General features: G+C 66.4%; 236 protein-coding genes (2 of these 236 only partly in view). 120 read left to right on the top strand and 116 right to left on the bottom strand.

What is annotated here, in order from left to right; genetic code table 11:
- On the top strand, nt 1-1,063 hold the 3' portion of the coding sequence (locus ACFQGD_RS08910; protein ID WP_345395014.1) for a helix-turn-helix domain-containing protein. 161 nt of this gene lie to the left of the window's left edge; only the last 1,063 of its 1,224 coding nucleotides appear in the window; its start codon lies off the left edge, out of view; its stop codon occupies nt 1,061-1,063.
- A gap of 17 nt (nt 1,064-1,080) precedes the next feature.
- On the top strand, nt 1,081-1,608 hold the full coding sequence (locus tag ACFQGD_RS08905) for a flavoprotein (protein ID WP_345395011.1): 528 nt from the start codon (nt 1,081-1,083) through the stop codon (nt 1,606-1,608).
- An 87-nt stretch (nt 1,609-1,695) separates the two neighbouring features.
- On the opposite strand, the gene ACFQGD_RS08900 is transcribed toward ACFQGD_RS08905, so the two are convergent.
- From ACFQGD_RS08900 to ACFQGD_RS08820, 17 genes are all read right to left on the bottom strand, one after another.
- Nucleotides 1,696-3,084 (bottom strand): helix-turn-helix transcriptional regulator, encoded by a 1,389-nt coding sequence (locus ACFQGD_RS08900; protein WP_345395007.1) that lies wholly within the window; start codon nt 3,082-3,084, stop codon nt 1,696-1,698.
- Between the two features lie 96 nt (nt 3,085-3,180).
- Nucleotides 3,181-3,813 carry a PIG-L deacetylase family protein gene (locus tag ACFQGD_RS08895; protein WP_345395004.1) on the bottom strand — a complete coding sequence of 211 codons (633 nt, stop codon included), beginning with the start codon at nt 3,811-3,813 and terminating at the stop codon, nt 3,181-3,183.
- Nucleotides 3,810-4,667 (bottom strand): 5'-3' exonuclease, encoded by an 858-nt coding sequence (locus ACFQGD_RS08890; RefSeq protein WP_345395001.1) that lies wholly within the window; start codon nt 4,665-4,667, stop codon nt 3,810-3,812. Before ACFQGD_RS08890 ends, ACFQGD_RS08895 begins: the two co-directional genes overlap by 4 nt.
- Entirely contained in the window at nt 4,667-5,788 is a 1,122-nt protein-coding gene (locus tag ACFQGD_RS08885; protein WP_345394998.1) for a glycosyltransferase family 4 protein, read from the bottom strand. The genes ACFQGD_RS08890 and ACFQGD_RS08885 overlap by 1 nt, the downstream gene beginning before the upstream one ends.
- Nucleotides 5,781-6,344, bottom strand: a complete 564-nt coding sequence (locus ACFQGD_RS08880) for a phosphoribosyltransferase (RefSeq protein WP_009151792.1) — start codon at nt 6,342-6,344, stop codon at nt 5,781-5,783. Before ACFQGD_RS08880 ends, ACFQGD_RS08885 begins: the two co-directional genes overlap by 8 nt.
- Before the next feature lie 57 nt (nt 6,345-6,401).
- Nucleotides 6,402-6,899 carry a helix-turn-helix domain-containing protein gene (locus ACFQGD_RS08875; RefSeq protein ID WP_009151791.1) on the bottom strand — a complete coding sequence of 166 codons (498 nt, stop codon included), beginning with the start codon at nt 6,897-6,899 and terminating at the stop codon, nt 6,402-6,404.
- A gap of 67 nt (nt 6,900-6,966) precedes the next feature.
- Entirely contained in the window at nt 6,967-7,914 is a 948-nt protein-coding gene (locus tag ACFQGD_RS08870) for a radical SAM protein (RefSeq protein WP_345394991.1), read from the bottom strand.
- 17 nt (nt 7,915-7,931) lie between these two features.
- The gene (locus ACFQGD_RS08865) at nt 7,932-8,246 is read right to left on the bottom strand and encodes a hypothetical protein (RefSeq protein WP_009151789.1); all 315 of its coding nucleotides are present in this window, start codon (nt 8,244-8,246) and stop codon (nt 7,932-7,934) included.
- A gap of 67 nt (nt 8,247-8,313) precedes the next feature.
- Nucleotides 8,314-9,354, bottom strand: a complete 1,041-nt coding sequence (locus tag ACFQGD_RS08860) for a glycosyltransferase (protein WP_345394987.1) — start codon at nt 9,352-9,354, stop codon at nt 8,314-8,316.
- On the bottom strand, nt 9,351-9,839 hold the full coding sequence (locus ACFQGD_RS08855; RefSeq protein ID WP_345394984.1) for a DUF6884 domain-containing protein: 489 nt from the start codon (nt 9,837-9,839) through the stop codon (nt 9,351-9,353). The genes ACFQGD_RS08860 and ACFQGD_RS08855 overlap by 4 nt, the downstream gene beginning before the upstream one ends.
- The gene (locus ACFQGD_RS08850; RefSeq protein WP_345394981.1) at nt 9,836-10,393 is read right to left on the bottom strand and encodes a formylglycine-generating enzyme family protein; all 558 of its coding nucleotides are present in this window, start codon (nt 10,391-10,393) and stop codon (nt 9,836-9,838) included. The genes ACFQGD_RS08855 and ACFQGD_RS08850 overlap by 4 nt, the downstream gene beginning before the upstream one ends.
- Nucleotides 10,394-10,396: 3 nt before the next feature.
- Nucleotides 10,397-11,176: a reverse transcriptase domain-containing protein gene (locus tag ACFQGD_RS08845; protein WP_345394978.1), complete on the bottom strand. Its 780-nt coding sequence runs from the start codon at nt 11,174-11,176 to the stop codon at nt 10,397-10,399.
- Between the two features lie 214 nt (nt 11,177-11,390).
- A complete protein-coding gene (gene queC / locus ACFQGD_RS08840) occupies nt 11,391-12,095 on the bottom strand; it encodes a 7-cyano-7-deazaguanine synthase QueC (protein WP_009151784.1) in 705 nt (234 codons plus the stop codon).
- Nucleotides 12,096-12,097: 2 nt separating this feature from the next.
- On the bottom strand, nt 12,098-12,580 hold the full coding sequence (locus ACFQGD_RS08835) for a hypothetical protein (RefSeq protein WP_345394973.1): 483 nt from the start codon (nt 12,578-12,580) through the stop codon (nt 12,098-12,100).
- Nucleotides 12,581-12,727: 147 nt separating this feature from the next.
- Entirely contained in the window at nt 12,728-12,967 is a 240-nt protein-coding gene (locus ACFQGD_RS08830; RefSeq protein WP_101434365.1) for a hypothetical protein, read from the bottom strand.
- Between the two features lie 17 nt (nt 12,968-12,984).
- On the bottom strand, nt 12,985-13,194 hold the full coding sequence (locus ACFQGD_RS08825) for a hypothetical protein (RefSeq protein WP_009151781.1): 210 nt from the start codon (nt 13,192-13,194) through the stop codon (nt 12,985-12,987).
- Nucleotides 13,191-13,466 carry a hypothetical protein gene (locus ACFQGD_RS08820; protein WP_345394963.1) on the bottom strand — a complete coding sequence of 92 codons (276 nt, stop codon included), beginning with the start codon at nt 13,464-13,466 and terminating at the stop codon, nt 13,191-13,193. The genes ACFQGD_RS08825 and ACFQGD_RS08820 overlap by 4 nt, the downstream gene beginning before the upstream one ends.
- An 815-nt stretch (nt 13,467-14,281) precedes the next feature.
- On the opposite strand from ACFQGD_RS08820, the gene ACFQGD_RS08815 reads away from it, so the two are divergent.
- Complete coding sequence (locus tag ACFQGD_RS08815) at nt 14,282-15,688, top strand: helix-turn-helix domain-containing protein (RefSeq protein ID WP_158242448.1); 1,407 nt, start codon at nt 14,282-14,284, stop codon at nt 15,686-15,688.
- 30 nt (nt 15,689-15,718) lie between these two features.
- The gene (locus tag ACFQGD_RS08810; protein WP_345394960.1) at nt 15,719-16,399 is read left to right on the top strand and encodes an SDR family oxidoreductase; all 681 of its coding nucleotides are present in this window, start codon (nt 15,719-15,721) and stop codon (nt 16,397-16,399) included.
- A gap of 30 nt (nt 16,400-16,429) precedes the next feature.
- On the opposite strand, the gene ACFQGD_RS08805 is transcribed toward ACFQGD_RS08810, so the two are convergent.
- The gene (locus ACFQGD_RS08805; protein WP_345394957.1) at nt 16,430-17,068 is read right to left on the bottom strand and encodes an A24 family peptidase; all 639 of its coding nucleotides are present in this window, start codon (nt 17,066-17,068) and stop codon (nt 16,430-16,432) included.
- A gap of 246 nt (nt 17,069-17,314) precedes the next feature.
- Here ACFQGD_RS08805 and ACFQGD_RS08800 point away from each other — a divergent pair, with 246 nt between their 5' ends.
- From ACFQGD_RS08800 to ACFQGD_RS08740, 13 genes are all read left to right on the top strand, one after another.
- Nucleotides 17,315-17,932, top strand: a complete 618-nt coding sequence (locus ACFQGD_RS08800; protein ID WP_345394954.1) for a YajG family lipoprotein — start codon at nt 17,315-17,317, stop codon at nt 17,930-17,932.
- A gap of 20 nt (nt 17,933-17,952) precedes the next feature.
- Entirely contained in the window at nt 17,953-18,963 is a 1,011-nt protein-coding gene (locus ACFQGD_RS08795; protein ID WP_390221029.1) for a hypothetical protein, read from the top strand.
- A 116-nt stretch (nt 18,964-19,079) separates the two neighbouring features.
- Nucleotides 19,080-19,793, top strand: a complete 714-nt coding sequence (locus ACFQGD_RS08790) for an SAF domain-containing protein (RefSeq protein WP_345394948.1) — start codon at nt 19,080-19,082, stop codon at nt 19,791-19,793.
- Nucleotides 19,794-19,831: 38 nt separating this feature from the next.
- On the top strand, nt 19,832-20,695 hold the full coding sequence (locus tag ACFQGD_RS08785) for a MinD/ParA family ATP-binding protein (protein ID WP_345394945.1): 864 nt from the start codon (nt 19,832-19,834) through the stop codon (nt 20,693-20,695).
- Nucleotides 20,692-22,197, top strand: a complete 1,506-nt coding sequence (locus ACFQGD_RS08780) for a CpaF family protein (RefSeq protein WP_009151770.1) — start codon at nt 20,692-20,694, stop codon at nt 22,195-22,197. Before ACFQGD_RS08785 ends, ACFQGD_RS08780 begins: the two co-directional genes overlap by 4 nt.
- The gene (locus ACFQGD_RS08775; RefSeq protein ID WP_345394940.1) at nt 22,185-23,117 is read left to right on the top strand and encodes a type II secretion system F family protein; all 933 of its coding nucleotides are present in this window, start codon (nt 22,185-22,187) and stop codon (nt 23,115-23,117) included. The genes ACFQGD_RS08780 and ACFQGD_RS08775 overlap by 13 nt, the downstream gene beginning before the upstream one ends.
- A gap of 3 nt (nt 23,118-23,120) precedes the next feature.
- The gene (locus tag ACFQGD_RS08770) at nt 23,121-24,014 is read left to right on the top strand and encodes a type II secretion system F family protein (protein WP_345394937.1); all 894 of its coding nucleotides are present in this window, start codon (nt 23,121-23,123) and stop codon (nt 24,012-24,014) included.
- A 35-nt stretch (nt 24,015-24,049) separates the two neighbouring features.
- Entirely contained in the window at nt 24,050-24,238 is a 189-nt protein-coding gene (locus ACFQGD_RS08765; protein ID WP_009151767.1) for a hypothetical protein, read from the top strand.
- A 122-nt stretch (nt 24,239-24,360) separates the two neighbouring features.
- Nucleotides 24,361-24,759, top strand: a complete 399-nt coding sequence (locus tag ACFQGD_RS08760; protein ID WP_345395117.1) for a TadE/TadG family type IV pilus assembly protein — start codon at nt 24,361-24,363, stop codon at nt 24,757-24,759.
- Between the two features lie 9 nt (nt 24,760-24,768).
- Nucleotides 24,769-25,314 carry a TadE/TadG family type IV pilus assembly protein gene (locus tag ACFQGD_RS08755; RefSeq protein WP_009151765.1) on the top strand — a complete coding sequence of 182 codons (546 nt, stop codon included), beginning with the start codon at nt 24,769-24,771 and terminating at the stop codon, nt 25,312-25,314.
- Nucleotides 25,315-25,427: 113 nt separating this feature from the next.
- On the top strand, nt 25,428-25,802 hold the full coding sequence (locus tag ACFQGD_RS08750) for a hypothetical protein (protein ID WP_040925955.1): 375 nt from the start codon (nt 25,428-25,430) through the stop codon (nt 25,800-25,802).
- Between the two features lie 45 nt (nt 25,803-25,847).
- Nucleotides 25,848-26,285, top strand: a complete 438-nt coding sequence (locus tag ACFQGD_RS08745; protein WP_345394924.1) for an SPX domain-containing protein — start codon at nt 25,848-25,850, stop codon at nt 26,283-26,285.
- Between the two features lie 123 nt (nt 26,286-26,408).
- A complete protein-coding gene (locus ACFQGD_RS08740) occupies nt 26,409-29,600 on the top strand; it encodes a BTAD domain-containing putative transcriptional regulator (protein WP_345394921.1) in 3,192 nt (1,063 codons plus the stop codon).
- Between the two features lie 70 nt (nt 29,601-29,670).
- On the opposite strand, the gene ACFQGD_RS08735 is transcribed toward ACFQGD_RS08740, so the two are convergent.
- Nucleotides 29,671-30,141 carry a winged helix-turn-helix transcriptional regulator gene (locus tag ACFQGD_RS08735; RefSeq protein WP_345394918.1) on the bottom strand — a complete coding sequence of 157 codons (471 nt, stop codon included), beginning with the start codon at nt 30,139-30,141 and terminating at the stop codon, nt 29,671-29,673.
- 544 nt (nt 30,142-30,685) lie between these two features.
- Here ACFQGD_RS08735 and ACFQGD_RS08730 point away from each other — a divergent pair.
- The 13 genes from ACFQGD_RS08730 to ACFQGD_RS08670 all read left to right on the top strand — a co-directional run bounded on the left by ACFQGD_RS08730 (nt 30,686) and on the right by ACFQGD_RS08670 (nt 39,507).
- Nucleotides 30,686-31,123: a hypothetical protein gene (locus ACFQGD_RS08730; protein WP_345394915.1), complete on the top strand. Its 438-nt coding sequence runs from the start codon at nt 30,686-30,688 to the stop codon at nt 31,121-31,123.
- 43 nt (nt 31,124-31,166) lie between these two features.
- Nucleotides 31,167-32,378, top strand: coding sequence for an AAA family ATPase (locus tag ACFQGD_RS08725; RefSeq protein ID WP_345394912.1), 1,212 nt, complete (start codon nt 31,167-31,169; stop codon nt 32,376-32,378).
- Nucleotides 32,379-32,422: 44 nt separating this feature from the next.
- Nucleotides 32,423-34,180 (top strand): vWA domain-containing protein, encoded by a 1,758-nt coding sequence (locus ACFQGD_RS08720; protein WP_345394909.1) that lies wholly within the window; start codon nt 32,423-32,425, stop codon nt 34,178-34,180.
- A 27-nt stretch (nt 34,181-34,207) separates the two neighbouring features.
- Entirely contained in the window at nt 34,208-34,471 is a 264-nt protein-coding gene (locus tag ACFQGD_RS08715) for a hypothetical protein (protein WP_157617169.1), read from the top strand.
- Nucleotides 34,471-34,983: a hypothetical protein gene (locus tag ACFQGD_RS08710; RefSeq protein ID WP_345394902.1), complete on the top strand. Its 513-nt coding sequence runs from the start codon at nt 34,471-34,473 to the stop codon at nt 34,981-34,983. The genes ACFQGD_RS08715 and ACFQGD_RS08710 overlap by 1 nt, the downstream gene beginning before the upstream one ends.
- Before the next feature lie 64 nt (nt 34,984-35,047).
- Entirely contained in the window at nt 35,048-35,893 is an 846-nt protein-coding gene (locus ACFQGD_RS08705) for a restriction system modified-DNA reader domain-containing protein (protein WP_345394899.1), read from the top strand.
- A gap of 36 nt (nt 35,894-35,929) precedes the next feature.
- Nucleotides 35,930-36,508: a hypothetical protein gene (locus tag ACFQGD_RS08700; protein ID WP_345394896.1), complete on the top strand. Its 579-nt coding sequence runs from the start codon at nt 35,930-35,932 to the stop codon at nt 36,506-36,508.
- A gap of 27 nt (nt 36,509-36,535) precedes the next feature.
- Nucleotides 36,536-36,880, top strand: coding sequence for a hypothetical protein (locus ACFQGD_RS08695; protein WP_345394893.1), 345 nt, complete (start codon nt 36,536-36,538; stop codon nt 36,878-36,880).
- A gap of 2 nt (nt 36,881-36,882) precedes the next feature.
- Nucleotides 36,883-37,221 (top strand): hypothetical protein, encoded by a 339-nt coding sequence (locus tag ACFQGD_RS08690; protein ID WP_345394890.1) that lies wholly within the window; start codon nt 36,883-36,885, stop codon nt 37,219-37,221.
- A gap of 45 nt (nt 37,222-37,266) precedes the next feature.
- Nucleotides 37,267-37,575, top strand: a complete 309-nt coding sequence (locus tag ACFQGD_RS08685) for a hypothetical protein (protein WP_009151751.1) — start codon at nt 37,267-37,269, stop codon at nt 37,573-37,575.
- A gap of 23 nt (nt 37,576-37,598) precedes the next feature.
- Nucleotides 37,599-37,937, top strand: a complete 339-nt coding sequence (locus ACFQGD_RS08680) for a hypothetical protein (RefSeq protein WP_345394885.1) — start codon at nt 37,599-37,601, stop codon at nt 37,935-37,937.
- A 33-nt stretch (nt 37,938-37,970) separates the two neighbouring features.
- Nucleotides 37,971-38,816 carry a hypothetical protein gene (locus ACFQGD_RS08675; protein WP_345394882.1) on the top strand — a complete coding sequence of 282 codons (846 nt, stop codon included), beginning with the start codon at nt 37,971-37,973 and terminating at the stop codon, nt 38,814-38,816.
- Between the two features lie 37 nt (nt 38,817-38,853).
- Nucleotides 38,854-39,507 (top strand): hypothetical protein, encoded by a 654-nt coding sequence (locus tag ACFQGD_RS08670; protein WP_345394879.1) that lies wholly within the window; start codon nt 38,854-38,856, stop codon nt 39,505-39,507.
- 77 nt (nt 39,508-39,584) lie between these two features.
- Here the strand turns inward: ACFQGD_RS08670 and ACFQGD_RS08665 are convergent, their stop codons facing one another.
- On the bottom strand, nt 39,585-40,472 hold the full coding sequence (locus ACFQGD_RS08665) for a MarR family transcriptional regulator (protein ID WP_345394876.1): 888 nt from the start codon (nt 40,470-40,472) through the stop codon (nt 39,585-39,587).
- Between the two features lie 319 nt (nt 40,473-40,791).
- On the opposite strand from ACFQGD_RS08665, the gene ACFQGD_RS08660 reads away from it, so the two are divergent.
- Both ACFQGD_RS08660 and ACFQGD_RS08655 read left to right on the top strand, forming a co-directional pair.
- Nucleotides 40,792-41,583, top strand: a complete 792-nt coding sequence (locus ACFQGD_RS08660) for a restriction system modified-DNA reader domain-containing protein (protein ID WP_345394873.1) — start codon at nt 40,792-40,794, stop codon at nt 41,581-41,583.
- Between the two features lie 99 nt (nt 41,584-41,682).
- Entirely contained in the window at nt 41,683-42,120 is a 438-nt protein-coding gene (locus ACFQGD_RS08655) for a Rossmann-fold NAD(P)-binding domain-containing protein (RefSeq protein WP_345394870.1), read from the top strand.
- Here the strand turns inward: ACFQGD_RS08655 and ACFQGD_RS08650 are convergent.
- The 8 genes from ACFQGD_RS08650 to ACFQGD_RS08615 form a co-directional block, all read right to left on the bottom strand.
- Nucleotides 42,089-43,060 carry a C40 family peptidase gene (locus ACFQGD_RS08650; RefSeq protein WP_345394867.1) on the bottom strand — a complete coding sequence of 324 codons (972 nt, stop codon included), beginning with the start codon at nt 43,058-43,060 and terminating at the stop codon, nt 42,089-42,091. The two genes, ACFQGD_RS08655 and ACFQGD_RS08650, sit on opposite strands and share 32 nt — an antisense overlap.
- A 7-nt stretch (nt 43,061-43,067) precedes the next feature.
- A complete protein-coding gene (locus ACFQGD_RS08645; RefSeq protein ID WP_345394864.1) occupies nt 43,068-44,138 on the bottom strand; it encodes a replication-relaxation family protein in 1,071 nt (356 codons plus the stop codon).
- A 70-nt stretch (nt 44,139-44,208) separates the two neighbouring features.
- A complete protein-coding gene (locus ACFQGD_RS08640) occupies nt 44,209-46,851 on the bottom strand; it encodes a DUF8128 domain-containing protein (RefSeq protein WP_345394861.1) in 2,643 nt (880 codons plus the stop codon).
- 56 nt (nt 46,852-46,907) lie between these two features.
- Nucleotides 46,908-48,860, bottom strand: a complete 1,953-nt coding sequence (locus ACFQGD_RS08635; protein WP_345394858.1) for a VirB4 family type IV secretion system protein — start codon at nt 48,858-48,860, stop codon at nt 46,908-46,910.
- Nucleotides 48,860-50,125 carry a PrgI family protein gene (locus tag ACFQGD_RS08630; RefSeq protein ID WP_345394855.1) on the bottom strand — a complete coding sequence of 422 codons (1,266 nt, stop codon included), beginning with the start codon at nt 50,123-50,125 and terminating at the stop codon, nt 48,860-48,862. Before ACFQGD_RS08630 ends, ACFQGD_RS08635 begins: the two co-directional genes overlap by 1 nt.
- Complete coding sequence (locus tag ACFQGD_RS08625) at nt 50,122-52,179, bottom strand: hypothetical protein (RefSeq protein ID WP_345394852.1); 2,058 nt, start codon at nt 52,177-52,179, stop codon at nt 50,122-50,124. Before ACFQGD_RS08625 ends, ACFQGD_RS08630 begins: the two co-directional genes overlap by 4 nt.
- A 198-nt stretch (nt 52,180-52,377) precedes the next feature.
- The gene (locus tag ACFQGD_RS08620; protein ID WP_345394850.1) at nt 52,378-52,743 is read right to left on the bottom strand and encodes a pilin; all 366 of its coding nucleotides are present in this window, start codon (nt 52,741-52,743) and stop codon (nt 52,378-52,380) included.
- Nucleotides 52,744-52,898: 155 nt separating this feature from the next.
- The gene (locus ACFQGD_RS08615) at nt 52,899-53,954 is read right to left on the bottom strand and encodes a hypothetical protein (RefSeq protein WP_345394849.1); all 1,056 of its coding nucleotides are present in this window, start codon (nt 53,952-53,954) and stop codon (nt 52,899-52,901) included.
- Nucleotides 53,955-54,502: 548 nt separating this feature from the next.
- Between ACFQGD_RS08615 and ACFQGD_RS08610 the strand changes: the two genes are divergently transcribed.
- From ACFQGD_RS08610 to ACFQGD_RS08595, 4 genes are read left to right on the top strand one after another with little or no spacing between them, the layout of a single operon-like run.
- On the top strand, nt 54,503-55,579 hold the full coding sequence (locus ACFQGD_RS08610; RefSeq protein ID WP_345394848.1) for a hypothetical protein: 1,077 nt from the start codon (nt 54,503-54,505) through the stop codon (nt 55,577-55,579).
- Nucleotides 55,576-56,772: a TRM11 family SAM-dependent methyltransferase gene (locus tag ACFQGD_RS08605; protein ID WP_345394846.1), complete on the top strand. Its 1,197-nt coding sequence runs from the start codon at nt 55,576-55,578 to the stop codon at nt 56,770-56,772. The genes ACFQGD_RS08610 and ACFQGD_RS08605 overlap by 4 nt, the downstream gene beginning before the upstream one ends.
- A complete protein-coding gene (locus tag ACFQGD_RS08600; protein ID WP_345394844.1) occupies nt 56,769-58,241 on the top strand; it encodes a DNA cytosine methyltransferase in 1,473 nt (490 codons plus the stop codon). Before ACFQGD_RS08605 ends, ACFQGD_RS08600 begins: the two co-directional genes overlap by 4 nt.
- Nucleotides 58,238-59,158: a hypothetical protein gene (locus ACFQGD_RS08595; protein WP_345394841.1), complete on the top strand. Its 921-nt coding sequence runs from the start codon at nt 58,238-58,240 to the stop codon at nt 59,156-59,158. The genes ACFQGD_RS08600 and ACFQGD_RS08595 overlap by 4 nt, the downstream gene beginning before the upstream one ends.
- Nucleotides 59,159-59,166: 8 nt before the next feature.
- On the opposite strand, the gene ACFQGD_RS08590 is transcribed toward ACFQGD_RS08595, so the two are convergent.
- Complete coding sequence (locus ACFQGD_RS08590; RefSeq protein WP_091517282.1) at nt 59,167-60,375, bottom strand: IS110 family RNA-guided transposase; 1,209 nt, start codon at nt 60,373-60,375, stop codon at nt 59,167-59,169.
- Nucleotides 60,376-60,807: 432 nt separating this feature from the next.
- Between ACFQGD_RS08590 and ACFQGD_RS08585 the strand changes: the two genes are divergently transcribed.
- The 5 genes from ACFQGD_RS08585 to ACFQGD_RS08565 all read left to right on the top strand — a co-directional run bounded on the left by ACFQGD_RS08585 (nt 60,808) and on the right by ACFQGD_RS08565 (nt 65,433).
- Nucleotides 60,808-61,548, top strand: a complete 741-nt coding sequence (locus tag ACFQGD_RS08585) for a recombinase family protein (RefSeq protein WP_345394834.1) — start codon at nt 60,808-60,810, stop codon at nt 61,546-61,548.
- A gap of 655 nt (nt 61,549-62,203) precedes the next feature.
- A complete protein-coding gene (locus tag ACFQGD_RS08580) occupies nt 62,204-62,464 on the top strand; it encodes a recombinase family protein (protein ID WP_345394831.1) in 261 nt (86 codons plus the stop codon).
- Entirely contained in the window at nt 62,461-64,203 is a 1,743-nt protein-coding gene (locus tag ACFQGD_RS08575; RefSeq protein WP_345394828.1) for a recombinase family protein, read from the top strand. Before ACFQGD_RS08580 ends, ACFQGD_RS08575 begins: the two co-directional genes overlap by 4 nt.
- A gap of 13 nt (nt 64,204-64,216) precedes the next feature.
- Complete coding sequence (locus tag ACFQGD_RS08570) at nt 64,217-64,624, top strand: helix-turn-helix domain-containing protein (protein WP_390183677.1); 408 nt, start codon at nt 64,217-64,219, stop codon at nt 64,622-64,624.
- Nucleotides 64,624-65,433, top strand: a complete 810-nt coding sequence (locus ACFQGD_RS08565; RefSeq protein ID WP_345394825.1) for a DUF2637 domain-containing protein — start codon at nt 64,624-64,626, stop codon at nt 65,431-65,433. Before ACFQGD_RS08570 ends, ACFQGD_RS08565 begins: the two co-directional genes overlap by 1 nt.
- Before the next feature lie 113 nt (nt 65,434-65,546).
- On the opposite strand, the gene ACFQGD_RS08560 is transcribed toward ACFQGD_RS08565, so the two are convergent.
- Nucleotides 65,547-66,476 carry an alpha/beta hydrolase gene (locus ACFQGD_RS08560; RefSeq protein ID WP_345394822.1) on the bottom strand — a complete coding sequence of 310 codons (930 nt, stop codon included), beginning with the start codon at nt 66,474-66,476 and terminating at the stop codon, nt 65,547-65,549.
- A gap of 268 nt (nt 66,477-66,744) precedes the next feature.
- Between ACFQGD_RS08560 and ACFQGD_RS08555 the strand changes: the two genes are divergently transcribed.
- Both ACFQGD_RS08555 and ACFQGD_RS08550 read left to right on the top strand, forming a co-directional pair.
- Nucleotides 66,745-68,439 (top strand): helix-turn-helix domain-containing protein, encoded by a 1,695-nt coding sequence (locus ACFQGD_RS08555; RefSeq protein ID WP_345394819.1) that lies wholly within the window; start codon nt 66,745-66,747, stop codon nt 68,437-68,439.
- Nucleotides 68,440-68,564: 125 nt separating this feature from the next.
- Nucleotides 68,565-69,302, top strand: coding sequence for a hypothetical protein (locus ACFQGD_RS08550; RefSeq protein ID WP_345394816.1), 738 nt, complete (start codon nt 68,565-68,567; stop codon nt 69,300-69,302).
- Nucleotides 69,303-69,380: 78 nt separating this feature from the next.
- Here the strand turns inward: ACFQGD_RS08550 and ACFQGD_RS08545 are convergent, their stop codons facing one another.
- From ACFQGD_RS08545 to ACFQGD_RS08525, 5 genes are all read right to left on the bottom strand, one after another.
- The gene (locus ACFQGD_RS08545; RefSeq protein WP_345394813.1) at nt 69,381-70,625 is read right to left on the bottom strand and encodes an MFS transporter; all 1,245 of its coding nucleotides are present in this window, start codon (nt 70,623-70,625) and stop codon (nt 69,381-69,383) included.
- A 155-nt stretch (nt 70,626-70,780) separates the two neighbouring features.
- A complete protein-coding gene (locus ACFQGD_RS08540) occupies nt 70,781-71,692 on the bottom strand; it encodes an NAD(P)-dependent oxidoreductase (RefSeq protein WP_345394810.1) in 912 nt (303 codons plus the stop codon).
- A gap of 22 nt (nt 71,693-71,714) precedes the next feature.
- Nucleotides 71,715-73,163, bottom strand: coding sequence for an APC family permease (locus ACFQGD_RS08535; RefSeq protein ID WP_345394807.1), 1,449 nt, complete (start codon nt 73,161-73,163; stop codon nt 71,715-71,717).
- Nucleotides 73,164-73,447: 284 nt separating this feature from the next.
- Nucleotides 73,448-74,605 carry an alpha/beta hydrolase family protein gene (locus tag ACFQGD_RS08530; protein WP_345394804.1) on the bottom strand — a complete coding sequence of 386 codons (1,158 nt, stop codon included), beginning with the start codon at nt 74,603-74,605 and terminating at the stop codon, nt 73,448-73,450.
- A gap of 61 nt (nt 74,606-74,666) precedes the next feature.
- Entirely contained in the window at nt 74,667-75,746 is a 1,080-nt protein-coding gene (locus ACFQGD_RS08525; protein ID WP_345394802.1) for a zinc-dependent alcohol dehydrogenase, read from the bottom strand.
- Between the two features lie 246 nt (nt 75,747-75,992).
- Here ACFQGD_RS08525 and ACFQGD_RS08520 point away from each other — a divergent pair, with 246 nt between their 5' ends.
- From ACFQGD_RS08520 to ACFQGD_RS08485, 8 genes are all read left to right on the top strand, one after another.
- Complete coding sequence (locus ACFQGD_RS08520; protein WP_345394799.1) at nt 75,993-76,739, top strand: helix-turn-helix domain-containing protein; 747 nt, start codon at nt 75,993-75,995, stop codon at nt 76,737-76,739.
- A 280-nt stretch (nt 76,740-77,019) separates the two neighbouring features.
- A complete protein-coding gene (locus tag ACFQGD_RS08515; protein ID WP_345394796.1) occupies nt 77,020-77,427 on the top strand; it encodes a nuclear transport factor 2 family protein in 408 nt (135 codons plus the stop codon).
- A gap of 33 nt (nt 77,428-77,460) precedes the next feature.
- Entirely contained in the window at nt 77,461-78,531 is a 1,071-nt protein-coding gene (locus ACFQGD_RS08510; protein ID WP_345394793.1) for a maleylacetate reductase, read from the top strand.
- 2 nt (nt 78,532-78,533) lie between these two features.
- Entirely contained in the window at nt 78,534-79,427 is an 894-nt protein-coding gene (locus tag ACFQGD_RS08505) for a dioxygenase family protein (protein WP_345394790.1), read from the top strand.
- A 208-nt stretch (nt 79,428-79,635) separates the two neighbouring features.
- Entirely contained in the window at nt 79,636-79,914 is a 279-nt protein-coding gene (locus ACFQGD_RS08500; RefSeq protein ID WP_345394787.1) for a hypothetical protein, read from the top strand.
- Between the two features lie 741 nt (nt 79,915-80,655).
- Complete coding sequence (locus ACFQGD_RS08495) at nt 80,656-81,009, top strand: helix-turn-helix domain containing protein (protein WP_390183680.1); 354 nt, start codon at nt 80,656-80,658, stop codon at nt 81,007-81,009.
- The gene (locus tag ACFQGD_RS08490; protein ID WP_345394784.1) at nt 81,006-81,743 is read left to right on the top strand and encodes a DUF2637 domain-containing protein; all 738 of its coding nucleotides are present in this window, start codon (nt 81,006-81,008) and stop codon (nt 81,741-81,743) included. The genes ACFQGD_RS08495 and ACFQGD_RS08490 overlap by 4 nt, the downstream gene beginning before the upstream one ends.
- Before the next feature lie 127 nt (nt 81,744-81,870).
- The gene (locus ACFQGD_RS08485) at nt 81,871-82,140 is read left to right on the top strand and encodes a DUF1883 domain-containing protein (protein WP_345395108.1); all 270 of its coding nucleotides are present in this window, start codon (nt 81,871-81,873) and stop codon (nt 82,138-82,140) included.
- A gap of 196 nt (nt 82,141-82,336) precedes the next feature.
- On the opposite strand, the gene ACFQGD_RS08480 is transcribed toward ACFQGD_RS08485, so the two are convergent.
- Nucleotides 82,337-82,882, bottom strand: a complete 546-nt coding sequence (locus ACFQGD_RS08480; RefSeq protein ID WP_345395105.1) for a DUF6624 domain-containing protein — start codon at nt 82,880-82,882, stop codon at nt 82,337-82,339.
- 471 nt (nt 82,883-83,353) lie between these two features.
- Between ACFQGD_RS08480 and ACFQGD_RS08475 the strand changes: the two genes are divergently transcribed.
- Nucleotides 83,354-84,841, top strand: coding sequence for a hypothetical protein (locus ACFQGD_RS08475; RefSeq protein ID WP_345394781.1), 1,488 nt, complete (start codon nt 83,354-83,356; stop codon nt 84,839-84,841).
- A gap of 484 nt (nt 84,842-85,325) precedes the next feature.
- Here ACFQGD_RS08475 and ACFQGD_RS08470 read toward each other — a convergent pair whose 3' ends face one another.
- From ACFQGD_RS08470 to ACFQGD_RS08455, 4 genes are read right to left on the bottom strand one after another with little or no spacing between them, the layout of a single operon-like run.
- Complete coding sequence (locus ACFQGD_RS08470; protein WP_345394778.1) at nt 85,326-86,240, bottom strand: aldo/keto reductase; 915 nt, start codon at nt 86,238-86,240, stop codon at nt 85,326-85,328.
- Nucleotides 86,237-86,887 carry a dTMP kinase gene (tmk, locus tag ACFQGD_RS08465; protein WP_345394775.1) on the bottom strand — a complete coding sequence of 217 codons (651 nt, stop codon included), beginning with the start codon at nt 86,885-86,887 and terminating at the stop codon, nt 86,237-86,239. Before tmk ends, ACFQGD_RS08470 begins: the two co-directional genes overlap by 4 nt.
- A 46-nt stretch (nt 86,888-86,933) precedes the next feature.
- On the bottom strand, nt 86,934-87,548 hold the full coding sequence (locus ACFQGD_RS08460) for a 3'-5' exonuclease (protein ID WP_345394772.1): 615 nt from the start codon (nt 87,546-87,548) through the stop codon (nt 86,934-86,936).
- Nucleotides 87,545-88,726, bottom strand: coding sequence for a radical SAM family protein (locus tag ACFQGD_RS08455; protein ID WP_345394769.1), 1,182 nt, complete (start codon nt 88,724-88,726; stop codon nt 87,545-87,547). Before ACFQGD_RS08455 ends, ACFQGD_RS08460 begins: the two co-directional genes overlap by 4 nt.
- A gap of 276 nt (nt 88,727-89,002) precedes the next feature.
- Between ACFQGD_RS08455 and ACFQGD_RS08450 the strand changes: the two genes are divergently transcribed.
- Nucleotides 89,003-90,145, top strand: coding sequence for a hypothetical protein (locus tag ACFQGD_RS08450; RefSeq protein ID WP_345394766.1), 1,143 nt, complete (start codon nt 89,003-89,005; stop codon nt 90,143-90,145).
- Entirely contained in the window at nt 90,142-90,873 is a 732-nt protein-coding gene (locus tag ACFQGD_RS08445; RefSeq protein WP_345394763.1) for a glycosyltransferase family 25 protein, read from the top strand. The genes ACFQGD_RS08450 and ACFQGD_RS08445 overlap by 4 nt, the downstream gene beginning before the upstream one ends.
- A gap of 22 nt (nt 90,874-90,895) precedes the next feature.
- Here ACFQGD_RS08445 and ACFQGD_RS08440 read toward each other — a convergent pair whose 3' ends face one another.
- From ACFQGD_RS08440 to ACFQGD_RS08425, 4 genes are all read right to left on the bottom strand, one after another.
- On the bottom strand, nt 90,896-91,540 hold the full coding sequence (locus tag ACFQGD_RS08440) for an acyltransferase (protein WP_390221028.1): 645 nt from the start codon (nt 91,538-91,540) through the stop codon (nt 90,896-90,898).
- Nucleotides 91,541-91,551: 11 nt separating this feature from the next.
- Nucleotides 91,552-92,340, bottom strand: a complete 789-nt coding sequence (locus ACFQGD_RS08435; RefSeq protein WP_345394757.1) for an alpha/beta hydrolase family protein — start codon at nt 92,338-92,340, stop codon at nt 91,552-91,554.
- A 219-nt stretch (nt 92,341-92,559) separates the two neighbouring features.
- Nucleotides 92,560-92,958, bottom strand: a complete 399-nt coding sequence (locus ACFQGD_RS08430) for a DUF397 domain-containing protein (protein WP_345394754.1) — start codon at nt 92,956-92,958, stop codon at nt 92,560-92,562.
- A 45-nt stretch (nt 92,959-93,003) separates the two neighbouring features.
- Nucleotides 93,004-93,855, bottom strand: coding sequence for a helix-turn-helix domain-containing protein (locus tag ACFQGD_RS08425; RefSeq protein ID WP_345394751.1), 852 nt, complete (start codon nt 93,853-93,855; stop codon nt 93,004-93,006).
- Nucleotides 93,856-94,832: 977 nt separating this feature from the next.
- Here ACFQGD_RS08425 and ACFQGD_RS08420 point away from each other — a divergent pair.
- Both ACFQGD_RS08420 and ACFQGD_RS08415 read left to right on the top strand, forming a co-directional pair.
- Nucleotides 94,833-95,318, top strand: a complete 486-nt coding sequence (locus tag ACFQGD_RS08420) for a hypothetical protein (RefSeq protein WP_345394748.1) — start codon at nt 94,833-94,835, stop codon at nt 95,316-95,318.
- A 534-nt stretch (nt 95,319-95,852) separates the two neighbouring features.
- Nucleotides 95,853-96,134 carry a hypothetical protein gene (locus ACFQGD_RS08415; protein WP_345394746.1) on the top strand — a complete coding sequence of 94 codons (282 nt, stop codon included), beginning with the start codon at nt 95,853-95,855 and terminating at the stop codon, nt 96,132-96,134.
- A 205-nt stretch (nt 96,135-96,339) separates the two neighbouring features.
- Here the strand turns inward: ACFQGD_RS08415 and ACFQGD_RS08410 are convergent, their stop codons facing one another.
- The 4 genes from ACFQGD_RS08410 to ACFQGD_RS08395 are packed head-to-tail and all read right to left on the bottom strand — an operon-like array spanning nt 96,340 to nt 98,857.
- Nucleotides 96,340-96,906, bottom strand: a complete 567-nt coding sequence (locus ACFQGD_RS08410; RefSeq protein WP_345395102.1) for a kinase — start codon at nt 96,904-96,906, stop codon at nt 96,340-96,342.
- A 29-nt stretch (nt 96,907-96,935) separates the two neighbouring features.
- On the bottom strand, nt 96,936-97,667 hold the full coding sequence (locus tag ACFQGD_RS08405; RefSeq protein WP_345394743.1) for a 5-formyltetrahydrofolate cyclo-ligase: 732 nt from the start codon (nt 97,665-97,667) through the stop codon (nt 96,936-96,938).
- Nucleotides 97,668-97,682: 15 nt separating this feature from the next.
- Complete coding sequence (locus tag ACFQGD_RS08400; protein ID WP_345394740.1) at nt 97,683-97,928, bottom strand: hypothetical protein; 246 nt, start codon at nt 97,926-97,928, stop codon at nt 97,683-97,685.
- A 47-nt stretch (nt 97,929-97,975) separates the two neighbouring features.
- The gene (locus ACFQGD_RS08395) at nt 97,976-98,857 is read right to left on the bottom strand and encodes a helix-turn-helix domain-containing protein (RefSeq protein ID WP_345394737.1); all 882 of its coding nucleotides are present in this window, start codon (nt 98,855-98,857) and stop codon (nt 97,976-97,978) included.
- A 1,054-nt stretch (nt 98,858-99,911) separates the two neighbouring features.
- Here ACFQGD_RS08395 and queC (ACFQGD_RS08390) point away from each other — a divergent pair.
- The 17 genes from queC (ACFQGD_RS08390) to ACFQGD_RS08310 all read left to right on the top strand — a co-directional run bounded on the left by queC (ACFQGD_RS08390) (nt 99,912) and on the right by ACFQGD_RS08310 (nt 112,439).
- On the top strand, nt 99,912-100,580 hold the full coding sequence (gene queC / locus ACFQGD_RS08390; protein WP_345395099.1) for a 7-cyano-7-deazaguanine synthase QueC: 669 nt from the start codon (nt 99,912-99,914) through the stop codon (nt 100,578-100,580).
- A 278-nt stretch (nt 100,581-100,858) separates the two neighbouring features.
- Nucleotides 100,859-101,557 carry a reverse transcriptase domain-containing protein gene (locus tag ACFQGD_RS08385; RefSeq protein WP_345394734.1) on the top strand — a complete coding sequence of 233 codons (699 nt, stop codon included), beginning with the start codon at nt 100,859-100,861 and terminating at the stop codon, nt 101,555-101,557.
- 4 nt (nt 101,558-101,561) lie between these two features.
- Nucleotides 101,562-102,110 carry a formylglycine-generating enzyme family protein gene (locus ACFQGD_RS08380; RefSeq protein ID WP_345394731.1) on the top strand — a complete coding sequence of 183 codons (549 nt, stop codon included), beginning with the start codon at nt 101,562-101,564 and terminating at the stop codon, nt 102,108-102,110.
- A gap of 167 nt (nt 102,111-102,277) precedes the next feature.
- Nucleotides 102,278-102,562, top strand: a complete 285-nt coding sequence (locus ACFQGD_RS08375; protein WP_345394728.1) for a hypothetical protein — start codon at nt 102,278-102,280, stop codon at nt 102,560-102,562.
- Nucleotides 102,559-103,575, top strand: a complete 1,017-nt coding sequence (locus tag ACFQGD_RS08370) for a glycosyltransferase family 2 protein (protein WP_345394725.1) — start codon at nt 102,559-102,561, stop codon at nt 103,573-103,575. Before ACFQGD_RS08375 ends, ACFQGD_RS08370 begins: the two co-directional genes overlap by 4 nt.
- Nucleotides 103,572-104,552 (top strand): radical SAM protein, encoded by a 981-nt coding sequence (locus ACFQGD_RS08365; protein WP_345394722.1) that lies wholly within the window; start codon nt 103,572-103,574, stop codon nt 104,550-104,552. The genes ACFQGD_RS08370 and ACFQGD_RS08365 overlap by 4 nt, the downstream gene beginning before the upstream one ends.
- A gap of 2 nt (nt 104,553-104,554) precedes the next feature.
- A complete protein-coding gene (locus ACFQGD_RS08360; protein WP_345394719.1) occupies nt 104,555-105,142 on the top strand; it encodes a phosphoribosyltransferase in 588 nt (195 codons plus the stop codon).
- Complete coding sequence (locus ACFQGD_RS08355) at nt 105,135-106,259, top strand: glycosyltransferase family 4 protein (protein ID WP_345394716.1); 1,125 nt, start codon at nt 105,135-105,137, stop codon at nt 106,257-106,259. Before ACFQGD_RS08360 ends, ACFQGD_RS08355 begins: the two co-directional genes overlap by 8 nt.
- Nucleotides 106,259-107,110 carry a 5'-3' exonuclease gene (locus ACFQGD_RS08350; protein ID WP_345394713.1) on the top strand — a complete coding sequence of 284 codons (852 nt, stop codon included), beginning with the start codon at nt 106,259-106,261 and terminating at the stop codon, nt 107,108-107,110. Before ACFQGD_RS08355 ends, ACFQGD_RS08350 begins: the two co-directional genes overlap by 1 nt.
- Nucleotides 107,107-107,742, top strand: a complete 636-nt coding sequence (locus ACFQGD_RS08345) for a PIG-L deacetylase family protein (RefSeq protein ID WP_345394711.1) — start codon at nt 107,107-107,109, stop codon at nt 107,740-107,742. The genes ACFQGD_RS08350 and ACFQGD_RS08345 overlap by 4 nt, the downstream gene beginning before the upstream one ends.
- Before the next feature lie 29 nt (nt 107,743-107,771).
- The gene (locus ACFQGD_RS08340; protein WP_345394708.1) at nt 107,772-108,941 is read left to right on the top strand and encodes a DegT/DnrJ/EryC1/StrS family aminotransferase; all 1,170 of its coding nucleotides are present in this window, start codon (nt 107,772-107,774) and stop codon (nt 108,939-108,941) included.
- Nucleotides 108,938-110,029, top strand: a complete 1,092-nt coding sequence (locus tag ACFQGD_RS08335; protein WP_345394705.1) for a Gfo/Idh/MocA family protein — start codon at nt 108,938-108,940, stop codon at nt 110,027-110,029. Before ACFQGD_RS08340 ends, ACFQGD_RS08335 begins: the two co-directional genes overlap by 4 nt.
- On the top strand, nt 110,013-110,708 hold the full coding sequence (locus ACFQGD_RS08330; protein WP_345394702.1) for a class I SAM-dependent methyltransferase: 696 nt from the start codon (nt 110,013-110,015) through the stop codon (nt 110,706-110,708). Before ACFQGD_RS08335 ends, ACFQGD_RS08330 begins: the two co-directional genes overlap by 17 nt.
- A complete protein-coding gene (locus ACFQGD_RS08325) occupies nt 110,635-111,219 on the top strand; it encodes a RapZ C-terminal domain-containing protein (protein ID WP_390183675.1) in 585 nt (194 codons plus the stop codon). The genes ACFQGD_RS08330 and ACFQGD_RS08325 overlap by 74 nt, the downstream gene beginning before the upstream one ends.
- Nucleotides 111,216-111,758, top strand: coding sequence for a hypothetical protein (locus ACFQGD_RS08320; RefSeq protein WP_345394699.1), 543 nt, complete (start codon nt 111,216-111,218; stop codon nt 111,756-111,758). Before ACFQGD_RS08325 ends, ACFQGD_RS08320 begins: the two co-directional genes overlap by 4 nt.
- On the top strand, nt 111,755-112,201 hold the full coding sequence (locus ACFQGD_RS08315) for a hypothetical protein (RefSeq protein ID WP_345394696.1): 447 nt from the start codon (nt 111,755-111,757) through the stop codon (nt 112,199-112,201). Before ACFQGD_RS08320 ends, ACFQGD_RS08315 begins: the two co-directional genes overlap by 4 nt.
- On the top strand, nt 112,188-112,439 hold the full coding sequence (locus ACFQGD_RS08310) for a hypothetical protein (protein ID WP_345394694.1): 252 nt from the start codon (nt 112,188-112,190) through the stop codon (nt 112,437-112,439). Before ACFQGD_RS08315 ends, ACFQGD_RS08310 begins: the two co-directional genes overlap by 14 nt.
- Before the next feature lie 46 nt (nt 112,440-112,485).
- Here ACFQGD_RS08310 and ACFQGD_RS08305 read toward each other — a convergent pair whose 3' ends face one another.
- Both ACFQGD_RS08305 and ACFQGD_RS08300 read right to left on the bottom strand, forming a co-directional pair.
- Nucleotides 112,486-113,184, bottom strand: a complete 699-nt coding sequence (locus ACFQGD_RS08305) for a 2'-5' RNA ligase family protein (protein WP_345394691.1) — start codon at nt 113,182-113,184, stop codon at nt 112,486-112,488.
- A 35-nt stretch (nt 113,185-113,219) separates the two neighbouring features.
- A complete protein-coding gene (locus ACFQGD_RS08300) occupies nt 113,220-114,488 on the bottom strand; it encodes a helix-turn-helix transcriptional regulator (protein ID WP_345394688.1) in 1,269 nt (422 codons plus the stop codon).
- Between the two features lie 308 nt (nt 114,489-114,796).
- Between ACFQGD_RS08300 and ACFQGD_RS08295 the strand changes: the two genes are divergently transcribed.
- The 4 genes from ACFQGD_RS08295 to ACFQGD_RS08280 all read left to right on the top strand — a co-directional run bounded on the left by ACFQGD_RS08295 (nt 114,797) and on the right by ACFQGD_RS08280 (nt 117,145).
- Nucleotides 114,797-115,294 (top strand): hypothetical protein, encoded by a 498-nt coding sequence (locus ACFQGD_RS08295; protein WP_345394685.1) that lies wholly within the window; start codon nt 114,797-114,799, stop codon nt 115,292-115,294.
- Nucleotides 115,291-115,671 carry a 6-pyruvoyl trahydropterin synthase family protein gene (locus ACFQGD_RS08290; protein WP_345394682.1) on the top strand — a complete coding sequence of 127 codons (381 nt, stop codon included), beginning with the start codon at nt 115,291-115,293 and terminating at the stop codon, nt 115,669-115,671. Before ACFQGD_RS08295 ends, ACFQGD_RS08290 begins: the two co-directional genes overlap by 4 nt.
- A complete protein-coding gene (locus ACFQGD_RS08285; protein ID WP_345394679.1) occupies nt 115,668-116,390 on the top strand; it encodes a 7-carboxy-7-deazaguanine synthase QueE in 723 nt (240 codons plus the stop codon). The genes ACFQGD_RS08290 and ACFQGD_RS08285 overlap by 4 nt, the downstream gene beginning before the upstream one ends.
- A gap of 308 nt (nt 116,391-116,698) precedes the next feature.
- A complete protein-coding gene (locus ACFQGD_RS08280) occupies nt 116,699-117,145 on the top strand; it encodes an NUDIX domain-containing protein (protein ID WP_345394676.1) in 447 nt (148 codons plus the stop codon).
- A 3-nt stretch (nt 117,146-117,148) separates the two neighbouring features.
- Here ACFQGD_RS08280 and ACFQGD_RS08275 read toward each other — a convergent pair whose 3' ends face one another.
- Nucleotides 117,149-117,823 carry a prepilin peptidase gene (locus tag ACFQGD_RS08275; protein WP_345394673.1) on the bottom strand — a complete coding sequence of 225 codons (675 nt, stop codon included), beginning with the start codon at nt 117,821-117,823 and terminating at the stop codon, nt 117,149-117,151.
- 266 nt (nt 117,824-118,089) lie between these two features.
- Between ACFQGD_RS08275 and ACFQGD_RS08270 the strand changes: the two genes are divergently transcribed.
- The 12 genes from ACFQGD_RS08270 (at nt 118,090) to ACFQGD_RS08215 (ending at nt 128,847) form a co-directional block, all read left to right on the top strand.
- Nucleotides 118,090-118,671 (top strand): hypothetical protein, encoded by a 582-nt coding sequence (locus tag ACFQGD_RS08270; RefSeq protein WP_345394670.1) that lies wholly within the window; start codon nt 118,090-118,092, stop codon nt 118,669-118,671.
- A gap of 239 nt (nt 118,672-118,910) precedes the next feature.
- The gene (locus ACFQGD_RS08265; protein WP_345394667.1) at nt 118,911-119,690 is read left to right on the top strand and encodes a hypothetical protein; all 780 of its coding nucleotides are present in this window, start codon (nt 118,911-118,913) and stop codon (nt 119,688-119,690) included.
- A 240-nt stretch (nt 119,691-119,930) separates the two neighbouring features.
- Entirely contained in the window at nt 119,931-120,503 is a 573-nt protein-coding gene (locus ACFQGD_RS08260) for a flagella basal body P-ring formation protein FlgA (RefSeq protein ID WP_255375762.1), read from the top strand.
- Entirely contained in the window at nt 120,503-121,297 is a 795-nt protein-coding gene (locus ACFQGD_RS08255) for a chromosome partitioning protein (RefSeq protein ID WP_345394662.1), read from the top strand. Before ACFQGD_RS08260 ends, ACFQGD_RS08255 begins: the two co-directional genes overlap by 1 nt.
- A gap of 116 nt (nt 121,298-121,413) precedes the next feature.
- Entirely contained in the window at nt 121,414-122,718 is a 1,305-nt protein-coding gene (locus ACFQGD_RS08250; protein WP_345394659.1) for a CpaF family protein, read from the top strand.
- Nucleotides 122,715-123,611, top strand: coding sequence for a type II secretion system F family protein (locus ACFQGD_RS08245; RefSeq protein ID WP_345394656.1), 897 nt, complete (start codon nt 122,715-122,717; stop codon nt 123,609-123,611). Before ACFQGD_RS08250 ends, ACFQGD_RS08245 begins: the two co-directional genes overlap by 4 nt.
- Entirely contained in the window at nt 123,611-124,507 is an 897-nt protein-coding gene (locus ACFQGD_RS08240; RefSeq protein ID WP_425557316.1) for a secretion system protein, read from the top strand. The genes ACFQGD_RS08245 and ACFQGD_RS08240 overlap by 1 nt, the downstream gene beginning before the upstream one ends.
- A 21-nt stretch (nt 124,508-124,528) precedes the next feature.
- On the top strand, nt 124,529-124,720 hold the full coding sequence (locus ACFQGD_RS08235) for a hypothetical protein (protein WP_345394650.1): 192 nt from the start codon (nt 124,529-124,531) through the stop codon (nt 124,718-124,720).
- Between the two features lie 17 nt (nt 124,721-124,737).
- Complete coding sequence (locus ACFQGD_RS08230; protein ID WP_075849529.1) at nt 124,738-125,154, top strand: TadE/TadG family type IV pilus assembly protein; 417 nt, start codon at nt 124,738-124,740, stop codon at nt 125,152-125,154.
- Nucleotides 125,151-125,606 carry a TadE/TadG family type IV pilus assembly protein gene (locus tag ACFQGD_RS08225; protein ID WP_345394645.1) on the top strand — a complete coding sequence of 152 codons (456 nt, stop codon included), beginning with the start codon at nt 125,151-125,153 and terminating at the stop codon, nt 125,604-125,606. The genes ACFQGD_RS08230 and ACFQGD_RS08225 overlap by 4 nt, the downstream gene beginning before the upstream one ends.
- Nucleotides 125,603-126,037: a pilus assembly protein TadG-related protein gene (locus tag ACFQGD_RS08220; protein WP_075849456.1), complete on the top strand. Its 435-nt coding sequence runs from the start codon at nt 125,603-125,605 to the stop codon at nt 126,035-126,037. Before ACFQGD_RS08225 ends, ACFQGD_RS08220 begins: the two co-directional genes overlap by 4 nt.
- Nucleotides 126,034-128,847, top strand: a complete 2,814-nt coding sequence (locus ACFQGD_RS08215; protein WP_345394639.1) for a hypothetical protein — start codon at nt 126,034-126,036, stop codon at nt 128,845-128,847. Before ACFQGD_RS08220 ends, ACFQGD_RS08215 begins: the two co-directional genes overlap by 4 nt.
- A 30-nt stretch (nt 128,848-128,877) precedes the next feature.
- Here the strand turns inward: ACFQGD_RS08215 and ACFQGD_RS08210 are convergent, their stop codons facing one another.
- Nucleotides 128,878-129,303, bottom strand: coding sequence for a hypothetical protein (locus ACFQGD_RS08210; RefSeq protein ID WP_345394636.1), 426 nt, complete (start codon nt 129,301-129,303; stop codon nt 128,878-128,880).
- 790 nt (nt 129,304-130,093) lie between these two features.
- On the opposite strand from ACFQGD_RS08210, the gene ACFQGD_RS08205 reads away from it, so the two are divergent.
- The 8 genes from ACFQGD_RS08205 to ACFQGD_RS08170 all read left to right on the top strand — a co-directional run bounded on the left by ACFQGD_RS08205 (nt 130,094) and on the right by ACFQGD_RS08170 (nt 136,388).
- Nucleotides 130,094-130,693, top strand: coding sequence for a hypothetical protein (locus ACFQGD_RS08205; protein WP_345394633.1), 600 nt, complete (start codon nt 130,094-130,096; stop codon nt 130,691-130,693).
- Nucleotides 130,694-130,790: 97 nt separating this feature from the next.
- Nucleotides 130,791-131,285 carry a hypothetical protein gene (locus ACFQGD_RS08200; RefSeq protein WP_345394630.1) on the top strand — a complete coding sequence of 165 codons (495 nt, stop codon included), beginning with the start codon at nt 130,791-130,793 and terminating at the stop codon, nt 131,283-131,285.
- Between the two features lie 81 nt (nt 131,286-131,366).
- A complete protein-coding gene (locus tag ACFQGD_RS08195; protein ID WP_345394627.1) occupies nt 131,367-132,326 on the top strand; it encodes a DNA polymerase III subunit beta in 960 nt (319 codons plus the stop codon).
- Nucleotides 132,317-132,601, top strand: a complete 285-nt coding sequence (locus ACFQGD_RS08190; RefSeq protein WP_345394624.1) for a hypothetical protein — start codon at nt 132,317-132,319, stop codon at nt 132,599-132,601. Before ACFQGD_RS08195 ends, ACFQGD_RS08190 begins: the two co-directional genes overlap by 10 nt.
- A 105-nt stretch (nt 132,602-132,706) precedes the next feature.
- Complete coding sequence (locus tag ACFQGD_RS08185) at nt 132,707-133,702, top strand: hypothetical protein (RefSeq protein ID WP_345394621.1); 996 nt, start codon at nt 132,707-132,709, stop codon at nt 133,700-133,702.
- Nucleotides 133,703-134,028: 326 nt separating this feature from the next.
- Nucleotides 134,029-134,577 carry a hypothetical protein gene (locus tag ACFQGD_RS08180; RefSeq protein ID WP_345394618.1) on the top strand — a complete coding sequence of 183 codons (549 nt, stop codon included), beginning with the start codon at nt 134,029-134,031 and terminating at the stop codon, nt 134,575-134,577.
- Nucleotides 134,578-134,719: 142 nt separating this feature from the next.
- Complete coding sequence (locus ACFQGD_RS08175; protein ID WP_345394615.1) at nt 134,720-135,634, top strand: N-6 DNA methylase; 915 nt, start codon at nt 134,720-134,722, stop codon at nt 135,632-135,634.
- A gap of 103 nt (nt 135,635-135,737) precedes the next feature.
- Nucleotides 135,738-136,388, top strand: coding sequence for an HNH endonuclease (locus ACFQGD_RS08170; protein ID WP_345394612.1), 651 nt, complete (start codon nt 135,738-135,740; stop codon nt 136,386-136,388).
- Between the two features lie 212 nt (nt 136,389-136,600).
- On the opposite strand, the gene ACFQGD_RS08165 is transcribed toward ACFQGD_RS08170, so the two are convergent.
- The 10 genes from ACFQGD_RS08165 to ACFQGD_RS08120 form a co-directional block, all read right to left on the bottom strand.
- Nucleotides 136,601-137,560, bottom strand: coding sequence for a C40 family peptidase (locus ACFQGD_RS08165; protein ID WP_345394609.1), 960 nt, complete (start codon nt 137,558-137,560; stop codon nt 136,601-136,603).
- 7 nt (nt 137,561-137,567) lie between these two features.
- Nucleotides 137,568-138,605, bottom strand: a complete 1,038-nt coding sequence (locus tag ACFQGD_RS08160; protein ID WP_345394606.1) for a replication-relaxation family protein — start codon at nt 138,603-138,605, stop codon at nt 137,568-137,570.
- A 105-nt stretch (nt 138,606-138,710) separates the two neighbouring features.
- A complete protein-coding gene (locus tag ACFQGD_RS08155) occupies nt 138,711-141,062 on the bottom strand; it encodes a type IV secretory system conjugative DNA transfer family protein (RefSeq protein ID WP_345394604.1) in 2,352 nt (783 codons plus the stop codon).
- A gap of 180 nt (nt 141,063-141,242) precedes the next feature.
- A complete protein-coding gene (locus tag ACFQGD_RS08150) occupies nt 141,243-142,070 on the bottom strand; it encodes a GP88 family protein (RefSeq protein ID WP_345394601.1) in 828 nt (275 codons plus the stop codon).
- 108 nt (nt 142,071-142,178) lie between these two features.
- Nucleotides 142,179-142,517, bottom strand: coding sequence for a hypothetical protein (locus ACFQGD_RS08145; RefSeq protein ID WP_345394598.1), 339 nt, complete (start codon nt 142,515-142,517; stop codon nt 142,179-142,181).
- Nucleotides 142,517-144,361, bottom strand: a complete 1,845-nt coding sequence (locus ACFQGD_RS08140; protein WP_345394595.1) for a VirB4 family type IV secretion system protein — start codon at nt 144,359-144,361, stop codon at nt 142,517-142,519. The genes ACFQGD_RS08145 and ACFQGD_RS08140 overlap by 1 nt, the downstream gene beginning before the upstream one ends.
- Complete coding sequence (locus tag ACFQGD_RS08135) at nt 144,361-145,416, bottom strand: PrgI family protein (RefSeq protein ID WP_345394592.1); 1,056 nt, start codon at nt 145,414-145,416, stop codon at nt 144,361-144,363. The genes ACFQGD_RS08140 and ACFQGD_RS08135 overlap by 1 nt, the downstream gene beginning before the upstream one ends.
- Nucleotides 145,413-147,476: a hypothetical protein gene (locus tag ACFQGD_RS08130; protein ID WP_345394589.1), complete on the bottom strand. Its 2,064-nt coding sequence runs from the start codon at nt 147,474-147,476 to the stop codon at nt 145,413-145,415. The genes ACFQGD_RS08135 and ACFQGD_RS08130 overlap by 4 nt, the downstream gene beginning before the upstream one ends.
- 4 nt (nt 147,477-147,480) lie before the next feature.
- A complete protein-coding gene (locus ACFQGD_RS08125; protein WP_345394586.1) occupies nt 147,481-147,870 on the bottom strand; it encodes a pilin in 390 nt (129 codons plus the stop codon).
- A gap of 52 nt (nt 147,871-147,922) precedes the next feature.
- On the bottom strand, nt 147,923-148,816 hold the full coding sequence (locus tag ACFQGD_RS08120) for a hypothetical protein (protein ID WP_345394583.1): 894 nt from the start codon (nt 148,814-148,816) through the stop codon (nt 147,923-147,925).
- A 512-nt stretch (nt 148,817-149,328) separates the two neighbouring features.
- On the opposite strand from ACFQGD_RS08120, the gene ACFQGD_RS08115 reads away from it, so the two are divergent.
- The 7 genes from ACFQGD_RS08115 (at nt 149,329) to ACFQGD_RS08085 (ending at nt 156,525) form a co-directional block, all read left to right on the top strand.
- The gene (locus tag ACFQGD_RS08115; RefSeq protein WP_345394580.1) at nt 149,329-150,174 is read left to right on the top strand and encodes a hypothetical protein; all 846 of its coding nucleotides are present in this window, start codon (nt 149,329-149,331) and stop codon (nt 150,172-150,174) included.
- Nucleotides 150,167-150,943 carry a TRM11 family methyltransferase gene (locus tag ACFQGD_RS08110; RefSeq protein WP_345394577.1) on the top strand — a complete coding sequence of 259 codons (777 nt, stop codon included), beginning with the start codon at nt 150,167-150,169 and terminating at the stop codon, nt 150,941-150,943. Before ACFQGD_RS08115 ends, ACFQGD_RS08110 begins: the two co-directional genes overlap by 8 nt.
- Nucleotides 150,940-151,992 (top strand): DNA-methyltransferase, encoded by a 1,053-nt coding sequence (locus tag ACFQGD_RS08105; protein ID WP_345394574.1) that lies wholly within the window; start codon nt 150,940-150,942, stop codon nt 151,990-151,992. The genes ACFQGD_RS08110 and ACFQGD_RS08105 overlap by 4 nt, the downstream gene beginning before the upstream one ends.
- Nucleotides 151,989-152,903 (top strand): hypothetical protein, encoded by a 915-nt coding sequence (locus ACFQGD_RS08100; protein WP_345394571.1) that lies wholly within the window; start codon nt 151,989-151,991, stop codon nt 152,901-152,903. The genes ACFQGD_RS08105 and ACFQGD_RS08100 overlap by 4 nt, the downstream gene beginning before the upstream one ends.
- A 447-nt stretch (nt 152,904-153,350) precedes the next feature.
- Nucleotides 153,351-153,599 carry a hypothetical protein gene (locus tag ACFQGD_RS08095; protein WP_345394568.1) on the top strand — a complete coding sequence of 83 codons (249 nt, stop codon included), beginning with the start codon at nt 153,351-153,353 and terminating at the stop codon, nt 153,597-153,599.
- 101 nt (nt 153,600-153,700) lie between these two features.
- Nucleotides 153,701-155,746, top strand: coding sequence for a recombinase family protein (locus tag ACFQGD_RS08090; protein WP_345394565.1), 2,046 nt, complete (start codon nt 153,701-153,703; stop codon nt 155,744-155,746).
- On the top strand, nt 155,746-156,525 hold the full coding sequence (locus ACFQGD_RS08085) for a DUF2637 domain-containing protein (protein ID WP_345394562.1): 780 nt from the start codon (nt 155,746-155,748) through the stop codon (nt 156,523-156,525). The genes ACFQGD_RS08090 and ACFQGD_RS08085 overlap by 1 nt, the downstream gene beginning before the upstream one ends.
- Nucleotides 156,526-156,676: 151 nt before the next feature.
- On the opposite strand, the gene ACFQGD_RS08080 is transcribed toward ACFQGD_RS08085, so the two are convergent.
- From ACFQGD_RS08080 to ACFQGD_RS08050, 7 genes are all read right to left on the bottom strand, one after another.
- Nucleotides 156,677-157,357 carry a transcriptional regulator gene (locus ACFQGD_RS08080; protein ID WP_345394559.1) on the bottom strand — a complete coding sequence of 227 codons (681 nt, stop codon included), beginning with the start codon at nt 157,355-157,357 and terminating at the stop codon, nt 156,677-156,679.
- 78 nt (nt 157,358-157,435) lie between these two features.
- Nucleotides 157,436-157,636, bottom strand: coding sequence for a hypothetical protein (locus ACFQGD_RS08075; protein WP_345394556.1), 201 nt, complete (start codon nt 157,634-157,636; stop codon nt 157,436-157,438).
- A 54-nt stretch (nt 157,637-157,690) separates the two neighbouring features.
- On the bottom strand, nt 157,691-158,092 hold the full coding sequence (locus ACFQGD_RS08070) for an ArsR/SmtB family transcription factor (protein ID WP_345394553.1): 402 nt from the start codon (nt 158,090-158,092) through the stop codon (nt 157,691-157,693).
- Nucleotides 158,082-158,429 carry a hypothetical protein gene (locus ACFQGD_RS08065; protein ID WP_345394550.1) on the bottom strand — a complete coding sequence of 116 codons (348 nt, stop codon included), beginning with the start codon at nt 158,427-158,429 and terminating at the stop codon, nt 158,082-158,084. Before ACFQGD_RS08065 ends, ACFQGD_RS08070 begins: the two co-directional genes overlap by 11 nt.
- Nucleotides 158,430-158,682: 253 nt before the next feature.
- Nucleotides 158,683-159,228 carry a hypothetical protein gene (locus ACFQGD_RS08060; protein ID WP_345394547.1) on the bottom strand — a complete coding sequence of 182 codons (546 nt, stop codon included), beginning with the start codon at nt 159,226-159,228 and terminating at the stop codon, nt 158,683-158,685.
- 87 nt (nt 159,229-159,315) lie between these two features.
- Nucleotides 159,316-159,711 carry a hypothetical protein gene (locus tag ACFQGD_RS08055; RefSeq protein WP_345394544.1) on the bottom strand — a complete coding sequence of 132 codons (396 nt, stop codon included), beginning with the start codon at nt 159,709-159,711 and terminating at the stop codon, nt 159,316-159,318.
- A gap of 747 nt (nt 159,712-160,458) precedes the next feature.
- Nucleotides 160,459-160,641, bottom strand: coding sequence for a hypothetical protein (locus tag ACFQGD_RS08050; RefSeq protein WP_345395126.1), 183 nt, complete (start codon nt 160,639-160,641; stop codon nt 160,459-160,461).
- 611 nt (nt 160,642-161,252) lie between these two features.
- On the opposite strand from ACFQGD_RS08050, the gene ACFQGD_RS08045 reads away from it, so the two are divergent.
- On the top strand, nt 161,253-162,104 hold the full coding sequence (locus tag ACFQGD_RS08045; protein ID WP_345394541.1) for a lysylphosphatidylglycerol synthase transmembrane domain-containing protein: 852 nt from the start codon (nt 161,253-161,255) through the stop codon (nt 162,102-162,104).
- 221 nt (nt 162,105-162,325) lie between these two features.
- Nucleotides 162,326-162,598, top strand: coding sequence for a hypothetical protein (locus ACFQGD_RS08040; RefSeq protein WP_345394538.1), 273 nt, complete (start codon nt 162,326-162,328; stop codon nt 162,596-162,598).
- 40 nt (nt 162,599-162,638) lie between these two features.
- Here the strand turns inward: ACFQGD_RS08040 and ACFQGD_RS08035 are convergent, their stop codons facing one another.
- The gene (locus ACFQGD_RS08035) at nt 162,639-163,625 is read right to left on the bottom strand and encodes a quinone oxidoreductase family protein (protein WP_390221027.1); all 987 of its coding nucleotides are present in this window, start codon (nt 163,623-163,625) and stop codon (nt 162,639-162,641) included.
- A 142-nt stretch (nt 163,626-163,767) separates the two neighbouring features.
- Here ACFQGD_RS08035 and ACFQGD_RS08030 point away from each other — a divergent pair, with 142 nt between their 5' ends.
- A complete protein-coding gene (locus ACFQGD_RS08030; protein ID WP_345394532.1) occupies nt 163,768-165,429 on the top strand; it encodes an AMP-binding protein in 1,662 nt (553 codons plus the stop codon).
- 151 nt (nt 165,430-165,580) lie between these two features.
- Here the strand turns inward: ACFQGD_RS08030 and ACFQGD_RS08025 are convergent, their stop codons facing one another.
- The 4 genes from ACFQGD_RS08025 to ACFQGD_RS08010 form a co-directional block, all read right to left on the bottom strand.
- Nucleotides 165,581-165,712, bottom strand: coding sequence for a hypothetical protein (locus ACFQGD_RS08025; RefSeq protein ID WP_345394529.1), 132 nt, complete (start codon nt 165,710-165,712; stop codon nt 165,581-165,583).
- 297 nt (nt 165,713-166,009) lie between these two features.
- Complete coding sequence (locus tag ACFQGD_RS08020) at nt 166,010-167,524, bottom strand: aldehyde dehydrogenase family protein (protein WP_345394526.1); 1,515 nt, start codon at nt 167,522-167,524, stop codon at nt 166,010-166,012.
- Nucleotides 167,525-167,567: 43 nt separating this feature from the next.
- Nucleotides 167,568-167,966, bottom strand: a complete 399-nt coding sequence (locus tag ACFQGD_RS08015; protein ID WP_345394524.1) for an SCP2 sterol-binding domain-containing protein — start codon at nt 167,964-167,966, stop codon at nt 167,568-167,570.
- 245 nt (nt 167,967-168,211) lie between these two features.
- Complete coding sequence (locus ACFQGD_RS08010; RefSeq protein ID WP_345394522.1) at nt 168,212-169,318, bottom strand: NDMA-dependent alcohol dehydrogenase; 1,107 nt, start codon at nt 169,316-169,318, stop codon at nt 168,212-168,214.
- A gap of 313 nt (nt 169,319-169,631) precedes the next feature.
- On the opposite strand from ACFQGD_RS08010, the gene ACFQGD_RS08005 reads away from it, so the two are divergent.
- Complete coding sequence (locus ACFQGD_RS08005) at nt 169,632-170,936, top strand: cytochrome P450 (RefSeq protein WP_345394519.1); 1,305 nt, start codon at nt 169,632-169,634, stop codon at nt 170,934-170,936.
- A gap of 271 nt (nt 170,937-171,207) precedes the next feature.
- Here the strand turns inward: ACFQGD_RS08005 and ACFQGD_RS08000 are convergent, their stop codons facing one another.
- The 21 genes from ACFQGD_RS08000 to ACFQGD_RS07900 all read right to left on the bottom strand — a co-directional run bounded on the left by ACFQGD_RS08000 (nt 171,208) and on the right by ACFQGD_RS07900 (nt 194,764).
- Nucleotides 171,208-172,428, bottom strand: coding sequence for an NAD(P)/FAD-dependent oxidoreductase (locus ACFQGD_RS08000; RefSeq protein ID WP_345394516.1), 1,221 nt, complete (start codon nt 172,426-172,428; stop codon nt 171,208-171,210).
- Nucleotides 172,428-172,622: a ferredoxin gene (locus ACFQGD_RS07995; protein ID WP_345394513.1), complete on the bottom strand. Its 195-nt coding sequence runs from the start codon at nt 172,620-172,622 to the stop codon at nt 172,428-172,430. The genes ACFQGD_RS08000 and ACFQGD_RS07995 overlap by 1 nt, the downstream gene beginning before the upstream one ends.
- A 165-nt stretch (nt 172,623-172,787) precedes the next feature.
- Nucleotides 172,788-173,018: a hypothetical protein gene (locus ACFQGD_RS07990; protein ID WP_345394510.1), complete on the bottom strand. Its 231-nt coding sequence runs from the start codon at nt 173,016-173,018 to the stop codon at nt 172,788-172,790.
- A complete protein-coding gene (locus ACFQGD_RS07985; RefSeq protein ID WP_345394507.1) occupies nt 173,015-174,250 on the bottom strand; it encodes a peptidyl-prolyl cis-trans isomerase in 1,236 nt (411 codons plus the stop codon). Before ACFQGD_RS07985 ends, ACFQGD_RS07990 begins: the two co-directional genes overlap by 4 nt.
- Nucleotides 174,247-176,583, bottom strand: coding sequence for an RND transporter family protein (locus ACFQGD_RS07980; protein WP_345394504.1), 2,337 nt, complete (start codon nt 176,581-176,583; stop codon nt 174,247-174,249). Before ACFQGD_RS07980 ends, ACFQGD_RS07985 begins: the two co-directional genes overlap by 4 nt.
- Nucleotides 176,580-177,890 (bottom strand): MlaD family protein, encoded by a 1,311-nt coding sequence (locus ACFQGD_RS07975; RefSeq protein WP_345394501.1) that lies wholly within the window; start codon nt 177,888-177,890, stop codon nt 176,580-176,582. The genes ACFQGD_RS07980 and ACFQGD_RS07975 overlap by 4 nt, the downstream gene beginning before the upstream one ends.
- Nucleotides 177,887-179,113, bottom strand: a complete 1,227-nt coding sequence (locus ACFQGD_RS07970; RefSeq protein WP_345394498.1) for an MlaD family protein — start codon at nt 179,111-179,113, stop codon at nt 177,887-177,889. Before ACFQGD_RS07970 ends, ACFQGD_RS07975 begins: the two co-directional genes overlap by 4 nt.
- 32 nt (nt 179,114-179,145) lie before the next feature.
- Entirely contained in the window at nt 179,146-180,480 is a 1,335-nt protein-coding gene (locus ACFQGD_RS07965; RefSeq protein ID WP_345394495.1) for an MlaD family protein, read from the bottom strand.
- 2 nt (nt 180,481-180,482) lie between these two features.
- Nucleotides 180,483-181,727 carry an MlaD family protein gene (locus tag ACFQGD_RS07960; protein WP_345394492.1) on the bottom strand — a complete coding sequence of 415 codons (1,245 nt, stop codon included), beginning with the start codon at nt 181,725-181,727 and terminating at the stop codon, nt 180,483-180,485.
- Nucleotides 181,728-181,765: 38 nt separating this feature from the next.
- Nucleotides 181,766-183,067 carry an MlaD family protein gene (locus tag ACFQGD_RS07955; protein WP_345394489.1) on the bottom strand — a complete coding sequence of 434 codons (1,302 nt, stop codon included), beginning with the start codon at nt 183,065-183,067 and terminating at the stop codon, nt 181,766-181,768.
- 80 nt (nt 183,068-183,147) lie between these two features.
- Nucleotides 183,148-184,371 carry an MlaD family protein gene (locus tag ACFQGD_RS07950; RefSeq protein ID WP_345394486.1) on the bottom strand — a complete coding sequence of 408 codons (1,224 nt, stop codon included), beginning with the start codon at nt 184,369-184,371 and terminating at the stop codon, nt 183,148-183,150.
- Nucleotides 184,372-184,377: 6 nt separating this feature from the next.
- Complete coding sequence (locus ACFQGD_RS07945; RefSeq protein ID WP_345394483.1) at nt 184,378-185,208, bottom strand: ABC transporter ATP-binding protein; 831 nt, start codon at nt 185,206-185,208, stop codon at nt 184,378-184,380.
- Nucleotides 185,209-185,237: 29 nt separating this feature from the next.
- On the bottom strand, nt 185,238-186,110 hold the full coding sequence (locus tag ACFQGD_RS07940) for an ABC transporter permease (RefSeq protein WP_345394480.1): 873 nt from the start codon (nt 186,108-186,110) through the stop codon (nt 185,238-185,240).
- A gap of 10 nt (nt 186,111-186,120) precedes the next feature.
- The gene (locus ACFQGD_RS07935) at nt 186,121-186,861 is read right to left on the bottom strand and encodes an MlaE family ABC transporter permease (RefSeq protein WP_345394478.1); all 741 of its coding nucleotides are present in this window, start codon (nt 186,859-186,861) and stop codon (nt 186,121-186,123) included.
- A gap of 104 nt (nt 186,862-186,965) precedes the next feature.
- Nucleotides 186,966-187,289, bottom strand: coding sequence for a hypothetical protein (locus tag ACFQGD_RS07930; RefSeq protein WP_345394475.1), 324 nt, complete (start codon nt 187,287-187,289; stop codon nt 186,966-186,968).
- A gap of 59 nt (nt 187,290-187,348) precedes the next feature.
- A complete protein-coding gene (locus tag ACFQGD_RS07925; protein WP_345394472.1) occupies nt 187,349-187,945 on the bottom strand; it encodes an RNA polymerase sigma factor in 597 nt (198 codons plus the stop codon).
- 486 nt (nt 187,946-188,431) lie between these two features.
- Entirely contained in the window at nt 188,432-189,664 is a 1,233-nt protein-coding gene (locus ACFQGD_RS07920; protein ID WP_345394469.1) for a LuxR C-terminal-related transcriptional regulator, read from the bottom strand.
- Nucleotides 189,665-189,797: 133 nt separating this feature from the next.
- On the bottom strand, nt 189,798-191,504 hold the full coding sequence (locus ACFQGD_RS07915; RefSeq protein WP_345394466.1) for an AMP-binding protein: 1,707 nt from the start codon (nt 191,502-191,504) through the stop codon (nt 189,798-189,800).
- A 32-nt stretch (nt 191,505-191,536) separates the two neighbouring features.
- The gene (locus ACFQGD_RS07910; RefSeq protein WP_345394463.1) at nt 191,537-192,376 is read right to left on the bottom strand and encodes an alpha/beta fold hydrolase; all 840 of its coding nucleotides are present in this window, start codon (nt 192,374-192,376) and stop codon (nt 191,537-191,539) included.
- A gap of 169 nt (nt 192,377-192,545) precedes the next feature.
- Complete coding sequence (locus tag ACFQGD_RS07905; RefSeq protein ID WP_345394460.1) at nt 192,546-193,751, bottom strand: FAD-dependent oxidoreductase; 1,206 nt, start codon at nt 193,749-193,751, stop codon at nt 192,546-192,548.
- Entirely contained in the window at nt 193,748-194,764 is a 1,017-nt protein-coding gene (locus ACFQGD_RS07900) for an amidohydrolase family protein (protein ID WP_345395096.1), read from the bottom strand. Before ACFQGD_RS07900 ends, ACFQGD_RS07905 begins: the two co-directional genes overlap by 4 nt.
- Here ACFQGD_RS07900 and ACFQGD_RS07895 point away from each other — a divergent pair.
- Nucleotides 194,675-194,866, top strand: coding sequence for a hypothetical protein (locus ACFQGD_RS07895; protein ID WP_345395123.1), 192 nt, complete (start codon nt 194,675-194,677; stop codon nt 194,864-194,866). The genes ACFQGD_RS07900 and ACFQGD_RS07895 overlap by 90 nt on opposite strands.
- A gap of 137 nt (nt 194,867-195,003) precedes the next feature.
- On the top strand, nt 195,004-195,813 hold the full coding sequence (locus tag ACFQGD_RS07890; RefSeq protein WP_345394457.1) for an IclR family transcriptional regulator: 810 nt from the start codon (nt 195,004-195,006) through the stop codon (nt 195,811-195,813).
- 31 nt (nt 195,814-195,844) lie between these two features.
- On the opposite strand, the gene ACFQGD_RS07885 is transcribed toward ACFQGD_RS07890, so the two are convergent.
- Nucleotides 195,845-196,909: a DODA-type extradiol aromatic ring-opening family dioxygenase gene (locus tag ACFQGD_RS07885; RefSeq protein ID WP_345394454.1), complete on the bottom strand. Its 1,065-nt coding sequence runs from the start codon at nt 196,907-196,909 to the stop codon at nt 195,845-195,847.
- Nucleotides 196,910-196,918: 9 nt separating this feature from the next.
- Nucleotides 196,919-197,245: a non-heme iron oxygenase ferredoxin subunit gene (locus tag ACFQGD_RS07880; protein ID WP_345394451.1), complete on the bottom strand. Its 327-nt coding sequence runs from the start codon at nt 197,243-197,245 to the stop codon at nt 196,919-196,921.
- A gap of 191 nt (nt 197,246-197,436) precedes the next feature.
- Between ACFQGD_RS07880 and ACFQGD_RS07875 the strand changes: the two genes are divergently transcribed.
- The 4 genes from ACFQGD_RS07875 (at nt 197,437) to ACFQGD_RS07860 (ending at nt 201,172) form a co-directional block, all read left to right on the top strand.
- Complete coding sequence (locus ACFQGD_RS07875) at nt 197,437-198,753, top strand: aromatic ring-hydroxylating oxygenase subunit alpha (protein ID WP_345394448.1); 1,317 nt, start codon at nt 197,437-197,439, stop codon at nt 198,751-198,753.
- A gap of 131 nt (nt 198,754-198,884) precedes the next feature.
- On the top strand, nt 198,885-199,358 hold the full coding sequence (locus tag ACFQGD_RS07870) for a DUF3237 domain-containing protein (RefSeq protein ID WP_345394445.1): 474 nt from the start codon (nt 198,885-198,887) through the stop codon (nt 199,356-199,358).
- A gap of 75 nt (nt 199,359-199,433) precedes the next feature.
- Entirely contained in the window at nt 199,434-200,084 is a 651-nt protein-coding gene (locus ACFQGD_RS07865) for an FAD-dependent monooxygenase (protein ID WP_390183672.1), read from the top strand.
- Nucleotides 200,085-200,752: 668 nt separating this feature from the next.
- The gene (locus ACFQGD_RS07860) at nt 200,753-201,172 is read left to right on the top strand and encodes a DUF2834 domain-containing protein (protein ID WP_345394439.1); all 420 of its coding nucleotides are present in this window, start codon (nt 200,753-200,755) and stop codon (nt 201,170-201,172) included.
- Here ACFQGD_RS07860 and ACFQGD_RS07855 read toward each other — a convergent pair.
- The 4 genes from ACFQGD_RS07855 to ACFQGD_RS07840 all read right to left on the bottom strand — a co-directional run bounded on the left by ACFQGD_RS07855 (nt 201,136) and on the right by ACFQGD_RS07840 (nt 204,524).
- A protein-coding gene (locus ACFQGD_RS07855; RefSeq protein ID WP_390221019.1) for an IS3 family transposase occupies nt 201,136-202,325 on the bottom strand; the annotation gives its coding sequence in 2 pieces (ribosomal slippage) (nt 201,136-202,073 and nt 202,073-202,325; 1,191 coding nt in all). The two genes, ACFQGD_RS07860 and ACFQGD_RS07855, sit on opposite strands and share 37 nt — an antisense overlap.
- 100 nt (nt 202,326-202,425) lie before the next feature.
- Nucleotides 202,426-203,136, bottom strand: coding sequence for a dienelactone hydrolase family protein (locus tag ACFQGD_RS07850; RefSeq protein WP_345401469.1), 711 nt, complete (start codon nt 203,134-203,136; stop codon nt 202,426-202,428).
- Nucleotides 203,137-203,199: 63 nt separating this feature from the next.
- A complete protein-coding gene (locus tag ACFQGD_RS07845) occupies nt 203,200-204,003 on the bottom strand; it encodes an SDR family NAD(P)-dependent oxidoreductase (RefSeq protein ID WP_345401467.1) in 804 nt (267 codons plus the stop codon).
- Nucleotides 204,000-204,524: an aromatic-ring-hydroxylating dioxygenase subunit beta gene (locus tag ACFQGD_RS07840; protein ID WP_345401464.1), complete on the bottom strand. Its 525-nt coding sequence runs from the start codon at nt 204,522-204,524 to the stop codon at nt 204,000-204,002. Before ACFQGD_RS07840 ends, ACFQGD_RS07845 begins: the two co-directional genes overlap by 4 nt.
- A gap of 190 nt (nt 204,525-204,714) precedes the next feature.
- On the opposite strand from ACFQGD_RS07840, the gene ACFQGD_RS07835 reads away from it, so the two are divergent.
- The 3 genes from ACFQGD_RS07835 to dmpG are packed head-to-tail and all read left to right on the top strand — an operon-like array spanning nt 204,715 to nt 207,585.
- Nucleotides 204,715-205,548: a 2-keto-4-pentenoate hydratase gene (locus ACFQGD_RS07835; protein ID WP_345401461.1), complete on the top strand. Its 834-nt coding sequence runs from the start codon at nt 204,715-204,717 to the stop codon at nt 205,546-205,548.
- Nucleotides 205,539-206,507 (top strand): acetaldehyde dehydrogenase (acetylating), encoded by a 969-nt coding sequence (locus ACFQGD_RS07830; protein ID WP_390221026.1) that lies wholly within the window; start codon nt 205,539-205,541, stop codon nt 206,505-206,507. The genes ACFQGD_RS07835 and ACFQGD_RS07830 overlap by 10 nt, the downstream gene beginning before the upstream one ends.
- 40 nt (nt 206,508-206,547) lie before the next feature.
- Nucleotides 206,548-207,585: a 4-hydroxy-2-oxovalerate aldolase gene (gene dmpG / locus ACFQGD_RS07825; RefSeq protein WP_345401458.1), complete on the top strand. Its 1,038-nt coding sequence runs from the start codon at nt 206,548-206,550 to the stop codon at nt 207,583-207,585.
- A 37-nt stretch (nt 207,586-207,622) separates the two neighbouring features.
- Here the strand turns inward: dmpG and ACFQGD_RS07820 are convergent, their stop codons facing one another.
- The gene (locus ACFQGD_RS07820) at nt 207,623-208,771 is read right to left on the bottom strand and encodes an acyl-CoA dehydrogenase family protein (RefSeq protein WP_345401455.1); all 1,149 of its coding nucleotides are present in this window, start codon (nt 208,769-208,771) and stop codon (nt 207,623-207,625) included.
- 129 nt (nt 208,772-208,900) lie between these two features.
- Between ACFQGD_RS07820 and ACFQGD_RS07815 the strand changes: the two genes are divergently transcribed.
- Nucleotides 208,901-209,770, top strand: coding sequence for an NAD(P)H-dependent flavin oxidoreductase (locus ACFQGD_RS07815; protein WP_345401452.1), 870 nt, complete (start codon nt 208,901-208,903; stop codon nt 209,768-209,770).
- Nucleotides 209,771-209,791: 21 nt separating this feature from the next.
- Here ACFQGD_RS07815 and ACFQGD_RS07810 read toward each other — a convergent pair whose 3' ends face one another.
- A complete protein-coding gene (locus ACFQGD_RS07810; protein WP_345401449.1) occupies nt 209,792-210,436 on the bottom strand; it encodes a TetR/AcrR family transcriptional regulator in 645 nt (214 codons plus the stop codon).
- Nucleotides 210,437-210,878: 442 nt separating this feature from the next.
- Here ACFQGD_RS07810 and ACFQGD_RS07805 point away from each other — a divergent pair, with 442 nt between their 5' ends.
- Together ACFQGD_RS07805 and ACFQGD_RS07800 are read left to right on the top strand one after the other, a co-directional pair.
- The gene (locus ACFQGD_RS07805) at nt 210,879-211,673 is read left to right on the top strand and encodes an enoyl-CoA hydratase-related protein (protein WP_345401446.1); all 795 of its coding nucleotides are present in this window, start codon (nt 210,879-210,881) and stop codon (nt 211,671-211,673) included.
- Entirely contained in the window at nt 211,673-212,578 is a 906-nt protein-coding gene (locus ACFQGD_RS07800; protein WP_345401443.1) for an SDR family oxidoreductase, read from the top strand. The genes ACFQGD_RS07805 and ACFQGD_RS07800 overlap by 1 nt, the downstream gene beginning before the upstream one ends.
- Nucleotides 212,579-212,670: 92 nt before the next feature.
- Here the strand turns inward: ACFQGD_RS07800 and ACFQGD_RS07795 are convergent, their stop codons facing one another.
- The 13 genes from ACFQGD_RS07795 to ACFQGD_RS07735 all read right to left on the bottom strand — a co-directional run.
- Nucleotides 212,671-213,087, bottom strand: coding sequence for a PaaI family thioesterase (locus ACFQGD_RS07795; RefSeq protein WP_345401440.1), 417 nt, complete (start codon nt 213,085-213,087; stop codon nt 212,671-212,673).
- 52 nt (nt 213,088-213,139) lie between these two features.
- Complete coding sequence (locus ACFQGD_RS07790) at nt 213,140-213,967, bottom strand: enoyl-CoA hydratase/isomerase family protein (protein WP_345401437.1); 828 nt, start codon at nt 213,965-213,967, stop codon at nt 213,140-213,142.
- 5 nt (nt 213,968-213,972) lie between these two features.
- On the bottom strand, nt 213,973-214,788 hold the full coding sequence (locus ACFQGD_RS07785) for an enoyl-CoA hydratase/isomerase family protein (protein WP_345401434.1): 816 nt from the start codon (nt 214,786-214,788) through the stop codon (nt 213,973-213,975).
- A 22-nt stretch (nt 214,789-214,810) separates the two neighbouring features.
- On the bottom strand, nt 214,811-215,584 hold the full coding sequence (locus ACFQGD_RS07780) for an enoyl-CoA hydratase-related protein (protein ID WP_345401431.1): 774 nt from the start codon (nt 215,582-215,584) through the stop codon (nt 214,811-214,813).
- 27 nt (nt 215,585-215,611) lie between these two features.
- A complete protein-coding gene (menB, locus tag ACFQGD_RS07775; protein ID WP_345401429.1) occupies nt 215,612-216,460 on the bottom strand; it encodes a 1,4-dihydroxy-2-naphthoyl-CoA synthase in 849 nt (282 codons plus the stop codon).
- Nucleotides 216,453-217,376, bottom strand: a complete 924-nt coding sequence (locus ACFQGD_RS07770; RefSeq protein WP_345401426.1) for an LLM class flavin-dependent oxidoreductase — start codon at nt 217,374-217,376, stop codon at nt 216,453-216,455. The genes menB and ACFQGD_RS07770 overlap by 8 nt, the downstream gene beginning before the upstream one ends.
- 28 nt (nt 217,377-217,404) lie before the next feature.
- On the bottom strand, nt 217,405-218,163 hold the full coding sequence (locus tag ACFQGD_RS07765; protein WP_345401423.1) for an SDR family NAD(P)-dependent oxidoreductase: 759 nt from the start codon (nt 218,161-218,163) through the stop codon (nt 217,405-217,407).
- 20 nt (nt 218,164-218,183) lie between these two features.
- Complete coding sequence (locus ACFQGD_RS07760; protein ID WP_345401420.1) at nt 218,184-219,113, bottom strand: hydroxymethylglutaryl-CoA lyase; 930 nt, start codon at nt 219,111-219,113, stop codon at nt 218,184-218,186.
- Complete coding sequence (locus tag ACFQGD_RS07755; protein ID WP_345401417.1) at nt 219,110-220,336, bottom strand: acetyl-CoA hydrolase/transferase family protein; 1,227 nt, start codon at nt 220,334-220,336, stop codon at nt 219,110-219,112. Before ACFQGD_RS07755 ends, ACFQGD_RS07760 begins: the two co-directional genes overlap by 4 nt.
- The gene (locus ACFQGD_RS07750) at nt 220,336-221,532 is read right to left on the bottom strand and encodes a thiolase family protein (RefSeq protein WP_345401414.1); all 1,197 of its coding nucleotides are present in this window, start codon (nt 221,530-221,532) and stop codon (nt 220,336-220,338) included. Before ACFQGD_RS07750 ends, ACFQGD_RS07755 begins: the two co-directional genes overlap by 1 nt.
- Entirely contained in the window at nt 221,532-222,281 is a 750-nt protein-coding gene (locus tag ACFQGD_RS07745; protein ID WP_345401411.1) for an SDR family NAD(P)-dependent oxidoreductase, read from the bottom strand. The genes ACFQGD_RS07750 and ACFQGD_RS07745 overlap by 1 nt, the downstream gene beginning before the upstream one ends.
- On the bottom strand, nt 222,281-223,447 hold the full coding sequence (locus ACFQGD_RS07740; RefSeq protein ID WP_345401408.1) for an acyl-CoA dehydrogenase family protein: 1,167 nt from the start codon (nt 223,445-223,447) through the stop codon (nt 222,281-222,283). The genes ACFQGD_RS07745 and ACFQGD_RS07740 overlap by 1 nt, the downstream gene beginning before the upstream one ends.
- Before the next feature lie 71 nt (nt 223,448-223,518).
- Nucleotides 223,519-223,653, bottom strand: partial view of an acyl-CoA dehydrogenase family protein gene (locus tag ACFQGD_RS07735; protein ID WP_345401405.1) — the end only. Its footprint extends 945 nt past the window's final position; the window shows 135 of its 1,080 coding nt (coding positions 946-1,080); its start codon lies beyond the right edge, outside the window; it ends in the stop codon at nt 223,519-223,521.

Genomic DNA, 223,653 nt, shown 5'->3' with positions numbered 1-223,653 from the left:
GCTCAAGGTGTCCCTGGATGAACTGGACATCCTGCTCAATCCGCCGCAGACAATGGCGGCGGGCCGCTCCTCGGCGACGCGGCGCGAGGTCATGGTGGACGCGGCCCTTCTCGCCGGCGTGATCGCCTCCGAACACATGCTGGGCACCCACAGCGAGGAGCCCCTGCGCCAGCAGGCAACCCTCGTGAGCGCGTCAGCGCGGGTTACAGATCTCCATCGGAAGTATCAGGCCGCCCGCTATGGCGACGTTGCCCGGCGATTGCCTGAAGTCAATGCGGCAGTTGACGCCCTGGTAGCCGACGGGCCAGCGCGAAAACGACGAGAAGCGCTCGGCCTGCAGTGCAGTGTGGCAATCGTGGCGGCCAAGCTGGCGACCAAGGCTGGCGACGGTGAGGCGGGTTGGGCCGCGGCTGAGCGGGCTCGGGAGGCGGCTGAGTCGGCCGAGGACACCTTTGGTCTCGCCGCGGCGGCATATCAGCGGGCGTGCGCTCTGCTGCGCGCGGGCGATAGCGAGAACGCCGAGCAGATAGCGGTCTCCGCCGCCGCCGGTCTTCGAGGCCAGGATCCGCAGAGTGCAACCTGGCGAGGCGCGTTGACCCTGATCAGCTCGGTCATTGCCGCACGTCGCCACGACTTTGCCGCAGCGCGCGAGCGGCTCGATCACGCCGACGAACTGGCACGGTGGCTCGGCGCCGACGGCAACATCGGGTGGACCGCGTTCGGCCCAACGAACGTGCTGATCCATCGCACGTCAGTGGCAGTCGCCTTGAATGATCCCCGAGGTGCACTCGCGACGGCAGAGCAGTTGGACATCACCGCGTTGCCGGTCGGCCTGAATGGACGCCAGGCTCAGTTCCACCTGGACAGCGCGTGGGCGCACGCGCAGCTAGTCGAAGACCCGCAGGCGGTGATCCATCTGCTGGAAACTGAGCGGGTTGCACCCGAGCTGGTCCGGGCCAACCCGAACGCTCGCTCGTTGATCGAGGACTTGCTCGCCCGCGAGCGCCGACGTGACGTGCCGGCCCTGCGCGGTCTCGCCTTGCGCGCCGGAGTGGCCGCGTGAACGTCGATCCGCGGTGGATGTACCTGGTGACCTCAGCTGCCCCGCCGGTGTTGCGACTCGAGGAATTCATTCCAGCCCTGTACGCGGACGGCTGGGCGGTGTGCGTGATCGCCACACCGACTGCTGCGACGTGGATCGACCTAGACGCCCTGGCCGCAACCACTGGGTGCCTTACACGGGTGCACCCGCGACCGCCCCGGCAGCAGGAGGAATCGCTCCCGCGAGCTGAAGCGGTCCTGGTGGCCCCGGCGACGTTCAACTCGATCAACAAGTGGGCATCGGGCACCAGCGACACGCTTGCGCTGGGCGTGCTCAACGAGATGCTCGGTGCCGGAGTCCCGATCGTCGCAGCTCCGTGCGTCAAACCCGTACTCCGCCAGCATCCTGCTTACGCCGACAGCATCGCCCGGCTTGCAAACGCCGGCGTGGTGCTACTCGATCCAGACGCCATAACCAGGCGCGCCGAGGACGGTCTGGCGACCTTCGACTGGTCGCAAGTTATCGCAGCTCTGCGCGACGCAACCGGTTCTGTTGTGGACAGATAGCGAGGCGCTTGTACTGCGACGGTTCGGCTTTCCGTTGTCGTCGCGCACGCCGTCATCGACCGTCCAATGTAGAGCAGCGTGCCTCAATCACCCAAGTAGTTGTTCTCGATCACGCCAGCCCAAGCGGAGCAAGGTGAGTGCACTGGCTGACAACCGGGGGCCAAGCCGGTCGATGGCCTCCGCTGTGAACGGCATGTCGGTTCGCCCGCCGCGGCCGATCACCCGTCCCTCGTCGTTGGTGTCCACGAGGTCGGCGAACAGTCGGTCGAATACCACGTCGTCGACCACGGCCACGGTCATCTGGACGGCCCCGAGCTCCAAGGGCTCCATCGCCAGGCCGTAGTGCCAGAGTCGAAGCCCACCCTCGGCGCGTGCTCGATCGAATGATCGGAAGGGCTCCTCGTGTGCGTAGTCGATCGGTCGGGAGGTAGAGCCGTCGTGCTCGGGGTTTCCGAGGAACTCCTCGGAGAACTCGCGCATGATGTTGCGCCACAACGAGAAGTCGTTGCGCACGTCGGCCAGATCGACCGAGGACGGCTGGAATTCACCGGCTGGCATCACGTGGCACAGGCCGCCGCCGTCCGCGACCTTTCCGCCGTCGCGCTCGTGCAGCACGAACCGGTGCTGACCGTCCGACCTGTCACGCCGGATGGTCAGCGTGCTGATCCCCGGCGACATCAGCAGCTGCTGAGGGTCGAAAGGATCACCGATCGCCGCGCGCAGGGGAAGAGCGTTCCAGCCGGGCACTGAGCGGTTCGAGGCCAGCCACGCAGCCTTGAACTCGTGCGCGAGGGCTTGCTTGACGTCGAACACCTCGAAGAAGGTGGTGGTCCCGAAGCTCATCGCCAGTCCGTGATCGGACTGCAGGCCAAGTAGCCGGTAGCTCAGCCGGTTCTCCAGCAGCCGTGGTCGGACGAGGTCCCGCACCGCTCGGCTGTAGCCCGCGTACAGCTCGCCCCGCTCAGTCAGCGGCAGGACGTGCTCCAAGGATCGCAATGGGCGAGTCGGCCGCTGCTGGTCTGACCACGCCAGCCGCACCGATTCCAAGGGAACTGGCTGCTCGAGCAGCCAGCCGGGGCCGGCGAGTACGTGGCCGCCGGGTGCCCGTTGTGATTCCGGATAGAGCCACGCGGCCAGCTCGGTCAGCTCGCGACCTCGCACCCCTGGCGCGTTCCGCACGTGGAGCCACTCCTGCTGGCTGCGCCGTACGTCAGCTGAAGCGGTCTTGTTCGACGTCGGGGTGGTTGATCTGGAGTCGGTCTGGTGTTTCGTCCGGTGCAGGATGTCGTCGAGTTCAGCGAGGGAGATCCGCAGGCTTGTCGCGAGGTCCGGTCGTTGCCATGGCTGGGGTGCTTGGGTACCCCGTTCCCATCGGCCGATGGTGCCGCGGTCGATACTCAGCTGCTCGGCGAGGCTCTCCTGCGTGAAGCCAGCAGCCAGGCGGTACGCGGCCAGCGGACTCACCGAGTCGACCATCAGCAGACCACCTCGTCAGTCACCGTCGCATCGTAACGACATCTCACGTATGCGCAGGTCACAGGGTCTGCGCGGCGTCCCTCGATCGGAGCCTGGTCACAATGTCGACGCCGCTGGGAGGCGTCCGAGGATGGGAACCGGTACGAAGTTCTCCGCGTAACGCACTCCGATTCGGGAGCCCCAGAGCCGGGCGAGGGTCTCGGCCATGGGACCGAAGTGGTCGGTGATCGGCTGCGAGGTGTGGGCCGCGAGCGCGCGCTTCTTGATCTCGTAGGAGTGGGTGATGTCGATGGTGGTGTGTGCGGGTACGGGGCCGTCGGCGGTGAGGCTGTTGTAAGTGTCGGCGGTGTAGACGCGGCGTGGGTGGCCGGTGGCGATGACGACGTCGGGCAGGGCGGCGACGAGCGTTTCCGCCAGATTCCGGTGGTCGGGGTGAACGTCGCGGAGGGGGTGGGTGATGACGATCTCGGGCCGGACGGCGAGTAGGAGTTCACGCAGGGCCGTCGCCGTGGGTTGGTCGTACTGGTACAGCTTGGCCCCCAGGATCGCCGCTCCGGCCGCTGCTTCGGCATCCCGCACTGGTTCGGGGTGATGCGGGATCGCGACGGTGACGGCGGCCCCGGAGGCGGAACAACGGGCGAGTGTTCCGCCCGCCCAGAGTTCGGCGTCGTCGGGGTGTGCCATCACGGTCAGCACGGACGCCGGAGCGGTGAACGGCGGGGCGGTCACCAGAGTCCGAGTTTCTCGATGACGTCGGCCGGCTTGGGCAGCTCGCGCGTGGGGTGGCCGGTCGGGTGGTGTGGGAGGTCAAGGTCGGTGCGCATCCGGATGAGGTCGCGCCAGGCGAGCACCTGCTCCCAGACGTCGGTGACCTTGGTCTTCTTCGCCCCGGTCAGTCGTCCGGAGGCGAGAAGCTGGTCGAGGTGCAGCCCGCCGGCCAGGAGCTTGGCGGCCGTGCCTTCACCGATTCCCTTCACGCCGGGGATGTTGTCGGCGGAGTCGCCCTTCAGCGCGCAGAAGTCGGGCCACTGGTCCGGTGTAACGCCGTAACGGTCGGCGACCTCGGCCGGGCCGATGTGTCGTCGGCCGCGTTTCATCACGGTGTTGAGTGCGTGGACCCGGTCGTCGACGAGTTGGTAGAAGTCGCGGTCGCCGGACATGATCCGCACATGCCGCTCGGGGTCCTGATTGCGGGTGACCTTGACGAGGGTGGCGATCACGTCGTCGGCTTCGGCGGTGTCGATCTCGATCCAGGCGATGCCGTAGTCGGTCAGCGCTCGCTGGACGTGCGGGATCGCGCGCAAGGGTTTGAGCGCGGCTTCGTCGAGGACGCGGTTGGCCTTGTAGTCGGCATCGCTGTCCTTGCGCTCGGCGGCACCGTGCTCGCCGTCGAAGACCACGAGCACCTCGGGTGGCTCGGGCAGTTCTTCGCGGATGGCGACGCGCAGGAGGGCGAAGAACCCGAACTCCGCGGTGAGGTCGCGAGTCTTGTCGCGGGAGAGGATCGCCGCGGGGAATCCGAACGCCGCGCGCCAGAGGAGGTTGTGACCGTCAACCAGGAGCAAAGGGACGCCAGCAGGCATCACCGCACCGCCTTTACGAATGTCTCGGCGACTGTGGTGGGCAGATAGTCCCGCGAGCGGTAGTACGCAGCCCTGGATAGTTCGGCGTAGCGTATCGGATCTTCGAGCAGTCGCTCGGCGGCGCGCCACAGGCCGTGCTCGCCCCACGATCGGGGGACGATCACCCCACCGGCCCCGTCGCCGGTGCCGACCAGGGCGGGAAGGTTGCCTACGTCGAAGGCGACCACCGGGGTGCCGACGCTCATCGCCTCGAGCGCGACCAGCCCGAAGGTCTCGCGCAGCGAGGGCACGATCACCACCGCGGCCTGCGCGAGCCAGGACGGCACCTGGTCCCAGGTCAGGCCGCCGCCGTGGATGGTGCCGAGCTTGAGGTGGGCCGCGGAGTAGCGGGCCTTTTCGAGTTCGGCCGCCTGGCCGCCGGCGGCGATCTCGAATCCGGCCTCGCCGACGATCACCTCGATCGTCCGGTCGACCAGGCGCCCGGCGTCCAGCAAGGCCCGGATGTTCTTCTCCGGCCCGAGCCGGGCCAGGATCCGGATCGGGCCGTGCCGACGCAGGGCTTCCCGTCGTGAGTCGGGTGGCGGTGCGTGGTCGTGGAGCAGGGCGTTGGGCACGATCTGCCAACGGTCAGTGTCGTAGCCGCGATCGTGTGCCTGGTCGAGCACCGTCGGGGACGGCGCGATCACCAGGTCGGCGCGGTCCAGGGCGGGCTGGAGATCGTGGTCGTGGCCGACGACGTGCATGGCCAGTACCGAACGCGCCCGGCTGACCGGCGCGGCTCTGCCGAGGCCCCACAAGCCGTCGGTGTAGACGGCGACGTCGACCCGGTGCTTGCGGTACAGCTCGCACAGTTCGGCGGCGAGCAGGGCGTCCTGGCCGTGGGTGCTGATCGCGTCGCGGAGTTCATCGTCGTCGCAGGGGAAGTCGACGCCCACCGAACACACCCTCACCACGTCGTCGTCAGGGGTGGTTATCGGGGCGGCGGTCAGGATGAGGCTGCGGTGGCCGAGCTGGCGCAGTCCGTGGGCGAAGGCGGCGGTGGCTCGTTCGATCCCGGCCGGCGCGTTCGGAGTGTAGGAGGCCAGGACGAACGCGATGGTCAGCGGAGGCGGGCTAGGCATGGCAGAGCGCCTCCTCCGGGCGTGGCAGAGGGGTGGTGTCCTGGTCGGCGGGCGGCTTTTCCCAGGGAAAGACGACCCAGTCCGAGACGGTCCAGATCGAGTAGTCGGGCAGCGTTGCCGCCCCGGTGTTGAGGCACAGGACTGCGGTCAGGAGCTCCGCGCTCGGGCTGAGCAAGGGCGTGAGGTCGTGTCGGAGGCGGCGGAGGGTGGCGCCGCTGCCGCAGATGTCGTCCACTAGCAGCACCCGGCCCTTCATTCGTTGCCCGTTCAAGGCGCGTGTCAGCGGATCAAGGTCGAGCGTCACCTTGCCCGTGGCCTGCTGATAGGTCGCGTCGCCGGTGTTGTGGCGGGCATGGACCATGCGGGCTTTCACCCCGAGCGTGGAGGCGATCATGCGGGCGGGCGCGACGCCGCCGTTGGCGATGCCGATGACGTGCTCGACCGACTGGTGATCGCGCAGGATCGCGCCAACCAACAGGGTCGTGGCCTCGCGGAGCGAGTCGGGAGTCAAGCGCCAGATCTGGTGGTGCTCGAAGACGCGGCGTGCAGTGGTCATTCGTGGTCCATTCTTTGAGGGGCAAGGGATGTCGCGTCAGTGAGGCGATCGCAGGTCCTATGCGCCTTGGAGCTCACGCAGGGCTTGCACGAGGTCGTACATGGGAGATCCGGCGATCCCGGCAAGTGCCGTCAGTGCGTGGGCGTCCAGTTCTTCGACGGGGGTACGTCCGACCGGGCATTGGCGGGCTCGGACCGTCGCCCATCGCTGGAGGGGCTGCAGTCGGGGGTCGGTCGTATGAGCGAGGGCCGACAGGTCGACCTTGACGCGACCGTCGTGATCGCTGCCGAACGCGAGGGTGGTCGCGCGGAGCAACAGCTCGTCGGGCCGCTGCTTCAGCACGGCGCACAGTTCGACCAGCCGCTCGACGGATATGCGGCGTGTGCCGAGTTCGTAGGTGGCGAGGGTTTGCAGGGACAGCTCGTCCTCGTCGTCAGCGCCCATTTCGGCGCGCATCTGCTTGCGGGTCCAGCCGCGTTCTTTCCGGGCGGTCCGCAGCAGGTCTCCCAGCACCCGCGCGAACTGCTCGAGTTGTTCGCTCGTCGGCGTGTTCATCGCCCTTCCTCCTGCAATGCGATGCGTGCTTTCAGCCGGGCTACGCCGGAGCGGTTCGAGGAGTCGTTCATGCCGAGCCGTCCCTCGCAGTCAGTGCGAGGTCGTTGACCCAAAGCAGCGGGCGCAGGGAGCTGATGGCCTGCGCGTCCGGCTGATTGCGCCACACCTGGCCGTCGGCTCGGATCACGGTGAAACCCCCGGCTGCTTCGCGAGTGCGCAGGCGTACGGGTACGGCCGACGTGGCGCTCAGCTCGGCAAGGAGGTCGGTGGCCTCGTCGTCGGTCAACTGCTCGGTGCTGGCCAGTGCGGCACCTTCTCCGATGGGGAGCATCTGCAGGAAGGTCACCCCGTGCACACCGAGCGCGGCGGCCAACTCGACCAGCGGCCGGACGCTGGCCCGCGCGGTGGAGCGCAGAAGCACGGTCTGGATCTGGGTTGGGATGCCGTGGGCGACCGCTGCGCGGATTCCGGCGACGGCGCGCTCGAAACTGCCCGCGCCGCGCCAGCGGTCGTGGCGTTCGGCGTCCGGGCCGTCGAGACTGACCCGCACGGCGTCCACGCGGGACGCTAGGGCTTCGGCACGGCGGACCAGGTGCGTTCCGTTGGTGGTGACGCTGACCGCGCAGCCGCCCGCGACGAGTACGTCGATCAGCTCGGGCAGTTCGCGCAGCAGCAGTGGTTCGCCACCGGAGATGTCCACGCCCAGGATCGCGGACTCGGCGACCAGCCGCGCGATGCGGTGCCGGTCGGGTCGGGCCAGTTCGGGCACGGACTTGTCGTCCAGGCAGTGGGGGCAGGCGAGGTTACAGCGCACCAAGGGCGACCAGCACACGCTGATCGGTACGTCGGCGTGCAAGGCCGCCGGGTGGATCTCGGGCCAGGAGAAGAGGGCGTCGTCGGACAGCCGGATCCGGCCGGAGGCGAGTTCGGCACCAGTGCGGTGGGTTAGCCCGGTCAGCGGGTCATGGACGACGAACCCGGTACCGTGTGTCCGCGCCGTGAAGGTCCGCGTCATGGCGGTACGTCGCCCGATCACAGCGTGTCCTGCGGTGGCAGCATCGGCGGGGCGTACAGCTCCTCGAACGGCTTCGGGCCGACGTACTGGCGGCAGGTACAAGGCACCCACTGGTTTCCGATCCAGGTACCGTCCTCGGTGCGCGCATCCTTGTGCAGGATCTGGCCGTGGCACTCGTTGGTGTCAGGGTCGTGCTGTTCCAGCCCATGCGAGCAGCCGCACAACGGTTTCGGCGTGGTGTCTGCGGGTGCGCGGCGGCGAGTCAGCTTGCCGGCCAGCAGCCCTGTGGCGAACAGGCCAGCGCCGACCGCGAGGGAGATCGGGTCGATCATCGGGCAGTGTCTTCCTTCTCGTCGTTGTCGTCGTGGCGGCTTTCGATGCAGGGGTCCGTCGCTGGCGCTAGTGGGGTCGCAGCACCTCGCAGGTGCGCAGCAGCTCGCTTACCTCGGCGATGAACGAGTGGGTGCGGCCGGTCGGGGCGGGCCGTCGCATCAGGTCCCAGTAGCGGGCGAGGGTGCCGGGCCAGGTGGCGAGCTTGCGTTGCCATTGCTGTTCCGCGTCCGGTGGATCGAGGTGGAACCCGACGACTTGCCGCAGCGGGATCACCAGCAGCCCGCTCGCGATCAGACACGCGCCGAGGTACGTGTCTTCCATGCCCCAGCCGATCCGTCCGAACTCGGGATCGAACCCTCCGACGTTGAGGACGGCGGCGCGTGGAACGGCGACGAGGCAGGTGACGACCATGCGGGGCAGGTCCCAGTCGACATAGCGCTGGCCGTAGCCGAGGTCGACGAAGTCGTGGGTGTGGTCCAGCGGACGGCCGTCCAGGCGCTCGGTCAGCGTGACGCCGGTGTAGAGCAACGGGCGGCCGACCGGTGGCCGCCATACGACCCGATGGTCTGCGCCGAGTTGGGGATGCTCGGCCAAGACGCCGCGTCCGCCCTGGTGCAGGTCGTAGGGCAGGTTGTGGCGGAAGCCGACGAGCACCGTGGTGTCGGTGGCGCGGGCGGTGATGTCGGTGATCACGTGTGGGGGCAGGACCATGTCGGCGTCGAGGTAGAGGACCGTTTGCCCGCGGGCGAGCGCGGTGCCGAGGTTGCGTGCGGTGGCCCCGCCCGCGCGTTCTGGGAGCCGCAGGACGGTGGTGACGACCGGGTGTCGGGCAGCGATGGCAGCCGTGGTGTCCGTGCTGGCGTCGTCGACGACGATGACCTCGAACCCGTGCCGATGGTGCTGGCCTTCCAAGGCGTCGAGCACGGCCGGCAGGCAGTAGCTGACGTTGTAGGCCGGGACGACGACCGACAGGGTGCGCACGGCGGCCAGTGAAAGCTCCGACGGCGTGGGCTCGTGCCACCCGATCCCGGATATGGCTTCCCAGCTGCGAGTGCTGCTGGTGTGGAAATTGTTGCGGCGCAACAGTTCCTCGTGCAGCGTGGTCACGCCCACCCCCAGTGGTGGAGGTAGGTCAACCCGTCCCACCATCCCCACGGGTCCGGGATGATCGCGATCTGATCGAGCCGGTCGAGGTGGTCGAACACGCGCTGCAGGGCGAGCAGGTACAACGGCTCGACCACGATCAGCATGTGCCGCAACGACGGTGTCTCCGCCAATTCGGCGTCCAGTTGCCCGGAGACCGTCCGCTCGTGCAGACGCACGGCGTCGACCCGGTTCGTGAGCCGGTGGTCGTAGGTGCTGATCGCCTTCTCGGGACGCAGCAGGCCGTGCGCGGCCGAGAGGATCCGGATACGGGCTCGGCGAGCAGGATCTGCGGCGAAGTGATCACGCGCCTGCGGAACGCACGCGCCCTGGTAGAGATCAAGCGCCGCAACCGGGGCGCTGGTGACGAGCTTCTCCCGCGAACAGTTGAGGATGATCAAACCCTGGTCGGGCGCGAGGAAGCGCGTGCTGGGCGGCCGAAGGGTCATGGTTCGCGCACCACCCGCAGGCCGATGCCGCGCGAGCGCAGTTCAGCGGGCGCGGCGTTGAGGAACGTGCACTGCGCATACAGCGGTGGCGCGGCATAGGAACCGCCACGGATGATGACTCCGTCGCTCATCGCGGTGCTGGCGGTCCACTCCCACACGTTGCCCGCGACATCGAGCAGGCCCTCGGGTGTGGCACCGTCAGGGTGGGTGTCGACCGTGGTGACCGTGCCGTGCCCGGAGTCGCGCAGGTTCGCGAACGCCGCCTGCCACGGTGCGTTGCCCCACGGCCAGCGTCGGCGGTCAGCTCCGGCGGCCATCCACTCCCACTCCGCCGAGCGTGGCAACCGCCCGCCCAATCGGCTGGCGATCTCGGTCGCCTCGGCGTGGCTGATCTCGGCGACGGGGAACCGCGGCCCGAGGCCAGGGTGCTCGCTCGGCAGGTGTCCGTAGGCGATCGGGGTGCGCGTCCACAACAAAGTGGCGACCTGGATAGGGCGGGCGTCGTCCCCGAAGGCGCAGACTCCGCCGGTGACCTCGATCCATTCCAGGTTCATGCCTCAGCCGCCGATCAGGAAAAGGTCTTCGACGTTGGCGTCGTCGCGGATACGGCTCTTGGCCTCGTTGGGCCGCAGCCGAAGCTGCAGGAGTGCGTCGCTGATGGTGTAGAACGCCTCCTGCGCGTCCTCGCGGGTTCGGGCGAAAGCGACATAGTTGTCGGCGAAGCGGACGACCCGAAGCCCAGAGACTCGTTCATCCACTTGGGACAATCGGAGATTGATCAGCATGGGCGCCAGGCCGGAGCCCGGCGCGATGGGGCTCGGCATCGCGGCGAGCGCGGTACGGAGGCGGGCCAGGAAGGTGCCGTCGTGGATGTGCTCGGCATGCCAGTCGATGACTTCGTCGATCGTCGCGCCTTCCGACACCGAGGCGACGTCGAGATCGGCGACCCACCGGAAGCCCGCGCGGCTATACCCAGCGGCCTGACGCAGGGAGGTGATGCGGTTGCGGCGCGGACGGAATCCGGACACCCAATCGCGGAAGGCGCTCGCTTCCAGCACCGGTTCGAGGGCGTTGCGCAGCGCGCGGTGCACCAGTCGATCCCGCACGGTGGGGATGAAGGTGTGCATCTCTTTGCCGGTGTAGGTGGGGAGCCGTACGTCGCGGATCGGTCCGGGCTGCCACGTTCCGCTTGCGAGTTCGATGGCCAGTTGCGGCAGCATCACGCGGGCCTCGCGGCGAAGGTGGCCCCAGGTCATGTCGTCAGCACCGGGTGCCGAAGCTCGCCGGCCGCATTGGCGCAACGCGCGGCGCAGGTACGGCTCGGACAGCAGCGGCATCAACGAGTGTGACTGCGGTCCGGAGGCGGAGGGCGCTGGCGGCGTTGCCGCCTGGTGCGCTACCGTGCTGGGTGCTTGGGCGGCAGGAACGATCCCCTCGCCACGCTGTACCGGTTCGCAACCCAACACGCGCGAGCCGTGGCGCGAGGAACGACGGCCCCGCCCAGGCCCAGTTGGCGAGCCGAGTTCCGCCTCCGTCATCATCATCACCTCGTCACGCGCAGCGGTAGCTGGTGGGGTCGGTGATGCCGTTCTGTTGGAACGCCTCCTTGCGTTCAGTGCAGGTTCCGCATGTCCCACAGTGCGTCGCCTCGCCCCGGTAGCACGACCACGTCCGCTCGAACGGAACGTCCAGTGCCGTGCCAATGCGGACGATGTCGGTCTTGCTCTGGGTGAGAAACGGGGCGAGAATCTCGAAATCGTCGACCAGCAGCCCCTCGTTGGCGGTGCGGACCGACCGGGTGAACCGCTCGACGAACTCCGGTCGACAGTCCGGGTAAACGGCGTGATCACCGGCATGCGCACCGAACGCGACCACATCGGCCTTGCGGGCAACAGCCACGGAGACGGCGATGTCGAGCATGATCGCGTTGCGGTTCGGGACGACGGTGGCACGCATCGACTCGTCGGTGTAGTAGCCGTCAGGCACCGCCACGTCGGTGTCGGTCAGGGCCGAGCCGACCAGTAGCCGACCGAGCATCGAAAGCTCAACGGTCTCGTGTGGACAGTTGAGCAGTCGCGCGATCTCGGCCGCGTACTCCAGTTCGACTCGGTGCCGTTGGCCGTAGTCGAAGGACAACAGCGTCAGCTCGGCCCCGCGCGCGGCTAGCCAGTACGCCAGCACGGTGGAGTCCAACCCGCCGGAGGCGATCACAATGGCGTGGCGCGGATGTCGGTGAGCGGGGGTGCCGATCGGCATGTTCACCACGTCCCGCACAGCGAGGACGTCGAGCGGGCCGCGCCGACCACTGCGGTCCACGGCGGAAGGGTCATGTGTGGTTGCGGTTGTTCAAGCCACCGCACGCCTTCGTCCACGTTGTCCAAAGCGGGAAGCAAGATGGAGTCACCGCGTTGTTTCCAGCCGACCTGGATGCGCACCAGGTCGTCCCAGGACGACTGGCGCAGGGGCGTGCGTGGCTGGGTGAGGAAGATCCAGTCGTTGGGACCGCCGGGAACCACGATGATGGGCGCGCGCAACATGTGCCGCGCAAGGAAGTTGTTGACCTCCCCGGCAAACCCGGCGCGCATGATAAGCGCGTCGACGGTCGTGCCAAGCTGAAGGCGGACATCACCGGTGACGCTGTCGATGGTGGTTGGCCACGCGAACACGTCCCTGTAGTCCCGCGCTCGTTGGTCAGGCTTCTGCTCAGCCAGGGCGGGGTGGTCGTCGATGACGGCGGTCATGAGTCGGTCCTCCTCGAGAGGGGTGGGTGCTGGTGGCGGCCGGGCGGAAGGCGTCGTCGAACCGCTTCCGCCCGACCGCAGTCGGTGTCGCGAGCGCGCGCTCGTCCGAAGGCACGGCGAGAAATCCGGCCTGGCTTCAACATCTGGCTAGACGGCCCCCGCTCGGTGCGGCGGGTGCTCGGCGAGCAGAACGTCGCGGAGTGCCGCCCGGAGCTGCCCGGCCTCGGCGTTGGTCAGCCGCGCAAGCCGTCCGCCGGGCAGCTCGATCTCGACGTCCGCGGGAGTGCGCCGCCGCAGGTGCAGCGCGGACCGCTGGCCGTCGCCGTCGCGGCAGTCGACTTTGCGGTGGTGCCATCCCAGTCGACGAAGCAAGGTCGCGGCGGGCACGGTCGGACATGACCGCCTCATGAGCCGTCGGTTTTTCTGATCATGCCGAGGCCATGTGTTCCGGCCGTGGCGATCGCGTGCCGCAGGACACGGTTCGGGGGCTGGCGCGGCGCGCGGCGATGCGAACCGGCGTAAGCGGATTCGGTCTGCCGACGCCGCCACGCCAGCCGCAGCAGGCAACAGACAAACGCCAGCGCGGCGCTCGCCGTGATGACCACGGCAATCATCCGGCCTCACCCCTGATGGCGGGGATCGCGGCGAGACCAGGTATCGGGGTCGTGGTCCCGCCGCGACATGACAGCAGAGCAGGGCGCCCCTCGGCGGTTGGGGGAAGACCGCCGTTGTTCTGCTCCGCCGTGCCCGCCATGCCGGTTGCCGTGAAAGGGCCAGGTGCACCTGGCGCGGGTGTGGTCGCCACCTCGGTGGCTTGCATGACGGCGGAGCGGAACTGGGCGGTGGCGGCGCGGTCGAGGACCGCGACTTCCCCAGGGGGAGCCATGACCACGACCTCCGAGCCACGCACGACAACACGCAGGGTCCTCTCGCGGCCGGCGACATCACGGCACGCGATGGACCAGGGTCCGGTGTTCATCGTGCGGCACCGCCTCGCGCGGTGTCCCTACTCCATTCCCGTCGACACACCGGCTGCACGAACAAACACGGCACAGCGAGCTGAGTCTGTGGGCATCGCGGCGCGCAGGGCGTCGCGAATCGCTGGGAGAGCATCATCTACTCCAATAGTCAGCGAGTCCCTATTTGGTTTGTTGCGTCGTTTGTCGTCCGCCGCAGGCCGTCAAGAGCGGCCTGCGATCGGCACCCGGTGACCATTCGGTGCGCCAGCCGGGAGGTGCCCGTTGCCGGTTCCAAAACTGCTGGTGGTTGCGGCTGCGAACACCGATCAACTAAACGATCGCCACGGGGAGCGGACCAGAGCGGCGGTGGGGCGGCGATGGGGCGCGGATGGAGCGTCACCCCCGATGACCTGCCCAAACGTTGACCGAGCGGCGTCTACGTCAATCGGGTGAAGCGGGTTGACACCGTGTGTAACCAGGCTTCTCGGCGGTGTCTCTTGGACGCCGCAGCCCCGAGGAGGCATATTTACTCGCCGCGATCGGACGCGTGAGGGAATGGTACCCACGCCACGCCACAGTCGGTGATGCTTCTCAACGAACAAAAGGCAGCTCGTACGCGTGTTTTCCGGTCACTCCGCTGATCCGCCGGCCTGCCGGGCTTTTGGTGTCTTGTGGCCCTAGTCTTGACCTGGCCAAACGGCGACGGGAATATCAGGGGCGGTCTAGCCGGACGGGGACGAGCATGGCAGCACGACGAGACGGCCTGGCACGACGCCGCGCGGCGATGGGTTTCACCCAGGACACGCTCGCCGAGCGCCTCGGGCTCGAACGATCCACGGTAGGACGCTGGGAGCGCGGCACGGGCACGCCGCAGCCGTGGAACCAGCCAGACCTCGCCAAAGCCCTCGACTTGTCCCGCGACGCCCTCGCCGCTCTCCTCGGTCCTGATCAACTCGCCAGTCCTCCCGCTGGCCGGACGTCCGAGCTTGAGGTTGCGCGCGACGTGGCCGCTGCGTTCAACTGGCCGGACTGGCACCACGCCGGGCAGGCCAGCGTCCTGGAGCCACCTTGGTCGATCACCGGGACGATGCAGGTTCTTCACGAGGTCGCGGGAGGCACGATGGATCGCCGGGGGTTCTTGATCATCACGGGTGCCGCGCTCGCTGGCGTTGCAGACCGATGGGGTTCAGCCCTGACCGGTGTCCTTCCACCGACCACGGTCGCGCTGCCCGAGCAGCGCGACCCGCGCCTGTCCGCCACGGTCCTGGACCGGCTCGACCACCGGCTCGCCGACCTTCGCCAGCTCGATGACGAGTTTGGCGGACGCGAGCTCCACCAGCTCGCGGTCGCGGAATTCAACTGGCTGACTCGTCTCGCCGATCAAGCGGACTACAGCACCTCCGCCGGGCAGCGGCTGTTCAGTCTCGTCACCGAGGCAGCCCGCCTGTGCGGATGGCTGCACTTCGACGCGGCCCACCATGCCGCCGCCCAGTCCTACTACGTCGCGGCCCTACGGTCCTCGGCCAGCGCGAACGACTCCCTGACCGGCGCGCACGTCTTGGCGTGCATGAGCTTCCAGGCAACGCTGACCGGCCACCACCAGGAAGCCATCGCCCTGATCGACGCCGCCGAGGACCGGACCAAGCACACCGCCACTCCCCGTCTTCGGGCGCTGCTGGCCAGCCGGAAGGCGCGGGCGTACGCGAAAGCGGGCGACGCGGCGTCCTGCGGTCACGCCCTCAACGATGCCGAACGACGACTCGACGCGACCACGTCCCAGAACCCGGAACCTGACTGGATCTACTTCTTCGACGAGTCGGAGCTCGCTGCGCAGGCCGCTGCCTGCTGGGTCGACCTGCGCCAGCCCGCCAAGGCTCGCCCGCTGATCGACAACGCGCTGAGCAGCATGAACCCCCAGTACGTCCGAGACCGCACGATCTACCACGTCCGCAGCGCCGAAGCGCACCTGCACGCCAATGACCTCGACCTCGCCTGCGACGACCTCCACACCGCGGCCGACCTCGCCGCCCACACCGGCTCGGTGCGTTCCATCCACACCATCCGCGAAGCGCGGCGCGCGATGTCGCACCACGACCGGGAGGCTCGGGTCCAGAAGCTCGATCTCCACCTCGCCGACCTGGCCGCCTAACGAATGCACAGCTCTCGCAGGGTCGCGCTCGTGACGGGCGCGAACCGGGGTATCGGCTACGCCATCGCCGGACAGCTCGCCGAACGCGATATCCATGTCGTCGCCACCGCCCGCGACGTCGAACAGGCGAACCGGACCGCGACCGATCTCGTCGGCCGAGGATGGGCCGCCTCCGGCGTACGCCTCGATGTGACCGAATCTGACACCATCGCCGCAGCGGTCCAGCACACCCTCGACCGGCACGGCCGGATCGACATCCTCGTGAACAACGCTGGGATCAGCGACGGAGACCAACAGCCGTCGCACATCGACGTCGACCTGGCCTCCCGTGTCTGGCAGGTGAACGTGCTCGGCGCCTGGCAATGCGCCGAAGCTGTCGTTCCCGCGATGCGTACCGCCGGTTACGGCAGGATCGTCAACCTGTCCAGCACGCTCGGCTCTCTGCATCACATGACGCGGCCCACCGAGCCCGCCTACCGCGTCTCCAAGGCGGCCCTCAACGCCGTCACACGGGTCCTCGCGGCGGAACTCGCCGGCACCGGGATCCTGGTGAACTCCGCGTCCCCCGGCTGGGTCCGCACCGATCTCGGCGGCCCGAACGCTCCACGCACCGCCGAGCAGGGTGCCGACACTCCCGTCTGGCTCGCCACGTTGCCCGACGACGGCCCCACCGGGGGATTCTTCTACGAACGCGAACCTCTGGAATGGTGATGCACGCCGCAGGCGAAGCTTCAGCGAACGTCACCCCGGAACGCCCACGATCGTGATCAACGCCCCGACCAGGAGAAACGGTCCCATGGGCACCAGTGAGCCCTGCGGTCTTCGTCGGGTCGCCCGAACCAGGAGCCACACCAGGGCGGCTGCGAACCAGCCGAGGACGGTCGCCGTGACGAGTGCCGACCAGCTCAACCAGCCGAGCGCGAGGCCGAGTAGACCGCCCAGTTTCACATCGCCGGCCCCCAGTCCGCCTCCGGACACCAACGCAAGTACCAGGTAGAGGATGGCGATGACTGCCATGCCGACCAGGGCGCGCACGAAGTCCGGGCCTTTGGAGTGCAGGATCGCCGAGGTCGCCAGCAGCGCGCCGACGATGGCGACGCCCGAGTAGACGAGCACGCTGGGTAGTCGTTGCTCGAGGACGTCGATCACGCCGAGTGCTACACCGAGTGCGGCGAGCACGCTGTACGGCAGCAAGTCGAACTGATGACCGAAGCGCCAGGCGAGGGCGCCGAACATGAGGGCGGTCAGGAGCGTGGCGGTGAGCCGCATCGCGAGGGCTGCGATCGGAGGCGTCGTGAGCAGGCGTTGGGAGCCGAATGCCAGGGCGGCGCCAACGAGGATTCCCGCCCCCGCCCACGCCGTGATGAACGCGGCGGACATCAACCGACACCCACACTTATAACGTTCTGTAGTCGATTTGCCACTGCCTACCCCCAGAAAGTGCTGGTCGCGCCTCTAGTGTCACGAAGGCAACCTCAGACAGTGATGCCTATCGCCCAAAAGAGTGAAGATCTATAGAAAATGCCTTTCCGACTTCAAAGTCAGTCGCCTACACACTTTGCAGTCGGTGGGGGTGGGTGGTGTAGACGTGGTGTGTATCACGAAAACGATAGACGATCTTCACTGATGTCTGGGGGGTGGGGTGTGGTAGTCCGCAAGGTCTTGATCGTTAGTGGGCGCCGAGCCAGGGCGATGCTCGGCCTGGGAGCTACGTTGGCGATCCTCGCCGCGTGTAGTTCCGGCACGAACACCCCATCGTCCGGCACGACCCAGCCGACCGGGCAGGCGTCAACGACTTCGGTTCCGTCGACCACCGCATTGTCTGTTGTGGACAAAGCCAAGCAGGACGCCCTCGCGTCGTACCGAGGTATGTGGCAGGACTTCGTCGCCGCTGGGACCACATCGGACTGGCAGTCGCCGAAGCTGGGGCGGTACGCGACCGGGATCGCGCTGACGAACATGTCACGGGCCTTGTACGCAGATCACTACAACGGCTTGGTGACCAAGGGCGAACCCACCTACGAGCCTTCGGTGTCCTCTGTCGAGCCTCCTGACAATCCGAACAAGATCGTGATCACGGACTGCTCCGATGATTCGCGCTGGTTGAAGTACAAGGCCGACACCGGCCAGCTCGCCAACGACACTCCGGGCGGTCGGCACCTGATCAACGCCATCGTCCAGAAGCAGGCGGACGGATCATGGAAGGTCTCGGAGTACGGCGTTCACGAGGCGGGGACATGCTGAAACTACGACGCGTTTCAATCGTGGCAGGACTGGTGGTCGTCGGCGGCATATGCGGTGTGGCTCCGGCGCTCGCCGACGGCGGCTATGGCAGCACGACGTGTGACCAGACGCCGGCCCCGGTCTGCGATCTCGGCGCGGGCAAAGGCGGCGACAACAGCAAACCGGGGAACCCAGGCAACGGCAACAAGCCGGGACGTCCGGGCACCGGCAACCCAGGCAAGGGCAACAGCAACCCCGGCGACACGATCATCGGTGGGAACTCGAACCTGGCCAAGTGTTCCTACGTGAAGAGCGACTACCAGCCGCCGTCCGGTGGTGTGGTCACCGCCGCCTTCACCAAGCCACTGAACACCGGCGGCGCGACCGTGCAACCCGCTGTCTTCACTCGCCCAGCAGCGGGTGGAGTGGTCCTGGCGCAAGCCGCCCAACCAGCACAGGGCCAGCAAGGTTCTTGGTATGTATGGCAATGCTCGACCGCGGGCGTCACCGACGGGCTGTACCGGCCACCGGTGTGGATCGCGGATGGACAGCAACCCGGTGCGGCGCAGTTGCCTTCGCCGGCCGAGTTGGCGCAGATGGCGCGCAAGCAGTTGCGGCTGCCCACACCGACGATCGCGGCGAACCCTGTCGGCGATCAGCTGGTGAACTTGCCGACGTGGATGTGGCTGTCGAGCGGGTGGGGGCCGGTATCGGCGACAGCGTCCGTGCCGGGCGTGTCGGTGACGGCCACCGCGACGCCGACGTCGGTGACGTGGTCCATGGGCGACGGCAGCACGGTGACGTGTACCGGGGCGGGCACGCCGTTCCGAGCCGGTAGTGACCCGAAGGCGCCGTCGCCGGACTGCGGCCACACCTACCGCACCTCGTCCGCGAAGCAAGCGGGGCAAGCGTTCCCGGTCGCCGCCACGGTGCACTGGACGGTCACCTGGGCGGGCGCGGGCCAAGGCGGAACGTTCCCGGACCTGACCACGACCGGTAACGCGGCCTTCCGTGTCGCGGAGTCCCAAGCCCTCAACAACGGCGGCGGCTGACCTCTCTCGGGCAGCACCTCCTTTCATAACAACACAAACAACAGACCCGTCCTTCCGCTCGCTGAAGAACCTCAGCGACGCGGCGCACTACCCCCATGCCTGGAGGAGGTACCGGCGTGACCACGAACATCACGACTCAGCCGGACACCGACCGATCCACGAAGTCGGCCAGCGGTCCCTGGGTCGCGGACGGCAAGAAGCCCGCTTCGCGGCTGCGTGGGACGAAACGACGCCGCAGCATCCCGCATCTGCTGCTGGGTGCGCTGCTTGTGCTGGCGTGTGCCGCCGCGTTCCTGGTGGTGTCGCTGAACTCCGGGAACCGGGAAACGGTCTTGGCGTTGGCGCGGCCGGTGGCGGTCGGGCAGGTCCTGACCGCGCAGGATCTCAAGCAGGTCAACGTCGCCGTCGACCCCGGTGTGTCTGTTGTGGACGCGAACCAAGCGGCCAGCGTGGTGGGTAAGACGCTGTCCGCGAGCTTGCCCGCCGGAGCGCTGCTGACCCTGGACGCGGTGAACGGTGCCGGTGTCCCCGGGGCAGGGCAGGCGATCGCGGCGTTGTCGTTGAAGGCGGGTCAGTTCCCGGTGGAGGTGTCGCCGGGCGCGCACGTGTCGGTGGTGTTCGTGCCGGGCCAATCAGGTGCCGCGCTTGCCGGCCCGCCGACGCCGGACTCCACGACGGTGTGGCCGGCGGTGGTCACCAGCGTGACCTCGCCGCCGAATCAGCAGGTCACGGTGGTGTCGGTGCAGTTGAGCCAGGCCGCCGCCCGCCAGATCGCCGCCGTGCCCGCGGGTCAGTTGTCGATCGTGATGCTTCCGGGAAGTGGTCAGTGATGTTGGTGGCGGTGCTGTCGGTGAAAGGGTCGCCTGGGGTGACCACGTTCTCGGTCGCGCTGGCCGCGCGCTGGCCATCGCCTGCCCGCGCGCTGCTGGTGGAGGCCGACCCGTCCGGCGGGGACGTCGGGACGCGGTTCTCGCTGGAATCGGCGCCGGGGCTGGTGAGCTTGGCGGTCGCCGCCCGGCGTAGCGACGACCCGGCGTTGCTGTGGCAGCACGCGCAGACCCTGCCGGGCGGGCTGCCGGTGGTGGCCGCGCCACCGGACGCCGACCGCGCGCGAGCGGCGTTGTCCGCGCTGGCCGACCCGACCACTGGCGCGGGCGTCCTGTGGACCGCCGCGAGCGCGCCGGATGCCGTGGTGATCGTGGACTGCGGCCGGATCGATGCCGGGTCTCCGGCGATGCCGATCGTGCGCTCGGCCGACGCGATGGTCTTGCTGACCCGTGCGCACGCCGACGACCTCGCGCACCTGGCCCGTCGCCTGCCGGCGATCGGCCGTTGGACCGCGCATCCGGCGATGTTGCTGGTCGGCGAGGGGTATTCCACCGCTGAAGTCGCTCGCGAACTCGGAGTGCTGCCGCTGGGCCGCGTGCCTGACGATCCGCACGGGGCGGCCGTGCTGTGTGGACGGCCCAGCACGCTGCGGTGGGGCCGCAGCGGACCGGCCCATTCGGCGCTGGGGCAGGTCGCGCACAAGGTGGCGAAAGTGCTCATCGCCGAACAGGCACCGCCGCCTGCGTTGCCCCGGCAGGCACCGGCCGACAACCAGCCGATGCAGATGCTGCGCGCGGTGCCCGGCGTGCCCACCAGCCCGGTCTCGGCCAACGGTCTGCGACTGGCACCCGCACCCCTGCCGCCGAACACCGAGAACACTTCGCGCGGAGGGCAAGCGTCATGACGTACCCGCCCAACACCCCTCCGCCCAACGGGTATCCGGCTCCGGTACCACTGCGTCCGCACCAGCAGCAGGGACAACCGTCAGGTTGGCAACCGGCCAACACGTCCGGCCACCCCAGCTGGGCGCAGGCGACCCCGCAACCAGCGCCGAGCGGCCCGGAACCGGTGCAGGCGACCGAGGCCGTCGGGCGACTTCGCCAGCACCTGCGCGACACGCTCGGCACCGAGCTGCCGCTGCGGGTCGATGCCCAGCAGCGCCGCACCGGCGCCCCGGTCACCAGGGAGGCCCGTCGCGAGCTGGCGCGGGCGATCCTGGAGGACGCGGTCGCCGCGCACAGCGAGAACGAGCTGATGGACAACCGGTCGCTCGTCGGCCGGGATGTCGAACAGCGGGTGATCACCGAGGTCATCAACGAACTGTTCGGCATGGCCGGCCTGCAGCCACTGCTGGACGACCCGACGGTGGAGACGATCAACGCCAACCGCTACGACCGGGTCTTCGTGCAGTACAACGACGGCCGCCGCGCGCGGGTCGCCCCGATCGCGGGCTCGAACGAGGAGCTGACCGACCTGGTCCGGCTGCTCGCGGCCCGCGCGTCCAGCCAGGAACGCCGCTTCGACTACGGCTCCCCGGCGGTCAACCTCCAACTCCCCGGCGGGGAGCGGTTGTTCGCGGTGATGGGCCTGACCGCGGGCGGGGTGACCTCGCTGTCGATCCGCCGGCACGGCTACCTCACGGTGACCCTGCCCGAACTACGCGCCCGCGGCACCATCGACCCCGGCCTGGAGCAGTTCCTGCGCGCGCTGGTCCGGGCGCGCAAGAACATCCTGATCACCGGCGGCACCGGCGCAGGCAAGACCACCCTGCTGCGAGCGCTCGCGTCGGAGATGGACTCGATGGAGCGGATCGTGACCATCGAGGACGCCTTCGAACTCGGCCTGGAACTCGACCCCGACGTCCACGCCGACGTGACCGCCTTCCAGGCCCGCGAAGCCAACGTCGAGGGCGAAGGCGCGATCTCCCAGGCCGAACTCGTCCGGTGGGGCCTGCGCATGTCGCCGGACCGGGTGATCGTCGGCGAGATCCGGGGGCCGGAAGTCATCCCGATGTGCAACGCGATGTCGCAGGGCAACGACGGCTCGATGGCGACGCTGCACGCCTCCAGCTCACGGATTGCCTTCACCCGGCTGGCCTCCTACGCCGCGCAAGGCGTCGAACGCCTCCCGCTGGACGCGACGAACCTGCTGGTCGCCTCGGCGGTGCACTTTGTCGTGCACCTGGCCCGCGGCACCGACCGGACAACCCGCGTCGTGTCCTCGATCCGTGAGGTGGTCGGCGCCGACGGCCCGCAGGTGGTCTCCAACGAGGTCTACCGGCCCGGCGCGGACCGCCGCGCCCGCCCGGTGGCCGGGGCGCTGCGCACCGACACCCTCGACGACCTCGTCGATGCCGGGTTCGACCCCGGCTTGCTTGAGCAGCCGGAGGGGTGGTGGCCGCGGTGAACATCACGATCAGCGCTACCACCGCCCTCTCGGCCCTGCTCGGCGTCGGCGTCGGTGTCGGGTTGTTGCTGGTCATCATCGGCTGGCGCGGTGTGAACGTGAACCGGCGCTCCGGACTGTTCCGCCGCGGGCAGACGCGCCGCGCCCAAGCCGCGCCGCGAGATCAGCGCCAGGCGCTGCGGATCGGCCTGGCGGTCGCGGTGGGTGTGCTCACTGGTGTGGCCACCGGCTGGGTTGTCGGCGCCGTGCTGGCTGGGCTCGCGGTCTGGGCATTGCCCCGTGTCTTGGGCCGCGACCCCGAGCACGCACGTCGGGTGGCGCGGATCGAGGCGATCGCGACCTGGACAGAGATGCTGCGCGACACGCTCTCGGCCGCCGCTGGGCTGGAGCAGGCCATCCTCGCGACCGCTCCGCTGGCGCCGCCGGCCATCCGCGGCGAGATCACCGACCTCGCGGTGCGGATTGAGAACGGAGACCGGTTGGCGCCCTCCCTGCGCCACCTGGCCGACCAGCTCGCCGACCCCACCGGCGACCTCGTCATCGCCGCGCTGGTGCTCGCGGCCGAACAGCAGGCCCGCCAGCTCGGTGACCTGCTCGGCTCGCTGGCGCACACCGCCCGCGAGCAAGCCTCGATGCGGATGCGGGTCGAAGCCGGGCGCGCCCGGACCCGGACCAGCGTGCGGGTGATCGTCGGCACCACCTTGTGCTTCGCCGTGGCCGTGGTGCTGCTCAACCGCCCGTACCTGTCCGCCTACGACTCCGCGACCGGGCAGATCGTCCTGCTGGGCATCGGGATCCTGTTTGGACTGGGGTTCGCGTGGCTTGTGCGGGTCGCCAGGGTCGCCGAGCCCGAACGGTTCTTGTCCCTGGCCGCCGACTCCGAGGACCAGCCCGCGCTCGTCGCCGAGAGGCAGGTGTAACCCGTGATCACCGCACTGATTCTGGGAGCCGGGCTCGGCCTGGGCCTGTGGGCGCTGGCGGTGTGGGCGTTCCCGCCCCGGCCCGCACTGGGCGCGGTCCTGGCACGCAGCACGGCGGCGCCAGCGCCGACACCGATCCTGGCCACCGAGGACACCGGGTGGGCGGCCAAGCTCGGCCGCCCGTTCATCGCGCCGCTACGCGCGCTCGGTCTGCCCGGCGAGCGGCTGGCTCGCGATCTGGCGGTCATCGGACGCCCGGTCGCGACCCATCTGGCCGAGAAGGCGACACTGGCGATCGCCGGTCTGCTCGCCCCGGTTCTGCTGCAACTGCTGCTCACCTTGGCCGGATTGTCGCTGGGGATCGAGTTCCCGATCATCGCCGGACTCGTCCTGGCCGCTGCCGGATTCTTCCTGCCCGACCTGCAAGCGAGGTCCGACGCGGCGAAGCTGCGCACCGGGTTCCGCCACGCCCTGTCCGCCTACCTCGACCTGGTGTGGATCACCCTCGCCGGTGGCGCCGGGGTCGACAGCGCGCTCAACGACTCAGTCGCCATCGGCCGAGGTTGGGCGTTCGAGCAGATCCGCCGAGCCCTGGACACCGCCCGGCTGACCCGCACGACACCGTGGGCGACGCTGCGCCAGCTCGGTGAGGAACTCGACGTCACCGAGCTGTCCGAGCTCGCCGCCTCGGTCAGCCTGGCCGGCACCGAGGGCGCGAAGGTCCGCACCTCGCTCGCGGCCAAGGCCGGTGCCCTGCGCACCCACCAGATCACCGACGCCGAAGGCGACGCCCAAGCCGCCACCGAACGCATGTCGCTGCCGGTGATGGCGTTGTTCCTGGGCTTCTTGGCGTTCATCGCCTACCCCGCACTGACGCAAGTCCTCAATGGACTGTGAGTTGCGGGGCACGTGGAAATGGGAGGAGAAGCGCGATGCACCTCTACCTGGTGGCATTGTGGACGACGGTGAAGGCGCGGTGGGAACTGCTGCGCCGGGAACCCGAGGCCGGGTACTCGACCGAAACCGTGCTGGTGACAGCGCTGCTGGTGGTGGCCGCGTTGGCGATCATCGCGATCATCATCGCGAAGGTCACCGCCAAGGCCAACGGCATCAACCTGTAGCCGTGATGCGCGGGGAGCAGGCACAACGGTGGCGCCGCCGCCATCATCGTCACCGCGCCGACAGAGGCCGCGGTGATGGCCGGCCGCGGCCTGCGCGCGGGAGGACGGCCTCGCGAGGCCGTATCCGGCTGCTGCTGCGTGGTGACCGCGGCGCGGTCAGCGCGGAGCTGGTGATCGCGACGCCGCTGCTTCTGTTGATGCTGCTGGCGATCGTGCAGTTCGCGCTGTGGTCGCACGCGACTCACATCGCCCAGGCCGCGGCGTCCCAGGGGCTCGCCGCGGCGCGAGCCCAGAACGGCACCGCGGCCGCGGGCAGCGCGAGTGCGCAGCAGATGCTCGATCAGCTCGCGCGCGGCCCGTTGACCGGCACCAGTGTCGGTGCCGACCGCACCGCGAATTCCGCGTCGATCCGGATTTCCGGGACCGCGACGTCGGTGGTCCCGTTCCTCAGCTTGCCGGTGCACGCCGAGGCGTCCGGCCCGGTCGAACGGTTCGTTCCCGATCTGGCCAGTGGCAGGTGATCGGACGCCATGACGACCACGAACCCGCCCGCCACCTGGACAGCCGAGACGTGCCCGTCCGGTGGTCCAGAACGCCCGCTGGGGCGCTATCGCACCCGCTGGGGTTGGTGGGTGGCCTGGTGGCGCGCGGACCGTGGCTCAGTGGCTGCGGAAGTCACCATAGCGGCGCCGTTTCTGGTCATGCTGCTCGTGTTCGTCGCCGTGGTGATCCACCGAGGGGTGGATGCCCGGCTGCGGCTGGACGACGCCGCGCATCAAGCGGCCCGCGCGGCGAGCATCGAACGCACCTCGGCCACCGCGACCGCGGCGGCGCAGTCCACCGCCACCAACGCGCTGTCCTCGGCCGGAGTGACATGCGCGTCGCTGAGCGTGGACACCGCCACCGGCGGGATGCGACCGGGCGGCACGGTCAGCGTGACGGTGTCGTGTGCGGTCGACTTCGGCGACGCGCTGATCCTCGGTGTTCCCGGCCAGAAACGCTTGTCCGCCACCGCTGTCGAACCAGTCGACACCTGGCGCTCGGTCTCGGGGAGTACGTCCGGAGGCGGCGCATGATCCGCCGGGAACAGCATCATCGGCCACCCTGGCGGACACGATGGAGCCGCTGGTGGCGAACACAGCGGCGGGCATGGTGGCGGGCCGACGACGGCAGGGCGACCGCGTTCGTCGTGGTGCTCACCATCGGGATCCTCGCGCTGGCCGGACTGACCCTGGACGGAGGCTTGGCCTTGTCCGCAAAGGTCAAGGCGAACGGCCAGGCGGAGGCCGCAGCCCGCGCGGGCGCCCAGGCCATCGACCTCTCCGCGTACCGCAGCACCGGCACGCTGCAACTGGTGCCGGTTCAGGCGGTCGCCGACGCGCAAAGCTATCTCGCCACGGTCGGGGCCTCCGGAACGGTGACCGTCTCCGGCGACACGGTCAACGTCACCATCACCGCCTCCCAGAACACGCAGCTGCTGGGCATGGTCGGGATCTCCAGTCTCACCGTCCACGGAACCGGCAGCGCTCATCCCCAGCGCGGGGTGGTGACCATCGACCCGTAGAGCACCCCACGCTCGCATCGGCATGTCAACGCAAAGGAGAGCAGGATGGCTACGACCGACATCGCCACGGCCGAGGAGATCGATCGCCGCGTCGAGGCGGCCGACACGGCCCGGCGCGCGAAGCGTTCCGCTGCGGCCAAGGAGGTCGGTGAACTCGCCCAGCGCCGGACGGTGCTCGCCGAGCAGCTCGCTGAGGTGGAACGGCAACTCGGTGAGGTTCTCGCTGACGCGAGCGACGTGCTGGAGATCGACGAGCTGGCACGGTTCACCAACATTCCGGCCGCCGATCTGACGGCGTGGCTCACATCCCGGAAACCACCCCGTACCGCCAAGAAGAAGAGGCCCGCCGCGACTGCATCGAGCGGAGCACCGTCCGCGGCGAAGACAGCGAAGAACGGCCAGGCGTCCGTGCCGCCCCAGCTCGCTGTGCCTCGCACAGACAGCGCGGATGCGCCCGATCACGTCACGGCGGGAGTGACATGACAACGCTCGAGCGCGTCGGAGGCAGCCGTAGAAACGGCACCCCGGCTCGCCTGCTTCCGATGCCTCGCGGAGTGGTGAGTATCGAACCCTAAAGCCCTGTACTGCCAAGGAAACGAGCCAGCTGTGACCTCGACATCGCACCAGTCCGACCGGGAACCGGCACGGCCACCAAGCGCGGGCCGCCGCGTCTGGTGGGCGCTGGCCGGCATGTTCCGGTTCGTCGGCCGGGTGCTACGAGGTCTCATCGCGGGCACCGTGTTGCTCGCGCTGGTGGCGGGCTTGCCCTGGGCGTTGTGGCACTACATCGGCTGGCCGTTGCCGAACCACGTCCCGACGTGGGCCGAGGTCCAAGGCGTGCTGCTCGGCCCAATGACGACCACGTTCCTGCTGAACTTCCTCGCCTGCTTGTGTTGGATCACGTGGGCCGCGTTCACCATCGACGTCCTGCGGTGCACGGTCGACCTGGCCCGCAGCGGATTCGACGCGGCCCGGTTGCCGGACTTCTCCGCCGCCGGTCCGGTTCACGCGCTGGCCGGCGTCCTGGTCGGCGCGGTCCTGCTGGCAGTGCTGGGCAACCGGCCCGCACCAGCACCGGTCACCTCGTTGTCCACAGCACTCGGGACCGAATCGCAAGTCGTGGCGACCGCCCCCGCATGGCAACACCAGGCCTCCACCGGGGAGGGCACGGTGGTCCGCAACGCGGTCTACTCCACTCAGACCACCACCAAAGACAGCACCGCCACCGCTCCCGCGCATCCGGAGTCGGTGGTCGTGCTGGCACCGCAGAACGGAGTCCACGACTCGTTGTGGCGCATCGCCGAACGCACCCTCGGCGACGGCGCACGCTGGCCGGAGATCTTCGACCTCAACAAGGGCAAGCCGCAACCGAACGGCCACAGCTTCACCAAACCCAGCCTGATCTTCCCCGGCGAGGAACTCGCCCTGCCGCGAGAGGCGAGCGCGCCAGCCGTGCCGCCGCAGCAGCCGGCCGACCCGCACCAGACGACTCCCGCCCCGCCGACCACAGCCCCGCCGACTTCCGCCGCGCCACCGACGAGCATCCAACCGTCCACACCAGCGCAACCCGCACCGTCCACCCAGCAGACACCACCGGCCGCGACCAGCACGAACACCCCTCCCGCGACGGGCGACCCCGGCGTCCGGTGGGGAACGGAGCTGTTCGTCGGTCTCGGGCTGGCCGCCGCGGTCAGCGCGGCGCTGATGGTCGCCCGCCGCCGCTATCGCAGCCGGTACCGGCCCGGCAGCGGTGACCGCGACGACCTGCCCGTCGCGCCTGTGGTCTACCAGTTGCGGCTTGCTCATCTGCGCGCCGAGGCCGACGACGAGATCGACCTCGACGAGGACTACCCGGACGACGAGGAACAGCGGCGTTCGCTGCGTGTCCCGCCTGCGCCACCGCTCGTGGTGGGCGCACCCCAGACCGGCGCCGGCCGACCCCCCACCGTCGCGCCAGGTCTGGGTGTCCGCGACGGTCGCGAGGTCGCCCTCGACCTCGCGACCGCCCGCGGCCTCGGGCTGGTCGGCGCCGGCGCCCCCGCAGCGGCCCGCGCGCTGCTGGTCACCGCGCTCACCACCTCCGCAGGCCACCTGGCGACGTCGGCCGGGGCGGTTGTCATCGTCCCGGCCGACGACCTGGTCTCGCTGCTCGGACGCGGAGCAGCCCAGGGGCACCTGCCCTCGGCCGTGCGGATCGTCGCCGACCTGGACGACGCGCTGGACGCGGTAGAGGCCGAGACCCTGGTACGTGCCTCGGCAAGCCGTAAGCCCGACGCCGAGCCGGGAACCTGGCCGCCTCTGGTGCTGGTGGCACGGCCACCAGCACACCATCAGCGGCTGCAGGCCGTCTTGGACAACGGCGCGCCGTTCGGCGTCACCGGGCTGCTGCTGGGCCAGTGGCAACCCGGCGTCACCTGCTACATCCGCCAGGACGGCACGATCTCGGCCACCGGCCCCGGTTTGGGCGAGCCCCTGCGCGGCACTCGGATGTTCCGCCTCGGCGACGACGACACCGCCGAACTGCTGACGCTGCTCCGGGACGCCGAGCCGGACCCGCCCGTGGCTCCCGACGACGTCGTGGTCGCGCCATCGACGCCGCGCCCTCGCATCGTCAAGGCAAACCCCGCCGGCAGCAATCAGACCTCGCCGGGCGAGGCTGACCTGCTCAAGACCGGCGGTTCGGACGCGGGCGAGGTTGAGCTGGAAGTCACGGCTGCGGTCACTGCACCGGCCCCTCCGGACACCGAGCTGGAGATCCTCGCCCCCGCCGATGTTCAGCCGCCCGGCGTCCGTCTGCGCCCAGCGGCTTCCAGCGGCCAGCGGCCGGTCCCGTCGCGCCTGGCCAACGACGAGACAGAGCACCGCGGCGAGGACGAGGCCGACGAACCAGCGCCGACCTGCGAATCCGCCATGCCCGTGGACGAGACGCCGCCAACCACCATCAGCGGCGCTGAACAGGACACCAGCCCGGCGCTGATCACCGTGACCGTGCTCGGTGACCTGCGTGTGCACTGGCACCCTGAACCCGGCGCCACCGGCGATGCGCACGAGATCACCGGCACCTTGCAGCCCAGGACCAAGGAGTTGCTGGTGCTGCTGGCGCTGCATCCTGACGGTGCGACCCGCGAGACGCTCGTGTCCGCCCTGTGGGGCCAGGACCCGCCGGCGCGGCCGACCAACGCGCTGCACACGGCGCTCTCGCGGATGCGCAGCGCGCTGGCCACCGCCACGAACGGCACGGTGACCGACATCGTCTCCGCCAGCAACGGGCGCTACCGGCTCGATCCCGCGAGCGTTCGCAGTGACTACTGGCGCTTCGCGCACGCCGTCGCGGCTCGTCGCGCGGCCTCGACCGACCAGGCTCGTGTCGAGGCGTACCGGGAGATGGTCAACAGCTACGGCGGACCGCTGGCCGAGGGCATGTCGAACGAGTGGATCGAGCCCGCACGTGAGGCGATCCGCCGCGACGCCATCGACGCCGTCGCCGCGCTGGCCCGCGCCCTGGTGGACTCCGATCCCCAGCAGACCCTGGATCTGCTGGAAGTCGCGCGGGCCTTCGATCCGCACAACGAACTGCTCTACCGCGACATCATGCGGCTGCAAGAACGCCTCGGGCAGCTCGACGCCATCCCGCGGACGCTGACCTTGCTGACCACCCGGCTCGCCGAGGTCGACGCGACGCCGACTCCGCAGGCTCGTGGGCTGGCTGCCCGGCTGGAGCAGCGCCACGAGGGCAACTCAGCTGACGACGCGAGTGCACAGGCCCAAGGCGAACGTGGTCGCATCGCGGCCAGCTGAGGCGGTGGGGCAACGGCGGCGAGGGCTTGTCGTTGCCGGCCCGGACCGTGCGGGCGTGTGCCAGCTCGGCCTATTCGTCGTCCACTTCATCGCCGAGACCGAGTTCGTCCAGCTCGGCAATTCCCGTCAGCGTGCCCATCTCGTCGCCATTCCGGCGACTGTATGCCTGGGCCTGCGCGATGAGTTCCTGATGCTCATCAGCCCAGGCCACGAGCGTCTCAGTCAGCGTCAAGAACTCCAAGACTTCCGGCTTCAACTCGTAAGTAACCGTGACCGGAAAAGTCTTTGTGCATCGAACCCGCTTCAAAAGACCTTCTTCGGTCATCTTTTTCAATGTGCGGGCCAGAATGCTATCGTGCAGGACGGCGTGTTTGTCCGACCATTCTTCACCAATGGAATACGAGCTGATCGTGGAGAGAATTTCTTTTCGCCGCATGGGGCCACCCGAGAGCGTGACCAGGATGGCCGGTGCCCACTTGTCCCCGAAAAGATACTTCAGGTCGTACAAACCCCGAAGGAACCTCTCGTCCCCGACCTTCATAGCGCCTCCCCGTGTGCACTGACCCGACCCTCGCGCCGCGCCCGTCGTCCCCTCGTCCGGCGACGTGCCCCCTGCGGCTGCCACCTAAACGGTCGTGCCTGGTCAGCACGGCCGCAGAGCCGGTCCTGGCCTCCTCGTCTCGTAGCAGTAGAGCCCTCCACGTTACGCCGAACGGCGGAACCGGCCCACCGTATTCCTACTCAAAGCGAACCGTGACCGAATGTCACGCGCAGTAGTCGAACTGGAGATCATCTACACGCACAGTGGCTTCCGTTGGGGGTTCATACGGGGGTTCATGATGGGGTTCATACGGGGGATCAGGTTAGAGGACCACCCCCTGCGGCCTGCGGAGATGCTGGTCAGCGACGCCGCAGGGGGATCCGCTGGTATCCCAGACTCGCTTGTCCACAAGCCGGTAGACACATCGGGGCGGGCTGGGTGGCCGGCGCCCTCATCGCTCATCTGTTCTCACCTTTTGACTATCTCTCACCTCCACCCCTACTCACTTTCTCTATTGTTTTGTTTTATTTCTTATCCTCTGCCAATGACATTCCTTGCCCCTTACCTTGCTATTCCCGTCCGCGGTGGCCGGCGCGCGACACGGTCGCTGACCTGCGAAAACTGGTGCAACGACGGCCGGAATTGCGACCGTACGGACGGCTTTCTATTTCCCCGCGACGACCACGAAAAGAGTCTTGAAAATAGGGGGGCATTTCTATTGCGTGCGGCGCGCGGCAGAGTCATAATTGAATTACCACCGGGGGAACCGGAAACCACACCGAATACCACACCCGGCGCGAGCTATGTCCGACGAATGGGGCCGATTATGTGTTACGCCGACACCACCACCGAAACCGACAACACGGTGACCGCGTTTTGTTACTGCGGGTGGGTCGACTACGGCCACACCCAGGAATCGGCCGACGCCGCCGCCGACGCCCACCAGAACGCGCCCGACGCCATCGACGCCGCCACGGTCTGACCGTTCCCCGCCGCCCGCACTAGATCGAAAGGACCACCCCGCGATGACCACGCCAGCCACGCCGACGACCGCCCCGGCGGCATCCGGCACGACGACCACCGCCCCGGCGGGCGGGCGGTTGCCCAACGGCGAACTCCGCCGACAGGTGGCGCAAGTCCTCACCGATCAGGCGGGCACCGAACTGACCCCGCGCAACATCGCCGCCGCACTCGGCGGGAAGTCATCGGGCGCGATCGGCAACGCACTCGCCGCGCTAACCGCCGGGGGCTACGCCGAACAAACCTCGACCAAACCGGTCCGCTACCGGTCGACCCCGACCACCGCCGACGCCGCCGCCGCGCCCGTGGCGGTCCCGTCCGGCACACCCCGCCGCCCCCGCACACCCCGCCGCCCCCGCACACCCCGCCCGACGACACCGCCCGCGACGACCACGCCCACCGCCCCGACGACTCCGGCCGTGACCGGTCCGGTCACGCGCCCGAACGGGCAGCTCTACCACCCGCGCAAGCTGTCCGGGCTGCCCGACGTGACCGCGCTGCGTAAGTTGCGTGACGCCGGGGTCGCCGCCCTGATGTACGGACCACCCGGAACCGGGAAGACCTCGGTCGTCGAGGCCGCTTTCGGTGACCTGGTCACGATTCAGGGCGACGGCGACACCACGGTCGCCGACATCGTGGGCGAGTACACCCAGACCCCGGACGGGAAATTCGTGTTCGTGCACGGTCCGCTGGTCCGCGCGATGCGCGAAGGCCGGACCCTGTTCATCGACGACGCCACGCTCATACCGCCGACCGTGCTCGCCGTGGTCTACCCCGCGATGGACGGCCGCCGCCAAATCATGATCAAGGCCAACGGCGGCGAGGTCATCGACGCCGCCCCCGGCTTCTATGTGGTGGCCGGACACAACCCCGGCGTGCACGGCGCGGTGCTGTCCGATGCGTTGGCGTCGCGGTTTTCCGTGCAGATCCAGGTGTCCACCGACTACGACCTCGCCGCGCAACTCAAGATCGACACTCGCGCGGTGTCCGTGGCGCGCAACCTGTCCACTCGACAGGCGGGCGGCGAGATCCGGTGGGCACCGCAACTGCGCGAACTGTTGGCATTCCAGAAGATCGCCGACGTGTTGGGCACCGACGCCGCCGCCGGGAACCTGATCGGCACCGCCCCGGAGGAGGACCGCGACATCGTGGCCACCGCCGTCAAGATCGCCTTCGGCAAAACCGTTGCCCCGCTGGCACTCGGTGCCCGTATCTGACCACCCGCCACCCCACCCGAACCGTCCGGAAAGGACACACCGCGATGACCGCGCACATGATCGCCGACCCCGCCGCCACCGCCTCGGCCGTGTTCCCCGCCGCCCCCGGATGGGATGCGCTCTCCGCCGCGCTGACCGCCGAAGTCCCCGCGATCGCTGACCGGGACGACCTGCTGGTCACCATTGCACCCGGTGCCGGACAGGGTGCCCCGGCGTGTTTCCTGCCCGCCACCGCCATGATCGAAGTCGACGGTAAGCACCTGCACCCGGTCGACCCCGCCACCGCCAAACCACACCGGATCAGCGACCGGAAACGCTATGCCCCCACCTGGGGCGCGCTGACTCACGAATGCGCGCACAGCAAACACACCCGGTGGCTCGCCGACGTGCCCAAGGACGCCGACCCCGGCGCGGTGGACGCCGCGCTGCTGCTGGAAGAGCCCCGGATCGAACAGGCACAGATCCGCCGCCGCCCCGACGACCGCCACTGGTTGCGCGCGTGCGTGAAAACCATCGTCACGGGCGGCATGAAACTCGACGACCCCGCCTTCGCCCCGAAAATGACCCCGCGCGACGCCGCGCACACCGCCGCCCTCTTCCTGGGACGCACCGACGGCGGCATCCTCACCCGCACCGAAACCGCCCCCGTCGCGCGCGCCGTGGAAGACGTGCTCGGCGCGGAGAAACTCGCCAAGCTGCGGGCGGTGTGGCGTCAGGCGTTCCGCACCGCCGACGACGACACCGCCGCCATGATCGAACTCGGCCGCCAGTGGTGCGAGATCATCGGACCCGACCCCGACACCACCCCGCCGCACCTCGCCGACCCGTCCGCCACCCCCGACCCATCCGGCACCCCGTCGCCGTCCCCACTGGCGGACGCGATCGGCAAGGTACTGGGCAAGGTGACGCGGGCGGTAGCGCGTGCGAAGTTGCCCGAGGACCCCGCCGAGATCGCCGCCCGCGAGAAGGCCGCCGCCGACGCCGCCGCGAAGAAGGCGGATGACGCCGCCCGCACCGTGTTCACGGTCGGCGGTCCCCGCGACGGGCGCACCGAAACGATCGGCACCCGACCGCCGACCACGGGCGAACGCACCGCCGCACGGGTGCTAGGGCGCGCGCTGACCACCGCCGGGGTCCGTGACCGGGTAGCGACCAAGTCGACCTCGCCGATTCCGCCCGGACGCCTTCGGATGCGCGGTGCGCTGGCACGCGAGGCACAACTGGCCGCCGGGGCGATGCCGACCGCCGAACCGTTCACCCGCACCACCCGCACGACGGTCCCGACCCCGCCGCTACGTCTGGGCATCGCGTGCGACGTGTCCGGGTCCATGGGCAGCTTCGCGAAACCGGTCGCCTCGACCGCGTGGATTCTGGCCAACGCCGCCGCGCAGAGTCCGGTGCCCGCCGAGACCGCCACCGTGATCTTCGGGCACCACGTCCGCCCGATCACCCGCCCCGGCAAGGCCCCCGCCGCCGTGACGGACTTCGCCACCCGCGACAACTGGGAAGCCATCGACACCGCAATCGACGCTCTCGACGGCGCGCTCGGTCTGTCGCGCCCCGGTGCCGCGCGGTTGCTGGTCATCGTGTCCGACGGCAAATTCCGCGACGGACCCCGCCGCAACGGGCAGCAGCTCCTCGACCGGTTGCGCGCCACCGGTTGCGCGGTGTTGTGGATCGCCCCGGACGTCCCTGGGCGCAAGCCGATGACCGGGGCGACCGTGCACGTGATGACCGACCCCACGACCACCGCGCAGGCCATTGGGCGCGCCGCCACCGCCGCCCTGCGTGCCACCCACTGAACAACCGATACCCACCAACACCGAGAGGTGATCACGTTGTACGACACCACCATTGCGACGGTCGGCGAACTGGTCGCCGCCCTGGAACACTACGACCCGGCCACCCCGGTTCGACTGGCCACGCAACCCGGCTACCCGCTGGAGAACCTTCTCGCGCGGGTCGCGTGCACCCCGGACGACGCCGAGTACGAAGGCCCCACGCGTACCGGTCCGCCCGTTGTGTGGCTCGGTGCGGGCGAGCAGGTCGGGTACCTGCCCGCGCTCGCCGCCAACGCCCTGGGGTGGTCGTGATGACCACCGCCGCGCCCGGACTCACCAGCGGACTGGCCGAGCGTGCCGTGCACGCCGCGCGCGCCCACCGTGCCGCCGACCCCGACGGGTTCCGCCGTCGCCACGACAACCCCGACCGGTGGAACCGGTGGGCACGCCGCGCCCGTGTCGCCCGTACCATCGCCGCTGCCCTGCAGGTCGGTGTGGACGGCGTGCTCGTCACGGACGACCCACACCGCCAGTACCGCACCCGCACCGGACCGGTTCCCGGTGACCTGATCACCGTCACCGACCCCGTGACCGGGCGCGCGTGGCGGTTCATCCCGGACTTCACCACCCCCGGTGACGGGTGGCTGCTCCTCGACCGCTGCCCCGACTGTGAGAACGAGGTCCCGGTCACCCGCGTCGCCACGTTGGCCGACCTCGGCGAGTACCTCGACCCCGACGGCGACAGCCCGATCGCCGACGAGGCTCGCGACGAGTCGATCCACCAGCCCGGCTGCGCCTTCGGCTTACCCACCCTGGGCGGCTAGCCGCCGCGAGTCGACCAGCTTCGCACGTCCGGAACCCGCTACCCGCACCGAAGGAGGTCACGTCGTGACCAGCAACGCCCACGGCACCACCACACCGACCAACCACGCCCATACCGCCCTTCCGGCCGAGTCGGTGTTGATTGCCCCGGCACCGCCTTCCGCCGTGCCGTTGCGTCCACCCGCCGGGGTATGGGGGCTGGTCGTGGTGGCGATACGGACCACCGACACCGCCGGAGCCCCGATTCGGCTCACCGGGGACGCGCCCGCCCCCGACCCCGCGCTCACCGACACCACCGACCTGCTGGCAGGGTTGTGGCTGCCCGCGCCACCGCCCGCCGCCCTACACACGGGGGACGTCGTGGTGCGCCTCCACCCGCCCACCGATGACGACCCGGCGGTGGCCGACGTCGAGGTCGTCGCGGCCTCGCAGGGCGAGTGGTCCACGGTCCGCACGTGGCAGGCGGTGGGCGCACGCTGGCCGCACGAGGTGGCGATGTCGGTGCTCGTGCACATGCGCTACCTCGCCGATGTCGCCCTAAAGGACGCCCAGTGGGCGACGCTGACCGGGCCGATCGCCGCTGCCTTGCCCCCAGGACTGCTTCCTGCCGGACTCGCCGACGAGTCCGCGGTGGCCTCGCCGCCGGCGCCTCGCCGACCGGACGCCCTCGCCGCTCTGCTGGAGGCCGGATTGGTCGAGGTCGGCGAGCAGCTGGTGTGGAACGGACACACCGCCACCGTCCGGGAGGGCGGTGTCCTGCACGACGGCGGACCGCACGAGTTCGCCGTCTCCACCGTCACCGCGCTTGCCACCAGCCTCGCGGGCTACACCGTCAACGGCTGGCACCTCTGGCGACGTGCCCGCGACGACCGCCCCCTCTCCGAGCTGCGCACCGCGCTCGGCACCCACTGAACCCCCGACCAACCCACCGACACGACGGAGACCGCCATGACCGCCTCAACCATCGAACGCGACCAGGATGCCGGAGCCACCTCGACCCGCTACCACTACACCCGCGTCGTCGAGATCGCCGGGCGCACCGTCCGCGCCCGCCTCGAGCGAGGCGTCTACCTCAACCACAGCGGTGCCGTCGCCGAGGTGCTCACCGACCACATGGACTGGTCCACCCTCGCCGCCGACGACCTCAACAACTGGTGGCACGACACCCCGCCCCCGAGCGTGGAGGTCAACGCCGCCGCCGTCCTCGGCCCGTTCGCCGAGCGGCTCTTCCATCGCGCCGCTGAGATTCTTGCCGCACCGCCGCTCACCGTGACCTTGTCACCTCACCTCTACCGCGCGGTGAGCGCGTTGCTGGCCACCAGCATCGGCTACAACGCCGAATGCCGCATCGACCCGAACGACATCACGTGGGCAACCGACAACGGCGGAACGCTGCACATCTTCGAGCACCCCGACGGCAGCGTCACCTTCACCAAAGCCCACCGCGACGAATGCCCTTTCGTGGCAAGCAAAGGCGGTCAGGACTGCGACGACGAATGCTACTTCGACCTTCCGAGCCGGGTATAGAAACGCCTCACACCACAGGAGATCACCATGACGCCCTACGACGTTCCCGAGACCGTCATCCGTCGCTTCACGGAGAACGGCTGCGAGGTGACCGCGATCGTCGCCGACCCCGCCGACGCACAACAAACCCTGTACGGCACCGTCACCCGTGACGGGGCACTCGTCGGCAGCTACTACTGCGCCGACCGCGTCCGCCAGTCCGAGTGGCACATCGTCACCGCCCTCGGCCTTCCCCTCACCCTCGACGGCCAACCCGTCAACCCGGTCTCCGAGGGTGCCGCTGTCCTCGTGCTGACCAGCATCCTCACCGCCCGCGACAGCTACGAGGTCGAACAGCGGCTCCGAGATGCGACCCGCCCGCCGCAGGGGTGACCGTGTCCACCACCGCCGACTTCTACGACGGGCGCGGACCGCGCGCTGTCTGGCTCGGCTCACTCCAGGGCGACGCCGACCCCGCTACGGTGCGCGGCGTCGCATGTGGACGGCTGCTGCTGGACGCGACCGACCCGCTCACCTACACCGACGCCGTAGCCGACCTGCTCGACGTCTGGGCCGACGAGGACCACGGGCACGGCTTTCAGCCCGACGGCGGCTGGCCGTGGTTGTGGCCGGACAGCCGCGACACGGACTGGGTGTTCACGTTCGCCCACGGTCGGGTGTGGATCACGACCGGGCGCGCGTGGCTGCGTGTCCAACAACGAGTGTCGCAGTAAGACCAAACAAGGCCCTCATCCATACGACCAACGCAGGAGTTCACGATGCCGGAAGCCGTTTCAATCGAAACACCCATCGCGCGCCAGATCATGTCCGCCGCCGAGCATTGCGCCGCCGCCGAGGATGAGTTCGCCAACGCGCAGCGCGTCCACTCGTCGGACCCGGACGAGTACCGCCGGGCGATGGACTCCGCATTGATGCACCTGCGGATCGCCGAGGTGATGACTCAAGGGTCCTCGCTGGTCACCGAGATCGCGGTTGCCGAGACGAACCCGGCGTGGAAGTCGATCCGGATGAACGCGGCGCACGAGGCCAAAGCGTGGAACGAACTTCTCGGACGAGTCCGACGATGACCCCGATTGCTGGAGAAAACGCGATGAACGACAACAACGAAAGCACTCAGGGCAAACAGTTCCGCGTCCTGGATTTCGAGCCGAACTGCCCGGACTGCGCCGTGGCCGTCGGCGAGCCACACGAATACGACGGGTACGACGGCGGGTGTGACGTCGCGCGCTGCCTGGTGACCGGGCTGCAGCGGCTGATGTGCGACCTCGACCACGACCATGGGCGAGACGTCTGGACAGGGTGGTGGCCCGGATTGCTCGACTGCGAGCAACTCGGCTGGATGATCGGCCCTGGGCTTCCCGACCTCAACCGCCTCTACACCGAGGCGACCTGGGATCCCGCACGGTGCGCCTGGGTGAAGCCCGGCTGACCTCGGCCGCGTTCAACCCGGAGGTATCTACGGATGACCCGTGATCACGCAGACTTCTACGTCGGCACAGGACCGACAGCCCGCTGGCTGGGCTCGCTGGCCGAGGTTGGCGGCCCGGTCGAACTGGCCCGGCTCGGCGCGGCGGGCGATGCCGAGCCGACCGAGGTGCTCTCCGCCGCCGACCTGGGCACCTACGAGGCGGCCGTCGCCGCGCTGCTGACTCGCCAGCGAGCCGTCGAGACCGGTTTCGTCGCCGCACCCGGCCCAGATGGGGAAGCGGGCTGGCCGTGGCTGGCCACCACCAGCGGTGGCTGGTACGCCTACGCCTTCGTCGACGGGCACGTGCGCGTGTCGACCCACGGCGGTCCGTGGTTCCGCCCTGACCTCGATCGTCCCGACGGCGGTGCCGGGGTTGCATCCGGTCCGGACGCCGATCTGCCCGTCTTCGCTGACACCGCGCCGAAGACCGCGACGTTCACCTGGACCGGCTTCCGGGGCATGCCGATCCCGATCCGAGCCACCTTGCCGCCGGTTCCGCCGGCCTACCTCGCGCACCGCGGCGAGGTCGCCCTCGCCGTGGCCGGCGCCGCGGAGTACGTGCTGGGCCGGCGGTGGCCTCTGGCCGACCTCGCCACCCCGGCCATCCGCGAGATCCTGCACAGCTTGCTGCGGCCCGGCCCCGCTCGTGGCCTACACGTGCTTCCTGCCGACGCGCCGCTCGCCCACGAACGTGTGGTGACCGCGCTGCGGTTCGTGCTCGACGCCGACCGCTACGCCGAGGGCAACAACCCTGACCACGCCCGCGAGCTGCTGGAGTCCGCCGCAGACGTCGCCGCGCAGGCCGTCACCGCCCACCGCACCCACCAACCGCACCCGTAGCCACCGCGCTGACCACCCGAACGACAAGGTTCCGATCATGGGTTTCACTGGCTCGCTCATCCTCGCCCGCACCCCGGACTTGCTGCTCGACATGGACCTGCTGACCCCGCACGAGGCGGAGCTCGTCGGCCGCCATGTCGACCACTGGCAGCTCGCCGCCGTGCTCGGAGACTTCCCGGATATCCCCGGCTTGGCCGCCGCACTGGTCGACGCCACTGCCGCGCCCGTGCTAATCGCGGTCGTCGACGACAGCGACACCGCGCTGCTGCTGGCCGACAGCCCAAACGGGCACCGGTGGATCACGGTGCTCAACGCCCCGGCCGACAGCGCGGGCCGCGCAGCGGTCGCCGACACCAGGGCAATGACCGCGATCGCCGAGGCCGCTGTCGCCTGGGCCACTGAAGCCGGACACACCGTCGCCACCGATGCCGTCCTGACGGCGTTGTGCGAGGCCGACCGCGACAACCGCGCCGCCGACCAAGCGTTCAGCGACGCCCTGAACGCAGGCGATTTCGCGGCGACGCACGAGGTCGTGCGCAACCAGATCTCGTTCATCGAGGTCTACGTGCTGCGGGTGCTGGCCGCGCTCGGGGTTGCCGTGTCGGTCCAGGGCACCGATTCCTGGTGGGCGCATCTCGCCGATCAGGCACACGCGCCGTCCCCGTATCTCGGAGATCTGCCGACCCGATAGGCAACGGACGCCAACGTGGTTGTGTCCCAACGGAGTTCCGTTGGGACACAACCACATTGGCCATACCGTCGGAGGCGTTAGTTGGTCGGCGCGGCGGCGGCCTCCTGCTCGGAGGGGGCGAGCGCGAAACGCCTCGGCTTGTCCTGCGTCTTCGCCGCCACGCCGACCTCGACCAGTTTGTCCAGCGCGTTGCTGACCGCGCCCGAGGACTTCCCGCCCAGCGCGTTCGCGATCGCGGTGGGACCGAACTGCTCGCCGGGGTGGTCGCGCAAGTAGTCCTCGACCATCCCGCGCAACCCGCCGGGTGCCAACCGTGCCTTCTTCTCGCCCGTCGCGTCCGCGCCATCCTCCGGCGTCGCGTCGCCGTCGGTCGTCGCGCCGTCCGCGCCGTCGGCGGGGTTGCTCACCTCGGCGGCGACGGGCTCGGCTTCCACGGGGTCGGCCTCGTCGGAGTCGGCCGGGTCCTGCGCGCCGTCGGCTGCGGTGTCCGTCTGCTCGGCGGGGTCTTCCTCGGTGACGGCGGAGTCGTCGGCGTCGGGTGCGGCCGGGGTACCCGGTTCAGCCTGCGCGGCGTCCGTCGCGTCGGTGTCCTCCGCCTCCGAGGTGTCCGCCGGGGTCGGGTCCGCCTGGGTCGGCTCGACCTGGGTGGTGTCGACGTCGGTGATCGCCCACAGGTCGGCGGCACGCCGCCCGCCCTCGGCGATTCCGGCAGTGCGGGTGACGCTGCCGTCGGCTTCCCACTTGACGAGGATCTTCTGTGCGGTCGACTTCCCGATCTTCGCCGTTGCGGACAGGTCGGCGGCGGTGCTGTTCGGGGCGGCGTGCAACGCCTCCCACAGCTTGTCTTCGGTGTCCGTGCGGACCTTCGCGGCGACGGTCTGGTCGGGAACCGACCGCAGTGTCCGGGCGGATCCGGTCGTGCTGGTGGTGGTGCGGGTTTTGCGGGTGCGGGTCTTGCTGGACATGACATCCCTCGATTCGGGTTCGTGATCGGTGGTGGGTGGTCATGCCCCGGCCGGAGCGGGTGTGGCCCCCGGTGCGATGCCGGTGTGTTCGGGCTACACGACTATGGACGCTTCCTTCGGCCCATGAAGTCAAGCGGGTTCGACAAACAAGACGTCTGTCTCGTGTAGACGGTGGTCCAAACCTGGGAATCGTTGCGCCACATGGGTCCACTTCGCACCCATGGCACACATGCCTGTTGACAACCACGCGATCACGAAGCGTCCATACACGTCGGCCACCTGGCCAACCACAACCGGAAACCGAAGGGACGCATAGACAATGACGACCGACCACGACATTCACGAACCACCCGAACTGGCCCCCGACGCGGCCGTGGACACGCCGCCACCGCACCCTCAGCCCGATGACACCACCACGACCGCCGGGGCGTCACAGTCGCACGACGAGACGGCCATGCGGGCACGGGAAGGGCTGCCGCCGGACACGATGATCCTCGCCCCGACGTTCGCTCCGTCACCGATGCGATGCCCCGACGGCGTGTGGGCGATGCTCGTGACGGCGGTCGACATCATCGGCGATGCCGACCCCGACCGCGCGGGCGAGGTGGCCCTGTTCGCCGGACAATGGGTTGGTGACCAGCCGCCAGCCGACGACCAGTACGACGGCGACCTCGTCGTACGCCTGACTCACCCGACCGATCCGACCTATCCGTCGCCTCGTGACCACACAGCCGATGTCGAAATGCTGCTGGCCCACCAGGGCCGCTGGCAGCGAGTCGGCCAGTGGTTCGGCATCGACGACCGCTGGCCGCTCATCGTCGCGCCGACTGCCGCCGCCGTGATGGGGCTGCACTGCGATCTCAGCGAGGCGGTCGCGGGGTTCGAGGCAACGCTGCCGCTCGACGCCGGGGCGAACGGCGGCGAGTTGGGGGCGCGGGTTCGGGCCGACGGAACGGTCGTCCTCACTGACGGGCGAGTGTTTGCAACCCCTTCCGGTGCTGCCACTGCCCTGAGCGGCTACCCGCAAAACGGGTGGACGGTACTCAGGACGTCCGACGGACGGACGTTGGATGAACTGCGCGCCGAACTACGCGCACCGCGCGGGAACTGACGCCGCGCAGACCATTTCCCCCTCGTCCACACACCGGGTTATGCCGCACGGCGATCGCGTCGCCGTGCGGCACAACCCGCCCGCCCGAAGAGGCTGGCCATGACGTACATGAGGTTCACAGTGGATTGTCTAGTTCTGTGGGGTGCACGAGCCGGGATCGGCCCCGGCTACACCATGGAGGCTGCGGCCGTGCGGCTGGCCGAGGACATCGCCGAGCTGCGCGACGACGGTGGCATCCCGGCGCACGTGCACACCGTGATCACGGTGCTGCCACAGCAGCGGGTGCTGGAGATCCGGGTCGAGGGCATGTCCGTCGAGACCGACCCGGATCGCACCACGATCCGCGAGGTGACCCACGCGCTCTTCGAACTGGCCAGCTACCACAACATTGTTGCACTCGACGCCACCACACCTCCGCTGTTCACCCAGCGCATCCTGCTCGTCGACAGCCACGGCCGACCGTTCTCTGCTATGATCGGTTCCGGTGTTGGCGACGTAGACTCCGTTACGCCGCAACAGAACCGGCGGGACGCGTAGCACCTGCGTAGTCATCTCCCTTGTACCGGTAGGGTTGCGCCTTTACAACCTGACCGAAGTCCGGAGCGTCCACCATGGAACCTCCACCAATGTAGAGACCTACGTGGTGGATATTGTTGGGTGTGCCGTAGAAAACGAGGTCACCCGGCAACAGCGGCTGTCCGGCCGGAACGTGGGGGCCAGCGTTGAACTGGGTCTGGGCGGTGCGTGGCAGGGTTACTCCGGCGGCGGCGTAGGCCGCCTTCGTCAGGCCCGAACAGTCGAAGCCCGCGTGCCCGCCATCGGGTCCATTGCCACCCCAGACATACGGAAGTCCTCTCTGCCCGCAGGCGTAGTTGATCGCGGCCACCGCGACCGCGTTGGTGGCCTGGATGGCGTTGCAGTCGCCTGTGCCGACCGTCGCGGCGGCGTCGGCGTATTGCTTGGCTTGGTCGAGTACCTGTTTGACGTACCAGTCTGCGTGGTTGTAGGCGAAGATCGCCGCGTGGAGATCACCTCGCCGCACTCCGTCGTCGCAGAGCATGAAGGCGGCGGCGTAGATGGCGTCGTGCGGGTTGTAGCGCGAGGGTGGGGTGGCGCCGCCGGCCGGGATCTCGTGGCGGGCAAGCACTCCGTCGAAGGTGGCGGTCTTGAACTGCATCGGCCCGCCTGCCCCATAGCCATTCTCCCCGCTGTGCACGCCCGGAAGGGTGGACCGGCCGTGGTTGGACTCGATCTTGCCGATGGCGGCCAGAATCGACCAGTCCAGCCCTGGACATACCCCGGCCGCCGCGCGGTACAGCGCGAGGTAGTCGGCGGGGATGTCGGCCAGCGCGGTCGCGCTGGGCTGACTTCCGCCACTACCGAATAGGGCCGAGATCGCGCCCGACACCCCGTTCCCGATCAACGTCGGGATGAAGAGGATCACGCCGATCACGATGGCGCCGACTTTCAGGATCATCGGGTGCTCACCGCCTGCCTGTGCTCGGCCCGCGTGAGATGGCGGCCGGCGGCATCGGCGCGGGCGCCGGGGTCATCTGCGCCAGCGTCGAGTCCGGTCCGAGAGTCGACTCGCTGCCCGCGTCGGTGCTGGGTGGCGGGACGTGCGGCCAGGCGTCGAGCAACCGGTGCAACTCCCGCCGGGTGCTCGCCGCGTTACCGCTGGTGGTGTCCAGGGGCAGCCAGACCTCGTCGGCGGGACTCGGGTGCGCTGCCTCGGGGTTGAGCAGTTCGGCCGCGGCGGTGGCGACCGGGACCGAGCGCGGGTTGTCGAGCTCGCGCCAGGCCCGCGCCAGCAGCCGGCGTGCGGTGGCCTCGCGCCGCGAAGTCGGCAACCACACCAGCAGCGGAGTGGTGATTCCGGTGGCTTCGGCGAGGGCGGCGTAGCCGGCCAGTTTCCCGGCGAGTTTGGCCAGGACTTCGGTGCCGAAGTCGTACTCGAGGAAGAACTCGATCTCCCCAGCTGCGCTGGCCCACCGGCCGTAGGCGTCAGGCTTGATCAGATCCCCGAAGTGCCGCGCGCAGCGGGCCTCCGACCACCACGCACCGAGCGTGCTGTGCTCGTCGGCGCCACTGTGGCGAGCGCGGTCAACCAGGGCGGTGAACCACTCGGCGACACCGACGGTGTGCGCGAGCCGCAGCGAGTGGGCCACCCCGAAGGCGCGGTCGTGGCGGTAGCCGAGTTCCTTGACGTCCAGACCGTCCTCGGCGGCCAGCACCGCTGCCCCGGCGGGCGCGAGGACGTAGTGCATCGGCGCGGTGCCGACCGAGATGAACGGCTGGAACCGGTCCACCACGCCCCACTGGAACAGTTCCCGCAACCGCATCCGACCCGATCGGAACGACGGGAACGCGAGCGCGGTGATCTGGTGGGAGGTGAGCACGCGGTGCTCGTGCAACATCCGGATGATCCACCGATCACGCGGGGTCAGCCGCCACGCCAGCACCGCCTGGTGATCGGCGTTGTTCGCCGCGCGCGGCGTTGGCCGCGTCGCCTTGTGGCCTCGAAGAGCGCGCTGCCTGGTGGGATTGGTAATCATGACGCGAACCTCCGGAAAGTGGTGTGCTAAAAGGACTTCCGCCCGTCTTTGCGGGTGCGGCCAAGTCGAGTCAGGACTGCTGGCGGCGCGGGTCGGCGCTCCGCGCCCGGACGCCGGACTGGCCCCGGCGATCGCCGCTGGTTGGCCGCGTCTGCCCTGCGGTCCCGACGGGCCGCTGCGGAGGCCGGGCTGGCGCCTGCGCACCGGACGCGGTGGCACCAGGAACTCGGTTGCGCAAGGCACGACGGGCGATGCCGCGGATTTCCCTTGCGCGGCCGGGAATCGCACGAGGAAGCGGCTGGGTGCGCATGGTGAACGGCTGTGCCTCTTCCCCGTTGAGCACAAGCCGGACCGCGGCGTGGTAGACGCCCAGGTGCGCCAAGTCGTGATCGGACAGCCGGGGCGCGGTGTGCCGGGATAGCTCGCGAGAGTCCTCCGGGGAGGCGTTGAAGAAGATCTTGCTGCGAGCGTTGGTGGACATGCCTTCCCGCAACTCACGCGGAAGCTGGCCAAGATGCTGATGCGCCAAGGTCATCGCGACCCGGAAGCCCCGCGCCTCGGCCAGCATGTCCTCGATCGGGTAGGGCAAATTCAAGAAGTTGTGACATTCGTCGATCACCATCGACGCGTCCCGGCGTTGGCGTTGCAGCGTGCGCGCACGGGCGGTGGTCGCCTGCCAGGTCCGTGCGACCACCAGCGACCCGACCAGCCGGGTGGTTTCCTCGCCGAGTGAGCCTTTGGGGATGCGCACCAGGCAGATCCCGCCGTCGAGCACCTCCGCCATGTCCACTGTGGAATGTCCGCCCGCGATGGCGTCGCGCACGAACGGCCGCAGCAGGAACGCCCGCAGCTTGTTCATCAGCGGGCTGATCACCTGGCTGCGGGAGGAGTCGGTGAGTTCTTCGTACCAGGACCAGAATCCGCGCAGCACCGGGTCGGTGATCCCGGCGGTGACCCGTGATCGGAAGGCGGGATCGGCCAGCAGCTTGGGTAGATCGGCGAGGGTGGCGACGCCTTCCTGGGTGCGCAGGGTCAGGCAGGCGGCGCGCATCACGTCGTCGGTGCGCGGACCCCAGAACGCGGAGTAGACGCGCCGGAACACCGAGACGAGGTTGTCGACGGTCAGGTCGGTTTCCCCGCCGTCCAGCGGGTTCAGGCACGGTGGCCGGGACTTGGAGTCGGCGTCGAAGATCACGACCCGATCGGCCACGGAGCGAGGCAGGCGGGAGAGCATGTCGGTGACGAGGTCGCCCTTGGGGTCGATCAGCACGATCCCGCGCCCGGCCTCGGCGTCGGCGAGGATCATGTTGCCCAGCAAGGTGGACTTGCCGGAGCCGGTCGCGCCGATGACGTGCAGGTGGTGCCGCGCGTCGGGGACGCGCAGTGCCACGGGGCGTTCGTGGCCGGTGTCGGTGACCCCGATCGGCTTGGCCTCCGGGCCGGGCGTGGCGATGCCCGGTGGCGGGGAGATCGCGCGGGCGCCGGCACGCTGCACGCCGGGAATCGCCTCGTCGGTCGGCAAGTGCGCCAGGGCCGCCAGCTCGGCCACGGACAGCAGGTCGCCCTTGCCGAGTCGCCGGTCGGCCAGCACGGGGCCGGGGTGCCGGACGCGGTGGCGGGTGTAGTGGTTGTGCTCGGTGTAGGAGGCGAAGCTCGCGGCCAGCGCGTGTGCCCGGCCGCGGGCGACATCCCGCGCCTGGCGGACCTCGGTCTCGGTGGCGTCGGCGGGCAGGAGGGTGGCGACGGCATAGCGGACGACCGTCTCGTACTGAGAGCCGCGCTGTTTGGCGACGATGGCGCGGTTCTGCGCCGCGTACTCGAGCGAGGTCTGCGGATCGCTGTGCAGCGCCCCGGACTTCGCGGTGTTCCGCGTGGACCTGGATTTCACGCCGGGAGTGACCAGGTCGAGCAGGCGGCCGACCACTCGGGTGGAGCCGCCGGTGTGCACCCGCCGCGCGGAGCGCCGGGCTTTGGCGACCCGGCGGCCGGTGACCGGGCGCGCGAGGATCTGCACGCAGGCGTACTCGTCTCGGCCGAGCCCGACCGGGGCGCCGATCAGGGCACGGAGCGGGTCGGCGTCGAAGTCGGTGCGGATCGGCAGCGCCTCGGAGCGGGCGAGACGGAGTTCGCCGCCGACGACCAGGCGACGCTGCCCAGCTTCGGGCGGTGGCAAGGGCGGGTCGGCGGTGCCGACCCGCGTGTGTGAGCCGGGCCAGGCGGCTTCGATGGCACGCTCGACCAGGCCGGGCGGGATCACGCCAGGTACCCACAGCCGGATGCCGACCCCCGCCTCGGAGAACGTGTACTCGCAAGCCACATGGGGCTGCCCGGTGAACCACCGACGCCAGGCCGGGCGCAGCAGCCCGACGAGGTTGGACCACAAGGCCGCGCCGCCGGCGGGATCGACGGCGGGCGGGGCGAGCACGGTGACCTGGCGGGCGTCGGCGAGAAGCCTCGCGTGGCAGCGCCGCGCCCACCGGCGCCGGCCGACCACAAAGCCCGCGATGCCGACGGCGAGCACCGGGCCGACAAACGGCCCCCAGGTGATCGCCCAGTCCCGCAGGTGACCCAGCAGCCTGAGCAGCGCACCGCCGGGGTCGCGCAGGTAATCCCCGAGCCACCCATTCGACAGGCTCGTCCGCACGATTCTGTGAGCAGCCAACACATGGGACAGCTCGGGGTGGTTGAGGGCAGCCGGTATCCAGGAAAGCATGACGGGTCCTTCCAAGAAAGTAAGAAATGCGCAATCAAGAAAAGGGACGGCCAGCGTCAGGCAGCGTCGAGTTCGATGTCGTCATCCGCACCGAACGAACCGAACTCATCGCCCTCAGCCGCATACGCCTGCTCGCTGGCGAAGCCCAGGTCCACGAAGGACTGCTCCTCGGCGTCGGCCTCGCCGGGGTCGACGTCCGCGGCGTATCCGGCGAGTTCGGCAGGATTACTCGTGACGAGGTAGTGCTCTGTGGGCGAGGCAATACTTTGGAACGCGACGCGCTGGGTGCCCGCAGACAGCAATCCCTGACCTCGGTCCGCCGACAGTAGGAATTGCCGTTCCCCGGCCGACAGATCGAAAGTCTGGGTGATCTCGTCGATGGCCTGCGACGCCTGCCGCAGCAGCACTTGGGTCGCGGCGTTGGCCACCACGGCTTTGCCGAGATCGTTACCGAGAACATCGGCGGTGTCCTGGGTCGCGACGGTCAAGCCTGCCCAGTGTTTCCGGGAGGCTTTGGCCATGCGGAACAGGAACTCCGCGCCCGACTTTTCTTTCATCAACAGCCACGCCTCGTCCACGACCACCAGGCGCGGGCGGCGAATCGCGGGGTTGGACACTCGCCGCCAGACGGCGTCCAGGGTGAGCAGGGTGCCGATGGCTTTCAGCTCGTCGGGCAAGTCCCGCAGGCTGAACACCACCAGGTGACCTTCGGGATTGGTGGTCGTCGGGCCGTCGAACAGCTGCTTGAACGCGCCCTCGACGAACGGGTGCAACCTCGCCGCGAGCTCGGCGGCGGCCCGGTCGCCGGCCTGGCCCGCGGTGGCCAGCTGGTCGCGCAAGGTCCGCAAGGTCGGTGAGGGACGAGTCCACGTGCGGGCGTCGGCGGTGATCCCCACCGACTGGTAGGTCGCGGCGATGCCCCGGTCCAGCGCGGCCCGCTCGGCGGCCTCCAGCTCACTGCCGACGAGCACCGCGATGACGGTGTGCAGGAACAGCGACCGCCGCACGAGGGCGTCTTTCGGTGCGGTCCGGCGGCCGTCGGCGCGGGTGTGGATGGGCAAGTCGAACGGGTTGAGCCGGACGTCGCGGGCACCGAGATGGACGTAGGTGCCGCCCACGGCGGCGGCCAGGCGGGCGTACTCGTCCTCCGGATCGACGACCGCGATCTCGATTCCCCGGTACAGGCTGCGCAGGAGTTCGAGCTTGACCAGATAGGACTTGCCCGCCCCACTCCTGCCCAAAATGACGGAGTTGTGGTTGTGCATCCCCTCGCCGAAACGATCCCAGTGCACCAGCCCCTGCGATCCGACGTTGTAGCCGTAGAGCACTCCCGACGGCGCGGCCACCGACGTCGGATCGCCCGCGGGCAGGTCGGGCGAGGTGAACGGGAACGCCGCCGAGAGCGCGGAGGTGTCGAAGGTGCGGCGCATCCCGATCAAGTCCAGGCCCATCGGCAGGGTCGACACCCAGCCCTGCAGCGACCGGTAGGTGGTGTGCTTGGCGTCGAGCAGCAGGCTCGCCGCCAGCGAGCGCAGCGCCGCTACCTCGTCGGCCAGCGCCCGCTCGGACGGGGCGTGGATCGTGAGGTACAGCCCGACGCGGAACAGCTTGCCTTCGCCCCGCGCCACGCGGGAGGACAGGTCGTAGGCGTCTTCGGTGGCGGCTTCGACCTGCGGGTCGTAGAGGCGGCCGTGCTCGGCGGTGTGCCGCCGTCCCGACTCGAGTTTGGCGAGCTGTTTCTTCAGCCGCGCGGCGGCGGTGGCCGGGTCGATCGGCTCGACATGCAGCGCGACGTCGAGGCGGCCGGGGTAGGTCAGCAGGGGCGCGAGCCAGCCGGGGTGGACCTCACGCGGGAACCCGGTCACGGCGAAGCTGGACACCCATTCGTTGCCGACTTCGAGATGCCGTGCGCCAACGGACAGGGCGTCCGGTGTGAACGCGGCTGCCCGGTGGTGCGCGGCGGGCCGAGTGTTGGGACGGCGCTGGCCGCGCCGCGTTCGGGTGGTCATCACAACCGCCCCCTCTCCGGGTAGTCGTCGTCTTCGTCCTCGTAGTCCCAGTCGTCGACCTCGCCGTCGTCCGGGCCGTACTCGTCCTGGTCGACCGCGGCACGGTCGTCGCCCTGCCAGAACGGGCGGTCCTCGGCGAGGTCGCCGTCGTCCGGGTCGGTGCTGCCGGCGGTGGTGATGACCTCGTCGGCACCGGCCAGGGCCGCCGAGGGCGGCAGTAGGGTGTCGGGGTTGCACGCCGAGGCGAGCACGGCGGTGGCCTGCCCGGCGTCCAGCGGGGTGACCACGATCCCGGCGGGAGCGAGCAGCTCGATCGCCTCACTGAGGCGGCGCACCAGCCGTGACTCCGCCGCCCGCCGCGCCCCGGCGCTCGCCTGTGTGGTCTCGGCATTCGCGCGGCGTTTGCCGCGGGTCAGCGAGGACAACACGGCCAGCGGGCCGGGGCCGCCGAGCCCGTCAGTCGGGCCAGCGGCACCCATCGGCTCGCGCAGGATCAACAGCACCTGGCGCCGCAGCAGGTCGGTCTGCTCGCCGAGCTGCACCAGGTAGTCGGCGTGCTCGACGGCGGCAGCCTCCAACGCAGGGTGCGGCAGCCCGCCCGCGCGCGCCCGCAGCTCGGCGATCTGGCCGGACAGGTCGAGCCGTTCGGTGCGCACCAGCACCTGCACCGGGGCGGTCAGGCTGTGCAAGTAGCGGCCGAAGGACGCGACCAGAGACTCCTGCTCGGACGGCGTCCGCAGCGCGAAGTTCACCGTCGAGGCCACCGCGACGACGGCCAGACCGTCGGTGCCCAGGTCGACCACCCCGGTGTCGGTGACCGCCTCGGCGGGCAGCCGCAACGCCGACGGCGAGATCTGCTCGGGCACCGCCGCTTTGCTCCTGGCCTTGGCCGACTTGCCCTTGCCAGCGGTCCGGTTCGCACTCGTGGAGGCGGTCTGGCTGGTCAGCCATTCCGGCGCGGGGCGAACGCCTTCGGGGGCGGCGACCCGGTGGCGCGGTCCCATGCGTTGCCGGATCGCGGCGACCAGCAGGCGGTCCATCGAGATCCCATCGCGCTGACCGAGCGCGATGACCGCCGCGCTCACCCCGATCGGGATGGCCAGCGCGAGGAACACCGGGAGCGGCACAACCGCTCGAGTGGTGGTCCACCCGGCGTAGAGCACCAGGCCGGTCACCGCGAGGATCGCTAGTTGGCGGGCGGTCAACGGGCCGATCACTTTGTCGGCCATGTCGACGTCGGCGGGAATGCGAACGGGCGAAGTCACGACTTACCTCCGGGCTTGGGTGGTGGCGGCGAGGTGCGCCGCGGTGGTTTCGGCAGGTCCAGCGGGAGCCGGAGCTGCTGCCCGGCGGGCGAGGCCGGTCGCGGTGGTGGCGTCGCCGGTGGCGGGGTCGACGGGCGCGGCGTGCGGCGCACTCCGTCCAGCGGGAGCGGGAACTGCCCGGAGCGGGTGGCCCGGTTGCCCTTGTACGGATCGAAGGGCAGCTCCATCTGAGTGCCGCGCGACCGAGCCGGGGGTGCGGCCGGAGGCGGCGGGCTCGACGGGCGCGGCGTGCGGCGCACACCGTCCAGCGGCAGCGGGTACTGCCCGGAGCGCGTCGGCCGGTTGCCCTTGTACGGGTCGAACGGCAACTCCAGCTGCTGCCCGCCCCGACGCCGACCGCCCGGCTGGTTGGGCGATGCCGGAGGCGGCGTCGGCTTGACGCGCTCGGCGTCCAGCGGCAACCGGTACTGGCCGTCGCGCCCGAGGACCGGCTTATTCTCCGGCCAGTCGTCCCCGAGTGGCAGCGCCAGCTGGCGGCCCTGCCCGGCCTTCGGTTTCGGCGCGGGAGCGGGCTTGGGCTTGGCGGCCGGACGGCTGCGGCGCACACCGGCCAGCGGCAGCACGTACTGACCGTCAGCGGTGGTGCGGGTGTGGGCGTAGGGGTCCGTTGGTCCGCGACCGCCGCCCCCGTTGCCTCCGCGACCACCGCCGCCACCGGACGGGCGCGGCTTGCGGCCACCGCCGCCTCGGCCACCGAGCAGGCCGAAGGTCTTGTAGGCGATGAAGCCGCGCACGATCGAGCCGAGGATCGAACGACCGCCACTGCCCTTGACCGAGGACAGCACCCAGAACGGGATCTTGAACAGGATGTACATCAGCGCGAGCGCGACGAGCAGGTTGACCAACCCGCTGACGGTCGGGCCGAACAAGGTGAACCCTCCGGGCGCGAGGAACACCTTCATCGCGGTGATCAACGTCAGCGACTGCACAACCTGGATGGCCAGGCAGCCACCGAACGCTTTCCACCACCAGCGCGCGATGCCCTCGGTCTGCGGGAGCGCGTGGAACATCAGCGCGATCGGTGCCCCGGCGATCAGGATCACCGTCAACGCGACGCGCACGACGTAGGTGACCAGCAGGACGATCAGCATCCCGGCGAGGAAGATGCCGATGAAGATGATGAAGATCCCGCCGTTGAGCGACCCAAGAACGAGGTTCTTCAACGTCTCGCCGGCCGAGCTGGCGTCCAGGCCGCCGCCCATCACCGCCTGGGCAAGTCCGTTGGCGATCTGGATGCCCTTGGTCGCCACCCACAGCGACAGGGCTCCGGCGAGGAACCCGACCACGATCCGGGGCGCGATCTCCTTGATCGAGTGCCGGGTCTGCAGGGTCTGGTAGCCCATCACCAGGATCCCGGCGATGAGGATCAACATCCCGTAGCAGGCGAGCAGGATCTGCCAGGAGTTCGTCCACAGCTCCCCGATCCGCGGCAGCGAGTCGGGCGTCGGAGTGGTCAGCAGCGTCTTGGACAACAAGTCCAGCAGCGGGTTGAGCGCGGCGGTGACGATGCCCCGGAAGAACGCGTTGATCGCGTTGGTGATGCAGCCGCCGATGTCGGTGATCCCGCAGTCGGCCTCGCCGTCGTCACCGCTGCCGGGCTGGCCGGTACCGGGATTGGTGGGCGGTGCCGAAGTCGGCGGTTGTGGGATGCAGCCCTCCCCCGTGCACGGGGGAGGAGCCGGCGTGGTGGACGGGTGCGTGCACTCGTACTGCAGCGAACCGGGGAAGCACGTCACCGGCGTGCTCGGCCCGGTTGGGATCGGCAGCGGGACGCCGGTGAGCGGCGGAGTGGTCGTGGGCGCGGGCAGATGGCAGACCGGCAACGGCGAGTCCGGTGTGCACGGGTCGACGGTCGGTAGCGGCAGGGGCGGGGGCGGCGCGGGCTGGGCGGCGGCCGGACCGCCGGGGGTTGCGGCGGCGCTGACGGCGAGGGTGCCGCCGAGCAGGACGACCAGGCTCAGCGCCAGCATCACCAGCGCTCGGCTCCGCGTCATGCGCAGTCGCCGAACCCATCGTCCGGGCCGGGTGCGCCGGCCACTGGCACGCCGCGTGCTCGCGGCCGGAGGCGCGAGCAGTTCCCGGCTGGCGCCGGTGGCCTCTGGGCGAGCCGGTGCGGGCTCGTCGGAGCGCAGGCTGTGGACGGTCGGAGCGGTCGATGTCCGACGACGGGCGGGCCTGGTCGTGGACATGACTCAGGCCCCCACGATGCCCTGGAGCACGGTGACGACCAGGGGTGCGAGCGCGGCCAGGCCGTAGCCGATTGCGGCGGCCTTGAAGCACTCCTTGGCCTTCTCCTGCTCGCCCGGATCGCCGCCGCCCATCACCCGGCGCACCCCGCCGATGGACAGGAAGACGGTCGCCAAACCGGCGAGCACGCCCATCACCCAGTTGCGAATGTTGGTCAGAACCTGATCAACAGATCCGGCCAGGGCGACCACAACGGTGTCCGCGTGCGCGGCCGAGGCGGGCACGAACAGCGCGACGACGGCCACGCCGGTGAGCAGCGCGAGGTTCCGCCGAAGTGTGGTCCGACGACGGCCGACCGATAGGGAAGACATCCGAGGTGTGGTGGACGTAGGAGTGGTCGGCCGGGAGGTGCAGGAGGTAGCCCGGCGGGCTCGGCGAGCCGCTCCGAGCGGGAGGAGGACGGGTCCACGGCGAGGCCGACGGTCGCTGCTGCGACGGTCTGGCCGGCGGCGGACGGGCGAATGGGTCAGGCGCATCGCGGCACCTCCGGAGTCGTGCTCGACAGCTGCCGGGGTGTTCCGGTCGAGCGATCGAGCGAGGTGGTGTGCGCGGGAGCGGCTGGGGTCCTCCCGCAGCCCTCGACTCCGGATTCGGGGGCCTTTTTCCAGGCGCGTGACCGAACCGTGACCAACGACTTTCCGCCGATCCTGGTCACCGTGCGTGACTTCCGGGTCGGTCGGCGCGCGGCACGGCCGGCATCGCTCGCGGCGGCGGTGATGGCCGTCGCGTTCACCGCGCGGATCTCCACGTCGCGCTCGCGGCGGTCGGCGGGATCGTCGTGCGGGGCCTGGTCGGTGAGCCATGCGAGCAGGCGCGCCTCGGCTTGACTGCGGACCCAGTGCAGGGCGGTGACCTTGACTCCGCGGTCGGCCGCGGCGGCGGTGAGTGTGTAGTCCTCGAGGCGAGTGGAGCCGATCAGTTCGGCCTCGTCGCCGGTGATCGCCCCATCGGCGACGGCGCGGGCGAGGACGAAGTCCGGGTGCCCCCACGGCGGGGTGGGTTCGCTGGAATGGAAATCCTCATCGGTGGGCATCGGGCGGTCGAGTGCCTCGCGAATGAAGAGGTGTCCCGCGCGCAGGCCCGCGCAGCGCAGCCGCCACATGACCCACGGCCTGGCGAGGTCGATGCTCGCCAGCTCGGACAGGAAGCCGGTCAGAATCGCGGCGTGGATGTCGCGGTGGTCGTCGGCGTACGGCGCGGACAACTCGGCGGCAATGGCGAACAGCGCGGGCAGCGCGACGCCGACGCACGCGACGGTCCAGGTGCCGCCCTCGTCGCGAGAACGGGTGACCAGGTGGACCCAGATCGGGTCCACGGTGGACATCGGAAGGTTGGCGTCGAGAAGCAGGTCCCGCAGCTCGTCCAGGGGCACCCGCCGCCGGGGCAGACCGGGGAAGAGCCAGCCCTCGATGGAGACCGGGCTCGGCCCGGTGACCAACCACTCGAACGCCGTCCGCGCGGAATCCAGCGGAAGCGAGTCACGCTCGAAAGACGTGCGGCGGAATATGCGATTCGGGGCCATGACGGCTCCTTTGCGTGGTCCGGGAAACAGTGACCACGCAAGGAAGCCAAATCAGGTCCACCAAAACGCCACGAAACCGCCACCAAATGGCCTCCAAAGCGCCACCGATGATCTTGAACAGCCGCCTCCAAGCGCCACAAAGATCATCTATAGCCTGAAGCAGCGCCCGCCGCGAAGATCAGACAAGATCATTTAATGATCGTCGGTAATAGGCCATGAGCTGTAGTAACAGTGTTTTGGTGGCGTTTCGGTGGCGATCCGGTAATAGGCCCACGGGGCGAGGGGCAGGCCGCGAGGCGGCCCGGACTGTCGTCGCGCGTTGAGGTTGCCGGAAAAATTGTGGAGCCCGCGCGACGGACGGCTCGACACAAGCTCTACGCGAGCACGCGCGCGAGCCTCATGTGCATTATTCGACCCCGAATCGCGCCGAATATTGACGATAAAGATTAGGTAACAGCCCTGGAAAAGTGGGTCGTTTTTCGGAGTCGGGGGGTGTCACAGAGCGCCACGTATCGCGGCGCGCACCCCAGAGGTTCTGCGAGGATTCCATGACCCAGTCCGACCGCCCCACGAGCCGCGGACCGAAGCGGCGCGGTGACACGACTCGCCCAGCGAGCACCCGCTCCGGCACCCGCCGAGGCGGGGATCGCCGCCCCTATCCGACCGCGTCGACCACCACCAGGGTCAGTCCCGCCAAGCCCGGTTCGGCGAGCACTCGCTCCCGGTCGCGCGGGTCCACGGCGACGCCCACCCCGGCGACGGTCTGGACGGCCGGCCCGGCTCCGATCGAGCTCGACACGGCCTGGCCGGAACCGATCGTCAGCAAGATCGTCAGCTCGTTCAGCGAGTCCGGCGGGCGGGTCGCCCTGCTGCCCTGGCCGACCTCCGGCAGCCGTGCGCCGCTCGCGTCGATCGGCGCGGACGGGGTGATCGACCACGCCCCGGCAACCGAGCCGGACCACGCGCTGGCCGACGCGCTCGCCGCCGTCGAGGCGCTTGACCGGACCGGCCGCGTGGTGCGCGTCGCGGTGGACCCGGCCGCCACCGGTCCGGGTGCGCGACCGTTCTGGGCGGACCTTGTCGGCGACGCCGATCGCTCGGCCGTGACCGCCTTCCCGTCGGTGCGGACGGGCATCGGCGACGGGGTGTTCGACGGTGCCGGGGACGCACCGGCGGACACCGACCTGATCATCACGAGCCTGCGCCCCGAGCACGGCGGCGACCAGTCCAGCGACCTCGTGGCGTTGGTCGCGGCGCGGCTGCTGCGGGTCGGCGGCATCCTCGTAGTTCTCACTCACTGTGACTGGCCCGCCGGTGAGCTGATCGACCCGACCGGCGCGGTCGTGGCCTCCGCGCAGAACGCCGACCTGCTCTACCTGCAGCACATCGTGGCCCTGTACGCGCCGGTGCGCGGCGGCCGGTTCGCTGCCGAATCCCTCGCCGAGCCCGACGGTCCGACGGCCGGGAACGAGGCGCGGGCTCGACACCGCGCGGTCGTGCGCGGGCTGCCCGCACCGCATCGGCGGATCCACTCCGACGTCCTCGTCTTCGCCCAGCCGCACGACTACGAGCCGCCTCGTGTGAGCCCGGCGGACGCGGCACTCGAGAGCGGAGTCATCCGATGACCCACGCCCAGGTGCCGAACCCCGCCCAGCCCGGAGACCACCGCCAGGAAGGCACGCCCGTGGCCGACGACCGCTTCCCGCGCGCCCTGTCCAACGCAGTTACCGCCCCGGCCCCGGCCCGTGAGGAGAACCCGGTGGACGAGCCGACCCAGCGCGTCCCGCGCGCGCTCATCGACGACCTCGACGGCACCACCGGTACACCGCCCGAGCGGGTCGCCGACGACTCGGCCGGAGACGTTGCGGTGTCGGTGTGGACGACCGCGCAGACCTCACCGGCTGCCCAGCGCAAGGGCCGCTACACGCCCGAGTCGACCGCGCATCCCGCGAAGATGCTCCCGGCCGTCGCGACGCACGCGATCGCCCACTACACCGAGCCGGGCGACCTGGTGCTCGACCCGATGTGCGGGATCGGCACCACCCTCGTCGAAGCTCTGCACGCGGGGCGCCGCGCGGTCGGGATCGAGTACGAGCCCCACTGGGTCGACGTCGCCCGCGCCAACCTCGCGCTCGCCCACGACGCCGGGGTGGAGCACGAGGGCCGGGTGTTCCACGGCGACGCCCGCCAGATCGCGTCACTGCTCCCGCCGGAGTACGCCGGGCAAGCGGCGCTGGTGGTCACCTCACCTCCGTACGGGCCGTCCACGCACGGGCAGGTGTCGGTCGCGCCGGGCGCGGGGGTGCAGAAGTACCACCACCTCTACGGCAACACCCTCGACCGCGGAAACCTCGCCAACATCGGGCACCACCGGCTGCTGGCCGGGTTCACCCGCATCCTCGCCGGACTGGTGCCGTTCCTGAAGCCAGGCGGGCACATCGCCATCACCATCCGGCCCTGGCGCGAACACGCCGAACTGATCGACCTGCCCTCGCAGATCCTGGCCTGCGGACTGCACGCCGGCCTGATCCCGGTCGAACGCTGCGTCGCGCTGCTGGCGCGGGCAGCCGAGCACGACCTCGTCGCGCGCGGCAGCTTCTTCCAGCGCGACTTCATCCGCAAACAGCGCGAAGCCGGGCTGCCGCTGCACCTCATCAGCCATGAGGACGTGCTGATTTTCCGCACGGCCCTGCGCCGCTCGGCGGGTTCAGGAATCTCGACGGAACGCCAGGATTCCCGACGGTTCCTCACCGGTCGAACGCGGCACGCCGAGAACCCGAGCGGCGAGTCGGGTGTGTCGGAGAGCTGGGCGGCATGACCACCCCGCCACCCCGCACCCCAGCCCGGTCGGGGCGCAACTCCGCCCCCGCCCTCGTCGCCGTCACCACGACGGCGGCGGGGGCGGTGCGGACCGCCACCGCGCAGACCGTGCCGGACGAAGTACGGCAGAACGTGTCGGTCGGCGCGAGCCCTGGACCGGTCGTCGGGTCCGTGTGTACCGGCTACCTCGGACTGGACCTCGGCGTGCTGGCCGCGTTCGGCGGCGGACGCGTCGCCTGGGTCGCCGACCCGGACCCGCACATCGCTCAGATCCTCGCCGCCCGGCTGCCGGGTGTGCCCAACCTCGGCGACGTGCGCGCCATCGACTGGACCGCGGTGGAACCGGTTGACGTGCTCACCGCCGGGTTCCCCTGTCAAGACATCTCCGCCGCCGGGCGGCGCGCGGGCATCGAGAACGGAGCGCGCAGTGGCCTGTGGACCGACATCGTGGCGGGCGTTCGCCTACTACGACCCGCGCTGCTCGTCGTGGAGAACGTCGCCGCGCTTCGCTGGAAAGGCGGAGGTCTCCACCGTGTACTCGGCGACCTGGCCGAAGCAGGGTATGACGCGCTCTGGCGTAGCGTCCGCGCCGCCGATGTCGGCGCGGCACACCGCCGCGAGCGAGTGTTCCTGCTCGCCTGGCCTCGTACCGGTGCGGCCGACGATGGAGGCGGAGATGCTGCCGACGCCAACCGCGCACGACGGTTCCTCCAACGGCATCTCGGCGGCGAGCAGACAGGGCGGACCGTCGCTGTTGGACCGGTTGCGGCTACTGCCGACACCGACCGCCTCGGACGCGAAGAACTGCACGCACAAGACACAGGGTGGCGGTCCGTCGCTACCCGACCAGGCGCGGCTGCTGCCGACGCCGAGGGCGTCGGACTCCGGCACGGCGGGACGCCGGGCCGGGGTCGGGTTTCGGCCGCCGTTGTCGCAGCAGGTGCTTCCGTTGGTCGACCCCGAGGCGTTCCTGCCGACGCCTCGGGCAACCGACGGGACGAAGGGTTGCCCGGCGCAGCGGGGGTCGAAGGGCGACTTGATGCTGCCGTCAGCGGTGATGCGCCTGCTTGTCCCGGACGCGGGCGGCGGCATCTTGTAGCCGTCGCCGACCCGGATCTCGCCTCGCCAGCATCGTTGCATCCCGAGGTGGACTGGGGCGACTGCGCGCCGGCCGTGCGGCGCTGGGAACAGGTGCTCAGGCGACCGGCACCGTTCCCCACGCAACCGGGCGTTCATGGGCGTCCCGTGTTGGCCCCGGCCTTCGTCGAATGGCTCCAAGGGCTCGAGCCGGGCTGGGTGACGGATCTCCCGCTACCGCGCACCGCACAACTTCGCGCGCTGGGCAACGGCGTCGTCCCACAGCAAGCCACGTACGCCGTCGGGCTGTTGCTCGCCGACCTCGCCGCGCTCCTCGGCGCCGGTTCCACCGAGCCCTCCGGATACGCGGAGGAGGCGAACGCGGCATGACCAAACCAGCCTCCACTCACGACACCGGTCCGGCCTTGCGATGCCTCTCGCTCGGCGCCGGAGTCCAGAGCAGCACCGTCCTGCTGCTGGCCTGCGAGGGCGTAATCCCGCGCTTCGACGTCGCGCTGTTCGCCGACACCGGCTGGGAACCACGCGCGGTGTACGCGAACCTCGCCCGGCTGCGTGCGCACGCCGCAAAGTTCGGCATCCCGGTGCGCACGGTGTCGGCGGGCAACATCCGCGACGACGCGCTCGACCCTGCCCACCGGTTCGTGTCGATGCCGCTGCACGTGCTCAACCCCGACGGCAGCCACGGCTTGGCGCGCAGGCAATGTACTAGCGAGTACAAAATTTCGCCGCTGAAGAAGGCAGCGCGCGAACTGCTCGGCTACCCGCATCCGCGACGGGTGCCGCGCGGGCTGTACGTGGAGCAGGCCATCGGCATCAGCACCGACGAGTTCACCCGCGCCAAGGACTCCGGCGTCAAATACCTGCGCAACGTGTTCCCGCTGATCGACCTCGGCTGGGACCGCGCCCGGTGCGCCGACTATCTCGCCGAGCGCGGGTTCGGCGAGACGGTGAAAAGCGCCTGCGTCGGATGCCCGTTCCACGGCAACGCGGGCTGGCGCTGGCTCCGCGACAACGACCCCGACGGCTGGGCCGAAGCGGTCGAGTTCGACCGCGCCATCCGCGACGGCTACCCGCACGCCACCCGGCAGGGCCAGGAACTGCGCGGGCAGTACTTCCTGCACCGGTCTTGTCAGCCGCTCGACGAAGTCGACCTCGACCCGCCCGCTCCCGGAAAGCGCCACCTGCGGCTGGTCTCCACCAAAGCGGTGGAGGACGACGATCCCGACGGCTGCTCGCCGTGGTCGTGCCGGTCCGGAGCCCCGGTCACCGGGGAGCGTGCTGCCTAATGTTTATGTCAAGCAGCGGTAGCCGTGGTGTGTCGGTAGTCGGCCTGGTAAGGCTGGCGGGTGCGCAGGAGCGCGTAGAGGACGTTGATGCGTCGTCGGGCCAGCGCGATCAGTGCCTGGTGATGGCGCTTCCCTTCGGCGCGTTTGCGCTGGTAGAAAGCTTTGCTGAGTGGGTCGGTGCGGATCGCGCAGAACGCGGACTGGTAGAAGATGAACTTCAGGTGTTTGCTGCCGGCGGTGGCTCGCCGCAGGTAGTTCATCTTCCCGGACTGCTGCAGGACCGGCGCGAGGCCGGCGGCCGAAGCGAGCTGATCGGCGCTGGTGAAGCGGTCCAGGTTTCCTGCCTCCGCGAGGAATTCCGCGGTCAGGGTGGCCCCCATCCCCGGCAGGCTTCGGACGAGGGCCGCGTCAGGGTGGCGGTCGAGCCCGTCGGCGATCTGGTTCTCCAGTTCGCCGATGCGGTGCCGGGCCGCGATCGCGTCGGTGGCGAACTCGCGGGCGAACTCGGCCATGCGCTTCTGCCCGGGAACGATCACATGCTGGGCCTGAGCGGCCGCAATCGCCTTGCCTGCCAAGGGTTCGGCATAGCTGCGGCGGACGCCCGCGGCCAGCATGTGATCGATCAGGCCGTCGCGTCCGGCTTCGCGGACCTCTTCCGGTGTGACGAAGCGGACCAGAAGCCGCAGGTCGCTGAGGTTGGTCACGTCCACGACGCGTTCCAGGCCGGGGAAGAACCCGGCCAGGGTTTCGCGCAGCCGGTTGAGGCGGCGGGTCTGATCGATGACGAGTTCACGGCGTCGGGAGACCAGCATCCGCAGGTCGAGGGTGATGTCGTCCTCGGCGGTGACGATGCGCCAGTCGTCGCGCAGGCGCAGCTGGTCGGCGATGGTGGCCGCGTCGCGGGGATCGGATTTGGCTTCGCCGCCCTTGCTGGCGCGGCGGGCTCGGTTGACCACCAGGCCCGGGACGTGGACCAGGCGGACACCTGCCTCCAGCAGCATGGCGGTCAGCAAGCTGGCCACTCCGCCCATCAGGTCGATCGCGGCGGTGAGCTCGCCGTGCTCGGCTTCGGCCTGGCGCAGCTGGGCGATCAGGGCGTCGATGCTGTCCGGGTCGTTGTCGACGCGCCGGGAGAGCAGGACTTTCCCGGTCTCGGCGGCGACGATCGCGACCCAGTGGAACTCCTTGGCGACATCGATGCCTGCTTTTACTGCCATCGAACCTCCGGTCGATCACACGGTGTGGTGCGTCCCGATTCCGCCGTCAACGCCCTACATAGCGATGGTTCGCAGTGCCTAATCAGCGGTCAGAACCAGGTGGTGGAGCGGGCGGCACAGCACTCTGAACCATCACCGGCAGCAGGCATGAAAGCCATACCCGCTCCACCTGCATCCGCCGATCCTCGCGGACCGCGGACATCCCTGAAAGGTAGGGCGGCATGACCGGGCTGCCGGGCTCGCCCGCAGAAGCGGGGGCACCACCACCGCGACCGCGGGCCGACATCCGCGCGCGGCTAGGGACCGCGAGCACGCGGCCAGAGGACCGGACGCACCCGCCCTGGCTCGCCGCGCCATGTCCGGAGGCCGGACAGCCGCTCGCGCGCAGAACTCGCGCGCCTCATAGCCCTTCACGGAATTTGGAGAACCGCCATGTCTTCGAACAACACCGCGCAGAATGAATCCAGCGACCGCATTCCGCGTTGGGCTGCGACCGCCGGCCGCCAGACCTTCGGGCAGCGCCTCACAGCGATGGGCGCCCGGCTGTTCGGGTCGGCGACGGAGCCTGACACCGGTGAGGCCACGCCGTCGTGGCGCGTGCGTCAGCATGTCTTGCGCGACTACCACGCCGCGAACCTCGCTGCGGCCCGCACCGTGTCCGAGGAATTGGTGCGCGCCGGTTTCAACACCGGAGACGTGCCTTACGGCTATCGCGCCCGGCGGGTCCGAGTCACTCCGGCGGGCCGACGACCGCGCTGGCGCACCCGGCTGCTCATCGAACCGGTCGAAGCCTCCACGGTGCGGATGATCTTCGTGTGGAGGGGCGAGGATCGCTTGTCTACCACAGAGATCCGTCGCCGACTCGCCGCGTCCCGCTACCCCGCGCCGTTGGACCCCGAGACGGGCGAGCCCGGCGTGTGGACAGTTGCGACTGTGCGGGCGATCCTGCGCAACCCGAAGTACCTCGGCCGCCAGGTATGGGGACGCACCCACCACGGAAAGCCGACTCCACGAGCTGACTGGGTCTGGTCGGAGGTGTGGGTGCACCCGCCGCTGGTGACCGTCGAAGAGTTCGCCGCTGCTGACCGTCGCTCGTGGGGTGTCCCTGCCTCGGCCGGGACCAACGACATCTCCGGGAATGCGCTGCCGCCCGACCAACGGCGGGCTGCGTGATGGCCACGAACCACTACCCGGACGGGTTGTCGATCGAAGCCATCACCGCACTGCAGCGGGAAGTCAACGATGAACTCCGACGGGAGGGCTACCCCGTTCAGTCAGCACAGCCGGCGTTCGAAGCGAGCCGGTCAGCCCCGGCCCGCAAGCTCCGGGCTGACCACTCGTCACCACGAACCGACGGCTCGCCAACGAGGTCGCTGGCGAGCGGAGATGGCCCCGCTCGGAGCCTCAGCGGTCCAACGGACAACGAGGGTGCCCGGCCGACGACGCGACCCTCCAGTTCCGCTTCGGGGTGACCTATGGCTCCGCAGAGAAAGAGAAGGCAGAGAAACCGCCGCGCTGCCGCTACTCGGGGTATTGCGATTCGAGGCATTCGCCACGATCCACCTGATATTCGCAAGCTCGCAAAAGTCATCGTCAGTCTCGCATCAACAGCAACGCAAGACGAAGGTGCGCCTGCAATCGACTCGTTCGACAAGCGAGAATCAATCGTCGCACCAGAAGAGCAACGAATCGGGCGCCCGGAAGCGGCGTAAATAATTGCGGCAAATCGAGGTAATATTTTGAATTGAACAAAAGGAGACGCCGACTTTTCGAGGCGGCAGCCGTATGTGGCGATCTCCCATTCCGAACTAGACGAGAAGAGTGTGGGATGACCGGCGCGACCGCAGAACCTTCCGACAACACGTGCGAGGGTGTTTTCCCCGCTGCGCTACCGGCGACCTCGACCGCAGCGGAGCCGAAGCTTCGCGTCGTCACCTATCGGCGCGTGGCATCAGACGCCCCGGCCACGGCTGCCTCCCTGGAGGCGCAGCGCGCGGCGTGCCAACGCCTCATCGAACAGTTCGGCCTGCACCTCGTTGACGTGTTCATCGAGCCCGAGTACTCGGCGACCGAGACGAGTGCGCGATGACCAGTGCGTACGACGATCTCGTCGACGAACTGCTGGGAGATGACGAGCTGCTGGCCGATGGCGCTCTTCCGGCCGTCCTGTCGACCGTCGCCGAGACAGTGGAGCCGGGAAGCCGGGCAGTGATCTATCTGCGGGTGTCATCGGCTGGCCAGGTCAAGAACGACTACGACCCGGAAGGGATCTCGATCCCCGCGCAGCGCGTCAAGTGCCAGCGCAAGGCCGAGCAACTCGGCTTGACGATCATTGATGAATACGTCGAGCCGGGTCGCACGGCGACCGAGATGTCGAAGCGAGTCGAGTTCCAGCGGATGCTCACGCGAGTACGCAACGCCGGCGACGTCGACTACATCATCGTCTACAAGCTGTCCCGGATGGCGCGGAACCGGCTCGACGACGCCATCGTCATGGCTGATCTCCGCAAACGTGGGGTCACCCTCGTCTCGGCCACCGAGTCGATCGACGACTCTCCCGTCGGTCAGCTCATGCACGGCATCCTGGCCACCTTCAACGAGTACCAGTCGCGGGAGTCCGGCGCGGACATCGCGTACAAGATGAAGCAGAAAGCCAAGAATGGCGGAACGATCGGCCGCGCGCCTCTGGGCTACCTCAATGTCCGCGACCGGTTCGACGGCCGCGAGATCCGCACCATCGCCGTCGATCCTGAGCGTGCTCCCTTTGTCCAGCTTGCTTTCGAGCTCTACGTCACCGGTGACTACTCGTTGGAAGACCTGTCCGACGAGCTCTACGATCGCGGACTGCGCACCCGGCCCACCGGCCGTCATCCCGCCAAGCAGGTGTCGATCAACAAGCTCTCGATGATGTTGCGGGACCGCTACTACCTCGGGTACGTGGAAGTCGATGGGGAGGAGGTCCAAGGTCGGCACGAGCCGCTCATCGACGAGGACCTGTTCGATCGCGTCCAGGATCTCCTCGAATCCCGCTCCACAGCAGGAGAACGCCGCCGCGAGCACCCCCACTACCTCAAGGGCTCGTTGTTCTGTGGACGCTGCAAGCGAGCGGGCATCACCCAGCGGCTGATCGTCCAGCACACCGTCAACTCACGTGGCAGCGAATACACCTACTTCTTCTGCCGCAACAAGCAGAACGGCAGCTGCGAAGCCCCGCACATCAACGTCGCCCTCGTCGAAGACGCAGTGGAAAACCATTACGCGACGATCCGCTTCAGCGCCCAGTTCGTCGCCACCGTGCGCGCCGAGGTCGCTCGCGCCATCGACGAGCAGGAAGCCTCCGAGCGTCTGCTCCACAAGCAACTCACCACCGAGTTGAAGGCGCTGGACACCCGCGAAGAGAACCTCATCGAGCTGGCGGCCGACTCCACCATCGGGCAGGAGAAGATCAAGACCAAGCTTCGCGAGATCGCCCGCCAGCGACGACGCCTGACCGAACGCCTCACCACCACGACCGAGAACCTCTCCGACAGTGCCCGGCTCATCGAAGCCGCGCTCACGCTGCTGGAGAACCCCAAAGAGCTCTACCGCCGCTGCGACGAACAGCAACGCCGCATGCTCAACCAAGCGATCTTCCACAGCATCTACGTCGATGACGACCAGATCGCCGACCACAGCCTCCGGGAGCCCTTCGCACACCTGCACGCCGTCCAGAGCGACTGGCAGACCACCGACGTGACTCTGCCGGAACCACGAACCGACACCCGGCCCCGTGGCTACCAACGGTGTCCAGGTCCTACTACGTGGCGTTGTTTCGGTGCCGTGTTCTAGTAAGACCCCTAGGGTGGACCTAACGCTAAAGCATACGAACCACCCCGACCTACTGGTCGAAGGTCCAGAAATCCAGGTCAGCCCCGTCGACGGGCATGCCCAACAGCTTGATGACGACCAGGTCCAGAAGCTGATCGAGGGCTACACCTCGGGCGCGACCGTCTACGAGCTGGGTGATCAGTTCGGCATCGAACGCCGCACCGTGTCCGCGATCCTGCATCGCCACGAAGTCCCCATGCGCCGCCGCGGCCTGTCCACAGAACAGATCGACGACGCCATCCGGCTCTACAACCAAGGCTGGTCACTGGCCCAAATCGCCGCACGCATGGACGTCGCCGCCGGGACCGTGCGCCAACGCCTGCACGAGCGCGGCGTCTCGATCCGCGACACCCACGGGCAGCCCAGGGCAGGTGCGGTCTGATGCGCACCAAGCCAGCCACCTCCCAGCCCACACCCGATCGATCACTACGCCTGCAGTGCGCCTGCACGCTGTTGGTGGCCGTGGGCGCGGCGTACGTCTCCTACCGGCACGGCCGCGAGTTCGCCCTACGGTTCGGCGCCGACGAAACCACCGCCGCCCTCTGGCCACTCCTCGTCGACGGCCTGTTGACGATGGCCACCATCGAACTCTGGAAGGCCAGCCACCGCCACCGCCCCACAGGCCAATGGAAAGCGTGGCTGTCATTCGCCCTCGGCATCGCGTTGTCGCTGTGCGCGAACATCGCCTCCGCACCCGAACTGAACGCCTTCTCCATCGCCGTGGCCGCCTGCCCACCACTCGCCCTGCTGCTCTCGGTCGAACTACTCAACCAAACACTCAAGCGGCGTCATGCGGAGACCACGGCTGGGGACGTTCATGAGTCGGCCGAGGCCGAAGAGGCCCAAACAACGCTGCCGGCCTCGGCAGACCCGGCCGGAGCCAGCCAGACGCTGGACGCTCCCGAAAAGGCCGAAAGGGTGCCAGCAATGCGCACGGTCATGAACAACATGCCTGGTCACAGCGCCAACAGCGCCGACGCCGACTCAGCGGAACCGTACAGCGAAGACAGTGATCCGCTGTGCAAAGAGGCATACCGTCTCGACGCCGAACACTGGAACCTCTACCAACGACCGATCTCCGCCGACACGCTCCGCCGACAACTCAGCATCGGCTCACGGCGAGCCCGTGCCCTAACCCGTCACATCCGCCAACACCGCCAACCCGGAACGATGCTGGCAGCAGTGGAGTAAGGCTCTGGCCTGGCCGGGTTACACCAAGCCTCCGGCAACTCCAGGGCAGCTCGGTCGAATGCCTGGGCCTGGGATGAGCCGAGGGCGCGAAACTCCATCGTGGCCCGCTGGTCTCACTGCCCGATCGATGCAGTACCCAGCGAGCTGGCGAACCAGTCGGCTGCCTTCGCGGCGGCGATGTTGGTGTCGCGCTGATCGGAGTACAGGCTCATGTGGCTGACTGAGGGCAGGATTTCCAGTCGCTTGTGCGGTGAGGCGATCTCGTTGAAGGCCGCGATCTCGCGGTCCCACATGGTGATGTTGTCGCCCTTGGCTACGATCATCATGACGCGTTTGTCGAGGATGCGCGGCAGGAAGGGCGAGACCGAGTAGTTCAGGAGCAGTTCGGTTGATTCCATCGTGCTCCAGTGCTCGTGCCGCTCGGCCTCGCCGGAATCCTTCAGCGTGTGGAAGACCTCGTGGATGCGCGGGAAGGGCCAGGTGGACAGCTCCGAGGCGGGCGTGGTGGAGCTCATTGGCAGCGTGGCTCCCGGAGCCCCGGCAGCCCGGCGGCGACGGTCTTGCACCAGGGCGCGCTCCAGTTCGGCGAAGGCCACTTCGCCGTGGACGCGGCGCATGTTGTCGTAGCCTTCGACGACCGGTACTACGGACACCGCCGCCTTGATCCGCGGATCGTTGGCGGCCAGGATCAGCACGTGCCCGCCGCTGTAGGAGATGCCGAAGACGCCCAGTTGATCCGCGTCGACGTCTGAGCGGTTTTCGGCGTAAGTGAGGGCGTTCTTGTAGTCCGAGATCTGTTGCCACGGATCGATGTGCTGGCGGCACCCGCTGGAGCTCTCCCCGAAGCCGCGGTAGTCGAAGCCGAGGAACTGCACCTGCTGCTCGGTGGCGATACGCGCCACGTGCGGTAGCACGATCTCCTTGACGTAGCACCATCCGCCGCCGCCCACGACGGTCGGCAAGGGGCCGGTCGCATCGTCCGGGCGGAACAGGGTTCCCACGAGGGTCTCGCCATCGCTGGGGAACACCACGCGCTCAATCATGATCATCTCCCTCCAATGCCCAGGACCGTTCACTGGGCACCGTGCGGCCGACGCTATGGGCCCCGCGGCACGGCGAATTGTCTCGATTCCGGAGCATCAGGAGACGGACGGGACACCTCCGGTTCTCGTGCGTTTGAGAGCAACAGGTGTCGCATTTCTGGGACACTCGCGGGCGCTACCTGCGGTTACCCTGAGGTCCTGGCGCGTCCACCGGGAGCAGCCTTGCCCCAAGTTCTGAGGGCGCGTCCGGCGATGCAGGAGGCGGGCAATGATCGGTCAACGGGAAATCGCCCTGGCTCGTGATGCGTTCCTGCAGGACGGAACCGAGTCACGGCTGGTCCGGCCGGCGACACTGCGCGCATGGCGGCGGTCGCGCGCTGCGGGTGCCGCGCACGAGGGCGCACCCCGAATCGCCTCGCTCGACAACATCGAGCGCGATGGTGCCGTGCGACGTGCCGCCGAGCCCGTGATCAGCGCGGTAATGCGCCAATTGGGCACCGCTGACTTCGCCATCATGGTCACCGACCGGGAGGCTCGGGTCCTGGGGCGGTGGACATCGGGACGCACCATGGATGCGCTCATGGACGAGATGAACGTTCTACCCGGGGCGCTCTTCGACGAATCGGCGATCGGGTCGACCGGTTTGGGAACCGTTCTCGAGGACCGCGGCACCGCCGTCGTAGACGGTACGGAGCACTACAACAGGTGTTTCGACAGGGTCATCGCAGTCGGCACGCCGATCGTCCACCCCGGCACCGGGTGCATTGAAGGGGCACTCGACCTCGTGTGCCCGACCGGAGCCTCACCCGAGATCATGACCGCGTTGATCGAACGCGCCGCCTGCGACGCAGGTGAGCGACTGCTCAGCGGCTACGCCGCTGACGACCGGGCGATGCTCGATGCTTTCCTGCGCAGCGAGCGCCGTGGGCCGAAGCGCCCCATCGCCGCGGTCAACGACCGCATGATCATGGCCAACCACCTGGCGGAACCACTGGTCGGAACCGGCCCGGTACAGGTGCTGTGGGAACGGGTTCAGGCTGCTCTGTCCTCTCACCGGCCATCAATTCGGCTGGCCCTCGACAACGGCGACACCCTCGATGTCGACGTGCGCCCGGTCGACCCCTCTGACAGCGCCGCCGGAGCCGTGCTGCACCTGCCCACCGCACCGTCGCCCACCCGCTCCCGTGCCCCCAGTCGGGACGCCGCATCAGCCCTGGCCGCCAGGGTCTCCGGCGAACTTCCGGGGCGCAGCCAACCATGGCAGACCGCCGTCGCGCTGGCCTCACGAGCGATCTTGACCCGAGGGCACGTGCTCCTGTGCGGCCCGGTCGGTGTGGGCAAGACCGCGCTGGCCCGCGCACTGCTGCGCAACATCCCGACTCCGGCTTCTGCCGGCGCCGACGTGCCGGTCGACGATGTGATCGACGACCTGCACAGGTGGACCTCGTCGGAGCTGACCGACCTGCGACGCCGGTGGAGATCCGATTCACCACGGCTGGTAGTCGCTACTGCCACATCTCACCACGCCCACGATCTGTCTGACGAGCTGCTGGCGATGTTCGACCACGTCATCGAACTCCCCGACCTGTCCCGCAGGCTGGAGGACATCCCCGACGTCGCAGCAGCCGTGGCCTCCGGGGTCGATCCCGAGGCGACGCTCGCGTCGGACGCCGTGCGCGATCTGGCCCGCAGGCAATGGCGGGGTAACGTCGCACAGCTCACCCGCACCCTGCACGCCGCCATCGAGCAGGCGCCCGCGCACCGGGTCCGTGCGGCGGACCTGCCTCCGGCCACGGAGGTGCCGCGCTTAGCTCGCCGGCTGACATATTTGGAGAGCGTGGAGCGGGAGGCAATCGCGGCGGTGCTCTCCGCCGTCGACGGCAACAGGACCAAGGCCGCACAGACACTGGGCATCTCGCGCGCGACGCTCTACCGCAAGCTCGAAGCGCTGAGCCTCGATTGAGGAGTACCAGCTCGTACTGACACCGAACCGCCTGCAGCGGGCGGAAACTCCCTAATGGAACGACATCGTTCTGGTGCTTACGCTCCAGCACATCAACGACACAACCCCACGACCCGAGGAAATAGATGGTGAACACGCCGATCACGATCCGGACGGTGATCAACGGCCGCGAGATCGCCCGTGACGACGTCCTTGCCTGGGAGGCTCAGCGCCTACCCAAGGCTGCCGCGAAGATCGGTCTACCGGCGCCCTCCGGCGACCTTGCGCGGCAACGTCTCGCCTTCGCCGACAGCAAGCTCGCGCTGAGTCCCGAGCAGATCCGGCGGCGCTTGTCCCGGGACATCCGGCTCTCCAGCGCAGGTTCGCGGGCTATGACACGTCTGTCGCGCGGTCGGCGCGCGATGAGCATCTGCGAACTGCACGTCACCGGCGGTAGCGCCGCTGAGTTCGTGCGGTGGTTCGACGACACCGCGCGCGAGGACTACACGCGCAGCATGATCGCCGCCAACCCCGACCACTTCCTCATCCAGACCGATCCCCACGGTAGGCAGGAGGTCATCGAGACCACGGGCGGAAACCTCCTCACCAGCCGGTTCCTCATCGACTACGAGGACACCTCCACGTTGGTCACGCCGCGCAACCCGGATTTCACAATCGAAGCTGCCGGGGTCGCGTTCATCGAATCGGGCCCGGTCATCGGCGGGGTGCGCCACGAGTTCCGGGATCAAGCGGGCGGATTCTACGCCCGGCTGTGCGTGGAGTTTCCCCGCGTGATCCCGTCGCACTTGACGGCCCAGCACCGCTGGCACCTGGCCTGCGAGTTCTCCAACTGGGTCGTGTTCGCCTTCGACGGCCTCAACTGACCTGTAGGAAAGGTCCGCACTGGTGCTCGGGTGATCCCCAGTGCGGACCTCTTTCCGGATGACAGCTGGCCTCTCGCCTCATTCAGAAGTTGCGTGGCGAACGTTCGACTCAGCATCGCCGTAATCATGGGGCGCCAGGGCTCGATCCACCACGTGCGTCCCGGTGCGCGGCAGCATCAGCGCCACAACCGCCGCAAGGGCGAAGAAACCGGCGCCCACCACGAGTCCGCCGCTGAAGCCGATTGCGCCCGCCAGTCCGGCGAGGCCGAAGGGGGCAAAGGCGGACACACCGCGACCGACGTTGAAGCAGAAGCCAGCGCCGGTGGCACGAGCCCGGGTCGGGAACAGCTCCCCGAGATAGGACCCGAACAGGCCGAAGAACGCCGTGAAAGCACCGAAGAGCGGACCGAGCCACAGCAAGCTGGTCTGGTCGGTCGTGATGGCGTAGATGGGCATGGTCAGCGCCACACCACACAGCGTCAGGATGATCGTCCTGCGACGGCCGATGTGATCGGCGAGCAGTCCGAATCCGTTGTATCCCAGGAACATTCCGAGGTTCAGAATCGTCATGAACAGCCCCACCGAGCTGGCGGGCAAGCCGCGTTCGGTGGTGAGGTACGTCGGCAGCCAGGTCGTCGCCCCCCAGTAGCCCGTCAGTGCCAGAGCTGCCATGAGGGTGCCCAGCAGGGTCGTGCGGCGCAGCGATCCGATGAGAACGTCGCGCACCGAGACCGAGTCAGCCGCGTGGTCAGCCTTGTGCGCAGCCCAGCTGGCCGACTCCGGGAACAGTGCGAGGACGATGCCGACAGGAACGACCACGGCTGCACCGGCGACCAGGAACATCAGCCGCCAGTCCGGCAGGAACTCGGCGGAGATGACGGCAGCGAGTGCGCCGCCGGCCGGGAAGGCGCTGATCACGAACGCCGCGGCACGGCCGCGGCTGCGGCTCGGCCACGTTTCGACCACGTAGGCCGACACCACGCTCCACACCGCACCGAGCCCGATTCCGGCGAAGAACCGCAGGATCAGGAAGACCGTGAAATTCGGAACGACCACGAGCGAGGCGGTGAATACTCCGAAGGTGAGTAGCGAGGCGAGCAGCGCCTTCTTCCGTCCAAAGTTGTCAGCCATGTAACCGCCCGCGACGCTACTGACCCCGATGCCCACCAGTGTGGCCGTCGCGAGCAGACCTGCCTGAGTCACTGACAGACCCATGTCCTCCCGGATCTCGGGGAGAGCCAGGGACAGCAGGACGATTTCCAGTGCGTCGAACAGGTAAGCGAGGAAGCACCCCCCGAGCACGATCCACCGAGTACGTCGCATCTTTGCACCTCCGCGTTGAGCTGCCTGCGAGGACCGGCAGCCCCTGATGTGCTTGTCGTGTGAGCGGGTTCTCCCGGCAAGGAGAAACCGGAGGGCGAACCCGGCGGCGTCTGTCCGCGCGAGCTCGACGTGGCCGACGCAGGGGGCGGCATCGCTCAGAAGTTGCCGACCTCCTGGCCGATGTCCTGTCCGGACTGCTGCCCGTTGCGCAGGCGCAAGGCGACCAGCACCTGGGCCATGTCCGCCTCGCCGAGCCCGGCTGCGGTCGCGTCATCGAGCACCGTGCAGGCGACCCCGATACCGGGCAGGTCGAGATGCCGGCCGCGTGCCAGCTCGAGAGCCAGCCGCAGATCCTTGCGGATCAGTGACACCGGGGCAGCGACCCCAGCGGTCTCGGGCGCGAGGTAGGCCTCTTCCTTGTAGCCGACGTAGGGAGCGCCGGCCGCACTATTGCGCAGCACCTCGTAGAACACCTTGGGATCGAGGTCGCCTGCTTCGGCGATGAGCAATCCTTCCGCAATCCCCTGGCTGAGTGCAGCAAGCACCGCATTGACTGCCAGCTTCGCCGCCGCCCCCGATCCGATCGAACCAGTGTGGAACTGTGCCGCGGTCATCGCGGCTAGCACTGGGAGAATCCGGTCAAACTGCTCCCGAGGGCCGCCGACCATCGTGGTGATCGCTGCGGTTTCAGCCATGGACACACTCCCGGACACCGGTGCATCGATGATGTCCACCTCGGTGGCGTCGGCCAGCTCGCGCACCAGCTCGGGCCCGACGGTGCCCATCACCACGTGCAGATGTTCCCGTCCGGCGTTCGCCAATCCCTTCACGACCAGATCGCGGGTCGTGGGTTCGTCTGGAAGCATGCTGACGCTCAATGGCGCCTCGGCGAGCTCTGCCACCGAACCTGCGGAGGTGACGCCGTCCGGCGCCTCGTCCACAAACGGGTCGTGGGCGAGCACGGAGTGCCCAGCACGCGCCAGGTTGGTGGCCATCGGACGGCCCATCCGGCCCAAGCCGGCGAATCCGATCAGCACAGCATTCCTCCAGGGGGTTGGGTGTTTCATCAAGCTGAGGCGCCCGCTCGGGTCACACCGACGCGGTGTCAGCTCCCGGGCCGCGATTGGCGTGGTTGAGTTGGCGCTGACGCAGACCGCCGTAAACGGCGCAGGCGATGAGGATCAGCGGCATGGCATTGATCCATGCGGAGTCGCTTTCGGTCACCTCGGCGTAGTAGACGATGATCAAAGCTCCGGCCGTGAGGAGTCCGAGCGTGGCCAGGGCGGGAGCGATGCGCGTTGCGTAAAGCGAACCGGTGACTCTGCCGCGCAGGGACGCTGCGACCACGCTGATCGAGCAGGTCGCCATTTTCACGATCATCGACAGGGAGTTGTAACCGGCGATCGCCGGCAACAGCCCGAGCATGGGATCCGCGCCGGTCGCCACGAACGGCGCGAGGAACGCCACGGTGAACAGTAGCTGAGTGATCACGGCGATGTGCGGCGTCTTTCGCCGGGGATGCGTGCGGCCGAGCCCAGCGTGCAACAGGCCAGCCCGCGCCGACGAGAACATGTAGCGCGTAGCGAGGTTGTGGAAGGCAATGGCCGCACCGATGATGCTGACGGCGATCACCATGTTCAACACCGTGCCGGCCCACTCGCCGAGGTAGGCGCCGAAGAGAGTCGGGATCAGAGCACCGGGGTCGGACTGCGCCACCGCCCCAGGGTCACCATCGGCTGCCGCGACCACCGCCCACGTACCGGCGATGAACACCGCCGAGAGCAGAAACAGGGTGAGGTAGGTAGCCCTGGGAACGGCGCGGTGGGGATCCCGCATCTCCTCGCCATACGCGGCTGCAGTCTCGAAACTGGCCAGGGACAGCAGAACGAACACGATCGACAACCCGAACGCCCCACCGGTCAGACCCGCAGGCGAGAACACGTCCAGCCGGAAACCCGTTGGGTTGTTCACGAGTACGGCGACCACAAAGGCGCCCAGCAGGATGACCTGAAGGCCGCAGATCAGACTGGTCACCCTGCTCGCCATGCCCACCCCGAGGTAACCGAGGGTTCCGATCAGTAGGAGCACGAGCAGCGAGTAGATCCACCAGTGGAGATCCAGGCCGAGAGGCTCGAAGGCGTTGTCCAAAAAGTAGCCGGAGATACCGGCGAAGGCGACAACGGCCAGGTTGTACCCGATAGTTGCGATGACGGCGATGCCCGATCCGGCTGTGGCTCCGAGGCCGTGTGCGACGTAGGCGGAGTAAGCGCCCGAGTCGACGACATAGCGACCGAGCACCACGTAACCGGCCGTGAAGAACAGAAGGACCGCCATGATGATCACGATCACGAACACGGTGGCGGGACCGACGCCGAGGACAAGGCTCATCGCAAGGTTGGAACCGAGTGTGGTCAGCGGCGAGATCGCGGCGATGGCCATGATCACCCCACCGACCACACCAATGGCACCTTTCTTGAGGGTTCTTGACGGCGAGCCATCAGTCCCGGACCTCTCCGGTGTATCAACGTTTTTCGTCATCGCAAACTTCCTTGGTTGCGGATAATTGAGGCGTGCTGATCTGCGAAGAACTTCCCAGTACGCGTTGCCTGAGGCGCGCAGCACTGACATCGCAATTAAAGTGAACTGTCACGAGTGAGAACGTCGTACTTTCGTTTCTCACACTACGTTTGATTCGCCACCGGCCGGTGTCTCGATCGCGGGACGATTTTCAGTTTCCCTCCCCTGGCAGCAGTAGCTGTTCTCGTGTTTCGGTTACGATAGTGTTGTCGGCACGGGTTCGTCGGTACACCGGTGCCTGCTGTTCATGCGAGCGGTCGCGTACAGAAGACGTCTGCCATCCAGTCGGCCATGTAGTCAGTGGCCAGCGACATGTTGCCGATCTGGCAGTGCTGCTCGCCGCCCTCCTCGGCGGTGAAGATACGCAGCTCACGGCGAGGGCTGTTAATGCAGCCGTCGTAGGTCGACACGGCCTGGTCGACGGAAATCTGCCGGTCCTGCTCGCCGTGAAGGATGAGGATCGGGACGGTGATGCGGTCAAGAATCCCTTCGAGAGTGAATCGGTCGGTTACCTTCAGGCATTCTTCGACCGTGTCCTTTCCGAGTACCCATTTGACGTGCTCGAAGACATGCGGGACCGATTTTTGAGAACCGATGCCGTCGACACGTTTGCGGAAGGTGTTTCGCCAATCATAGTTGGCGCCCCAGACTACGCAGCAGGCGAAGCGCGGGTCGTAGGCCGTCGCGCGTGGCGCGTGATGACCTCCGAGGCTGAGCGCGACCATGCCGATCCGATCGGAGTCGACTTCCTCACGGGTGTGCAGGAAGTCGAGACACGCTCCCGCGGGCACCTCGGCCTCGGCGAAGTTGTGCAGGTCGTACTTTCGCAACGCCTCACCGACGCCAGGGTTGTCGACGAACAGCGTGGAGATCCCCCGCCGCGCGAGCGCTTCACCGAACCCGGTCAGGAACAGAAACTCCTTGGTGCCATCGAGACCGTTGAAGTGCACCACGCAGGGCGCGGGCTTCTCGCTGTGGGAGCGCACCATTAGCGCGGGCAGGACTGAGTCCTGGTACGCAACATCAACTCGTTCGCAGTTGACCTGGCCGAGTTCGATGTACCGGGCAAAGCATTCGAGGACGCGGTCGTAGGCTGCGGCGCGCGGCGGGTAGTCGTGCTCAGGCATCCGCTCGCCGGTGAGGTACATGATGGTGGCGCGTCGGTACTTCTCCGCAGAGCTCAAGTGATGACCTGCTGCCACGTCGCGTTCAGCTGCCTCGCGCAACGTGTCGCCTGCGCCGACCCAGGCATGGAAGAAGGCCCGCGAGTCATCCGTCCCGGGTGGTGGGCCTCCGTCGCGCAGCCTCCGGCATGCGCGGTCGATCTCGTCCATGTTGGCGCCCATGTCCAGCGCCATGGACAGCGCTAGGTTGGCCGGGTACTCGGTGAAATATTCCAGCATCGCTCGCCTTTCTCCCAATGTGTGCTCGGCGGTTCGTCGGCAAACCGGCGTGAACCTGAGGTCAGGTTTGCGGCGCGTCGTCCAGGCCGGGGTCGATGAGTACCTTGCCCTCGACCTGGCCGTCGGCGAGGCGATCGAGGGCCTTGCCCAGCTGGTCGAGTCCGACCGGTGCCTCGGCGAGTTCGTCCCCGAGCGTGCCGTTGGAGAGGATCTCCAGCGCGGCGGGCAGATCGGCATCGCAGACGTGCGCGAGTGTCGAGTCGAGGGTGATCTCGCGGAAGACCATCGAGTGGACGTCCAGCGCCGGCTTGTCCTGCGGGATGCCGACAGCGAGCACCCGCCCACCGTCGTTCACGAGCTGCAGCGCCACCGCCAGCTGTCCCGGCGCGCCGCTGGCTTCGATCACGACGTCGGGTTTGCTGCCGGCGAGAGCCTCCACTGCCTCGGCGGCGAGAGTGTCCGAGGGCGCCAGCGTTCGGTCAGCGCCCAGTCGCACCGCCCGACCGAGCCGCTTACCGGGGAAGTCGACGACGATGACGTTGAGCTTTCGGAGGTGCTTGAGTCCGGCCAGGACAAACGAACCGATCGCACCGGCACCGATGACCACGACGTTATCACCGTCGCGGGCGCCGGACCGGCGGGCGGCGTGGATGCCCACCGCTAACGGCTGTGCGAGCCCGGCGTGGTCGATGGACATCCCCTCAGGAAGCACGCGCAACGTCTTGGACTCGACGGCGACGAACTCAGCCATGCCACCATGGACGTTGAGCCCGAGTGTCGTGTAGCTCGCGCACTGGTTGGTGCGCCCCTCTCGGCACCGTCGGCATTCTCCGCACCAGACACCAGCACCACTGGCGACGAGATCACCCACGGCGAAACCCGATCGCGGATCGGTCTCGACAATCTCACCAACGAACTCGTGCCCAGGGATCAACGGTCCCAGATGCCCGCTGTTGGGATGCTGGCGCTCGATGGGAAAGACCTTCGGACCCGCCACCCACTCCACAGCGTCAGTACCGCAAACCCCCGAACGCAACACCCGAACCAAGACATCGCCCGGGCCCCGGGTGGGGACTGGCGCCTCCTCGATGCGGATGTCACGAGCCCCGTAGTAGACGGCGGCCCTCATCGTTCGTGTCATGGGGATGATCTCCTCGGCGAGGCTGTAGTCCGCGTCACAGTCGATAGATAGAGTACAGTATCACTTCACATGTTCAGTGAACAGTATTGTTTGCCCGACGGCGTGCGCCGCGCCAACACAACTGCCAGCAGACCGTTGCTCAGCCACGAAAGATGCGACAATTGGTGACGGGCACAATGTGCAGTAGGAGCAGACAACAGCCTCCACAGGGGCGTTACCAACGCGGCAGGAGAAGACGGCCGGCACATGAGCGACTCGACGATCGCAGTGAACACCGATGCCACCCCCGAGCCGGGCCCCGCACCGGGTGCCGCAGCACCGGGACAGAGCAGCGTCCGGAGCAAGAACGCTCAGGTGGGCGTGCGGCTTCGTGCGGCACGCCAAGCAGCGAAGATCTCGCTCCGGGAGATGGCCCGCCGAGTCGACCTCTCCCCAAGCTTCGTCTCACAGGTGGAGCTCGGCCGCACCGCGCCGTCGGTGGGCACGCTGTACGCGATAGTCACCGAGCTGGGACTGTCACTCGACGATTTGATGGCCGAGGACGGCACGTCCGCTGGCATCGGTGGTGCTGCCGAGGCCGACTGGGACATCGACATCCATGCGACCAAGTCCAGTACGGAGTCGCAGGTCGTTGCACTCCCCGAAGTCGGCACACTGCCGGGACTGCAACGAGCCAACCAACGGCCCGAGCTGCACCTCAACGGGGTCCGGTGGGAACGCCTGACACCGGAGGACGACCCGCATGTCGAATTCCTCCGGGTGACCTACCCGCCGGGAACCGAATCATGCCCACCGGACAACCTCATGAACCACGGCGGCAAGGAATACCTCCACATCCTCACCGGCCGCCTGGAGGTCCAGGTGGCCTTCGCACGCCAGGTGCTCTCGCCTGGCGACAGCTTGAACTTCGACTCGTCGACCCCCCACCGACTCAGCAACCCGTACAACGAGACCTGCCTCGCGGTCTGGTTCGTCGTGGGCCGCCAGTCCTAACAGACACCGGCCGAGCCGGGTGGTTCACCACAGGTCCACGCAGGTGATGCCCACGCCGTCCGCGGGGCGGCCACGTCGTTTGAACCCAGGCGGACGTCATCCGTATCCACCCCAGTGCGCTGACCCGGTGTTCAAGTCAAGTACCCCGTACGCGGACAGTCGGAGCCGCGCGGGCTTCTGTGTGTGCCTACCCTTCGATATTGTCCAGTATTAGTTGACACCCAAGGGTGGTGTGTTTACCGTCGGGTCGTCACCGGCAAGCGCAAGGAGACCGACCCAGATGACACAGCACAACCGTCCGAACGATGTCACCGGTATGCAGGCGGAGATCCTCAAGCTGGAGGCCAAGCGGTATCAGGCCGTCGTCGACGGTGAGTTCGACGTGTTCCGCAGCTTGTGCCATCCGGACCTGGTTTACACGCACTCCGACGGCAGCCGGGACTCGGTCGACTCCTACCTCGACAAATGCCGGAGCGGCTTTTACGTCTACCACCAGGTCGATCACCCGGTCGATGAGGTCTTGCTGGCCGGCGACACGGCGGTCGTGGTCGGGCAGATGAACGCCAGCATCACCGCAGGCGGCAAGCGGAAGCAACTGGTCAACAACTCAATCGCCGTGTGGGTCAAGGACAACGGCACCTGGCTGTTGCTTGCCTACCAACCGACGCCATGCCTGGCGGGCAGCTGACCTCGGCCACCACTTCCATCTCGCGAGGACACCGTGCTCGAATTCGACCATGACACGCTCGGCCAACGGGTTCGCTTTGCGTCGGGCAAGGCCGCTGAGAACCTGCACTCCGAGGTCACCCGGTTCGGCGCCTCCGCCGTGATGGTGATCGCGGCGGAAGCCGAGCGGGACATCGCAACCAAGGTCTGTCGCGGCCTCGACCCAGCGCTGGTCTACACCGACGTCGCTCCGCACGTACCAGTCGAGAAAGCCGAAGAAGCGCGCGCAGCCGCCACCGAGCACCGCATCGATCTACTCGTGTGCATCGGTGGTGGCTCCACGACCGGACTCGCCAAAGCCATCGCACTCACCAGCGGCCTGCCGATCATCGCCGTCCCCACCACCTACGCCGGTTCCGAGGCCACCAACGTGTGGGGCCTGACCGAGGCGGCACGCAAGACGACCGGCGTCGATACCCGGGTTCTACCGACCACGGTGATCTACGACGCAGAACTCCTGGTAACGCTGCCGGCGGAGTTGAGCGTCGCCTCCGGACTGAACGCACTCGCACACAGCATCGACTCGATGTGGGCGCCTCGCACCGACCCGATCAACCAGGCGTTCGCCGTCGAAGCGATCCGCGCACTTAAGGGAGGACTGCAGGTGATCAAGGCAGATCCACGCGACTCGCGCGGACATGAGCGGTGCCTGTACGGCGCATACCTGTCGGCCGTCGCCTTCACCTCCGCAGGATCCGGTTTACACCACAAGATCTGCCACGTTCTGGGCGGCACCTACAACCTTCCGCACGCACAGACCCATGCTGTCCTCTTGCCCCATGTCCTCGCCTACAACGCACCAGCCGCTCCCGAAGCGGCGGAGCGGATCGCTTCCGCATTCGGCACCACCAGCGCAGTCGATGGACTCACGGCCCTGGGCCGAATCCTCGACGCACCAACGGCTTTGCGGAACTACGGCCTTCGTGAGTCCGACCTGGACGAGGCCGCCGACCTGACCACGCCTGTTGCTCCCCCGTCGAATCCACGCCCCGTGACGAAGGAATCCCTGGCAAATCTCCTGCACAACGCCTGGGCAGGAGTCCCGCCTACGTCGAAGGAAAACTGACCATGAGCACCGATCAGGCCGCGATCAACGACGTGCAGGCCACGCGCGAACGCGAGCTCACCGACCGCGTGCTCGCCAGCTTCGCCGGCACCGACGACGAACGGCTGCGCTACCTGCTGTGCTCGCTGACCGAGCACCTGCACGCATTCATCCGCGAGGTCCACCTCACCGAGACCGAGTGGAACAAAGCGATCGAGTTCCTCACCGCCGTCGGACACATCACCGACGACAAGCGGCAAGAGTTCATCCTGCTCTCCGACGTGCTCGGCGCCTCGATGCAAACGGTCACCGTCAACAACGAAGCTGTCGCAGGGGAAACCGAAGCCACAGTGTTCGGGCCGTTCTTCGTCGACGACGCGCCGGCGATCGAGCAAGGCGGGGACATCTCCGGCGGCGCATCGGGACAGCCATGCTGGGTCGAAGGTCGTGTCACCGACACCGATGGCAAGCCGATCCCAGGAGCCCGAATCGAGGTCTGGGAAGCCGACGACGACGGCTACTACGACGTCCAGTACTCCGACGATCGAGTCGCCGGACGTGGCCACCTCTACTCGGACGACAACGGGAACTACCGGTTCTGGGCCCTCACCCCGACCCCATACCCGATTCCCCACGACGGCCCCGTCGGCAAGCTACTCGAAGCGACCGGCCGCACCCCGATGCGGGCCTCGCACCTGCACTTCATGGTGACCGCAGAAGGCAAACGCACCTTGATCACCCACATCTTCGTCCGCGGAGACGACCGTCTGGACCAGGACGCGGTCTTCGGCGTCAAGGACTCCCTTATCAAGGACTTCACCGAGCAATCCGCCGGAACCCCAACACCCGACGGCCGCGATCTCGGCAACCGCACCTGGACTCGCACCCGCTTCGACATCGTCCTGGTCAACGCGTGAAACCAGGTCGGTAATCACACGGCTCCGGCCGGTCACGCAACCCACATCCAACGAGCGGAGGTGTCATGCTGACGGACGCAACTTCCTGACCGCTGGGGCATTCGCAACAGGTACAGGACTTGCCCCATTCAGCTATGGACAAGCCTCCGCGGCAACCTCACCCGAGATCACGATCTACATCGCAGGCAAGGAAGTCAACCGGGAAGCAGTGCTGCAGTTGGAAGCGCGCCGCCTCAAGGTCGCGGCCAACCGGCTCAGCGGCGACCCGCCTGCCGCGCTCCTGGGCGAGCCGGACTCCCTCATTCTCCGACCGTCCCCGAGCACCACGGATGTGGCACGAGAACGCGAACGGCTCGCCGAGGTCAAACTGCGCATCGGCGAAGACGCGATCCGCGATCTCATAGCGGCCGACGTTGCCCTCACCGAACCCGCGAGCAAAGCAGCGGCAGCCGCGCCGGCGAGTGGTCGATCAGCAGCGCAGTCCTGACCAGCACGCTCGGAACGGCCTACGGATTCGTCGAGTGGTGCAACGCCAGATGTGACCAGAACGATCAGCGCGCGATGTTGGTCGCCGGCCCCGACCACTACCTCATCCAGTCGCCTCGCCCCGGGATCCAAGAAGTCATCGAAGTCACCGGCGGTGCCGTCATGGCAGCCCGATTCATCATCGACTACGCCGACACCGCAGACATCCGATCAGCCAGGACCCTGATTACCCGTTCGAGGCATCCGGCTGGGCCCGCACTCGGCGGTAATCACATCGGCGCCGTGCGCCACCAATTCCGCGACGACCCGGCAGGCGGATTCAGCGCGAAACTCGCGGTCGCATTCCCCGCCCAATGCCCCCGTGGATGTTCAGCGAACACAGCTGGCCCCTCGCCTGCGAGTTCTCCAATTGGGTGTCCGCCTACGTGAACGTCGACGGATCCCTGAGTCGCCAGTCCCTGCATGGAGAGGCTGAGACAACGTCGAAGCCAGTCACATCTTGTACTTCGGCTTCCCGAACGGTCATAAACAGGAGGGCTTGCGGGAATCGAACCCGAACACCAGCCCTCTGACCAGCTGATTCACACCTGCACGAAACACAGATCCGTATGCCGACAAGAAGCCCCTGGATCCTTGGTTTCCGCAGGTCAAACCGTGCACAGGGGCTTCCTGAAATGCCCTTGCTGTGGACCTAACGCTAAAGCATACGAACCACCACGACCTACTGGTCGAAGGTCCAGAAATCCAGGTCAACCCCGTCGACGGGCTCGCTCAGCAGCTCGATGGCGACCAGGTCCAGGAGCTGATCGAGGGCTACACGTCGGGGGCGACCGTCTACGAGCTGGGTGATCAGTTCGGCATCGAACGCCGCACCGTGTCCGCGATCCTGCATCGCCACGATGTCCCGATGCGCCGCCGCGGGCTGTCCGCCGAGCAGATCGACGACGCGGTACGGCTCTACAACCAGGGGTGGTCACTGGCCCGGATCGGCAACCGCATGGACGTCGCCGCCGACACCGTGCGCCAACGCCTACACGAGCGCGGTGTCACGATGCGCGACACCCACGGGCAGCCGCGGGTGGGTGACGCCCGATGACCAGCACGCCATCCCCATCGAGTCCCGCCCCCGATCGATCACTGCGTCTGCAGTGCGCCTGCACGCTGCTGGTGGCCGTGGGCGCGGCGTACGTCTCCTACCGGCACGGCCGCGAGTTCGCCCTGCGGTTCGGCGCCGACCCCACGACCGCTGCCCTCTGGCCACTCCTCGTCGATGGCCTGTTGACCATGGCCACCATCGAACTCTGGAAGGCCAGCCACCGCCACCGCGCCACCGGGCAGTGGAAAGCGTGGCTGTCGTTCGCTCTCGGCATCGCGTTGTCGCTGTGCGCCAACATCGCCTCCGCCCCCGAGTTGAACGCCTTCTCCATCGCCGTAGCCGCCTGCCCACCACTGGCACTGCTGCTCTCGGTCGAACTGCTCAACCAGGCTCTCAAACGCCGCCGAGTGGAGATCATCTCCGAGAGCGATGAACCCGATACGGCGGAGCCGGCGGCGGCCGAGGTGCCAGCGACGCGCACGGTCGGAAACAAGATGCCTGGTCACACGCCCATAAACCCCGACTCGTCCGCTGATGAGAACGATGGTCTCGACGACCCTCTCCGGGAGGAGGCGTTCCGCCTGGATATGGAGCATCGAAACAAGTACCAGCGGCCGATCTCGGCCGAGAACCTTCGTCGGTGCCTCGGTATCGGCTCTCGCCGGGCGCGCAACCTGACCCGACACGTTCGGCAGCGGAATTACCACCTGGCGTCGACGCCGTCGGCAGCGTAGCCACGCAGTCCGAGCTGGTTGCCCCTAAGCACTGCGATCGAGTAATGGCCCCGCGCCGGTAAACCGGATTCGCGTCCAGCGAGTCTTGGCCACTGACTGCGTGCTGGCTGCGTGATCCGGTACTAATATCCGTGCGAAGCACCTCTACTGGGATCTCGGGTCTCGCGCAGGCGGCGCCTCCTTCGAGGTGGAGTTGCGCGGCTCGACCGCCAGGGTCTGTCTCATGGACGTCGACCACTACCAGGCATCTCTCGACGGCGACGAGTACGAGTTCTTCGGCGGCTTCTATGACGTCAGCCCCGTCATCCTGGAGGTGCCCTACGACGACCATTGGTATCTCGTCGTCGACAGCAACGACCAGCGGATCAAGGTCCAGGTCACTGAGATCTTCGACTGACCACACCCGCCACCAGGGACGCTCCTAGCCTTCGCGGATCGTTACCGGTTGCGTCGACGTTCAGTCGGAGGTTGACACGGAGCGCCCGCAGCCGTCCGCAAAGACCCACGACGTGGCGACGAGCGAGTCGGCAATCGTCGGCGGCCTGTGCTGAAACTCGGCCTTGAAGCCACCCAGGGATGCCCCCTGCGCCTGCCTACAGCGGCTCTGCCGGAGCGTCACCAAAGGCCGCGTCGTGTGGCCATGCACTGGCGATGTCCTGATCGGCCAGCTGCGGCAACTGAAGGGCAGCTCGGCGACGATTAACCTGGTTCGGCTTCTCCACGGGGTACAAGCGTTCCTCACCGTTGCGGATGAGCCATTGCGTCCCATGCAGTTGAGGGCGCTTCTCGCGAATACGAACCCGGTCGTCGAGGTATGCGAGGTCAGACGGATCTGCCTGCCCGATTTCCACCGCCTGCTCCAGCAGCGGTAACCATCGCTGCTGGAGGTATAGCGGCGCGTGTTGAGCAAGCAGCCACGCTGCATGAGCACCATCCTCACCGACCAACTCAGCTCGGGGCCAACCATGCTCCGCGACGATGCGAGCAAGCCAGGGAACGTTGTCCGCGTCGACCGCCTTGACCACGTCCCATTGCTCGGAAGTCGGCGGGTCGCCGAGACCGCGACGGGCTTCCTGGTCACGTCCCGCTCGTCGGAGTAGTTCGACACGAAGTTCCGACCAATGTCTTACGGATGTCATGCTCACTCCGGCTCATGATCGCGAGGGGCAACAGTGGCGGGTTGAGTAAGGCCGTCGTTGTTGCTTGCACTACGCAGGGTGGTCACTACCTGCGCTGAGTCAGGTTCTCATGTCGGCGACCAGCGTGCCGACGGCCGATCATCGACCCGCTTTTCGCCACCTCCTCGGTAGGCGTCACTCGATCGGGGGTGCGTCGTCGGCACCCCGGAATTGTCAGGGCTTTGGTGCATAGTTACCCAGGCAGCGCCGAGGGCACGATGTGGCTCGGTGAGGTTGGGGTAGGGCAACATCGAGAGATTGGATGCACAGTCTGGTGAGCACGGTCCCGAGTCAGGACAACAACAGGCAGTCAGGCGACCTAGCCGATAGTCAGCTCGATGCGGAAACCAATTCGGGCGACGATAATCCGAGGTCGCGGCCGTGTCATCATCTCCGGGCCAGCACTAGCCGCGGAACGGTCGTGAGCTGACCATGGCAAGGCTATTCGATCGCGTGCTGGCGTACGGCCCACGCGTCAGCTTGTATGACCTCCAGGAAGCGCATCTTCACGTTCTGGACCGTAACGAAGACGGAACAGCGGCGCGCAAGCACGCCGAACGGTTGCAGGACCCCGAGACCATTCGGTCTGCCAAAGCTATCCGGCCGCCCGGCGGTGGCTTGAAGGTTGACGAATGGAAGCAGGCGACTGTGGTCAGCGCGGACAACGTCGTCCGTTACCTTGCCGAATTTCAGATCGGTGAGGACGACCTGAACGCGATGCTGGCCAACATTGCGGTTGTCCCCGCCTATGAGCACATGTTTGTGGAAGCGCGTTGTATCGGGCCGGGGATGCTGGCTGGGGCATCGGCTTTCGGCTGGTCTGTGAAGCGCGAGAACGACGCCAACGGCGGCTGGCTGATGACGGCGGAGCTTGTTCTCGAATGGCGCAAAGGGAATCCGATTGGGCCGATCGCCATGTTGCACTGGCGCCTTGACGAGCGCGGCCGATGCGTAGCTGACGAGACCAGCAAGCCACTCACACAAGCACAGTTCCCGGAGTCCCCGGACCTTCCGGGCGCGCTTGGTAATCTCTGTGAATCGTTCCTTATGATGGCTGACGGAGCTACCGGCGTACTGCTCATGACGCTGGGGATGATGCACTGCAAGAATGTCCAGACCAGTGTGATGAAACCGGAAGTCAAGCAGTCCCAGCGACACCAACGCCGCCACGGAAACCCGCTGACGCGCTACCACGTTCTCGACGTTCGGCCAGTGACACGGGCGCTCGATACCGACGGCGACGCCAAGCGAGACGGTATTGGTGCTGCCCTCCACCGATGCCGCGGCCATTTCAAGACGTTCCGGCCGGATGCTCCCTTGTTCGGCAAGCTCACCGGGCAATACTGGTGGAACGCTCACCAGCGGGGTGATCGCCGCAACGGAGCAATCAAGGCGGCCTATCGTGTTCATCCGCCAACTGGTGACGGCGTCGGTGTGGTCTACGAAGGCCGGCTTGCTGAGCTGCTGCCCACGAGCGGTACCGCCGAGGAGATCAGCTCCGACCGGTCAGCACACGCAAAAGCTGCCCACGACGCGATTCAAGACCAGCTCGCCGCGGCGCTCGAACAAGCCGGCCTCACGCCATTACGGCCAGCACCGCACGAGCCCCAGTACGACCTCGCTTGGCAGCGCGGAAACGAGTTGTGGATCGCAGAGGTCAAGAGCACCACCGCGAGCAACGAGATACGTCAGGTGAGAGCCGCGATCGGTCAAGTGCTGCACTATCGCAGTGAACTCGGCACTGCCGACCGTGTGGTCCGTGCGGCAATTGCCACCGAGCATCCCGTGAACGACGCCACGCTTATCGAAGCGTGTCGTACCGCCAGCATTGTCCTCACCTCGCCGCCGGAGTTCGGCCACTTCATTCGCGCTCACTCTGACCGAGCGCAAGATTCGGCTTTCATCGACGAAACCAACTGAACCATCAGCACGTGATTGAGCCAGCGGAACGTGTGACCGGGTTCGCGGACCCAGCACTGGACTGGGATCGGTGCGCGCAGCGGCCGTACGCTCGCCGAATCAGACAGATGGCCTGACCTAGCGGGGATGCGGTGACAACGGTCGAATCAGTGCAGGCCGTGGGAGCCGGTCGGGGACACAGCAGTTGGCATGCGGTGTCTCGATCGTCGCCGGGGCGCCGGTTGAGCCCGGTGTTGGTAGCGCGAGGATCGCTCGCAAAGTCCAGAGTGCGTTGGAGTGGTACTGGTAGGTGACCTTTTCGGGGGCGAAGGGTTTGGAGCCTTGCGTGGTTGGGACGCGAAACGCGGTTGCGTCGTCCTCGGATCGCAGAATGAGGACGTCCGCGCAGGTGTCCCATTGGTGCACTGCGGCGACGAGCGTCGGGGCCGCAGGCTCACCCCAGCGGAAGAGGGTCCATTTCCGGCGGCGCAGCTCCGTCAGCAGGTCATCGAGTTGGAGTCGGCACATGACAGGACCTGGTTGATTGCTGGCGCTGGCTGGCTGGATAGATAGCGGTTTCGTTGAGCAGGTGGGCGTCGGCTGGTTCGAGGCTGATGTCTGCGGCGCGAAGGTTCTCATCGAGGTGGATCTCTGAGGCGGTTCCGGGGATGGGCAATACCACCGGGGAGAGCTGCAGTAGCCAGGCGAGAGCGATTTGCGTCTTGGTGGCGTTGTAGCGGCGCGCGAGTACGTCGAGTGCGGGGTGTCTAGCCAGTTGGCCGGCCCCAAGTGGGGCGTAAGGGACGAACGCTGTCTGGGTTTCCTCGCAATGGCGAATCAGGTCCTCGTCGGCTCGGCGGCCGAGGTGGTGCTTGTTTTGTACTGCGGCGACCGTAAACCACGCCGTTGCGTGTCGAAGCTGTTGTATGTCTACTTTCGACATTCCGAGATGTCGAACTTTTCCTTCTGCCTGCATGTCCGCGAGGACGCCGAGTTGGTCGTCGAGGGGTACGGCGGGGTCGATGCGGTGGAGGTAGTACAGGTCGATTCGCTCGACGGCGAGGCGGCGTAGGCTCATTTCGACGCATTGCCGAAGGTATTCGGGTCTGCCGACGGGAGCCCATTGGTTCGGTCCTTGTCGGGTCAGTCCGCCTTTGGTGGCGATCACGAGATCGTCCGGGTAGGGATGCAGCGCTTTGCGAATGAGGTGTTCGGCGGTGTCCGGTCCGTAGGCATCGGCGGTATCGATGTGGTTGACGCCGTGTTCGACGGCGTGCCGCAGTAGGCGCTTGGCGTGGTCGGGGTCGTCGGGGTGGTACCAGTGGCCGGGGCCGGTGAGCTGCATACTGCCGTAGCCGAGACGCCGCACGGGAAGGTCTCCGCCGAGGCGGAAGCCGTGTGGGGATGTTGGCTGGGTCATGATGCCGCCTGCGTGTCGGGGCGGGCATGCCGGTCGTTTCGTAGGGCGTCGATGCGGGTGTGGATCATGGTGGCGAGCGTGTCGGGTGGGTAGAGGCTGGTCTCCAGCCGCAGGACCGGGACACCGGTTGCGCTGAGGCTGTCAGCAGCGTCGATGTAGAGGGCAGTTTCGTCGGCGCTGATATCCGGGCTGTACTGGTAGCGGTTGTGTCGCCCGCGCTGTGCGAGGCGCTGGGTGATGACGGCGGGGTTAGCGGTGAGGATGACGGCGAGGTCCGGCGGGTCGGCGGAGGCATTGATGGCACGGAGAAAGTCGAGGTCGACCCCGTCGAGGCGCTGCATCACCAGGCCAGCGGCGACGTAGCGGTCGCTGACGACGATGTCGCCTGCGGCCAGGCGTGGCCGGATCTCGGTGTGCAGGCGTTCGTACCGATCCGCCGCGAACAAGCACGCCAGGGCGTGGCCGGAGGTATCGGTGTGCACGCGAGCGCGGGCGAGCGTGCCGATGTCGTGGTTGGTGGGTTCTGCGGTGAGATGGATGGGCAGGCCGACGCTGCGGAGACGGTTCCCGAGTGCCTGGACCGTGGTGGTCTTGCCGACACCGCAGGGGCCGTCGATGCAGACGAATATGCCGCGTGACTGGTGCATACATGACCTCGCAGGGAGAGGTGACGGGCTGCGGGGCGAGGTGGTTTCAGAACAGGCCGGGCTGGGCTTCGTGCGCGGTGTTCGCCTGGGGCAGGCCGCCCAACTGGGTCATTTCGCCGGCTTGCCGTGGGGTGCCGTCCTCGCGCGTGGCCAGAGCGGTGAGCAGGCGGGCGGTGACCAGAGCGTCGTAGGTTGCTCGATGCGGCTGCAGCTCCTCGGGCAGGTCGGTGGCCAGGTCCAGGTGCTCGACGAGGACACCGAGCTTGTGCGAGGACAGGTGCGGCAGCAGGGTGCGGGCCAGCCGCAACGTGTCGAGGACGGCGTGCGGTTGCCAGCCGGGCAACTTGCGTCGCAGGACGTCGAGGTCGACGCGCACGTTGTGACCGACCAGCACGACCTCGTCGGCGATGTAGCTGGTCACCGCGTCGCGTACGGCGTCAAAGGTAGGCAAAGCGGCGACCTGGTCATTGGTGATGCCGTGGACTTTGCGGGCCTGCCAGGTGATCGGGCTGGTGGGGCGCACGAGCCAGGAGGTTGGGTCGCCGATGCGTCCGCTCGTGATGGACACGACGGCCAGCTCGACCAGGTCCGGTGGGCGGGCGCCGTTTCCTTCCACATCGACGACGAGATAGCGCTGGGTGGTCCACGGGTTCGTGCTCACGTCGATGCCTTCGTCGAGTTGGTGCTCCAGCCAATGTCGGCGCGCCCGTGGCGCCGCGAATGGTGGGGATGCTGGTGGTCGTGGATCTGGAATCCGAGCGCGTGTTGCAGGAAGTAGCGGGGCTGTTCGTCAGCGAGCCCGGCAACGATGGCGGCTTGCTCGGAGATATCGACGACGCGGAGCCCCTGAGCTTCGGGCAGCTGGTCGGCGGTAGCTAGCAGGGTGTCCTCGTCCGGTATGTGATGGGCCTGGGCACACCGGCCAATCTGGTGAAGCGGGCAGATATCGCATAGCTCGCTTCGCAGACCGTAGTGCCCGTTGTAGTCGGGCAGGCCGTGGGCGAACGACACCGCGCAGGACGTTTTGCGGAACAACGGGCCTCCGTTGCGGTGGGCGAAGGTCTCCAGGATGCGTCGCTCCAGGTCCTCGGGGACGATCTTGCGTCGGGCGGTCTCATCGTATGGTTCTGGTAGGCCGTTGTCCCGGTAGTACTGGGCGATCTCGTCGCGGTAGAACAGTCCGGTGAACACGGTGGCGTGGGCGATTTGGCTCAGTTCGACGGCCTTGGCTAGGTGCTCCGGCGTGTCGTTGAGGCCCGGCACCAGCGGGCGCCAGTAGAGGACGGTTCGGTACGCGCCGGCCAGGCCCGCAGCAGTGCGCAGCGAGGTCTCGGCGACCTCGCTGGGGAACGGCTCCAGCCGGCGGTCGGTGATACCCGAGTAGGTGAACAACAGCGTGACCTTGAGGTTCGTGAGCCTGTTGAGGCGCACACAATCCTCCGTGGTGACCCGGTACCGAGTGATCACCAAGACCTGATTGGTGAGCCCGCCGCCATCGAGGTCATCGAGCACGGCGAACGTGTGCGGCTTGACCTTGGGGACGAACGGGTCGGTTGCCCGGTTGAACACCTGAATCGGGGTGACGTGCGGTTGGAAGTAGCGATGGTTTACCAGCCGTTGCACGGCCTCGGCATCCGACATCAAGGCTCGGGGCTGCCGCATGTCCCAGATGCCATAGGTGTGCCGGATGCAGTACGAGCAGTCGGCCGGGCATCCCTGGATGTGGTTCAGCGACAGGCCGGACTTCCGGTACTCGACGACCTCGCGGGCACGGGGTGGCAGTTGGGCGAGTTGATCGGCCGTGAGCAGAGGTACGGACGTTACGTACTCCGGTTTCACGGGCTCCTCCTATCGGGTGTCGGCAACAGGGCAGGACCCACCGAGCACCGTGACCAGCACGCACGACGAGCGGTGATCACATGGACGGTCCGTGCTCTTGGCCAGCCCCGTTCATGAGCCTGCTGCCCAGCGCCGTGATCGCCTAGGCCATCGACACGCCGGGTCACTGGTCACCCGTCTGTCCACTGGACATATCCTGGACAGGTGGTGTCCAGTCCTTCACTGTCCGCAAGCCAGGTCAAAGGCGACCTGAAGCGTCTGCGACAAGGACACGGTTTGGCGCGTCCGACGGCTGTGCTCGATGCGCTGTCCGATGCGGTCCGCGCGCACCTGACCTGCGGGGCACACACCGAACCAGGCTCACCCGACGAGGTCACCCTCCTGGTCTCGACGCTGCGCCAGGCCGTCGAACAGCTCGCCGAGGACGAGCGGCTGTACGTCGAGGTGGATCTCAACCTCGTGCCAGAGCACGGCTACGCCACACTCACCGAACGCCAGGAATCCCTCGCGCGACGGCAGAAATGCGCCGCGAAGACCGTGCGCCGGCATGCCGATCGCGCGCTCGACACGCTGGCCTACCTCCTGGTGGCCGCTGACCCGGCGCATCCAGCGCCCCGGCACCAGCGACACCCGGCCGAGCCCGGCACCCCAGACGGTGACTCGACTGCCGAAAATGCGAACGCGTTCCGGGAATTCTGGCGCTTGGCGGACGGATCACGCGTGGACATCGTGTGTTCGGAAATCCCCGACGATGAACGGCCCTATTACGCCTCACCAGCCGACCGCAACTACCTGCGCTACGCCAAGTTCGCCGACCTGGACAGCCTGATCTATTTGCGGACGCGATTTGCCCAGATCGCCCCCACTGTGACGATTCGAGACTTCGCTCCGTCGGAGTACTACAACACCCACGCCGACGCACTGGTTGTCGTCGGCGGACCACCGTGGAATGCGAAATACCGAGAATTCCTGCCTCAACTGCCGTTCTACTTCGAGCCGCATCCACTCGGCGAAGACGATCCCCTCGTTGTCGCCGCCCTGCCCGGCTTAATGCTTGGCCCGCGGTGGACACAGCGGCAGGAACTCCTCGAAGATCTCGCGGTGTTCACGCGCCTCACACTCGCCCAAGGCACCACGGTTTTCCTCCTCGGCGGGTGCTTGACCCTCGGAGTGCTGGGTGCGGCACATTGCTTCCTCGAAGGACAGCGGGGTGCCCGAAGCATCAGCTACGTTGGCGAGCAGGTCGGCGAGGATGACTTCGTGCTCGTCACCGAGGCTCGCCGTATCGGCGGAATCACCGACGTCTCCGACCTGACCATGGTCAACCCGCTGATTCTCCTCGCTCGCCGCAACAACGAGCCCTTCACCACCGTCGTCGACAACACCGACCGCTACACGACGATGCCTACCGCACGATGATCTCCACGCGCGACGTCCGCACCTACGTCATCAACCTGCCACGCCGTGCCGACCGTCGCGCCGAGATCACCCGGCGCTTGCCTCACGCTCTGCCGGTCGTCTTCACTTCGGACTGGGGCGCCCAATTCGACGGTCGAATCCTGTCGTTGGACGACCTCCACAACGCTGGACACAAGCTGTTCCCTTGGCCGATAGCATCCCAGAACCCGTGGTGGAGCCGACCGTTGAAGTACGGCGAGATCGGGTGCACCCTCGCCCACCACGCCTGCTGGCGACACGCGGCGACGACAGGCACGGAGCCGTACATCCTCATCCTGGAGGACGACGCCGTACTCGGACCCACGTTCCTCGACGACCTTCTCCAGGCGCTGGAGCGCCTGGCCGAGACCACAGCCTTCGACCTGCTCTACCTCGGCAGATATCCACTGGAACCAGACCGCGGCGCCGTGGCTCCGGGACTCGTCGTTCCTGGATACAGCCACTGCAGCTACGGCTATCTGCTCACCAGGCCGGCGCTCGATGTGTTGCTCGGTATGCACCTGGAGCACGCCATCGTCCCCGTCGACGAGTTCCTGCCATCGCTGTACATCGATCATCCCCGGGATGACCTCCGAGCGAGATTTCCCAGCCAGTTGACTGCTCTCGCTTGCGAGCCGCCCCTCGTGCATCAACGGCCCAAGGACGATGCTGGCAGCGACACGGAGGATTCCGCTTTCGTCACGCAGTGATCGGTGACGTTGTGCCACGTTCTCAGCGATGAGAGGTCCAGTACCGAATCAGATCCTGGAGACGTCCACCCGCCCACTGGTTGGCGGGCGTGTGCACATTGACGCCGGTGACGACGTGTTCCGGCGGGACATCCTTGGTCACGATCGCGCCTGCGGCGACATAACTACGCGGTCCGATCGTTACGCCACCCACGACCCGAGAGCCATAACCCACAACGGAATCCGGCTCAACCGTGGGTGAATCCTCGTCCACCTCCCACCATCCGCGGTGCGGCCGAGTGTACTCGTGCACCAGTTCACCCATCACCGTGCACCGATCTGCGATGACCGAGCCGTCACACACGAATCCGGCGACCCGTGCGTCCACACCAATGGTGACCCGGTCGCACACGTAGGCGCCGTAGACGATCCGGCTACAGTCGCCGATCGTGCTGTCATAGCCGACACGGACGCGATCTTCCAGAAAACAGTCCCGGCCAACCTGAACGCCTTCGTACAGCACGACGTGATTGGCCAGCAGACATTGTTGGCCAATCACCACCGGCTTTCCTGCGCTCTGGGTTTCTTGTTGCTGCTGTGCAGCACGAACGCGTGCCTCTTTGGGAAAACCGAGCGTGCAGTGTTCACCCACGACGCTGCTGCCATCGACGTAGACCGCCGCGTACAACGCAGCGATATTCACCGCGGGTCCACGGCATTCGTCGTCAGCCAATCGACCGTGGCCGTGATGGCCTCGTCTTCGCGCTCGCGTGTGTCAAACCCGTGGTCAGAACCGGAGACCGTGTAGAAATCGCAGTGTTCTCGGGCGGCGGCGCTCGACCGCGCAATGTCGTACGACACGGCACCATCTCGGTCCCCATGCACAACAAGCCCCGGAACGCCGCTAGCCACGAAGTGGTCGACGGGTCGATAATACCGGAACTCCTCGAACAACACGCGCCCCAACTCGAACTCCTCGTCCACCATGAGAAAGCCCTGTGTGTGCAACAACCGCTGCTGTTCCGGGCCGAAATTCTCCTTACCCCATGGCAGTTCAGGTTCGACAAACGTACGTCTCAGGTCGAGCACGGGATTCCACAGCACCAATCGACTCAGTCTGTCCTCAAGCCAGGGCAACGACAACGCTGTAGAAACGGCACCAAAACTCGACGCGACAAGCGATAGCGGCCCCGGGTACCTCGCGGTCATGAACTCAACAGCCGCCTGCAGGTCCAGCATCTCCCCCGCGATCGTGGCACCGCGCCGAGCCCCGCCCGAGTTTCCATGGCCACGAAACGAGAAACGCAAGACGGTGAAGCCGGCCTCCGCCAGACGATCAGCCAGCCGGACGAACATCCCGCCTTCGTCCATGTCTACGTTGATCCCGTGCGCCTGGATCACCAGACCGCGGTCGGGTCGGCCTTGCGGTGAGTGGACGACCGCCTCTAACGGCACACCATCGATTGACACCAACTCGGTCTGGTGCATCCGTCTGCTCCCTCGTGACGTCAACGCGCCACGCGATCCTACCGAGCAAGCCAGTTCAGTCACCGTCGTCCACTATCAGCGATGGCGCGGCAGCCAGCCAGGCGGATCGAGGTGCGCGGAACTGATCAACACTCACGTCGCGTAGTCGACCAGATCATGATGACTGGGGCCGATCCTGCGCGCAGGATCGGCCCCAGTGGTCGCGGTTCTGCCAGCGGCTCAGGCGGCAAGCACTTCGGCGCCAGGAAGATCGAATTCCGCATTGCGGACGCCTGCGACGAACGCGGACCACTCGCCAGGCGTGTACGACAAGATCGGACCCGAGGTATCGCGTGCGCAGATACTTGCTCCACCGTCGGCATCGATCATGATCTGGACCGCCGTGTTGGCGCCTGCCGGTGCCCGTCCAGCTACTTCGTCCAGCAACGTCGGCCAGTCACCAGCTGGGATGCTCAGAACCGGGCCGGCACCGCAGTCCTTGCTGTCGCGGAGGTGCACGAGGCCGGTGTCGATGAAGACCTCGACGCACTCGTTGCCGTTCGGGTTGCTGAAGGTGCTCTTGAACCAGACCCCGGCGGGGCGGTCGCGGCGGGTTGCGCTGGTCTCGTTGGAGGTCATCGCCGTCGTTGTCCTTCGTCTATTGCGTCGTCGAGGGGCTGGTGGCTAAAGGGTGCCAGCAAGATCGAGGAGGATGCGACGCGTCTCCTCGGGGCCGGACGCTGCGGCTTTCTGCTGCTCCCACAGGGCCAGGTACTGTCCCGTTCTCTTGCTGTCGTCCACGTAGGCGCCACCATCATGTTGTTCCAGGTAAACGATACTGACCGGCGGCTTCGTGTCGTAGCCGAAGATGCTGTAGTCGTGGCCTTGGCCCATGTAGTAGCCGGTGGAGAACGGGACGAGCTGTAGCTCGACATTCGGCCGGTCCAGGGTCTCGACCAGCCACAGGACCTGTTCCTTGACGATCTCCGCGCAGCCGACGGTGCGGCGGAGCGCGGCCTCGTCAAAGATGAACCAAAACTGCTGGTCGGTGTTGTCGAGCACCCGTTGCCGTGCCAGCCGGTCCGCGGTGTCCCGGTCGATTTGCTCGTGGCTGGGCGAAGGACGCCACGCGCGAAACAAGGTGCGCATGTACTGCTCGGTTTGCAGCAACCCCGGCACGACCATCGCCCGGTACGAGAAGATGCGCTGGCAACTTGGCTCCATGTCGACCAACAGCCGCATGTGCTGCCGGAACCGCGTGCTGAACGCGCCACGCTTGGTCCGGCGGTTGCCTTCGGCTTGCAAGTCCCGCGCGTAGGCACGATCTGTTTCGTTGGCCTCGTAGCGCTCCAGGAGCGCGTCCAGCTCCATTGGCCTGATACCGCTGCCGGACTCGATGTGCGCGATCTTCTGCTGGGTGCAGCGCAGGACCTCTGCCGCGTCGTCCTGCTTCAACCCGGCCTCGACGCGTTGCCGAGCGAGCTCGTTGCCCAACACGATCTTCATCACCGCTGGTGGGAGCTGTTGTTGGACCACGTGCACCTCCGTATGCCAACTGGCCTGATCACGCACGGTACAAGCCAATTCACCCATTTGTACGTGTACTCAACTTGAGTACACGAGTTACGGTCTACTCCAGCCTATCTTCGGAACCGCCAGGTCTGCGAGGTCAAGTCTATGAGTACACAAGTTACGAGCGTACTCGACGAGGACTTGGGCCATGGTGGCGCACCCCAGCGGTTTCCGTACCCAGCACCAATGCCACTGAGCTTTCCAGGTCCCTGCTATAAGCACGCTCGGCCGTATCGCCCCATCGGGGCCGACGGGCCGATCTGCCGGCGGTGGGCAGCGCGGCGTCGAGTCCCTTTCCCGCGGGTGACGACTCCGCGCGCTGCCCACCGCCTTGTTCCCGTGGCGTGGCTACGACCTCCCAAGCGTCCTGTCCGATCCGCTGTCGCCGCGGCGGCGCTCCCCGAACGGAGCGGTCAGGACTCCACCACGGCGGCCCCGCCGAGGTCCCGAACTCCAACGGGGTCGCCGTGGCATTCATAACCCCCGGTGGGCAGGCGTTGACCCCGACCGCCGCCTGCCCACCGGGTTCCACAGCCGCCTCGATGGCACGGGAGCTGCCATGAAGCGGCGCAACCGTGTGGACACCGTGCTCGCACTACTGGAACGCGCGGGCTGGTTGGCCTCGCCTGCCTGGATCGTGCCGTGTCGCGACGAGCGGGGCCGCAGGGCGCAGCTGCGGGTCGGTGTGTCTACAGATGGGGTCACGATCACCCCGTCCCAGCCGGGACACCACACGCTCACCCCAACCGAGGCTGGACAACTTCGAGCGGTCCTCCGTGACGCGGTAGTGACCCGCGCACCGCTGGTGCCTTCGGAACCGCCTGAACCCCGCCGTCCAGGCACACCTCCCGCCCAGGCGTTATCCGCGTCGAGCCACGGCGGCCACGGCGCGCGAACCCGCCTGTGCCTCCCCACCCCGAGCGAAGGATCGGAGTATCGCCATGGCAACCAAGATTCACCGCGACGGCCCGACGTCAACCCCGACAACGGATTCCGCCGAGCCGCTTGACCTCGCCGCTGGCGCAGAGTTCTTCCGCCGTCTGGGTTGGCCAGCCAGCCTGGACGCCCGTCAGGGGCGACTGGTGGTGTACACCGGCGACGTGCTCGACGCGCTTGTCCTACCGGCGCGATTGGCCAATGCGGTCGCTATAACGCTGAGCACGAGTCTGATGAACGGCCCAATCTGCACCGACAGCAACCACCGATGGTGGACATTCCTGACGGCGCCGTGTCACAGGGCCAATCTGGAGTTGCCCACCGAGTTGCGGAAAGCGCGGGTGCGCGCAGTTCCTCGCGGCGGGCACGTTGTCGTGCCGCACCCCGCGGACACCCGGCACTGGCCGCAACGCCCACGACAGAACCGGCCGCTACCACCCTGGTCTGCACTTATAGCACTCGCCCGCAAGGTTCTCCAAACACGGCATTAACCACACGCGCACATCTCATGCGCGAAATCGCCTTGCCTTCCAAGACAACGGAAGTAATGCCCACTCGTCAACAGCCACCGAAAGGTCCGCTCGTGCGTATACCCCTGGACGAAGTCACTGCTACCACGCCCTGCCCGGGTGTGCTCAGCCCTCGCACGAAGCACTACCCGCGAACAGTGTCCGGTCGGCCCGTCACGATGCCCTACCTCGCCAACGGGCCGCTGGGCCAGCACCAGATCGTCATGCCTTCACTGTGCTCCAGCGAGCACTTGCTCCCACCTCGCTCTGATGAGGCCGAGTCGACCGGGCACGTGTGTGGACAATGCCTCGATCAACGTGCGGCACACTGCAGCAAGAAACGCACGTCGCCTCACCTACGCGCGAGCGCCCAGGTAAACACGCCGGCTTGATCGACAGTCACGCCCCGATGGATGCCGGGTCGCTGTGGGACGCCACGAACTCCGCGACAGTACGGGAACTCCTCTCACCGGTTCCTCTATCTATCTCCACAGTGGACGGCATAGCGCGGAAATGATGGGTGCACCGACCGTGCCGTTCTTTGCCTTCGAGCGGGCGCTACTGGCCACCCCGACCGAAGAACTGCCGGCAGCCGTCGACGTTGAGTTTGACTGGCCAACGGTCGACATGGACGACCCCGAGGTGGAGGCAGAACGGCAGCGTGCCAGCGAGGTCGCTATCCATCGATCGCAACCGGAACAAGCGCCAACCAAACGATCAGCTCAGTGGCAACCGCCCATGACGGCAGACGAGTTGGCACATCTGCTCGAACTTATGCGCAAGAAGTGGAATATGTAAGGAGACTCGCCATGCGACACCTCAAGAGACCCGCGTCAGGAAGCCACTGCGGCCCGGATGCACCGTTACGTTTCATCCTCGGCTTGCTCATTGTGGTCACACTATTGATCATGACTACCTTCGCCCTCGACAGCCACGCTGCCGGCGCAACGCCGGTTCGGTCTCCCAGCATGCTGCAACCTGTTCCGGGCAAATCAGCAACTACTCACAGCCTGGCGCGGGCCTCTGATCGTTGCGACACGGCGCCACCGCCGAACACTTCACAGAGGATTCGGTTCGCGGTCTCGTCCAGTGAGGACTCCTGACGAATGCCGTGTTCTTCGGCGAAACCGAGCTGATCCGCAGCTCGATACCACTTCCGCATGTCGTCATGACCAAACTCATGGGACTGGGGCCGCGTTTCGTGACGACGCAGAGTCTCCTCCCACGAAAGGTCGAAGTAATAGAATACCGTGCGGCCCCGGTGATCACGGCGAAGACGGTTCAGCATGCCCGCGTATCGCTCCGCATGCATGATTCCTTCGCAGATCACGTTCCACCCGCGGTTCAACGCAAACCGCACTGTCTGGTCAATCAACGCGATGTTGTGCCCGCCGGGAACATCCTTTTCCTTCAACACAATGCGGCGAAGGTAGTCCTGCTCGACCACCGCCACACTGCGACCAAGATGCGCGCGCAACCGATGCGCAGTCGAGGACTTCCCTGAGCCCGAAGGGCCGCGAAGCACAACCAAGCGAGTGTCCTCCGTGCCCACAGGACTCCTCGACGACATCGAATCCTGTTCGTCGATCACGGTGTCACTCAACGGTTGTTCTGGAGGGACTGGAGGATCGGCATGGCGGCGATCTGGTCTGCGCTCAGATCGTCCCAGTCGAGTCCGCCGGGGCGGCGCGGTGGTGCGCAGGTGATGACCTCGTCGGTCGTGACGATCACGTCGACGCTGAAGTCGTGGCTGGTCTCGGGGATGTCGCCCTCGATCACCTGGAGTGGATGCACGGTGGTGACGATCGTAGTCGCGGGACCGATCAGGCCCGCTTGTGCGAGCAGGGCAACTTCGATGTCCGAATACCCGGCGCCCTTACCGAGCCGCACGCCATGGCGGTTGACGGCCACGCTGCCGCACACGATCAGATCGACGGGCCGCAACTCATCCAGGCCGACGTTGCGTGCTACCGACGGCGCAATGCGGCTGGAGGCGGCGTCCTCGGCGGGGACGATCAGCTCCGCGGGGTCGAGCAGATAGAAGGGTTGCGGTGGCGCGAGCTTGGGCGCGGCCATGTAGACCACTTTGCCCGCACGCAAGGCGCGGGCACGGGCCGGGAGCTGTGCTTTGTCCGGCACGGCCTTGATCACGCTGGCAGCCTCCCACTCCGGCAGTGCGGCGAGTCGATCGGCGGCGGCCTCGGCGCCGACGAAGTTCGGGATGCGCCCATGCGCACTGCCGTCTCCTGCCACGACACCCTGCTGGTCCAGCAGGTTCCACACCTGCCGGCGGATGGTGTCCTTACGCGCGTCCACCTCGGCTGTGGTCACCGTGTGCGCTCCTCGTCACGCTGTAGTCATCAGTGAGAGCACCCGATCGTAGATGTCCTGAACGACAGGCTCGCCACGCCAGCGGCGAAGCTTGCGTACGGCATCGGAGACGATGTTCAAGCCGCCACCTCCGCGGGTGGCCTCCAGGACGTCGATGGCGTCGTGCAGGCTCGCCGCAGCCGCATCGAGCTCGCCCTGGTGCACATAGGCAAGGCTAAGGTTGCCGAGCACGATCGCGCGTGACTTGCTCCGCGCAGTCATCGCTTGGGCAGCTGTGTCAAGGATGCGTTGGGCGCGGCGGTGATCTCCTAAAAACAGGTAGCAGGAGCCGGCCAGCCGGTCAAACTGGGTCTCGGAAAACAGATGCACAGCGCCGTCGGTGGCCGGACGCTCGTGAAGCTGCATTCCGCGGCGGCCAGTGCCGACTCGCACCGCCGCGTGTCGCCGAGCATGGCGTGGGCCTCGGCCGAGTGCAGCTGCGCCAGCCCGGTCAACACGTTGCTGGTCGAGCGCGTGACCTCGGCAGTCTGTTCGGTCAGCCGCAGCCCCTCGATGGGATCGCGCTCCCCGTAGAGCGCGAGGTAGCTCGTCCGCAGCAGCGCGTGCCCTTCGGCAGTTGGGCTACCGATCTCGCGGGCCGCGGCTGTCGCCTGATCGAAGTACTGCCGCGCGGTGCGGTGATCCCGGCGCTGGGAGGCGTCCCACACCAGCTGTCCCATCAGCGTCGCCGCCGTGGCCTCGGCCGCGAAGAGGTCGCGCTGCAGGGCGCCATCCCCGCCGTTGCGGGCGAGGAAGCCGATCTGGCCGAGGGCCTGGCCAGTACCGGCTAGCAAGGATGTCGACGGCATCCGGTCATACCGCTCGTCCAGGCGGTGTACCTCCTGCCACAAGCTCTCCACGGTCGCCAGGTCCGTGCTGTTCGGGGAGCGAAGGGCGTGCCCGACGCGACCACGGCTCAGTGGCTCTTCCGGGTCGGCTTCCGGCGTGAGGAGGTCGATCAGCTCGGTGGCCGAGACGCCGAGTGCGCGGGCAAGCCGCGGCTGCTTGCGTGGCGAAGGAGTGACCTCTCCAGATTCCCACCGATAGATCGTCGACCGATCGGTTCCCATGCCGATGGACGCGGCAAGCTGCTCTTGGCTCATCCCCATCGCGCGGCGATGCCGCCACAGACGCATCCGCTTGCCGGACATGCACGCGTCCCCCAATCGAACAGAGTGCTTCCATGATCCTGGTCGGGTTTTCGCAGGTCAAGGACTACCCGGTGACGTAGCAGCCCAGGTTTCGGAACGAATTGTTCCTAAGACACTCCCAAAAGCGAAGCGCTGGCGCGCGAGCTGCTGGCGCTTGCCTGGCATGTGACCACTCCTCGACGTCGACCGTATCCATCTGATTCCAGGAGCATCTTCCCTGGTCACGGACCTGTGCGCAGCATTCGTGCAGCAACGGTGCAGCGATTCTGCTCTGGTTCAGCGGGCACCCCGCCGGTTGACTGCCAGCTGAGCACCCCACCGCTGCGGACACCACTGCACGGCCGACACCCGGTGCTCGGACCTGTGACTAAGGGGCTCGCTGCCAACGAGGAGACATTGTGACGCTCCCTCAGCGATTCGTGGGCGATGCCGCACCACGATCCCGTTGCGTAAAACATCGGCTCGCACCGCGTGCGATCCCGCACCGGCCAGGCGACGGACGCTCGTATCCCTCCGTCCCGCACGCGATCGGGAGGGGCCGATGCTGATGAAACGCCTGCTTACGGCGTGCCTACGATCGCTCTCGCGTGGCAGGGACGAAACCGTGCACGACCTTGTTCCCTGCCGGGACGGGCATGGACGACGCGCGCGCATCGCTGTGCGCGTGCTTCCCGGCAGGAATGTAGGGGTCGAGCTTCCCGTTCCCGGCCCGGTCTCCGTGCGTCCGCTTGATGTTGGGCGTCTGCGTTGGGCGCTCCGGTCTGCTGCAACGGCAACCGACTCGCCGCCGCGCACCCACCGAGACCGCCGGGCATCGCAGGGGTCCTGAACCAACGCACCGACACGCTCGCGGCCCTCTTCGCTGCTACAGCGCACCCATAGTCCGCGTGGAGGTGGAGCGCGTCTCGCGGCTTTCACCTCCACGCGCACCACCGAGCAAGGAATCCGGAGAATGAGCGCCAGAATCGAAACCTCACCATCGCACGCAAACCGCATCGGGAACGTAGCCGCCCCGGGCACACCCGGCATCCACCGCCATCCGCGTCATGCGGTCGTGATCGCCTCCGGCGGCCTTGATTCGACCGTACTGGCTTACTGGCTCCAGGCTCGCGGAACTCAGCTGACTCTGCTGTCCTTCGACTACGGCCAACGTCATCGAGTGGAACTGCGTTTCGCAGCGGCGACCGCACAGGCCCTCGGAACGCGCCACGAGGTAGTTGATCTCTCCGCGCTCGGGCGTGTCCTTCAGGGGTCGGCGTTGACCGATTCCGGCGTCGGAGTTCCGGATGGTCATTACACCGACGAGACGATGCGGGCGACCGTGGTTCCCAACCGCAACGCCATCATGCTCGACATCGCAGTGGCTCTGGCGGTGACCACGCAGGCTGACGCGGTCGCGTTCGGCGCTCATGCTGGCGATCACCCGATCTATCCGGACTGCCGGGAACGCTTCACGACCAGCTTCGCCCGGACAGCACAGGTGGCGAACGAGGGGTTTCTCACCGACGACTTCCAGCTTGTGGTGCCGTTCCTGGCCAGCTCCAAGACCGACATCGTGCGGCTGGGTGCAGCGCTCAACGTTCCATTCGAGCAGACGTGGTCCTGCTACCGCGGCGGCACGGAGCACTGCGGCCGGTGCGGCACGTGCACCGAGCGCCGGGAGGCGTTCCATGCCGCGGGCGTGACCGACCCTACGACCTACGCGGTGCAGGAGTGCGGCTGATGATGGGCGGCGAGCCGGAAAACGCGGAAAGACCTGAGTGGGGCCGTCTTTCCCGCCCCGACGCGCGTGTGCTGGAGTGCGCGTCAATCTCGCGGGGTGATGGGATCGTGCCCGCCACTCAGCCAGCGCTGACTTTAACGCATGTGGAGCCCGCACCACCAGCGGACAATCGTGCTGCTCCGCAGTCGCATTCGTTGATGCCGCTGTTGAGCGAGAAGCATCTGCGCCGAGCGCTACGCCAGTGCGGCCGGCGGTCTTCCAGCCCTGGGGCCGACCGGATGACCTGGCGTGACCTACGCCAGCAGGCCGGAGTAGTACTCCCGAATCTCGCCGCACAGCTCGCTGCGGGCACCTGGCGCCCCGGCCCGCTTCGCGAGCTGACGATTCCCACCTACACCGGGAAATCTCTGCCGACCGCAATCCCCACGGTGGTGGATCGCCTCGTACACCGAGCAGTGCGAAACGCGGTAGAGCCGGCCCTGGATGCGCGGGCGTTCGCCGACTGGGTCTCCGGGTACCGGCCCCGGCGGAACCGCAACACCGCTCTTCGCCAGGCGGCCGGACACTTGGCTGCCGGGCATCGATACGTCGCCGATATCGACGCAGCCAGGGTTTCCGACGGCGTCGATGTCGATGAAACGGTGCACTGGTTCGCCGAGTACATCCATGACGGCGCCTGCCTTCGTCTGCTCCGGACCTTGCTCGCAGGGTTGCCCAGTCCCGTGATTCCGGGTTCAGGGCTCGCACCACTACTGATCAATCTTCGCCTGTCGCAAGTAGACAAACCGCTGTCTGATCTTCGCATCGTACGATTCGCCGACAACTACTGCGCATTCGCCGAGACGATGGCGGGCGCGGAGAAGTCGTTTTGGCGCATCAGTGACGCCATGGCCGCTGTGCGGCTGGAACCCAACGCGGCCAAGAGCCGGATACGACGCGGGGCCAACGCCGAAGACCTCTTCCTCATCGACGGGTAGCGCGATGAACATCGACTGGATCGAAATCCCGGGTGGCACATGCTTGCTCGGAGACCAAGCACGTGCCATCACGGTGCCCACGCTGCTGTGGACACGTACACCGATCACGCAAGCACACCTGGGCGATGACCCACGCGAACGCCGTCCAATCACTCGTGTTGACCACCCCACGGCTGATCATATTGCTCGCCGACTCGGGGGACGGTTGCCCCGCTCAGTGGAGTGGGAGTGGATGGCCTCCGGCTCCGAGCGGCGGGTGTGGCCCTGGGGCAACGCGTCCTGGGGTCCCGAATTGGCCAACCTCCGTGACTCCGGCTACGAGGACACGACCGACGTCGCGGAGCATCCGGAGGGCGCCACGCCGCACGGGATGCTCGACGTGGCCGGCAACATTTGGGAATGGACCGCCAGCTCCACCATGGGAGACGGCTACGTGATCCGCGGCGGCTCCTACGCGTCCCCGCCGTTGTATGCGCGGTGCACATTCCTCAACTCGGCACCCGCTGAACTCCGATCACCCGGCATCGGGTTCCGGGTGGTGCGTGAACTATGACGACACCGGTCCCCGCCGAACATGGCTTGATCCTCGCTGGCTGCTCATGCCGGAAGAAGCCGACTCTGACACCGGTCCCCGCCTTGGACCTCTACGAGGGCGGATGTATACCCGGACTTCGGGATCGTCTCGGAACCAACCCCCGACTGCGCCAGCGGATTCGGATCGTGTCCGCGCTCTACGGCTTACTCCACGCCGATTCACCGGTTATGCCCTACGACCGCCGCCTGGCAAATATCGCTGAGGCCGACGTCCTACGGCGATATATGCGCCCGAAGCTCGCCGGTGAGTTGACTTCGGTCACGCACGTGCTGGCCATTGTTGAACCCCTCTACCTGCTCGCCCTAGAGCCCGTGGTGCGGCGGCTCGACGCCATCCGCCTGTACTGGATCGCCGCGCCACGAGATTGGCATCGCGCCACTGCTGTCCTCGACACCTGGGGGTGGGAATGAAAGCCTCTCTCGCCAGCGCCCTGGAACACCGCGGAAATGACCACGCAGATCACACACAAAACTTCGAGCGAACGACGGGGATTACCTGGCACGCCCCCGTTCCTTCTGGCTGGGTCGATGGTCGACGCCTGTCGGTAGTTCTGCCCGCGAACAACGTTGGCTACTGCCTGCCAATGGTGCTCGACGCGTTGGAAGCACAGACCTACGGGCGCCATTTCGAGGTGATCGTCGTCGACGACGCCTCAACGGACACCACCGCGAAGACCATCGCAACGCATCCTGCTGTCACAGCCGGACTGCGGCTTCCCGCCCCGCACGGTGCTGCCACTGCCCGCAACCTGGGCACCTACCTCGCCCAGGGCGAGACGGTGCTCTACGTCGACGCCGACATGCTCCTACCGCGCACGACCGTCGCCGACCTCGCGGCGCGGGCCACCGAGCACGCCGTGCTGACCGGCTTCCGGCACAACCTGCCGCACGGTGCTGCCTGGCCTCATACCGGTCCCGACCTCGCAGCCGACCACCGCGTCACCTGGCGGCCACCGGCGAACACTTCCTTGCTCTACAGCGGCATCGTCCTGCGCCAACCCCTCGATGGCCGGCCGCTGGAGCACACCCGCGAGTTTCGCGACCTCGGCCACGGGCGGATGTACTACGACTGGGATTTGCCGCGCATGGTCGTCACCGCGCTGCTGGCCGTACCCCGCGCCGCAGTCCTCGACATCGGTGGATTCGACGCCGAGTTCGGGCGCATCGGCTGGGGCATGGAGGATACCTATCTCGGCGCCTGCCTCATCGCCTCCGGTCTCCTGGTGATTCCCCTGCGCCAAGCGGTCGGATTTCATCTCGATCCTCCCGATGCGGCCGAGCAATGGCAGCACAAGCTCGGCACCTGGCCAGCCACCCTGGCGCGCTACCGCGCCCTGCTCGCGCAGCCGGCCCGCTCGGGACGGCGCGCCGTGTTCACCGCCTCGATGAACTCCCTGTTGCACTCCTGCGAGGTCTTGCGATGACAACGATTCATCACACCGCGACCACCGCCACGACGCATCGAGTCTTCGCTACTGGCGCGTGCGCTCACACCCGCTACGTCCATGACCCCTTGACTGGGCTAACGCACCGCACGGCGAACTTGATCGCCCTGGGGCGTGCCCACCTGCCCAGCAATGCGGTGGCGAGCTGGCCCACCATCCATCCCGGGGAGCTGGACCGTGAGGTGCCGGTCAGCGTTTGCTGGTCCCCGCTGGTGCGCTGCAACCTCGCCTGCCCCCACTGCCTGGATGACAAGGCTGTCCCCGAACTCGCCCGAAAGGATCGCCAGCGGATCGCCACCGTGCTCGGCGAGTCCGGCGTCCTGGCTGTGGACCTCTCCGGAGGCGAGCCCTTGCTGCTACGCGATCTTGGCGACCTCGCGGCCACGCTGACCAGCGCCGGTTGCGTCGTTAGCGTGACCACCAACGGCTGGCATCTGCAACGGCGTGCCGAAGCACTGTCCGGACAGGTCGACGCCGTACGGGTCAGCCTTGACGGTCCCGACGCGGAATCCCATGACCGCTGGCGCGGATCAGGGAGTTTCCGCCGCGCGGTTGCCGGCGTCCGAGCCACCGTCGCCCAGGGCCTCCCCACGCAGCTGCACACCGTCCTGATGGCCTCCACCCGCGGCAGTGCGCAGCGCATGGTCGACCTCGCCGCAGATCTGGGCGCCGACGGAGTGACCTTCCTGCAGATGCTCCCGATCGGCGAGGGCGCCGCGCTGGCCGGTACCGAACAGCTCACCGACGAGGAAGCCAGCGCCACCGTCGCCGACCTCCACATCCCCGAGGCGGTCACCGTCCGGCTGCGAACCCGCGACGACGCCGGAGGCTTCACGGTCATTCGAGCCGACGGCCGCGTGTGGCGCAACGACCCCACTGCCGACGGCATCACCACCCTGCATGCCTTGACCAACTCCTCCGACCTGACGCTGACCGGAAGGGATGGTTCAGCATGAGCATGAGCAACACCTCAACCGCTCCAGGGCGCGTCTTCGAGCACCAACGCCTGTGGCGGCTACACAGCTCCGCGATGCTGCAGGCGTGCGACCTGCTGGCCACCACAGCTCGCCAGCTCACCACCAGCGCGCACTTGGACGAGGTCAGCGCGGTGATCGGTATCGCGCACGGCGGCACCACTCCAGCCCGGCGCATCGCCGCACGCCTGGGCGTGCAGGCTCACATCATCCGCGCCAGCCACAACGCGACCGACGCGCCGTACAGCCCAGCAACCGGCACCGTGACCTGCGACCTCAGCTCCTGGCAGCCCAGCACGCCCACCCGTCTCGTGGGAACTGTGCTGGTGGTCGACGACATCTGCGGCACCGGCGCCACCTTCACCGCAGTCCTCGATGCCCTCCGGCCCCGGACCGAGCCCGACACCCGGTTCCTCACCTGTGCTCTGTGCCGCAACCACGGCGCACCCATCCCACCCGACCTGTACTGCTGGGACGTCGCCGACTGGGTGATCTTCCCCTGGGAGGACATTCCCGCAGGTCACCCGACCACGTCGCTCCCGCCAGTGAAGCAGGTGATCATTCGTGACTGACATACCCGAGCAATCCCGGTTGACCGTGGCGTTCCTGCTCGTTTCCTACACCCCCGACGCGCCGGCCGGCATGGAACGCGCCACTGCGGCCTTGGCGACGGGGCTGCACCAGCTCGGCCACCGCGCGATCATCCTCACCGCCGCCGAACAACCAGAACCCGACCCCGACATCGTCCGGCTACAAACCCTCGCCGCCTCGTTCCCGTGCGACGACGACACACTGCGCCGCGCCATCCACCAGGCCGGCGACAGGCTGCACCGCGAGATCACCGCCACCTTCGACGCGCGCGGCGTCGACATCGCCGTGTACGTCGACGCCCTGTGGGGGCTAGGGCGGGTGGCTGTCCAGCATCGGGCGCGGTCGGTTCTCGCCACGCACGTCATCGGGCACGACGAGGACCTGGCCGTCGCTCTCGTCAGCGTCGAGCACGTCGTCGCCCCGTCGACCACGGTGCTCGACCAAGCCCGCGAGCACGGCTACGACACCGATGGCTGGTCCGTGATCCCCAACGGCCTGCTGCACGACCATCCGCGCCCGGACGAAGCAGCTCGGGAGACGCTGCGCAGGCGAGCCCCGATCCGCGTACTCGGTCGTCTCGGGCCGGAGAAGAACATCCCGGCCCTGGTCAATGCAGCCCGGTTGCTCGAACGCCCAGCCGAAGTCGTAGTCGCTGACGCCGGATTCGAGACCGCACCCGGTGCCCAAGGCGGCGAGTGGTCCCGCTGCAGGCACGCCGCAGCCCACAGCCCCTGGGTGCACCTGCGATCAGGCGGGATGAGCTGGGCACATGTGCCCGCCTGGCTTGCCGAGGCAGCCGTGGTGATCGTGCCCTCCCTGCGGGAGTCCTTCGGCCTCGTCGCACTGGAAGCCATGTCCGTGGGAACGCCCGTGGTCTGCTACGACGTCGACCACCTGCCTTCCCTTGTCGGTACTGGCCCCGAGGCCGGCGGCGTGATCGTCCCCAGGTCACGTGGTGAACACGCGCTCTGGAAGGCTGCCGAGGACCTGCCGAGTGATCCGGTACGCTACCGGCACCTGTCCAGGGCTGCGTACTACCGATCGCGGGACTTCCGGCCCACCACAGTCGCCGAGTGGTTCGTGAAGGCGGTGCGGTGATGCCTGCTCAAGTCCCCTTGTTGCTGGTCGACGGCCACAACCTGCTCTGGCGGGCAGCCTTCGGATTCCCCGCCGAGATCCGATCGCGGGACAAGACCCGTGACCTCACCGCCTGCTTCGGGTTCTTCGCCCTGCTACGGGTCGCGATCCGCGACGAGCTTCCCTCGGCCCCCGAGGTGATCGTCGTCTTCGACGGCGAGCACGGCTCCGCCGAACGCCAAGACGCTGACGCCGACTACAAGGCCAACAGGGCGCTCGACGACGGCGCTCGGAAGGCCCTAGAAGCCATCCCGGTCGTGCAGCGTGGGCTCGACCTCTACGGACTGGCCTGGATCGAGATTGACAGCGCCGAGGCCGACGATGTGATCGCCACCCTGATCGGCCGTGCCCGGCGCCGCAACCGACCTGCATGGATCTTCTCCACCGACCGCGACTACTACCAGCTGCTCGACGAGCAGGTCCGGGTGCTCAACACCGCGATGCACCCCGGCAAGCGACACATCAACCCCGACGACGTGGCCGCTCGCTACGGCGTAGGACCAGCGCAATGGCCATGCTTCTGCGCTCTCAAGGGCGATCCGGCCGACAACATCCCCGGCGTCCGCGGCATCGGCGCAACCACCGCCGCCCGGCTGCTCGCCGGAGGACTCACCCTTGACGACCTGCCCACCTCCGGCCGGCTCACCGGCGCCAAGGGCCAGCTCGTCCGGCGGGACTGGCAGAAGGTCCTGGCCTGGCGCGACCTCGTGCGCATGCGCACCGACCTCCCGCTGCCGAACACCCCCACCGGCGATCCCAGCGCTGAGTTGCCCAAGCCCGCCGAGGTGATCGAGAAACTGGAGCTGTGGTGACCGAGCTCCATACCGCAACCAGTCCGGCGTCCGTGCTGACGGTCATGGCCCACCCCGACGACGCCGAGCTGTGGGCCGGCGGAACCCTCGCCCGCCTCGCACAGGCCGGCGCTGCCGTGACCATCGCGGTGCCCGACCATGCCGACGCCATCCGCAACGCGGAAGCCGCCGCAGGCGCAGGCGAGCTGGGTGCCCGGTACCGGCAGTACGCCACCGTCGACGCCGACTCGCTGCACGACGTGCTCGACGCGACTCGGCCCGAGGTCGTCATCACGCATCCGCTGGAGGACGTCCACCCCGAGCACCGGCACGTGGCTTCGACACTGACCGCGGCGCTGCCCGAAATCGTGATCGCGACCGGCTTCCCGCGTCGGGTCTATACCAGCGATACCTACAACGGGCTCACCGATCACGGTCCGGTCGCCGCGCACAGCATCATCGACGTCACCCGCACCTGGAACATCAAGATGCGGGCGCTTGCGGCGCACACCTCACAGCCCATCGCCGAGCACTTCGGCCCCATGGCCGAAACCCTGGGCCGCCTGTGGGGCAACCGCATCGGCACCCGCTACGGCGAGAACTTCACCCCGCTGCCCATTCTCGGCCGCCTTCCGGCAGCCACCACGCTCTAACGCACCGCACAGCCTCTAAGGACATCTCCATGGACACCGCTGCGCAGACGCGCGTCCTCGACGAACCCGTCTATCAATACAGCACCCTGACCGCGGCCGATCAGCTGGAACTACTCACGAAAGTGGTTTCCTCCGGAGCACTCGGAGCCATCGGCGGAGACCACGTCCGTGAATTCGAGCGGCAGGCCGCCGCACACCTTGGCCGCCACGACGCGGTCGCCACCGCTTCCGCCACGGCAGCGCTTGAACTCCTCCTGCGTTGCCTGCCCCCACACGAGCCCCCAGAACGGGTCGTCATCCCCGAAATCTGCTGGATCTCGGTCCCGACTGCCGTCCTCCGCAGCGGGCGAACACCGGTCATCGCCCCCGCAACCAGCGACCTCACCCCACATTGGGAGCAGATCGAGCCGCTTCTCGACGAGCGCACCACCGTGGTGATCCTGGCGCACCTGCGGGGCCGCCCAGCCCCGGACACCCAGCGCATCACTGATGAACTCGCCCAGCGCGGCGTCACGCTCATCGAGGACTGTGCCCAAGGCTGGGGAACCACCCTGGACAAGCAGCCGGTCGGTGGCCGCGGCGTGGCGGCGGTGTTCTCCACGGAGACCCACAAACTCGTTGCCACCGGGGAAGGCGGCATCATCGCCACCGACGACAGCCAGCTGCTGGACGCACTGCGGGCCGTCGGCGGGAACACACGCATCGCGCTGCCGGAGAATGCTGGCGGCCGGGGTAACGACCGGATGAGCGAGATCACCGCAGCGAGCGCTCTGCCACAACTCACCTACCTCAATGCCTTGCGGCAAACGCTCCGCCCGCTGCAAGACAAGCTCATCGACCTCCTCCAAGACGTGCCGGAGGTCCGCAGTGTTCTCCCCACCGCGATCGGAAAGTCGCCGAACCTCGACGCTGAGGAGTCCAACGGATCGCTCGTCGGCGTCTGGCTGCCCACACCTGGGCACGCCAACCGGGTCGCCGACCACTTGTTCCGGCTAGGCGTTCGGCACTGGTGGCCAGGACCCGGGGACCCACATCTGGCCATGAACTGGCCCGGCACACCGAGCACGGCCAGCCTCGTCGACATGGCCTGCTACCTCGACATCCAAGTCCCCGTGCTCGACGAATCCCGGCATCCAGCGTTCCTGGACCTGATCCGTTCCGCCCTGCGTCTGGACAACCACGGAAGCGAGAGTGCATGACCAGCCGTCCCCAGCCACCTCTGCGATGCGCGATCATCGGATGCGGGCAGATCGCGCACGAATACCTCACTACGCTTCAGCGCGCCGCCGACCTCACCATCATCGCCTGCGCCGACATCGACATCAGCGCCGCCACGAAGTTCGCTGAGCACCACGGCATCCCCGAATTCGGCACGCCCGGCGACGTTCTCGCTAACAGCAAGGTCGACGTCGCCGTGATCCTTACCCCACCGGCAACCCACATCGACCTCGCCCGCCTCGCGTTCGATGCTGGGTCACACGTCTATGTCGAAAAGCCGCTCGGACTCACTGCCGCCGACTCCGAGCTACTTCTTCGCACCGCATCCGACAAAGGGCTGCTTGTGGGCGCCGCACCCGACACCGTGCTCGCACCACCCGCACGCGCCGCTCACTACGCACTGACAACCGGGGCCATCGGCACGCCCCATGCTGCCGATGCGGCGCTATTGGCACCGGGACCCGAAAACTGGCACCCGGCACCGCAACCGTTCTACGCCTCCGGCACCGGCCCACTCGGGGACATGGGGCCGTACTACCTGACGATGCTGACCTACCTGCTTGGCCCCATCGAGTACGTCGAAGCGACCGCGACCTCGACCCGCAGCGAACGCACCATCCGGACCGGCCCCCACACCGGCGACACCTTCCGAACCGAGGCCCCGACCCACATGGTCGCGTTCCTACGTTCGCGGAACCAAGCCCTCATAACGGTAACCACCAGCTTCGACATCGCCGCCACCGCGCGCCCGCACCTGGAGATCTACGGGACCGACGGCTCGCTCGTGCTGCCCGACCCCAACTTCCACGACGGCTCCGTGCGCTACCGCCGCCGCGGTGAGCAGATCTGGCAGGAACTCCCACAGGATGACGTGGACGTTTCCACCGGCCGCGGGCTCGGCGTGCTGGATCTCGTCGACTCCATCCGCAGCGGCGCCTCGGACTGCCGCAGCGGCCACCGCGCCCACCATGTCGTCCAGACCATCGAAGCCATTGAGTTCGCGCGCACCAGCGGACATCCCGCCGAGCTACGACTGCTGCGAGAGGAGCGATGTGCGGGCCTACGCTGACATCGCCACAGCCTGGCACCGATTGGCCACCTACCTCGGCACTAGATTCCGCCCCGAACTCACGGACTTCACCACATTGCGGGCGTTCCTCGACGCCGAGTGGACACACCTCGGGTCGGCCTTCTACAGACAGAGCGGGGGATACCTCTACGACCTCACCCACTTCCACTACATGGGAGTCAAGGACCCGTTCTTTGCCTTCCTACTGGAGTTCATTCGCGAACACGGCATCACGGAGGTAGCTGACGTCGGATGCGGGATCGCGCTGGATACCCAAGCCCTGTTGCAAGCCGGTCTCGATGTGCACGGCTACGACCTCGACAACCCGTGCTTGGACTACGCACGCTGGCGGCTAAACCGCGATCTCGACGCAGCCCACCGCATCCACACTCTTGACCGCCTCTCGGGACAGCGTCACCAGCTCGCCTACGCCGTCGACGTCCTCGGACACGCCGACGATCCGCCGGGTCTGATCGAGCTGCTGTTCACCGCAGCCAACTACGTCTGCCTCAATCTCGCACCCCACGACCCGGACCATCGCTACGGCCCTGCTGACCTCCACCCCGCCCTGGACCACGAGCGCGTCCTGGCCGACCTCAGCAAGCATGGCGACCTCATCCGCTTGGGGACGCAACCACCCAATGTCCTCACTGTGTGGCGTTCGCACCTACGCCGTTAATGACAGGACACCCAGACGGAAAGGACGATCACCGCTGTTCGCTGCGTCAGCCGAGCCCACTCCAGGCGAGGTCCCCACCGCACGCCGCCGGGTCGAGATCACATCGTTCGGTTGGAACTACCGCCTACCCTCACCTTCGACAGGACAAGTCCTGGATGTGCGATGGCTGCCCAATCCCTTCCATGACCCCAATTTCCGAGATCTCTCCGGATTAGACACTCCGGTACAACGGTTCCTACTTGCGCACCAGGAGACGGAACGGTGGCTGGCGGCAGCGATCGAACTCCTCCGCTCCAGCCTGCGGGCCACGCAGCCGGACACGTCGCCTGTGCGCGTCGCGGTGGGTTGCAACGGCGGCCATGACCGGTCCGTCGGCATCGTCGAGATCCTGGCACGCCGACTGCGGAGTTTGGACGTGTGGGTTCTACACCAGGATCTGCACCACCGCGCTGGTGGGCGGAGCGAGCCGTTCACGTGGCGGCGCATCACCGCGGAGCACGAGGGCAGATGAGCAACGCCCAAGCAGTGGCGGCCACGTTGCGCGCGGTGCTGCCGCAGGTCCCGAACGACGTGGTGAGTCGACTGGATGATGACCTCGCAACTGTGACCGACTTGCTCTCCGAGACCCTGGCCACCAGCTGTCGCCATCCGGAGGCAATCGGGGAGGCAAGCCAACTACGCGCTGGCCTGATCGAGTCGCTACACAGCCTGCTCAAGGTCGTCGAGCAGGCGATCGCCGATAAGGCGGCATCCTTGGCAAGCGACAGCGAACCGGCGGTTCCGGCCCTGCCTGCGGAGGTCAGTCGGAAAGTGCAGGAACTGCGAGGCAAGCCGCCGCCGAAGACGCCGAACAAGGAAACCAACCAGTACGTCCGGGAGATCACCAGCCAGGGGTGGGCTGTTGAGAAGACCACGGGCAACCACCTCAAGGTCTGGGGACCGAACGGGGAAGGCCCCTTCGTGTTCTCCTCAACGCCGAGCAGCGCCACGAGCAATCGCAAGCTCCGCGCGTTACGAGACCAGATCCGTCGAAAGGACAGCACCGAGTGACCACCGACCAGCCAACGTCGCCCGAAGCCTCCTCACAATGGCTTATGGTCAGCGGGAGCGTGACCGATCCATCCGACTTGCGTCTGTATCAACAGCTGGCCGACACACCTGCCCAGGAACAGCCACAACCGGGATCGGCGTGGTTCATCGGGATTACCCGGGTGTTCACCGGCTGCCCCGATCCGCGCGTTGACCTCGAACGCGTCGGACGAGCGTGGTTCGAGCACTCCGGACTGGCGCCCCTGCTCGCGCAGGTCGACACCGACACCGAAGCCGTGACCTTCTGGAAAGCCGTCGAGGTCGACGACCCCACGGAGGCGATCCGCCTGACGGCCCAGGGCATCGCTCGGGCGATCGAGCATGCCGGGCTGGCCGACGGGACCGTTCGGCCGGGATTCAGTGTCGAGGTGATTGCCGAGCAGGACACCGATGACCAGCCTTGACGATCTCGTCGCGGCGCTCCAGGTGACCCGCGAGTCCCTGCCCCATGGCGCGGTCGATGAGTACCGTTCCAGGCTGGACGGCGTCGAGCAGCAGGTGCTGATGGCGTTACGCACGAGCCGCGATGAGGGTACGGTCGTCGCGGCGATCGCCCAGGCCCGCGAAGATGGCACCGCCCAGATCCGGAACTGCTTGGCCAGGCTCGATGAGCTGATCGCCGCAGCCGGGAACCACTGGTAGGACTCCGATGCCAACACGCCGGCACGTTGAGCAAGCCGACCGATTCTCAAGGCATCGTCTCGCCGGCGAAGGAGAGGCGTTCGAGAACACGCCATCGATACTTGTGGTCGGCGCGGTGCAGCTCGACCAGCCGCAGCTCGGTGATGGTGATCTCGGCCGACGGCAACGACTGAGCCTCACGAGCAGCTGCGACGAAGGGGGCGGGTGCCTGCACCCGGCTGCTGTAGGCAACGCCTACGTGCGGGCGGTACAGGGTTAGCGGTTCGGCCTCCTCGTAGCCCGAGGCCACGGACACCGCTCGATGCAGGGACAGCAGTGGGGACCACGGGGCGACGCTGAGCCGAAGAGCGCCAGGTGAGCCCGCCAGAGGCAGCAGGTGGAGATGGAAGGGACTGGTCCCCTGGCAGTGCTCGCTGACGGTAGCGACGGCGGTGTCGAGCTTGCCGATGGGAACTTCATCGACGTACCCGAAGCGCCGCACGGTCAAGTGCAGGCTCTCCGGCGGGATGAGATCCAGGCCGTCTTCGGGGAGGACCGCTTGGCAGCGTTGGCTCAACTCGATGGCACGGGCCTCCTGGTCCAGCGTGATCATCCAGTGGTACGAGCGCCGATGGGGCCGGTCCCAGTGGCACAGCATCCGCTCGACCTGCTCAAACGCAGCTTGGTCGTGCTGGGCGACGCTGGCGGGGTCGTCAGGGTCAGCTGGCGGCGCGACGGGGAAGGTCGAGCTGTACGAGGTGCCCATGCGGTACACACTTACCGGCCTGCGATGAACAGCCGTCAACGGGAACCACCCGAGATCACCTGGACTTGGGGACGCTGCCGCCATGCGCGCAGCTGGTCGGTGAACTCGATGACCCGAGGCTCGTTCGCCCAACGCTGGGTGAGTCCGTGCAACGTCGTGGCACGCTGCCAGACCGACCGGATCGGGTGGTCAACACACACGCGCAGCGCCTCCCGTCCCAGCGCAAGGGCCTGCTCCAGGTCCGCATCGTCCTGCCGGAGCAGGGCTGTGGCGATGTCGAGGCGGACCAGCGCCCGGCTCCAATCGGAGTCCGCCTGTTCCACGGCTGGATCGACGTCGCCGGTGTAGTGCAGCACCCGTGTGGTGTCGCCCAACGGGACATAGGCGGTGGCCGCGTTCGCAGCCACCCGGGCGTAGCCGTACGGCTCGAAAGAGATACACGGCGTCAGTCCGGGGGCGATGTCGTAGTGATCGAGCAAGGCCAGGGCTTGTCCCACGGCCGCATCGGCACCGGCGCGATCACCGAGCTGGCCGAGTGCCCTCGCCTCCCCGTTCGCCAGGAGGCGAATGGTCTGAGGGCTGGTGGGCGCCAACGCCCGGCCTCGTGCCGCGTACGTCTTCGCACTGGCGTAGTCGCCCTGGTAATACGCACCCAGTGATTGGGTGCCCCACACCCACACCTGGAGGTCTGCGTCGTCAATCTCCGCCGCCAAGTGCAGCGCTTCCCCGCAGTAGGCACTCGCCAACCGGAAGCGGCCCGTGTTGACAGCCATGTAGCCGAGCAGCCCGGCAAGCTGGGCAGCGACCCGGTGCAGCCGGTAACGGACTCGCAGGAGCTGGCGCCCCTTCAGCAGCTGGTGGACCTGCCCGCGTAAGCGGGCGGCGGCCGGACCGAGTTCGGTGGGACCGCGCTGCTCGTACTCGGCAACGAAGCGGTTGACCTGGCCTTCCAGCAGCTGTAGCTGGCCATCACCGACGTTCGACTCCTGCAGCTCGTGAAGATGCAGCCACACCTCGTCCGGGTCATCCCACGACGAAGCTGGCGGGGTGGCTCCACGCTCCACGACTTGAGCGGGAACCGGACGAGCCTCGGCGGCGGTCTCGTGCAGAAGCTCATCGAGCTGTGCGGGACTCAGGTCGAGCACGGCCCTGATGCGCGGGCACTGCTCAGGTAGAGGAGTGACCGCGCCGGTCTCCCAGCGCCAGACCGTGCTGCGCTCAACCCCGACGGCCTCCGCGAAGCGCTCTTGGGTGTATCCCAGGCCGGCACGACGTGCGGCCAGTCCACGTCGCTGACGCCCCATAGCACCCCCGCGTGCGTTCGCCAAGCAGGTCTCGCGCAGCCCCAGCCAGTTCGGGCCACGAGCCTATCCGATCAGGTGATTCTAGTAGTCGTGGCCACGGCATCGACGCAGGTCAGCTCAGCGTGTGCAGCAGGTGTGCAGCATTCGTGCAGCGGGTCTGCTCTGGTCGCCGACCCCGACGGGCCGATTGACTACCACTCGGTTGCGGCGAGGCGGCCCCGACCCCGACCGGCTTCCCCCGAAGTCCCCCGACGCCTCGTCGCAACCAATCCCCTTGCAGCCGATCCGTGAGCCGGTACCGCCACCTCATGAATGCCAACAACCAGCCGGCCGATGTCCCGTTCCCTGCGGAGGTCGACGAACTGCTCACCGCAGTCGCACGGGATGGCTTCACCTTGCGCTACTGCAACGGGACTCATCAGCCCACGCTGATCGTCGGTACCTACGACTGGGGACCCTTCGTTGACCTCGTCGTCATCCGCGACATCGACGAGGTGATCAGCGCGCGAGTGCCCACCACGGACGTCACGGACATCTTCACACCGGAAGTCGTCGTGTGGCTGTACGCGAGCAATGCCCAGCAGGCGCTTCGAGCGCTGCTTGAGCTTCCTCACCCCTGGCACCCCGACGCGCCGACAACCCCGGCGCCTGCGCCGGCCTCGTTGCACGCACCGGCCGCACGGCAGTCTCCGGTGACGGTCCGCCCGCCGTCCGCATGGGCCGCCCGCGCACGGCAGCTACGGCTTGGGGCTGCCCTCGTCACTGACACTGCCGAAATCCCACAGCGAAACGGGGTGAATACGTGAGCTACCGAATCGGCAAGAGCTTCACTTTCGACGCGGCACACTACTTGCCCAGCCTGCCACCCGAGCACAAATGCTCCCGCCTCCACGGACACACCTACACCGTCGAAGTCGTTCTGTCAGCGGCAAGTCTGGCACCACCGGGTTTCGTTACCGACTTCGGCGAGCTGGGTCCGCTCCGCCACTACCTCGACGCCACACTGGATCATCAGCACTTAAACAGAGCCCTCGATGTCGAGCCGACCAGCGAGAACCTGGCCCGCCACATCGCCGACTGGTTCCAGGAGAACGTCGAGCCGACGATCCCCGCGCGTCTGGAGATAGTACGGGTCCATGAGAGCCCGACGAGCTGGGCTGAGTACCTGGTGCCGCAACCGTGACCACGCCAAGGCCCTCCGTGGCGCGGCCATTACTTGTGTCGGAGTGCTTCGGCCCTACTTTCCAGGGGGAAGGCCCCTCTGCGGGGACGCCCGCGGTTTTCATCCGACTCTCACGATGCAACTTGTCGTGCCCGGGTTGCGACACTCCATATACGTGGGATTGGTCCCGCTTTGACCCGCGCCGCGAGAGTCGGAAGATGAGCGTCGACGATCTCTACAGGTGGGTCACTACGCGACTCGTCGATCTCGTCGTGATCAGCGGTGGTGAGCCACTGCTCCAGCAGGAATCTCTCCGTCCGCTCGTTCAATCCCTTGCAGAGGCGGGACACCGCATTGAGATTGAGACGAACGGAACGGTAGTACCCAACTCGGACATCATTGATTCGGTAGACCAGTTCAACGTGTCACCGAAGACCTCGGCATTCGCGGGTACCGCAGTGGAGTGGGATGCTCGCATCAATCCAGAAGCGCTTCGCATATTCACTTCTTCAAAGAAATCCATCTTCAAATTCGTTGTGACACAGGAAGGCGATCTAGACGAAATTTCTCAATACACGGAGGAGTTCGACCTCTCCCCGCTTTGGGTTATGCCGGAAGGCACAACGCGCGAGCAAGTCCTGGACCGGATGTCGTGGCTAGCCGAGGAAGCGGTTCGCAGGAGCTGGAACCTCTCCACTCGGCTGCACATCCTCCTGTGGGGGGACGAGCGTGGTCGCTAACATGTCAGCGCTCTCGAACGAGCAGGTGAGATGGGTTCCCCGCCGACTTTGGGCTCAGCCGATCAACTACACCAGGACACGACCAGGTCACGATGGCCGGCAGCGCCGAGTCGGTCACACGCATGAGCGGCACAATGCAACCTTGCTAGTTAAACCACACCCTGGCCGTGGTTACCCGGCACGCGGCTAGTGTGTCGCGCCTGCGCGCATCGTCAGCCGCTGCGCCACGCTAGCCAGTCAACCCGACGCAGCACCCAAAAGACGCCGACCACAACCTCAGCTGAATACCGCCGGGAAAGGATGGTCCTATGCCTCCTGCTATCGACATCGTGGCTGACGGACTCATCGGGCACGACCAGTACGTTCTCCTGTGCCGACATCAAGATGAGCAGCATTGGACGCTCCCGGGACGAGTCGTCGCGCCCGGTGAACCTGTGGAAAGGTCATTGCTTCGGACCCTACGAGAGGACTTCGGGTTCTCAGTCCACGACTATCGATTCTCCGCAGCAATTGAGAACATTGACGAAACATCGATCGAATCCCATCATGAGATACATTTCGTCTTCGAGATAGACCTTGCCCAACCGGCAAACGAGGGTATTCGCAACGGCCGCGAGCTGAAATGGGCCTGGTGGGGCAGCATCGATAGCATCGATATCCGCCCGCAGCCCGTCGCCGAACAACTGCGCGACCCTGAGCAACAACAGCGCGTGTGGGCACCGTGGGCCGCGAATGCTGGCGCCGGGGCGCAATGAGCTTCACGGTACAAGGAGCAGTGCCGTGACCGTGCCCAACACCAAGAAGGGGCCGTGCCTCAGTGCCACGGTGGCCGGCCGTCCCCTGACGGCTCGCGCGACCATGTAGACTGCTGCCTGAAGCAGCCAGATCAACATGAGCGCTCCTGCCAGCCAGGCGAGCAGTTGAAGTCCGGCCGTCAGGACGTGCGGACTTGCTGCCGCTGGCCATCCCTGCCAGCCCAAGACCGCTCCGGACACCAACGAGAGCTTGAGGTCACCCCCGCCCATATGTCCGGGCAAGAAGACGTACCACGCACCGTAGAGCGCGGCGAACATGATCGCGCCAACCAGAGCGGCGAGCAAGCCACCCGCTCGCAGGTCCGCCAGCGTGGCCATGAGCAGTCCCGCGACCGTCAACACGTACGCGAGCAGCATTAGCCAGTTGGGCAGCCTCCCGGTTCGCAAGTCGACGGCGGCCAGCGGCGCTGCAGCCGCGGCATAGCCGGCCGCGGCCCAGACGTCTAAGCCAGTGCCGTGGCGCCACGCGAGCGCGACGAAGATCGCACCCGTGGCAGCGACCTGCAGCAGCTGTTCCCGTGGGCTCGCCTGCTCCCGCCGTTGGACAGCGAGCGCGATCAACGCGCCGACCGCCAGGCCGCAGCAGGCCCATACCGAGAGAGCAAGGACTGTTGGCACGCGAGTGACGCCCCCTGCGTTTTGACACGGTCTGCGATTGAGAGCCGTGCTCGCAACGTGTTCGGTCAGTTGCCCAGTGAACCAACTGCAAGAGTCTGATGTCGTGGCTCGCTACTCCAAACGAGTGAACTTTTCAGCCTGGGCGCGATCTACGGCCGTTCATGCCCTTGGTCCAGTTGATGTGACCGAGGTAACCCGAGGTACACGTAGTTGAGTGCCTGGATCATGCACAGCGGATGACGACCAACGTACTGGGGGGAGGCTGTATGCGTAGTCCGATCATCCCATCGGTCGCTCTGTCGGGTTCGGTAATCCTCTGCCTGACTGCGGCGATTGCCTGCAGTTCGCAGGACCCGCAAGCTCCGGCTTCCTCACCGAACCCGTCGCAAAACGTTGAGGCCCCGCCGTCGACCTCAGCGCCGTCCCCGGCCGACACGGCTCGGGAGCAGGCCAAGGAGGCTTATGTCGGCATGTGGCAGGCGATGGCCCGTGCCGGAAGGACCTCTAACTGGAAATCTCCCGAACTGGCCCGGTATGCCACGGGCAACGCTCTGACCACGATCACCAGGTCGCTGTACGCCGATCACTTCAACCATGTCGTCACCCGCGGCACTCCGAAGAACTTTCCACAGATCACCTCGGTCGAGCCGCCGAAGGCCCCGGAGACCGTGATGATTTCCGACTGCGGTGACTCGACCGGAACCTCGAAGGTTCACGAAGAGAGCGGCAAGCAGGTTCGTGGTGACGACCCAGGCGGGCGGCGGTCGATCAAGGCCGAGGTCAAGAAGCAGCCCGATGGTTCGTGGAAGGTGAGTCAGTTTGCCGTCCAGGGGGTGGGCACATGTTAAGGCGGGCTTCGATCGTGGCAGTGTCTGTGTCCACCTTGGTGATCGCTAGCTCCGGGACGGCGCTCGCGGACATCTGGGGTGGCGTCGACTGCGGCCAGGTCGACTACACAGGATGTGACTTGGGGGCGGGACGGGGAGGTCAGCCAGGGAAGCCTCCATCCCGACCTGAACAGCGAGGTCAGAGCGATAGCTCCGGCTCGGATGGCAGCAGTTCGCCACGGCCGCAGGGCGATCAAGTCTTGGGCGATCCGAACCTGGCGAACTGCCGGTACGTGCGCAGCGACTACCAGCCGCCAAGTCAGGGGACAACCACGGTCGCTTACCACCCGCCGAACACCGGCGGCGCGATCACCGCGACGCCGGCGGTGTACCGGCCGTCCACGTCGGGGGCGCAGGTCCGGTTCGCCCAACAACAGCAGCCCACGCCGGGGCAGTCGGGCGCGTGGTACATGTACCAATGCTCGGGCGAAGGCTGGTCGGATGCGCTGTATCGACCGCCGATCTGGATTCCGGACAGTGAACGGCCTGCCCCCCAACCATCACCAGAGCAACTGGCGCAGCAGGCATACAACCAGCTGCGGTTGCCGTCGCCGCAGATTCACGCCTCGCCTGCCGAGACGCAGCTGGTGAACCTGCCGACGTGGCTGTGGATGAACCGCGGCCAATGGCAGCCGCAGACGGCCACCGCATCCGTGCCCGGCGTTTCGGTCTCCGCGACCGCGACACCGAAGTCCGTGACGTGGTCGATGGGCGACGGCTCCACGATCACCTGCCAGGGCGCGGGCAGCCCGTTCCCGTCGGGCGGCGATCCGAAGGCGCCCAGTCCCGACTGCGGCCACACCTACCGCCAGACCTCGCAAGGGCAGCCGAACAACACCTACCCCGTCTCGGCGACCGTGCACTGGACTGTGACGTGGTCAGGGGCCGGCCAAAGCGGCACGTTCCCAGACCTGACAACGACATCGAACGCGACGTTCGCAGTGGCTGAATCGCAGGCGCTCAACAACGCTCCACGCTAGCGATCAGTCCGCTGTAGACGGACAAAGAAATCCGACGACAACACCCCATTTCCTCTTTGGAAAAGGGGTGCGGGGTACCGCATTGCCTGGAGGCGCTGGATGTCCACACCCACATCGACTCATGGATCCACCCAGGGGCCGCCCGCCGCCTCGCGGTCGTGGGTTGGCCGCAAGCCGGGTGCGCCGTCGCGCATCTCGGGCGGCGGAAGGCGCCGACGGGTGCCGTACCTCGTTCTGGGTGTGCTGCTGATCGTGGTCTGCGCGGCCGGATCAGTGATCACCGTGCTGCAGGTCGGCGACCGTGAGCCGATGCTGATCCTGGCGCGCCCGGTCAACGTCGGTCACGTGTTGACTCCGCAGGATCTACGCCAGGTGCCGATGTCCGCCGATTCGGGCACGGACGTGATCCCGGCGAGTCAAGCGTCGTCGGTTTTCGGTCAGCCGGTCGCCTATTCCCTTCCCGCCGGCACACTGTTGTCCCGGTCGGTGCTAGGTAATCCGCAAGTACCGCCCGCGGGTCAAGGAGTGGTTGCCGTTGCGGTAAAAGCGGGCCAAGCCCCGCCGGACATCGCCCCAGGCACGACAGTCTCGGTGATCGTCGCACCGGGCAGCGACACAACGTCGAGCACCGGCTCGACTCAGTCGACCGCCTCTGGCGGCCCCTGGCAAGCGGCGGTAGTCAGCGTCGCACCGCAGACCAACGACCAGTCGACGGTGGTCTCCCTGCAGATGCCCGCGGCCAGCGCCCGGCAGGTTGCCGCGATCCCGCCCGGCCAGCTGGCACTGGTCGCCGTCCCGGCAGGAGGACAGTGATGCTCGTGGGAATCTGCTCGGTGAAGGGTGCTCCAGGCGTCACCACCGCGGCCCTCGCGCTGGCGGCACGGTGGCCGGTGGGCGACCCTATGGTGATCGAGGCCGACCCGGCCGGGGGAGACGTCGCCGCGAGACATCGGCTGCCGGCCGCTCCGGGATTGGTCTCGCTGGCCGCAGCAGCACGTCGACAATCCAATCCCGAGCTGCTTGCTGAGCACAGCCAGCAGCTCCCCGGCGGCCTGCGGGTCATACCCGGACCGGTGGCCGCCGAACAAGCCCGCGCCGCCTTGGGGGTGCTTACCACCCGGGGCGTGCGGGCCATGCGGGCAGCGGCCAGTCCGCAGGATGCAGCAGTTTTGGTCGACGTCGGCCGGCTGGACACCTCGTCTCCAGCCCTACCACTGGTGCGCGGGGCGGAGTCGCTGGTGGTGATGACCCGGCCGCGTGCTGACCAGCTATCCCACGTCGCCACCTTGCTGAATGAGATACCCACCTGGACGCGAATTCCCGGACTGGTACTCATCGGAGGCGGCTACAGCCGCGTCGAAGTAGAGCGGGAACTGCGCGTGCCCGTGATGGGCACGTTGCCCGACGATGCCGCTGGTGCCGCACTGTTGTGCGGGCAACAGCGCGGGCGTTCACCGGAGAAATCGGCGCTCGGCCGCGCCGCCGAACGCCTCGCCCGCAACCTGGTGGCTCATGTTCAACGCGTACCGACCGCTGATACCGCGCAGGCTCCAGCAGCGGTTCCTGCGCAGGTGCCGTCCAGCGGAAATGGGGTGGTGCCGCGATGACGACCAACTCATACCAGACCCGCACCTCGGCAATACCGCCATACTCGCCATCCCACGAGCCAAGCTCGCAGCCTGGCACAGCAAGCCTCGACGGCGAGCACCCCGCCGCAGCAGCCTTGCGCACACGCCTGCGGCAGGCGGTCTCTGAAGGGCTAGCCGAGCGCATCCGAGAAGATGAACAGTACGGGCGCCCACCGCTGGACTACCACGCGCGCCGCAACCTGGCGGAAAAGCTCGCCGCAGATGCTGCCGACGCTTACGCCAACGAAGAACTGGCTCACCCAACGGGCGCTGGCCTTCCGCCCGATGACGTCGAGCGCCAGGTGATGACCTCAGTACTGGACGAAATCTTCGGCATGGGCGGCCTGCAACCCCTGCTTGCCAACGAAGACATCGAAAACATCAACGTCAACGGGTGTGATCACGTATTCGTGCGCTACAGCGACGGCCGACGAGCACAGATGCCGCCCGTGGCCGCCTCGGACGACGAGTTGATCGACCTCGTGCGCTCGTTGGCTGCGCGCGCCGGGGTCGAAGAACGGCGCTTTGACCGCGGATCGCCCGGCGTCAACGTCGAACTGCCCGATGGCAGTCGGCTGTTCGCGGTGATGGCGGTGACCGGGCGGCCGTCGGTGTCGATCCGGCGGCATCGCTTCTCGCAGGTCACGCTGGCGCGGTTGCGCCAGCTCGGCACGATCGATGCTGGGTTGGAAGCCGTGCTCGGTGCGCTGGTGCGTGCACGGTTCAACATGCTCATCGTCGGGGGGACCGCGATCGGTAAGACAACGATGCTGCGCGGGTTGGCTTCCGCTATCCCGTCCCACGAGCGGTTGATCACCATCGAGGACAACTTCGAACTGGGTCTGGATCGCGACCCGCAGCATCCCGACACCGTGGCCTTGCAAGCCCGGGAACCGAATGTCGAGGGAGAGGGCGCGATCAGCCAGGCCGACCTCGTGCGCTGGGCACTGCGGATGAGCCCGGACCGGGTGATCGTCGGTGAGGTCCGAGGGTCCGAACTGATCCCGATGGCCAACGCGATGACGCAGGGCAACGACGGCAGCATGGCCACCGTCCATGCCAGCGATTCGCGGGGGGCGTTTACCAAACTGGCGACCTATGCGGCCCAGAGCCCCGAGCGATTGGGGCTGGAGGCCACGAATCTGCTGATCGCGTCTGCGGTGCATTTCGTCATCCACCTTGCCGAGGCCAGGGATGACAAAACTCGTGTCGTGTCCTCGATTCGTGAGGTCGTCGGCGCCGATGACAAGCAGATCGTGTCCAACGAGGTGTATCGGCCTGATCCGACGGGCCGCGCCGTACCCGGGGTGCCAGTGCGGACCGAGACCGTCGAGCGCCTGACCGAGGTGGGTTTCGATCCGGATGTCCTGGAGCGGCCTGAAGGGTCGTGGAACCCGTGACCGGCTCGATCGCGGTGGCGGGAGTACTCGGGGTCGGCTTCGCCCTCGGGGTGCTCCTGCTCATCCTCGGTGTGCGGGGCCAAGACCCCGCCGCGTCGGCAATGCCCAGCCGCTGGGCGCAGTGGGTTGACCGGCTGCGTCACCGCACCTCCGCGCGGTGGACCGCGGCGAGCGTGACGGCCGGCGTGCTGGTGGGCGCGGTCACGGGCTGGGTCGTCGGCGGCGCCCTGACTGTGCTCGGTGTCTGGGCGCTGCCCCGAGTGCTGGGGCGCAACAAGGATCAGGCCAGGCGGGTCGCTCGGATCGAGGCCATCGCCGCGTGGACCGAGATGCTGCGTGACACCCTGTCGGCCGCCGCTGGCCTGGAGCAAGCAATCCAGGCCACTGTGGACACCGCCCCGGAGGCAATCCGGGACGACATCCGAAAACTTTCGGTGCGGATCGAACGCGGGGACAAGCTCGCCGATGCGTTGGGTGGTCTGGCCGACGACCTCAACGACCCAACGGCTGACCTGGTCATCAGTGCCCTGGTGCTGGCCTCCCAGCACCAGGCTCGCTCGCTCGCCGATCTACTCGGTGAGCTGGCGACCGAGGCCCGAGAGCAGGTCTCGATGCGACTGCGGGTGGAGTCCGGACGGGCGCGCACGCGGACGAGCGTGCGGGTGATCGTCGCGACGACGCTAACTTTCGCTGCGGGCCTGGTGGTGCTCAACCGTGGCTATCTCGACCCCTACGACAGCGCGTTCGGCCAGATCATGTTGTTGGTTGTCGGCGGATTGTTCGCCCTCGCGTTCGCGTGGCTGGCCAAAATCGCGCGCATCGGCGAGCCAGAGCGGTTCCTCACCCACCTAACTGGGGCCGAGCCGCAGGCGACGCAGGAGGTGCAGCCGTGATCACGACTGCTGTTCTTCTCGGAGCCGGCATCGGGCTCGGAATCTGGGCGCTGCTGGTCTGGTTTCTTCCGCCACGACCCTCGCTAGCCAGCGCCCTGACTGCGGTCCGCACGACCGGCCAGGCCCGGCCCACGATTACCGCCGTCGACTCAGGAGGTTGGGCAACGCGCTGGGGACGTCCTGCGGTGCGACCACTGCGAGCACTGGGCCTGCCCACCGAACGGCAACGTCGGGACCTGCTCATGCTTGCCCGATCCCCAGAAACACTGCTGGCCGAGAAAGCGGTGCTGGCCGTCGCCGGTCTGCTGCTGCCAGGACTATTGCAGGCCGTGCTGTGGGCAGCAGGGGTGATCTTTCCCTGGCAGGTGCCCTTTGTCGTCGGCGTCGCCTGTGCGGTCGGCGGCTTCTTCCTGCCGGACCTGGATGTACGCCAACAAGCTGAACGCAAACGCACGTCGTTTCGCCACGCGCTAAGTGCCTATCTCAACCTGGTGCGCGTCTCGCTGGCAGGCGGGGCCGGGGTCGATGGCGCGCTGAACGACGCGGCACTGATCGGCCAAGGATGGGCCTTCGCCCGCATCCGCCGGGCTTTAACCACGGCACGCCTGACTCGCACCACCCCATGGGAAACCCTCCGTCAGCTAGGTGAGGAACTGGGCATTCGCGAACTGGTCGAGCTGTCCTCGTCGGTGTCGCTGGCGGGCACCGAGGGCGCCAAGGTCCGCGCTTCCCTGGCTGCGAAAGCCGCGGCGATGCGCACCCACGAGCTCACCGAAGCCGAAGGCGAGGCCCAAGCGGCGACCGAGCGCATGAGCCTGCCCGTCATCTGCTTGTTCGCCGGCTTCCTCGTATTCATCGCCTACCCGGCCATGGCCACCGTCCTCGGATCCCTGTAGCCCGCAGAGAAAGGTTCAGACATGTTGGCGTACTTGACTGTCATCGTCGCCACCGTCCGCGCCCGCATCGAGCAGATTCGCGCGGACGAGCGTGGCTATAGCACGGAAACGGTCTTGGTCACCGCACTGCTGGTCGCCGCTGCGATCGCGGTGATCGCGATCATCGTCGCGGCCATCACCCGCAAGGCCAACGAGATCGGAGGCAAGATGTGATGGTGCGGCCCGCCGCTATGCGGAAAGTGCGACGCGGGTGGCCTCGTCTCGGCGGCGATGAACGCGGCTCGGTCACCGCCGAACTGGTCATCGCCGTACCAGCGCTCCTGCTGTTGCTGCTAGTCATCGCGCAGTTCGCGATCTGGGCGCATGCCACGCACATCGCCCAGGCCGCCGCATCCCAAGCTCTCTCGGCCGCGCGGGTGCAAGGCGCAAGCAGCGCCGACGGCCACGCCCAAGCCGAGGCGGTCCTCACCCAACTCGGAGGCGGCCCACTGCGTAACCCGAACGCGGCGGTCACGCGCGGCCCAGAACAGTCCACTGTGGATATCACCGGGCACGCCACGCGCGTGATCCCGTTCGTGGACCTGCCGGTGCACGCCCGAGCGGTCGGGCCAAGTGAACGGTTCGTGCCCCCGGAGACTAGCGGATGAAGACTTTCGTGACGCGGTTACGCCGTGACGAGGACGGATCGGTCGCCACCGAGCTGACCCTGCTCACCCCGGTATTGATCGTGCTACTGCTGTTCGTCGTCTTCTGCGGTCGGCTCGCCGACTCCCGCCTACGCGTGGACGATGCGGCCCATCAGGCTGTGCGTGCGGCAACATTGGCCCGCAGCAGCAGCCAGGCCACCAGCGACGCGCGCGCTACTGCCGAGGCGGCTCTGAGACAGGCCGGCATCAGTTGCCGGAGCCTCAGCGTGAATGCGCAACTCGGCGGCTTGCGCCCCGGGAGCACGGTGGTCGTCACAGTGAGCTGCGAGATCGGTCTCTCGGACTTGTCCCTGTTGGGGGTACCAGGGGCGACGACAGCCGACGCCTCGGCGTCGTCGGTCGTTGACCAGTGGCGCGGCAGCGTGGCTACCACGGGAGGTGCTGGCGAATGAAGCGACGTGCACGCTCGCTGGCCGCGGACGAACAAGGCCGGGTGACGGCGTTCGTTGTGATCATCACAACCGGCTGTCTGCTGTTCGCGGGCCTGGTACTCGATGGGGGGTTGGCGCTGGCCGCGAAATCGCGCGCCATCGGCCAGGCACAAGAGGCCGCGAGAGCCGGTGCGCAGGAGTTGGACTTGGCCGCGTACCGCTCTGGTGATGCTGCCCGGTTGAACCCCGTCGCTGCCCGCGCCACCGCGCGGCACTATCTGCACTCCATCGGCGCGACCGGCACCGTCACAGTCACCGACACCACGGTCCGTGTGCGTGTCGAGGCGCATCAACCGACCCAACTCCTCGGCCTCGTCGGGATCTCCGACATGACCGTCTCAGGCGCTGGGCAAGCCCATCCCGACCAAGGTGCGCTGGGAGGCAGCGGATGACACATCTTAGACGAGTCGCGTTCGGACTTCTTCGTGTTCTGGTGGCGCTCGCCGCCCTGCTCGCGCTAGCTGCGTTGCTGGTGGGCGTGCCGTGGGGCTTAGTCACCTTCATTGGCTGGCCGTTGCCAGACCACATTCCGACCGGCGACGAGATCGAGGCGACGCTGCTCAATCCCTTGTCGGTCACGTTGCTGCTCGACATCCTGGCCTGCATCGCCTGGCCCACCTGGGCTGTATTCGTCCTCGATGTCGCTCGCTGCATCCCGGACGCGCTGCGCGGCGTGCGTCCTCCTCCGATCGGACCGGTGCACGCGGTGGCCGGCGTGTTGGTGGCCTCCGCGGTCATCGGGCTGCTGCAACCGCGCGCTCCGGCCGCAAGCGCGGAACAGCTGCCTTCCGCGAACCCAGCCGCGACGGTGTCGACCACCCACTTCGATGCGATGCGGACAAGCGATAGCGCCGTCGCACAGCGCTCTCCGACCGGGACCGAGGTACAGGCCGAAAAGGGCACCGTGGTGGTGCAGCCCCCGCACGGCGGCATCCACGACAGCCTGTGGCGCATCGCTGAACGCGAACTCGGCGACGGTCACCGCTGGACCGAGCTGTACCGCATCAACCAGGGACGACCCCAAGCCGATGGACACGCCCTCACCAACCCGCACCTGATCCGGCCCGGCTGGATTCTCCAGTTGCCTGACGATGCTGCGGCTAACCCGGCGCCGCCGCCCGAACCCGCTCCACCGCAGCCGACCCCACCCCAACCGCCGACCGTCCAGCCCGCTCCGGACGCTGCACCGGACCAACATCACGCACCCACTCCGAACGCCGTCAGCACCACCTCGACAACCGCGATCACCCTGTGGAGCGGTGGACTGGTCGCCGCGATCCTGGCCAGCGCCGTCGCCTTCGCAATGGTGGTCCGCCGTCGCAAACGCCTGCGCGTCTACAAGCCCGGCAGCGGCGACCGCACCCCGCCTCCCGAGCCGGCCCCTGCCGTGCACGCACTCCAGCTGGCCTACGACGAAGTTCATCTCGATGATGACCACGACGACCAAGCGGAGCCGATCAGCTTCGGCGACGAGGAGCCGGCAAACCACTCCACCACGAACGCCACTGAACACGTCCACATGGACGGTGCCTGCGTCGCGGTCGGCGTCCGCTACGAACGCGCACGCGCCCTCGATCTCGCTGCGGTCCGCGGGCTCGGGCTGACCGGGCCAGGTGCAGAAGCCACGGCTCGCTCGCTGCTGGTGCACGTGCTGGGCACCACCCCCGCCGCGGTGGTCATCCCCGCAGACGACGCCCGCGCGCTGCTGGGCGCAGAACTGCCCTCCTCCTATCGGCTGCACATCACCGACGATCTACCTGGAGCCATCACGGCGCTGGAGGAGCGCTGCTCTCCCGACGGCTCCGGGGAAGAGGACCCGGTCCTGAATGCCGTCCTGGTCGCAGACATCGACCTCCCGCACGCGCGACTGCAATCCCTGCTCGATACCGGTTCCCGCCGCGGTGTCGCCGGCATCCTCCTCGGTCACTGGCCGGCCGGGGCCACCGTGCGAGTCCGCGCTGACGGCATCGTGGCAGCAGCCAGCCCTTCCCTCGACGACCTCCAGGGCAGCTGCCTGTTCCACCTCGACGCCGCCGACACCCGCGACCTGCTGGCGCTGCTCGCCGAGGCGCCGTCGCCGCGTCAGGCGGTTCTGGCCGACAGCACTCCCGAGCCCGATCTCGACGAGTCCCCCGGCACCACCGACGAGCCCGAGACGGCCGAACCCGACACCGCCGAGGAGCAGGAAGACAGCCTGTCGGTCTCCGTGCCCGAGCCGGAACTCGACGCCGGACCGGCCGAGGACGGCGATACCCACACTGACGAACCGCTGAACACGAAGACAGACAGCAGCAACGTTGAGGACGCCGACATCGAGACAACGTCCTTACTGCACCCTGACAATGAGCAAACGTCCGTCGGGATGGCCGAGGGAGAGGCGTCCGACCTGCCGACGTTGGTCGGTGCGACCGACGGGATTCGCCAACACCCGGAACTGCCGTGGGACCTGTCGATCTTCGGGCCGGTCACCTTGACCTGGCACAGTCCGGACGGGCACACCCACGACATCACGTCCGTGCTGGCGCCCAAGCACAAGGCGCTGCTGGTGTTCTTGGCCCTGCATCCGTCCGGCACGACACGCGAGGCCGTCCGCGAAGCACTCTGGCCCGACGCCCGGGGCCGGCGGCCCTTCAACGCCTTCTACGCGTCGCTGTCACAGCTGCGCAAAGCGTTCTCCCACGCCACCGGAGACCGCGCCGTAGATCTCATCTCCCAGCATGATGAGCAAGTCGCACTCGACCCCAGTCTCGTCGAAGTCGACTACTGGCACCTCCACGAGGCCGAGCACGATAGGCACACCGCAGCCACCGACGAGCACCGCATGGACGCCTGGTCGCGCATCGCGGCCGTCTACCGGGGCGAGGTCGCCGACGGCATGTCCGCGCTCTGGCTCGAAGGCCCGCGCGAAGCCGCGCACCGCACCGTGGTCGACGCGTTGGCGGGCATGGCTGCCCATTACCGCGGGCACGATCCGCACCGTCAACTACAGCTGCTCGAACACGCTCGGCTATTGAATCCCGAAAACGAGGCCATCTACCGCGACATCATGCGGGTGCAAGCTCAACTCGGGTTCACCGACGCGATCAGCCGCACCGTCCAATTGCTGACCACCACGCTCGCCGAGATCGGCGAGCGCCCGGACCACAACACACTGACACTGGCGCGCGCCCTACAAGCGCGCCAACACCGGGTAGCCAGCTAACAGACAATCGCCGCCCCCATCCCGGCGCAATCAAGTCTCATCGTTGTGGTGACGATCGTGTTCGCGCGTGACCCGGCTCTGGCGAACTCGCTCGATCAAATCCTGATGACTGGCTATCCAGCCTGCAGGTGGCCGCGCTCGTTCCTCCAGGAACTCGCGAAGAATCGGCGAAACCTCATACCAGACCGCCCGAGGTACCGACGAGTTATCCTCGTGCCGCAGCACCAACTCCTCCCGCTCCATTCGAGTCAACGTCTGCGACAAACTCTGCCTCGTAAGCGGCTTCGTCTTGTTTGACCACCGGTGCTGGGTACTACTCTCCTGGATTTCCTTCAACAGATCCAGGAAGCGCTTCTGGCCGGCCCAGAGCGCCACAACGATCTCCGGAACCCATTCCCCCTGCTGCCAATTCACGGCATCGAACCAGTTCAGCACCTCGTCGGCGCTAATCCCCATGCCTGGCTTCCTTTCCCCGTATGCTCCCCGATACCCTTATGGGGCAAGAGGCGACTCCCTTACCTGCTACCCACGCGGTCGGCGCCGGTAGCACCCCTGGACCATCCATGGTCACTCCGACGCAGTAGACACGCCGCCCAAGTGCGCCATTCGACCCCATTGAGTGGTCAGCTCCACCCGATCGGAGCAGCAGCTGATCTGCGCAGTGTGACCCAACGTGTCCCCTGCTCAACTGCTTACTCGTCTTCCCGCTCATCTGCCAGCTCACCTTCTTATTAAGCAGGAAGCCCTTCGGCGGCGCGTTGTCGCAGGTCAGCGCACCGCTGGCCCTTCCTGAGCACACCAAGCCTCGGTACCCCACGGGAACCGGTTGACGACTGGGAGAGATGGGGAAGGTAACAACCGGAGCCGACTGCGGATAGCGGACGCGAGATGGAGGATGGTGCAAAATCATTCCCAATCAGCTGTTTTCCAACGCCATTCTTACCTACCAAAAGCTCGCCTAATTCTCTCGCGAAAAGATCCCGCGCTTGGAATCAAGTTTGCCTTTGCGGCATCCGTTGAGTTGAGCATCTGCACTGGTCAGGATCACACGAAAGCAACTTGGGCGACCAAAGAAAATCGTCAGAAAACTGTCTTGCGATGTTGTGTCGCGCGCGGCGCCGGCGTTAGGCTAGAGCCATCGGAACACAGGGAAGAGAACCCGAAAGGTTCCGACCAGAAAGAAATATTGTGGGCAGGGATTCGCACCCCGATATACCCGCAGCCGTAATCAGTGAAAGGCATTCCCATGACTAGTGTGTCTGTTGAAGCGTGGTCGCATGGTGACGGGTATCTGACCGTGGACACGCAAGAATGGATCAACGATCGCGGCGAGTACGCGGACGATTTGACCGACGACTTGCGCGAGTGGATGGACGCGAACGGTCACCAGAGGCCGGATGATGACGTGATCGCGAAGTGGATCACTGATCGCACGGGTGAACCTCCGGCCGGTCTGCACGGTGACGGTGAGGTGTGGCATCACAACCTGGTCAACTTCGCTGATCACCTGATTGATGATCTCGGGTTCGTGGTGCTGTCCTCGGCCGGACTTGGCGATTTGATGATCACCGTGAGCGATCATCTCGGCTTGTACGTCACCCCGACCGTCTACCGTTCCATTGTGGACGAATTGGAAGAGTGGGCCGACTACTCCAACGCCACGGGTGAATGCGTGAACGGGCATCGCTGGGAGACCGCCGACACGGTGAACCTGTACTCCTGGTCGGGCAGCCCGCACGCCTACCGTGTGCCTGAGCTGGTACGTGTGCCATTCGGTGACCGCGACCGCGCCTATGTGGCCTGCCCGACCTGCGGGAAGGCCGTGCGGTTTATCTGCCGGTTCTGACCTCCCGTGCGGCCAGCCGCGCCGCTGGTGCCGCGCTGCGGCCGGCCGCACCTCCGTCCTTCCCTTCCGTTTGATCTTCCTTTCTGCGAGGTGCGCTGTGTTTGTGCTGTCCGCCAACGGCGAGATGATCTCCACCGACTACGACGACGACTCCTCGGTGATCACGTTCGAGAACGCCGAGGACACCGAATGGCGGTGTCAGGCGTGCGGCGAGTCCCTGTCTGAGGAATCGGACGGCTACGCCGACGAATCCGGCTCGCTGGTCTGCGATTCCTACGACCCGTACGAGGACCCCGAGATTGACGATGTGCAGTCCGCGCCGGACTTCCGCGAGGGTCCGCACCACCCGCAGCGAGTACCGCTGTCGTGGGCCAACGGCGCCACGATCCACACCGACCCTGACGAGGACTCGATCACGGTCACGATCAGCGTCGGCGACCCGCGCGGGGCGTTCGCCTTCACCGTGCGCCGTATCCCCGATGACGCATTGGACAACGGCGGCCGGCTGATCATGCACACCCCGTACCCGGGTGAACCGCTGCCGCACGTCGAGCTGACCACCGCCCACACCGGAACCTACTGGGTCGGCTGACTCGCTCTCGGGGCGCCCGGCACTCGGGCGCCCACTTCAGAACTTCCCTTTCCTGCAACGCCTTTCCTGGAGGTGTCCACAATGACCACCGCGACCAACGCCACCATGACCGCCGCCCCGTCTGGGGCGCCGCTGAGGTTCCGGACCGACCGGGCCGCGCTGGCGCACGCCTTGACCACCGTCAGTGTGGGACTGGCGCGCCGACCTGCCGTGCCGATGCTGGGCGGCGTCCTGCTGGACGGGCGTGACGGAGACCTAACCCTGACCGCTACCGACCTGGAAACCGTCGCCACGGTCCGCGTACCGGATGCCGCACCCGCCCCGGGGCGGGTGCTGATCGATCACACCGAAGCAACCAAGCTGCTCGGCGCGCTGGTAAAGGGCCAGCGCAAGCGCGGTGCCGACGCCGCGCCGGTCACCGTGTACACCACCGACGACGGAACGGCCGTGCTTGAACTCGGCGGCTACACCATGCCCATGACGACCTACGCGGCGGAGGACTTCCCGACGCTGCCGGAGACCCCGCCCACCGTCGCCGAGGTCGACCGCGAGCGGCTCACCACCGAAGGGCGGCGCGTGCTGGTCGCCACGGGCACCGACGACACCATCCCGATGGTCACAGGAGTTCAGGTGCGGATCACGCCCGGCACGCTCACCCTCGCCGGAACCGACCGCTACCGGCTGGCCGTCGCCGAGGTGGCCGCGACCACAACCACCGAGGAACGCGCGGTGCTCTTCCCGGCGCCGGTACTGTCCGCCGCGCTCAAGCACGCCACCGCCGACCGAGTGCGGTTCGGTATCGGGAACGACTGGGCCGGCGAGTGGGTGTCGCTGGCCTGCGGCAACCTGACCGTCATCACGCGGCCGATCGAGGCGCAGTTCCCCGCCTATGAGGAACTATTCCCGAGGTGGCCGCCACCGCGCGCGCCGACCGCGACGCTCTCGCCCACTCGACGGCACGCGCCGCCGCCGCATTGGAGGCCAAGAAACACACCACCCGGGACAAGCACGGGCACCGCGCAGCGGCACAGGTGGCGCTGACCGTCGAGCCCGCCGGCACGGTGTCTATCGCGCCCGTGCTCGGCGAGCACGCCGACGCGATAACCGCACCCGCACATCCGGCCGAGGTCAACGGCGCCGACGCACCAATGCGCGTGCTGTTCTCCGCGCCGTACCTGCGCGACGCGCTCAACGCGATCGACGGGGACACCGTGCTCTTCCAGCTCGCCACCCCAACGCGGCCAGTGCTGCTCACCGGAGCCGACGGGCAGGCATACCGGCACTTGTTGATGCCCGTCCGCCCGCCGAAGTCCTGAGCCTACGGCGGTGGCCCCGAACCGTGACGCCCTCCACCCCCGGGGGCCACCGCCAGCGAGGCCACCCCTTAACCGTTCCCATTGTCCTCATTGGAGGGATACAGCATGTCCTGTTTCGTTCTCCTGATCACCGATCCGACCTCGATGCGCCACGAGATCGAGCAATACGCGCGCGGAGTGTGTCTGGTGGCACGCCCGCCGCACCAGCTCACTGGGGAGGACTGGAACCGTGCCGCGTTGGTGCTGATCGACGCCCAGGCCGCGCCGATCTTGCGCGATCGCCCCCAGGAACTCCCTGCCCGCGACGCGGTGATACTGCTCGCCGATCCCGAGGATCAGGACGAGCCCGACCTGTACCGGCACGCCCTCACCCTCGGCGCCGCCCACCTGATCACGGTCCCGGACGGCTCCGGGGCATTGCGAACGCAAATGTCGATGCTCGCGGAACGCCCGGCCTTGGTGGTGGCGGTGCTTGATCCCGACCCGTCGGGTGAGGTCGGCACAGCGAGCACGGCCAGCCTCGCCTTGGCAGGCACTGCGGCTGGTGAACACCTCGGCCTGATCGACGCTCGCCCCACCCGGCTCAGCCTGCACCGGGCACTCCAGCGCGCGCGATACGACGCGCCCGTCGCCAGCTCGGGCAGCCTGCGCACGCTGTTCGTCAACGAGCAGCAGGCGCCCCCGCACGACGCCGTGCGAGACGCCATGACCGATCTCGCCCGCCGGCACGCGGTGACGCTGGCGCATCTGGACCCGCACCAGTCCGACACGGTGGCCGTGCTCGGCGGTGTCGACCTGATCATCGTTCCCGTTCGCGCCCGCTCGGTCACGGCGCAGGCGACGCGGAGCGTGGTCACCGCCGCGTGCCGCGCTACCCCGCACGTCCACGTGCACGTCATCGGGGATGCCGCCGACACCGACGTGGTCGAGGCGGTCGCCGCAGGCATCGGAGCCGGTTACCCGAGCATGACCGGCGTCGCTCCGCCCGACATGCCGGAGGAGTCCCGGCACGTGGACGTCCAGCTCGCCGACACCAGCCACCACCGACAGCTCTGGGAGGTGGTCGCGCGGTATCGGCCGCGCACCTCGTGCCCCGTCTGACCAGCACCGAACCCACAACTACACAGGGCGAGCGGTACGAGGCTGCGCGGTAGTTCAGTGAGCTATCCTGGCCGTGCCTCCCTTCGGGGACGGCAGCCCTTTCACAGGGTTACGGCAGGCCGACGGACCGTGCGAACACCCTTCGGGGTGGGTCCGTCGGCTTTCTTTCTGCCCCGGCCTCCCATGCCGCTCGCGTCGCCGCTGCGACCGAACTCCGCGACCGGCCAATCCGAGTCCGCTGTTCGTATCCCTCCTTTGCTGCCTAGCTTCTTTCTCTCCTTGGGAGGCCGCTGATGAAAACGAGTTGCGAACGTCCGTACCGAAGCATGATCGCCACCGCCGGAGCGGTGCGTCAGCTGCCAGAGGAAGCCACGGAATGGCATGTGCGCCGACTGGCTAATGAACTGGCCGATGCCGTGGTCGACCTGGACGCGCGGATGCGCGCCGGCCTGAATGTTCCCAGCGCCTGGCAGGTGGTCGCGCCCGGCGCCGACGCACACCAGGCGCACGACCCGTCCGACGCACGCGCCCCGGACGACAACCGCGCTCAGGACGACGAACCCGGGGACCGCTCGAACCCCGACGCTCCGGTCTTCTACTGCCTGCGCGCTGCCGATCTCGAAGAAGGCATGAGCACCGACGACGGACAGGACATCGTCTCGGTAACCGTCTTGGAAGACTGGGTCTTCGCCGACGTGTACACCCCTCGCTCCGACGATCCCCAGCAGGACGAAGAAAACCGTCACGAGACCGAATGCCGCATGTACCGGCCTGACGAACTCGTTGGCATGGCGACCTTCGTCGACACCGAGATCGACGGCTCCGAGGCCGACGGAGCCCAACCCGATCCCCACTCGCCTTCCTGCAGCGACTGATCCGGCAGGCGATCACGACGACGCGCGCATGCACGCGCAGAAAGGCCGATTCCTTCGCTCAGGCGCATTCCTCGTTGGGCACACCTGTGCCCGATGCAGGACAGCGCCGGGCACAACCGCCGCACACCAGGAGGGCGGACACGTGAGTCAATCCAACAAGCAACGGCGCACCCACCGCGACCCCGGCCAGCACGCCGTCGCCATCGCTGAAACCGTCAACACGGCGTGGAACAAGTCCAACCACTCGGGCCGCCGCGACGTGGCCCTGTCGGTCGTGGCCGCGTTGTCTCTCCTCGGTCAGCGCGACCCGCACGGCCCAGACCTGGCCGAACAGCTGCACGCGCAGAACGCCGGGGACTTCGCCGGCACACTGCGCGAGATCTACACCGCTCTGGTCAACGCCCGTCCGGACCTGACCCATCTCGTCTATCCGCTCATGCACTGGGTCTTCGATGAGCCGCAACCCGCGTTGCAGCGCGCCGCGAAGCACACCGCCGACGCCGCACTGCACGAGGGGCAGCTCGAACTCACCGGCACGGACGACCGCTACGACACCGACCTGCTCGGCGTCGTACTCACCCTGCTCAAGTCCGATTCGGCCGGCAAGGCGAACGCCCAGATCTACACCCCCACGCCGGTCGCGGACATGATGGCGCGTATGACCCTGCCCGATGAGGGCAGCTCGGTGTGCGACCCGGCTGTAGGCACCGGCGGACTTCTCCGTGCCGTCGCCCAAGCGATGCGCGAACACGGCCGAGACCCCACAACCGTCGCGTGGTACGGCGCCGACATCGACGACCTGGCCATCGCCGCCTGTGCGGTCAACAGCGTACTGTGGCGTCTCGGCCCGCGGACACTCCTGTGCGTCGCCAACACCCTCGCCGAAGGCGATTGGGCACGCCGCGCCGAAGCTCAGCGCACCGAGGTTCTGCAGCTCACCAAGACGATCCGCCGGGACAAGCTGATGATCAGTGCTGTCCGCGCCGCCCAACGGCTCACCGAGCTAGCGGTCGACGGCGGCCCCGACGACGATGACCACAACGAGGACCGGGAGTAGCGTGGCTGCGTTACACAAGCGCCGACGCGGATTTCGGGCGACGTGGTAGACACGTCGCACAAGGATATCCAGAGGTCAGACAGCGTGGCAGGTGGAGGTATTGGTGTCGGGTCGCTATTACCAGGCGAGTGTAAGGGCCGCACTGGCAGCGTTCTGCTCGGGCTATTGCTACTTTCCTGGATGCGGACAGAGACTGCTGTACTACATCGATGGTAAATGGGTTATCGGACTTGAAATCGCGCATATTTACTCTTTAGAGGACAACGGACCGCGGTCGCGCCCCAATATGCCAAGAGAGGATCGGAATGATTTTAAGAACTTGATTTACCTCTGCACTCTTCATCATAAGCTCGTAGACGCCAACGATGGGATGGATTATTCACCTGAAACCCTCCTGAAGTGGAAGCGGGATAATGAGTCGGACGAACAGATAGCGCTGCATTCCAAGAAACCCGTGACAGCCGAGATTCTTGAGCGCTATATCAACAACGCAATGGCTCAGCGCGAGGACGCCATCACCGAAGCATTGGATCGACTCGATCAAAGCGGCGATAGGGCTGCCGAGCTGATACGCGAGCTTCAGGCAGAGATTCGCGCACTGCGCGCCAAAGGAGCTGTCGTGGACGCCGACACAGCAAGCATGCTGAGCCGGGCAGCGAACAAACTTACCCACCTACCGGAGTCAGCCGAATTAATCCAATCGGCCGCCACCAAGATCGACCGCAGTGTAAAAGACGCATCGCGACTGTTTTGACGCCAATAGATCAGCCGATGCCGAACCATCTGAGGCCAGCGGGGATTAAACAGTAATTCCGAAACCCGTGTCACAGCCGCCTTGACTGAGGGCGATACGGTCGGCGTATTGTAAGGGCGGCAACGGCTGACGAAAGGCGTCGGAGTTGATTAGCCGCCCGTAGGCCGTGCAACATCACACCGTGACCTAGGTTGCTTCAGAGGAAATGGATCCTAATTACTCGGCCGGCTGGCTCGCACGTAGTCATCGCCCTTCCAACGATAATCGTCCACTTTGACTGGTTGTCCGAAGTCCGGGGCGTGGATCATCTTTCCTGCGCCGATGTAGATTCCGACGTGGTGGATGTTGCTTGGAGTGCCGTAGAAGACGAGATCTCCGGGGGCCAATGGGGTTCCTTTCGGAACCTGTGGCCCAGCGTTGTACTGCTCTTGCGCGGTCCGTGGGAGGGCGATCCCTGCGGCCTGGTAGGCGGCCATGGTCAGTCCTGAGCAGTCGAAGCCCTTGTGGCCGTGGTCGGGTCCGTTGCCTCCCCACATGTAGGGCAGCCCGAGTTGGCCTTGGGCGTAGTTCACGGCCTGCTGTGCCTGCGGTGATGGCCGGGCGTCGTCTCCGGAGTTGGCTGCCGCTTGCTTGTACTGGGCGGCTTGGTTAAGGACTTGGCTGACGTACCAGTCAGCATGGTTGTAGGCGTAGATGGCGCCGTAGATGTCGCGCTCGTCGCGGGCGCCCGACTCGCACAGGTACGCCGCAGCGGCGTAGATGGCGTCATGCGGGTTGTACCGCGACGGTGGGGTGCTGCCACCTGGAGGGATGTGGTGCCGTTCCACGACAGAGTTGAATGTGGACTGGAGAAACTGCATCGGCCCGCCTGCACCGGCGTAGTTCGATCCACTGTGGACTCCTGGTAGAGGTGATTGACCATGATTCGACTCGATCTTGCCGATGGCTGCCAGAATGCTCCAGTCCAGCCCGGGGCAGGTGGTGGCGGCTTGCCGGTACAGGGCGAGGTAGTTGCCAGGGATGTCGGATAACGCGGCTTGGCTGGGCTGGCTCGCGTTCGCGGAGTCGTCACCCCCGCCGAAGACGGCGGAGACGACTCCGGACACGGCTGCAGCGACCAGCACGACCAGGACGACGATGGCGCCGAGGACGGTGGTGGCGAGTTTGAGCATGTTTGGATCACCCCGTGGGTTTCCAGGTCAGGTCGTGCTGCGCGAAGGGCGGCATGGGGGCTGGCGGGCTGAGCCGGGGCACGGGGCTGGCCTCGCCGGTGTTGGTGGTGGTTGGGGCGCTGGCGGTAGGGTTGCCCAGGTGGGGCCACGCGGTGTGGAGGTCGATCAGCCGGTAGCGCCCGGCATCGCGGTGGGCCAGCGGCAGCCATATCCCGGCTGAGCCGGTCCCGGCGCGGTTCAGTTCTTCAGCCGTCGTAGTGGCGATCGGCAGGTCGTGCGGGCGCGGCTGGGCGCGCAGGTGCTCGGCCAGCAGCGGGCGAGCATGGGCCTCGCGCTGCGCGGTGGCGAACACAGCTAGCAGCGGCGTCACGATCCGCGTGGTGGCGGCGAGTTCGAGGTAGTCGGGCAGTTTGGCCACGAACCGGGACAGCTGGTAGCTGCCGGTGTCCCACTCGATGAACCACTCGATGTCGCGACTGGCCTCGCGCCAGCGGCCGTAGCCGTCGGGACGCACAATGTCCCCGAAATGCCTCGTACAGCGGGCCTCGGACCACCAGGCGGTGACCGCCCGGTCGTCGTGTGCGAGGGCGTCGGCGATGAGCCTGGTAAACAGGCTGTTGAGCCCGTGTAGGTGCGCCAGGCGCAGCGAGTAGGCGATGCCGATCGACCGCTCCGCACGAAAGCCCAGTTCGCGAGGGTCGATGCCGTCCTCGTGGGCCAGCAGGTGCGCGCCGGTTGTGTCGAGAACGTAGAACATCGGGGACCGCCCCTTGCCTACAAACGGCTGGAAGCGGTCGAGGACCCGCCATTGGTAGAGGCGCTGGAGCCGATGATTGGCCGCGCGTCGGGTGGGGAAGGCGATTTGGGTGATCTGCGTGGAGGTCAGGGTGCGATGCTCGGAGCACATGCGGGCGATCCACCGATCTCGTTCGGTGAGGTGGGCCGCGACCGTGGCCTGGTGCTCGGTCGAGGCGGCCACGCGGGAGCTGGCGCGGGCGGGGATTGGTGTGCGCAGGTCACGTTGGGGCGTGCTGGGGTCGATCATGAACGGCTCCTTCTCGGCAAAAGCCGGTGGGCAGGACGGCGAGAGCGCATAAGAGGCGGGCCACGCCTGCTGGCGTGGCCCGCCCTGTGTCGGAGTGCGCGGTTGTCAGACGGCGCGACGGGGATCGGTGCCGGCGGCCTCCGATGTGGCGTGGTCGCGTGTCTCCTCGGCCGAGGACGACAGCGGCTGGGTGTGGCGGGCGGCGGCTTTACGCACCATGCGCGCTCGGCCGCGGATCGCCGGGGGCAACGGCTGCGTGGCCAGGGTGAACGGTGGGGTTTCCGCCCCGTTGACCACGAGCCGGGCGGCGGCGTGGAACACGCCGAGGTGGGCGAGATCGTGCTCGCTGACCCGGGGTGCGGTGTGGCGCGCGAGTTCGCGGGCGTCCTCGGGGCTGGCGTTGAAGAAGATCTTCGACCTCGCGTTCGTGCTGATGCCCTCTTTGAGGTCCTTGCCGAGCTGGCCGAGATGCTGGTGGGCCAGCGTCATGGACAATCGATACCCCCTTGCTTCGGCGAGCATGTCCTCCATGGCGTACGGCAAGTTCAAGAAATTGTGCGCCTCGTCGACATACAACGACGCGTCGAGGCGTTCGCGCTCCGGCAATACGGCGCGAGCGGTGGCCGCCTGCCACACGCGAGCCACGATCAGCGAACCGAGCAGCCGGGTGGTGTCCTCGCCTAAGCTCCCTTTCGGGATGCGCACGAAGCACAGTCCGCCGTCCAGTGCCGCCGATAGATCCACTGTGGACTCGCCGGCCGAGACGGCTTTGACTACGAAAGAGCGCAACAGGAATGCGCGCAGTTTGTTCAGCAACGGTGCGGTTGCCTGTGCCCGTGCGGCGTCACTCAGCTGCTCGTACCAGTCCCAGAAGCCACGCAAGGTCGCGTCGCCCTCGACCTTGTGGCGGTGGCGTTCGCGAGTGGCCGAGTCGGTGAGCAGCTGTGGCAGCGTGGAGAGCTTCGGCGTGTCCGATGCGGCTCGTAGGGTCAGACAGGCGGCGCGCAAGATGTCCTCGGTGCGCGGCCCCCACGCTGAGGAGAACACTCGGGAGAACACCGACACGAGGTTGTCCACGGCCGCCTCCTTCGGCCCTTCCAGCGGGTTCAGGCACGGGGTAGTGCCGGGGGTGTCGGCGTCGAAGAGCACGACGCGTTCGGCGGCGTATTCGGGTAGCCGTTTGAGCACGTCAGTGATCAGGTCACCCTTGGGGTCGATGACCACTGCGCCGCGCTGGTGCTCGGCGTCGGCGAGGATCATCCGCGCCAAGATGGTGCTCTTCCCGCTGCCGGTGGCGCCGAGCACATGCACGTGGTGGCGGGCATCGCTGACCTGCAGCCCAACAGGGCGGGCGTGCCCGGTATCGGAGATGCCGACCGGGCGGACCAGCTCGCCTTCAGTGGGCGTGTTGGGTGGGGGCGGTACGGCTTTGGCCCCGGCCCGGCTCAGCCCTGGCAGGGCCTCGTCGGTCGGCAGATGGCAGATCCCGGCCAGTTCCGGCACCGATAGCAGGTCCCCGCGCCGCAGTCGTCGCCGGGCCAGCGCCTGCTCGGGGTCACGCAGCCGATGGCGACGGTAGTGGTTGTGCTCGGTGAATCCGGAGAAGGCGCTGGCGATGGCGTGTGCGCGGCCCCGCAGCTGGTCCCGCACGCGTGCCACCTGCTCCGGCGGTGTCTCCGCCGGCACGGTGGCCGCCACCGCGTAGCGGATCAGGGTTTCCCACTGGCTCCCGCGCTGTTTGGCCACGATGGCGCGGTTCTGCGCCTGGTACTCCAGCGACGTTTGCGCGTCCAGCTTCGGCTGGCCGCCCGCCCCGGAGGAAGTCTTCGGTGTCGCACCCGGAGTGATGATGTCCAACAGCCGACCGACTGGGCGCGTCGAGCGGCCGGCGTGGAGGTGACGAGCAGCGCGCCGCGCCTGTTTGACTCGCCGTCCCGTCACCGGGCGAGCCAGCACCTGGACACACGCCGACTCGTGCACGCCGAGCCCGGTCGGCGCGCCCAGCAGCGCGCGGATCGGGTCGGCGTCAAAATCGCTGCGGATGGGCAGTGCCTCGGATCGGGCCAGCCGAAGCACACCCCCCGTGACCACCTGGCGACGGCCCTCATCAGCCTCCACCTCCAGTGGCGGATTGGCCTGCTCGGTGGAGGTGTGCGCGCCCGGCCACGCCGCCTCGACCGCGCCCTCGACCATCCCCGGCGGCACCGTTCCTGGCACCCACAGCCGAATCTGCACACCGTCGTGGCCGAACACGTACTCCCACGCCAGATGCGGCTGGCCGCCGACCAGCCGAGCCCACATCGGACGCAACAGCCCGACCAGGTTCGACCACCCCGCTTCGGCGCCATCGGGGTCCACGGTCGGCGGCGCCAGGATCGTGACCACCCGCGCCTGGTCGTGCAGACGGTCCTGGCAGCGGTCGTCCCACCAGCGTCGCACGCTGATCAGACCGCTCATCGCGGTCACGACAACGGGGCCGACGATCGGTCCCCAGACCTGCATCCACGACCACGCAGCATCCACAACCGCTCGGATCGCTCCCCAAGGATCAGTGAGCAGCCCGCCCAGCGGACCATCCACAATAGATTGTTGCAGCGGAATCACGAGGAAGGAACCTCCTTACTTCGTGGGAGGCGGTTACGCGGCCCGCCGGCTCCGGGTGCGATGGCGACGGCGGGCGGATGGCGCACTGGTGATCGTGCGAACCTCAGCCGCGCCCTGGCGGGTGTGGCGCTCGGCGTCGACCTCGGCCTGCCACTGCGAAAAGCGGCGGCCATCCAAACGGCGCAGGAAATGCGGAATGCGGTTCGCGGGCACGCCGACCAGTCGCGGTCCCAGCACCGCGAGCAGGTCAGAGGCTTCCTGCGAGGACCATCCGGCCGCGGCGATGGACTCCTCGTCCGGGAACACGTCGGCGATTCGGTCTACGCTCGGGTCCAGCAGTGCGTCTTGGGTGCCGCCGTAGCTGTAGGCCCACAAGAAATTCTCGGGCCGCTCAGGTTCGACGAGTCGGCGAAACCGAGCGACTTCCTTGGTGTAGCAATAGAAGTTCGCGTCCGGCCGCTGCCGCATGATGCGCAGCCACCGGGCGGTGTAGTCGTCGGAGAAGAAGTCGCCACTGTCGTGAATCCTGATCCAGCGACCGGCGAACTTTGGAGCGGCGAGTTCGGCGAGCATCGCCTGCTCCCAGCCGTCCGGATCGTCGAGCACGAACTGCAAGTTGGCGTGGTGCTTCGCACGCACAGCCGGCCACAGGTACGTCCCATGCCGGGCGTAGCAGACCTGGCGGCAAATGCCCGCCGACGGGCAGGTGTTGTAGGTACGCCCATCGGGCAGGCGGCCCGCCCACGCGGGCAATGTCCAGTTGTAGACGCCGATCTGCCGCATCTCGCGGTTCTGAGTGAGGAGGCGTCGGGGACGCGTGGGTGTTGGTCCAACGGCAGTTGCAGAAGCGGATGAAGACATAGGTGCACCCCCGGGAGTAGTGAGGTGAAGGAGTGGGTGGTCGCGCGGGATCGACGAGTGCGACCTCGGCCACGGGGACACGGGGCCTGGGCGGGCCAGGTTGAGTGGTCAGGCTGGCCCGTCGGGACGCGACTCTGGATTGTTCGCGGGCGCAGTCGTACTCAGCCGCCCGTGATACTTGCTGCGACTGTGCCGGTAGTGATCCAAGTTAATGACCTTGGTGGTGGAATCCGTGGGACGGACCGTCACGGACTGGGCGTTGTCCTGAGCGCGGCGGCTGCGGACGGAGCACGTGCTCTTCTGGATCACGTGTTGCGCGGCGCGCACCAGCGCCGTGGCCATCGCGAGCCCCGCGAGGAACACTGCGGCACAAGCGATCCAGGTGAGGGCCATGAGCACGGTGGCTACAGTGAATGGGTGGAGGACGTTGTTCAGGAATGTCTGCATCAGGCCCCCTGTGTGATTTCCTCGTCCAAGACAAGGTGCTGATCGGACTCCCCGGCTGGGGTGTCGGTGTCGTCGGCCATGGCGGCGAGTTCGGCCGGATCAGTGGTGATCAACTCGTGCTCGGCGTCGGAGGCGATGGTTTGGAGGGCGACCCGCTGCGTCCCGGTCGACAACAGGCCCTGTCCAGTTCCTGCTGAGAGCAGGAACTGCCGCTCGCCCTCAGAGAGGGCGAAGGTGCGGACGATGTCGTCGATCGCCTGCGGTGACTGCCTGAGCAAGATCTGCGTGGCAGCGTTGCTGATGATCGCCTTACCTAGGTCTGAACCGAGCACATCGCCCACGTCCTGGGTCGCCACCGTCAAGCCGCACCAGTGTTTGCGGGCGCTTTTAGCCAAGCGCCACAAGAATTCGGCGCCGGCCTGCTGCTGCATCAACAGCCATGCTTCGTCGACCACGCACAGCCGCGGCCGGCGAGTGGTGGGATTGGAGATCCGGCGCCAGACGGCGTCCAGCGTCAGCAGCGTCCCCGCCGGCTTCAGCTCATCCGGCAGATTCCGCAGGCTGAACACGAGCAAGTGTCCTTCGGGCGGGCTCGTGGTTGGCCCGTCGAACAGGCCCGAGAACGTGCCGTGGGTAAACGGGTGCAGCCGACTGGCGAGATCCCGGGCGGTCTCATCGTCAGACTGACTCAGCACCAGACGCAAGTCGGCCAGCAGCGGTGCCTGCCGTGTCCAGGTACGGGCGTCCTCGGTGATCCCCGCCTGCCGATAGGTCGCGGTGACCGCCTGATCCAGCACAGCACGCTCGTCCGCACTCAACGCTTGTCCAAACAGGACAGAAAGAAGGGTGTGGACGAAGAGGCTGCGCCTCGTGAGCGCGTCCGCGGGCGCCGAGCGGCGCCCGTCCGCGCGGGTGTGGATCGGCAGGTCCAGCGGGTTCAGCCGCACTCCTTCGCTGCCGAGCGGGAAGTAGGTGCCCCCGACGGCCCCGGCGAGGCGGGCGTACTCGTCCTCGGGGTCGAGGATCGCGATCTCAGTGCCGTAGTACAGGCTCCTGATCGCTTCGAGTTTCACGAGGTAGGACTTGCCGGCCCCGGAGCGCCCCAAGATCACCGAGTTGTAGTTCTCGCAGCTAAACCGGTCCCAATGCACGAGCCCTTGGCTGCCGAGGTTCCAGCCGTACAGCACTCCGTGGGCGGCTGATGCCGAGGTGACATCGGGTGGAGGTAAGTCCGGACTGGTGAACGGAAAGGCGGCGCTCAGCGCGGCGGTGTCAAACGAGCGGGTTATCCCGATCTGGTCTAGGCCCATCGGCAGGGCCGTGATCCACCCCTGCAGGGACCGGTAGGTGGTGGGCTTGGCGTCCATCAGCAGACTCGCGGTCAGGGCGCGCAGCGCGCTGACCTCCTCGACGAGTTCGTGCTGGGAGTTCGCGTGGACGGTGAGGTACAACCCGACGCGGAACAAGCGACCCTCCCCGCGGGCCAGCCGGTCGGAGAGGTCGTGGGCGTCCTCGGTGGCCGCTTCGACCTGTGGGTCGGCCAGGCGGCCGTGTGCTGCGGTGTGCCGGCGTCCGGACTCCAGGCGGCCGAGCTGTTTCTTCAGCCGCTCGGCAGCCACCTGCGGGTCGATCGGTTCGATGTGCAGCGACACGTCGAGCCGAGCCGGGTGGGTCAGCAGGGGTTGCAGCCATCCCGGATGGACTTCTCTCGGGTAGCCGGCGATGGCGAAACTGGCGACCCATTCGTCGCCGATCTGCAGGTGACGGGGGTGGACCTCGACGGCGTCCGGGGCGAAGGCGGCCGTGGTCGCCTGAGTGGTGCGGGGTCGATTCCGGGTGAACATCACAGGTGGCCCTCCTCGTCGGGGTCCCAGTCCGCCCCGGCCGGGGTGGTGATCACCTCGTCGGCGCTGGCCATCTCCGGCGAGGGCGGCAGTGGGCTGTCCGGATTCGTGGCTGCCGACAGCACGACGGTTGCTTGTGCGGCGTCTAACGGAGTGACCTCGATCCCTGCTGGGGACAGCAACTCACCCGCCTCGTGCATGCGCCGCAGCAGCCGCGAGGCCGCTGCGCGTCGAGCCCCGTCCGACGGCTCGGTCTCCTCGTCGCCGCGTCCACGGCGTCGAGGCAGGCGGCCACGGCGAGTCCATGCGTCCGGCGGTGCGCTGCGCACCGGTTCACGGATGACCAGCAGGATCTGCCGGCGCAGCAGCTCGGCGTGCTGGCCCAGCTGGGCGAGATAATCGGCGTGATCGAGAGCGGCGGTCTCCAACGCCGGGTGCGGCAGGCTCGCCGCACGGTCACGCAGCTGCCCGATCTGCTCGGAGAGATCCAGGCGCTGGGCGCGCACCAGGATCTGCACGGGCGCGGACAGGCTGTGCAGGTAGCGGCCGAATGCGGCAGTGAGTGCTTCCTGCTCGGCCGGGGTCCGTAGTGCGAAGTTCACCGTCGAACATGCGGCAAGCAGGGCGAGCCCGTCTGAGCCGAGATCGATCACTCCGGCCTCGCTGACCCCGGTGGCCGGCAACGTCAGTGCGCCGGCCACGGGTTCGCTCGCGTCGTTGGCGACGCCAGCCAGCCACTCCGGGACCGCGGGCGGGGGCTGGCTGGCCGCGACCCGGCGTTGGGGCTGGAGCCGCTGGCGGAGTGCGGCCAGCAGCAGCCGGTCCAGCGTCACGCCATCGCGGCGCACGATCACCAGCGCAGCCACCGCCACGCCGACGGGTACCGCGACGATCAGGTAGGCGACTACCGGCAGGAAAGCGCGGGTGGCGAGCCACCCGCCGTAGAGCACCAGGGCGGTTACCGCCATGACGGCCACCTGGCGAGCGGTGAAGCCGGCCAGGATGGTGTCCTCCCGATCGACATCCGCCGGGATGCGCACGCTGTACTGACTCACGTCGACTCACCTCCTTCTCGGCGGGTACTCGGGCGGGGTGGGGAGACCTTCGGCAGGTCCAGCGGCAGCGCTTGCTGGCGTGGCTGCCGACCGCGCTTCGACTGCGGCGGCGGTGCGGGTGGCGGCTGCTCGCGAGACCGAGTCGGCTTGCGCCTGCGCTGCACGTTCAGCGGCAGTTGGTACTGGCCCTGCCGGTTGGCTCGGGGCTTGTTTTCCGGCCACTCGCCATCCGCCGGGAACTGCAGCTGCTTGCCCGCCGTCGACGGTCGCGGTGGGCTCGGTGGCGGTGGGGCCGGCGACGGGCGACGGACGCGCTGCGCGCTGATCGGCAGCCGGTACTGTCCGTCGCGGCCCAGCCGTGGCCGGTTCTCCGGCCATTCGCCACTGGGTGGGAAACGCAACTGGCGTCCCCGGCTGCTCGGCGCTACCGACGAGCGGGACGCCGAGTCGGCCGCCGGTTTCGGCCGGGGCTGGCGCTGCACGTCCAGCGGCAGCTCGTACTGTCCGTCGCGACCCAGCCGCGGCTTGTGCTCCGGCCACTCTCCATCCAGCGGCAGCTTCAGTTGCGTGCCCTGGCCCTTGGTCCGGGGCCGCGGTGCGGGCTTCGCGCCCGCGCGGTGGGAGGGTCTGGACGCCCGCTGCCGCTTGACCCCATCCAGCGGCAACATGTATTGGCCCGACGGCGTCGCTCGTGTGCCTGCGTATGGATCACTCGACCCCGGGTCCTTGGGACCTCCACGCGGCTTTGGCGTGCTACCGCCAGCGCCACCACCGCCACGTCCGCGCAGGAGACCGAAGGTCTTGTACGCGATGAAGCCCCGGACCAGCGAGCCGACCAGTGATCGGCCGCCACCACCACGAATGGAGCCGAGAACCCAGAAGGGGATTTTGAACAGGATGTACATCAGTGCCAAAGACACGAGAAGGTTCACCAGTCCATCTGCGGTTGGCCCGAAGAACGTGAATCCACCCGGGGACAGGAAAACGCGCATCGCGGTGATCAGTGTCAGCGACTGACCTAATTGAATGGCCAGGCAGCCGCCAAAGGCTTTCCACCACCATTTAGCGATGCCCTCGGTGTGCGGCAGGGCGTGACACATCAGCGCCAACGGTGCGCCCGCGATAAGGATCACTGTCAGTGCCACACGGACGACGTAGGTGAGCAGGAGCGCGACCAGCATTCCGGCAAGAAAGAGGCCGACGAAGATGATGAAGAATCCGCCGTTGAGCGAACCCATCACCAATCGTTTGAGAGTTTCGGCGGAAGAACTCTCATCGACGCCGCCAGACATAATTGCTTTCGCGAGCGCGTTGGCCAGAGTGATCGACTGAGAGCACGCCCACAACGACAAGGCGCCGGCGAGAAAACCGATAATGACCCGCGGAAGAATCTCCTTAATGGAAACTCGGGTCTGCATGGTCTCGTAGACCATGACGATGATTCCGGCGATCAGGATCAGCATGCCGTAGCAGGCCAGCATGATCTGCCAGGAGGAATTCCACAGCTCGCCGATCCGAGGCAGTTGATCCAACGTTGGGGTGGTCAACAAGGTGTTAGCCAGCAGATCCAGCAGGTTGTTCAACGCCGGGGTGACGAGATCTCGAAAGAATCCTTCGATCGCCTCATTGACGCAGGCGGCGATATCGGTGATCCCGCAGGAGGACTCCTCAGAATCGTCGCCATTGCCGGACTGGCCCGGCTGCTCACCCGGCTTCGGTGCGGGCGTGGTGGGCTGCGGGATACAGCCTGGCCCTTGGCACGGCTGCGGCTGATCCGACTCTGGCGGCTTGTGATTTGTAGGCGGCGGGTCGGTCTGGCACACCGGCAGTGGTGAGTTCGGAGCACACTCGTCGACCGGTGGCAGCGGCACTGGTGGCGGTGCAGGTTCCGGCGACGACGCGGGCGCCGACGGCGTTGGCGTGGAGGCAGGCTGGGCCGAGGCCGTACCCGCCCCCGTGATACCGGCAAGGACACTAAGGGCAAGCAGGGTGGCCACCGCGGCGAACGCGCGGCCGAACCGGTGGCCGGCCCCTGGTGTGCAGGATGCGGTGGCCGACATGCGATCAGGCCCCCACGATCCCGCGCAGGATTTCGACCACCAGGGGAGCCAGCGCGGCCAAGCCGTAGCCAAAGCCCGCGCTCTTGAAGCTCTGCTTGGCCTTGTCGACCTCACCGGGGTCGCCGTTGGCCAGGACGTACCGGACTCCGCCGATGGTCAAGAAGACCGTGGCCAGCAGCGCCAAGACCCCCATCAGCCAGTTGCGAATGTTGGTCAGGACTTCATCGACCGAGCGGGCCAGTGCGATCACGTGCGTGGTCTCGGCTGAGGCCGAGGCGTCAGTGACCACCAACCCGGCGGCGACAAGTGCGGCCACGGCCAGGACCCGCCCGGCCCGGTGGCGCGGTGTGCGGCCACCGGCGGCGGGTCGAGCAGAGGGCGCGATCGAGCGCATCGTGGACCTCCAGGGCTGTCAGCGGGCGTAGAGCGCAAGAGGCGGGCAGGGGTCACCCGCGGCCCTGAAGTCCGGATTTCGGGGGCTCATTGGACAGGCCCCCATCGACTTTTTTCGCTACGCTCTGTGACTGCTCTGGGGTGTCGGAGGACGTGCTCGGCGAGGTCTGGGACGTGGCCGCCTCGCCCGTGGGGTCGCCCTCGGCGGCGCCGTCAGCGGACTCGGAGAGCCAGTTGGCGAGTCGGTACTCGGCCCGCTTGCGGGTCTTGTATGCGGCCCAGAACTCGATCTTGTGGTGGGCGGCCCACTCGGTCAGCAGGGTTTCGCCGAGCCGGGTCTCCGAGATCACTTCGGCCTCGGTCGGGGTCAGGACTCCGACCTGAACCGCGCGGGCCAAGACCAAGTCTGGGTGTCCCGACGAGGGCTTCGGCTCGGCGGAGAAGAACCCGGGAGCCTTCGGGGTAGGGCCGTCCAGCGCCGCGATGAGCGCCCGGTGCCCGGAGCGGTAGGCGGCCCACCGCAGGCGGATCGTGATCCGCCCCGTGGTGAGGTCGATCGTCTGCAGGGCGTCGAGGAAGCCCTGCACGATCTCGGAGTGGATGTCGGCGGGGTCGCCGGCGTACCGGTCGGTCAGCCGGGCCGCCATGTGGGTCAGCATCGGCAGCGCGAGCCCGACGGCCACGATCGTCCACGTGCCGCCCTCACTGCGGGCGCGCGTGATCACTTGCCGCCACGCCTGGTCCCACACTCGGCGCGGGCAGGAGCGGCGCAGCAGCAGATCGCGGAGTTCGTCGACGGGGATCTCGCGGTTGGGCAGGTGGTCGAACTCCCGCCCGTCCACCGCCACCGGGTGGTCTCCGGCGGTCAGCCACGCGAACGCGTCGCGGGCGGCATCCAGTGGGTTGGTGGGCCACTCTGCGTGCTCGGAAGCCGAGGGGCGTGCCATCTCGTGGCTCCTCTCGAACGGCGGTCAACGACGCCGCCGAGAGAGCCAGGCAAGGAACAGCGCAGCGCACGGCTGCGCACTACGAACTGCTTAAAACGATCTCCTTGTCTCGAAACAAGATGATCAACAAGTCGGTCGACCCGAGATCACGCATAAAGGCACCGGCAACGCTGTGCGCTGCGGTGTTAGTCATCTCTTGTTCCGTTGCTGTCACCCGACAGACCGCTCCTGCTGGAACAAGAGAGTTGATCTCGACGAGTTTCTGGGGCGATCTTGAACAGCTCCGCCCGCGATCACGAAACCGGCTCTCAAGCCCACGCGAAGTTGATCAGCAACCACGGCGAAAAGATCAACAAACGGTTCCGGTCAACCAACTGAGGAGTTACCAACTGTCACAGAATCCTGTGATCTGAATCACTCCGTCGTTCTCTGGAGTTCGTGTCCAATCGCGCTCGGTTTCGCGGACTTCAGGGATGTCCTTGCCCCTCCGCGATGATCATGGAGCGCCTGTCATGTCGCCACCGCCGATCCCGAGCGCCCCCGACTCGCCCGACCACATCCAGCCCGCGTCGCCCCCGCCGCGGGTGCGCCGTCACCGCCACGCCTCGGGCCGTCGTCGCGGCCCCGTGGGTGCCGTGCGGGCAAGCGTCCGGTTCTGTCGCCTCGCCCCCGACGCCGGTCCCGAGGAGAGAATCGCCGCGGCCGTCCGCGTCGTGGTCACCGCCTACAGCAACCCTGGCGACCGGGTCGCGCTCGCCGATGCCGCCGAGCCGGGATCACCCGTGAGCGGCGAGCACCGCGACCGCCTGGTGGAGACGATCCTGCGACTCGCCCGCGGCGCGGTCACCGAGCTGCCCAAACCGGCACTCGATGATCACCTTCTCGACCGCGGCGAGGACCGGACTGGAGCCGTACCGGAGTCCGAGTCCGGACCCGGACCCGAGCAGCCGTCGGTCGCGGAACCGACCGCGTCCCCGTCCGCCCGAAGCGCCCAAAAACGGAACCCGGACCGGTTCGCTGTGATCGTCTGCGGCTGCACCCGCCAGCCGACCGACCCCGGTCTGATGGCCGACTGGGCACCGCTACTTGCTCCTGACGGCGCCTTCATCGTTCTCACGCACAGTAATCACAAGCTGAGAGCACGGACGGCGCGCTCCGGGGCCATCGTGCGGGTCGCGGCACTGGCCGGACTGGCGTTGACCGACCGGCTGATCCTGGCGCATGACGCCCCGAGTACCGCGCCACCGACGATCCGGCACAACCAGCGCGCCGTCGCGCTCGGCGCTCATCACCGTATACACGCCACCGCCTGCGTGTTCCGCCCCTCGATCCCGTCGCTGGAGCCCCGTCATGCCTAAAAACGTCGTGCGCCCGGCCAGTGTGTGGGCTACCGGGCACCGCTCGCCCCGCCAGCAGATCGTCGGCCGGCACATCGGCGCCACGCGCTCCGACACCGCGCTGACCCCGGCCATTGCACGCTGGATCATCGAGACCTACACCGACCCCGGCGAGATCGTCTGCGATCCCAACCCTGGCCCCGGGCTCGTGCTCGCTGAAGCCGTCCGCGCCGGCCGCCACTCCCTGGCCCTACCCACCCAGCCCCGCTGGGAGTCCGCGCTGGAAGCCAACCTCGACCTCGCCCGACTCGCCGGTAGCGCCGGTCACGCCACGCTCCTGGACAGCATCGACGACCCCCGCGCCGCCGACCTGCCCGGCGCGGTCGACCTCGTGCTGACCGGCCTGCGCCATACCCCGGCCAGCGACCCCTGCCGAGTCCTGGTCGGGCTGTATGAAGACCTCGACGCCGTCGCCGACTGGGTCTGGCCCGGCGGGCACGTCGTGATCACCTGCCGCCCCTGGCGCCGCCGCGGACGCCTCGTGGATCTGCCAGGACAGATCCACGAGGCGGCGGATGCGGCCGGGCTAGTGCCCGCCGATCACTGCATCGCCCTGATCGCTCCGATGCACGGACATCAGCTCCGGCCCCGGCACAGCATTCGGGCTGGAGACCACCCGGAGGGCACAGACTTGCACGGCTGCCGCACCACGCAACCGACGCACCTCGATGTCCTCGTCTTCCAGCTCCCGCCGGCCGTAGGCCACTCCGTGAAGGGCGGTAGGCAGTGAGCAGCCTCTACTACCGCAGCCCGAGCACGGAATTGCACGTCGGCGATGCCATCGACGTGATGGCCACGCTGCCGAGCGCATCGGTCGATTGCGTGGTGACCTCTCCGCCACAGTGGGGGCTGCGCGATTACGGAACTGCCGAATGGGTCGGTGGCAACCCGCGGTGCCGACACACGCTCGGCACGACACCGCATCAGCGACGGTCGGTGAAGAAAACCGGGATCGATGGTCACCGCGCCCGCACCGAGAAGCACTGCCGACGATGCGGCGCGATTTCACGAGACAAGCAATACGGCCTTGAACCAACGATCGACGAATACGTTCACAAGCTCAGTGAGGCAAGTGCAGAAATAGCACGCCTACTCACCCCGAAAGGAACGTTCTGGCTTAACCTCCGAGATGGCTACAGTTATCACAACAATGGAACAGGAAGCACCCGAATAATCTGCCCTGCGGAATCAGATCAGGTGGTCCGCCACAAGAGCTTAATGGGCATTCCGTGGCGCGTCGCTCTCCATCTACAAAAGCAAGGGTGGATTATTCGGAACGCGCTCGTCTGGCACAAGCCCAACAGCATTCCCGACCCCGCAAAGGACCGATTCTCTTCGCGTTATGAGATGGTATTCCTCTTAGTCAAACAACCGGATTACCACGTAGACGCCAACCGCGTCCTCGAACCTCTTTCTCAGGGACGTCCAGCTCATCGCAAAGACCATCGCGGGGGCAACAAGCCGCACACGGTCAAATCCCCGTGGCGCCCACGATCCCCCGGAAAGAACCCGGGCGATGTGTGGTCAATGGCGACCAGGCCATTGCCGGACGCGCACTGCGCCCCATTTCCCATCGACCTTCCCTGGCGCTGCATCGCTGCCGGAAGCCCCGAGGACGGCCACGTTCTCGACCCGTTCTCCGGCGCTGGCACCACTGGGCTCGCTGCCCGCCAGTTGGGGCGCTTCTACCGAGGCATCGACTTGCGCCGCGACTACCACGACATCGCCCTGCGGCGCCTCGGCATGGTTGATCCACACGATCGGAGTGCAGCAGCATGAACAAGTTCCGAAGCCGATCTTCACAACCTGCCCTCCGGCTGCTGTCACTCGGCGCCGGGGTTCAAAGCACCACGGTGTTGCTGTTGGCCTGCGAGGGCAAGATCCCGTCGTTTGACTGCGCCCTGTTCGCTGATACCGGCTGGGAACCGCGAGCGGTCTACGACCAACTAGCCAAGGTGACCCAGATCGCCGAGGATGCGGGCATCCCGGTTCGATCCGTGTCCTCGGGCAACATCCGCCACGATGCGCTGGACGAGACCACCCGGTTTGTCACGATGCCTCTGCACGTGCGTAAGCCGGACGGCACAAAGGGCATGGCCCGACGGCAGTGCACCGGCGAATACAAGATCAAACCGTTGAAGGCCGCCGCCCGCGAATTGCTGGGCTATCCCCACCCAAACCGGGTGCCGCCCGGCGTGTTCGCCGAGCAGGCGATCGGGATCAGCGTTGACGAAGTCCACCGGGCAAAAGACGCCGACGTGCGTTACCTGCGCAACGTGTTCCCGCTGCTGGACCTGGGGATGACGCGCGACGACTGCGTCCAATATCTCGCCGAGCGGGGGTTTGGCGAGACTGTCAAGAGCGCTTGCATAGGCTGCCCATATTCGGGCAACGCTAGGCTGCGCTGGCTGCGCGACGCCGACCCCGATGCCTGGGACGACCTTGTTGCCTTCGACAGAGCGATCCGGCACGGCAGTCCCCGCGCGATCGCGAACGGAACGCCGCTGCGCGGCGAGTTCTTCGTGCATCGGTCCCTGCGTCCCCTCGACGAAGTCGACCTCACCCCGTCCCGACGGCGGCATCTCGCCCTCGTCGACGAGGACTCCGACCCTGACGGCTGCTCCCCCTGGACGTGTCGTTCCGGCGAGCCCGTCGACCTCGATCCCACCGCCGACAGGCCGGCCGCGTGAGCGGCGTCTCCGGCAGTCAGAGAGTGTCAAGAGACATCGGACGATATGAGTTGATCAACGACACGATGCGGCCGTCAGCGACGAGTCGCTGACCCTGCTTAACGAATCTGGACCGCTGCGTCGACCGTTCCGGCACGTGGCGACGGCATCTCTGTCGGGAGACCGTGTTGGGACGTTGAGGTCCAGTTGGTCGGTGGAGTGCTGGCCCCGACGGGTGCCCCTGTGCAGTCGGGGAGTCGAAGCCCTACCGATCGCCCGCGCCGACACCCCCAGCCACCACAGCGCGCGTCATGGCGTGTGCCCGCGCCCGATCAAGCCCACCAGGGGTAAGGGGCGCGGGTGCCCCGGCTGGGGTCGTGTCCGCTGCGTCGACGGTTGCCCAAGCCCGCCGATCAGCACCCGCGACTTCCCGCTCAGCAGCGGGCTCGCGGGTTCGGAGGTGCGCTCATGTGCGCTGACGAACCCCACATCGACCACGACCAAACGAACGACGGCGCAGACCGGGAGCCGAACGCTGTGGTCCCATTCACCCCCGACGCCGACAGCGCCGGCGTTACGGTTCATATCGACCACATCGAGACCACGCCCATGACCGACGAGCAGTACCGGCTCGCCGTCACCGCGCTGGCCGAGCTGATCAACCAATGGAAACACGCCCAGCAGCACAGCTCGGACGAAGCCGACGACGCTGCGTGACGTGAGACCGCGCAGTCTCGGCCCGAACCGCCGAGGCCGAGCCTTCCGGCCTCGGCGGTCGAGAAATCTACACATCGCAGTCCAGCAAGGGAGTCTTGTCGATGGCGCGATCCGCCACCGCACAACGCACGAAGAGAGCCGCCAGCCTCGCCGACCTCGACACCGTCCGGGTGGGCATCTATACCCGGCGCTCTACCGACGACGAGAACCAGCCGTACACCATCGAAGTGCAAGACGAACGGCTGGACTCCTACGTCGCCTCCCAGCCCGGGTGGCAGGTCGCCCTGCGGTTTTCCGACGATGCCTCCGGCGGCACCACCAAGCGCCCTGGCCTACAACGTGCTCTGCACGCGGTTCGCGCGGGGCTGATCGACGTGCTGTTGGTCTACCGGGTAGACCGGTTCTCCCGAAACCTGCGCGACACGGTCACCCTGCTCGACGAGCTGGACAAGCACGGGGTGGTGTTCCGCTCGGCCACGGAACCGTTCGACACCTCCACCCCGATGGGCCGGATGCTGGTGCAGATGCTGGGCATGTTCGCCCAGTTCGAGCGCGACAGCATCATCGAGCGCGTCATCGCCGGCATGGAACGCAAGGCCGCCAAGGGATTGTGGAAAGGCGGACGCCGTCCCTTCGGCTACACCGTCGACCGCGGAACCCACCGCCTCGTCCCCCATGCCGATGAAGCCACGGTCATCAGACTCATCTTCCGCAGCTACACCCGCGACAGGCTTGGCTCCAGCGCCATCGCCACCCTGCTCAACGAGCGCGGGCACCGCACCACAGGCGGCGGCACCTGGTCCGGCTACCAAGTGCTGCGGGTGCTCTCCAACCGCATCTACATCGGTGAGCTGGCCTTCCGCGGCATCACCGTCGAGGACTGCCATGCCCCGCTGGTTGACAGCGAGACCTTCGAGCACGCCGAGCGCATCCTGGCCGAACGCGGCGAGGACCACTCGCACCGCGCCGCGTCCGGTTACGACTACATGCTCACCGGCCGGATGCGCTGCCCCCAGTGCGGCAAAGCCATGCTCGGCACCCGTGCCACCGGCCGGAGCAAGACCTACCGGTACTACACCTGTTTTACCCGCGCCCGCTACGACTCCGACAAGTGCGACGCCAAGCGGCTCAACGCCGACGCCGTCGACGCCGCCGTGCTCCACGCGCTCGGACACTTTTACCGCGACCAACACGCCCTGATCACCGACGCGATCAGCGCGGCCCAGGCCGAACACGAAGCCGGCCACGCCGACCGTCACGCCGAACTCGCCGCGGTCGACACCGAGCTGAACAAGGTCAACGCCGCGATCGACCGCTACCTCTCCGCGTTCGAGCGCGGCACCCTGGACGAGGAGATGGTCGCCGACCGACTCCCCGCCCTGCGCGAGCAGACGAAGCAGCTGCGTGCCCGCCGTGACGAACTCGCCGCCGCCCTCGACGACCGGCCCACCGCGCCTGACACGGCCACGCTCACCGAGGTCGCCGACCACATCAACGAGATCATCACCGGCGGCACCGCGAACCAACGCAAGGCCCTCATCGAAGCCCTCGTGCCCCAGGTCAAGATCACCGGACCAGACCGGCTCATCCCGGTCTTCCGCATCCCCCAGCCCCGGTACAACGAAGAGGCCGCCTCCGCCTTACCAGCGGAAACGGCCTCGAAAGGAGCGGTTCGCACAATGACTAATTTGGTGGAGGTTGGGGGAGCTTATTCCAACACGAAAGACCAGCTCAGCGCGCTAGAAACACTGCGGAAGAAGCTGCCCGACTTCGAGGTGCCCGCTCGACCGGTACCGAAGCGGAGAAGGCCCCGGCGCGCCCGACAGCTCAACGACGACCAAGTGCAGCAACTGATCGGGGACTACCAGTCGGGCGCAACCGTCTACGAACTCGGGGAACGCTTCGACATCGAACGCCGCACCGTCAGCGCCATCCTGCACCGCCACGGCATCGCCATGCGCCAACGCGGCCTGTCCCCCGAACAGATCGATGACGCCATCCGCCTCTACAACCAGGGCTGGTCACTGGCCAAGATCGGCAACCGCATGGACGTCGACGCCGAGACTGTCCGAAAACGCCTACACGAGCGCGGCGTCACGCTGCGCGACCCCCAAGGACGCCCTCGGCCTGGGGCAGGTGACCCCTGATGACCACCAAGCCAGGCGCTCCGCGTCCCCGTCCCGACCGGCTACTGCGGCTGCAATGCGTCTGCACAATGCTGGTCGCCCTCGGCGCCGCCTACGTCTCCTACCAGCACGGTCGCGCATTCGCCCTGCGATTCGGCGCCGACGACACCACCGCCACTCTCTGGCCCCTCATCGTCGATGGCCTCCTCATCATGGCCACCATCGAACTGTGGAAAACCGGACGCCGGCAGGTCACCAGCGGACAATGGAAGGCATGGCTCTCCTTCACCCTAGGGATCGCATTGTCTCTGTGCGCCAACATCGCCTCCGCACCCGACCTGAACCCCTTCGCCATCGCCGTCGCCGCCTGCCCACCACTCGCGCTGCTGCTGTCCGTGGAACTACTCAACGAAGCGATCAAACGCCACAGCGCGCAAGACGATGGTGACGAGGCCGACGCGCCGGAGTCGCTCATCCCGGAGACCTCGAACGGCGAGAAGAACCGTCCCTGCGCGCAGCACCCAGCCCCGGCCGATGGCCCGCCAGATCCGCGCACGCCCCCACACAACATCGCTGGTCGCACGCGTAACAACGGCCGCCGAGGACCCGTCATCCGGCACAACGCGAACGACCCGCTCCACGAGCAGGCGGTCCGGCTTGATGCCGAACACTGGCACCTGTACCAGCGCCCGATCTCCGCCGACACACTCCGCCGACACCTACGCATCGGCTCACGCCGAGCCCGCACCCTGACCCGCCGCATCCGACAACAACACCCACCGAGGACAACATCGACGTAAGCACAAAACCGCCTCGCACAGATTCGACGTTCCGCCGACATGGCAGACGGATTGCGTTGTTGCGACGATGATTGGCAGCCATCTGATGGCCGCATCAGTCGGCAGCGATGTGGTGCCGCGGTTCACCGCAGGCGAGACCTACCGACGATGATCAATTTTCGCAGAAGTGCTCGTTGCCTCGACCCTGAATATAGAACCGATCGGCTGGATAAATTTCGTCTGTCGCAGTCGCCCTGCCTTTGCGGCGGCAGATGAGTACTGGAACGCCTTCGGGGATCACATAGTGAAGAATTTCCATGTGCGTCGGCATCCGCACCACGATCCTGTCGCCGTCCCCGATCTCGATAGGCGTGAGATCATCGGGTGAGGCTATGAAATGCTGTTCGCCACGGCTACGCACCAGGCCGCGCCCACGAAGGATGGCAAGTGCTTTCCGGACGGCGCAGCTGCTGTAGCCATAGCGCTCGCAGAGAGCGACCTCCCGAGGAAGGAAGTCGCCCGGCCACAGCAAACCACTCGCGATCTCCTTGGCAATGAAGTCGACGAGTTCCATGTACCGAGGGGCCGACCCAATCTCGTCTTTGTTTCGAACGGCATGTTCCTCTTCAAATAGGTCAATCGTATCGACTCGGAGTCCCTGCGCGAGATCACGTAACCGTGCTGCCGCGATGGAGTAGACGCCGGTTTCCAGGTTGCTGATAAATGAGCGGTCCATTCCGCTCATCTGCGTCACATCACCCTGCGTAAGACCTTGCTCTCCCCGCAACCGCTGTATCCGGCGTCCAAATTCACGCTGCCGGTCTAATTCCCACTCAGTTCTCTTCCGGCTCACGGCCCTAACCTCATATGTTCAGCCCCCAATTCTTGCCCGCCGGGTCACAGCGTCCGATAACCGCAGCGTCGACCTGGATCACTCGACATCCGCTTCCGCGTCGTCAAGTAGCGCCCGGAAACGCTCTTGGGTGTCGGCGTCGGCCTGGGCGAGCGCGGTGTCGAGAATGGCCTGCATATGCGGCCTGGGGACCCGGGCGCCCCCGAGTTTCTCCCACCCGCATACCGCACGCACCGACACACCGAGGTGCTCTGCCCAGGCACGCATGGGCATCCGCATCGCCATCCTGAGCGCGCGGGCTTCCCGACCAGTCCACCGACCCAGAATCACGGTTCAGTCCCGGGTTTGCGGACCCGGATGGTCCGCGACCGGCGATGCGGCATGACCGAGCGCGCGACCTGCGGCGATGACCGCCTCGAGCTCGGCGACATGGTCGGTCACCCGTTGCTTCCCGTGGGGTGTGCGCTGAATCCACAGGTGCCCGTACACGCCACGCCGCGTGTGCACGAAGCCGACGTCACGCAGACAACGGACATGGCGCGTCACCGCCAATCTCGGCAGCCCGGCAGCCTCCCCGAGGTCGGCGACCAGGTAGAAGCCGTCGGTCACCAGCGCCGTCATGACCAGCAGACGAATCGGGTTCAGCAGCGCCGCGTCCAGCCGCTGAATCTGTTCCTGCGCTGAGGTGGCCTGGTCATCGCCAAGCGGTGCTGCGAACGTCGTGTCATCGTGCATGGTGATCGGTCCTTTCGAGGCGGAACACGGCCTCCAGCAGCACGCGGCTCACCGCCTTGGCCTCGTCGCGGGAAAACTCGTGGCACGCCGGATGATTCGTGGAGTTCGGCGTCAGCACGACACGAGGAGCATCGGTGCCGTAGGGCTGGTGCAGGTGCACCACGAGCGCCCGCCACTGGCCGTGTGCCAGCCGGATCTGTCGTTCCCACGCCGACACGCAGTCACGGTCACTGCCCCGGTCGTCGTCGGAATGGTGGTTAGCACACCACGCGGGATGCTCGTCGTCGCGCCCTCGTGAGGTGGTCGTGTTGCGAGCACGGTGACTGAACGCGTTCACAGATGCGGCTCCTTCGACTGGTTCGGACGCACACGCACCGACGTCGTCAAGGACGTGTCACGGAGAGGCTGGGTGTGTGGTAGGCGGTAGCGGTTGCACCAGCCGCCGGGAGGTTGTTGCCAGCCGGTGGCCGGGCGGCATGCGAAGCACACACCGCGTTTCTTGTAGTGGGCGCGGCGCTCGTGCCAGCACGCTCCGCAGCGGGGTTCGTCCGAACCGGACACAGCGTCAGCACGTTGGTGGGGCTCGGGTGTCATGAGTCGGTGTCGCTTCGCAGCCAGGGCGCACCGATTTCGTGCCACCGCCGCTGTGGTGCGTCACCAGGGTCTTGGATCACGTCCCCGGTGGCGGCGACGATCCGCACGTAACGCGGCAGCTGTGGTCGTTGCGGCCAGCGCACCACGTGATCGTCATGCCCGGCCGCGCACAACACGGTCGATGCGGCCCACGCGGCCTTGTCAGGGCGGTGCCGTAGCGCGTCGGCGACCTCGCCGAGATCGATCCGGTGCCCGCTCGCGAGGCTGCAGGCCACGGCGAGCACGCTCTGCTGGGCCCGCTGATGGGTGTTGTCCGATACCGGCATGTCCTCGAACGACTGTGCGACGCCGTCCCAGTCGATCGTGGCGATCGCGGACTCGTCGTCGTAGAGCCCATCGCCGCCCACGGTCACCGTGACACAGCTGGCGACCTCCCGGCACCGCAGCCACCCCGCCCGGTCCAGCAGGCCGATCGCGGCCCGCTCCCGGTCGTGGCGCGAACCCAGATACAGCGCCGCCAGCGGAACCTCAGCCCACTCCACCGTAGCCCTCCTTCATCCGGTGGCGATCGCGCACGGGGACTGTGTGGGCGGCCGCCCACAGCGTTCGGTCGTCGTGTCGGGTGCGCATCATCGGATTGACCGTGACGTCGCGGGTCGTAAGGTTCGGGCGAGTTCACCCGAGGTCGTGTGCTGGTCGCGAGGACCTGCCAATCCCGCCAGGGTCGCCGGGTTGGTGTGGCGAGGGTGAAGCTGCGGATCGTGTGCGCCGCCGGCGACACGGTCAAACTCAAGCAGGGCGTCGCGAACGGCGCCACGAAGGCGTTCCGCTGCCAGCGGGGACAGCGTCCAAGGGCCAGCGGAAGACGCCGCCACCCGAATCCCTGTCTCCGCGAGCTGGATACGCAGCACCGCCCGCTCGCCGTTCCCATCTCGGCAACGCACCGTCCAGGCGGTCGGGTCACGCTGCCATCGCAGGCGAGCGAGCAGCCGAAGCACCGGCATCGCGCGCTGGGTGTCGCGCATTCGTCACGTCCTCCCTTCGGTCGCGACCCGTCCGAGCGCCGTACCGCCTGAAGCGGCGCGCGATCCTGTCTGCTGGGGCGCACCGCGTCGCGGGTCGTTGTGGAATGCGTAGTGATCGCACTGTCGCGTCCCAAGTGCCCGCAGGGGTATACGAACTACCAATATCGATATTGGTGGCGTCAATATCCGCAGCTCAGCCCTGCCAGGCCGGTGGCGGAGTTACCTTGCGCCTGCGCCGCGACATGCAAGCACGGAGATACGGATGACAAGCCCCAGCCGATGTCGCCAGCGCAGCACCGGGGTTGTCGCGCGCGACAACCCCGACCGGCTGCGCCGCCCCTCCGCCATCACACGCGCATCAACCTGCGGTTTACCACGTTCGCCGCTTGGCCGACCTGCACCGACCGGGACAGCCACACCTCACGTGCGCGCAGCAAATAACACGGCGGCGAAGCACGCCCCTCGTTGTCTGCCGTTCGGGTTGGGGCCGCCGCAAAAGGATCTGCTTCACGGACACGTCGCCGGCGGTCCACTAGCGCCCTGGCATAACCCTTGCCGAATCCGCTCTCAACGAGGTCGAGCCGCCCATAGCGCATGCTGGGGCAAGACCGGCCCGCCACCACGCGAAGGCACACGCGCCGCCACCACCCGCAAACGCTGGCAACAGATCCATGACCTGCTCGATCACGGCGCAGGGCTGCTCGAGGTAGCTCGTAGGAAGGATCTGACGCTCAACACGGTCACACCCTACGCGCGGACGCTAAGCCAGAACACCTGATGCGGGCACCGCAGTACCGTCTCCCACGCTCGTCGATCCGGGATGAATAGATCGACATTGGGAACGTGGCCACCGATGCGTGTCTCGATGCCGTTGCCGAGCAAACGTTGTTCGAGCGCGATCAGGCAACGCTTCGAGTCCGTTCTCTTCATCACAGGCACATCGTTACCGACCGAAAAGACCTCTTAGGAGATACACATTTCCCCACTTGTGCAGGTGCGCTCGGTTCCCGAATCCGTAACGCTGATGAAACCCACACACACAACCGACCCGACGTGGTTGATCATGTCACCGGGCCTGCCGGACGAGAACAGCCACCACACGGCAGACCCTGTCGCCAATCGCCGCCCCGCCGCGGAGGTAAACTCATGAGCACCAGCAGTCATCTCCCCGTATCCACCCCGGAGCTGCACCAATTGATCCAGCAGGCGTTGCTGGAGCTCAAACGGTCCCGCGACTGCAAGTACGCAGCTGGTATCGCTCGATCCGAACGCAGAATGAATGCACTGTTAGATCAGCTGGCCAAGCGGATGCCTGTCGAAACCAACCGACACGAGACATCGCTCGGAGTCACGTCCTAACGTCAGCCCGCCTGCGTCATATGGTGAACGATAGCCCATCCACTGACTCGCGATCCTGCTTCGGCGGTCATTGGCTCCTCCAACACAGCCGATCAACGTCGGCACACCCGAGCATGCCTGGGATGCGGCGCCCTCTCGGATATGTGGTTGTCACGCTACTTGGCGCGACTGCGATCTATCACTTGCGCGATCAGTTGCCCCAACCCAACGAGATTATCGCCGTGCTACGGACGGCTGACGCGACATGGTTGATCGCGGCGAGCCTCGCCATACTTACCTCCCTCGACATGTTCGCCCGCCACCAACGCACCCTGCTCGCCGGGGTCGGCGTCAACCTTCCCCACCGACGCGCTCTCGCCCTCGCCTACAGCCGAGCAGCGATGGCCTATAGCTTGCCCGCGGGTTCCGTCGTCTCAGCGACCTACGCCTACCGGCAGTTCCACGCCCATGGCGCCGACCGTCGAGCAGCCGCAATCGTGCTAATGCTCTCCGGCACCCTACTGGCCACAGCACTCGTCATGATCTACGCAGCCGGCGCCATCGTGGCCGCCCTGCTCGAACTGCCCCTGGCCCGCATGCTTCCGCCGCAGCTGGCTACGACAGCCATCACCGCGGCCGGCGTGCTCCTCGTGATCACCGCAATCATCATCAGGCTCGCCACCCGCTCAGTCACCGCCCGATGCTGGATGCTGGCCCTCACCGCCGCGCTGGCGAACTGGGCCACCGAACTGCTGTGCCTGATCTTCGTGACACGAGCCCTCGGAATGGAAATCGGCATCATCCCATTGGCCGCGATCTTCCTCGGCGCCCAACTCGCCCGCCAGTTCCCACTCACCCCGGGCGGAATCGGCTTGGTCGAAGCCAGCCTGCTCACCGGCCTCATCTCCGCAGGAACGTCCACCACCACAGCTGCCGCAGCCGTTCTCGTCTACCGTCTCCTATCGTGCTGGCTGGTAATTAACATCGGACTATTGAGCTGGCTGTACCTACGCAAATGCACACGCACCCTTCCGAACACGCATCGCTCTACATAGCTCACCTGGCGATCAGCGGCCGGCTATGACCCTGCGTTTTCGCTCGCTCACCGAGCGGAAGCGCACATCGCTCAGAAGCTCGGTGCCCCTCCCACCCAGCCGATTGCTAGCAACTGGGCAACTGCCCTCCGAGGGGGTACGAAATTCTCCACTAGGCAGGATGTGCGCGTCGTTGTGGGAGCGGATTCTGGATATCACACGGTCGAATTACGAGGTGCGCCATGACTGATTCCGAGCTTCACCTACTTCAGCAGGCCGCTGACGGTGAGTTGCTGTTCCACAACAGAGCCTGGGGAACCAATGTCGGCTACCTGTGGCGGGGACCGGACGGAGCGCCAGCAGGGACCGTTCCTGCTGACACGGAAGCGACCCTTGAACGCCTCGCCGCACTCGGCTACATCACCACGGAACATCGCCGGGGGCCACATGAGTGTCGCGTTTTCGTGACGCTGGCAGGCTTGGCGGTACTCGATGGTCTGGCAAGAGCCGCTTGAGCAAGCGTCGCCGGCACGCACATCATTACACCAAGCGACCTCAGCCGGTGTCGACCGACAACGCGACCTTGCCGAATGCGGCGCCACTTTCGATCCGTTCGTGCGCTGCAGCCGCGGCATCCAACGGAAAGGTTGTGTCGATGACCGGCGGTTCGACCACTCCCTCGTCGAGAAGGGTAAGCAAGCCAGCGAAGTCGCGAGGACTTCCCATAGTTGTACCGATCAGCTCAAACTGTCCAAAGTAGAACGGTCGTATATCCAGTACAGCCGCATCCGCTTGCGCCGCACCAAGAACCACGAGGCGACCACCGGGTCGCAGCGCCTTGAGCGAATCCCGCCACGTTCCCACCGAATCAATCACGAGATCGAAGCCGCGAACACCCGGTGTACATTGCTTGGCGGCCTCGGCCCAGTTGTGCTCCGTGTACAGCACACCGTCGGTCGCACCCACCTCCTTGGCGCGCTCCACCTTGCCCCACGACGACGAGGTGACCACAACCGATGCGCCGATACCCGATGCCAGGGATATGGCCATCGTCGCCAGGCCACCACCCGCGCCGAGAATAAGGACGGACTCGCCCGCCCTGAGTCGCCCACGGCTCACCAGGGCGCGGTAGGCGGTAACCCCCACAAGAGGCAGCGCCGCAGCTCCAGACCACGAGAGACCGCGTGGCTTGGGAACGGCGCACTCCTCGGGTACTCGCACCAACTCAGCGTGCGTACCCGGGTGAGAATCGCCCAGGATCTCAAAGCCGCCACCGGGCGCACTGTCGTCATCACCCCACCACAACGACGGCAGGATCATCACCGGCTCGCCAGTGTCCATCCGCTCCCCTGCGCCGTCGGCACCGAGCACATGCGGCAGTGGGGAGTTGTACAGCCCCCGGCGCACGAGGACGTCGTGCCAATTCACCGCGCACGCACGCACGCGCACGATTACCCAGCCTGGCTCGGCAACCGGATCAGGATACCGCTCCAACCCGAGGACTTCGGGACCGCCGAACTCATGCAAGACCACTGCTTCCATGCCGCCTCCATATCGCAAGAAACCGCAGTTCAAACGCCCAAAACAACGCAGGAGCACCATTGACCGTTTGGCCATACCATTATATCATTCGATCCAAATTTTCGTCCCTGGCCGGTCACGGCCCTAGCGAAAGAGGCTCCCGATGACAGCCCTGGCAACCGTGCGAGACCGCTACCCGGACGACGAGATTGCGCACTTCTACGCGCAGGGTTTCTGGCGCGATGAGACGATGTTCGACCTGGTAGCGCGCCAAGCGGAAGCGAACCCCGACAAGATCTTCGTCTTCGACAGCAGCACCAAGCTCACCTACCACGAGCTACGTGACCAAGCTCTTTCCCTTGCGCTCGGACTACGGCGCAGCGGCCTGAACCCAGGCGATCGCGTCGCGGCGCAACTGCCGAACTGGACCGAGTTCGTCCTCATCGCGACGGCGTTGTCGCGGATCGGCGCGATCCTCGTACCGATCATGCCGATCTACCGGAGTGACGAGGTCGCCTTCATATTGCGCCACTCGGGCGCGAAAGCAGCTGTGACGAGCGAGACCTTTAAGGACTTCTCATACCTCGACATGTTCAAGGAGCTGCAGCGCGACTGCCCTGAACTCGAGCGGCTAATCGTCGCGCGCGGCTCACGCAAGGACGGCGCGACGCCGCTGGAGAACTTGATAGCCGACAGCCCGTCCGCATCCGAAATCGGCACGGAACTCGGCGACCGTCCGTCCCCCGACGACGGCTTCATGATTGTCTATACGTCCGGCACGACGTCACGCCCCAAGGGGTGCTTTCACACCTTCAACACCCTGCGAGCTAGCTCCGAGGCAATCGCCCAAAGCCTCAACTACACCGAGAACGATGTGCAGTTCGGTCCTTCTCCGATCACACACTCGACGGGCCTCATCACCAGCTGCCTGCTACCACTGGTCAGGGGCGCGTCGTCTCACTTGATGGAGGCCTGGGACCCGGTCGACGCACTACGGCGCATCAGGGAGTACAACTGCACCGTCACTGTGACGGCGACGGCCTTCCTCCAGATGCTGATGAGCGCCTACGATCCCGCGCAGCACGACGCGAGCAGTATCCGGTACTGGGTGTGCGCTGGCTCGCCCATCCCGTCGGCTGTGGTCCAGAAGGCGCAGAAAGTGTTGTCCGGTGGCCGAGTCCTGAGCCTGTACGGGCGCTCGGAGAACATGTTGACCACCATGTGCACCGGCGACGACGACCCCGAACGGTCGGCCACCTCGGACGGATCGGCGCTGGCGGGCGCGACTGTGAAGATCGTCGGCTCCGACGGGAACGAAGTTCCCCGCGGCCAGGAAGGCGACATCACCTACAAGGGCCCGAGCCACATGCTCGAATACTTCCGCGATCCCGAGCAAACCGCTTCGCTGTTCACCCCGGACGGATACTCACGATCCGGCGACCTCGGCTACCAGGACGAAGACGGTTACGTCCGAGTTACTGGCCGCCTCAAGGACATCGTCATCCGCGGCGGCCTCAACATCAGTGCAAGGGAACTCGAAGAGCTTCTCGCCGACCACCCCGCCATCAGCGACACCGCCGTGGTCGGCATGCCTGACGAACGCCTCGGTGAGAAGGTCTGCGTCTACGTCGTACCGGCTGGGGACACCGCCGTCACGCTCGACGACATCGTCGAATACCTTCGCGAGCAGAAGGTTGCCACGCCCAAGCTGCCGGAACGCCTCGAGGTCGTCGAGAGCCTGCCCATGACCGCGACCGGCAAAGTCCAGAAGCACCTGCTTCGGGACGACATCGCCCGGAAGCTCGGTGCCGTCAACCAAGCCTGACCAAGTTGTCGTTCTGCAGAAGAGCGATGTCCTAACCCGTTATCAAGAGCAGCGGCAAGGACGCATCAATTGGATGCGTCCATGCCGCATGCCGAACAGCACCTCGCAGCGGGAACCAGGCAAACGCATCAGCGTTGCTAACCTAGCGTGCTCAACCGCTGCTCAGCGCCTTGCTCGGCCTTCTTCTTACGAGCCGCGCCACCGCGCCGTCACGGTTCATCCGCTGCGCCGTCGGCACATTCATTGCCACCACGTCCTGAGCACTCACCAGCAGGGTGATCAAGTACGAACGGCAAGTCGTGTGCCCAGGCGTTTCGCGATCTTACCCGCACGCCGTATACCGTTCTACCAGGGCAAACGTGATTCAAAGCTGCCGCGTATGTCCACCGACTGCGGAGCTCGGACCGTCGGGGCCGACGAGTTTGGAACAACGGCGGGCTACGAACGACGTTCAACAAAGTCTCCCTCCGACTTGACCACGCGGCCCCACTCGTACGGACCAGGGGTAAACCCACCGCTGCGGACAAGCATGAAGGGTGGGGCGAGCGGTCTGCTCGCCCCACCCTTCATGCTTCGTTAACTACTCCTCGTCGTGACTGAGCAACAAGTCGTATGGTCGACTCTCAAGGTCGCCCGAGAGATCGAGGTAAATGGTCTTCGTTTCGGTGTACTCATCAAGACAGTTCGCGCCGAGTTCCCGGCCGATACCGCTCTGCTTGTAACCGCCAAACGGTGCGGCCGGATTCACCTGGTGATGGTCGTTGATCCATACCGTGCCTGCTTGTAGCTCTTCAGCGAGCTCGAGCGCGCGGGCGTTGTCGCTCGACCATATTGTCGCCGCCAGGCCGTAGATGCTGTCGTTCGCGATCTCGACTGCCTCGTCTTCGTCCTGGTACCTGAGCACGCACAGCACCGGACCGAAGATCTCTTCCCGTGCCACTTTCATGTCGTTGGTGACCTCGGTCAAGATAGTCGGCTCGACCCAGAAACCGCAACGGAATTCGTCGCCTTCCGGTACGCCGCCGCCGAGCACGATCTTAGCGCCTTCGTCCTCACCGCGTGCGATGAGATCGAGGACTCGCTGATGTTGCTTGGCGGAGATGATCGGGCCGAGATCGGTCTCCCAATCATCCGTTGGCCCGAGCTTGATCGTCTTCGCGCGGCGGACCAGTCGTTCGACGAACTCGTCGTACAGCGAGTCAGGAACGAGGACCCTAGTGCCCGACTCACAGATTTGACCAGAGTAGAACATGCAGCCAAACAACACGCCGTCAACCGCGAGTTGCAAGTCGGCATCGTCGAGCACGATGGAAGGTGACTTCCCACCCAGTTCCAAGGTGACTCGCTTGACGGTGTCCGAAGCGGACCGCATGATCTCTCGGCCGATCTCGGTAGAGCCGGTAAACGCTACCTTGCCGACATCGGGATGCGATACGAGCCGCGCCCCGGCATCAACGCCCTCACCCGGCACGATGTTCAGGACTCCTGGCGGGAGCCCGCACTCCTCGGCGATCCGACCGAACTCGAGAAGCGACAGGGGTGTCTTCTCGTCTGGCTTGACGACGATGCTGTTCCCAGCCGCTATGGCGGGACCGATCTTCCACAGGGTGAGGACAAGTGGAAAGTTCCACGGCGAAATCGCACCGCACACACCGATTGGTTCCCGACGGATGATGTTCTGACCAAGGGTTGGGTATGTCTGAGGTGGCAGCGCCGTCTCGAACTCGTACGTGCCCGCCAGCTCGGCGAAGTAGCTGAAGTGCTGGATGGCGATACCGACGTGGAATCCCGTTGCCTGACGAACGGTCGCACCGTTCGCGATCATCTCAACGTGTACCAGGTCCTCGATGCGTTCTGCCATCTTCTCGGCGATGTCCGCCATGACCCGAGAACGTTCAACGGGACTCCGTTTAGACCACACGCCGGAATTGAACGCACGCTTCGCCGCGGTGACCGCCTCATCAATCTCGGCGGTCGACCCACGCGCGACACGAGCGGCGAGCGAATCGTCCTGCGGGTTCCTAATCTCGAGCCACTCACCCGTTTCCCGGCTTTCGCCATTGATGAGCATGCCGTACGTGGGAACTTCCGTCATGTGATATCGCCCCCGAATGTTATTACGCGAGTTCCAGCCGACATCATGACTGTGCATCCTTTTCTGCAACTAGGTCGGTGTAAACCGGGAACAGCGGCTTGGTCAGCGGCACTAGCTTGAGAATCTTGTTCACCGGCCCCTTGGCCTTGACCTGCCCCTTGGCGAGACCGACCGCCAGGTTGTATTTGCCGCGCCAGTACTGGTCGGCAGTGTCAGCGCGCATGTAGAGGGTGATGTCAGGTTTGTGCTGGTCATCGTCCAGCAGCACCTCCATGGGGTCCTTGAACACCACGGTCAGCGAGCAACCTGGATCCTCGTAGACCACTTTCATGACGAGGTTCGCCGACTTCATCTTGGGGCCAACCTCAGGATGATCCGCTGCTCGGCGGAACATTTCACCGATGTACTTGTCGACTTCTTCTGGACTGTCGAAAAAGGCCACGTCCCGATCTCCTTTACGCTATCGGCGTCACCGAGCGTTTCCGATCCAGTGACGAACCAGCTTGTTGAAAATTTCACTCTAAGACTCGTCCTGGCCACGGTCTTCTCCCTTACGAGAGCATTCAGGTACCCCTTCGCTCCCTGAGCGAGGCACCCGTCTGTCGACGGCCGGGACATGGTGGACGGCGCCTGCCACAGAGTGCGGCCTTACCTGCAACAGGCGCCGCCGGTCCGTGTCAGGAATCGTCAGAACCGGATCAAGCCGCGAATGTTCTTGCCGTCGAGCAGGTCCTGGTACCCTTGATTGATGTCCTCGAGCTGGTATTCAGTGGTTACCAGCTCATCCAGTTTCAGTTGCCCCAGGTTGTACATATCCAGGTAACGCGGAATGTCAAACTGCGGGTTACACGACCCGAACAGCGAGCCCTTAATTGTCTTCTCGTACAGCGTTAGCTCGAACAGGGAAGCATTAACCGTGGCGTCAGTCGGATGCCCAATGGCGGTCACCACGACCCGACCACGCTTACCCACCAGCTGAAGCGCCTCGCCGACATGCGACGACTCAGCGACATCAGTGGTGATGATGCAGGCATCGGCCAGTTGCCCTCGAGTCAACTCGCTGACGATTTCCCACGCCTCGTCGGCCGATGCCGCCGTGTGCGTGGCACCAAACTCCTTGGCCTTCTGCCGCTTGAAATCGACCGGGTCGATCGCCACCACGTGGCGTGCACCTGCAATCTTGGCGCCCTGAACGGCGTTCACGCCGATGCCACCCGCTCCCATGACCACGACGCTGTCGCCAGAGCCGATCTCCGCAGTCTTGACCGCACCACCGAACCCGGTCGGCACACCGCAGCCAATCAGCGCGGCCTTCTCCAACGCTGTGCCCTGGTCGACCTTCACGACAGACGCAACAGGAACAACGGTGTACTCGGAGAAGGTACCAAGGAGGCACATCTGCCCGATGTCCTCGCCCCTGGCGTGGTAACGATATGTACCGTCGAGTTGCGGACCGAGGATGACCGAGCCGCCGAGGTCGCACAGGTTCGTCATACCCCGCGCGCAGTACGAGCACTTGCCACAGGCTGGCAGAAAGCTCATGACCACCGGGTCGCCCTCCTCGAGCCCGGTCACGCCCGCTCCGACCCCCGCCACGATGCCCGCGCCCTCGTGACCGCCGACGACCGGGTACGGCATCGGGATGTCCTCGGTCACGAGGTGATAGTCGGAGTGGCAGAGACCGCTGGCGGTGAGCTTGACCAGGACCTCTCCCTCCTGGGGCGGGTCAAGTTCTACTTCCTCAACCTGCCATTTTTCGTTGGGGCCCCATAGCACTGCTGCCTTGGTTTTCATGGTTGGGCTCTCCCTTGTACTCACCGGGCGCACGGTTGTGTGGTCTTAATGAGTTCAATCATTTCTCTTGCCGCCGCAGGCCACATCTTCCCTAGGGGAGAATTCCCGACCCTCGAGAGAGGCAAGAGCGGCTGTCGCGGTCGACCACGCCCGGCCGGTCCCGAGGCCACCAGGATCATAAGGGGGACACAATTGACCTCTTAGGGGAGATGGCTGTGACCTGCGTGGTTTCTAAGCTGCAGTGAGGCACGCGGTGCGATCCACGGGGCCTCGCAAACAAGTGCATGACGCACTCACCATTCCAGGAGGAATCATGACCAGCGCCCCCACTGCGCAAGAAGCGCTGCGCGTTCCGGATGACATCGGCAGGGCAGTTGTGCTACCGGAATCGTACGGCGACGAGAACAACATTACCTATCCTGCCTTCAAGTGGCTGCGCGAGAACATGCCAGTCGGGCAGGCCGTAGTCGACGAGTACGACCCACTATGGCTCATCACCAAGTTCGACGACATCATGACCGTCGAGAAGAACCCAGTGTTGTTCAACGCGACCATGAATAACCCGATCCTGAACACTCAGGCGGGCGACCAGTTCCTACGGTCGCTCACCGGCGGGTCCATGCGATACCTGGACGCCCTGCCATTCATGGACCCGCCGGAGCACACCCAGATTAAGTCCGCGACCAGCAACTGGTTCGCCCCCAAGAACGTCGCGAAGTACAGCGAGCTGATCCGCGATATCGCCAAGGAGGACGTCGAGAAGCTGCTGAGCTACGACGGCGAGTGCGACTGGGCGACAGACTTCGCCCTGCACTACCCGCTACGCGTGGTACTGGGGCTGTTCGGGATCCCACAGGATGACCTGCCGTTGATGCTGAAGCTGACGCAGGAGTTCTTCGGCGCCAACGACCCTGACGAGAAGCGGGACGACATCGACCTCAGCCCGGAGGCGGCGGCGCGACAGTTCCAGGCCGCGTTCGCGGACTTCTTCGCATACTTCAACCAGTTTACCGAGGACAGGCGTAAGAACCCTCGTGACGACCTCATGTCGGTCCTCGCTAACGCCAAGGTGGATGGCGAGTTTCTGTCTGAAGGGGTGGTGAACGGCAGCTACCTGCAGGTGGCGACGGCGGGGCACGACACGACATCGTCCACCATCTCGGGTGCGGCGATCGCGATGGCAAGGCACCCCGACCAGTGGGAGCGGGTGCGCGCCGACCATTCGCTGATCCCGAAGATGGTCGACGAGGCTGTGCGCTGGACTTCCCCCGTGAAGCATTTCATGCGCAGCGCTTCAGAGGACACAGAGCTGGGCGGAGCGCTGATCCGCAAGGGCGAGCGCCTCATGCTCAACTATCCGTCAGGCAATCGAGACGAGCAGTATTTCACCGACGCGAACGAGTTCGACATGGACCGATCGCCCAATAAGCACCTCGGTTTCGGCTTCGGAGCGCATATGTGCATCGGCCAGCACATCGCCAAGCTGGAGATGAACATCTTGTTCGAAGAGCTTTTGCCAAAGATCAAGAAGATCGAACTCGCGGGAGAACCTAAGCCGGTCAAGACGAATTTCGTGTCCAGCTTCAAGACCGTTCCGGTCAAGTTCACCAAGGCCTGAGCAGGTAAAGGAAAAACACGACGGCCCCGAGTACGCAGCGGCTCGGGGCCGTCGTTCGCCATTTCGAGACATTCCCATCGGGCTGTTTCATCGGCCTTGCTGCGTATGTCTTCAGTGGCCTCTGCTGCATCCCCGAACCTCGATTGGTCCACTACACGACCGAGACGGGGCACAGCCCGAAGATCTAGGCAGCGGGTGACTCGGCGAACTGACGTGAACGGCCCCGGTCGCCTCACAAGCGCGACAGGGCCGTTCACCTCACGACAACATACTAAATTGCGGTTTTCTCCTCGGCGAAGGCCACAGCCTCTGACCAGGTTGCCCGCTTCGAAATCATCCGCCGCAACTTCATGATCAATGTAGGCCGGTTCACGGTGAGCGCGCCGATCACGCGGTCGCCCTTCCGATACAGGGTCAGAAGTTTGCCGTCTTCCCACTGGGGTTCGTCCACGACGAGGATGTCGTCGCAGTCCGGCTCACCGACGAACTGGATTCGACTGTCGTACCAGTCCGACCAAAAGTACGGAACGGTGTCGTACGCCTTCGCGTTCGCCGGGTCGAGCGCGTTGCGAGCGGCGAGCGCGCCCTGCTCGGCCGCGCTCGTCCAATGCTCCAGCCGCAACCTGCCATCGAATAGTTCGCTGACCCAATGGCAGACGTCCCCCGCGGCATAAACGCCGGGAGCGCTGGCGGCGAGCGTCTCGTCGCACAGCACGCCGCGGTCCCGGTCATCGAGCTGGATCGAGCTCGCCTCAAGCCACCGTGTGCTCGGCGCGGCACCAATGCCGACAACGACGAGATCAGCAGGCAGTTCGGTGCCATCGCTCAGGATCACGGACTCAACGCTGTCGCCGCCCTTGACCTGCTCGACGCCCACTCCCAGGCGTAGCTCCACACCTTCTCTGGTGTGGAGCTCGCCGAGCAGGGCACCCATGCGCGTCCCCACCGACCGGGTGAGCGGCACCGGTGCCGCCTCGACAACGGTCACGTCGACGCCGTGCTTTCGCGCCGATGAAGCAACCTCGGACCCGATGAATCCGGCGCCCACAACGACCGTCCTGGCACCGGAGTGCAGCGCTGACCGCACCGATCTGGCGTCGTCCAGCGTGCGCAGCGTGTGCACCCCGCTCAGTCCCGACGTTCCCGGCAGCGGACGCGCGTCCGCGCCGGTTGCCACGACGAGGCCGTCATAGGGGAGCTCCCGGTCACCGATATGCACCACCCGCTCGCTGCAGTCGAGGCCAGATGCCGGGTCGCCGAGTCTGACGTCCACGTCGAGCTCGTCACGGAGATATGCCTCGTCACGGAACACCGTCTCCGTGGCGTCGGACCCTTCCAGGAACCGCTTCGACAGCGGAGGGCGGTCGTACGGCAGATGGTGCTCAGCGCCAACGAGGGTGACTGGGCCGTCGTAGGCGGCCTTCCGCGCGGACTCCACCGCACGCAGCCCGGCCAGCGACGCACCAATAACAACTAGCCCGCGCCGTACCATCAATCCTCTTCGATACGGATAGCTTCGGTCGGGCATCCCTCAGCTGCCTCACGAGCTGCTTCGCACAAGCCGCCTTCGGGTCGGTCCTCAAGGATGACGAGCGTACCGTCATCCTGAACCTCGAATAGATCAGGCGCGACGGACTCGCAGATCCCAAGTGCGGTGCACTTAGTTTTATCGACAATAATTTTCATCAGGTACTCCTGCAATTTCAGATGGCGCGGAATGCGCACCTGGAGGTTTCGAAGGTCGCTCGAGTGTGGACCTACCCCACTGCTACAACGGTAGATTCCGGCAAAGCGCGAATCTATCGCTCGCAGGAGAGGTTTTTCGGCTCCCAAGAGGGAGAGCGCTCGCGTTCAGGTCGCGTTGATGGCGGCGGTGACCAGCACCATTCCGATGAGTACGAGTCCGAATATCCGGCATGCCCAAACGCCGCGGAGCAAGAGAGCGATGCGTCGTCGTCTTTCCGGCTCCGGTAGGTGCGCGGGTACGAGCCGTCCGACTCGTACCCGCGCCCACTGCGCGATGCCAAACATGGCGAGGCCCAGGACAACCTGGACCAGCGCTACCGGGACGACCGGGCTCATCCGCCACCTCCACCGGGAGATGGAACGTCGCCTTGCGAGGAGCCGACTGAGGGCATTCCCTTGCCGACGTCGGGCATCGAGTCCGGATCGCTCGGGCGGTACGCGTCGGCGTAACGGATCTCCGCGTCGAGCACTCGATCGATGAGCCACGATCGCCACGTGCTGACGGCCTTCTCCAGATCAAGCGCTTCCCTGAGCTGGTCGTGGATCGCGGTGAACTCAGGCGTCTCGGCCTTCTTGATAGCGGCGACGCGCCCCACGTTCCAGCCGTGTCTGGTCTTCACGGGTCCGAACAGCTCCCCCTTCGACGCAGCGAAGGCTTCCTTCCCGTAATCCTCCTCGAGTTGTGCGGCGCTGACCTGGCCGAGAGCCCCACCCTTGTCCTTGGTACTCGCGTCGATACTCGCCCGTGCCGCGACCTCGGCGAAGCTCGCCCCGCCGCGCAGTTCCGCGAGCACCGCCCGGGCCTGCCTCTTGTTGGCTACCACGATGTTTTGCAGCTTCCGCAGCTCCGGCGAGCTCAGCTCGTCCTGGCGCTTCTCGTAGGCCTCGCGAACCTCTGACTCGTCGACGCGGACATCGGCAGTGACCTCACTGAACAACCGCCCCAGCGAGAGCTGGCGTTTGACCTCGTCAAGCACGGCTCTCTCGGTTGCTCCTTCCGCGCTGAGCAGTTCCAGGAACCTCTGCCGACCTCCGGAACCTTCACCATACTGATCGCGGATGTACTTGCTGAGGACGTCCCTCGCTGTCTTGCCTGAAATGTGAATGTCTTTCCGGTACGCCTCCTCCTGGACCACGAGAGAGAAGGCGTACGCCTTCGCGAGGTCGCGGCGGAACGCATCGCGCTTGCCCGGTTCAGTAGGCGTTTCCACGCGGTAGAGGGCGCTCATCGTCCGGCTGTACAGTTCAACGTCGTCTACGGTGACATCGCGGCCGGCGAGTTGGAACGCGACGCCCTCCGGGATCTCCGTCGACTTCTGCCACGCGAAGACCGCGCCACCCGCTGTCAGTAGCACCACGATAGCGACCGCGAGCACCATCCGCACTCTGCGTCGACGCGGTTCCGCAGCAGCATCCTCCTCCGAGGTTGCCTGTGTCCCGACGTCTTCATCGACCTCGGTCGACTCACCGGTCTCAGTGGAGTCTGCTGTTTCGGTGTCGTCACCCTCGGTGGCTCGCACCGGCTCGTCGGGAACGTCCGCATCCAGGTTGTCGTCTCGCTCGGTCATCGGGTTCCCACCTCCACTCGTTCGGCCGAAGAGTCGCTGCCGTTAGTGTCGTCGTCATCATCAGCAGTGGTGCCGTCATCTGCTCCCGAATCGCGGACGGTGAGCGTTACGACTACGGCCGACGCGGCGAACGCCAGCGCCACGGTCACGCCAAGCAGCATCCCGAATTCGCGGATCAGTGCGATCCGCGAGACAAGCAACACGACGTAGCCTACTGCGGAGGCCATCGCGGCCAGCGCCACCGCGCGTCGCAACAGCTCATTGCCTTGCCGTGCGGCTGCCGCGAGCAGGACGGTGAACTCGCACGCCACCGCTGCCGTGAGCGAGCCGAGTGCCACGGTGACCGGGTTGAATGCGATGCCGGACGCCCACAGCAGCAGAAATCCGGCCCCGGTTGCGATCACCGCGGCCGTCACTGCCCGTACCGCGTCCGCACGCCGTCGGAGGCCGAGCGCGAGCACGGTACCCGCGGCCAGGATGCCTGCCAGGTTGATCCACACCCGATCGCCGGATATCAGCTCGTTCGCACGGACTCCGACGATCGGTATGCCGGTGACATCGGCGCGCATGGACTCCGGCGGCGGCGGAAGCGTGTCGAGGATTTTCTCGTGGATCCGGGCGATCTCGGCGACGTCGTTGGTTTCAATGCCGAAGCTGAGCACAGCAGTCGATTGATCGTCGCTCAAGACAGCGCCGACCAAGTAGGGCGGCAGTAGGTTTGCCCCGGCGGCGAGCTGCTGCTCGGTCGGATCGGCCCCCAGGAACGTCAGCAACTTGGGAAGTGACAGCGCCGGGCGCAGCACGTCGCCGTGATCGCGCACGAGTTGCTGCTGGGCGGTACGCATCCACTCGTATCCTGCTCGGGTGAGCACGTCGTTGCCCGTCAGCGCGATCCTGATCTCCCCGGATGAGTGCATGACCTCCCGCGCGTGTTCGGCTTCTTCAAGCGCGGGCAGCCCCGCCGCTAGCTTGCTGACGTCGCTTTCCACGGGAATGGCCGGGAGCACGGCCCATCCGACGGCGGCGGCGACCGCACTGAATGCGCCGGCTACCACGACGAGAGACGACCGACGGCGGGGCGTTCCGGTGCGTCGTTCCGCGTTGTCGGGCTGCGTGGTCCGCGTTCCCATCCCCCGCATGACGACCCATCCAATGAAGGTCGAGGTCAGTACCCCGAAGGCCAGCGTGAGGCCGAGATCGCGCACGAAGGGCAGTGGCGACAGCGCCAGCGTCGCGAAGCTCGCGGCCGTCGCGGACGCCACTACGAACACGGTTCTGCTTCGTACCCGATGCGTGAAGTACGTCATGTAGTAGCTGCCGACGCCCAACAGCACGGAAAGGAAAGCGATCACGCCGAGCGAAAGCGGTCGTTGTAGCCAGCCGAACAGCGACACCGTGATCGCCACGGCCGCCAGCGTCACGCCGAGGGGTACGAGTCTGCGGCGCAGCGGCGCCCATCGCACCAGCAGCAGACAGGCACCCACACCGATCACGGCAAGTCCCGCGAGCACGGGGATCTCGGTGAGAACCTCGTTGCCGAGCGCCGCAGCCACGGTGGGAACCCCGGAGACGGTCGTCCGCCGCGTATCGAGCTGGGCGTCGGATACGGCGGCCTCTACGCGGCCCACCAAAGCCGACGTCGCTTGCGCGTCGACGCCTTCGGCCGGGCGCACGAGGATCGCTATCGCATCTCGATTCGGCACGAGGAAGCTCCACTGCGGCCGCGGCAGACCGTCCTTTTCGAACACTACCGAGTTCACGAACCTCGGGTTGCTCAGTGTGGGCATGCCCATGGGCATCGCTTCGGCGAGCAAGCTCCCGTAACGCTGGTCGAACTTCGCGACGGCTCGCTCTCCGGCGGCCTCCGCGGCATTACCGCTCGCACCTGCCTCGCGAGCCTTGGACACGGCTTGGGCCCGGACTCCGTCGCGCCGTCCGGCGAGTTCAGCGATGAAGTCTTGGGCGCGTCCGGCGATTTGGTTCAACGTCGTCGCAGGGCCATACACGGAGGCGACGTCCGGCAAGCTCGCGATGCTGCCTTCGAGACGCAACACCTTGGATAGTCGGGGCTGCTCGAGTAGTCGCTTGTTCTCCTTGTCTTCGAGTAAGACGACGACCGGGTCACCGCCGAAGGACCGCTCGACCTCTCGCAGGGTCTCCATGGCGGGGTCATCAGTGGGCAGGAACGACGATGCGCCGGTCTCGACCCTGGTCTGCAGGAGACCACCGATCACCGCCACGGCCACGACCATCGCGGCAGCCACGCCGGCCGCGACCCGCCGAGAGGGCAGGCGCGGACGGCGCAGCCGCCGCAGAACGGTCAACCCTTTCATCCGGTCTCCCGCTCGACCCGCGGGTACCGCTGGTCACCGTTGGCCGGGCCGGGATCGTCCTGGCTGCCGGGTGCCGGGTAGGGGTTCTTCCGGTTCAGCGGTCCAACATTGGTGCTGAAGGGGTAGCCGCGGAATGTCTGCTCGTCCATCGGGAGCATCAGCCGCAGGTAATGACCGTTGACGTCCCTGTTGGCGAACGACTGACCCCAGTTGGTGAAGAACGCAGTGACGTCGGGGCCATACGGCTTGAGATACGCCAGCATCGGGTTGATGTCGGCGAGGTCGGCCCGCAGCGTCGGCACCAACGCACGAAGGTCGCCCGTGACGGCGGGCGCCCGCCGCAGGGTAGCGGGAGCCCGGTCGAGCACACCGTCGAGCGACGGGATGAGCCCACGCAGATCACGCGTGGTCGCGGGAAGCTCCCGCAGCGCGGCGGTCAGCGCCGGTGCCGAGCTCTTCAGATCGCTGGCGACAGGACCGAGGTCGGCCGACAGCTTCCGCACACCGCCGCTGGCGTTCCGTGCCGCATCCAGCGTCGCGGGCAACTTACGCATGACCTGTTCGATGTCGTCCTTGCCTGCGGCCGTAACCTTGGCCAGCTCGTGGGCGTCGCTGACCATCTGCCCGATCTGGCCCTTCCGAGAGTTCAGCGACGCCAGCACGGCCGCGGTCTGCCCGGCAAGCTGTTTCAGGTCGTCGGACTGCGCCTCCAGCGCGCTGAGCACGTCGGCTCCGTGACGTCCCGTCGCGCCGAGTCCCGAGAGAGCGTCGGATACCGCTTGCCGCGAGTCCTTCGTCGCGCTGCCCAGCGAACGGACGCTACCGCTTAGCGCGTCGCGTGCTTTCGGATCCAGGCTCTCCAGGATGTCGTCGACCGTGGTCAGTGGCTTGCCAGATCCCGGAGGAAGGTGGGTCCCATTGGGCAGTGGTGCTCCCTGACCGTCGGCGAGTTCGATGAAGGTCTCCTCGATGAGACTCTTCTGCCTGATCTGGGCCACGGCACCCTCGTGGAGACGCTGGCCATTGTCGAGGCGCATGCCGACGCGGACCGTGTCACCCTTGATCTGGATGTCGTTCACCTTGCCGACCTTCACGCCCGCAATCATGACGTCCGAGTCAGGCACGAGGTTCGTCACACGGGGGAAGTCGGCGGACACCTGGTAGCCATCGTCGCTGACGACCGGAAGCCTGCCGCCCGAGTTGTCCCAAAGGTAGCCGAAGACCGTGGCGCATACCGCGACGAAGGCGATGATGGTCGCCAAGCGGAGCTTCGGCAGAAGCGCGGGAGAGATGCGCACCGTCGTCACCTACCTTCCTCGGAAGAGTGGTCCTTGATTGGCAGTCCGTTCACGCCGAATGTGAGCTGCGCACGCGTGATACCACCGTTGGCGTCGGCCAGCGTGGTCAGCGACCTGGTGTTCAGGACGAACGCACCGACGTCGCGTGTGTGCTTGACCAATGTGCTGGTCACCGGGTCGATCAGCGGGCTGAACCGCTTCACACTGCGCACCGTCCGCGTGGCATCGGCCGTGAACGGTCGGAGGTCGTCAACGACTGGACGCGCGTTTTCGGCCAGCGGTCCGAGCACGTCCATGGTCGAGCCCAATCGGTCCGCCGTACCCGAGAGCTTGCTGAGCGCGCCAGGGAGGTCAGCGGCTGCCGAGCGCACCGCGTCGAGTGTCGGGTTCAACTGCCCGGACAACTTCTGGACAGCTTGTGTGGACTGCTTCAGCTGCCCGGCCAGGCCGGGCAGCTGGCTGAGCGTCGAGTCAAGTTCTTCGTTGCGCTTGCCGACGGTGCCGAGTGTCCGGTCCAACGCACTGGCCAGCTTCGCCAGCCGCACGTCGTCCTCACCCACGGCTTGCGAGATCTGGCCCAGCGCGGTGACCAGTTCGCTCAGTGCGTCGCGCCGCTTGCTCAGCGACTCCGAAACCGGCTTCATGTCGCGCAGCAACGCTGTCGTTTTTTCGAGCCCGGCCGGCAACCGGGCGGGGGCCGAAGCGAGCGCCGCATCGGACTCCACGACAAGGGCGGCCAGCGCGTGCCGGGTGTTGTCGTCCAGATAGCCCAGAACCTCGTCGATCTGCACCGGCCGCTCCGACGCGGTGACCGGCAGCGTGTCGCCGTCGGATAGCCGCTTGGCACCCGGGGTCCCGGGGTCGAGAAGGATATACATCTCATTCAATGGGCTTTTGGGCCGCAGCACCACGGTCGCGTCTTCGTAAACCGCGTGTTCGCGCTCGATCGCCATCTCGACGACAGCGTTACCGTTGTCGTCGACGTCAGCTGAACGCACCTCGCCAACCGGCACGCCGGCGATACGCACTTCCTGCCCGTTGCCCGGGCTGATACCAGGCGTCCCCTCGAACGTGGCGTTGACGATCAACCGGTTTTCCCAGGGCGGAGTGAACCGTTGGTTACCGAGGATCCACCCCCCAACCACTGCTGCAAGCACGATCAGGCCCGCCAGCACTGCGAGGTTGCGCTTAAGACCCGGCTCGCTACGGACACGCTCCCAGGTCCGCCGCACGCGAGAAGTATGCGTGCGCCTCGTCTGAGGTCTCATCGGCCCGCTCCTTCCGTTGGCAGGTACTGGGAGAAGATGCCGCCCAGCATCTTCCGGACGTCCGGCGGTACGACCGTGGTTCCGTTGGCACCGGGCGCGACTCCGACCGAGTGGCCATTGCGGTCGACGTTCATACCCGCCCTATCCAACAGGGCGAACATGTACCCGAGGTCCTGGTACAGCGGGTTATCGGACTGGGCGGTCTTGTACTCGCCGCTGCCCTTGAATGGGGAGAGCACGAAGTCCTTGACCGGACCGTTCACACGCGCAAGTGGCGCGCCGTCGACGTCGCCGAGCACCGACGTGGTCCCGACAGCGAGTGGATTCAGCTGCTCGACGAGCGGGCGCACGTCGACCATGAGCGCGGTCAGGTCCCGTACCACCGGCCGGGACTTGGCCAGTGCCGGATCGAGATGCTCCAGCGCCGTCGCCAACTCCTGTGCTATCGGCCGCGCTGGCCAGGCCGTGGCACGCAACTTGGCCAACGTCGTGTCCAATTGCGACAGACCAGTACGGGTGCTTTCCAGCGTCGATGGCATGGCCTCGATCGCCGATGAGATCTCCGACGAGGAGTCGCTCAACACTCCCGTCGTGTCCCGGAAACCTGACATGATGGAATCCAACTGTCCCTGCTGTTTGGTGAGCACCCGGGCGGTGTTCTCCAGCCCTGAGACCACCTTGGTCAGGTCTGTGCGCGGGTTCGTGCCGCGCATCGCCTCGAGCACCTCACCGGTGGGTTCGAGCGCGGACGGTGCTTGCTCGGCGAAGTCCTTGATCGCTGACGATCCAGCCTCATCGAGCGTCCGGTCGAATTTGCCGATAGCGCCCTTTGCGCTGTCCAGCACGTCCGGCTGCAGAGTGCGCGCGACCTCGTCCAGTTCGACTGGAAGCTTCGTGCGTTCGACAGGGATCGTTCCGGAAAATCCGCCTGCTTCCCGGTCACCGCCTGGAACGAGGTCAACGAAGTAGTTCCCGCCGAGCAGGGTCGTCGGGCGAATGACCGCGGCCGGCTCGGAGCCGAGCTTGTCCCTGGTCCCGTTGTTCACCTTCAGCGAGACGCGCACGGTGCCGTCGTCCTGCCGTTCGACCTCCTCGACGACACCGACTGGCACCCAGGCGACCTTGGCCTGCGACTGATAGGCGCGAAGGCCTTTGTTCGCCGCGAAGTGCACCTCGATGGTCTCACCGGGCCGCAGCGTCGTGATGATGGCGTTCTTGTTGAACAGCACCGCACCCGCGATGATGGCGACGACGATGAACAGCACCCCGATCTGGAACAACGAGAGCCCACGTAGCCGACCGGGGAGTCGTGGCAATGACAGCTTCATCATGTTCACCTCCGCCCCGGAATGTGGTTGGCCCTGTCCGTGGCGGCCTCGCCCGGCTCGGGATAGGCGTTGCGGTTGACAGTCGGGTCGGCCACTGGCAACGCGCCGGAGAGGTTCTCCGGGCGAAACACGGGAATGATCCGTAGCCAGTTGCCGCCGAGATCATCAGATCCGTACTTCAACGCTTCTCTGAGGTACTTGAAGTACAACGCCACCTCCGGCGCATAGGGAGACATATACTCGACCGGCTGCCTGGCACGGGACATCGCCTTCTCCACTTGCGGGGCAAGAGGACGGGCGTCATCGAGCACCTTCGTCAACCCGTCGACCGTCGGCTTCGCCTGGCCGACCACCGCAGGTACCTTGTCCAGCGGCCTCACAGACTCGCGGAGTACACTGCGCAGATCGGGGTAGGCTTCGGCAAGCGCATCCGCGCCCGGTCGGAGCCCGTTCATCGCGGCCGTCGTGTCAGCTAGCGGCCTGCGTAGCGTGTTCAATGCACTGCGGGTTTCCCGCATCGCCTCGGGGGCCTGGTCCAGCACTTCCGTTAGCGCGGCCCCGCTGTCGGCGTTGAGCGCCTGCAATGTCGTTCCAAGGTCCAGATTGAGGGCGGCGAGATCCTGGTTGTGTCCGGTGAATGCAACCGACAGCTCGTCCGCGGTGGCGAGCAAAGACTCCAGCCCCGCACCGCCGTCCGCAGTGAGGGCGCGTGACACGCCACCGAGGTCGTTCAGCATCCCTGGGAGGACCGCAGCGGCGTCGGCGATGTCACGCTGATGGCCGATGGCGCCGCCGCCGACTTCTCGTAGAGTCGTACTGAGGGCGTCACGCGTCGGTTTGCCGAGGACATCAATCAGTTCCGTGATGTCGTTGGCGCCGTCCGTCCGGTTGGCCGGAATGACCGCGTCGGAGTTGAGGACACCTTGCTGCGGATCCCCGGGGTTGATATCTACGTACTTCTGTCCGAGCGACGACCGCGCCTTGATGTCGGCCGTCGCGTCGCGATAGATGTCCCGGTCCTCCTCAAGCGTCATGGTGACGACCGGCTCCTCACCGTTGAGGGCAATGTCGCTGACTCGCCCTACGCGCACGTTTCCGATGCGGACGTCGTCACCCACGATGAGCGCACCCGCTTCGTCGAACGCAGCACGTACCTGCGTCTGATTGCCACCGGGCAGACCGCCACCGGCTTGGACGGCGGTGACCAGCACCGCCCCGAAGAGGGCAAGGACGACGACCCCGTAGGCCATCGCCCGACGCCGGGCGGCCTTGAGGTTAATTTTGGCCATCAGTTTCCTCCAAGGAGACTTCCGAGCAGGCCGCCTTCTTGTTTCTTGCTGAGCCCGGTGACGCCACCGTCATCGGTCGGCTCAGCGGAAAGCAGGCCAGAGAGTGGTTTGCCGTCCGCACCGATCCCGGGCAGCGTGGGCAGGGCGGGTTGCGGCGAGTCGGGTTTCTTGCCTGCCGCCTTCGTCCCCGGCACGGTCTGCTGAGGAATCAGCCCTGTGAGCGACTCGGGGGTCACGACGGCCAGTCCCCGGAAGTAGTGCGACAAGCCGTCCCGGCCATTGGTGGTCAACGCCCAGTTGCGTATCGCCTTGACCACGTCATCGAATTTGACGGACAGATGTTTGACGATCGGTGCGCCCGACTTCGCAACGGCCTTCATGTCCGGTCCAGCCTTGCGGAGGCTCGCCGCGACTGGCGCCGCCTTCTCGACCATGGTGTTGGCTTTTTCGAGCAACGGGTTGGCCGCTGCAAGTGCGCCGTTGGCTGCGGTAGAGAACCGGTTGAGCTCTGTGCTGAGTTCCGTGAGCGTGTCGGTGACGGGCCGGAGTTCGGCGAGCGTTGGGCTGGTAGCGTTCGCCGCCCTGGTCAAGTCGGCCAACGTCCCCCGCACCACTCGCACCGTCTCCGGCATCTCTGCCAGCGACGCGTCCATCTGCTGCTGGTTCGCCGCAGTGGTCTGCAGCAGGTCGTGGGCCTTCGCAACGAGACGGTCCATGGTTTTTCCGTTGCCGGAAGCCAGGGCTTTCGCGACGGGAACGGCGTCCGACACGAGACGGTTCAGGAGGTCGTTGTGTTCGTTAAGAACCTTCGCCAGCCGATCGGTGTTGGCCATGGCTGGCGCGAGCTTGCGCACCGCCGCGTCGAGTTGCTTGCCGTTGCCCTTCATGCCGACGCCGAGCGTGGTCACCAGCGCGGCGAGCGCATCGCTGGTGCGGCCGTCGAGGGAGTTGAGCACCTGATCGAGGCCGACGTTCTGCCCAGTATTTTCCTGCCGGATCACGTCGCCGTCGGTAAGAACCGGCGCCCCGGGGCTGCCGCGGTCCAGATCGACGAATCGCTCACCGAGCAGGCTCACCGGCCGGATCGTCGCGCGGGCGTCCTGGTGCACGGGCAATGCGGTCCTGTTGAGTTCGAGACCCACCCGCGCTACACCGTCTACGACGTCCATGGACACCGTCTTGCCGACCGCGACCCCGGACAGTTTCACGTCGTTGCCCACCAGCAGCGGGCTCGCGTCCGCGAACTCGGCAACCAGGTGCAAAGTGTCGTCGTCACCCGAGGTGGACAGTACCGTGCCCATACTGGTCACCCCCAGGACGGCAACAACAACGACCACGAAGATTCGTGCCTTCGTAGCTCTGAGCTGGGAACCGAATCGAGTCATTGTTGGCTATCTCCAAACGCGTCTGTCCACGGCTGACCAGCGTTGGCACCGGGCATGGGATTTGGGTCCTTCCTCACCCCTGGAGGTAGCACGCCGGGGTTGCCGTTGAACGAGGTTGCGCCACCCTGCGGATGCATGCGCCAGTAGTGACCGTTGGCGTCGTAGTTCGCCCCCGCCGATGCCCAGGTCGCCAACCAGCCGGCAAGTTCCGGGGTGTATGGCCGGAGAAACCCGAGAGCGGGCCGCATGTCGCTGAGGAGGTCGTTGGTGGGTGGAAGCACCGAATGTGCCCGATCCAGCAATGCCGGCGTGTTCCCGAGCAGGGTTCGAGCGGCCGCCAGTGTCGGCCGCAGGTTCGCGACCATCGGCCGTAGGTCGGACAGCACGGGACGCAAGTTGCTCGAGACGGACGGCAGCCGCTTCGTCGCCGCGCGCAGATCGCTCAGCATCGGCGACACCGTCTCGGCCGTCTCCGGCACCGAGTTCAACGTCTTCGTCGCCTGGTCGAGTGTGGACGGCAGAGCATGTAGCGTCTCACCGAGTTGCTTGCGCTTGCCGACGGTTGCTTTCGTCAGCGCGGACAGATCGGAGACGACCTCGCGCATGGCGTCGTCCCGGCGAGACAGGATGGCCATGGTGTCGTTCAGCCTGCTCACCAGGTTCTTGATGGCAGGCCCGTCTGTGCCTGCAGCGCGCAGCAGCTCACCGAGAGCGTTCAGGGCGGGTCCCGCAGACTGCACTGTCTTACGCACGTCTATCTGACTACCCTCCAGTGTTTTGTCCAGACGGCGCAGCGTTGATGTCAGGTGCTTGCGGGTCGGCGGGTCGAGAGCGTTGAGCACTTGGTCGAGCTCCATCGGCTTGAGTTGATCACCAGTGATCAGGCCCCCGTCCGGAATCGTCGCGTTGGAAGCCGGGCCGTCTTGCACACTCACTTGTCGTTCCCCGAGCAGCGCCTTCCATTCCACGGTCACCACCGCGCCGTCATGCAGCGGTGCGACGTCATCGTCGAGGCTGAGCTCGAGCACTGCCTTGCCGTCGCGCGCCTCGATCTCCTCGACTCTTCCGACGTCCATCCCGCTGACAAGGACCACACCGTTCTCCACGACGTTCGTCGCCGAATCGAGCACGACGCTGACCCGGTACGACGAGTCGAGTGAGATCCATGCCGTCGCGCCAAGGGTGGCCGCGACCAGCACGATTCCGATCAGTTTCTTCATTAAGCTTCAGTCCATTCCGAGTGGTCCGGCTGAGTCGCCGGCCAGAAACTGCCGCACGAACGGGTCCTCGGAGGCGAAGGCGGCGTCCGCCTCCCCGTAGTGCACGACCTTGCCTTTCCAGATCAGACCGACATAGTCGCTGACTTTCCTAGCGCTGCGAATGTCGTGAGTGACAACCAGATAAGTGCCTTTGTGACGTTCGTGCATATCGATGATCAAGTCGCACAGCAGGCTCGTACGCACCGGGTCGAGCCCGGAGTCAGGCTCGTCGAACAGCACAATGTCCGGTTTCATCACCAGAGCCCGTGCGAACCCCGCACGTTTACGCATTCCACCGGATACCTCGCTGGGGAATTTGCGTATCGCCTGCTCGAGGCCGACCTCAATGAGGCCGTCCATCACGATCTCGGAAATTTCGGCCTCGGAGTAATCCGTGTGTTTACGCAGCGGGAACGCCGTGTTGTCGTAGATGTTCAGCGAACCGAACAGCGCCCCGTCCTGGAACAACACGCCAAATCGCTTTCGCAGGTCGAGGCGTTCCTTCTCGCTGATGCCCCAGATATCTTGGCCAAAAACCCTCACCTCCCCCGAATCCGGGGCAAGCAGCCCCACGATGTGCTTGATCAAGACGCTCTTGCCAGTGCCTGACGGTCCCAGCACGGTCGTGATCGCGTCATCAGCGAAGCTAAGGTCCATACCAGCCAGCACCACGGAGTCGCCGAACGACTTGTGCACGTCCCGAATCTCGATACTGTGCGGCTTTCCGTTGGGTTCGGCGTGGTGCTGCGGCGAAACCACGGACGTCAGCTCGCCCGAGTACTGCGGCACGGTGTTCATGATTACCTCCACGGTCGTCAGCGATTGAGTCAGTTCGCGATCGGCGCATTCGGCGAGAGACCCCAGAACAACTGTGTCAATAATGTTCCGATGATGTGCACCACAACCATGTTGAGCATCATGGACTTTGCGGTGTTCTGACCTACGCCGACGGGGCCACCACGCGCGTTGTACCCGTAGTAACAGCCCACGAGAACGATGGCCGTTCCCATGATGATCGCCTTGAGCATTGCGTAAGTGAGATCGGCGGGGTTCTGGTAGAGCCAGAATGTGTACCAGTAGCCCCCCGATGACACGCCACCCAGCTGGACAACCGTCACTAGGTACGCCGACCAGTACATCAGGCCGAGACCGACGATGAAGAGAAATGGGATCGCGATCCACGCCGCCAGCACCCTGGTCGCGACGAGATAACTCCTGGAATCGACCCCCATGACTTCCATCGCGTCGATCTCTTCGGAGATCCGCATCGAACCGATCTCCGCGACTAGTCCACAGCCGACCTTCGCCGCGAGGATGTATGCCCACATGTACGGCGCCATCTCGCGCAGACCACAGTAGGAGTTGAAGATTCCCGAGTACAGCGGTGCGCCGATCGCCTTCAGTGTGTAGCTCGCCTCAAGCCCGCAGACTGAGCCCATCACGAACAGCATCATCCAGATGATCAGGCCGCTCGAGACGATCAAGATCCCAGCCTGGTGGAAAATCTCGGATGCGTAGTGGCGTGTGTCGGGCAAGGAGTGCACGACCTTGGTAGAGAACCGGGAGATATCGCCACCGGTCCCCACGGCATCCTTGACCTTGGTCGCCATGCCGGAGGCGCTGATCACGGCACCTTCAGACTCTGGGACGCCCCGTTTTCCCCGATTCGCAATGTTTCCTGTTTGCGGCTTCGCCGTCATGTCCGTTCTCCTACTTGTAGACCTGCATATCGGGGAAGAAACCGAGCAACAGCGTCGTAAAAACCCAGTTCACAACCCAGATCGCAGCAAAGGCGATTACAACGGCCTGGTTCACCGCGCGCCCTACGCCAATCGGTCCGCCCTTGGCGTGCAATCCCTTGTAGGAGCAGACGATTCCGATGATCAGGCCGAAGATCGTCGTCTTGATCACACTGCCCGCGATGTCCGGAGTAGTCGCGTTGGCGAAGAAGTTGTCGAAGTACGCGCCACTGTTCGCCCCCAGATAGAGCGCGGCGACGTAGCCGCCGAGCACGCCGAACGTCAGCGCCACGAGGTCGAGCAACCCAGTCATGATTGTGATGGCAATGACCCGCGGCAGGACAAGTGTCCGAACGGGATCGACACCGAGGACCTCCATCGCGTCGATTTCCTCGCGGATCCGGCGGGCGCCGAGGTCCGCAGTCATGGCGGTGCCCACGACCCCCGCCACCACCATCGCGTTGATCCACGGTGCGAACTCACGAACGCTTGCCATGATGAAGAACGAGCCGAGACGCTCCGGGATACCGAACAATAGGTAGATGTTGCCGCCTTGAAGCCCGGGCGCACCGAGGCCGAACGCGAACGTGGACACCATCATGGGGATCCAGCACAGCTTCAGCACGCCGAACATCTGATCGCGCACGTCGCCCCAGTACCCGACCGGCTGCCGCACCGCGCTGCGCAGCACTCGCAGCAGAAGTTGCACCATCTCGCCAGCCTCGACCAAAGCGTTGGTGAACCATGCGGCACGAGGCCTTCTGCGGGGGCGCTGCTCCGTCCGCGTCCCCGTGTCCGGTGCTGCCACCGTGTCAGTCACTGCTTCCTCCAAGATCCGTTGAGTTTCCCCGCCAGCACGAAGGCACCCCCGACGACCGCGCCCGTCGCGGGAGCAGTCGCTGCCGTCAGCAGCAGCGGCCCCGGCTCATCGGCGACGGGGCCGAGCAGCAAGAGCGGAAGGATGAGGATGAACGCAGCCGTGGCGGCTACCGCGCCCTGGCTCACCGGTCGACGCGTACGCCCCTGGTGGCACGCCGCGTAGGCGAAGCCAACGATGCTGACCACCGAGAGCCAGGTTGGCGCAGCCGACGGGAGTTCGCGAGCGACGAGGGGAAAGAGCAGCGTTCCCACGATCAGCACGAAAAATCCTCTGAAACTGGCCGTAGCCAGCGTGCCTACATCGATCCCATGTCCGGATATCAAGCGGCCCTGCACGAATCGTCCCCTTCCTCGGCGAACAGACGGCCCAGTTTGCGGACCGCCCGATACTGGAGCGCGCGCACAGCTCCTTTGTTGCGACACATCCGCTCCGCGGTCTCCTCCACAGACAGGCCTGCTACATAACGCAGCACCAGGCACTCGCACTGGTCCGGTGGGAGAGTCTCGAGGCGGCGCCAGAGACGGCGACCCAGTTCCCGACGAACAACGAGTTCTTCCGTCGTCGCCACCGATCCGCAAGCCTGGGCAAGCACATCCACGTCGACGGGAATCACATGCCTCGTCGACCACGACCTACGGTGATCGTTCACGATATTTCTCGCGATGGTCATAAGCCATGCGCGGAGCGGCCTTCCGCGATCCTCCAACGATCGAATCGACTTGAGCGCGCGGAGAAAGGTCTCGCTGGTCAGGTCCTGTGCCAGTATGGAGTCGTGTGTCAGGGTGAAGAGGTACGCCCTGACCTCACTCACGTAGGTGCGATAAACCTGCTCGAACGCGGACACGTTGCCCCGTTGGACGTCGTGGACATGCGACCAGATGTTGGCGCCAGACCCCTGCGCCTCGAAGGAGCGCACGGACGTCGAAGTGCAGCGTCCGAGACTTCCCCGGTGGGAAAGAACTTTCCCGTACATCTCCACAGTGGCCACCTTCGATCTATCTGACTAGGACCGCCTCACCGACACCTGGCACCCTGTCGACGGGCGCCGACAGTGCTGGTGGCTGCCGTAAGCGATACCCATCCTCGCTGGTTTGTGGTCACGGCCACATCTCCACAAGGAGTGCAATCCTTGCCCCTCAGGGGGCAATGACAGCGATAAATTGACCACTATTTCCCGGAGCACAGAACCTGTCGCGGCGATAGTTGCGACGTCGATTTCGGGCGGCGACTGGGGACCGCCATCGAATTCAGCTGGGCGCCGTGGGCGAATGCCGCCTCCGACACCGAAAGCGTATCCAAGACGATCTTGGGCGCATAGCCTGCGAAGACCATCACGCCGTCGCACGCAACAGCGGAGTAAACCTGGATACGGTAAATCGAGAGGCTACTCGTATACCGCGTTCTAGCGGACCGCAGCCGACTCGCGCATCATCATGTGATAGCACGACACGGCTTCAGCACGATTCGACGCATCGAGTTTCCGGAGAATCCGTTTCACATGGGACTTGACGGTGCCAACAGACACGAACAGCTTCGCGGCGATCTGCAAGTTCGTTTCACCCAACGCCATGCGGTGAAGCACCTGGCGCTCACGACGTGTGAGAGATCCCATCGGCGACCCGTCTACGTCGACATGCCGTAGTTCACGCACGTAGTTGCTGGGACGATCGTGATGATCTTCTTCCATGTCAGGGGAGAGCATTTCCAGATCAGCGTCGACGAATTCATCGATCAGATCGTCGACGGCTTTTGTGTGCTCGTTGAGCTTGCACCGTAGGCCTTGTAGGCGCTCATAGAACATCATCCGTTCGATGGCAAAGCCAAGCCCTTCTGCGAACATTCCTAGAATGTCCCGATCATAGAAGCCGACGAACCCCGTATCGATATTCTCATCAGCATGTACGATTCCCACCACGGAACCGCGCGCCATCACGGGAGCGGACACATAGGACTGAGTCTGGATTAGCGCTTTGAGTTCCGGATGCACCCGTGGGTTTCCCTGCGGGTCACGGACGAGGATAGGTGCCCGCTTCCGTACCATCTCGCTCTCGACCATGGCGTTTGTTAGCACGCCAGGGCGCTCCGCACCGACGCGGACCATGTCGGCCGTAAGCTCGGGGTCATCGAGGACCGAACCGGACGTGGCTATCCAACGGCCGCGCTCAATTCGGGAGAACAACGCTCGCTGCAGTCCGAGCTGGTGCAGCGCGCCCGGGGCACCCTGCACCAAACCGGCAAGGCTACCGAACGAGCGGAAGCCGTGCAGTACCTCCGACACGCCGGAGATCGCAGCCTGACGGCGAGCGATCAGGGCGTCTTTGATGGTTGACCGTACGACGCCCAACTGCATGAGAACGGCCAGCATGCGCGAACCGTCTGGACTGGTGTCCTCCCAATTCCACTGCTCGAGTCGCTGCCGCAGGCTCTGCTCGGCAGCACTGAAGCTCTGGTCGAGCGATTCAGCATCCGGCCGCACGTTGGAGTAGGAGACGTCGTCTCTCACCACGTCTTCCACCAATGACAACAAGTCAAGAGCCCGCTCGACGTCGAGGTTTGGAGTAACGCGGCCGTCAAAGACCTCCACTCCGCGTGACTGTTCAACCGAAACGTCCCCATTTTGGACTTGCTCATCCATGACGACTCCTTCGGCACCTTCAGAGACACGAGCCTCTGTGTCAATCCGAGTGGCATTGGTCATACCGTTTGCATATTAGGCCAAAAGGTAGAAGATTAGCTACCGTCTGGCGTAATTTACCTCACTGAATCGATCAGGCGCGCTCTCGTGCCGGGACCTGATCATCACGCCACTCCGTCTCGATCGCCGCATCCGCGTACTCTTGTTCGCGTCGACGCAGCTCCACCCGGCGGATCTTGCCGGAGATCGTTTTCGGCAGTTCGAAGAACTCCACGCGGCGCACCCGCTGGAACGGCGCCAGATGCTCCCGTGCATACCGCAAGATGTCCCGCGCGGTCTTCTCTGACGGTTCGTGCCCCGGAACGAGGGCGATGTATGCCTTCGGTACCGCCAACCTGACCTCGTCCGGTGCGGGAACCACCGCCGCCTCAGCGACCGCTGGGTGCTCGATCAGAACGCTCTCGAGCTCAAACGGGCTGATCTTGTAGTCCGAGGCCTTGAACACGTCGTCGGTCCGACCCACATAGCTGAAGTAGCCGCCAGCGTCCCGCGAGGCCACGTCTCCCGTGTGGTAGTAGCCACCCGCCATGGCCTCGTCGTTTCGCTCAGGGTCGCCCTGATAGCCAGTCATGAGTGGGACAGGATTGGCGGACAGGTCCAGACATATCTCGCCTTCACCGGCCCCGTCGACGATCTGCCCGGACGCCGGGTCGACCAGCACCGCCGGAACGCCTGGCAACGGCCGCCCCATGCTCCCTGGCTTCAGAGGTGACTCCGGCGTGTTGCCAATCTGCGCGGTCGTCTCAGTCTGCCCGAAGCCATCCCGAACCGTCAGGCCCCACCGTTGCCGCACTTGGCTGATGACTTCGGGATTCAACGGTTCACCCGCGCCGACAGCCTCTCGAAGGGAGCTCGGCTTGTCCCCGAGGTCCGCATTGATCAGCATGCGCCACACCGTGGGTGGCGCACAGAATGACGTGACGTTCTCAGTACGCAGCTGATCAAGCAGCGCGGCAGCGTCAAAGCGTCCGTAGTTGTAGAGAAACACGGTGGATTCCGCATTCCACGGCGCGAAGAAGCAAGACCACGCGTGTTTCGCCCAGCCAGGAGACGAGATGTTGAGGTGCACGTCACCAGGCCGTAACCCCAGCCAATACATGGTGGACAGATGACCGACCGGGTAGGAGAGCTGGGTGTGCTCGACGAGCTTCGGCCGTGACGTCGTGCCGCTGGTGAAGTAAAGCAACAGCCGGTCCGCGGGAGTGGTGCCCGGATGATCGACGACCGGGTCCGTGATGCCGTAGGCATCGTGCAGGTCGAGCCAGCCTTCCGCCCCGCCGACGGCCACGCGCAAATAATCACCGGGGACGTCGTTGAACTTCGCGGTGTCGCCAGAGTTACATACGACCATGCGGACAGCACCTCGATGAACCCGGTCCTCCAGGTCAGCCGACCCGAGCGCGGTCGTCGTCGGCATGATGACCGCGCCTGCCTTCATGACACCGAGCATTACTTCCCACAGCTCGACCTGGTTAGCCAGCATGACGATCACGGCATCACCGTTGTCGATGCCACAAGAGCGCAGCCAGGCCGCGACCTGGTCGGACCGGCATGCCATATGCTCGAACGAGACCGATGTTCGCTCGCCATTCTCCTCAACGATCACGAGTGCGGGCTGATCATTGCCGCGGGCGATCTGATCGAACCAGTCGACGGCCCAGTTCCATCGCGGCCCCACGTCGGGAAACACGAACTCGGCAACGGCTTCGTCATGCTTGCCTCGCAGCGCAAGTAGCTGATCACGCGCGGCACGAAAGCGGCTGGTGGTGTTCTGATCCACGATGACTCCTGGCTGTGCTGAGAGACGAACGTTCAGGCTTCGTCGCCGAGTTGTAGAAAGTCCGCGACGACCTGGTTGAACTCGGTTGCCCGCTCGATCTGGGTCCAGTGACCACAACGGGAGAAGACGTGCAGATCACCGTTCGGAAGAAGGTGCACCATGTTCCATGCGACCTCGACCGGGACCACCCGGTCTTCCCTGCCGTGGACGAGCAGTGTCGGCGCGGTGATCCCACGCACTTGCTCCTCGCTGATCCCGAGCTGGCTGCCCGCATGGTCCGGGTGGAAGAACATGGTGCGGTAGGCCTCGTGCGCGCCGGGCGCCGTACTCGCCTCATAACGGATGCGCACTAGGTCGTCAGTGATCATCGATTTGTCGACCGCGAAGTAGTTCTCGAGCAGATTACGCATCGCTTCGGGCGACGGCTCGTACTCGCGCAACGCCTTAAGCCCCTCGGTGGGCGTCATCCCCACCCCCGGCGCACCCATCAGAACGAGCCGGTCGAGCCTGCTCTGGTCGTCCTCGGCCATTTGCATCGCGATCCTGCCGCCGAGTGAGTTGCCGATGACGGAGACGCGCTCCACCCCCAGTGCATCAAGAAACTGCCACGCGTGGTCCGTCCAGGTTCGCAGCGAGTACCGGACTTCGGCCGGACGTTCAGTGAGGCCGAAGCCCACGAGGTCGAATGCGACCACGCGGGCGGATGCGCTGAGATTGGGAATGGAATGCCGCCAGTTTGCCCACGCCGACACACCCGGCCCGGATCCGTGCAGCAGCAGGACCGCCTCGCCGTGACCGACGTCGTGGTAGTGAGTCGACATCCCGTTGACGTCGACGTACTGCCCCGCTTCCAGATCGGTTGTTGACGTCATGTCTCTATCCTTCTCCTCGCCGAGCGTGGGCGCGCCCAAATTTGACACGAAAGTCGGTTTGGTGAGCCAGTACACGGCCCACCCGAACTTCCTCGTGAAGGTAGGGAGGCCGGAACTAGCGCACAATACATGGTTCCAGCGACTAGAAACCGGTCATCACACATCGGAGTTACGAGAAGACGGATACCGAGCTTGTACCGCGCGGCAACGGGGAGTCACCTTCGAGTTCCCTGTTGAACAGCAACAACTCCCTGAGCGCCTCAGGGTCGGCGCTGGCCAGCCGGTAATGCTCCAGTTCCGTCTCCAGCTGCCGACGGTCGCTGATCTGGGAGATGAGATGCTTGCGCCCTGCGCTTGCTGGCAGGGCGTGGTCGAGGAAGACCCGCTTCCTACCCTCCGAGTACTTGTCGAGCACCCTCTCATCCGCATATCCACCCGCGACCGCTGACAACGCCTCGATCAACCGGTACGCGTCGAAGAATGCCGTGATCGGGCTGTGGCCAATCATCCGGTTGGCGACGTGCGCACTGTCGCCGACGAGCAGGACTCGACCGGCCCTGTACTGGTCAGAGGTGCGCTGATGCATGCGTGAGGAGTGCCAGTCGAGCACATGGAACGGCACACTGCCCAGCACTTTTCGCAGTACGCCAGGGATGCGGGCGCCGACGCTCTCCTCCGGCAACGTCAGCGACTCGTCGAACGTGTAGCGCCAGCGCCGGTCATCGACCTTGTGCACTACGGCGCCGTACCGGTCGTCCACCTGCAGCGTCGTACCCGCGTAGTCTCGTCCGGCAAAGTCGGCATCGACCAATGCAACGACGGATCGATCATGCCAGGTACTCCCGCGGAAACCGAGACCGAGTAAGCGCCGCACCATACTGCTGGTGCCGTCCGCTGCGACGACCCAATCAGTGCGCAACCTGCGAACGCCGTCGCCCGTCTCGAGCACGATCTCGACACCGGATTGATCCTGTGCGAGGTCCACCAGACGAGCGTTTCGTTCAATGGGTTTCGTGCGATGACGTGCCAGATGACGCTCCAGCACCTCGCACAAGGCGGTGTCCTCGACGTGCAAGTTGTATGGGTGCGGTGTGAGACCGGCCAACACACCGAGATCGAAAGTGAGGTGTTCACCGGTCTGGAGCACCCGTAGGCACCACGACGGATCGGTGAAGCCTGCTTGCGTCGCGTCCTCGAGTACTCCCAGTCGGTCGAGGCCGGGAAGTACGGACCAGTCGTGTACGCACGGTGCGCAAGCGCTCGCCTCACGGCCGGTGTCGACGACGAGCACATCCAGACCCGCCTTGGCTAACCCCAGTGCAGTGACCAGGCCGACCGGGTCGGCCCCTACGACGACAACTTGAGTGTGCTTCATCCGCCCCCCTGATCGAACAGTCCCGATGGCACGCGCGCGGCACCAGCAGCGCTCGACGTTCCCCCTGCGAATGCGAGACCGTTCGCCGCGTAGATGCGCCACGCCTCGTCCGCGTCGAGAGCCCCGAGTGACTGCGCCGAGGCCAGGAAGTCCCATGCGCCCTCAAGCTGGCCTGCGACGAACGGGTAGTCCGTGCCCAACATCACGTGATCGGCTCCGAACCTGCGAACGAGTAACCGCAGGTGCTCAGGATCGAAAACAAGCGAGTCGACCCACAGCGACTGGACCAACTCGTCCAGGCGTGCCGGATCCGTGCCATGCCAGATGCTGGAGCCGAGGCTGAGCCGAGGATAAGCCCACGGGAAGCTGCCGCAGCCGTGCGCCAAGGCCACTCTGAGCAGCGGAAACCGCTCGAGCACGCCGCCGAAGACCAGCGCGGTAGCTGCGACGGCCGTGTCAGTAGTCATGCCAAGACCGAAGTCGTAGGGCTGCCCTTCCCTGCGGATGACTCCGCCGCCGCCATCGGTCGGGTGCACGAACAGCGCCGCACCGACGGCCTCCGCGGCCTCGAAGAACGGGCGCAGCCGGGGCGAATCGAGATCTTCCCCCGCGATCCGGGCGCCGATCTCGACGCCGGCGAGCCCCAGGTCCTCGACCGCGCGGTGTAGTTCCTCGATGGCAAGATCGATATGGGGCAACGGCACTGTACCGAGTCCAGCAAGCCGACCATGTGATCGTGCGACGGCTGCGGCGATCGAGTTGTTGGTCGCGCGGGCACATACGGCGCCGGTCCGCTCGTTCGCCCAGTAGGCCAGCATCACGGGTACCGGTGAGATTAGTTGATAACCGATGCCTGCGGCATCGAGTTCCGCGAGACGCAGGTCCACGTCCCACAGCACAGATCGCACGCTGCGGAACGGCCGGTGGCCGAGCATGATAGTCCCGCCATCGCCGCCGTCGGGCACGAGAGCAGGCCAGCGCGGGTCATCGACTGCGCGGAGCGCATCGGCCAGGTCGAGGCCGAAATAGTGTGCATGCGCATCGACCCCGGCCGAACCAGCCGTCCGATCAGTCGCCAGATTCACGTCGAGTCCCGCCGAGAGAGGCTGCCTTGAGCGCGCTCGATCGTAGACAGCTACCGATGATGCCGATACGTTCAGTTCCGAGCATCGGAACGAGCAGGTCCCGATGTGAGTGACGGCAGCCACCATGTGCGGTATACAAGATACTCACCAGTGGTTCGAGGTGAACGATGCTGTCCGCCGACGCCAATCCGCGCGAACCAGGCGCGGACGAGACGCCATCGATCCTGTCGAAGGCGTTCGACTTGCTGCGCGCGTTCAACCCGAATGAACGCGTGATGACACTGAGCGAGCTTTCCCGTGCGTCCGGACTCCCAAAGTCGACCGTCCACCGACTGCTGGCACGGCTCGTCGAACTCGGCGCGGTGGAACATCACCGATCCGGTTACAAGATTGGTCTTGGATTGCTCCAGCTTGGCTCCTCGACGCCGGCCGGCTACATGCGCGACCTGGCCATGCCATACCTGACCAAGCTGCACCAGTGGAGCGGTCAACCGGTGCACATGGCCGTGCTGCGGCAGTACGACGTCGTCTATCTCGAAAGACTCACTGTCAGCGATGCCCCGGCCTCCATCGCGGCTGTCGGTGCCCGCCTGCCCGCGAACTGTACGGCAATCGGCAAGGCCCTGCTCGCGCACGAAAATCTCGACGATTTGAGAGATTTTCTGCCGTCCCCGCTTCCTGCGATGACACCGAAGTCGATCACCGAGATTGACGCACTCATCGAACAGCTGCGGAACGTACGAGCTGAAGGAGTCGCCCGCGAATCCGAAGAATCGCAGCTCGGGCTCGCCTGCATGGCCGCCCCGATCTGCATGCATGGTTTCGCGGTCGGCGCGATCTCGGTCGCCGTCCACCCCAGCTTGCCTCCGCCGCCGAACTTGACCGGCGCGCTGCGCACCACGGCCGCCAAGATCGTGCGCGAACTCGAGATGGGCCTCGCACGCGGCCGGGAGCACTGGTTCCCTCGTGAGCTATGAGCTCCGGAAACCGGTGCTCCCGGTTGTCGGTTCACTTGTACACAGCAAAGGCCTTGTTCGAGTTGAAGATCTCGGTGACGACGAAGTCCGACCACTCAAGCCGCATACCGAGCTCGGACATAGCACCGAGCAGGCAGAACCAGTTGAGCATCTCGTGCTGGCCGGACTCGATGATCTGCCGGCTGGTCTTGGCGTTCCAGAAGTCGTAGTCGCCTGCCACCATGGCGTCGTACAGCTGCTGGTCGGCCTCGGTGTCTGGCCGCAGATGCCATCCCTTGTCATGCAGGAATGCGTGTGACCAGCTCGACGATGCGACGAGCGCGACTCGCTTGTCGCTCCTGGCCGCGAAACGACCGATCGCGCGACCAAACTCGAAGCACCGTACTGGCGACGGACCAGGTGGGTCGAGGTTCTCCCCCTTCTTGATGTCGGCGAACCGGGCGATACCGCCCTTGCGCGCGATGACGTGCTCGCCGTAGCAGTTCACCGCCAGGGGAACGATCGGGTAGGGGAACTCCTTGCCCACGTTTTCGAAGTCGAGAAATAGCTGCGTGTTGCCGAACGCGTGAGGAAAATGAATCCCCTCTCTCGGCTCATAGGAGTAGGCGACGTCGACCCCGGAGTTGAGCACCTCGCTGGCTGCCTGCTTGCCGAACTCGGGCGCGCCGCGCATCACGAAGGACGTGGCCGATGGCAGCCCCCAGTAATTGGGGACCTTAAGCATGTCGAGCACTCCGAACGGCTTGACCTCGGTGTCCGGGTAGGCGAGCACACAGAACGATGGAATTACTTCCTCCCGGAAGTTCTCGTACTGATCATCACCCCACACCATCAGCACATCGGGCTGGAACTCGTCGATCACCTCACGACATTTACCAAGGTCCTCGAGCAACCTGGAGCGATGTCCGGCAGCAGCCGCCACACCTGCGTCTTCCCCCCACTCCTGCCGGGCGAGCTCGCGCCAGGAATCCGGATCCTTGACCTCGTCCGGGATGTCCGGATCCTTCAGTGCGCTCTTGAGCAGGTTCGCCATGTGGGTATCCGCGCCCGCGAGCAACGGGTAGTGCGTCAGTCCGACGCCAAGTACCTCGGCCACAGTTTCCTCCTAAATAAGTACGTAGACATTGCCGTCGTCAATCTGCACCTCGAAGGTGTCCAGCGCGACGGTCGCGGGAAAACAGAGGGGCTCGCCGGTTCGGACGTCGAATCGGGCCATATGGAGAGGACAGATCACCTCGTCGCCTTCGATGTCGCCGTCATCACCGAGTGACCACTTCTCGTGCGTACATGTGTCCGAGGTGGCGTAGAACTCGCCGTCTTCGGTGCGGAACAGGGCGACGGGAGTCTCGCCTTCGATGGTCATCGATTCGCCGTTGTCGATGTCGTCGACCTTGCAGGCGAATCGGCGGCTCTTCGTCCTGGTGCCTTCCATCACGTGCGTGCCTCTCAGACATTTCCACGGTCGGTCAATCGGGATCTGCCGAACCCGTACGTCAAGTCTGGAAGGCATAAGGGGATCGATCACAGATCCGGTTTCACTCGCCGGAACCCGACCGTGCCCTTGCCCCGATGCATGGTGCACCTTCGGCACAACCGTGAATGGGCGAGAGTTAGGAGTCTGTGGTGTCCGAGTACGTGATCGACGACCGGGAGATGCCCCGGTTCAGGGTCAACCGACAGGCCATGGTGGATCCCGATGTGTTCGCCAAGGAACGGGATCGCATCTTCGAGCACAGCTGGCTGTACCTAGGCCATGAGACGGAGCTTCGGAAGAAAAACGACTTCACGACGCGCACTGTCGCCGGCCGCCCACTGATCTTCGCTCGCGATAATGAGGGCAATATCCGGGTGTGGGTGAACTCGTGTCCCCACCGGGGTGCGATGCTCTGCCGCGAGCCGAGAGGCAACGCGCGCTTCCTGACGTGCTTCTACCACGGATGGAGCTTTAGCACCGCGGGCGAGATGGTCGCTATGCCAGGCGACGAGGCCTACGGTGAGGACTTCGAGCGACCCGACCTCGCGGCTCCACCCAAGGTCGACTCCTATCGCGGTTTCGTCTTTGTGAGCTTCGATCCGGACATCGTCGACCTCAAGACCTACCTCGCGGGTGCCACTGAGTATCTCGACTTGGTGTGTGACCAGTCCGAACTCGGCATGGAGGTCCTCTCGGGCACACACGAGTACTCGGTGAAGGCGAACTGGAAGCTACTCGTGGAGAACAGCGTCGACGGCTACCACGCGGTGTCAACGCACCAGCGGTACTTCGAGATGGTGCTGGCGGCCCGCGGAAAGCTCGACCCGAGTGCCCTCGGCGCTTCCCGGGGCATCGACCTCGGCAACGGGCACGCAGTGATCGCGGGCGAACCGGCGACTGAGGACCTGTTCGGTCGGCCACTCTCCGAGGCGGGCGCACAGGAACGAGCCGACCGCTACGCGCGATTCCGAGAGCTGTACGGCGACGGATGGGTCGAACGCATGCAGGGCACGCGCAACATGGTGATCTTCCCAAACCTCATCGTGATCGACCTGGTAATGGGCGTGGTCATCCGCAAGATCGACCCGGTCACTCCCGACTACCTTGAGGTGTCGGCGTGGGAGCTGGCGCCGCCCGACGAGGGCGATGAGCTAAGGAAGCAGCGGCTAGACAACTTCCTCACTTTCTGGGGGCCCGGCGGCCTCGCTTCCCCAGACGACGTTGAGGCACTGGAGACCTGCCAGGTGGGCTACGGCGGACGTAAGGAACTCGGATGGTCCGACATCTCGCGTGGTATGAACGGTTCGGTCAACTCAAGCACCGACGAGTTCCAGATGCGCACGTGGTGGCGCCGCTGGAACGAGCTGATCACAGGCGAACAGCTGCCCCCTGAGGAGCAAGCTCCGCTCGATGGCGTGTTCGTCGCGCCGAGGCGTAGTCCGGACCACGCCGAGTCCGCGGTTTGACGCTCGACGACCTCCGAGTCATCGTGCAGTGTATTCCGTTAGGGAGACTAAGTGTGCTCCGACGGGAGAAGTCACTTCGCGATGGGGCGCTCTAGGTTCTTCATGAACTATGCAGAACCTAGGAGCGCCCGATGGAAACCTGTATCGAAGCCGTCCTGACCGCCGTTAAGGAGTTCACGTACCGTGCAGAACTCAAGGCCCCTGTTGATGTGGGGTCAAGCCCGCTCGGCACTCGCATGTTCTTCGGGTTCGCCGGTGGGCAGGTGGAAGGTGAGCGGATCAAGGCTGACGTGCTGGCCGAAGGTGGTGATTGGGTTCTGATCGGCACGGACGGCGTCGGTCGGATAGACGTGCGTGGCCAGTGGCTGACAAACGACGGTGCGGCCGTTTTCGTCCGATATCACGGCCTGATCGAGATGAACGAGACAGTCGGGGCGGCCCTGCGAACGGGACAACCGACTGGGTTCGCTGATCAGTATCTTCGCATTGTCCCCCAATTCGAGACCGGCGACGAACGATACGCGTGGTTGCACGAGCACATCTTCGTGGGGCGAGGCCGCCTTACCGGAGATGCAGTGGAGTTCACGGTATTCCGCATCGACTGATCGTGGTAACCGAATTCGTCAGCGAACGTTTCGGTTCACTTGCCGGAATGCCGAACCAATTCCCCTGGGGCTTTCATGACCGCGCAACCTCTCGAAGAGGCCGATGTAGTTATCATCGGCGCGCGTCTCGCCGGCACGGCCGCCGCCGTACCCTTGGCCCGTTCCGGTCGGAAAGTGGTACTTCTGGACAAGTCCAGATTTCCGTCGGAACAGTTGTCGACCCACGTCCTGGTCCCCAGCGGCGTGGCGGAGCTGCAGCACATGGGCGCTTTGCCCCACATCCTGAGACTGAACCCGCCCGCGCGCTACCTTGGTGCGACTGTCGGAGATGTCCGGCTCCGCGACCATTTCGCCCCGGTCGACGGGATCGACTACGGCGTCTGTGTTCCCCGCATGGAGCAGGATGTCTGTCTGGTGACGGCCGCGCGAGAAGCCGGTGCCGACGTCCGTGAAAAATGCATGTTCGAGGACGTGCCCTGGGACGACGGCCGGGCTATTGGGGCCCGATACCGCCATGGCGGAAAGCAACACAAGATCCGCGCGAGACTCGTGATCGGAGCGGATGGCCAACGATCACGAACCGCGGCAGCGATCGGGGCATGGACACCGTATCGAGGGTCCAAGAACGGTCGAGGCTTCGCCTTCCGCTACATGGACGACCCCAGGTGGGCACGATCGAGCACGAGACCTATGGCATCTACCAGCCGAACGCGCGCAGTGTGCTGACGTTGCCGTGTACTCCGCACGGACGGCTGCTCGTGGTGTTCATGGCACCCGCGGACGAGATCCCACGGTTCCAGGAGGGCGGTGAGCGGTTCTGGTGGGAGGCCCTCACTGAGGATCCCGATCTCGCCGAGCGCGTTGGGGAAACGAGGCCGAACGCTCCATCGGCCCTTGTTCGCGAGGTGCTGCGCACCTTTCAAGGTAATGACGGACCCGACTTGAGCGACACGTTCACCGTAGAAGAAAGATCGAGCACGTCCTTGGACCGTCGAAACTTGTACGCGGGCTGGTGCGTGCACTCGCCGAGCGCGGCGCGGATCGCCAAAGGATCCTGGCGGAGGTCGCTCAGGAGCTTCCGATCGAGCTCGGTATCCGCTGGGAGAACTGGTTCGGCGGCTTCCGCTACAAGGGCTGGGCACCGTCGGAACGACCCGGCTGGTCGCTGGGTGATCCCCCGCCAGTTCAGCGTCGGAACGACAGTCGTCCGCACCACGAAGTGTCGTGAGCGGACGGCCAGGTTCAGGTACTGCTCGGTCAGGGGAGTCCTGGTCGTGACACACGAGTGTGGTCGATAGCCACCTCCCGACCACACTCGCTGCCCCCAAAAGGGGAGGTAAAACGCCGCCACAAGGGGGCGACAATGTCCGGTTCCAAATAGTTGGATCGAGTCCATGACCGACACCGCACCACAACCGACGAGCTCTCTGTCCAAGAACATTCGCCACGCCTTCTATCTGATCATCGGAGCGCTCGCGCTAGTGCTGACCTGGCCGTACGCGTTCGACTGGATGGGCGACGCCGGCAACATTCTGAACCCAGTCGACTTCTTCGGTGACGCGATCGCGCCAGGCGGCACCGCCGCATTCCTCGCAATCGACATGGCGATCGCCTGGCTCGTGTTCATGGTGTGGGTCGTCTTCGACACCCAACGCATCGGGCTCGGAGTCAAGTGGGGGGTGTTCTTCGTCGCGCTGTCCTACATCGGCGTCTCGATGGCCTTCCCAGTATATCTGAGCGGCCTCGATCTTTCCGGACAGCTGTTTAGTGGGTCAATTCATGCCGCTTGCTGCCGGTTCAGGTACTCGTTGTAGACCTCATTTGGGGCCTTATAGTCGAGTCCCGAATGGAGACGTCGACTATTATATCTAAGTTCGATATAGGCAGCAATATCTGTCCTGGCCCTCTTTCGGGTGGAGTAGATCACTCGGTGAACCCGCTCGTTCTTCAGGGCACCAAAAAACGATTCGGCCATCGAATTGTCATAGCATATTCCCGTGCGTCCGACCGATTGCCTGATGCCCAATGATCGGAGCGTGCTGGCAAACTGGGCGGAAGTGTAATTGCTGCCACGGTCGGAGTGGAATATCGCCCCGCGTGCGATAGGATAGTTGCGTACGGCCATGCGAATCGCCTTCTCGATGAGAGGCGTCTGGTAATTATCGTCCATCGCCCACCCGATAACGCCCTTCGTATGACAGTCGATGACCGTCGCGAGATAAACCCAGCCCTCCCACGTAGGGATATAGGTAATATCGCCAACCATCTTCTCGCCGGGCGCGGATGCGGCGAAGTCGCGGCCAACGAGGTCGGGCAGCAAGCTGGCAGACGGCTCAGTCAGGCCGAGTCGCCACGGACGGGGCTGGCAAGGCTCGAGCCCCAGCTCACGCATGATGCTGCGGATCAGCTCAGGGGTGCACCGCTCACCCTGGCGCTGCAGCTGGGCGTGGACGCGCCGGTGACCGTAGGTCTCATCCGAATCGTCGAAAACCTTCGTGATCAACGGAGCCAGGTAGGCGCGACGCTGCGCCGTCGCGCACTTGGGCCGACAACGCCATTCATAGAATCCCGACTTCGACACACCCAACCATTCGCACATTTTGGTCACTGTGTACTTTTTCTCGCCAGTATCGGTCACTGCGCCCTTCTCCACCTCGATGAACTCGTACCTCTCGTTCACCGATACTCGCTCGCGAAGAAGGCTGCGGCTTTTCCCAGGAACTCCTTCTCCATCCGTAGCTCACGGACTTCCTTCTCCAGCTCACGCAGCCGCGCGCGCTCCGACACGGTCAATGGTGGCTCGTCCGCAGCATGAGCCTTCCGGTAGTCGTTCACCCAGTTACGAAGCGTTTGCTCGTTCAGCCCGTTCTCCCGCGCGACCGACGCCACCGGGCGGCCCGTCTCGACCACCATTTTCGCCGCCTCCTCCTTGAACTCAGGAGTAAACGACCGACGATTCTTTGACACTGGCTTCCTCTCTTCCGAACAAAAACCCTAGTGGGTTCGCTGTCCGGAAGATCAACAGCCCCTCAATCTGGTGACCCGTGAGCGTTTCCTGGATCGCCGGTCAGCCTGACATCGCCGCCCGGCGCCGACGCCACTGTTCGGCCAGCGGCGTCAGTCGGGGCGCCACTCTGAGCTCAAGCCATTCCACGGTGCGTTGCCAGCCGTCGTAACAGGCCGCGTAGCTCAGCCCGTCGTCACCGCGCAATGGGAAATCCCTCCCCACGCCGGGATAGGTGACCACCTGAGTGTGCACATCGGACCGGTCGTACAGCCGCGCCCGAAGCGCGTTTATCTCGGTCGGGGAAACTCCAGGGTCAGCCTCACCCAACAGGCCGAGCCACGGGGTCACAACTTCGGCGACTTCCTCGAACGGCGAACCAGCCCCCGCAATGCCCAATTCGACGGTCGGCGAGAGGCTCACGGCTGCCCCGATCCGTATCGACGCAGCCGCTGCCAGGCAGGCCAGGCCACCATCACCCAGTCCGACCATGCCGATCTGATCAGGTGCCCAGTCGCGCTCAACGGCGACCTCTGACAACCGCTGGGCGTACTCGCCGTTCGGCTGGTCGACCTCGGCCGCGAGCGAGCAGTACCCGTGCAGTGCCAGCCGATTCATGATCCTAGGAGCCTCGCGGTCGAGATCAGACCGCTCGCAGAGGACCAGCACCAAGCCGCGCGGCGTCCTGCCGAGCGAGATCTCCAAGACCGGCAGCTCATCCTGGCCACATGCGACGGTCGAACGGGTGGGCTCGATTATCACGGTGTCGTTCATGCGTTTCACCCTCGTATCCGTGCATTCATTACCATCCACCGAACAAGATCGAGCGCCGTGCCCTCAGACTGGATGCGGCATCCACGGCCAGTACTTCGCGGTCGCTCCCCCATCTACGGTGATGTTCGTTCCGGTCACCATCGCACTCTCCTCGGAAGCGAGGTAGATGACCGCGCCCACGTAGTCGGCAGGCGTCGGCAAGCGCGACAGCGGAAGCTGGGCCGCGAACTCGTTCCGGTAGGGGCTGGGACGGGCGAGCAACTCGTCCATCTTCGCGCGGGTAACCGGATCGGTCGGCGCGGTCGCTGTCGGCGTGAACCCGTTGACCCTGATCCCGTACTCGGCCAGCTCCATCGCGACTGATCTGGTGAAGTTCACCAGACCGCTCTTGCCCGTCGAGTAGCCGACGTTACCGGGCTGACCTTGCCAGGCCGCCGTCGACAGTACGTTGATGATGCTGCCCGCCGTCCCCGTGTCGATCATCGCCTTGGCCACGGCCTTCGTGAAGAGGAACGAACCGCCGACGATCACATCGAGCTGGTGACGGAAGTCCTCATAGGACATCGTCAACACGCCCTGTTGTTTGAAAAACACCGCATTGTTGACCAGGACGTCGATCCGCCCCCACCGATCCAACGCAGCACCAACAGCTTCATCGACGTGCCCCGGGTCCGTGACATCGCCCGCGACCGCCGCCGCTTCGCCGCCTTCCGCGACGATCTTGTCTGCGCAGTGTTGCGCGACGCCGGGCGACAGATCCGTGCACAGCACTCGCGCACCTTCAGCCGCCAGCCCGAGGGCCAGCGTGCCGCCGATGTTCGGGCTGGCGCCGGTGACGATCGCGACCTTTTCCGCCAATCGGTTCACAGGATGATGCTCACTTTGCCGTGCGGCCGGAGCGCATCTAGGTCGAGCACCGACCGGCGCACCATGAATCGGAAACCGTGCTGCTCGTCGCGCTCCACGACGTGTTCATAATGGCCGACGTAGGTGTCGACGGTGCCGGAGCGCATGCGGAAGACGGTAAAGTTGGCCGCGATGCCGATGAGCTCGTCGCTGCCGCCGGTCACGCGCACGTTGGAGATCATCCGGCGTGTCCTCGAATGCGGGTACTCCGCGTGCGCCGATCGCTTCATCAGCGAGTTGATCCGTTGCTCCAGCAAGAATCGATCGTCCTGGACAAGGAAAAGGTCCCGGCTCGGGTCGCCATCCGGCTTGTCCGTCGCCGGGATGAGATAATGGCCGGTCGGAGCGAAAAGGTCCAGCCATTCGGGCAGTCGCCACGAGTCGAGGAGGTCAGCCTCCCGGTACAGGAACTGCTCGACCTCGTGGCTCAGTACCATCGACTCGGACGCGGTCGCGGACGGCGCGGCTTGGACTTCAACCACTGCTCCTCCTCTGGTCGGATGTGGTCCTACTGTGGTGGTGACACCCGCCGATCGGCCACGGACTGTTCCGGGCTCTGGAACCACTAATCCGCTCGTGCCGGACCGTTCCGTCGAACGGAACGTGGTCGTGCTCGACAACAGGCGGCTGCGCGATCCTCACGCTCGAAGATTCCACGAGACCGAGGACGTTATGACCCGTTCCGAGCAGTTAACCGGAAATCGAAACTCCCTGATCGAGAAGGCAGCTGACCGGCTGGCCGCAGCGGCAAACACCCGCATCCCGTGTGCCCCGGTGCGCGATCTTCTCGGCGAGACGGACATCAATGTGGCCTACCAGGTGCAACAGCGGCTCGTTGAAGACCACAGGCATACGACGGCGGCTGAGGTGGTAGGCCGAAAGATCGGCCTTACCGCCCCCGCAGTGCAACGTCAACTCGGGGTGGACCAACCCGATTTCGGCGTGCTGTTCGACGACATGGACGTCTCCGGACTCGCCACCGTTCCCTACGAACGCCTGCTGCAACCTAAGGTCGAGGCCGAGGTCGCATTCGTCCTGGGCGCCGATCTCGATTCGCCGGACCTCGACCTCACTTTGGTGCGTGACGCCGTGGCGTACGCGACGGCCGCGCTGGAGATTGTCGACAGCAGGGTCGCGGAATGGGACATCACCATCACCGACACCATCGCGGACAACGCGTCGAGCGGTCTGTTCGTACTCGGCGACCGGAAGGTCCCACTCAGTGAGTTCACGCCGGTGGACGTGACCATGTCGATGCACATCGACGGCGAACTTGCATCGGATGGCACGGGCGCGGCTTGCCTCGGCGACCCCCTGGCCGCGTTGCTCTGGCTCGCCCGCACGGCGCAGACGTTCGGCAGCCCGCTACGCGCGGGACAGGTCATCCTCTCCGGTGCGCTCGGCCCCATGGCTCCCGTAAGTCCGGGTGTTTCGGTGCGGGCCGAGATCTCCACGCTCGGCACTGTCAACGCGGTGTTCGGCCAGGGAGGTGCGAGATGTCCATGACTAAGGTCGCCGTCATCGGTTCCGGCAACATCGGAACCGACCTCATGATCAAGGTTCTGCGACTCTCCGAGCATCTCGAGATGGCGGCAATGGTCGGCATAGACCCCAGTTCTGACGGGCTTGCCAGGGCATCGAGGCTTGGGGTGCCGACCACACACGACGGTGTCGACGGTCTCGTCGCGATGGAGCAGTTCGACGATATCGACATCGTCTTCGACGCCACCTCGGCAACGGCGCACCTGCACAATGCGAACAAACTGAGGGCGCACCGCAAGCACCTCGTCGACCTAACCCCGGCAGCGGTCGGGCCATATGTGGTCCCACCGGTCAATCTCGAAGAGCACCTCGATGATGACGTGGCGAACCTGAACATGGTCACCTGCGGCGGCCAGGCAACGATCCCCATGGTGCACGCTGTGTCGCGTGTGGCGCCGGTGCCGTACGCGGAAATCGTCGCCTCCATCGCATCGCGATCAGCAGGCCCCGGTACCCGGGCCAACATCGACGAGTTCACCGAGACGACCGCCAAGGCGATCGAGGTCGTCGGCAACGCGGAGCGGGGCAAAGCCGTAATCATTCTCAACCCGGCCGATCCGCCTGTCATCATGCGCGACACTGTGTTCTGCCTTGTCGCCGAAGCCGACGAGGACGCCATCCGCGAGTCGGTTCGAGACGTGGCTGGCCAGGTCGCAGAGTACGTGCCTGGATACCGTCTGAAGCAGGAAGTGCAGTTCACTCCGGTCGCGGCGGACGAACCCGTGCACACGCTGCTACCGCCTGGCTCAGGACGAGTGACCACGAAGGTCACGGTGTTCCTCGAGATCCAGGGAGCGGCGCACTACCTGCCTGCCTACGCGGGCAACCTCGACATCATGACCTCGGCCGCACTGCGTACGGGCGAGGCGATTGCCCGCCGCCTGACCACGGCGGCCACCGTCGGCGCACAGGCGCCGCTATGAACCACACGCCCCACGGGCGGCGAGACGGGAACCGAACACCATGAACGACACGCAGGCACCGGTGAACCTCTACCTTCAGGACGTCACCCTGCGCGACGGTATGCACGCCGTTCGCCATCGCATGAGGCTTACGGACGTCGCCGAGATCGTGACCGCCCTCGACGAGGCAGGGGTGGACGCGATCGAGGTCGCGCACGGCGACGGACTGGCGGGCGGCAGTCTGAATTACGGCCCCGGCTCGCATACCGACTGGGAGTGGATCGCCACCGCCGCAGAGCACATCAAGCACGCAACGCTGACCACCCTGCTGCTGCCCGGGATCGGCACGATCTCCAAGCTCGAGCGCGCACACGACCTTGGTGTGCGGTCTGTGCGGGTGGCAACGCACTGCACCGAGGCCGATGTCGCGGCACAACACATCGCCAAGGCTCGCGAACTGGGCATGGATGTCTCAGGGTTCCTCATGATGAGCCACATGGCTCCCGCCAAGGAACTCGCCGAACAGGCCAGGCTCATGGAGTCGTACGGCGCGCACTGTGTTTATGTCACCGACTCCGGGGGCAGACTGACGATGCACGATGTGCGGCAGCGGATCCGAGCTTACCGCGACACCCTCGATCCCCAGACCGAGATCGGCATCCACGCACACGAGAATCTCTCACTGTCGGTGGCCAATTCGGTCGTCGCCGTTGAGGAAGGTGTCACCCGTGTCGATGCGTCCCTTGCTGGCCAGGGTGCCGGCGCCGGCAACTGCCCCCTCGAAGCCTTCGTCGCCGTCGCCAGCATCTACGGCTGGAATCACCGCTGCGATCTCTTCGCCGTGCAGGACGCGGCCGACGACATCGTCCGTCCACTGCAAGACCGGCCTGTACGGGTCGATAGAGAGACGCTGACGCTCGGTTACGCGGGCGTTTACTCGAGTTTCCTGCGCCATGCCGAGGTGGCGGCCAAGCAGTACGGCATCGATGTGCGCACTATCCTGGCCGAAGTAGGACGGCGCAGCCTGGTCGGTGGTCAGGAGGACATGATCGTTGACATCGCGTTAGACCTCCTGGAGCAGTCACCACAGTCCGCTTAACCGAATCGCCGTCGACGGGTATACGTGTCGCCGCTCGTCAACCTGCGGTCCGCGCGAGCAACTCCTTCGCGATGATCTGTTTCTGGATCTCGGCAGTCCCGTCCGCCACGAGGTAAGCCATGACGTCGCGGTAGCGCTGCTGGAGTGGGAACTCGGTGGCGTAGCCGAGGTTGCCATGGATGCGCATCGCGGCCTCGATGGCGTCTTTGGCGACCATCGGCGGCCACCACTTGCTCATCGATGCCAGGGCCGTGTGTGGCTGCCCCGTCTCTCGGAGCCACAACGCGCGGTAACACAGCCACCGCGCGGCCTCAAGGTAGGTGGCCTGCTCGGCGAGTTGAAACGAGACACCTTGGTGCTCGCTGATCTTCTTGCCGAACGTCTCGCGCACGGTCGCGTACCGCGCCGCCTCGTCGAGGCTGGCCTGGGCCGCACCGAGGCACATGACGCCCAGGGCAGCACGGCTGAAGTCGAAGTGGTTCATCACGGCCTGGAATCCCTTACCAGGATCACCGATCACAGCGGACTCCGGGACGAAGACGTCGTCAAAGTGGATCGAGCCCCAGCCGAGCGGTAGACATCCCATCCCCGGCATGTGATGCACGGTGACGCCCTCCGCGTCCATCGGTACGGCGAACCCGGTGACTCCGCGCGACCGAGCCGAACCGGGTTCACGCGCGTAGACCAGCGTCACCGCGGCGCTGCAGGCGAGCGAGATAGCCGTCTTCTCGCCGGACAGGCGGTAGCCGCCGGATACAGGACGGGCAACGGCGCGCAGCGCGGAGGCGTCCGAACCCGAGCCCGGCTCGGTAAGCGCGATCGCCGCGGTGATCTCACCTGCGATGAGCCCTGGGAGGTACTTCTCCTGCACCTCCCGAGAGCCCTTGGCCAGTTGCGAGCCGACGAGGCCGAGCAGCGCCGGCGCTGACGCGACGTTCACGTCACCGTAGGCGAGCGTCTCCGCGGCCAGACCGAGCAAGATCGGGTCCTCGTCACCAGTCCCGCCGAACTCCTCGGGGAGGCCGATGCCGAGCACACCTAGCTCGCCGAGTTGCTTCTGCACGTCGAAGGGAAAGTCAGCCTTGGCGGCTCGGTCCGGATAGCCAGGTGCCAGCTCGTTTTGCGCGAAGTCACGCAGTGTCGTCTTGAACGCTTCCTGCTCGTCGGTGAAGGCGAAGGAAATCACGGCTGCCCGTCCTCTCAAAGTTTACAGCTGTCCGCACATCTGTACACTATCGGTATGACCATACAAAAGGAAAGTCCTAATGCGGCATCGCTCACGAGGTCGCTTCGGGCACCGGTCATCGTCGCTCCGATGTTCTTGGTGTCTGGCCCGCAATTTGTCGTCCAGGCGTGCCGCTCGGGACTCATGGGCTCGTTCCCCACGCAGAACGCGCGCGCCTTCGACGACCTGGTCAAGTGGCTCGACGAGATCCGCAACGGCGTCGCCGACGTCCCCGGCGCGACCTGGGCGGCAAGCATGATCGTGCACCCGAGCTACGACCGGTTCGAGTCCGAACTCGAGCTGATGAAGGACTACAAGCCGGACGTGGTCGTCACAGCGCTCGGCTCGCCGAAGCGCGTGATCGACGAAATCCACGGCTACGGCGGCAAGGTCTTCGCCGATGTCATGTCGATCGAGCACGCGCGTAAGGCAGCCGAGGCAGGAGTGGACGGCCTGGTCCTGGTGTGCCACGGAGCCGGCGGACATACGGGAAAGCTCTCGCCATTCGCCTTCGTCGACGAGGTTCGACGCTTCTTTGATGGCACGCTCGTCGTGGGCGGCGCCATCTCGACCGGCAGGGGTGTGCGCGCGGTGGAGATCCTGGGCGCCGACCTCGCCTACATGGGAACGCGCTTCATCGCCTGCCCGGAATCCCTGGTCAACGATCGCTACCGGGACATGCTGGTGCGCGCACGGATCACCGACGTCACCGCGACGGCTGCGGTCACTGGGGTGTTGTGCAGTTGGCTCACCGAGAGCCTGTCCGATGCCGGGTTCGACGAGGAGACGCTCAGCACCCAGGGCAAGGTCGACTTCTCCGATGTCCACGGCGAGAACAAGCCCTGGAAGGACATCTTCGGGGCGGGCCAGGGAGTCGGTCAGGTCGACAGGGCGGCATCGATGGCCGTGGTCGCCGACCAGGTCGTGGCCGAGTACCACGCGGCGCTTGGTCGGGGATGAACCCTGCCCGGCAGCACGGATCTAGCGGGCGGGCCCGCCGCTGACGGGCGCGTACAAGGCGTTCCAGACGATGCCTGCGTAGGCGTCGACGAGCCGTTCAATCTCGTCGTCGTCGGTCACAGTGCCCATACGGTGCAGCCCGCGCTCGGCCATCCATTGCAGCCAGTACGACGATTCCGCCGGAGGCAGGGTCGCGTCGATGAACCCGTCACGCTGCCCCCTCACGAGATGCTCGGTCAGGCCGTCGATGTAGCGCTCCATCGCCGACCGGACGAGGTCCCGGACTCCCTGGTCGTACCCGGTGGCTTCGTGGGTGGCGGCCATCAGTTCGGGGTGCGGACGATATGCCTGCACGATCTGGTCGATCGCGGCGCGCACCTTCTCGCGGGTCACCGACGCGTCCAACTCCCACCACGTGCGCGCCGCCTCAATGATGTCTTCGGTCACGTCGGCGTACCAGGTGCGCAGCAGGTCGGTCTTGTCTTCGAAGTAGACGTAGAACGTCGTCCGTGAGATCCCCGCCTCCGCGACGATCCGCCCGACCTTGAGGTCAGCGAACGTCTCGCCTCCCCGCAACTGCTGCTCCACGATGGCCAAGATCCGGGCTCGCCTCTCGTCCCGGCGCTGGGCGCGCTTGGATCGAGCACCGAGCTTAGTTCCGGTCATGACCAGAGACTACTGGTACACAGCGCGCCAATGGACGGCGTAAGCCGTCACCTGTTCGACTCAGTACACGCGCCGAGGTAGCGGGTCGCCACCCGTATGTCGTGAATCGCCCTCATTGACGATCGCGACGGCGCGGAGGTCTTCTCCCCTGTGCCGGGCGATTACATCAAGCAGGAGTTGCGTGGCGTCCTTCAGTTGCTTCTGGTCCTGCTGGCTCAACATCGTGATCGACCTTCTTGTGCGACTTGGATGTGGTGGCCGTCCGTGCCACCAGCGCTAAATTAGGTCCAATAATCCTATTGGTAGGACCAAAAGTCAACTGCTATCGCACCTAGCCTTGCGCTTCGCATCCAATTAAAATATCGTACCATTGAACCAAACGTGCGCTCGGTCTTGGTGGGCCGAGCGCCTGCTAGGCGGACGAGAAAGGACACGCGGCTCCATGACCGAGCTCACGGATGTCACCTACGAGGTCGAGGACGGCCTCGCCTGGATCACGATCAACCGCCCTGAGCGGTACAACTCTTTCCGCGCCCGCACGGTCGACGAGCTCGTCAAGTGCTTCAAGAAGGCATGGGCCAGCAGCGATGTCGGCGCCATCTGCTTCACCGGTGCGGGCGACAAGGCCTTCTGCACCGGTGGCGATCAAAAACAACGCGCCGAGACCGGTGACTACGGTCCCTCCGACAGCGGTCTGTTCGAGATCGAATCCCTGCAGCGAGTGATCCGCGACGTGCCCAAGCCGGTCATCGCCGCGGTCAACGGCTACGCCATCGGTGGCGGCCATGTGCTGCACCTGCTCTGCGACCTCACCATCGCCGCCGACACCGCCGTTTTCGGCCAGAACGGTCCGCGGGTCGGCTCGTTCGACGCCGGCTTCGGCACCGGGTACATGGCCCGCGTCGTCGGAGAGAAGCGTGCCCGCGAGATCTGGTTCCTCTGCCGGAAGTACAGCGCGGAGAAGGCCGAGCAGTGGGGCCTGGTGAACAAGGTCGTGCCCGCGAACGAGCTACTGAAGGAAGTTCGGGCTTGGGCCGACGAAATCCTCAAGCTATCCCCCACGGCACTGAAGGTGCTCAAGCACTCGTTCAATACCGACACCGAGCATTTCGCCTCCACCACCCTCTCGGCTTTCACCACGCTGAAGCTGTTCGGTGATAACCCCGAGGCACAAGAGGGCGTCGCCGCGTTCAGCGAGAAGCGCGACCCAGACTTCTCGCCCTACCGAGGCGCTTGATGGGCAGCGCTCACAAGGATCCGTTCGCACCCGATCTGCTCGCCGACAAACGGGTGCTGATCACTGGCGGCGGCACCGGGCTCGGCCGTGGCGTCGCCCGTCATCTCGTCGACCATGGTGCCGAGGTTCATCTCTGGGGCCGCCGCGAAGCCGTGCTCGAGGAGGCCGTGGCGGAAGTCGCACCGAACCGGCCCGGCGTCGCGCACTTCCAGACCGTGGATGTGCGCGACGCCAACCGGGTCGGCGAAGCCGTCGCGGCGATCTGGTCCGAACACGGTCCGGTAACCAGCGTCGTGAACAACGCTGCGGCCAACTTCATCGCGCCGACCGCGACCATCAGCGCCAGAGCGTTCGAGGCGATCAGCTCGACGGTAATGAACGGTAGCTTCAACACTACGCATGCTGTCGGCAGGCGCTGGATCGACGAGGGCCTCCCGGGGACCGTGCTGTCCACGCTCACGACCTGGGTGTGGAGCGGCTCGGCGTTTGTGGTGCCCTCGGCCATGGCCAAAGCCGCTGTCCACTCGATGACCATGTCGTTGGCGGTGGAGTGGGCCCGGTACGGGATCCGGCTCAACGCTGTCGCACCCGGCCCGATCCCCACCGACTACGCATGGGAGATGCTCAGCCCTACGGAGACGAGCGCGGTCGGGGCGACCCAGGCGGACCAGATCCCGATGGGACGCATGGGCAGCGTCGAGGAGCTGGCGAATCTCACCATGTTCCTGTTGTCGGACGCCTGTGAGTACCTGACCGGTCAGACGATCGCCATGGACGGTGGACAGATGCTCGCCGGGCCTGGCACCTTCGCCGGGCTGACCTCATTGTCCGATCAGGACTGGGCAGACATCAAGGAACGCAGCAAGGCCGCGAGCGCCGCGAGCAAGGCCCAGCGAAGTGTGTGACGTCTCCGCTGGTGGCGGGATCACAGCCTCCACCAGCGGAGACCTGCCAGGTGTGCCGGTAGTCCACGAAGCCGAAGCGTGCGATCACGTTCCTATCGGGCCAGATGCTCATTCCTCAGATTCTGTAACCGAACCTGACCACGCGCGACCGCGCGACCCTGGTCATCGACAATGTCGACCAACCACAGCTGCTGAAGACGACCCCGGTGGATCGGCGTCGCGGTTGCCACCAGTCGACCGTCGCGAACGGCGCGGAGGAAGTCGGTGTGGTTGCTCACGCCTACTACCTTGGCGCGATCACCCAGCCAGAGTGCGGCGGCGAGACTCGCGGCGCTCTCGACGACGGCACAATGGACACCACCGTGGACAATCTCGTAGGGCTGCCACAGCTCAGGCCGTACGTCCCAGGCCAGTACGACCCGATCGCCGGTAGCCTCAACGATCTTCACGCCAAGCCATTGGCTGAAACTGCCGAGTTCGCCTTTCTGCTCAGTGCTAGCGTCTGTCACGTGCGTCCCCTAGATGGCTGCGCGCCAACAGTCGAGTCCATCATGAGGTGTGTCACCTTCCGTTGAAGTTTGGCGCACGCCGGGCACGGGACGCTGCCAGCGCTTCGGCCATGTCGTCGGTCCTGGTAAGCAGCGCCTGACCTCGGTTCTCGAGCTCCATCGCGGCGGCGAACGAGGTGATCTCCTGGTTTCGCAACAGCGCCTGTTTAGATAGCCGAACCCCGCCGGGCGAGTTGCGGGTGGCCTGTTGCGCAAACTCAAGAGCTTCGTCTAGCAGAGTCGCCGCTGGCACGACTCGGTTGACGAGGCCGATGCACTCTGCCTCATCGGCGCGCACGGTCCGGCCGGTGTAGGCCAGCTCGCATGCGCGGCCGAGACCGATCAGCCGTGGCAACGTCCACGACGTGCCCAGCTCGCCAATCGAAAGTCCAACCTTGATGAACGCGAGGTTGAACGCGGCGGAAGGGCTCGCCAGACGGATGTCGGCCGCCAATGCCAACGACATTCCACCTCCGCTGGCAGGACCATTGACCGCGGCGATGACCGGGAACGGCAGCTGGCGGATCTCGGCGACGGCCCGGGACGCGGTCTCCATGAACTTGAGAAACTCCCGGGTTCCCATCGAGGTCAGCACGTCGATCTCGTCGGTGTCGAAGCCGGCGCAGAATGCCCGGTCCCCCGCGCCGGTGATGATCAGTGCTCGTGCGGTCGAGTCCCGGAGAATCCTGGCGACCGTGCCGTACTCATGGAACATCCGAACCGTCTGGCTGTTCATCCGGTCGGCCCGCTCCATCTTCATGAGCACGACGCCATCGGCGACCTGGTCCAGCGACAGGGTCTCCAGCTCGGGCGGGTCAAAGTCCAGCTTCGAATCAGACATCGCACTCACCGCCCCGTGAAGTGCGGTGCGCGGTGTTCACCGAGAGCGGTAAGCGCCTCGACCATGTCCTCGGTCCGGGTGAGTAGCGCCTGACCGCGGTTCTCCAACTCAAGTGCTGCGCCGAAGGAACTCACCTCCAGGTTGGCGTACAACGCACGCTTGGACAGCTGCACACCGCCCGGTGAGTTCGCGGCGATCGCGTCGGCAAGCGCTCGGGCCTCGCCCAGCAGTGCGTCGGCCGGCACCACGTGGTTCACCAAGCCGGTGCGCTCCGCCTCGTCGGCATCGATCGGACGCCCGGTGTAAGAGACCTCGGCGGCTCGCGCGTGCCCGACGAGCCGGGACAGCATCCAGGAGATGCCGAGGTCGCCTGCGTGCAGGCCGATCCTCACCATTGCGCAGTTGAACTTCGCCGACGGGGCGGCGAGCCGGATGTCAGCGGCGAGTGCAATGGCCAGACCACCACCGGCCGCGGCACCGTTGACCGCGGCGATCACCGGCACGCGCACCGAGCGGATCGCGGCGATGCTGCGCGCCGCCCGCTCCTGCAGCTCCAGCATGCCCAAGGCACCGAGTGATGGCAGTGTATCGGCGGCGGCCAAGTCGTATCCCGCGCAGAAAGCTTTGTCGCCTGCGCCGGTGAGGATGAGCGCGCGGACCGTGTCATCGTCATCGACCGCGGTCGCCAGCTCCTCCAACTCGGTGAACATGGCGTCGGTCATGGCGTTCATCGCGTCCGGACGGTTGATCGTCGCCACGGCAACGGTCTCGTGTGGCCGATCGACAGCTACGGTCTCCAGCTTCAACTCGGACAGATCCACTGACGTCCCTTTCTACTTGCGCTCAGGCGAACCTCGGCCGACGCTTGTCAAGGAATGCGGTGATTCCTTCCTTCGCCTCGCCTCGTTCGAACAGGTTGCCCACCTCGACGGCTTCGTATCGCAGACCCTCGTCGAGGGGACGCTCGAACGAGGCGTCAACGGCCCGGATCACGGCCTGCTGAGCAGGCAGCGACAACGCCGACAGCTCATCTGCCAGAGTCGTGGCGGCCTCGCTCGCCGTACCAGTCTCGACAAGCCGGTCGACGAGGCCGATCGAGTGCGCTTCGGTCGCGCCAACCTGCCTCGCGGTCAGCATGATGTCCAACGCGCGCCCGCGACCAACCAGCCGTGGCAGCCGCTGGGTCCCTCCCGCACCCGGAATGAGCCCAAGCTTCACCTCGGGCAACCCGAACTGGGCATTCTCGCCGGCCACGCGCAGCGTGCATGCCATGGCGAGTTCGAGCCCGCCACCGAGGGCGAGCCCCTCGATCGCGGCAATGCTGATCCGGTCCGTGGCAGCGAGTCGGTCAAGTGCGCCACGCAGCGCGTCGCCATACTCGGTGAAGGACTCCGCGTCGATCGACGACATATGCTTGATGTCGGCACCTGCGGCGAAGTAGCCGTCCAGGGCTGACCGCACGACGACAACCTTGGTGCCCGTGGCGTCATCGAGGGCGGCGTTGAGCCCTTCGATGACCGGCAGCCCCAAAGCGTTCGCGGGCGGACGTTGCAAGGTGACCAGCAATACTCCATCGGCAACCTTTTCCCAGATCACCGCGCCGTTTTCGTCGGCCATCAGATAGTCCTTTCGATCATGGTGTTCTCACGCCCGCCGAGGGAACCGCTCGAACTCGGGGCGCCGCTTCTCCTTGAACGCCTCACGTCCTTCCCGCGCCTCAGCGGTGCCGTAGAAGAGCAGGTTGGCATCGTGGGCGAGTTGCTGGATGCCAGCGAGCCCGTCCTCGGCGGCGTGCACGCTCGCCTTGCTAGCTCGCAGCGCGAATGGCGAAAGCTCGAGCATCTCCCGGCACCAGGCCACGGTCTCGGCCTCCAGGTCGGCCAGCGGGACCACCGTGTTGACCAGCCCCATCTCCAAAGCTTGGGTGGCGTCATATTGGCGGCAGAGGAACCACACTTCTTTTGCTTTCTTCGATCCGACCAGCTGGGCGAGCAGTCCGGCACCGAATCCGCCGTCGAAGGAGCCCACCCTCGGTCCGGTCTGGCCGAACCGCGCGTTGTCGGCGGCGATGGTGAGGTCGCAGATCAGGTGCAGTACATGACCGCCACCGATCGCGTAGCCAGCGACCATGGCCACGACGGGCTTCGGCAGGCGTCGGATCTGGACCTGCAGGTCGGTGACGTGGAATCGCCCGACGGCACCCGACGTCCCGGGTTCGGTGAGGTATCCGGTGTCGCCGCGCACCCGCTGGTCGCCGCCAGAGCAGAAGGCCTTCGTGCCCTGTCCGGTCAGGATGATCACGCCGATCGACGGGTCCTCCCGTGCGTACTCCAGTGCCCGAGAGATCTCGACCAGGGTCTGCGGCCGGAATGCGTTGCGCACGTCAGGACGGCAGATTGTGATCTTGGCGATGCCGTCGTTGTGCTCGTAGGCGATGTCGGTGAACTCGCCGACCGGTGTCCAGTCCACGTCGTTCCTCTCCTCGTCATCCATGGCTGAGCTTCACCAGCCGACTCTTCACCTCGGCGGCATGATCGATCCCGCGCTGCCACGACGTCGCCGCCGCGACAAGCGTGAAGTGCCGGCACCCCGCCTCGACGTACGGCAACAAGAAGTTCGCGACGTCGTCAGGAGTTCCGGCGGGTGCCAGCCGGGAGAACTTCTCGAACGGCAGGCGGTAGAGGCTCTCCATGCGGTCGGCCAGCACGGCACGGGCCGCGCCCGGGTCGTCGTCGAGTCCGCACCACACGTTGAGGCCGTACCAGTCCGGCGCGTCCCGGCCGATCCGGTCTGCTTCCGCCTTGATATCCGTAACCGTGGCGGTGAACCGCCTCGCCGAGCAGAAGATCGCCAACCACCCATCACCGGACGCCGCGGTGCGGCGGACTGCCGCAGGCGACGATCCGCCAATCACAATGGGGATCCGTGGTGTTGGCTCAGGCAATATCTGTGCCCGATCAAGGCGGAAGAACTCGCCGTCATGGTCAACAACGTTCCCTGTGAACAGCGCGTTGAGTATGCCTAAGCTCTCGTTGAGCCTGCGACCACGTGTCGCCGGATCAACGCCGCAGTTGCTGACCTCGCTGCGGTCGTCGCCGCCCGCACCGACGCCGAACACGATCCGGCCCGGTCCTATCTGTGCCAGCGACGACAGCTGTCTGGCCACCGTCATCGGATGACGCAGGGCGAGCTGATAGATGCCGATCAGGACCGAGAGCTTGTCCGCGCCTGCCAGTGCGGCAGCCGCCGCCACCATGCCGTCGAAACCGGCGCCGCCGTGGAAGCTGACGTGATCGGCGACGCACACGTGGTCAAGGCCACCTGCCGAGACGCGCTGGAGCAGCGCGCTCCGCTCCTCATGCCCGAAGCTGAGGATGTTCTCGTGTACGTTGACACCGACGGTGAGCACGCCGCCACGTCCTTTCGGGGTTCCGGCGTCAGGCCATGGTCAGCCCGCCGCTGACGGACAGGGTCTGGCCGGTGATGTACTCCGCCTCATCCGAGGCGAAGAACGCGACACCAGCCGCGACGTCGCTTGGTTGCGCCAGCCGCCGCATCGGGACCGCCTTCACCATTCCGGAGAGCACCTTCTCGGCGTCCTGGCCGGAGTTGTCGGCGAACTTCCGCAGCGCGGGGGTGTCGGTCGGGCCCGGGCACACCGTGTTCGCCGTGACGCCCTTCGTCGCGACCTCCCGAGCCAGGGTCTTGGTGAAGGCGATGATGCCGCCCTTCGCACCGGAGTAGACCGACTCCAGCGAGGAGCCCACACGGCCCGCGTCGGAGCCGATGTTGATGACCCGTCCCCAGCCGCGTTCGACCATGCCCGGCACGACAGTGTGGATGACCCGCAACGCGCCCTTGAAGTTGATCTCGAGGATGCGGTCCCAGAACTCCTCGGAGCTGTCGACGAATTTCATGAAGTCGTCCCAGCCCGCGTTGTTGACGGCGACCTCGATCGGGCCCAGTTGCTCGCTGACCTGCTTGATGGCCGACTGCACCGACGCGGTGTTGGTGACGTCGGCTTCGACACCGATCGCACTGCCGCCCTCCGCGATGATCGCCTCGGCAGTCGCGCGGGCGGCGTCGACGTTGAGGTCGGCGATCGCGACCCGGAAGTCCTTGGCGCCGAGCGTGGTGGCAATACCGGCTCCGATGCCCTGGGCACCGCCGGTGACAAGGGCGACGCGGTTGGTCATGGAAACTCCTCGATTGTTGGTCAGGAACGAGCCGATGCCCACTCGACAGGGCCGGCAACGATCGAATGGCTGGTCAGTTTGCGCCCAAGCACCGTCTGCGCCTCACGGGCGGCGTCGATGACTCCCGGCAGCGAGACACCGGTCTCGACACCCATCTCATGGAACATGCTCACCAGGTCCTCGGTCGCGATGTTGCCCGTCGACCCTGGCGGTACGGGGCAGCCGCCGAGCTCGCCGAAGCTCGACTCGAAGCTTGAGCAGCCTGCTTCGAGGGCGGCGAGCGCGTTGGCGAGGCCCTGCCCGCGAGTGTTGTGGAAGTGCGCGGTGACCTCGACACCCGGCAGGCGCTCCAGTGCGGCGGAGAAGAACTCCGACACGTAGCCGGGGTTGGCCATGCCCGTGGTGTCACCGAAACCGACCTCGGACGCCCCGGCCTCGGCAAATCGCTCCGCCAACGACAGCACGCGCTCCAGGTCCACCCTGCCCTCGTACGGACAGCCAAACGACGTGGCGATCACGGCGGCGCAGCGGATGCCCTCGGACGTGATGCGTTTGGCCACGCCGTCGAGATCGGCCATAGTCTCGTCGATCGTGCGGTTGACGTTCTTTTTGTTGTGCGTCTCCGATGCGCTGACGAAGATGGCGGCCTCGTGGAACTTGTCGCGCACCTTCAGTGCGTTGTCCAGCCCCTTGCTGTTGGGGATCAGCACCATCAACGCGACGTCGTCGGGCACGTCGACCGACGAGAGCACTTCCACCCCATCGGACAGCTGCGGGATCACGTCGGGCCGGACGAAGCTGGCTACCTCGATGCGGTGAAGACCCGCGCGCCCCAAGGCGTTGATGAGCCGGACCTTGTCTTCGGTGGCAATCTGCTCAGGTTCGTTCTGGAACCCGTCGCGTGGTCCGACCTCTCGGATGTGGACACGTTGTGGACGACGCGTGCTCATGCGGTTCCTCCTGTTCGCTCAAGCGACTCTCGATGTGCGGGGTCGGCGATGGCGATCAGCCGACGCCGGCGCTCCGCCAAGTCGCAGCCGCGCAGGTGCGCCACACCGTGCTCGGTCACCACGGCATCCACATCGGACCTCGCTGTCGACACGACACCTCCCGCGAGCGACGGCACGATGGTCGATGCCTCGCGCGCGGTTGAGCGCAGGGCGATGATCGAGAGCTTGCCGGTTGAGGTGGCAGCACGCGAGAAGTCCGCCTGCCCCCCGACGGCGCCAACATGCCTTCCACCCGCGACTTCAGCACCGACCTGTCCACTGAGGTCCACTTCGATCGCAGAGTTGATGGCGACCAGTGAGCGAAGCGCGGACAACGTCACCGGGGCGTGGGTGTAGCTCGCGGGACGGAACTCGATGGGCAGGGTGGGGATTCGGTCATACAGTTCACGGCTGCCGAGCGCGGCACCGGTCACGATCACACCTGGATCGATCTCCTTGCGCTTGCCGGTGATCACGCCCTTGTCGACGAGCCGAGCCACCGCGTCGGAAATCATGCCCGAGTGGATGCCGAGATCGGCGTGCCCGGACAAGGCGTCGAACACGGCTGACGGCAGGGAACCGACACCGAGCTGGAGGGTGTCGCCGTCGTCGATCAGGCTCGCCACGTGGCGCGCGATGGCACGGTCGACGGCGTCCGGGGTCCGCTCGGGCGCCTGGGCGAGCGGCCGGTCAGTCTCGATGATCGCGGCGAACCGGCTCAGTGGGATCCTGGGTGTGCCGAGAGTGTCCGGCATCTGCTGGTTCACCTCGGCGATGAGCGTGGGAGTGTGCTCGATGGCGTCGGCTACGTAGTCGACACCGATGCCGAGCGAACAGGTGCCCGCCGCGTCCGGTGGTCCAACTTGCACGAGTCCGACGTCAACCGGCAATGAGTGTTCGGCGAACAGCCGCGGCAGCGCCGAGTAGTGGCACGGCACGATGTCCAACTGGTCAGCGCGAGCGAGCTTGCGAAGTTCACCGAGCGCGCCGTAGGACACCATCCGGATCCCGCTCGGCAGCTGCGCCACCATCTGCTGATTCCATGACAGCCCGCAGAAGGCCCCGATCGGCCCGAGCTCAGCGGCCTGGTCCAGCAACGCCCGTACCAGCGGCTCCGGTTCGGCGCCGGCCTGGCCCCACCAAACTCCGGTACCAGGGCTGATGAACCGTGACAGGTCGATCATCAGTCGACCCGTTGCAGCAGGGTTGCGGTGCCGAGTCCGCCACCGCAACACATGGTGACCAGACCGAGTTCGGCGTCTCGGCGTTCCATCTCGGCGAGGATGGTGGCGATCAGCCGCGATCCGGTCGCGCCGACCGGATGGCCGAGGGCGATCGCGCCCCCGTTGACGTTGACTCGATCCATGTCGGGCTTGAGTTCACGCTCCCAGGCAAGCACCACGGAGCTGAACGCTTCGTTGACCTCGAACAGGTCGATGTCGTTGATGCTGAGGCCGTTGCGGTCAAGCAGCTTGCGAGTCGCCGGGATGGGTCCGGTGAGCATGATGACGGGGTCGACGCCAACCGTGGTCTGGTCGAGGATGCGGGCGCGGACTCGGAGTCCGTGTTCGGCGGCTCCTTCCCGGGAGGACAGCAGGACCCCTGCCGCGCCGTCGGAGATCTGCGAGGACGTCCCTGCGGTGATGCGCCCGTTGTCCTTGCGGAAGGCGGGCTTGAGCCCGGCGAGAGTGTCGAGGTCGGTGCCCGGCCGGATGCCCTGGTCCGACGTCCGGGTCTCGCCGTCCAGCTCCATGGCGACCATCTCGGTGGCGAACCGGCCGTCCGCGACGGCCTGGGCGGCGAGCCGGTGCGAGCGCACCGCGAGGGTGTCTATCTCCTCCCGGCTGATCTGCCAGCGATCGGCAATCAATTCTGCGCTCTCCCCCTGGTGCACGAAGTCGTACTGGTCCCGCAACTCGACGGGCCACGGGTCGCCGTAGAGCTCGCCGATCTTGACCGGCGAGTCGATCGGGACGTGGCCCATGTGCTCGACGCCGCCCGCGATGACGACGTCGTGGCTGCCCGAGCCGATGAGTCCAGCGCCCATGGCGACCGCGGTCTGCGCCGACCCGCAGCGACGGTCCAGCGTCACCGCTGGCACCTCGGGTGGATAGCCGGCCTGCAGCCAGGCGTTCCTGCCGATGTTTCTGGACTGCTCGCCGAACGGGGCGGTGCAGCCGATGACGAGATCCTCTACGGCGTCCGGCGCGAGCCCGGCGCGGTCGAGGAGGGCGCGGTAGCAGGCGCCGAGCATGGCGTTCGGGTGCACGTCGCGGTACCACCCCTTTTCGGGATGCGCGCGGCCCATCGGGGTCCGGATGGCGTCGGCGATCAAGATTTCGCGGCCAGCGGCCAGCATGGGGCTGGTGTCGCGTCGCATCACATCACCGTCCCGCCGTCGACCGGCAGTACCTGGCCGGTGATGTAGGACGCCGCATCGGAGGCGAAGAACACGAAGCTGCCCGCGATCTCGTCGGGCTCGGCCCATCGCGCGAGCGGGATTCGCGCCAGTGTTTTCGCGGCCAGCTTCTCGTTGCCGCGGATGTTCTCGGTCATGGCCGTGGCGGCCAGTGGCGCGAGCGCGTTGACGGTGACGCTCCGACGCGCGAGCTCCTTGGCCAGCGACTTGGTGAGCCCGATGATGCCCGCCTTCGCGGCCCCGTAGTTCGCCTGTCCGATAGTGCCCTGCAAGCCGGCCGCCGACGTCACGTTGATGATCCGGCCGGTGCCATCGTCGGGCAGGTAGGGCAGGACGGCATGACTGCACGTATAGCTGCCCATGAGATGGATGTCGATGATCCGGCGGAACTGCTCCCCGGTCATGTCGTCAAACATGGCGGGCGCGATCGCTCCCGCGTTGTTGACCAGAATATGCAGCGTTCCGCCCGCGAGGTCTGCTGCGCGCCTCGCCGCCTCACTGGCGTCGTCAGCGTCACGCACGTCGAGCTCGCAGTGCTCGGCCGTACCGCCCGCTCCCCTGACCCGTTCGGCGACCGCCTTGGCGGCCGCACTATCTACATCGGTCACCAGGACCGCAGCACCCGCGTCGGCATAGACCTTCGCGACGGCGGCGCCGATGCCGCTGCCCGCGCCGGTGACGAGCGCCGCGCGTCCGTCCAAAGTAAACATCAGTAGCTCCTTGGAAGGCCGAGCACGTGGGATCCGAGGTAGTTGAGCACCATCTCCTGGCTGATCGGGGCGATCCGCAGCAGCCGCGCCTCCCTGAAGTAGCGCGAGACGTGGTACTCCTCCGAGTAGCCCATCCCGCCGTGGGTCTGCACCGCCCTATCGGCAGCCTCGAAGCCAGCATCGGCGCACAGATACTTGGCCGTGTTGGCCTCGCGCCCGCACGGCTTGCCGTTGTCGTAGAGCCAGGTAGCCTTGCGCAGCATCAACTCGGCGGCATCAAGCCGGGCGAGTGACTCAGCCAGCGGGAACTGGAGGCCCTGGTTCTTGCCGATCGGCCTGCCGAACACTTCGCGTTCGTTTCCGTAACGCACCGCACGCCGTAACGCCGCCCTGCCCAGTCCGAGCGCCTCGGCGGCGATCAGCATTCGCTCCGGGTTCAGTCCGTCCAGTAGGTAGAAGAATCCCTTGCCTTCCTCGCCGACGCGGTCCTCCGCCGAAATCCGAAGATCATCGATGAAGAGCTCGTTGGAGCTGACGGCGTTGCGGCCCATCTTCCTGATCGGGCGAATGTCGACCTTGCTGCGATCGAGGTCGGTCAGGAACAGCGTGAGGCCGTCAGTCTTCTTCTCGGCGTCCTCGAACTTCGTGGTACGCGTCAGCAACAGGATCTTCTCGGCCTCTTGCGCCTTCGAGATCCACACCTTCCGACCGTTGACCACGTAGTCGTCGCCGTCGCGGCGGGCGAAAGTGGTGATCCGCGTGGTGTCGAGGCCGGCTTCTGGCTCGGTGACACCGAAACATACATGCAGTTCACCGTTGACGATCCGGGGCAGCGTTCGCTGCTTCAGCTCCTCGGAGCCGTGCACGATCACCGGATGCATGCCGAAGATCGACATGTGCATCGAGCTGGCGCCGTTCATGCCAGCACCGGACGCCGAGACCTCCTCCAAGAGGATCGACGCCTCGGTGATCCCCATGCCGTGGCCCCCGTAGGCCTCCGGTGTCGTGATCCCGAGCCAGCCGCCCTTGGCGAAGGCGTCATAGAGCTCCCAGGGAAACTCGTGTTTCTCGTCCTTCTCCAGCCAGTACTCGTCGTCGAACTTGCCTGCCAGTTCGGCGACCGCGTTGCGGATCGTCTGCTGGTCCTCGGTCGGTGCGAAATCCACGGCACTCTCCCACTCGACGACTATTTGGTTGCATCATAACAAAGGACTGACCAAAATACTGGTGTCGTACATCACCCGGCGGCGAGCAGGGGCAAGGCTGATGCGATCCGCTCATTCCACTCGGCCGAGCCCCCAAAGAGGTGCTCGTTGAGCTTCGCCCGCTTGTAGAAGAGGTGCAGGTCGTGCTCCCAGGTGTAGCCGATCGC

The organism is Haloechinothrix salitolerans (assembly GCF_042662605.1).
Lineage (GTDB): Bacteria > Actinomycetota > Actinomycetes > Mycobacteriales > Pseudonocardiaceae > Haloechinothrix_A > Haloechinothrix_A salitolerans.
This window is presented reverse-complemented; position numbering and strand designations above follow the sequence as displayed.

Excerpts from the sequence above, each read along its gene's own strand:
- ACFQGD_RS08905 (WP_345395011.1), top strand. The coding sequence starts at position 1,081 with ATGTACCTGGTGACCTCAGCTGCCCCGCCGGTGTTGCGACTCGAGGAA.
- ACFQGD_RS08900 (WP_345395007.1), bottom strand. The coding sequence starts at position 3,084 with ATGGTCGACTCGGTGAGTCCGCTGGCCGCGTACCGCCTGGCTGCTGGC.
- ACFQGD_RS08890 (WP_345395001.1), bottom strand. The coding sequence starts at position 4,667 with ATGCCTGCTGGCGTCCCTTTGCTCCTGGTTGACGGTCACAACCTCCTC.
- ACFQGD_RS08885 (WP_345394998.1), bottom strand. The coding sequence starts at position 5,788 with ATGCCTAGCCCGCCTCCGCTGACCATCGCGTTCGTCCTGGCCTCCTAC.
- ACFQGD_RS08880 (WP_009151792.1), bottom strand. The coding sequence starts at position 6,344 with ATGACCACTGCACGCCGCGTCTTCGAGCACCACCAGATCTGGCGCTTG.
- ACFQGD_RS08875 (WP_009151791.1), bottom strand. The coding sequence starts at position 6,899 with ATGAACACGCCGACGAGCGAACAACTCGAGCAGTTCGCGCGGGTGCTG.
- ACFQGD_RS08870 (WP_345394991.1), bottom strand. The coding sequence starts at position 7,914 with ATGACGCGGACCTTCACGGCGCGGACACACGGTACCGGGTTCGTCGTC.
- ACFQGD_RS08865 (WP_009151789.1), bottom strand. The coding sequence starts at position 8,246 with ATGATCGACCCGATCTCCCTCGCGGTCGGCGCTGGCCTGTTCGCCACA.
- ACFQGD_RS08855 (WP_345394984.1), bottom strand. The coding sequence starts at position 9,839 with ATGACCCTTCGGCCGCCCAGCACGCGCTTCCTCGCGCCCGACCAGGGT.
- ACFQGD_RS08850 (WP_345394981.1), bottom strand. The coding sequence starts at position 10,393 with ATGAACCTGGAATGGATCGAGGTCACCGGCGGAGTCTGCGCCTTCGGG.
- ACFQGD_RS08845 (WP_345394978.1), bottom strand. The coding sequence starts at position 11,176 with ATGCCGCTGCTGTCCGAGCCGTACCTGCGCCGCGCGTTGCGCCAATGC.
- queC (WP_009151784.1), bottom strand. The coding sequence starts at position 12,095 with ATGCCGATCGGCACCCCCGCTCACCGACATCCGCGCCACGCCATTGTG.
- ACFQGD_RS08835 (WP_345394973.1), bottom strand. The coding sequence starts at position 12,580 with ATGACCGCCGTCATCGACGACCACCCCGCCCTGGCTGAGCAGAAGCCT.
- ACFQGD_RS08825 (WP_009151781.1), bottom strand. The coding sequence starts at position 13,194 with ATGATTGCCGTGGTCATCACGGCGAGCGCCGCGCTGGCGTTTGTCTGT.
- ACFQGD_RS08820 (WP_345394963.1), bottom strand. The coding sequence starts at position 13,466 with ATGGCTCCCCCTGGGGAAGTCGCGGTCCTCGACCGCGCCGCCACCGCC.
- ACFQGD_RS08815 (WP_158242448.1), top strand. The coding sequence starts at position 14,282 with ATGGCAGCACGACGAGACGGCCTGGCACGACGCCGCGCGGCGATGGGT.
- ACFQGD_RS08805 (WP_345394957.1), bottom strand. The coding sequence starts at position 17,068 with ATGTCCGCCGCGTTCATCACGGCGTGGGCGGGGGCGGGAATCCTCGTT.
- ACFQGD_RS08800 (WP_345394954.1), top strand. The coding sequence starts at position 17,315 with ATGTCTGGGGGGTGGGGTGTGGTAGTCCGCAAGGTCTTGATCGTTAGT.
- ACFQGD_RS08780 (WP_009151770.1), top strand. The coding sequence starts at position 20,692 with ATGACGTACCCGCCCAACACCCCTCCGCCCAACGGGTATCCGGCTCCG.
- ACFQGD_RS08765 (WP_009151767.1), top strand. The coding sequence starts at position 24,050 with ATGCACCTCTACCTGGTGGCATTGTGGACGACGGTGAAGGCGCGGTGG.
- ACFQGD_RS08755 (WP_009151765.1), top strand. The coding sequence starts at position 24,769 with ATGACGACCACGAACCCGCCCGCCACCTGGACAGCCGAGACGTGCCCG.
- ACFQGD_RS08745 (WP_345394924.1), top strand. The coding sequence starts at position 25,848 with ATGGCTACGACCGACATCGCCACGGCCGAGGAGATCGATCGCCGCGTC.
- ACFQGD_RS08735 (WP_345394918.1), bottom strand. The coding sequence starts at position 30,141 with ATGAAGGTCGGGGACGAGAGGTTCCTTCGGGGTTTGTACGACCTGAAG.
- ACFQGD_RS08730 (WP_345394915.1), top strand. The coding sequence starts at position 30,686 with ATGACATTCCTTGCCCCTTACCTTGCTATTCCCGTCCGCGGTGGCCGG.
- ACFQGD_RS08725 (WP_345394912.1), top strand. The coding sequence starts at position 31,167 with ATGACCACGCCAGCCACGCCGACGACCGCCCCGGCGGCATCCGGCACG.
- ACFQGD_RS08720 (WP_345394909.1), top strand. The coding sequence starts at position 32,423 with ATGACCGCGCACATGATCGCCGACCCCGCCGCCACCGCCTCGGCCGTG.
- ACFQGD_RS08710 (WP_345394902.1), top strand. The coding sequence starts at position 34,471 with ATGACCACCGCCGCGCCCGGACTCACCAGCGGACTGGCCGAGCGTGCC.
- ACFQGD_RS08700 (WP_345394896.1), top strand. The coding sequence starts at position 35,930 with ATGACCGCCTCAACCATCGAACGCGACCAGGATGCCGGAGCCACCTCG.
- ACFQGD_RS08695 (WP_345394893.1), top strand. The coding sequence starts at position 36,536 with ATGACGCCCTACGACGTTCCCGAGACCGTCATCCGTCGCTTCACGGAG.
- ACFQGD_RS08685 (WP_009151751.1), top strand. The coding sequence starts at position 37,267 with ATGCCGGAAGCCGTTTCAATCGAAACACCCATCGCGCGCCAGATCATG.
- ACFQGD_RS08680 (WP_345394885.1), top strand. The coding sequence starts at position 37,599 with ATGAACGACAACAACGAAAGCACTCAGGGCAAACAGTTCCGCGTCCTG.
- ACFQGD_RS08675 (WP_345394882.1), top strand. The coding sequence starts at position 37,971 with ATGACCCGTGATCACGCAGACTTCTACGTCGGCACAGGACCGACAGCC.
- ACFQGD_RS08670 (WP_345394879.1), top strand. The coding sequence starts at position 38,854 with ATGGGTTTCACTGGCTCGCTCATCCTCGCCCGCACCCCGGACTTGCTG.
- ACFQGD_RS08665 (WP_345394876.1), bottom strand. The coding sequence starts at position 40,472 with ATGTCCAGCAAGACCCGCACCCGCAAAACCCGCACCACCACCAGCACG.
- ACFQGD_RS08660 (WP_345394873.1), top strand. The coding sequence starts at position 40,792 with ATGACGACCGACCACGACATTCACGAACCACCCGAACTGGCCCCCGAC.
- ACFQGD_RS08655 (WP_345394870.1), top strand. The coding sequence starts at position 41,683 with ATGACGTACATGAGGTTCACAGTGGATTGTCTAGTTCTGTGGGGTGCA.
- ACFQGD_RS08650 (WP_345394867.1), bottom strand. The coding sequence starts at position 43,060 with ATGATCCTGAAAGTCGGCGCCATCGTGATCGGCGTGATCCTCTTCATC.
- ACFQGD_RS08645 (WP_345394864.1), bottom strand. The coding sequence starts at position 44,138 with ATGATTACCAATCCCACCAGGCAGCGCGCTCTTCGAGGCCACAAGGCG.
- ACFQGD_RS08640 (WP_345394861.1), bottom strand. The coding sequence starts at position 46,851 with ATGCTTTCCTGGATACCGGCTGCCCTCAACCACCCCGAGCTGTCCCAT.
- ACFQGD_RS08635 (WP_345394858.1), bottom strand. The coding sequence starts at position 48,860 with ATGACCACCCGAACGCGGCGCGGCCAGCGCCGTCCCAACACTCGGCCC.
- ACFQGD_RS08625 (WP_345394852.1), bottom strand. The coding sequence starts at position 52,179 with ATGACGCGGAGCCGAGCGCTGGTGATGCTGGCGCTGAGCCTGGTCGTC.
- ACFQGD_RS08620 (WP_345394850.1), bottom strand. The coding sequence starts at position 52,743 with ATGTCTTCCCTATCGGTCGGCCGTCGTCGGACCACACTTCGGCGGAAC.
- ACFQGD_RS08615 (WP_345394849.1), bottom strand. The coding sequence starts at position 53,954 with ATGGCCCCGAATCGCATATTCCGCCGCACGTCTTTCGAGCGTGACTCG.
- ACFQGD_RS08610 (WP_345394848.1), top strand. The coding sequence starts at position 54,503 with ATGACCCAGTCCGACCGCCCCACGAGCCGCGGACCGAAGCGGCGCGGT.
- ACFQGD_RS08605 (WP_345394846.1), top strand. The coding sequence starts at position 55,576 with ATGACCCACGCCCAGGTGCCGAACCCCGCCCAGCCCGGAGACCACCGC.
- ACFQGD_RS08600 (WP_345394844.1), top strand. The coding sequence starts at position 56,769 with ATGACCACCCCGCCACCCCGCACCCCAGCCCGGTCGGGGCGCAACTCC.
- ACFQGD_RS08595 (WP_345394841.1), top strand. The coding sequence starts at position 58,238 with ATGACCAAACCAGCCTCCACTCACGACACCGGTCCGGCCTTGCGATGC.
- ACFQGD_RS08590 (WP_091517282.1), bottom strand. The coding sequence starts at position 60,375 with ATGGCAGTAAAAGCAGGCATCGATGTCGCCAAGGAGTTCCACTGGGTC.
- ACFQGD_RS08585 (WP_345394834.1), top strand. The coding sequence starts at position 60,808 with ATGTCTTCGAACAACACCGCGCAGAATGAATCCAGCGACCGCATTCCG.
- ACFQGD_RS08580 (WP_345394831.1), top strand. The coding sequence starts at position 62,204 with ATGACCGGCGCGACCGCAGAACCTTCCGACAACACGTGCGAGGGTGTT.
- ACFQGD_RS08575 (WP_345394828.1), top strand. The coding sequence starts at position 62,461 with ATGACCAGTGCGTACGACGATCTCGTCGACGAACTGCTGGGAGATGAC.
- ACFQGD_RS08565 (WP_345394825.1), top strand. The coding sequence starts at position 64,624 with ATGCGCACCAAGCCAGCCACCTCCCAGCCCACACCCGATCGATCACTA.
- ACFQGD_RS08560 (WP_345394822.1), bottom strand. The coding sequence starts at position 66,476 with ATGATTGAGCGCGTGGTGTTCCCCAGCGATGGCGAGACCCTCGTGGGA.
- ACFQGD_RS08555 (WP_345394819.1), top strand. The coding sequence starts at position 66,745 with ATGATCGGTCAACGGGAAATCGCCCTGGCTCGTGATGCGTTCCTGCAG.
- ACFQGD_RS08550 (WP_345394816.1), top strand. The coding sequence starts at position 68,565 with ATGGTGAACACGCCGATCACGATCCGGACGGTGATCAACGGCCGCGAG.
- ACFQGD_RS08545 (WP_345394813.1), bottom strand. The coding sequence starts at position 70,625 with ATGCGACGTACTCGGTGGATCGTGCTCGGGGGGTGCTTCCTCGCTTAC.
- ACFQGD_RS08540 (WP_345394810.1), bottom strand. The coding sequence starts at position 71,692 with ATGAAACACCCAACCCCCTGGAGGAATGCTGTGCTGATCGGATTCGCC.
- ACFQGD_RS08535 (WP_345394807.1), bottom strand. The coding sequence starts at position 73,163 with ATGACGAAAAACGTTGATACACCGGAGAGGTCCGGGACTGATGGCTCG.
- ACFQGD_RS08530 (WP_345394804.1), bottom strand. The coding sequence starts at position 74,605 with ATGCTGGAATATTTCACCGAGTACCCGGCCAACCTAGCGCTGTCCATG.
- ACFQGD_RS08525 (WP_345394802.1), bottom strand. The coding sequence starts at position 75,746 with ATGACACGAACGATGAGGGCCGCCGTCTACTACGGGGCTCGTGACATC.
- ACFQGD_RS08520 (WP_345394799.1), top strand. The coding sequence starts at position 75,993 with ATGAGCGACTCGACGATCGCAGTGAACACCGATGCCACCCCCGAGCCG.
- ACFQGD_RS08515 (WP_345394796.1), top strand. The coding sequence starts at position 77,020 with ATGACACAGCACAACCGTCCGAACGATGTCACCGGTATGCAGGCGGAG.
- ACFQGD_RS08505 (WP_345394790.1), top strand. The coding sequence starts at position 78,534 with ATGAGCACCGATCAGGCCGCGATCAACGACGTGCAGGCCACGCGCGAA.
- ACFQGD_RS08490 (WP_345394784.1), top strand. The coding sequence starts at position 81,006 with ATGACCAGCACGCCATCCCCATCGAGTCCCGCCCCCGATCGATCACTG.
- ACFQGD_RS08480 (WP_345395105.1), bottom strand. The coding sequence starts at position 82,882 with ATGACATCCGTAAGACATTGGTCGGAACTTCGTGTCGAACTACTCCGA.
- ACFQGD_RS08475 (WP_345394781.1), top strand. The coding sequence starts at position 83,354 with ATGGCAAGGCTATTCGATCGCGTGCTGGCGTACGGCCCACGCGTCAGC.
- ACFQGD_RS08470 (WP_345394778.1), bottom strand. The coding sequence starts at position 86,240 with ATGACCCAGCCAACATCCCCACACGGCTTCCGCCTCGGCGGAGACCTT.
- tmk (WP_345394775.1), bottom strand. The coding sequence starts at position 86,887 with ATGCACCAGTCACGCGGCATATTCGTCTGCATCGACGGCCCCTGCGGT.
- ACFQGD_RS08445 (WP_345394763.1), top strand. The coding sequence starts at position 90,142 with ATGATCTCCACGCGCGACGTCCGCACCTACGTCATCAACCTGCCACGC.
- ACFQGD_RS08435 (WP_345394757.1), bottom strand. The coding sequence starts at position 92,340 with ATGCACCAGACCGAGTTGGTGTCAATCGATGGTGTGCCGTTAGAGGCG.
- ACFQGD_RS08430 (WP_345394754.1), bottom strand. The coding sequence starts at position 92,958 with ATGACCTCCAACGAGACCAGCGCAACCCGCCGCGACCGCCCCGCCGGG.
- ACFQGD_RS08420 (WP_345394748.1), top strand. The coding sequence starts at position 94,833 with ATGGCAACCAAGATTCACCGCGACGGCCCGACGTCAACCCCGACAACG.
- ACFQGD_RS08415 (WP_345394746.1), top strand. The coding sequence starts at position 95,853 with ATGGGTGCACCGACCGTGCCGTTCTTTGCCTTCGAGCGGGCGCTACTG.
- ACFQGD_RS08410 (WP_345395102.1), bottom strand. The coding sequence starts at position 96,906 with ATGTCGTCGAGGAGTCCTGTGGGCACGGAGGACACTCGCTTGGTTGTG.
- ACFQGD_RS08400 (WP_345394740.1), bottom strand. The coding sequence starts at position 97,928 with ATGACTGCGCGGAGCAAGTCACGCGCGATCGTGCTCGGCAACCTTAGC.
- ACFQGD_RS08395 (WP_345394737.1), bottom strand. The coding sequence starts at position 98,857 with ATGTCCGGCAAGCGGATGCGTCTGTGGCGGCATCGCCGCGCGATGGGG.
- ACFQGD_RS08385 (WP_345394734.1), top strand. The coding sequence starts at position 100,859 with ATGACCTGGCGTGACCTACGCCAGCAGGCCGGAGTAGTACTCCCGAAT.
- ACFQGD_RS08380 (WP_345394731.1), top strand. The coding sequence starts at position 101,562 with ATGAACATCGACTGGATCGAAATCCCGGGTGGCACATGCTTGCTCGGA.
- ACFQGD_RS08370 (WP_345394725.1), top strand. The coding sequence starts at position 102,559 with ATGAAAGCCTCTCTCGCCAGCGCCCTGGAACACCGCGGAAATGACCAC.
- ACFQGD_RS08365 (WP_345394722.1), top strand. The coding sequence starts at position 103,572 with ATGACAACGATTCATCACACCGCGACCACCGCCACGACGCATCGAGTC.
- ACFQGD_RS08360 (WP_345394719.1), top strand. The coding sequence starts at position 104,555 with ATGAGCAACACCTCAACCGCTCCAGGGCGCGTCTTCGAGCACCAACGC.
- ACFQGD_RS08350 (WP_345394713.1), top strand. The coding sequence starts at position 106,259 with ATGCCTGCTCAAGTCCCCTTGTTGCTGGTCGACGGCCACAACCTGCTC.
- ACFQGD_RS08340 (WP_345394708.1), top strand. The coding sequence starts at position 107,772 with ATGGACACCGCTGCGCAGACGCGCGTCCTCGACGAACCCGTCTATCAA.
- ACFQGD_RS08335 (WP_345394705.1), top strand. The coding sequence starts at position 108,938 with ATGACCAGCCGTCCCCAGCCACCTCTGCGATGCGCGATCATCGGATGC.
- ACFQGD_RS08325 (WP_390183675.1), top strand. The coding sequence starts at position 110,635 with ATGGCGACCTCATCCGCTTGGGGACGCAACCACCCAATGTCCTCACTG.
- ACFQGD_RS08320 (WP_345394699.1), top strand. The coding sequence starts at position 111,216 with ATGAGCAACGCCCAAGCAGTGGCGGCCACGTTGCGCGCGGTGCTGCCG.
- ACFQGD_RS08310 (WP_345394694.1), top strand. The coding sequence starts at position 112,188 with ATGACCAGCCTTGACGATCTCGTCGCGGCGCTCCAGGTGACCCGCGAG.
- ACFQGD_RS08305 (WP_345394691.1), bottom strand. The coding sequence starts at position 113,184 with ATGGGCACCTCGTACAGCTCGACCTTCCCCGTCGCGCCGCCAGCTGAC.
- ACFQGD_RS08300 (WP_345394688.1), bottom strand. The coding sequence starts at position 114,488 with ATGGGGCGTCAGCGACGTGGACTGGCCGCACGTCGTGCCGGCCTGGGA.
- ACFQGD_RS08295 (WP_345394685.1), top strand. The coding sequence starts at position 114,797 with ATGAATGCCAACAACCAGCCGGCCGATGTCCCGTTCCCTGCGGAGGTC.
- ACFQGD_RS08280 (WP_345394676.1), top strand. The coding sequence starts at position 116,699 with ATGCCTCCTGCTATCGACATCGTGGCTGACGGACTCATCGGGCACGAC.
- ACFQGD_RS08270 (WP_345394670.1), top strand. The coding sequence starts at position 118,090 with ATGCGTAGTCCGATCATCCCATCGGTCGCTCTGTCGGGTTCGGTAATC.
- ACFQGD_RS08255 (WP_345394662.1), top strand. The coding sequence starts at position 120,503 with ATGCTCGTGGGAATCTGCTCGGTGAAGGGTGCTCCAGGCGTCACCACC.
- ACFQGD_RS08235 (WP_345394650.1), top strand. The coding sequence starts at position 124,529 with ATGTTGGCGTACTTGACTGTCATCGTCGCCACCGTCCGCGCCCGCATC.
- ACFQGD_RS08230 (WP_075849529.1), top strand. The coding sequence starts at position 124,738 with ATGCGGAAAGTGCGACGCGGGTGGCCTCGTCTCGGCGGCGATGAACGC.
- ACFQGD_RS08225 (WP_345394645.1), top strand. The coding sequence starts at position 125,151 with ATGAAGACTTTCGTGACGCGGTTACGCCGTGACGAGGACGGATCGGTC.
- ACFQGD_RS08220 (WP_075849456.1), top strand. The coding sequence starts at position 125,603 with ATGAAGCGACGTGCACGCTCGCTGGCCGCGGACGAACAAGGCCGGGTG.
- ACFQGD_RS08215 (WP_345394639.1), top strand. The coding sequence starts at position 126,034 with ATGACACATCTTAGACGAGTCGCGTTCGGACTTCTTCGTGTTCTGGTG.
- ACFQGD_RS08210 (WP_345394636.1), bottom strand. The coding sequence starts at position 129,303 with ATGGGGATTAGCGCCGACGAGGTGCTGAACTGGTTCGATGCCGTGAAT.
- ACFQGD_RS08205 (WP_345394633.1), top strand. The coding sequence starts at position 130,094 with ATGACTAGTGTGTCTGTTGAAGCGTGGTCGCATGGTGACGGGTATCTG.
- ACFQGD_RS08195 (WP_345394627.1), top strand. The coding sequence starts at position 131,367 with ATGACCACCGCGACCAACGCCACCATGACCGCCGCCCCGTCTGGGGCG.
- ACFQGD_RS08185 (WP_345394621.1), top strand. The coding sequence starts at position 132,707 with ATGTCCTGTTTCGTTCTCCTGATCACCGATCCGACCTCGATGCGCCAC.
- ACFQGD_RS08180 (WP_345394618.1), top strand. The coding sequence starts at position 134,029 with ATGATCGCCACCGCCGGAGCGGTGCGTCAGCTGCCAGAGGAAGCCACG.
- ACFQGD_RS08165 (WP_345394609.1), bottom strand. The coding sequence starts at position 137,560 with ATGCTCAAACTCGCCACCACCGTCCTCGGCGCCATCGTCGTCCTGGTC.
- ACFQGD_RS08160 (WP_345394606.1), bottom strand. The coding sequence starts at position 138,605 with ATGATCGACCCCAGCACGCCCCAACGTGACCTGCGCACACCAATCCCC.
- ACFQGD_RS08155 (WP_345394604.1), bottom strand. The coding sequence starts at position 141,062 with ATGAGCGGTCTGATCAGCGTGCGACGCTGGTGGGACGACCGCTGCCAG.
- ACFQGD_RS08150 (WP_345394601.1), bottom strand. The coding sequence starts at position 142,070 with ATGTCTTCATCCGCTTCTGCAACTGCCGTTGGACCAACACCCACGCGT.
- ACFQGD_RS08145 (WP_345394598.1), bottom strand. The coding sequence starts at position 142,517 with ATGCAGACATTCCTGAACAACGTCCTCCACCCATTCACTGTAGCCACC.
- ACFQGD_RS08140 (WP_345394595.1), bottom strand. The coding sequence starts at position 144,361 with ATGTTCACCCGGAATCGACCCCGCACCACTCAGGCGACCACGGCCGCC.
- ACFQGD_RS08130 (WP_345394589.1), bottom strand. The coding sequence starts at position 147,476 with ATGTCGGCCACCGCATCCTGCACACCAGGGGCCGGCCACCGGTTCGGC.
- ACFQGD_RS08125 (WP_345394586.1), bottom strand. The coding sequence starts at position 147,870 with ATGCGCTCGATCGCGCCCTCTGCTCGACCCGCCGCCGGTGGCCGCACA.
- ACFQGD_RS08120 (WP_345394583.1), bottom strand. The coding sequence starts at position 148,816 with ATGGCACGCCCCTCGGCTTCCGAGCACGCAGAGTGGCCCACCAACCCA.
- ACFQGD_RS08115 (WP_345394580.1), top strand. The coding sequence starts at position 149,329 with ATGTCGCCACCGCCGATCCCGAGCGCCCCCGACTCGCCCGACCACATC.
- ACFQGD_RS08110 (WP_345394577.1), top strand. The coding sequence starts at position 150,167 with ATGCCTAAAAACGTCGTGCGCCCGGCCAGTGTGTGGGCTACCGGGCAC.
- ACFQGD_RS08100 (WP_345394571.1), top strand. The coding sequence starts at position 151,989 with ATGAACAAGTTCCGAAGCCGATCTTCACAACCTGCCCTCCGGCTGCTG.
- ACFQGD_RS08095 (WP_345394568.1), top strand. The coding sequence starts at position 153,351 with ATGTGCGCTGACGAACCCCACATCGACCACGACCAAACGAACGACGGC.
- ACFQGD_RS08090 (WP_345394565.1), top strand. The coding sequence starts at position 153,701 with ATGGCGCGATCCGCCACCGCACAACGCACGAAGAGAGCCGCCAGCCTC.
- ACFQGD_RS08085 (WP_345394562.1), top strand. The coding sequence starts at position 155,746 with ATGACCACCAAGCCAGGCGCTCCGCGTCCCCGTCCCGACCGGCTACTG.
- ACFQGD_RS08075 (WP_345394556.1), bottom strand. The coding sequence starts at position 157,636 with ATGCGGATGCCCATGCGTGCCTGGGCAGAGCACCTCGGTGTGTCGGTG.
- ACFQGD_RS08070 (WP_345394553.1), bottom strand. The coding sequence starts at position 158,092 with ATGCACGATGACACGACGTTCGCAGCACCGCTTGGCGATGACCAGGCC.
- ACFQGD_RS08055 (WP_345394544.1), bottom strand. The coding sequence starts at position 159,711 with ATGCGCGACACCCAGCGCGCGATGCCGGTGCTTCGGCTGCTCGCTCGC.
- ACFQGD_RS08050 (WP_345395126.1), bottom strand. The coding sequence starts at position 160,641 with ATGAAGAGAACGGACTCGAAGCGTTGCCTGATCGCGCTCGAACAACGT.
- ACFQGD_RS08040 (WP_345394538.1), top strand. The coding sequence starts at position 162,326 with ATGACTGATTCCGAGCTTCACCTACTTCAGCAGGCCGCTGACGGTGAG.
- ACFQGD_RS08035 (WP_390221027.1), bottom strand. The coding sequence starts at position 163,625 with ATGGAAGCAGTGGTCTTGCATGAGTTCGGCGGTCCCGAAGTCCTCGGG.
- ACFQGD_RS08030 (WP_345394532.1), top strand. The coding sequence starts at position 163,768 with ATGACAGCCCTGGCAACCGTGCGAGACCGCTACCCGGACGACGAGATT.
- ACFQGD_RS08020 (WP_345394526.1), bottom strand. The coding sequence starts at position 167,524 with ATGACGGAAGTTCCCACGTACGGCATGCTCATCAATGGCGAAAGCCGG.
- ACFQGD_RS08010 (WP_345394522.1), bottom strand. The coding sequence starts at position 169,318 with ATGAAAACCAAGGCAGCAGTGCTATGGGGCCCCAACGAAAAATGGCAG.
- ACFQGD_RS08005 (WP_345394519.1), top strand. The coding sequence starts at position 169,632 with ATGACCAGCGCCCCCACTGCGCAAGAAGCGCTGCGCGTTCCGGATGAC.
- ACFQGD_RS08000 (WP_345394516.1), bottom strand. The coding sequence starts at position 172,428 with ATGGTACGGCGCGGGCTAGTTGTTATTGGTGCGTCGCTGGCCGGGCTG.
- ACFQGD_RS07995 (WP_345394513.1), bottom strand. The coding sequence starts at position 172,622 with ATGAAAATTATTGTCGATAAAACTAAGTGCACCGCACTTGGGATCTGC.
- ACFQGD_RS07990 (WP_345394510.1), bottom strand. The coding sequence starts at position 173,018 with ATGAGCCCGGTCGTCCCGGTAGCGCTGGTCCAGGTTGTCCTGGGCCTC.
- ACFQGD_RS07985 (WP_345394507.1), bottom strand. The coding sequence starts at position 174,250 with ATGACCGAGCGAGACGACAACCTGGATGCGGACGTTCCCGACGAGCCG.
- ACFQGD_RS07980 (WP_345394504.1), bottom strand. The coding sequence starts at position 176,583 with ATGAAAGGGTTGACCGTTCTGCGGCGGCTGCGCCGTCCGCGCCTGCCC.
- ACFQGD_RS07965 (WP_345394495.1), bottom strand. The coding sequence starts at position 180,480 with ATGATGAAGCTGTCATTGCCACGACTCCCCGGTCGGCTACGTGGGCTC.
- ACFQGD_RS07960 (WP_345394492.1), bottom strand. The coding sequence starts at position 181,727 with ATGGCCTACGGGGTCGTCGTCCTTGCCCTCTTCGGGGCGGTGCTGGTC.
- ACFQGD_RS07955 (WP_345394489.1), bottom strand. The coding sequence starts at position 183,067 with ATGGGCACGGTACTGTCCACCTCGGGTGACGACGACACTTTGCACCTG.
- ACFQGD_RS07950 (WP_345394486.1), bottom strand. The coding sequence starts at position 184,371 with ATGAAGAAACTGATCGGAATCGTGCTGGTCGCGGCCACCCTTGGCGCG.
- ACFQGD_RS07945 (WP_345394483.1), bottom strand. The coding sequence starts at position 185,208 with ATGAACACCGTGCCGCAGTACTCGGGCGAGCTGACGTCCGTGGTTTCG.
- ACFQGD_RS07940 (WP_345394480.1), bottom strand. The coding sequence starts at position 186,110 with ATGACGGCGAAGCCGCAAACAGGAAACATTGCGAATCGGGGAAAACGG.
- ACFQGD_RS07935 (WP_345394478.1), bottom strand. The coding sequence starts at position 186,861 with ATGGTGCAACTTCTGCTGCGAGTGCTGCGCAGCGCGGTGCGGCAGCCG.
- ACFQGD_RS07920 (WP_345394469.1), bottom strand. The coding sequence starts at position 189,664 with ATGGATGAGCAAGTCCAAAATGGGGACGTTTCGGTTGAACAGTCACGC.
- ACFQGD_RS07910 (WP_345394463.1), bottom strand. The coding sequence starts at position 192,376 with ATGACGTCAACAACCGATCTGGAAGCGGGGCAGTACGTCGACGTCAAC.
- ACFQGD_RS07905 (WP_345394460.1), bottom strand. The coding sequence starts at position 193,751 with ATGAAGCACACTCAAGTTGTCGTCGTAGGGGCCGACCCGGTCGGCCTG.
- ACFQGD_RS07890 (WP_345394457.1), top strand. The coding sequence starts at position 195,004 with ATGCTGTCCGCCGACGCCAATCCGCGCGAACCAGGCGCGGACGAGACG.
- ACFQGD_RS07880 (WP_345394451.1), bottom strand. The coding sequence starts at position 197,245 with ATGGAAGGCACCAGGACGAAGAGCCGCCGATTCGCCTGCAAGGTCGAC.
- ACFQGD_RS07870 (WP_345394445.1), top strand. The coding sequence starts at position 198,885 with ATGGAAACCTGTATCGAAGCCGTCCTGACCGCCGTTAAGGAGTTCACG.
- ACFQGD_RS07865 (WP_390183672.1), top strand. The coding sequence starts at position 199,434 with ATGACCGCGCAACCTCTCGAAGAGGCCGATGTAGTTATCATCGGCGCG.
- ACFQGD_RS07860 (WP_345394439.1), top strand. The coding sequence starts at position 200,753 with ATGACCGACACCGCACCACAACCGACGAGCTCTCTGTCCAAGAACATT.
- ACFQGD_RS07850 (WP_345401469.1), bottom strand. The coding sequence starts at position 203,136 with ATGAACGACACCGTGATAATCGAGCCCACCCGTTCGACCGTCGCATGT.
- ACFQGD_RS07835 (WP_345401461.1), top strand. The coding sequence starts at position 204,715 with ATGACCCGTTCCGAGCAGTTAACCGGAAATCGAAACTCCCTGATCGAG.
- ACFQGD_RS07830 (WP_390221026.1), top strand. The coding sequence starts at position 205,539 with ATGTCCATGACTAAGGTCGCCGTCATCGGTTCCGGCAACATCGGAACC.
- dmpG (WP_345401458.1), top strand. The coding sequence starts at position 206,548 with ATGAACGACACGCAGGCACCGGTGAACCTCTACCTTCAGGACGTCACC.
- ACFQGD_RS07815 (WP_345401452.1), top strand. The coding sequence starts at position 208,901 with ATGTTCTTGGTGTCTGGCCCGCAATTTGTCGTCCAGGCGTGCCGCTCG.
- ACFQGD_RS07810 (WP_345401449.1), bottom strand. The coding sequence starts at position 210,436 with ATGACCGGAACTAAGCTCGGTGCTCGATCCAAGCGCGCCCAGCGCCGG.
- ACFQGD_RS07805 (WP_345401446.1), top strand. The coding sequence starts at position 210,879 with ATGACCGAGCTCACGGATGTCACCTACGAGGTCGAGGACGGCCTCGCC.
- ACFQGD_RS07800 (WP_345401443.1), top strand. The coding sequence starts at position 211,673 with ATGGGCAGCGCTCACAAGGATCCGTTCGCACCCGATCTGCTCGCCGAC.
- ACFQGD_RS07790 (WP_345401437.1), bottom strand. The coding sequence starts at position 213,967 with ATGTCTGATTCGAAGCTGGACTTTGACCCGCCCGAGCTGGAGACCCTG.
- ACFQGD_RS07780 (WP_345401431.1), bottom strand. The coding sequence starts at position 215,584 with ATGGCCGACGAAAACGGCGCGGTGATCTGGGAAAAGGTTGCCGATGGA.
- menB (WP_345401429.1), bottom strand. The coding sequence starts at position 216,460 with ATGGATGACGAGGAGAGGAACGACGTGGACTGGACACCGGTCGGCGAG.
- ACFQGD_RS07765 (WP_345401423.1), bottom strand. The coding sequence starts at position 218,163 with ATGACCAACCGCGTCGCCCTTGTCACCGGCGGTGCCCAGGGCATCGGA.
- ACFQGD_RS07760 (WP_345401420.1), bottom strand. The coding sequence starts at position 219,113 with ATGAGCACGCGTCGTCCACAACGTGTCCACATCCGAGAGGTCGGACCA.
- ACFQGD_RS07755 (WP_345401417.1), bottom strand. The coding sequence starts at position 220,336 with ATGATCGACCTGTCACGGTTCATCAGCCCTGGTACCGGAGTTTGGTGG.
- ACFQGD_RS07750 (WP_345401414.1), bottom strand. The coding sequence starts at position 221,532 with ATGCGACGCGACACCAGCCCCATGCTGGCCGCTGGCCGCGAAATCTTG.
- ACFQGD_RS07745 (WP_345401411.1), bottom strand. The coding sequence starts at position 222,281 with ATGTTTACTTTGGACGGACGCGCGGCGCTCGTCACCGGCGCGGGCAGC.